We start from the raw sequence: 230686 nt of genomic DNA on the forward strand, positions 1-230686 counted from the left end.
TGACCGAGAACATCTTCCACCTCGTGCTCGCCCGCCCCGAGGGCGCCGGGCCGGGCACCAAGGGCCTGTCGCTGTTCTTCGTGCCCAAGTTCCACTTCGACTTCGAGACCGGCGAACTCGGCGAGCGCAACGGCGTCTACGTCACCAACGTCGAGCACAAGATGGGCATCAAGGCGTCGGCCACCTGTGAGGTCACCTTCGGTCAGCACGGCACCCCGGCCAAGGGCTGGCTCGTCGGCGACGTCCACAAGGGTATCGCGCAGATGTTCGAGGTCATCGAGCACGCGCGAATGATGGTGGGCACCAAGGCCATCTCGACTCTGTCGACCGGCTACCTGAACGCGCTCGAGTACGCCAAGGAGCGCATCCAGGGTGCGGACATGACGCAGATGACCGACAAGGCCGCACCGCGCGTGTCGATCACCCATCATCCCGACGTGCGTCGTTCGCTGATGACCCAGAAGGCCTACGCCGAGGGTCTGCGCGCGATCTACCTCTACACCGCGTCGCATCAGGACACCGCCGCCGCGAAGATCGTCTCCGGCGCCGACCCCGAGATGGCCCACCGCGTCAACGATCTGCTGCTCCCGATCGTCAAGGGCGTCGGCTCCGAGCGCGCCTACGGCACCCTCGGTCACGAGTCGCTGCAGACGCTGGGCGGTTCGGGCTTCCTCCAGGACTACCCGATCGAGCAGTACATCCGTGACTCGAAGATCGACTCGCTCTACGAGGGCACCACGGCCATCCAGGCCCAGGACTTCTTCTTCCGCAAGATCATCCGCGACAAGGGCCAGGCCCTCGCACACGTCGCCGGACAGATCCAGACCTTCATCGACTCCGAGGCGGGCAACGGCCGGCTGAAGACCGAGCGGGCACTGCTGAAGACCGCACTCGACGACGTGCAGGCGATGGCAGCCTCGCTGACCAACGATCTGATGGCGGCACAGGAGAACTCGGCCGAGCTGTACAAGGTCGGACTCGGTTCGGTCCGCTTCCTGATGGCGGTCGGCGACCTACTCATCGGCTGGCTGCTCCTCCGCCAGTCCGAGGTGGCTCTCGCGGCCCTCGACAACGGGGCCTCCGACGCCGACAAGTCCTTCTACGAGGGCAAGGTCGCCGTGGCGAGCTTCTTCGCGAAGAACATGCTGCCGCTCCTCACCGCGGTCCGCGTGACCGTCGAGAACATCGACAACGACATCATGGAGCTCGACGAAGCGGCCTTCTGAGGCAAAAGGAGTCAGACGGAAGGCCGCCCGCCGAGGGACATCATGGAGCTCGACGAAGCGGCCTTCTGAGCTACTTCACGAACAAAAGAGAACTTCCACCGGCGAATCCGCCGGTGGGAGTTCTCGTCCATGTGGACTCGGCGCAGATCACTCGATGACGCTGAAGCAGTAACCGACCGGCCGCGGCTTGTCCGCGAAATAGCTGCCATCTGCGTCGGGGCACTCGGGCTCACCCGAAGCCTTGGTGTCGACGCGGATGTTGGTTCCGCCGGAAACCGGTGCACCGCATTCGATCTCACGGATCTCGGCGAGGGCAGTGCCGGTGGTCGCGGCCGGCAGGTAGTAGCAACGCCCCTCCTGGTACACCGGCGCAAGGCACAGGGCACCATCCTGGCCCGCCACCCAGTAGCGCGAGTAGTTGGCGCCGCACAGTCCCTGCGTGATGGACTTCTCCGCGACGACATAGTGGAAGTCGGTGTCGCCGCACGACACTTCCTTGGCCTTGAGCGTGTCCGGTTCCGCGGTCACGACGATGCACTCGCCCGCCTCGACGTCACTGACGTCCGTGATCCCACCACCCTGCGACGCGGACAGCAACACCCTCGCCACGCCGCCGGCGATCACGATGAGCAGCAGTACGCCCACGACGCCCAGCGCGACCCACAACCCGGTGCGCTTCTTCTTCGGCGGCGGCGGGAACGGCGGGCCGGGCGGGTACATCCCACCCGGCATCGGGCCACCCTGATAGGGCGGCGGCGTGCCATAGGGCACCTGGTTCGGTGGCGGAGCACCGTAGTGCTGATTCGGTGGCGGGTACCCGCCCTGCGGTGGATACTGCCCGGGCTGTGGGTGTGGCCCGAATCGAGGGTCCCCCGGTTGATATGGCGAGTTCGTCACGCCGCGAAGACTACCGGTGAGCATTGAAACGTCCAGCGCACCGGCATTCGGCAACCGAACCGCACGTCCACCACTTTTCGGCACATCCACCCCTTCTGAAGGGGGTGGATACACCGAAAAGTGGTGGGTTTGCAAACCGGTCAGACCGCCTTCTTGCGCTTCCGATGTCCTGCGCGGGCCGAGACCGCGGCGCCGAGGAGGATCATCCGCATCGTGCGCTCGGCGGCGTCGGCGAGAAGTTGTTCGCCGTTGGCGACGGCCTCCGACAGCGCCATGGGTACCGCGATGATCGATGCGATCGCCCCGATCCCGACATCGTGGACCGACGGTGCGCCGTGACCGAGAGACCCGGCCAGCGCGACCACCGGAACGCCTCGAAGCTGCGCGCGGCGGGCCACCTCAGCGGGCACCTTCCCGTGCGGGGTCTGGAAGTCGATGGAACCCTCGGCCGTGATCACGAGGTCGGCCTTGCCGATCCGATGATCGAGGTCGATACCCGACAGGCCGGAATCGAGCAGGGCGTCGAACCGTGATCGCAGGATTCCGCCGATCGCGGCGAGTCCCGCACCGAGGCCGCCCGAGGCGCCGGAACCGGGCCCGTGGCGATAGTCGATGTCGGGCAACCCGTCCCGCTGCAGGACATCCGCCCAGACGTCGAGCGCAGCCGCCAGCTCGTCCACCTGTACGGGCGTCGCCCCCTTCTGCGGTCCGAAGACTCGCGCGACACCGTTCGGCCCCGTGAGGACGTTGTGCGGATTGCCCGCGATCACCATCTCGGTCTCACGGAGGCGGGGATGCAGACCGGTCAGATCCAGCGACGCCGCGCGTGCGAGTTCACCACCACCGCGGCCGATCTCGTGCCCGGCATCATCCAGAACGCGCGCGCCGAGGGCCTGGAGCGCCCCGGCACCGCCGTCGCACGTGCCCGAATCGCCGCAGCCGACGAGGATCGCCGACACACCCGCATCGAGCGCGGCGGCGATCAACTGTCCGACACCGAAGGTGGTGGTCGCACCCGGATCCCGCTGACCCGCCGGGACGAGCGCCAGTCCCGCGGCGGCGGCCATCTCGACGACACCGATGCGATTCCGGCCGACGCCCACCTCGGCCCAGTGCGACTTCACGGGATCGCCGGTGGGGCCGCAGACGGTCAGCTCGTGGAGCCGCCCGTTGCCCGCGGCGGCCAGGATGCGCGCCGTTCCCTCGCCGCCGTCGGCGATGGGCGCGATGTCGACCCGCACCCCGGGGAGCGTGCGCCGGACCCCCGCGGCGATGGCACCGGCCACCGACACGGCGTCGAGGCTCTCCTTGAAACCACTCGGGGCGACCAGGATTCGTTGCGGAACTCGGACGGACATCGGCACTCCTGTTGATCGATCGGACGAGGTCTTGACGATGGGGCGGGACAGGTGCCCCAGGCACTGTCGGGACAGTCGCGGCGCGACGGTCAGGACGAGAGCAGGGGCAGGCCGAGGTAGGGCCAGACCCAGCACGCGAAGATGAGGAGCACCACCAGCGACACCGGTGCGAGCAATGCCGACATCGTGAGCAGATGGCGCGGTTGATAACCCGGTACGTCGGCGCTCGCGGCGAACATGGCGACCGGTTTCGCCGAACTCGTGAGGGTGATGCAGAATCCGGCGGCCGCGGTGGAAAGGAAGGCTGCGGCAACCGGGTCCACCCCGACGACCGGCGCGGTCACCACGATGATCGGGACCAGCACCGCGGAACGGGCAGAACGGGATTGGATCACGAGGTGTGCGAGCAGCGAGACAACAGCCGATACGACGACGAACACCATCGCAGCAGCCGGGCCGGTCTCGGCGATGGAACCGAATGCCCGATCCGCCAGCCATTGCGCGGCGCCACTGGAGTTGAGTGCCATCCCGAGGGCGAGCGTGGCCGCCATGAACAGCAGGAGCGTCCACGGAATGGTCTTCAGCGCCGCACCGAGCGTAGTCGCGCCGACCGCCGGGGCGGACGCGGCCAGCGCGCCGAGAACCGCGACGATCGCCGGGTCGACGCCGTGCAGCGGTTCCGAACACCAGAGCACCACCACGAGCCCGAGGACGACCGACACGCGGCGTTGTGCGGACGTGAACGGACCGGAGGTCGCCATCCCGGTCGTCTCGAATGCGTTCGGCGGCACGGACAGCGGACGAGTCCGCTCGCCGTGGTCGGTCATCAGCCACAGCGCCGACTCCGCCGCGAGGTGCGACCACACGACGGCCAGCGGCACGCCCAGTACCGCCCACTGTAGGAATCCGATGCCCGTTCCTGTTGCCGCCGAGACGATCTCAGCAGTGATGAGGTGCGCGCCGGCACCCAGGAGTGATCCGACCGCCGAGAACAGGATGACGAACGGGAAGACCAGTGCAAGACACAGCACGAGTCGCGGCCGATCACGCAGGACCGCGGCCAGAGCGAGGAAGATCGGGAGTGCCAGAGCCGCACGCCCGGACGTCGCCGGGACTGCGAAGGTGGTCAGCAGGAGCGCAGCGGTGATGAGGTGCACCAGCTGACGTGGTGTCCGGGCCAGGCGAACGACCCGCGCAGACACCCGGGCCGACAGTCCCGACGCCGTGACCGCAGCCGCGATCACGAAGGCCCCGATCAGAAGCCAGATCACTCCCGAGCCAAGAGTTCCCGCAAAGGTGTCGGCGTCGATGATCCCGAAGACCACCAGTGCGATGCCACCGCCCAGGGCGACGTAGGTGTCATCGAGGGGCGAGAAGATCCACGCCCACACCGCGATCAGGAAGACGAGCAGCGTCACGACGGCGTCGAACGACAGCTCTCCCGACCAGCCGGCGTGGCCGACGAACGCGCCGGCGGCCACCACCACGGCGAGACCTGCTGCCGCCCAGGGCGTCAGCACCCCGCCGTCGACGTCCCGGACACCGCGTCGGGGTGGCGGGGACACGACAGGATGCGCAGGCGGTCGCGTCGCGTACATCGTCACCGCGTGTCCCGGGTGTCCCGGGTCTCGGTCGATCGCGTGCGGAACGTTCATGGCGACAACAATGGAGCGTGGGTGTGACGCCTCCATGAGACGCGCATGAAAGTTCTTTCACGTGAACAGGTCACGAACAACGAGAAACGCACCGCCGGATGATCGACGGTGCGTGTGCTCGACGAGGGTCGTCCTCGCGAATGTCGGTCAGCTGCCCTGCAAGAGCAGGTTGTCCTGGAGAAGCGTGTCGGGGTCACCCACGCAGAAGGCGCGGACCAGCAGGTAGCTGTTGGGATTGCTCTTGACCAGCTCCTTGCCATGGCGGTCCGCGAACTCGTTGACGGTGGCGATCTGCTCGGAATCGGTGAGCGACAGATAAGTACCGCAGGTCATCTCGTCCGGATCGGTTGCTGCGCCCGACTGCGGCGGAACCGCGACCCGAGACCGGGGCGACGCGCTCGCCGTGGAGGGAGCCGTCGTCCTTCCCGTGGTCGTAGTCGTAGTCGTCGTCGGGGTTTCGCTGGTCGTGACCGCGATCGGCGAGACCTCGGGAACGGCGGTCCCCGAGGTCTCGGTGGCACATGCGGACATGATCGACACGGCCGCAACGGCTCCGATCAGAGCCACGCCCGCGCTCCGGCGGGCGTCGATCATCTCGCGGTCTACTTCGGTGGCATCCGGATGCCGCCGTCGACGCGGATGACCTCGGCGTTCATGTAGCTGTTGGTGACGAGTTCGACGACCATCGAGGCGAGCTCGTCCGGTGCACCCAGGCGGTGCGGGAACAGGACCGACTCGCCGAGCTTGGCCTTGAACGCCTCGGCCGATTCGCCCTCACCGTAGATCGGGGTGTCGATCAGACCGGGGGCGATGGTGTTGACGCGGATGCCGACCGCCGCCAGGTCGCGCGCGACCGGGAGGGTCATGCCGACGACGCCGCCCTTGGACGACGAGTACGAGGCCTGGCCGATCTGGCCGTCGAAGGCAGCAACACTGGCCATGTTGACGATCGCACCGCGCTCACCGTGGGCGTCGAGCGGCTCGTTGCGGCTCATCGCGGTGGCGGCGAGACGGATGCAGTCGAAGGTGCCGATCAGGTTGATCGCGATGACCTTCTTGTACGCGTCCAGGTTGTGCGCCGAGCCGAACTCGCCGTCGCGGCCGATGGTGCGCTGGGCCCAGCCGATGCCGGCCGAGTTGACCAGCGCGCGCAGCGGGCCGAGTTCGGTGGCCGCGTTGACGGCGGCTTCGATCTGTTCGGTCGAGGTCACGTCGACGGCGACGAACTGCCCGCCGATCTCCTTGGCGAGTTCCTCGCCCTTGTCCGCGTTGAGGTCGGCGACGATGACCTTCGCACCCTTGGCCGCCAGCTGGCGAGCCGCAGCTGCGCCGATACCCGACGCGCCACCTGTGACGATTGCACTAGCTCCATTGATATCCACGACCCGGAGCCTATCGAGCGTTCTATCGCTCGGTAAAGCCCCTCCGCGAAACACCCCGCATCGAGATCACGCCGTCGGGTCAGACGCACTTCACGATCGGCTCGGGCGCATAGCGGACGGTGCGGGTCGATCGGTCGATCTCCCGGCCGGTCCGTGCGTCCTTGATGATGCGCGTGTCCGACGTCGTGAAACCCTTGCTCCCACTACTGGGGATGCAGTCGTCCCCGCGGGGGACGCGAACCCGCTGCGGATCGGTGGTCGCGAACCGTTCGCCGGTCACCGACTCCACCTCGAATGCCTTGGTGCCCCACAGCCGCACGGTCACCGACGACGGCGACCAGCTCGTCTCGATCAGGACACCGTGCCGCGTGTTGTTCCGGAACTTCAGATCGATGGCGCCCTCGAAGACCGTCGCCTCCCGCGCCTCGGGGTACCGCGAGATGTAGTACGCGTGCTCGGTGTGGTCGACATCTTCGAGCCCGGCGAAGTACGCCGCGTTGTACAGCGTCGTCGCGAACTGGGAGATGCCGCCGCCGACCGCGTTCGACGCCCGTCCGTGGTCGATGATCGTCGACTCGACGTAGCCCTGTTCCGAACCGCGCGGGCCGGTGTGTCCGTTGAGCGAGAACACCTTTCCGGGCAGCACGAGCGCTCCGTCGACCTCCGCGGCGACGAGCCGGATGTTCTCGCCGGACGCACTCGAGAACCCGCCCGTGGTGTACTCGCTGATCAGTTCCGTGACCCCGAGCTTGCGGGCGGCGTCGGTCGTGAGCTTCGGCTCCACCTCGTCGTAGACGACCTCGACCGTGCGGTTGCCACCGTCGGCCGCCGCACTCGTCGCGACGGCGGCGAGGGTCTTCGGCCAGTTGATCGAGGCGCCGTCGACCCCGGGCACCACCACCGGACGGCCGGACGCGAGGCTGAACCTCGCATTGACCGGGGCCCGTTGGGAGGCGTCGAGGTCGGGGGCGAGGATCGCGCGGCCCACCTTCTCGTCGGCCCGGGGACTGAGCCCGCCGCGCCCGTCGGGGCCGAAGGTCAGCATCGACGCCAGGTCGCCCGCGGGGACCTCGACCGTCCGTTTCCGCCGGTCGACAAGCCGCACGGGAGCCGACGTCACACGTTCGGCCGGCCCGGCGACGGTAGCGGCGACGACCTCGGCGGTGACGGTCGGCGAGAAAGGCTCCATGGGCAGGTCGACGGGCGCACCGTCGAGCCAGCGGTCGATGAGGGTGGCGGCCGCCGCGTCCCGGGCGATGCGTTCGCCCGCGGCGGGTTGATCCCCGACCGGTTCGGTGCCGTCGTAGTGCACGCCGCCTTCGACGGCGGCCTTCTCGAGAGATGTGCGCCGGGCGTCGAGCGCGGCGTTCATCGCGGTTCGATCCAGGGTGACGACCGGTTCGATGTCGGCGTCACGGCCGAACAGCGCAGCCAGACGCACGAGCGGGTTGCGCGGCTGCTCGAGCAGGCGGGCACGCGTGGCGTCGGCGTCGAAGGCGAGTCCGAGGTCGGCGGGTGCGACCTCGGCCGAACCCTCCGGCGTCCGAAGCACGACGGGCCGCTCTGACCGGGCCGTCAGCTCGTCGAGGACGGGGTCCAGTTCGGCGGAGTCGCGGCCGCCCGCGTCGATCCCGCCGACGACGGCGTTGCGCGCGGAGTCGGAGTGGGTCGCCACGAGGTCGACGGCGAGGACGAGGGTGATCACGGCGACGACGGCGAGCACAGCGCGTAGCGCGGATCGTGCTCGGCGAGAGCCTGGGGTCACAACTCCATCCATCGTGGCTGGCACCTGGGCCGGACTGACGACTGGGCCGATCAGGTGGTGGCCGCAGAACTACGGTCGGAAAAAGTAGGCGCTCCGGCCGAGCTGTCGGGTCGGGGGTCTGACAGCGCAGCCGGAGCTATAGACATATTTACGCTACTTTTCGGCCAGAGGCATCCCCGGACGGCCGATTCTGTCGAATATGTGACGAAGTACCCCCATTCGTCCCACGAAAGTGAGACGGATCGGCCGATCAGTCGCCGATCCGTCCCACCTGTCGGGATTCCGGGCTCATCGCGTTCGATGCGACCCCGTCCCGATCAGCCCTCGATGATCGCGGTGACGCCCTGCCCGCCGGCGGCACAGATGGAGATCAACGCACGACCGCCGCCGTTCTCCTTGATCTGCTTGGCCGCCTGCGCGACGATCCGGCCGCCGGTGGCGGCGAACGGGTGGCCCGCGGCCAGCGACGAACCATGGACGTTGAGCTTGCTGCGATCGATCGACCCCAGCGCGGAGTCCAGGCCGAGGCGCTCCTTGCAGTACTCCTCGGACTCCCAGGCCTGCAGGGTGGCGAGGACCACCGACGCGAAGGCCTCGTGGATCTCGTAGAAATCGAAGTCCTGCAGCGTGAGCCCGTTGCGGGCGAGCAGGCGCGGCACCGCGTAGGTCGGGGCCATCAGCAACCCGTCCGGACCGTTGACGTAATCGACCGCGGCGGTCTCGCTGTCCACGAAGTACGCCAGGACCGGCAGTCCGCGATCGGCGGCCCACTCGTCACTGGCCAGCAGCACGGTCGATGCGCCGTCGGTCAGCGGCGTCGAGTTGCCCGCGGTCATGGTCGCGTCGCCCAGGGAGACACCGAAGACCGGCTTCAGCTTGGCGAGCTTCTCCGCGGTGGAGTCGCCGCGCAGGTTCTGGTCGCGGGTCAGGCCCAGGAACGGGGTGATCAGGTCGTCGAAGAAGCCGGAGTCGTACGCGGCGGCCATGTTCTGGTGGCTGCGCGCGGCGAGCTCGTCCTGATCGGCGCGCTTGATGCCGAACTCCTTGGCCGTGACGGCGGCGTGCTCGCCCATCGACATGCCGGAGCGGGGCTCGCCGTTGCGCGGGATCTCGATACCGAGCTTGGTCAACAACTTCGCCGCGCCGAGGAGCTGATCTTTGGTGCTGCGGGCCCGGTTGACCTCGAGCAGCTGACGACGCAGGCCCTCACCGACCGCGATCGGCGCGTCCGAGGTGGTGTCGACGCCGCCCCCGATCGCGGCGTCGTAGCGACCGCGGGCAATGCCGTCGGCGACCGTCGTGATGGCCTGCAGTCCGGTGCCGCACGCCTGCTGGATGTCGAAGGCGGGTGTGTACGGCGACAGGGCCGAACCGAGCACCGACTCCCGGATGAGATTGAAATCACGCGCGTGTTTGAGGACCGCGCCACCGGCCACCATGCCGAGCTGCTCGCCCTGCAGGCTGAAGCGGCTCACGAGACCGTCGAGTGCGGCGGTGAACATCTCCTGGTTGCTGACCTTCGCGTACGCCTTGTCCTGACGGGCGAACGGGATGCGGTTACCGCCGAGGATCGCGACGGGACGGTCGGTGCGGGTCCCGCGCTTGTCGGTGGACTTGTTGTCGGTGGGGTTGGACTGTTCGGCCACGTCGATCTCCCAAGGGTCGGGTGCGGTGTCTATAGCGTATTCTTACTCATCAGTAAGTTCGTTGTCGAACGACAGTCAGAGGAGATCAACGTGGCCGCCAACGGAAACACTGGCCTGTACTCGAGCTTCGTCCATTCCGCGCCCGGTGCTTTCATCGCCAAACAGGCCGGACTGCCCGTCCCGCCGCCGCTGCGGCGCTACAAGGCGTCCGAGCCGCCGCTGCCCGGTCCGGTGCTGCTCGGCGGCTCCGGCCGCCTCGTCGAACCGCTTCGCGAGATGCTCTCGACCGAGGACTACGACCTCATCCAGAACGCCACGACCGGCCGCAGCGCCGACAAGTTCGGTGGTCTGGTCTTCGACGCGACGGGCATCACCTCCCCCGGTGAGCTGCGTCAGCTGTTCGAGTTCTTCCAGCCCGCGATGCGGTCGACCGCCCCGTGCGCACGTTTCCTGGTCATCGGCACCACGCCGGAACTGGTCACCGACCCGTCCGAGCGCGTCGCGCAGCGCGCTCTCGAGGGCTTCACCCGCTCGCTGGGCAAGGAGCTCCTGAAGGGCTCCACCGTTCAGCTCGTCTACGTCTCCCCCGACGCCAAGACCGGTCTGACGGGCCTCGAATCGACCGTGCGCTTCGTGCTGTCGGCGAAGTCGGCCTTCGTCGATGCCCAGGTCATCCGGGTCGGCGGCGCCGACGCGACCGCACCGAAGAACTGGGACCGCCCGCTCGAGGGCAAGGTCGCCGTCGTCACCGGCGCCGCACGCGGCATCGGCGCGACGATCGCCGAGGTCCTGTCCCGCGACGGCGCCCACGTGATCGCCGCCGACGTCCCGCAGGCCGGCGACGCGCTGTCGGAGACCGCGAACAAGGTCGGCGGCACCGCCTTCCCGCTCGACGTCACCGCGGCCGACGCCGGCGCCAAGCTCGCCGAGCACGCTCTCGAGCGCCACGGCGGCATCGACATCATCGTCAACAACGCCGGCATCACCCGCGACAAGTTGCTCGCCAACATGGACGACTCCCGCTGGGACGCGGTGATCGCGGTCAACCTCATCGCCCCGCAGACCCTCGTCGAGACGCTGCTGGAGAAGGGCGCGCTGCGCGAAGGCGGCGCCGTCGTCGACGTGTCGTCGATCGCCGGCATCGCGGGCAACCGCGGCCAGACCAACTACGGCGCCTCGAAGGCCGGCGTCATCGGGCTGGTCGACGCCTACGCGCCGATCCTGGCCGAGAAGGGCATCACCATCAACGCGGTCGCACCCGGCTTCATCGAGACCAAGATGACCGCGGCCATCCCGCTCGCGACCCGCGAGGCCGGACGCCTGATGAGCTCGCTGCAGCAGGGCGGCCAGACCGTCGACGTCGCCGAGACCGTGGCCTACTTCGCCAACCCGGCGAGCAATGCCATCACCGGCAACGTGGTCCGCGTCTGCGGCCAGGGATTCCTGGGGGCCTGATGCCGAAGACGATCACACTCCCGGCCGCTCCCGGCACCGGTGAGCTGTACGGCAAGGCGGTCACCGCGCTGCTACCCGGCATCGGCAAGCCGCCGCGTGTCCCCGCCGACGCGACCGCGCCCGAGACGCGCTACCGGCTCGAGGGCATACGGGTGGACTCGGCTGCGCTGCAGGCGTATTGCCACGCGACGGGGCAACGTTTCGGCGACACCCTGCCGCTGACGTACCCGTTCGTGCTGCAGTTTCCGGTGACCATGAAGCTGATGACGTCCGACGAATTCCCGTTCGGCGCCGTCGGTTCGGTGCACATGACGAACACGATCGAGCGCAAGCGGCCCATCGCGGCCGGCGAACCGCTCGACATCGTCACGCACGCGCAGAATCTCCGGGAGCACCGCAAGGGCATCCTGATCGACGTCGTCAGCGAGATCAGCGTCGGATCGGAACTCGTCACCACGCAGACGGCGACCTTCCTGAAGCAGCAGCGCACCAGCCTGTCCGACGAACCCCGTGGTCCCGAACCGAAGTCGAAGACCCCGCCGCCGCCGGACGCCATCCTCGCCGTCGACCTCAAGCGGATCCGTGAGTACGCGGCCGCCTCGGGCGACCGCAACCCGATCCACATGGGCAACCTGCCCGCCAAGGCCTTCGGGTTCCCCAGGGCGATCGCCCATGGGATGTGGAGTGCTGCAGCGGCCATCGCGAACGTCGAGGCGCAGCTGCCCGACGCCGTGACCTACGACGTGCGGTTCGGCAAGCCGATCCTGTTGCCGGCCAAGGTGAACCTCTACACCCGCCGCATCGACGGCAAGGGCAACTTCGACATCTCGATCCGCGACCGTCGCAAGGGATTCCCCCACCTCACCGCGACGACGCGGGAGGGCTGAGGGACTTTCGCATTCCGTTCCCGCGGTCTCGTTTCCGTCCCGCTATTGGATCCAATCAGCGGAGGGGAAGCGGGGCCGCGGGAGCGTTTGCGTTGCACTGATTTTCGGCTCACCACAGGGAGCGCCAGGGTGGCCACCACGCAGGAGCTATGGGTGGGCCGGCTCAGGAGTCGGTACCGACACCCTTCAGGCCGCGCCAGGTGATGCCGACGAGGAGGTTGGTGGCCTTCTCGAGGTCGACGTCTCCTTCGGTGATGCGGTCGGCGACCGCCTCGGCGGCGCCGACGATCGAGACGGCGGTGAGTTCGAAGTCGATGTCGCTGGCACCTTCGACCGTGGTGCCCGCCTTGATCAGCTGGGCGACCATCTCGGTGACCCGCTGGCGGCTCTCGGAGACGATGCCGGCGAAACCGGCCGTGCCGATGGCGACGCGGTACAGCACCCGCCAGGACTGCCGGTGTTCGTGGACGAACCGGAGGAACTCGCGGATCACCGTGACCGCCTGCTCGCGCTGCGAGAGCGAGGGATCGAAGCCGACGCTCATCGCGTCGATGAACAGGCCCGACTCACGGGCGATACACGCGCTGAACAGTTCGTCCTTGGAGCCGTAGTACAGGTACAGCATCGGCTTGGAGATCTGCGCCTCGGAGGCGATCGCGTCCATCGAGGTCTCACGAAAGCCATTCTCCGAGAACACCTTGACGGCGGCATCGAGCATCTGCTGCTCACGCACCGCGCGTGGCAGGCGCTTCGTTCCGCCCGACATGACCCCACCTCCGTTCACGACAAACTGCTCCGACCGACGATATAACAACTTACCAATCGGTAAGGTGAAACCCCATTCACGGGGCGCAGCGGTCTCGGCGGTTCAACAGTTCACCACACCCTTGGACCGCAGGATGCGCACGACCTTGTCATCCAGGCGGGCGGGCGCGAGGCGACCGGCCGAGACCGCGCGCTCGAGATTGTCGAGCACGGAGGCGACACGGTCGGTGGAGAGCCACAACGCGACGTCGCCGCCCGCGAGAATGAACTTCTCGACCGCCTGCTCGATGGGGTACTGCGCGCTGATCGCCGCCATTCCCGACAGGTCGTCGGAGTAGATCACGCCGTCGAACCGCGGCCCGTCGTAACCGACGCCGGTGCGCAGCATCTGGATCGCGGGCCGGCTGATGCTGGCGGGCAGCCCCTTCGTCAGGCCCGGGACGATCAGATGCCCGACCATCGCGCCTGCGGTCCCCGGGTCGCGCAGCAGGGTCCGGAACGGCACGAGGTCGCTGTCCTGGAGTTCCGCCAGCGACGGGACCGTCACGACACCCAGATGCGAGTCACCGGAGCCGTGGCCGTGCCCCGGAAAATGCTTGTACACCGGCGTGATTCCCGCGTCGGCCAACCCCGCGGCGTACGCACCCGCATACTCGGTCACGACCGCCGGGTCGTTGCTGAAGGACCGGTCGCCGATCACTTCGTCGTCCGATTCTTCGCTCACGTCGGCGACGGGGGCGAAGTCGACGGTGACCCCGAGACGCTTGAGCTTGCGGCCCACGTCGGCCGCGATCGCGCGCACCTGCTCGGGCGTCTTGGTCTGCGCCAGCTCACGCGGCGAGGCGTTGTCGATGCCGAGCGCGGACAGTCGCGACACCCGGCCGCCCTCGTGGTCGACGGTGACCATCAACGGAATCGACGAATTCTGCGAAATCCGTGCTGCCGCACCACTCGTCAGGATCGACTTGTCGGTCCAGCTCCCGACGAAGATGCCGCCGATCTCCTCGTTCTCGACGATCTGCTGCGCGTCGGCCGCCCCGGTCACGCCGACCACGATGAGCTGCGCCAGCTTCTGACGCACCGACAGCTTCGCGAGTTCGGTTGCGCCGCAGGAGTTCGCGACCGGTGTGGTGGTCGGCGCCGGGGACGACGACAGCGGCGCCTCGGCGGTCACCGAATACGAGGGCGTCGGCGGCGGCGAGTCCGTCGTCGAACCGGTGCAGGCCGCGAGCGCGACGCACAGAACCGTGACGGTTACCGCGGTCAGCGTGTTCCGGTTCCATCGGGGTCTGCGAGTTGGGCCCATTCCCCGAGTCTGGCATGTAGTCTGAGCCAATGGACGTGGGGTCCGTTTCGTCCGGGTCCGCCACCGCCGGGAGCGGTAGCGGCGGTACCCGTGCCGGGCAAACTCTGATGATCGCCTACGACGGCTCGCCGAATGCCGACCGCGCCATTCGTTACGCCGGACACTTCCTCCGTGCGCAATCCGCGGTGGTCGTCACCGCCTGGCAACCCGGTGGCATGACGCCGGCGCGAATGTCCACCCTTGCCGGCGGGATGCAGCCGTTCATCGACACCCAGCTCGACGCCGGCGTCGACCAAGCTCTCGAGGACGAGGCCGCCGCGATCAACGAGCGCGGCGTGACCCTCGCGGCCGAATGTGGGCTGACCGCTCGTGGGTCGCTCGTCGAAGTGGAGTCGACGGTGTGGGGCGCGCTCGTCGCCGCGGCCGAGGCGCTCGACGTCGACCTCCTCGTCACCGGCACGCGCGGGGCGTCGGGACTCAAGGCGCTGCTGCGCTCCAGCGTGGCGGAGCGGGTCCTCAAACACTGCCACCGTCCGGTGTTCATCGTTCCCGCGCAGTGCGAGAAGGAGCCTCAGGTCACGCTGTAGGGGCCCTCTGCCGGCCGAGCAGCGACCCCCACCCGCCGACTGAGCGTGCCCCACCCGCCGGCCGAGCGTCCCCCACCCGCCGACTGAGCGTCCCCCACCCGCCGGCCGAGCTTGTCGAGGTCACCAGGTGGCTTCGACACGGCGCCTCGCTGCGCTCGGAGCCGGCTCAACCAGCGGAGGGTCACCTCCCCTTCTGCGCTCGGAGCTGGCTCAACCAGCCGTGGAGGCCCAACGACAGGCGAGGCCGCCGCCCACCCCCCGCTGGCCGAGCAGCGACGACCGAGCGAAGCGAGGCCGCCGCGCCCGTCGAGGTCACCAAGTGGCTTCGACACGGCGCCTCGCTTCACTCGGAGCCGGCTCAACCAGCGGAGGGTCACCTCCCCTGCTGCGCTCGGAGCCGGCTCAACCAGCGGAGGGAGGGTCACCTCCCCTCCTGCGCTCGGAGCCGGCTCACCAGCGGAGGGGTGGCTTCGACACGGCTCAACCGGCCGTAACGTGTCCTGATCTGTGGGATGCATGGCCTGGACGCCACGCAGCGGGTCGGAAACGATGTGTTCATGAGTCGATCGGTGGTGATCCTCGGTTTTCCCGGGGTGCAGGCCCTGGACGTGACGGGTCCGGCGGACGTGTTCACCACCGCGTCGATCGCGCTCGTCGATCAGGGTTCGGCGGTGACCTACGACCTCCGCCTGGTGTCGAAGTCGGGCTTGTCGGTGGGCACCGGCGTCGGCCTGGAGTTCGTCGCGCACACGCTGCCCGATCCGGCCGATCCGCTCGACATCCTGATCCTGCCCGGCGGCACCGGCGTCCACGACGCCGCGCGCGATCCCGAACTCATCGACTGGATCCGGCGGGCGGCGCACCGCGCACGACGGGTCGTCAGCGTGTGCAACGGCGCATTCCTCGCGGCCGAGGCCGGGCTCCTCGACGGCAAGCGCGCGACCACCCACTGGGCCGTCGCCGGACTCCTTGCCGAGCGTTATCCGTCGGTCCAGGTCGATGCCGAGGCCCTGTTCGTACGCGGCAGCGATCGGGTGTGGAGTTCTGCGGGCGTCACCGCCGGGATCGACCTCTCCCTGGCCCTGATCGAAGAGGACCACGGCACCGAACTCGCGCAGCTCGTCGCGCGATGGCTCGTCCTCTACATGCGCCGGCCGGGCGGCCAGAGCCAGTTCGCCCCGCCGGTGTGGATGCCGCGGGCCCGTCGCACCGCGATCCGGGAGATCCAGGAACGCATCGAGGCCGAGCCGGCCCGGCCACACCGCGTCGACGACCTGGCCCGGGACGCGTCGATGAGTCCGCGCCACTTCTCTCGCGTCTTCACCGACGAGACCGGTGAGGCGCCGGGTACCTACGTCGAGCGGGTCCGGACCGACGCCGCCCGTCGCGCGCTCACGCAGAGCGACGACACGATGCCGGTGATCGCCGGCCGATGCGGGTTCGGATCGGCCGAGACGATGCGCCGCACCTTCGTCCGCCGCCTCGGTGTACCGCCCGAGGCGTACCGCCGCACCTTCCGTTGAACGAGACAGAACGAGACATCCCGACAATCGAAAGGCCCTCATGACCCAGATCGCGATCGTCCTCTACCCGCAGTTCACCGCCCTCGACTTCATCGGTCCCTACGAGGTGCTGCGCGCCCTGCCCGACGCGGAGGTCAGATTCGTCTGGCACGAACCGGGGCCGATTGTCGCCGATTCGGGCGTGCTCGTCGTCGGTGCCACGCATTCGTTCGACGAGACACCGTCGCCGGACGTCGTCCTGGTGCCGGGCGGGCCCGGATTCCTGGCCGCGTCGCAGGACGAGAAGGTCCTCGACTGGCTGCGCGCGGTCCGGCCGGGCACGCAGTGGACGACGTCGGTGTGCACCGGGTCGATCGTCCTGGCCGCGGCGGGTCTGCTCGACGGGAAGCCGGCCACCACGCACTGGTCGTCGATGGCCGGGTTGAGCCTGCACGGTGCGAAGGCTGTCGCCGACGAACGCGTCGTGCGTGCGCTGCCCGACGGCGACCTCGTCACCGCCGCCGGCGTGTCCGCCGGGATCGATCTCGCGCTGTGGCTGGCCGAGCAGATCGCCGGGCGCGCACGCGCCGAGGCGATCCAGTTGGTCATCGAATACGACCCGCAACCGCACCTGGACTCCGGGCACCGCTCCAAGGCGTCGGCCGGCACGATCGCCTCGTCGACGATGCTGCTCAGCCGCGACGTCGACAAGCCCGAACTGCTGAAGACGAGTGCGCGCCTGCTCTGGGATCGCACCCTGACGAAAGTGCGGTCGCGTCGATGACCGCGGCCGGGTCGATCCGCTGGTGTCAGCGGGTGTCACCCGGAATCGGACTTCGGCGATGGTAGTTTCATCGCCATGACCAACAACCGCCTTGTCGCCGGAGCCGTCGCCGGGGTCGCCGGCATCCTGGTGGGACTCGGCGCGGTGTTCCTCGGCGGATTCCTGGCCTCCGAGAACAGCCCGTCCACCGACCTGAACAACATCAGCCCGAACAACGGATTCGTCCAGGGCTCGGTGGACTACGGTTCGCGCGGCGGAGCCGGCGAGACCAACTGACCCGTCCACGACGCCGCCGGTCCCGGCGTCCCCTGATCGACAGCAGCAGCAACTGAGTACCCCGCCTTCGCCACCGGATCAGTCCGTCCCGACCCGGTCTGGGCTGGGTCGGCGCGGCGTCGCCGTCGTCGCCGCGATCTCGCTGCTCATCTGTCTCCTGCAGTCACCCGGCCGCATCGCGGCGGACACCAAACTCGACCTCACCGCGAATCCGCTCGGTTTCCTCGCCCGCGCCGCGCATCTGTGGACGCCGAACGCGCCGATGGGGCAGGTACAGAACCAGGCCTACGGCTACTTCTTCCCGCACGGCGCGTTCTATGCGCTCGGCGATCTCCTCGCCGTCCCGCCGTGGATCGTCCAGCGTCTCTGGTGGGCGGTGCTGCTGACCGTCGGCTTCGTCGGCATCGTCCGCCTCGCCGAGACCCTGCGGCTGGGTTCGCCGGCCTCGCGGATCATCGCCGCCGTCGTCTTCGTCCTGAGCCCCCGGGTCCTGACCACCCTCGGCTCGATCTCGTCGGAGACCTTGCCGATGATGCTCGCCCCGTGGGTGCTCGTGCCGGTGGTGCGCGCGCTGGACACGCGCGCCGACGACGACGCTCCGCCGCTCTGGCGCGAGGCCGCCCGTACTGCGGCCGCGGTGGCGCTGATGGGTGCGGTCAACGCCGTCGCGACGCTGGCGGCCCTCGGGGTCGCCGTCCTGTGGTGGCTGCTGCACAGTCCGCGCGACCGCCGATGGCGGCGGTTCGGAGCCTGGACCACGGTCGGCCTGGCCCTGGCCTGCGCGTGGTGGGTGGTCCCGTTGCTGATCCTCTCGCGGGTGAGTCCGCCGTTCCTCGACTACATCGAATCGTCCCGGGTCACCACGCAGTGGACGTCGCTCACCGAGGTGCTGCGTGGGGCGAGTTCGTGGACGCCGTTCGTCTCGCCGGAGCGCGTCGCCGGGGCGGTGCTGGTCACCCAGCCCGCCGCAGTCCTGGCGACCGGGACGATCGCGGCCGCGGGTCTGGCCGGACTGTGTATGCGGCACATGCCGTTCCGCGGCCGGCTCGTCGCCATCCTGGGCGTCGGTCTCGTCGTGATGTGCGTCGGCTACGCGGGCGAACTCGGTTCACCGGTCGCCGAGCAGATGCGCGTCTTCCTCGACGGGACCGGCGCACCGCTGCGCAACATCCACAAATTCGAGCCGCTGCTCCGCATCCCCCTGGCGCTCGGCGTCGCGCACCTGCTGGCGCGGGTTCCCCTTCCGGGAACCGCCGGTCGCCGGGAGACGCTCTCCGCCTTCGCCCAGCCCCAGCGGTCGCGTCCGGTCGCCGCGGCGATCGTCCTGCTCGTCGCGGTGATCGGTGCCGGGTCGCTGATGTGGACCGGCCAGCTCGCACCGAACGGCACGTACGAGTCGATTCCACGTCACTGGCAGCAGACCGCCGACTGGCTGGCCGAGCACAGCGAACGCGACGACGGCGGCCCACCTGCCCGCACGCTGGTCGTCCCCGGGGCGCCGTTCGCCGACCAGCTGTGGGGACTCACCCGCGACGAACCGCTGCAACCCCTCTCCGACACCCCGTGGGCGGTCCGCGACGCGATCCCGCTCACCCCGCCCGGCGCGATCAGGGCCCTCGACTCCGTGCAGCGCGAGATCGCCGCGGGCCGCGGCTCGCCGGGCCTGGCCGCCACCCTCGCCGGGCAGGGCATCGGATTCGTCGTCCTCCGAGCCGATCTCGATCCCGAGACCTCACGGTCGGCCCGCCCGCTGCTCGCCCAGCAGGCACTCGACGAGTCGCCCGGACTCCACCGCGTGGCCGAGTTCGGTCCGCAGATGGGGCCGCCGAGTGTTCGAGGGGTGGTGCGCGACAACGGTTTGCGGCCCGCAATGCCCGCGGTGCAGATCTTCGCCGTCGGCGCTCCCGGCTCGCCGGCCGCCGGCACCGGCCCCCGACTGGTCGACACCGCGGGACTCCCGCGGGTTGCCGGTGGCCCCGAGGCCGTCGCCGAACTGGCCGAGGTCCGAGCACGTCAGGGGCTACCGCCGCTCGGGCCGGTCGTCCTCGATGCCGACGCACGCCGCGCCGGGATCACCGACGGCCCGTTGATCGTGACCGACACGCCCAGCGACCGGGAGACCGACTTCGGCCGCGTCGACGATCACAGTTCGGCGATCCGGGCCCCGTCGGACCCGCGGCGCACGCAGAACGCCGTCGCCGACTACCCCGTCGACGGTCAGCCGCTGGTCCACGGGGAGTGGTTGCTGGACAACCGGAGTGGCGAGGTCGAGGTGTCGACGTCGGGATCGGCGGCCGACGCGGTGCAGCCCGGGCAGACCTCACCGGCCAACTCGGCGGCCGCGGCCTTCGACGGCAACCCGCAGAGCGCCTGGGTGAGCGGCGGGTTGGAGAGCGCGGTCGGACGATGGATGCGCATCGGTTTCACCACGCCGCGCACCGATCTCGCGCTGACCCTGACGACTGCGAAGGCACTCGGGCCCGATGTCACCAGCGCACTGATCACCACCGAGGCGGGCAGCACGGTGGTCTCGGGGCTCGAACCGGGTGAACCGATGACGGTGACCGCACCCAGTGGAGCCACCCGCTGGGTGCAGATCCGTGCGCTCCGCACCGACGACGGCACGGCCGGAAACCAATTCGCGCTCGGCGAGGTCACGGTGTCCGATCTGCGGACGGCGACGCCTCTGCGAATCCGCCATCGCGTGGTGCTGCCCGAGCTCGAGGCCGGCACCGAGGTCGCCCAGTGGCTGCTCTACCAGGAGTTGTCCGGCCGGGCGTCCTGCGTGTCCGACCCGGCGCGACAGATGACAAGGTGCGCACCGGGACTCGGCCTGTCCCCGGAGACGTCCGCGGTGTTCGGGCGCGCGCTCTCGGTGCCGTCGGATGCCACCGTCTCCCCCACCGCGATCCTGCGACCCCGACCCGGCGATGCTCTCGATCGTCTTCTCGCCGATGATGGGGTCACGGCGCGCGGCCCCCGCCCGGTGACCGATCCCCGCGGCGGGCCCGCGGCCGCCGTCGACGGCGATCCCGGAACATCGTGGACCGCACCGGAGATCCCCGATGAGCGGACGTCGCGAGCGGGTGCCGCCGATTCCCCGGACGACGAGGACGCCGCGGCGAACGAGAACAGTCCCACCCTGGTCCTCGATCTCCCACGGCCGCAACGGGTCGACGCGCTGACCATCGTCGCACCCCGGGGTTATCCCGCCGCACCCACCGAGGTCGCGGTGGACCTCGGCACCGGCGAGCAGATCCGCGAGGTCGACGAGAGCGGCATCGTCCGTCTCGATCCTGCGGTCACCGATCGCATCGAGATCACCATCCGCGCCCAGTCCGACCTCATCGACGTCAACAGCCTCGGATTCGCCAGTCCCGCACCACCGGGGATCGCCGAGGTCCGCGTGTCACCGTCGACGGCGACCGGTACGGACGCCGACCGGGTCGTCGAGATCGGCTGCGATGACGGAATCGGGCTGACCGCCGCGGGTCAGGTCGTCCGGATGTCCGTGCGTGCCCGCGCTTCTGACCTTCGAAGCGGGCAACCGGTGATCGGGCGCCCGTGCGGCGACGGCGGGCTCGCCCTGCCCGCCGGACAGCAGGAGGTGTCGGTCAATCCCGGCGACGCCTTCACCGTCGACGCCCTCTCGCTGGTGAACGGAGACCCGGTGTCGGCACCGGCCTCGACGTCCCCCGAGGTGAGCGAGTGGTCGGCGGTGCGGCGTGCGGTGACCGTCGAGAGCGGACCGCAACGACTGCTGGTCGTGCCCGAGAGCACCAACCCCGGATGGCAGGCGCGGCTCGACGGGGTGTCGCTGCGGCCGGTCGTCGTCGACGGCTGGCAACAGGGCTGGATCGTTCCCGCCGGCGCTGCCGGAACCATCGACCTGACGTACCGGTTCGATTCGCTGTACCGCTGGTCGCTGGTGATCGGCCTGGCACTGATGGTGCTGTTGCTCCTCGCGGCCTGGTGGCCGTCGGCGCGCCGTGCCCCGCCCGGGGAACCCATCGTGGTCCCGGCCGGACGCGGCACCATACTCCTCGCCGGGGGTGCGGTGCTCGCCGCCGCGTGGCTGATCTCGGGCTGGTGGGGGCTCGCGGCCGCCGTCGTGGTCGGCGCCGTCGCCGCCGCGCTACCGCAGAAGTCAGGCGTCACAACTGCATTCGTCGCGATGATGGTGGCGACGATCGGCCTGGCGGCCGGACCGTGGCACGCCTCCGGCGGCTACCACGGCTCGCAGTGGTGGGTTCAGCTGCCGGCGCTGGTGGCGGTGTCGATGACCGCGTGGCTGGTGTTCTGGTCCGCCATCGACGGTCGGTCCCCGACGGGTGGACTCGCGGCGTCGTGGCGCGAGCGGTTGCGACGACGACTCTCGCGGTTGCGCAGCCAGTTCCGCGTCGGCTCCTCGATGAAGGCGTAACTGGCCGCGGACACACCGATCGACAGAACGAGCGTGATCACCAGCACCAGGAGGGTGTCACCGCTGAACGGCACGATGCCGAACAGCGGGAAGACGACCGCCAGGACCGCGACGTGCCAGATGAAGATCCCGTACGACCATCTCCCGAGCGCCAACATCACGCGCGAGGTGAGGATGCGGAACGGCCCCTCATTGCACACCAGCGGTGCCAGCAGCGCATACCCGCAGAGGGCGCCGAGCACCATCTTGGTGGCGAACTCGGTCTCGGTGACGTCGCCGAGTCCGGTCGGTCCGGCGAGCCTGGTGCACGCCAGCGCGTAGGCGACGACGAGCACGCCCAGCATCAGCGGACGGTTGGCGCTGAGGCGGATCACACCCGCCATCCAGCGTCCCGAACGGGTGGGTCCGGACGCCCCGGAGGCCGAGTCGAGGACCCCGGCGATCTCGGCCAGGATCAGACCCGCGACGAACCACGGGAGGTGACCGAACACCCAGTTCTTGGTCTCCACACCGTCGGCCACGGGCAGCGAGGTGCCGACCCAGGCCCAGCCCAGGCTCACAGCGCCGAGAGCCACCAGCGCAGGGACACGCGCACGCAGGCGACGACCACGCAGCCGCAGGAGTGCAAAGCCGATGAGCGGCAGCAGGGCGTAGAACGCGATCTCGACCGAGAGGCTCCACATCTGCGTCAGACCCGCCGTGAGCGTGAGTGGCACGAAGACCTGGGTGAGCGTGAGATTCGCCAACCAGACCTGGGCGTCGGCGCCCTGCGCCTCGGGGAGCAGCAGGATCACCAGCACGACCACGACCACGTAAGCCGGCCAGATACGGACCACCCGGTGGCGGAAGTACCTCGACACCGACGGATGCCCGCCACCGCGATGCGCGGCGTCGACCCACGGCCGCCAGAGCAGGAAGCCGGAGAGCGCGAAGAACAGGGCGACCGCGAGGTCGAGGCGACCGAGTACCGGTCCGAGCACGGGGATCTCGACCGCCCGCGTCTGGAACGCCACATGGGTGACCAGGACCCCGATCGCGGCGATGGCCCGCATGCCCTCGAGCTGCGGATAGAACCGCCGGGCGGAGCCGGCGGCTGCCGGGGCGATGGGATCGGGGTCGGTGCTGGTCATGCTGCTGACAGGGTAGCCGGGACGCGTTGCGTACCCTCGCCTCCATGTCCTCGCCGTCCTCCTCGTCGCGATCAGGGCCGCCGTCCTCCGGGTTGTCGTCGGATACCGAGACCCGTCCGGAGCCGCATCGCTGGTCGGCCGCGGACCTCGCCGGCCCGACCCTGATCTTCGTCGGCGCGTTCTTGCTCGCGGTGACGATCGCCCTGCCGACGTTGCTTGTCGGCGGATTCCGCACCATCCCGCTGAGCACGGACTTCACCACGGTCGCCACCGCCGATGACGCGACGATCTTCGACCGGTGTTCGCTCGAGACCCGCTCGGCGCGCGCCGTCGACGCCGACCTCGTCCGCCAGCAACGCGTCGTCGCGGTGCAACCCTCCGACGAACACCGGGTGACCCTGCAGGCCGGGACGTCGATCCAGGCCCAGGCGCTGCGCATCGACGGCCGTGAGGTCGACCCGGGCGATCCGCGTCCCGGCGTCGACCCAGGGGGTTCTCAGGCAGATGATCCGGCGCAACCGTGCAACGACGCGACGGTCAACGCGATCAAGGACCGGGTGACGCTCGACCGGAAGAACGCGCTGCCCCGGCTCGCCGCGCGCGGGGCGTCGGAGATCCAGTACGACAGCGGTCAGGCCGCCGTCCTCGTCCCGGATCGGCGCGGCGTCACCTATCTCCTCCCGTTCGACACCGAACCGGCCGATCGGGAGTTCTTCGACGCCGTCACCCGCACCACCGTGCCGCTGGTCTACGACGGCGACACCGAGGTGCACGGCCGCGACGTCGACCGGTTCCGCGCCGAGGTGCCCGACACCGATCTCGCCCGCGCGGCACTCGGCAGGCCCGTCGGCACGAATGTCTCGATCACGCGGCCGGCGTCGTGGTTCGGGGTCGGCGACACGAGTCGCCCGCTGACCGCGAACCTGCACCACCGCAGTTCGTGGGACCTCGCCGTCGATCCCCGGACCGGCACCATCGTCGACGCGACGATCACCGTCGACGAGGTGTACCGGTTTCCCGACGGCACGCCGGGTGTACCGGCCGACTTCAAATTGCCGCACCTGCGTGCGACATTCGCCTACGACGAGGACACCCAGACCCGGATGACGGACCTCGCCTCCGATCTCGCGACCCCGATCCTGATCTGGGGCCGCCTCGTCCCGATCGGCACCGCTGTCCTGGGCGTGGTGGCGTTGCTGGCCGGGCTGGTGCTCACCAATCCGGCCTGGCTGCCCGCCCGGTTCCGCCGCCGACGTGGCGCGGAAACCGTTGACGGGCAGCCGGAGTGACCAGGATCGGTCAGGAAGCCGACTCGGCGGCGAGCCTGCCGAGGGTGTCGTCGAGCTGAGCCTCGGTGACGAGCGGGAACTTGACCTGCTCGAGCAGCTTCTTGTCGGTGACCTTCGACCAGTCGTAGGTGTGGCGCACCAGGGTCTCGTTGGGGCCCTGGGACTCCAGCTCCCACAGCCATTCCCATCCGGGCGGCTCGGTGCCGGCGGGTGCGGTCTTCCACGCCAGCAACTTGTCCTTGGCGTAACCCGTGACGTGGTTGTCCGTCTTGTACTCGCCACCCATGTGGTCGCCGGCCATGTTCATCGTGAACACGTCCCCCACCTGTTGGATGCGGTCGGCGTGGTCCACGCCGCGGATGAATCCCGAACCGTCGAGCGCCTGATGCCGTTCGGGATTGGAGAGAATGTCGAACACCGCGTCGACGGGCGCCTCGATGATGCGTTGGACAGTGACCTGTGTGCTCTCGTTGTCGCTCATCACACAACACTGCCGAAACTTCGGGAACTCGGCAACGTCCGAGATCGACACGTCGCTCAGCGCGCGACCGCCCACGTTCCCAGCGCGGCGATCGTGACGGCCACCGCGGCGGTCCCGGCGACCCCGATCACCGACCCCGCGAGGGTGACGATGACCAGCACCTCGGCGGCCACGACCACCCAGGTGCCGAGGGCGACGCGCGTCCGGTCTCGCGCGATCGCCGACAGCAGGACGACCTGCAGGACGGCGAGTGCGGCGCCGATGTAGGCGAACAGCCACAAGATCGGCACGAGGGCGTCGTAACCGTCCCCGAAGACGAACGGGACGATCGGACCGGCCGCACCGGCCAGCACGGTCAGCACCACTCCGATCCCGGCGACCACCGCGACCGCCTGTCGCAGCGACGCCGCCGAACGTGCGGGGTCGGCGAGGCGCGGATAGAAGACGACGCCGATGGCCTGCGGAAGCCAGAAGGCGACCTTGGTCGCGATCGCCCCGAGCGCGTACACCCCGACCTCCTCGGCGTCGAGGACCCGGGGTGAGAGCAACAGGTCGATCGACGAGGCGACGATGAGCACCAGCTGGACCTGCGACGCGCGGACCACGCTGAGCACCCCGGCGGTACCCGACGGCGCGCGTCCCGACCGGCCGTCGCGCGCCACCGACCACACCACGAGCCAGACGACGACTGCCGCGGCGGCGGCACCCAGCGTCCCGGCCAGCAGCCCTCCGGCGGGCCCGGCACCGGCGGCGAACGCCCCGATGATCGGCACCGATCGGGCGATACCGACCACGGCCAGCACCCAGGACAGCACCTGGAACTCGCCGCGTCCCTGCAGAATCCCCTGACCTGCGGCGATGAGCGCGAGCAGCGGCGCCGAGGCGAGTGCTGCCGCCGTCGTCGCGACATCGGTGCGCAACAACAACGCGACCAGTGGGGTGGCGACGGCGGTGAACACGACGACCCAGAAGGTCGTCACCAGGCCCAGCCTGCGGAGCCGTCCTTCGTCGCCGCCGAGGACGACCTCCCGGGCGATCACGTTCTGCAACGCCATCGCCGGCACGCCGAGCACGAGCATCGCCGACAGCAGCACCGCGAACTCGCCGTACTCGCTGACGTCGAGGAAGTGCGCACTCGCGGTGAGGTGCACCACGTACATGCAGACGTTGGCCACCATCGAACCGACCGCCACCGACCCGACGGCGCCGACCGTGCCCGTTCTCCGGCGCGTCTGCTGCATGGACCAAGTGTGCCGACCTCGACGTCGCGGCGTCGCACGGGGCGGGCACGAGGTAGCGCGGGGGACGCGGGCGATCTGCTTTGCACGTGCAGTCGTGCATAGGCAACGATGGGGCGGTTGCTGTTGCCGAGCGCGGGATCCACCGATCGCGCGTGTTCACTGGACCGAGAGACCCTGATGTACGACGACAACCCCTACGACGCCGAGTCGACCGACATCGGTTCGCGCATCGACCCGGTGCTGGCGCGGAGCTGGCTGCTGGTCAACGGCTCCCACTATGCGAAGTTCGAGCCGGCGTCCCGTTCGCGTGCCGACATCGTCGTGTTGGACATCGAAGACGCGGTGGCCCCCAAGGACAAGGTCGCCGCGCGCGACAACGTCGTCCGCTGGCTCGGGCCGAAGGACGGCACGCACGGCCCCGGCGCCGGAGACTGGGTCCGTGTCAACGGGTTCGGCACGCCGTGGTGGGCCGACGACCTCGACGCCCTGTCGCAGACCGCCGTCGGCGGCGTGATGCTGGCGATGGTCGAGTCCGTCGACCATGTCACCGAGACCGCCAAGCGCCTGCCCGGCCTGCCCATCGTGGCGCTCGTGGAGACCGCGCGCGGACTCGAGCGCATCAGTGAGATCGCGGCCACGAAGGGCACGTTCCGTCTCGCGTTCGGCATCGGGGACTTTCGCCGCGACACCGGATTCGGCGACGACCCGCAGACCCTCGCGTACGCCCGTTCACGTTTCACCATCGCGGCCAAGGCCGCCCACCTGCCGAGCGCCATCGACGGGCCGACGGTCGGTTCGAGTGCCCTGAAGCTCAGCGAGGCGACCGCGGTGAGCGCCGAGTTCGGCATGACCGGCAAGATCTGCCTCACCCCGAGTCAGTGCGCCCAGGTCAACGAGGGCCTGTCCCCCTCGCAGGACGAGATCACCTGGGCCCGGGAGTTCTTCGCCGAGTTCGAGCGCGACGGCGGTGAGATCCGCAACGGTTCCGACCTGCCGCGGATCGCACGGGCGACCAAGATCCTGGACCTGGCCCGGTCGTACGGCATCACCGAATCCGACTACGACGACGATCCGGTGCACGCTCCCGCGCCGTCGGACACCCACCACTTCTGAAGGGGATCGCCGCGGTGACTCCCCGACGACTGCTGCCGGCCCTATACGGCACCAGTATCGGTGCGACCGCGGTGATCCTGGCGCCGCTGCTGCCAGGGCTGATCGGCATCGGCGACCGGTATCTGCTGTATCGCGATGCGGTGTCCACGCCGCGCACCCACGTCACGGACACCACGCTCGGGATCGGCGACCTACCGCCGCGCGCCGTGCCGCAGGACTGGTTCCTCGCGATGGCCAGCACCGTCGTCGACGGCGGCATCGTCGTGCTGGCGGTTCTCGCCGCGGCCCTGGTGTTCGCCGGTGTCGGCTACGGACGGCTGGCGGCCCGGCTGGTCCCGGACGCCGGACGCACGGGTGCCGCGGCCGCCGCGCTCGTCGCGATATGGAATCCCTATGTCGCCGAACGGCTCCTGCAGGGTCACTGGAGTCTGCTGGCCGGGTTTGCGGCACTGGGGTGGATTGTCGTCACGGTCCTCGACCTGCGGGAACGCCCACCGCAGTGTGAGCCGGCACCAAGCGCAGCGAGGCGAGACACTCCGCTGGTTGAGCCGGCACCGAGCGAAGCCGCCGGGTCGAGTAAGCGACGAAGGAGCGCATCGAGATCGAGGAGCCGAGTCGAAGCCACCCGGCGACCGGACCCCCGAGCACACACCGTCCGGCTTCTTCAGCTGGGCGGGCTGTTCGCCGTCGCCGGGCTGACGCCCACCGGTTCCGTCCTCGCCGGAATCGTCTTCGCGACAGCGCTTCTGGCACGCCCGATCGGGCTGCGACCCACGGCCGTCGCCGTCGCGCTCTGGGTCCTCAGCGCCCTGCCCTGGTTGCTGACGTCCCTGATCACCGACGCCCCGACCACATCGGCGGCCGCCGGGGTCGAGGCGTTCGGCCTGCGGTCGGAGCCGTGGCTCGGGCCCGTGGGCACGGTCGGGTCACTGGGCGGGATCTGGAACGCCGACGCGGTGCCGGCGAGCCGGACCATCGGATGGGCCGCGGTGGCCACCATCTGCCTGCTCCTCGTCGTCGCGGTCGGCGCCGGCCACCTGTGGCGCCGTCGCCGGCAGCTCGATCCGCTCGTCCGCGCCATCGCCGTGCTGGCGTCGGTCACCGCGATCCTGTTGCTGCTGAGCACCTTCGGACCGGTCCGGGCGGGCCTGGGGTTCGTCGTCGAACACGTCGGTGGCGGTGGGCTCCTCCGCGACACCCAGAAGTTCTCGGCGCTCCTCGTCCCGGCGGTCGCGGTCTGCGTCGCGGCGGCCGTGGCGGCGGCGAGGCGGCGTGTCCCTTCGGGATTCGCGTTCGCCGCGGTCGCATTGCTCGTGGTGGCACCGCTCCCCGACCTCGCGTGGGGAGTCGGTGGTGCGGTGCGCGCGATCGACTATCCCGACGAGTGGCGGCAGGTCGCCGACATCGTCCCGCCGGCACGCGGTTCGGTCGCCCTGTGGCCGCCCGGCACGGTCCGCGAGTATCCCTTCGCACGCGATCCGTCCCTCGATCCCGCCGCTCGGACGTTCCGCGCGCCGGTCGTCGAATCCGGTGAGCTCCGGGTCGACGGGGAAGTGATCGATCCCGCCGGAGAACACGCCGCAGCCGTGACGCGGGTACTGGAGTCCGGCGGGTCACCGGCCGCGCTCGCCGCGCTCGGCGTCGGGTGGGTGGCGGTCGAGAACGACGATCCGCCTGCGCAACTCGCCGCGTCGGGGCACATGGTCTTCGACGGGCCGTCGCTGCGGTTGTATCAGGTGACCGGCCCGGCGGATCGATCCGCCGACGACGCCGACCGCGCGATCGCGACCGGCGCGCACCTCGCGTGGGCCGCGCTGCTCGTCGCGGGCCTGATCAGCGCCGGCGTCGGCGTGGCGCGGACGACACGGCGTCGAACGTCGCCATGAATCCGTCGCACGTCGCCGACCACGAGTAGCGACTCGCCTTGGCTTGCGCGTTCCGTCCGAGCCGGCCCGACTCATCCGGGTTGTCGATGAGTTTCCTCGTCGCACTGGCGAGTTCGTCGACACCGTCGACCAGCAGCCCGGTGTGTCCGTCGTCGATCGAGTCGGCGAGTCCGACCGCACTGCGATAACCGATCGTCGGGACACCGTGCTGAGCGGCTTCGACGACGGCGAGGCCCCATCCCTCCTTGCGCGACGGCATGAGGTGGACCCGGGCCCGGGCGAGGAGTTCGTGCTTGCGTCGTTCGTCCACGTGGCCGTGGAACGTGACCGCCCCGGTCACCGCGAGTTCGGCTGCGGCACGGTGCAGTTCGTCCGACCACCAACCGCCGCCGATGACATCGAGGTGGGCGTCGACCCCGTCGCGACGCAACCGTGCGAGCACGGTCAGCGCGTCCTCGACCTGCTTGTGCGGAACCAGCCGCGACAACACGCAGAGCCGAACCGGGTCGTCGAACATGGCGTCGCCGGCGCGATCGGGCGCCTCGATGCCCTCGGGCAGCGGATCGATCCCGTTGCGCACGACCGCGATCCGCTCGGCGTCCACCCCGAGTGCGACGAGCTCGGACTTCGACGGCGCGGAGACGGTGACGTACCGATTGCGACGATGGATCCGGGGCGACACCCGCGACTCGAGAAACCACCCGATGTGGCCGAGGAGGCGACCGGCCACCGGCCACTGCTCACGGTGACAGTGGTGGACGAGGACGACCGTCGGCGCCGGCGACACCAGCACCGAGAAGAACGGCACACCGTTCTGTGTGTCGACGACGACGTCCGGTCGGCACCCCGCCAGCGGTCCCAGACCGAACCGACCGCCGAGGATCGTCGCGAGCATGCGCGGATACACACTGATGCGTCCGCCGGCACGGATGAACCGCATGCCGTCCCGCTGCTCCTCGCGGACGGACCCGGGGTAGGCGGAGGTGAGGAAGGTGACGGTCGCGCCGCGTCGGGCCAGTTCGGCGCCCACGCGTTCCAGATAGGTCTCACTGCCGCCGCCCTGGGGGTGGCGGGTGTCCCGCCAGCACAGGAGCAGGACGTTCGACGGTGCGCGCATTGTCGGTCAGCCTACCGACCGGAGGGTGAACGCCGGTACCCGCCGCACTAGAGTGACCCGACGATGACCACTCCACTCTCCGGTGCGCGGATGGCCCGGCTCGCCACCCTGCGCCGCGCCGCGGGACTGCTGAACGACTTCCGCTTCGAGCAGTCCGATCCCGCGCGGTTCTACGGCGCGCTGGCCGCCGACACCGCGAGCATGGTCGAGGCGTTCGTGCCGGATCTCGCCGGCGCCGCTCCCGACGGGGCGGTGGTCCTCGATGTGGGCGGCGGCCCCGGGTACTTCGCCGACGCCTTCCGCGCCCGGGGCGCCCACTACGTCTCCGTCGAACCCGATCCCACCGAGATGCACGCCGGCGGGCTCGAGCATCGCGGGTCGGTCCGCGGATCGGGCCAGGCGCTCCCCTTCGCCGACGGTTGCGTCGACGTGTGCCTGTCGTCGAACGTCGTCGAACACACGCCGACCCCGTGGCAGATGGCCGACGAGATGCTGCGGGTGACGCGTCCCGGCGGCGTCGTGATCATCAGCTACACGCTGTGGTGGGGACCGTTCGGCGGTCACGAGATGGGCCTGACGCACTATCTCGGCGGCCATCGGGCGGCGCGGCTGTACACCCGACGCCACGGCCGCCCGCCCAAGAATCTCTACGGCACATCGCTGTTCGCGGTCTCGGCGGCCGACGGCCTGCGCTGGGCCCGTGCGGCAGCCGGCAGTGGTCGCGCCGAACTCGTCGCGGCGTTCCCGCGCTACATCCCGCGCTGGATGTGGTGGGTCATGCGCGTGCCGGTGCTCCGCGACGTCCTCGGTACCAATCTGGTGCTCGTCCTGCAGCGACGCTGATCCGAGAAGACCGTCGCCGGGAGCCTGTGTCCTGATTCCTGCTCCCTGAGGTGCGAGCGAAGCGAGCCACGAAGGGCCGGTGCGTCGAACTCGCCAGCCCCTTCGAGGCTCGTCGCTTGCGCTCCTCACACCTCAGGGAGCAAGAATTCGGTGCCCGGACTACTCCGCAGCGAGGTCCGCAGTGCAGTTGAGGGTGCCGCCCTGGCTGGTGGCGGCGGCGAGCTGTTCACCGTCGGCGAGGATGGCACACGACACCGGGCCGCGAACCACGATGGCGGACAGGCTCGCACGGGTCCCCTCGAGTTGCACCCGCTGCGACCAGGGTGACCCCGTCGCCGGGATCACGGTCGGCGACCCCGGGCCACGACGGAACGTGAGCGCGACGACGTCGCCGTTCCCGGTCAGCTGGTAGGTGATGGTTCCGGAGCGCTGCGTCGTCGTCGTGGTCGACGTCGTCTCCTCGGTGGTCGTGGTGCTCGACGGCGTCGTCGCGCTGGTCGTCGCCGGTTCGCTCGACTCGGTGATCGACGACGATGCCGCGCTGGTGGAATCACCATCGCCCGAGCGGGTCACCAACACGACGACCAACCCGAGCACCACCAGCGCGATCAGGGCGGCCAGCGCCAGCCCGATCGTCCGTCCCTTCGATCCGGACCCACGGGGCGGCTCACCACCGGCCGGCGCGTCGTACGGCGACGACGCATACGGCGCACCGCCGGTGTACTGGGGATCGGTGTATTGCGGCTCGGTGTACGGGCCCGGATACGGCTGGCCGCCCTGGTGCGGCTCGGTGTACGGACCCGGTTGGTGCGGCTCGGTGTAGGGGCCGGGATAGGGCTGCCCGGGGTGCTGCTCGGTGTAGGCCTGCGACGGCGGCGCCGACGGGTCGAAGTCCGGATCGAACTGCCGGGTCTCCGGCGGATCGTTCCGCGGATCGTTGGGATCGCCCTCAGGTGGTCGGGTCATGCGGACGATTCTGTCATCCGCGGATCGGTCCCGACCCGACCACCACGAACCTGCGTCAAATGTCGGCGATCGCTTCGAGCGGTCCGGTGCGCGCGGCACGAACGGCCGGCCACAGGGCGGCCAGCACGCCGACGATCGCCGACGCCACGAGAGTGATCACGATGAGCGACCACGGGATCACCGGTGCGCCCAGCCCCCATTCGGCGAGCGTGCGTACCAGCGCGACGCCGATGACGGTCCCCAGCAGCACACCCAGGACGGCACCGAAGATCGAGATGAGCACCGACTCGAGATAGATCGACCGCCGGACCTGGGCCCGGACCATGCCGATCGCCCGCAACATCCCGATCTCCCGTTTGCGCTCGACCACCGACAGCGCGAGCGTGTTGATGATGCCGAGCACCGCAATCAGCAGGGCCAACCCGAGCATCGCGTACAGCGTGCCGAGCATCTGGTCGATCTGCGACGAGATCTGACCCTTGAACTGGTCACGGTCCTGGATCTGGACCGTGAGGTACGCGGCCGTCGCCTCCTCGAGGTTGCTGCGCAGGGTGTCGAGGTCGGTGCCCGGGGCAGCGTTCACGAAGAGCGTGACGTTGACCCGCGCGAAGGGTGGGACCAGTTTCTCGTAGACATCGGGACCCACCACCCACGGTTGCAGCGCCTCGTTGTCGGCGTAGACGCCGGCGATCGGAACCCGGACCTGATCGCCCGTCGCGGAGGTGAACGTGACCACGTCGCCTCGCTTCCAGCCGTTCGACTTGCCGGTCCGCTCGCTGATGAGCATCCCGTCGGCGGGCAGATCCGACGACGCGCCGTCCTGCATGTCCATCACGGTCACGCTGTTCAGCGGTCCGCCGAGCGCGGAGAAGCCGGTCTCCGACTTGTCGTCGACCTTGGCCTGGACGATGCCGAACGACACCACCTCGGCGACACCCGGCACACCGTCGATCGCCCCGGTCACCGCCGACGGCAAGGGCGACTGGTTGGTGCCCGCGACGATGTAGTCGGCGGTGATACCCGCGTCGACGGCGTCGTCGACCGTGCCCTTGAACGACTGTCCGAGGGTGCCGATGATCGCGACCAGCATCAGTCCGAGCGTGAGCGCGAACGCCGTCGCGGCAGAGCGACGTGGGTTACGGACGGCGTTGGTCCGGGCCAGGCGACCGATCATGCCGAACGGTGCGCCGATGACGCGGCCGAGCACGCTGACGAACGGGCGGGCGATCGCCGGGCCGATGAGGACGGCCGACAGCACCGCGCCCGCGGCGCCGGCACCCACCGTGACCGCGGGGCCCGCTCCTTCGCCCATCGCACCGATGACGATCGCGGCGATCGACGCGACGCCGATGACGGTCCCGAGGATGGTGCGGTTGCGCAACGAGGCCGACCCCTCGGCGGCCGATGCGCGCATCGCCTCCACCGGCGGCACCCGGGCAGCTCTCGCCGCGGGCACCCACGCGCTGACCATCGTCACCACGACGCCGACCAGGATGCCGGCCAGGATCGCTTCCGGACCGACGGCCAGCTCACCGTCGGGCAGACCCGAAGTCGCGCTGGTGATTGCTTTCAGCCCAGCAGCCAGGCCGATGCCGATGGCGAGCCCGAGCGCGCCGCCGAGCACGCCGACCACGAATGCCTCGAAGAGCACAGACCGCGACACCTGACGCTGGCTCGCGCCGACCGCCCGGAGCAGTGCGAACTCCCGGTTCCGCTGCGCGACGATCATCGAGAACGTGTTGTAGATGATGAAGGTGCCGACCACGAGACCGATCGCGGCGAACGCCAGCAGGATGTACTGGAAGATCTGCAGGAACTCGTTGACCTGCGCCTTCTGGTCTTCACGGACCTGATCGCCGGTGCGGACGTCGTAGAGATCCGCGTCGGCGCCGAGCGCGGCGATGATGCGTTCCTGCAGCTGTTCCGGGGTGACCCCGGCGACGGCCGACATGTCGACGACCCCCACATGCTGACCGTCGGTGAACAACCGGGCCGATGTCGCGGCATCGAACTGCGCGTTGACGTAGCCGCCGGTCGAGCTGGGCGCGTCGACGAGACCGACCACGGTGACCTCGAGCGGTGTCGATTCGCCCTGGCCGACGACGACCTTCGTCTTCGACCCCACCGTCAGGCCGGCGGATTCGGCGGCCGACGTGTTCAACACGATCTCGCCGGCGTTCTCGGGGCCGCGCCCGCCCGGCAGGATCCGCGACTCGTCCGGGTCGAGGGCCTCCGCGGGCGGGATGTAGGTGCTGCCGACGCTCGGGGCGCCACCGGTCTGGATGGCCTTGCCGCCGGAGTCGGCGACCGTGATCAGGCCGTTGTTGTTGACGACGAGTTTGTCGATGCCGAACTGCGCGCGCTGATCCCGAAGTTGATCGACGATAGAGTTCGGCACTCCCGGTGACTGCCGGTCGGCGGGGGTCACCTCGACGGCCACGCCCTGGGCCGCGCTGTCGAAGATGTCGTTGAACGCCTTCGAGATGGACCCGGTGAACACCATCGACCCGGCCACGAAGGAAGTGCCGAGGACGATCGAGAAGAGCGTCAGGAAGAGTCGGAGCTTGTGCGCGCGGAGGTTTCGGAGCGAAACCCTGCGCATCACCGAGGAGGAGGCCACGGCTCAGTGCGCTCTGGCGGTGTCGGGCGCAGGCACGTTGTCCAGGTTCTTCATGACCTCGAAGACGTCGTCGGCGGAGGGCCGCGAGAGCTCCTGCACGATCTGGCCGTCGGCCAGGAACACCACGCGGTCGGCATACGACGCGGCGCGCGGATCGTGGGTCACGATGACGACGGTCTGCTTGAACTCGTCGGTCGCCGCCCGCAGGATCGACAGCACCTCGCCGGAGGACCGGGAATCCAGGTTGCCCGTCGGCTCGTCGCCGAAGATGATCGACGGCTTGCCGATCAGCGCGCGGGCACACGCCACACGCTGTTGCTGACCACCCGACAACTCACTCGGAAGATGTCCCAGCCGGTCGGTGATACCCAACCGGGCCACCACGGCGTCGAACCATTCGGTGTCGACGGTCCGGCCGGCGATGTCGACCGGCAGCGTGATGTTCTCCTTCGCCGTCAGTGTCGGCACGAGGTTGAACGCCTGGAAGACGAAGCCGATGCGGTCGCGACGCAGCATCGTCATCGCCTTGTCCGACAGCGCGGTGAGATCGGTGTCGCCGATGAACACCTTGCCGTCGCTCGCGACGTCGAGGCCGGCGAGGCAGTGCATCAGGGTGGATTTGCCCGACCCCGACGGCCCCATGATGGCGGTGAACTCGCCCTCTCGGAACGAAATCGAGACACTCTTCAGGGCTTCGACGGCGGTGTCGCCGACGCCGTACCGCTTGGAAAGGTTGTCGGCTCCGGCAGCCACCGCATGCTTGGGCGCCCCGAAATCATCGCCACCGTCGTCTCGAGCGGCCACATCAGTCGTCGTCATGCCATCAACCGTGCCAAATCCTGCGCCGGTTGGCCATCAGGTATCACCCTGACCCCACCCTGAGGGCCAGTGACCTTGGGCACTACTTCGGGATCTGGACCTCGAAGGAGTGCACCCGGTTGGGCGATCCGACGTTGTCCGACACCACGAGGAGGGTGCGGGTGCGGGTCTTGGCGAACGGGTTGTCGGGGTGCCAGTTGCCCCAGGCCAGACCGGACATGTTGCCGGTGAGCAGACGCGGGGTCGCGACCGTGGAGAAGATCCGACGCTTGGTCATCGCCTTCTCGCGCCCGCTCAGCTTCTTCTTGTTCGTCACCGAGGTGGCACCCCGGGTCGTCGTCCAGAAGATGTTCGCGAGGTTGCCCGGCCCGCGTTCGAGCACGAGGAAATCGGTCGAGTTGACGGCGAGCACGTCGGCGGCCACCTTGTTGGCGTCGGTGCGGTAGACGAACTCGCGATTGCTCTTGCCGAAGGTCAGCAGGCGGGCCGACCGCGCGGCGTCCTGCCGGAGTCCGCCGGCCGTGAGGACGCTGACCTGCCCCTGGGGCCCGACGGCCGCGCCGGTCAGCCCGCGCTGGCCGGCCAGACCCGACTTCGGCGACGGGCGCCATGCCGACGGGAGGGGGAGGTCGCGGATGACCTGCCCGATGGGGCCGATCTGCCGAACGAACTGGTTGTTGCCGCCGCTGACCACGGTGTAACCCCCGGCCGACTGCCGGATGCCCTCGAACTGGGCCTGGCCGGGCAGCAGCGGGAGGAACCACGGGCCGAGGACGGTGCCGCCGCCGTTGATCCGCGGTTGCCCGACGAACGACGCGTTGACCGATGTGTAGCCGATCGAGACGGTGAAGAAGCGCGCAGGCAGCACGTCTTCGGCGATCAGCACGTAGCTGCCGTTACCGGTCCGGTCGATTCCGGAGATCCGGTTCACGGTGGGGAGGCCGTCGCCGATCGTCGTCGAATCGGTGAAGAACGCCGACACACCCGCCCCGGAAGGCGGTGTCGCCGAAGCCGGTTGGACTGCGATCGGGGAGGCCAGACCCAACACGCAGGCACCGGCTATCGAGGCGCCCCACACACGTAACTTCATGAGGGGCACGATACCTCAACCGTCACTTCTGACCCATCTGTTCATTCGGCCTCGGACTGCAGGGCGGGTGTCAGGCCAGGCGCTGCTTCAGACCGTCCAGCTCGTCACGCAGTGAACTCGGCAGCTTCTCGCCGACGAAGTCGAAGAGCTCCTCGATCGACGGGATCTCCTCGCGCCACTCCTCGGGCTTGAAGGCGAGCGCCTCGGCGACGTCCTCGGCCGGCACGTCGAGGCCGCTGACGTCGATCGACTCGGGCTTCGCGACGATGCCGATGGGGGTCTCGATGCCCTCGGCCTCACCTTCGATGCGCTCGATGATCCACTTCAGCACGCGGCTGTTCTCGCCGAATCCGGGCCACAGGAAGCGCTTGTCGTCGCCGCGGCGGAACCAGTTGACGTAGAAGACCTTCGGCAGCTTGGACTCGTCGGCGTTCTTGCCGATGTTCACCCAGTGCTGCAGGTAGTCGCCGACGTGGTAGCCCATGAACGGCAGCATCGCCATCGGGTCGCGGCGTACCGTGCCGACCTTGCCCTCGGCGGCGGCCGTCTGCTCGGAGCCGACGGTGGCGCCCATGAAGACACCGGTCTGCCAATCGCGGGCCTCGGTCACCAGGGGCACGGTGGTCTTGCGACGGCCACCGAACAGGATCGCCGAGATCGGCACGCCCTTCGGGTCATCCCACTCGTCGGCCAGCGACGGGCACTGCGAGATCGGGGTGCAGTAGCGCGAATTGGGATGCGCGGCCTTGTGATCGGACTCCGGGGTCCAGTCGTTGCCGAGCCAGTCGGTGAGGTGCGCCGGCGCCTCGCCGTCGATGTCCTCCCACCAGATGTCGCCGTCGTCCGTGCGAGCAACGTTGGTGTACAACGTGTTTCCGGCTTCGATGGTCTTCATCGCGTTGGGGTTGGAGTCGTAGCTGGTGCCGGGGGCGACGCCGAAGAAACCGAACTCCGGGTTGATGGCGTAGAGGCGGCCGTCGTCGCCGAAGCGCATCCAGGCGATGTCGTCGCCGACGGTCTCGGCCTTCCAGCCGGGGATGGTCGGCTGCAGCATCGCGAGGTTGGTCTTGCCGCAGGCGCTCGGGAACGCCGCGGCGATGTAGTAGACCTTGTTCGCCGGGCTGGTCAGCTTGAGGATCAGCATGTGCTCGGCCATCCAGCCCTCGTCACGGGCGATGACCGAGGCGATGCGCAGTGCGTAGCACTTCTTGCCGAGCAGTGCGTTGCCGCCGTACCCCGAACCGAACGACCAGATCTCGCGGGTCTCCGGGAAGTGGGTGATGTACTTCTCGGTGTTGCAGGGCCACGGGACGTCGGCCTGGCCGGGCTCGAGCGGCGCGCCGACCGAGTGCAGCGCCTTCACGAAGAAGCCGTCCTCACCCAGGATCTCCAGGACGCGGGGCCCGACGCGGGTCATGATCTTCATCGACAGCACGACGTACTCGGAGTCGGTGAGCTCGACCCCGAGCTTGGGGTCGTCGGAGTCCAGGGGGCCCATGCAGAACGGGATGACGAACATCGTGCGACCGCGCATGCTGCCGCGGTAGAGCTCGGTCATCGTGGAGCGCATCTCGGCGGGGTCGACCCAGTTGTTGGTGGGGCCGGCGTCCTCTTCGGCCTCCGAGCAGATGTAGGTCCGCGACTCCACGCGAGCCACGTCGGCGGGATCGGAGCTGGCGAGGAACGAGTTCGGCTTCTTCTCCTCGTTCAGCTTGACCAGGGTGCCGGCCTTCACGAGGTCTGCCGTCAGGCGCTCCCACTCCTCGTCGCTGCCGTCCGACCACACCACCCGGTCGGGCTGGGTCAGCTCGGCGACCTCGGCCACCCAGGCCAGCAGTCCCGCGTGCTTCGTCGGAGCGCTACTCGGGTCCAGTCCGGGAATGGTGGCTGCGGTCATCGTTGGGGCCTCCTCCGAGGTGGTGGCCGTTTGGAATGGCCACCTGTCAGGTCGTCTCGTCGTCCAGGATACGTACACCGAACAGGCGCTAGGTCACGGGGTTCGCGAGGTGCGGTCTACGCCACACCTGGGCAACAGATGACCAAAGTCCCTGGTGATCGCACGCGCTCCGGTCTCGGCGCGACGCGGACCGGTTCGAGGCGCGAGTCACCGGTCAGCCGATCCGTCCCGAACCGCCGGAGATCCACTCGCCGGTGTCCGGGTCGAGCACCGCGGAACGGAACTCGCCGTCCGCACCGATCTCGGTGATCTTGTCGACCTGCCCATCCCGATCGCTGTCCGTGTACACGGTAAACCCGTCGGGACCGTTGCGGGCGAGGGAGTCGTTGATCCCATCATTGTCGGTGTCGACCTCGGCGGGCCCGAGATCCCAGATCCGGCCGTCGTCGTGCATCCACAGATGGTCGTCGAGGTCATCGGCCGCGGGTGACTCGTGCAGCGCGGCCACCGACTCGACAGATCGGGTGTCGTCAGCGGCCCCCACCTCACCGAACAGGGAGGACTCGTCCGGACGATCCGGTTCCGGGGCGTCGTCGGGGAACATCGGGTCCATCGGGATCACTGCTTTCCGTCGTCGTGGCCGGCTCGGGCGGCCGTGACCGGTCCGTCGTCCGGCCGTCGGTGCTCTGGGCGCTCGGGAGTTGTGGGGTCCTCGGATTCTCGTCCCGGATCGGATTCTCGTCCCGGATCGTCGCCTCGGGCGGGGGACGCCCACAGCCGTTCGGAGCGCGCCGCGAGGTCGCGGCGAACGGACTCGGCTCGCTCGCGCCGGACCCGGGCCGCACGGACCTCGACCCCGCTGCGCAGCCTCCGGATCTCCTCGTCGAGCCGCGCGATCTCCGCCGACACCTCACGGCTGCGGCGTTCGTGGGCTCGGGCGATCTGCCCGGCGATCCGGGTCTCGGCCGCGGTGACGCGCAGGGCCAGCTGGTGATCGAGCGTCGCCCGCGCCTCGGCGAGGAACTCGGTGGCCCGCGCCGCCCGCTCGGAACGGTTCACCGCGGTCCGCCGGACGCGGATCACCCACGCCGCGACCGCCACGCCCAGGAGCAGGGCGAGCGGCATGCTGATCCACTGCAGTGTCTGGACCGACGCCATCGGTGCCACGACGAGGCGTCCGACACCGAGACCGGTCGACGCGCCGATGACGACGAGCAGCGCGTCTTCGGCGCCCGCGCGTCGCACCCGGGTACTCGGCCGCCCGGTGTCGAGGTCCACCGCGGGCCACGGCTCGTCCGGCGTCGGCTCGGCGTCCAGACCCACCAGCGCGGTCGCCCGCACGGCGTCGACGCGCTCGTCGGCACGCTGACGGATGCGGTCGGCAAGGGCTGCCCACCCGCTGCGGATCCAGGTGTCGTACTCGATGTCGGCGCTCGGAGCTCGGTCGGCGGCGGTGGCCGACAGATCCCGCACCGCGGCCATGAGCTCCGCCGACGACTGGGACCGGACACGGGACAGGCCCGCGCGGACGGCCGCCAATCGATCCGTACGCCCCCGATCGCGGGTGGCGACCAGCCGCCGGCGGGTGGCCAGGAGGCCATCGGCGTCGGCCTGCGCGGACGCCAGGTCGTCGACGTCGGTCCCACCGGACCGGAGAAGATGCTCGACCGCGCCCAAGCCCGCCGCCGTGCGTGCGCGCTCGCCGCGGAGCGCATCCGGCGCAAGGGTCACCTCGCGTACCCACTCCACGAGGGCCTCGACGCCCGACTCGTCCACTGCACCCCCGAGGGCCGCGACCGCGGACACCCCGAACAGCGGCAGCGTCGCGAACGGGTCGAGCGCGGCTCGGTGAGCACGCACGGTCCGCGGCCACTCCCAGAACGCGTCGATCTTGGTGCACACGATCGCGACCGTGCCCACCTGCGCACGCACCTGCTCCACGAGAAGTCGCTCCTCGTCCCCGACCGCCGACGACGGGTCCACGACCACGAGGGCGGCACCGGCCGGGGCCGCACCCCTGGTGGCGCGGGCGACGATGTCGAGATCCGGGGCCAACGCGCGACAGGCCTCGACCAGCGTGCGGACACCGACCCCGTCGGTGCCGACGACCAGCACGCCGGAGCCGGTTCCGACGCGGTCGGCGTCGAACCCGGTCAGCTCGCGTGCGGCGTCCAGTGCGGTGTCGGTCATGGTGCGGCACCTGCCCCCGCGAGGAGTCGTTCGGCCCCGGCGCGGTCGAAGCCGGACGCGGCCGCCTCCTCCAGTCGGTTGCGCAGCTCGACTTCGCGCCAGTGCCGGATGCGTGCGACACGCTCCCTGATCGGTCCCGCCAGATCGGGCACCCCGGAGGCACTCTGCAACGCCCGGCTCAGGTCGGTCGCGGTGGCGGCGACGGGCGCGCCGGACTGGATGAGGGCGAGCGCGGTGTCGATGCCGTAGGCGTCGATCCGGCGCAGCAGTCCCTGCCGCAGGAGCCGTTCGTCCGAGCCCGGGCGCCCGACCAGGAACCGGCCCGCCATGGACGGCATCCCGACACCCGCGGCCGCCATCGTCGTCAGCGCTGCGAACTCACCGTCGTCGAGGTCGGCGCAGGCCAGCAGCTGCGAGACGGGGTGCACCGGCGTGCCGAGGGACGTGGCGCACGTCGACGCGACCGCGACCGCGGAGTCCCAGTCGCCGTGGGTGTCGGCCTTGCCGAGCACCACCAGGACGCGATCGGACGGAAGTGAGGAGAACAGTTCGTGGTCGGCCTGCCGGGGCAACCCGGCCAGGACCAGGAGCCACAGATCGGCGTCGGCGGCTTCCTGCGCGTCCTCGCCGGGTCCGATCACACTGAGCGACAGTCGTTCTCGAAGCGCACGGACCATGGTGTCGCGCCCGGTCCCGGGCCGGCCGACCACCCGGGCGTGCAGCGGACGGAGGAACCGGCGGCCCGCGACGGTCAGGATCGGTGCCAGCGGCGAGCTCGGCTCGACGAGGTCGGTGAGACGCCCCTGCTCGGCCGCGAGCGACAATTCGTCCCCGCCGCGCACATCGCGCCACCCTCGGTTCACCGGTGCCCCCACCGCAGCCTCCTCGTCATCGGCCCCCTGCGCGTCACGCCACCGTCCACGCGCACCGACGACCTCCGGGCCATCAGTGCACGTGAACCGCGGCACGGCCGAGACTAATCGGGATCCGCGCCGACGGCGGAGCCACCTCCACACCCCCGCCAGAGGCGGATCCGGCCCACGCCCGAGCCGGCTCGGATGGCCGTGACCGCGGCCGCAATCCGCCCGCGACTTCGTCGAGACGGCGCCATGCGCAACCATGGACGCGTGAACAACAGCCCCGACAGGTCCCGGTTGTACCCCCGCGTGACGAGCTTTCGCTTCCGCCGCGGCACCTTGACGACCGGTCAGCAGCGCAACTGGGAGACGCTGTGGCCGGTTCTGGGCCGCGACCTCGAGATCGGGCCGGAGCGGGTGCCCGAGCCGCAACTCGACCTGACCGACCTGTTCGGGCGCGACGCCCCGAAGGTCCTCGAGATCGGCAGCGGGACCGGCATCTCGACCGCGGCGATGGCCGAGGCGGAGCCCGACGTCGACGTCCTGGCCGTCGAGGTCTACAAGCCGGGCCTGGCCCAGCTGCTCGGTCTCGTCGACCGCAACGGGCTCACCAACGTGCGCCTGATCCGCGGCGACGCCGCCATCGTCCTCACCGAACTCATCCCGCCGTCGAGCCTCACCGGTGTCCGGCTCTTCTTTCCCGATCCCTGGCCCAAATCGCGTCACCACAAGCGGCGCTTCGTCCAGACCGGCACACTGGAGCTGATCGCCGACCGTCTCATCCCGGGCGGAGTGCTCCACATCGCGACCGATCACGCGGGTTACGCCGAGTGGATCGCGGAGGCGCTCGCCACCCAGGACGCCGATCGTCCGCACGTCGTCCAGCTGACCCGCGAGTCGCCGATCCTGCTGGAACGGCCGACGACGAAGTTCGAAGGACGCGCCGAGCGCGACGGCCGCTACGTCAGCGAGTTCGTGTACACGCGGCCCACCCCGCCGGCCACCTCGACCGGCGACACCCCGACGGGAGCCCGCCATGAGTGACCACAGCCCGACCGGTTTCGCCGACACCATCGCCGGCCAGACCGGGACGCGCCGCATGCTGCTGGTGTGGGACGCGCCCAACATGGACATGGGTCTCGGTGCACTGCTCGGCGGGCGTCCGACCGCCGCACACCGCCCCCGATTCGACGCTCTCGGCCGGTGGTTGCTGCAACGGACCGCAGATGTGTCCGCTCTCACCGACGGCGGCGGCGCGGTCGAGCCGGAGGCCACCGTCTTCACCAACATCGCCCCTGGTAGCGCCGACGTTGTCCGGCCGTGGGTCGACGCGCTCCGAAATGTCGGTTTCGCCGTCTTCGCCAAGCCGAAGCTGTCCGACGACAGCGACGTCGACTCCGACATGCTCGACCACATCGAACTTCGCAGGCACACTGTGGGACTAGCCGGCGTGATCGTGGCGTCCGCCGACGGCCAGGCATTCCGCGAACCACTGCTCGACGTGGTCGGCGACGGCGTGCCCGTCACCGTCATCGGATTCCGTGAGCACGCCAGCTGGGCACTGAGCACCGAAGAGCTGGAGTTCATCGATCTCGAGGACATCCCCGGTGTGTTCCGCGAGCCGCTGCCACGCATCGGCCTGGACTCCCTGCCCGACGAGGGTGCGTGGCTCACGCCCTTCCGTCCGCTCAGCGCGCTGCTGCGCTGACCTGCGGCGTCGTCGTTCGCGGGTGTCACCGGACGGCTGTCGGCGACCCGTGGTCGGGCGCCGGCGTGGGGACGCCCGCGGGTGATCCGAGGCCGACGCCTCAGGGATCACTCAGGCAACACTGTCAGGATCTTTCGGGAAACTGACAGAATCGCCACCGGCGCTCCGCAACGGCGGACGACCAGAGTGCCCGACTCGTCGTCGTACACGAAAGGACATCAGCGTGTTCCGGTTCATCGGCACATTCGTCTATCGAATGCGCTTCCTCGTCATCGCGGTGATGATCGCGATGATGGCCGGACTCGGACTGTACGGTCTCGATCTCGGCAAGCACCTCAGCCAGAGCGGATGGTTCGACCCGACGTCGGAGTCCGACACCGGTGCGCGGTACGCCGACCAGGCGCTGGGACGCGACCACACCTCCGACGTCATCCTGATGATCACGCCGCCCGAGGGCACCCGCGTCGACGACAAGGCCTTCGGGACCAAGGTGGAGACGTTCGTCGAGGACCTGATCGCGACCCATCCCGACATCGTCGGTCGCGCCGATCCGGGCCTGTACGACCCGTTCCTCGTCCAGCCCGCCCAGAACACGCTGCAGGACCGGCTGTTCACCGAGGACGGCCGACACGCCTTCATCAGCATCGGCGTCGCCGGCAACGACGACACGACGGTCCTGAACAACTACAAGACCATCGAACCGTTCTTCGACGACATTCCCGAACGTTTCGATCTACCCGGTACGACCTTCGAGCTCGCCGGCCTGCAACCGGTCGCCGGTTCGATGGCCGAGGGCATGGACAAGGACATCCATCGGGCCGAGGTGCTCGCGCTACCGCTGGTGGCGATCATGCTGTTCTTCGTGTTCGGCGGCGTCGTCGCCGCCTGCCTCCCCGTCCTCATCGGCGGTCTGACGATCGCCGGTTCGCTGGGCATCATGAAGATCCTGGCGCTCACCACCGAGCTGAACATCTTCGCGCAGTCGGTGGTCACGCTGATCGGCCTCGGCATCGCGATCGACTACGGCCTGTTCATCGTGTCGCGTTTCCGCGAGGAACTCGGTGAGGGGTATTCGACGAAGGCCGCGGTCCGAAGAACCGTGATGACCGCCGGCCAGACGGTGGTCTTCTCCGCGACGATCATCGTCGCCGCCCTGGCGTGTCTGCTGATCATGCCGCAGGGCTTCCTCAAGTCCGTCGCCTACGGCGCGATCGCCTCGGTGTCCCTCGCCGCGATCCTGTCGATCACGGTCCTCCCGGCGATCCTGGGCATCCTCGGGCCCCGCGTGAACATGCTGTCGATCAGCACGATCATGAAGTACACCGCGGTGCCGCTGGCCCGCCGCTTCTCCGGCGACGAACGTGCCGCGGCGATCGAGAGCCGGTTCAGCGGCCGCATGAAGACCAGCCAGGAGGTCGAGAACGGCTTCTGGGGACGCCTCGCGACCTGGGTGATGAAGCACCCGGTCCGGACCGCCGTCCCGACCGTGCTCCTGTTGCTCGCGCTGATCATCCCGTTCGGCAGCATCCAGTTCGGCGGTATCAGCGAGAAGTTCCTGCCGCCGGACAACCCCAACCGTGTCGCGCAGGAGAAGTTCGACGAGTACTTCCCGCAGGAGCGGACCGAGGCCATCAAGCTCGTCATCGTCTACGACGAGTCGAGCCAGGCCGACCAGAACAAGCTCGACGCGATCGCCAAACGCGCCGACGAGGTCCCCGGCTTCACCAACAAGTTCAGCGACGCCGACAAGTCCGACTTCGGCTCCTTCGACGCCGAGCGGTATCCGAACGTGGGCGTGTACCAGGTGTCTGCGGGTCTTCAGGACCGGAACACCGCAGCCCAGGCGATCGAGCAGTTGCGCGCGATCGACACCGAGGGTCTCACCATGTACGTGTCGGGCACCCCGGCACTCACGCAGGACTCCATCGACGCCCTCATGCAGCGACTTCCGTTGATGGCGGTCATGCTCGTCCTGATCACCGGCTTGCTGATGTTCCTGCAGTTCGGCTCGATCGTGCTGCCCATCAAGGCCGCACTCATGACGGCCCTTGGCCTCGGTGCCACGCTCGGCATCCTCACCTGGATCTTCGTCGACGGCCACGGCGCCGAACTGGCCAACTTCACCCCGGGCCCGCTGTTCGCCGCCGTGCTGGTGCTGATCATCGCCATCGTGTTCGGCCTCTCGACCGACTACGAGGTGTTCCTGCTCTCCCGAATGGTCGAGGCCAGACAGAAGGGCGCGAGCACGACCGAGGCGATCCGCAGCGGCACCGCGCACACCGGCGGCATCATCACCGCGGCCGCCGCGATCCTCGTCGTCGTCACCGGCGCGTTCAGCCTGTCCGAGATCGTGATGATGAAGTACATCGCGTTCGGCATGATCGCCGCGCTGATCCTCGACGCCACGGTCATCCGCATGCTGCTCGTGCCGTCCGTGATGAAGTTGCTCGGCGACGACTGCTGGTGGGCACCGCGATGGATGCGAGTGGTCCAGCGCAAGATCGGTCTCGGCGAGACCGTTCTCGACGACGAACCCGACGAGCAGCGCGACGCCGGTGCGGGCGCCCGTCCGATGAGCGCGGGCACCGTGGTGGCCGAGGCCCCGACCTCGGTGATGGCTGCGGCGCGCAGGCAACCGGTCCCGGCGGGCGCCGTCCCCGGCCGGGGTCGGGCACCGGCCGGCACCAGTCGGTCCGCCGCACCGGCCCGGCCGGCTCCGGACCGACCGCTCGGCACCGCCCGCCCCGGACCGGTACCGGGCCCCCAGGGCGCCCCGGTGGGTCCGCCGACGACCACGGGACGCCCGAACCCCGGGCCGACCCCGCCGCGCACCCCACCGCCCCGAGTCGGGCCGGCCCCCACGCCCACGGCCCCGAATCCCGAACCGGCCGAACGCCGTCCCGCGACGCCGTATCGCCGCTCCGCGCTGTCGAAGAGCGATCGTCCCGACACCGGCGGCTGGAGTTTGGGCGAGGGCGGAATCCGACTCGGTGACGCCGCACCCAGGTCGACGAACGGCGGCCGTCCGACGGTCACTCCCCCGTCGGGCCCGTCACGGGTGCCGGAGACCGGTGGGCGGCCGAACCCGACCCCGCCCCCGGGCCCGGTCCGCCCGAACCCGGAGCCGACCGGACAGCGGTCGCCCCTCGGCCGCCGACCGGCCCTCGACGAGACCGGTCGCCGCCCGCTCGCGGCGTCGGTGAGTCCGGAGACCGCGACCCCCTCGTCGCGTGGGCGTCGCAGCAACGGTCCGTCGCCGATGGAGCGCGGCCTCAGTGCCGACGCCACCCCGGCGGCCGCCCCGCGACCTGACACCGGTCCCGCCTCGGGTGAACAGGATCGCCCGGCGAACGAGTCGACGCGGCGTCGTCGCCCCCGCACGGACCGGCACGCACGGTCCGACGAGACCGGTGACGACGGTCAGATCAGCGTCCAGGAGCTGCTGAAGCGGAGTCGCTCGCAGAAGTGACCGTTCGGTCGAATAGCGTTGGTACGGAACCGAACAGAGTGATCACGGCCTCGAGGGAGTTCACTCCTCCTCGAGGCCGTGTTCGATGACGTAGCGGGTCAGTTCCACCCGGTTGCCGAGCTGGAGTTTGCGGAGGGTTGCCTGGACGTGGTTCTCGACCGTTCGGTGACTGAGGTCGAGGCGCCGCGCGATCTGCTTGGCGCTCAATCCTTTTGCGACCAGACGCAACACCTCGGTCTCGCGCTCGGTGAGCACGGGCGCCGCGGGCGCGGCGTCGGGCTGCTGCGACATGCGCCGGTACTCGCCAAGCACCAGCCCCGCGAGCCCCGGCGTGAAGACCGCCTGGCCGTCGGCGGTGGCGCGCACCGCCGCCACCAGCTCTTCCCGGGACGACGACTTCACCAGATAGCCACTGGCCCCGGCCTTCACGGCTTCGAGCACGTCGTCGCGCTCGCCGGAGGCCGACAAGACGAGGATGCGAGTGTGGGGCGAGACCGCGAGGACCGCGGCCGTCGCCTCGGTGCCGGTGCCATCGGGTAGTTGCATGTCCATCAGCACGACGTCGGGCGTGACGGCGGCCGCACGCCGGCCCGCGCTGCCCACACCGTCGGCGGTGGCGACGACGTCGAATCCCTCGTCGGCGAGATCACGGGCCACCGCCTCCCGCCAGATCGGATGGTCGTCGACGACCATGATCCGCAGCGGCGCCTGCTCTCCGTCACTCCGGCCTGCACTCATCCCGTTGCTCCCCTCGACCTTCCGCTCTCGTCCCGCGGGACCGTGAACTCCCACTCCGTGCCCGCACCCGTTTCGGTGTCGAGTCGCGCTGTGCCGCCGAGGGATTCGATCCGCCCGACGATCGACTTCGACACCCCGACGCGTCCCTGCGCGACCGCCTCGGCGAGCCTGCCGTCCGGGATGCCGATCCCGTCGTCGCGCACACTCACCACCACATCCGATCCCAGATCCTCCACCAGGATGTACGCGCGCGCACCGGGACCGGCGTGATTGACCACGTTGTCGAGTGCGTTGACGACCGCCGCACGGATCTCGGCACCCCGATGCGCCGGGATCATCACCGGGTCGGCGGGAGCGCTGACCGACACCCGGCCGTCGCCGAAGACGCGGAGGGCGGCGGCCAGATCGACGCTGCGTTGCGCGTCGGGGTCGCTTGCGACAGGGTCGTCGGTGTCCGAGATCAGTCGACGCAGCGCACGCTCCTGCTCCGCCGCGAGCGTGGCCAGTTCGTCTGTCGGACCGCCGATCTCGCGACCGCGTCGAGCGATCAGCGCCAGGACCTGGAGGACACCGTCGTGAACCTCGCGCGAGAGCCGCTCGCGTTCCTCGGCGGCTGCCGCGATACGCGCGGCCCGCGACAGCTGCTCCTGGACCCGGCGGGCGTTCGCGGCCGCGAGTCCGACCGCCATGCCGGTCGCGACGATGACGATGATCGTGGCGTTGCGCCCGAAGTCGAGGTTGAGTTCGCCCTTGACGAAGGTACTGGTGCCGCCGACGATCAGACCAGCCACGATCCCGCCGACCGGGCCGGTGAGGATCGCGACCGAGATGACGGCGTTGGTGGCCCACAGGGTGGTGGGCCAGGTCTGGTTGTGCCACGCCCAGTCCGCGCCGGCGACATACGACGTCGACAGCATCAGCGCGCAGACGACGACCACCTCGGCGCCGACCCACACCCGGTTGCGCGCGAACCCGACGAAGTAGCCGATCCCGCTGACCAGCGTCCACGCGGACAGCAGACCGAAGAGCACCCAGGCGACGCCGCTGCGGTCGAGGTCGGGGTTGACGGCGATCTGGAAGCCGAGCGCATACAGGTACGACAGCAACCGGAAGATCTGCGCACCCCGCCACAGTGGGCCGACCGGATCGTGGTCGACGACCCGTGCCGGTCGGGCCGGTTCGCGCGTCCGGTCCGGCTCGGTGGCCGCACCCGGCAGCGGCCGGCGGGTCACGTCGCGCCGCCCCCGTCGCGGTCGGGTCCCTCCCGGTCCGGCCCGGTCTTCTCGCTCCGGGTGAGACCCGGCTCGGAATCCGCCTGGTCGCCTGGTTCGGCGTCCCGGCGCGAGTCGGTGCTCGACACCTCCTGCGCGAGCGTCTCGGCCGCTGCGTCGGGATCGTCGGTGTCCCAGACCGGCGGATCCGGCTCGGCGACGACCCCCGGGCGTCGGTCGTCGTGGGCGCCGTCGGCCTCGCTCCCCTTCAGACGCCGGATCGCGGTGTTGAAGAACGCGATCAGGGGCACGGCGAGCAGGCCACCGATGATGCCGGCCGACACGAGTCCGGCCGCGATGCCGAGCACGACCGCGACCGGGTGCAACCGCACCGACCGGCCGAGCAGGAACGGCTGCAGCACATGACTTTCGAGTTGCATGACGCCGACGACGATGGCGAGGGCGACGACTGCCGCGATCCAGCCCTGGGTCACCAGGGCCACCAGCACCGCCAGGGTGCCGGTGACCAGGGCGCCGACGATCGGGATGAACGCGCCCAGGAAGACCAGTGACGCCAACGGGAGCGCCAGGGGTACTTGCAGGATCGCGAGTCCGATGCCGATGCCGCAGGCGTCGACGAAGGCCACCGCGACCGTCGCCCGGACATAGCCGACGAGGGTGCCGAACCCGGCGATACCCGCCTCCCACACCCGATTCCGGTTGGTCTGCGGGATCAGCTTGACGGAGAACTGCCAGATCTGGCCCCCGCCGTAGAGGAAGAAGATCAGCAGGAACAACGTCAGAAGTGCACCGGTGATGATCTCGCTCGCCGTGGTGGCCGTGGCCAGCGCGCCGCTGGTGACGCGGTCCTGGTTGTGCTGGATGAAGTCGAGGGTGTCGGTGCCGAAGTTGCGCACCTGGTCCCGGTCGAGCCCCAGGGGCCCGTTGATGAGCCATTCCCTGGTCTTCTCGACGGTCACCCGAACCTGCTCGGCGAGTTCGGGGACGCCGTCGATGAACTCGCGGACCACGAACGTCATGACCGCCGCGAGCAACCCGATCGCCAGGACGAGGTTGACGATCACCGCAAGCGACCGCGGCAACCCACGCCGGTCGAGTGCATCGACTCCGGGGACCAGCATGGCCGCGATCAGGATGGCGAGGGCGACCGGGACGAGGACCTCTTCGAACTCCCGGAAGACCCTGGTGGCGACGTATCCCGCCGCGACCAGGAGCAGCAACCGCCACGCCCATTCCGCCGCCGCCCGTACCTGAGGGTGCACCTTGGCCCGGTCGATGGACGCAAGGTCGCGGACATCGCGCGGCCGCTCGGCTCGTTCGGCTTCGGTCACGACAGTCACACTAGACAGTGCAGGTGGCCGACGGGGGTCGTCATCGACACCGGGCCCCCTACCCTAGGGTGGCACGTATGTCGTCGGAGGATGTTGGCTCGCCGGGGGGCGCGGCAGCCCCGGCCACCCGTCCTCGGTTCTGGTGGGTGCGTTGGGTCCTGCTCGCCGTCGTCCTCGTCATCCTCGCCGTCGAAGTCGTCCTCATCTGGCCCGAGCTCAAGGGCGCCTGGTTCCGCATCGGCGAGATCCAGTGGCACTGGGTGGCGGCCTGTCTGGTCGCCGCGATGCTGTCGATGGACAGCTTCGCGCAGGTCCAGCGCGCGCTCTTGCGGTCCGCGGGCCTGCGCGTCACGCAGTGGAAGTCACTGTCGGTCATCCTGGCGGCCAACTCGCTGAGCCAGACGATGCCGGGCGGCCAGGTGCTCGCCCCGGCGTTCACCTACCGCGAGACCCGTAAGTGGGGTGCGACGCCGGTCATCGCGTCGTGGCAGGTCGTGATGTCGGGTCTGCTCGCCGGTATCGGTCTCGCCGTCCTCGGATTCGGCGGCGCCCTGCTGGCCGGCGCGAAGACCAGCCCGTTCTCGGTCGTCTTCTCCGTCGCCGGGTTCCTCGCGGTCGCGGTGGTGCTGCAATATCTGGCCAGCCACCCGGAGTCGTTGAAGAGCACCGGGATTCGTGTCCTCGGCTGGGTGAATCAGCTCCGCAACAAGCCGGAGGACCACGGGACCGAGCGCCTCTTCGAGACCCTCGAACAGCTCCGGGCGGTGCAACTCACCAAGCGCGACACCTCGGTGGCCTTCGGCTGGAGCCTGTTCAACTGGGTCGCCGACGTGGCCTGCCTGATGTTCGCCTGCTGGGCGGTCGACGCACACCCGAGCATCTCGGGCCTGATGGTCGCCTACGCGGCGGGCAAGGCCGTCGGTTCGGCGATCCCCCTGCTGCCGGGCGGTATCGGTGTCGTCGACGCGGTGCTGGTGCCCGCACTCACCAGCGCCGGGATGCCCGCGGCCGACGCGATCACCGCGGTCCTCATCTACCGTCTGATCAGCTACGTCATCGTCTCGGCGATCGGCTGGGTGGTCATCGGCCTGATGTTCCGCAACCGCATCAAGCGCGACGACACGTTCATCGACGAGGTGGAGCGCGACGCCGAGGTTCTCGAACGCGCGGCCGACGAGCCGTCGCCGACGATGCCCGACAGCCCCGCCCGTCCCGACCTCCCGCCTTCCGACGGCATCGGCCCCGACACCACGGGCAGGTCGCCCGCCGACGAGCCCGACGGCCGGTTTCCCGGGGACTCCGGCCGAACGTCCGACACCGATCCGCCGTCGGACCCGGTACGGTAGTCCACCATGCTGAGCTCGAAGACGGATCGGGGCTCCGACACGGCGGAGACGGGGACCTCGCCTGCGCGCGGAACGGCGACCGCTCCCGTCGCAGCCCTGTTCGACGCCGTGGCGATCGCGGTCTTCGTCCTGATCGGCCGGGCCAGCCACGAAGAGGGGTATGTGCTGACCTCGGTGCTGCACACGCTGTGGCCGTTCCTGGCCGGCTGCGCGGCCGGTTGGTCGATCACCTACGTCTATGCGCACGTGCGGTCGAGCGATTTCTTCGGGCACGACTACCGTCCGGACCGGGTCGTCCCGGTCGGCCTCGTCGTCTGGTTCTGCACGGTGACCGTCGCGATGATCCTGCGGTTCATCCTCAGCCAGGGGGTGGCGGTCAGTTTCGTGATCGTCGCGGCCGTGGTGCTCGCCGCCTTCCTGCTCGGCTGGCGAGCCGTCTTCGCCGTGCTGGGTCGGCGCGCCGCCGCCTGACCGACCCCTGACCTGGCGGGGAGCTACTTGATCGTGAAGTACTTCTGCGCGACCTGGAGCGCGGCGGTTCCCGACTTCGGTCCCTCGGTGTAGATCACGACGACCTGGCCGCCCTGCAGACCCACGAACCATCCCGGCCCCTCCGGACCGTTGGTGCCCACCAGGGCGCGCAGTCCCGGGGCCCGGGTCAGGTCACTGGCATCACCGGTGGCGGCCGTCGAGGTCATCGCCTGGAGAACCGGCCGGACGACGGCCGGGTCGAGGCCGCCGAGGTCGCCTCCGGAGACCTTCGTGGGCACGTTCTTCAGTACGAACGGCGGTACCGAGGACGTCTGGCCGGCGGCGCTGCGCGCCATGGCGACACCGAAGGCGGCCATGTTCGTCATCGACATCATGCTCTGACCGGGCCGGAAGTCGATGGTCGCGATACCGGGACGATCCGGGGTGGGAACGCTTGCGCCCGGCACCGTGAACTGGACGCCGAGCCCGAGCCGATCGAGGAGTTCGTCGCCGCGCTCGTGCTGCGGCCCCGCAGCTCGCCCGATCGCGTCGAAGACCGGGTTGAGCGTCGTACCGACCGGATACGGGCGGTCGATGTCGACACCGCTGTCGATCGCGTACGAGTTCTGCGCCATCCCGAGGATCGCGCCGGTCTGCGCGTCGAGGGTCAGGATGGTCGCCGGCTGGCCCACCTCGACGGCCGCATCGCCCAGGGTCAGCTGGATGCCCTGATCGACGGTCGTCGGCACGTCCGGCCCGGGCGGACCCTGCTCGCCCGCCAGTTTGCGGGGTGCCGCCCCCGGACCCAGCATCTCGACCTGCCACCCGGCGGTGGCATCGCGGATGGCCTGCCAGTAGTTGGTCAGTCCGTCCTCGAGGGGCGAGGAGAGCCGCCGGTCGGCCATCACGAGCTGGTCGGACCGATTGACCGTGACGCCGGGTACGCGCCGCGGGTCACCCGCGAGGACCTCCATGTCGGAGTCACGCAGTCCGACCGCGGTGATCGCCTTGCCGGGGGTCGCGTCGAGCTTCTCGCGGATCACCTGCCCGGTGATCATCGGGGCGATGGGTGCGATCACCCCGGCCAGCGCCCGCACCGAGGCGTTCAGATCGGCGGTGCGGGTGGGGTCGAGGACGATCTCGTTGACCGGCTGGGCGTACATGAAGACCTTGCCGGAACGGCTGCGCACGGTCGGCGCCGGCTTCGCATCGGTGCGGATCTCGCGGAGGGTGCCACCGGCGGTGAGACCGGCATGCAGGATCGCGGGGTCCCAGGTGACCTTCCAGCCCGATGAGAGTTTGCGCGCGGTGCCGCCGCTGGTCGACTCGTACTCGCGGCCCTTGTCCCAGTTCCAGGTGGTGGTGACCGAGAACGTGGCCGTCCCGTCGCTGTATTCGACGGGGTTCTCGACGTCGACGTCGACCCGCTGAGCGGACATCTGTTTCAAAGTGGTGGTGAGACTGTCACCGGCCTGTCCCGGCGCGGTGGTGAACGTCGCGGCCCCGCCGGCGTCCTGTCGGCTCAGTGCGGCGGCGAATGCATCGATGGCGGCAGCGGCACCCGTGTCCGACGAACCGGCGAATCCACAGGAACTCACCATGACCGCGCACGTGACCGCGGCGCAAGCGGCTGACGTCGCGCGCTTGACCCAGATCTTCATGACACCAATTTTCACTCGTGTAACACTCGAAATCGACGCCGCGAGCTTCCATTCGGGGATCAAGCCGGTCACGAACTCATCTCGTCGCCGGGACCTTTGACACTTCGCGAACGTGCGAGATCGTCGTCCGGCTTCGGCATCGACACCGCCGGACCCGGTCGTCCCCGACCGTCCTCAGCTTGCCGGACTGCGACAATGAATACATGGTTTTCACCGTGTTCCGCAGTGACGATCGTGCCGTCACCGCCACCGACTGGCTGACCTCGCGGCACTGCTTCTCGTTCGGCGACAACTACGACCCGTCGAACACCCATTTCGGCGCATTGCTGGCGGTCAACGACGAGGTCGTCGCGCCGGGCGCGGGCTTCGACCTGCACTCCCATCAGGAGAGCGAGATCGTGACCTGGGTGGTCTCGGGGACGCTGGTCCACCGCGACTCGGCGGGGCACTCCGGGGTCCTCTACCCCGGCCTGGTCCAACGGATGAGCGCAGGTACCGGGGTTGAGCACTCCGAGCGCAACGACGCCTGGCCCGATCTCGCCGGTTCCGGCAGCGATCCCGTCCGGTACGTCCAGATGTGGTTGATGCCCGACCGCCACGGCCTCGCTCCCTCGTATGAGCAGGCCGACGTCCGCGAGCGTCTCGCCGCCGGTGGTCTCGTACCGATCGCGTCCGGCGACCCGGGCCGCAACCCGGCGATCTCCGTCGCCAACTCGGGCGCCACCCTGTACGCGGCACGACTTCGATCCGGCGAGACCGTCGAGGCACCCGGTTGCCGGTTCACCCATCTGTTCGTCGTGGACGGACAGGTCGGCATCGACGAGATCGGTGTACTCGATCCGGGCGACGCCGTGCGGGGCGCCGACACAGAGCCGTTCTCGATCACCGCCCACACCGACGCCGAGGTGCTGGTGTGGTCGATGGCTGCCGGGTTGGGCGGTGGCTAGCGCCGGCTGATCAGCTCGACCCGACGCCGAGCCGGCGCGCCATCTGCGCGTACCCCTCCCACACCGAGTGATATCGCGGCTGCCATCCACCGGCTGACCGAAACCGCTTGTTGGACACCCGGAGCGATCGGGTCAGCGACGTGGTGCGCTCGCCGAGCAGCAGTGCAGCACGACCGGGTCCGGTCACCACAGGATGCCTGCCGACCGCGCCGGCCAGGGCAGCCGTGTGGTTCCGCTTGGTGACCGGTAGATCGTCGACGATGTTGTAGGTGCCGGAATCGACGTGGAGCGCAGACACCACGGCTGCGGCGGCATCGGCGAGATGGATCGAGGAGACGTAGGCATCGGGACGGCCCGCCCGGAAGCCGACCCGACGCCGCGCGAGCGACATCAGTTGTTCGCTGTGAGCGGCGCCGGCACCGTAGAACAGTCCGAACCGGAGCACGACGCCGGCGCCACCGGAATCGGTGAAGCGATGGGCCGACGCCTCGGCGGCATGATTGCCGGTCGCGATCGGATAGTGATCGACGGGCGATTCCTCGTCGATCCAACGGTCCCCGGAATCGGTGTACACCATGACAACCGACTCCTGCAGCACTCGCGGCACGCCGGCGGCGATGGCCGCATCGACCACCGCTGCCGAGCCCTCCCGTCGGATGCGGTGGCAGTCCGTCCAGGCCGACAGTCGGACGAACGAGGCCGTGCCCGGGAGCGCCGAGGCGAGATTGACCACCGCGGCGCAGTGGTCGAAGCTCTCGGCGAGGCCGTCACGATCGAACAACGACACCCGAACCGGGGTGGCGCCGTGAGCACGCAATGCGGACGCGGCGGCATCCGTTCGCGCGAGGGCACGCACGTCGTGTCCGGCGGCGATCATTGCGGGCACCGCGTATCCCCCGATGGCCCCCGTACCGCCGGTCACGAATACCCGCATGCGCGAAAGTCTCCCGGATCAGGTTGCGTTTTGTCCCGGTTACCGGGACAAAACGCAACGTGATGGACTTCTCCGGTCAGTCCGCTGTCCGCGAGAGCGCGTGCAGATCCTTTGCCGTGGGCGACTTCTCGACCGTCTCCGGGTCGGGGTAGGTGTGCAACAACCGGTCGGCGGTCCCGGCCGTCGTGACCGCGAACCAGTAGTGCTCGTTGCGATAGTGGTGAAAGCGGTGATTCCGCCACAACCGGCGATAGTATGCGTGGCGCGGCCGGTAGTCGGAGTGGATCAGATAGTGCGTCCATTCGTAGACCAGTCCGATCGCCGCGAGCGTCACCATGAACGTGAGACCCCGTTCTGCACTGGCGAATACGACGAGCCCCACCGCGACAGCCGCGAGGACGACCGTGACCAGCACCTGCCACGGAATGAACACCAGCGGGATGTTCCGAGGGTTCGCGTGATGTTCCCGATGCTTCCGCGCGACCAGGGGATCGATGGTGATGGGACCCCACCGCTTCGGCCGCCAGTGCAACACGAAGACGTGGATCAGCCATTCCGCCAGCGGGAAGCTCGCGATCATCACGACCGGGACCACCAGGTCGGCAAAACCCCAGCCGCCCAACCGTATCCGCGCCGCGAACGAGATCACGAGGAAAGCGGTGATCATCCAGGGCGACGGGTGTCGCAGGAACTCGGTGAATGCGTCCCGCAGGGTCGTCGACCTGCGTGACCGCATGCGCCGTTCTTCGGCCGCCACCTGGCGGCGGGCTCTGGCATCGATGTCGTCGGCAGACATCAGCTCTCCTCTCCGGGAACGGATTCGGCGTCTTCGAGCGCCCGGCAGAGGTCGAGTAGGGACGCTGTCGCGGGAGCGAGTAGTTCACGAGCGGCGGTCGCCGCGCGTTCGGGATCGTGTGTACCGATCGCATCGACGACCGCTCGATAGCCCTCGATGTTCCCCACCTCCGGCTCCAGCATCGATGCGAGCGCGGGAACCGCAGGCTCGTACGCGGCGCGGAGCGAGTTGTACATGAGACGGAAGGCGATGGAGTCGGCCGCGTCGACGACCGTGCTCCAGAATTCGAGTGCGACGACCTGGTGGGCGACCGGGTCCGGTTCGACGGCGACGTCGGCGAGCACCAACGACAGCCTCTCGATGTGGTCGCTTGTCGCCCGCTTCGCGGCGAGACCCGCGACGTCCGGCCCCACCGCCGCGCGCGCCTCGACGATCGAGCGCGCAACGCTCGGCACAAGCGCACCGCCCCGGATGAGCAAGCGCGGCAACAGATCGAGACCGCCCGTGCGTGCGATGTCCTGGACCCGTGCGCCATCGCCCTGGCGGATGGAGACCAGGCCTGCGGCTGCCACCCGCTTCAACGCTTCCCGCACGGTGGGCCGCGACACACCGAGGATGCGCGCCAACTCGCGTTCGCTGGGCAGAGCCTCACCCGCCGGCAGATCACCGGACAGGACACCTTCGACGATCTGGTCGAAGACGATCTCGGGCGCGCTCTGCTGGGACACGGGCTCGAACGGCATGCGCCGACCGTAGACCGCCGCAGGCCTGGTGGTCAAGTGGTCAGACCAATTCCCCGGCGGTCATGGAATGATCGGCCGCCGCGCGGGTTGTACCGACCATGAGCGACACCACTGCGATCTCCTCGGACACCCTCGGCACCGACGACCTCGAGTTCCTGGCCCGCCCCCTCCTCGGCTTCTTCTCGACGGCCACCGGCCCGACTCCCCCGCAGCCCCGCCCCGTCTGGTTCGAGGCGACGCCAGAGGGTGAGGTCCAGCTCTTCACCGGCCCCGATTCGCTCAAGGTCCGCCGACTCGCCTCCGACCCGCGGGCCTCGATCGTGGTCGCCACACCGGCCGACGAGCGCGAACGCTGGATCGCCATAGCCGGTCCGGCGCGGGTCGAGACCGACGGCGACGCCGCACGCGACCTCGCGACCCGACTCGCCGAGCGCTACTGGGACCTCGACGACCCCACCCGCGCCCAGGATCTCGCCGAGATCCTCGCCGATGACTGGGTGCGGATCGTCATCCGGCCGGACAGGATCCGGCGACTGAGCTTCTGACCCGCGGATCGGGCCCCGGCCTCAGCCCACCGGGCCGCGGTTCATCGCAGCTGATCGAGCAGCCGCAGCCACACCTCACTGATCGTCGGATACGACGGGACCGCGTGCCACAGCCGCGACAGCGGGACCTCACCGACGATCGCCACGGTCGCCGAATGCACGAGTTCCGCTGTCTGCGGCCCCACGAACGTCGCCCCCACGAGGATGTCGCGGCTCGCGTCGACGACGAGACGGGCGTGGCCCGAGTACTCCGGATCGGTCAGATACGACCCCGCGACCGAGATGTCCCCGTCGGCGATCCGCACGTCGACCCCGGCGTCCTTCGCCTGTCTCTCGGTCAGGCCGACCGCTGCGATCTCCGGCCGGGTGAACACCACCTGCGGAACCGCGCCATGGTCCGAGGCCGCGGCGAACCGTGGGCCGTCCAGGCCGCGGCCCTCCGCGCGCGCGGCGATCACGTCGCCGGCCACCCGCGCCTGGTACTTGCCCATGTGCGTCAACGCATTACGGCCGTTCACATCTCCCACCGCGTAGAGCCACGGATGGTCCGCCACCGTCAGGTGGTCGTCGACGCGGAGCGGGCCGCCCGCCTCGAGACCCACCGACTCGAGACCCAGATCCCGCGTCGCGGGCGAGCGTCCCGCGGCCACCAGGATCTCGTCGACGACGATCCTGCCGGCCCCGTCCCCGGCAAGGTGGACGGTCGCGGGCCCGCCGTGGATGCGTCCGTAGCCCGTGGCGGCGACGTCGGGCCGATCGACGGACTCGATCGTCGTGCCGAACCGGATGTCGACGCCGCGACGGGTGAACGACTCCGCGATCAGCTGCGGGACGAACGACTCCATCTTGGGTAGTAGCCGGTCGCCCCGGATGGCCATCACGACCTCACGCACCCCGAGATCGAGCAACCAGGTCACCGCCTCGCAGGCCACCACGCCGCCGCCGAGGACCAGGACGCGATCCGGTACGTCGACGAGATTCGTCGCGTCGCGGGACGTCCAGGGGAGCGCGTCCGCCAGACCCGGCGTCGGCGGGATCGACGCCGTGCTGCCGGTTGCGACGACCACTGCCTCGCGCGCCGTCAACACCGTGTCACCGACGGTCACCTGGCGCTCCCCCGAGATCCGCCCGTGTCCGCGGATCACGTCGATACCCGCACCTTCCGCCCACCGCACCTGACCGGCGTCGTCGTGCGTGGCACCGGGTCCCTCGCGACGCCCGGTCACGGTGTCGCGCCACCCGAGGACGCCGGCGGCGTCGGGCAGTTCCCCGCTCACACGTTCACGCGCGCCCGCCAGGGCACGAGCCTCCTCGAGCGCCGACCCCGGACCCAGCAGCGCCTTGCTCGGCATACACGCCCAGTACGAGCACTCACCGCCCATGAGTTCGTGCTCGATGACGGCAGCGGTTCGATCACTGCCCCGGATCGCGTAGTCGGCGACGTTCTCGCCCACCGGACCGCCACCGATCACGACGACGTCGAAGGTTGCATCCATGGGTTCAGCGTAGGTGGGTTTCGCCTCCGCGGTCGGCGAGTGCGCACGTTCCGAGGAGAGCGGTGCGCGACTCCTGGGAGTCGCTCTGAGACGCTGCGCGGGAGGCACCGAGTGGACAGAAGCGCCGTTGCCGTTCTCGAGCCGGCGCTCGATCCCCCGCTGGTTGAGCCGGCACCGAGCGAAGCCGCCGGGCCGAGCAAGCGACGAAGGAGCGCGTCGAGGTCGAGGCGCCGAGTCGAAGCCACTCGGTGACCCGACGCCGCTGAATGACCCCGACGAGCGTTGCGCCCCAGCCACGGCGGGTTGCGGATGCGGCCCGGGAGAGTTCTCAGACCTCCGCTCCACTGAGGACACAACACATTTCCCCCGAACGGACATGGATGTGACTGGAGTGCACCCCGGTCGACGGGGGTTGCACAGTCAAAGCCAATGAACGCACAGTCGACGAAAACCACTGCACAGTCGATGAATTCGTATTTCGGGCCTGTGGAAACTCCTCGTAATCGAACGCATGTTCCGGTACCTTGGAGTCATGCCAGAGCTAGCCACTCTCCTCGATCGACTCATCGAGACCACCCCACCCGCCGACGACCGAACAGGCAGAGAAACTCTCGACGCCCTCGACACGTGGCGCCTGATCCGAAACCTTGCCGATCATCAGATCGTCGCGCACGCAGCACAACTCGACGACCTCGGCGTAGCACAGAAAGCCGGTAGCACCACCAAGAAGTTACTGATCGAGAGCGGCCACGCACCCGCCGCCGCCCACCGCACCATGCGAAGTGTCGATGCTCTGCCCATTTTGCCGGCGCTGTCCCGTCATGCCGCCGACGGGCGACTGTCCAGCGAAATCGTCGACGCCATTGTTCGCGGCATGAACCAGATCGAGAAGTGCTGCGCCGAATGTATTTCCGACGACGATCGCTCACGGTGCGAGATCGAACTCATCGCGCAAGCGCTCTCGGGCGCGACTCCGACAAAAGTACTCAAGCACGCCCGGGCCATCGCCAACACACTCGCCGGCGCCGCTGACAGCGGGATCATCCCAGCGGCCGACGATGCGAGCCTGAACGCGGTCAACGCACGCACCACCGATGACGGCCGCGTCGAGGTGCGCGCCGACCTCACCCAGGTGGTCGGTGAGAAGTTCATGGCGATGATCGACGAACGGTCCTGTCCGCGGCCCGAACCCGACGGCGCCGAGGACCGGCGCACCGCCGAGCAACGCCGCGCCGACGCTTTCGAGTTGATCCTCGACCAAGCCGCGATCGGCGCTACCCTCGACACCGTTGGTTCCCCGCGCACCCAACTGATGTTGACCATTCCCGCGACCGGAGACCTGGCGACGCTGCCGTGGACCGGATCGGTCAGCCAAGCGACCGCCAAAGAGGTGTCGTGCGACGGCTCGCTGACCGAGATCATTCTCGACAGTCAGGGCGTACCGCTGCAGATGGGTCACACCCACCGGTTGTATCCGGCACACTTACGCAAGGCGGTCATCGTCCGCGACGCGTGTTGCGTCAAATGTGGTGCGCCGCCGTCCCATACGCAGGTGCATCACATCAGGCCGTGGGCCGACGGCGGTCCCACCGACCTCGACAACGGGTGTCTGCTGTGCCAGCGCTGCCACACCCAGGTCCACCACCACGGCTGGGACATCGTCATGGGTTTCGACCGACACCCCTGGCTCGTGCCACCCGCGACCATGGACCCACGCCGCCGACCGTTGCCCGCCTACAACCGACGCACTATGCGACTCGACGACGCCGCCTGAACAGCCACCTGACCGACACCCCGATCGCACCCTTTCGCGCAGCACCTTCCGCACCCGACTCATGCCCGGGACTGCATGTGTTCCTTGACAACTCCACAGTGATTTCACTCGACACTGCCGTCCCGGGGTGACCGGGCGACGCATGTTCGGGAGAACCGCAGACCCACTGGCCCCGCCCTGCCCCCGAGGAAGGGAGTATCAGATTAACGGTGTAAGTGGCGTTTTCGGTTAGTTGTCCTCGCTGGCCGGCATGCGGTCGGCGAAGGTGATGGCGAATGCGTTGAGTGCTGGTTTCCACCGCATTGTCCATCGTTTCTGTCCGGTGCCGGTCGGGTCGAGCGACCGGGTCACCAGGTACAGGCACTTTAGCGCCGATTGCTCGTTCGGGAAATGCCCACGAGCCCGCACTGCGCGCCGGTAGCGGACGTTGAGTGACTCGATCGCATTTGTCGAGCAGATCACCTTACGGACCTCGATGTCGTAGTCGAGAAACGGTATGAATTCTTGCCATGCGTTGCGCCACAACCGGATAGCTGCCGGGTACCGGTGCCCCCACTCGGCGTCGAACGCATCCAGCGCCTCGGCCGCGGCTGCAGCGGTGGGGGCGGTGTAGATCGGTTTGATCGCCTTGGCGATAGCATCGCGGTGCTGGCGGCCGGCATAGCGGAATGTGCCCCGGATCAGATGGATGACACACGTCTGCACCACCGTGTCGGGAAAGACCGCCCCGACCGATTGCGGCAGGCCTTTTAGCCCGTCGCAGACGAGGAAGAAGATGTCGGCTACACCCCGGTTCTTCAGCTCGGTAAGCACCGCCAGCCAGTACTTTGCCGACTCACCATCGCCTTCACCTGCCCACATCCCGAGCACGTCACGATGCCCGGCCAGATCCACCCCGATCGCGGCGTAGATCGGCCGGGGCCCTACCTGCCCATCGCGGATTTTGACATGGATGGCGTCGATGAACACCGCGGCGTAGACGCGTTCGAGCGGACGGGCATGCCAGGTGGCCATCTCTTCGAGCACCCGGTCGGTGATCCGGCTGATCGTGTCTTTGGAGACCGCAGCACCGTAGATGTCGGCGAAATGGGCGCTGATTTCACCGGTGGTGAGCCCACGGGCATACAGCGACAGCACCACCTCATCCACATCAGTCAAGCGGCGTTGGCGCTTCTTCACGATCTGCGGCTCGAAGGTGCCCGCCCGGTCCCGGGGGACATCGATCTCGACCTGCCCACACGCATCAGTCAGCACGGTCTTCGACCGAGACCCGTTGCGCGAGTTGCCACTCCCACGACCACGCTGGTCGTGCTTGTCGTAACCGAGATGCTCAGACATCTCTTCATCGAGCGCCGTCTCGAGCACCGTTTTGGTCATCGCTTTGAGCAACCCATCCGGACCGGTCAGGCGGACCCCGGCCTCCCGGGCCTGGCGGACCAGCTCGCGGGCTACCTCAAGTTCATCGACGCTGCGGTCCGCAGGCACCTCGACGATCCCGTCATCGTGTTCATCAGATGGCTCCACAGCCACCAGAGTGTCGGTCATGATGCGACCTTCCTGCCCCCGACACACCGAGGGCGGTAAGGCCACTTACACCGTTCTCACGACAGTCCCCCGAGGAACGCCCGGGGCTTGCGGAGGGCGCGTCAGCCCCCGCTCCCTAACCCGAAAGAGCCAGAGGGCGTTGGGCCGGCGACCGGCAGACTTCAACTCGACCGGCAGACTTCGATCGACGTCTAGGAGTCGAGTTGAAGTCTGTCAGTCACAATTGGGGCGCCCCGAGCTTGCAGAGAGCACGACCAACCCCCCTCCCTGAGCTGAGGAGCGCCCGGAGCTTGCGGAGGGCGCGTCACGAAGGGTCTGCCACGCATCTCAGCAGGACCCTTCGTGACGCTCGCAAGCTCGCTCCTCAGGGAGCGGGGGTCGGGCTCGAGGCCGTCACGAAGGTCTCGCCCGGCAACGACCAGGGACTCTCCGATTTCGCCCACGGCGGAGGCGGCTGACGAATGGACGATCCGGTGACAGGATGGAGCGCGTGACTGCATCGAATACCGACCTCAGCTCCGGACTCGACCTCGAGTGGGTCGACGATTCCGTCCGCGTCCAGGACGACTTGTTCGCTCACGTCAACGGCAAGTGGCTCGAGTCGCACGTCATCCCCGACGACCGTTCCGTCGACGGCGCCTTCCACGTGCTGCGCGACAACTCCGAGGAGAACGTGCGCGACATCATCACCGACTGCGCCTCGTCGAACCCGGAGAGCGGTTCCGACGAGCAGAAGATCGGCGACCTGTACGCGTCGTTCATGGACACCGACCACATCGAGGCCCTCGGGATCGGCCCGATCACGGGCGAACTGGAGAAGATCGCGGCCATCGACTCGCTCGAGGCGCTCGCCCGGCGGATCGGACGGTTACAGCGCCACGGCACCGGTGGCCTCATCGGTTACTACGTCGACACGGATGCGAAGCAGTCCGACCGATACCTCGTGCACCTGACGCAATCCGGTCTCGGACTTCCCGACGAGTCCTACTACCGGGAGGACAAGCACGCCGAGACCAGGACGGCGTACGTCGCGCACGTCGAGCGCATGTTCAAGCTCGCCGGATTCGACGCCGCCGCCGCCCGGGCCGCGACGGTCCTCGACCTCGAGACGGCCATCGCCGCTCAGCACTGGGATGTGGTCCGGCGCCGCGATGCCGAGCTCACGTACAACCTCATGTCGCTCGACGAGTTGAGCACCACCGCAGACGGTTTCCCGTTTTCGGAGTGGTTCGGCGGCCTGGGCACCAGCGGTGACGCGACCTTCGCCGAGGTCGTCGTCGCGCAGCCGTCGTTCCTGTCGGGCGTCGCCGGCCTCCTCACGGATCGCCCCCTCGACGAGTGGAAGACCTGGCTGACCTGGCGGCTCGTGCATTCGGCCGCGTCGTACCTGTCCGCACCGTTCGTCGACGAGAACTTCGACTTCTACGGTCGGATCCTGACCGGCGCGGAGGCCAACCGCGACCGGTGGAAGCGGGGCGTCGGGTTCGTCGAGGCCGCGATGGGATTCGCGGTCGGCAAACTCTATGTGGCCAAGCATTTCCCGCCCGAGGCCAAGGCACGGATGGACGAGCTGATCGCCAACCTGGTCGAGGCCTACCGCCGCAACATCTCCGACCTGCCGTGGATGACCCCGGCGACCCGGGAGAAGGCGCTGGTCAAGCTCGGCAAGTTCACCCCCAAGATCGGCTACCCGGCCAAGTGGCGCGACTACAGCTCGTTGAGCGTCGACCGCGGCGACCTCATCGGGAACGTCGCCCGGTCCGCGTCGTTCGAGCAGGACCGCGAGTTCGCCAAGATCGGCTCACCGGTCGACCACGACGAATGGTTCATGACCCCGCAGACGGTCAACGCCTACTACAACCCCGGCATGAACGAGATCGTGTTCCCGGCCGCGATCCTGCAGCCGCCTTTCTTCGACCCCGACGCCGACAACGCGGTCAACTATGGCGGCATCGGCGCGGTCATCGGTCACGAGATCGGGCACGGATTCGACGATCAGGGCGCGAAGTACGACGGTGACGGCAACCTCGTCGACTGGTGGACCGACACCGACCGCACCGAGTTCTCCTCCCGGACACGCAAACTCATCGACCAATACGGTGAGTTCACCCCGACCGGACTCGATCCCGAGCACAAGGTCAACGGCGACTTCACCATCGGTGAGAACATCGGTGACCTCGGCGGATTGTCGATCGGACTCGTCGCGTACCAGATCGCGAACGAGGCAAGCGGGGCCGAACCGCCGATCATCGACGGCCTGACCGGAACACAGCGCGTGTTCTACAGCTGGGCGCAGATCTGGCGGACCAAGACCCGAGATGCCGAAGCCATCCGGCGCCTCTCGATCGACCCGCACTCGCCGCCGGAGTTCCGATGCAACGGCGTCGTCCGCAACATGGACGCGTTCTACGACGCCTTCGACGTCGAGCCCGGGGACTCGCTGTACCTGGACCCCGCCGAACGCGTGCGGATCTGGTGAACGACGTGCCCGGCGGACCCGGTCCGCGCGACGAGGGTCCGCCGGGTACGGCCGCATCACTGGGTCTGGTCCGGGGACGCGAACTCACGGTCGCCCTGCTGCGACCTATCGGAGCCGCTGTCGTCCTGCTCGCCGGGTATTTCCTGCTGCCCATCGACAAAGAGAGCGACCTGAACTATCTCGGGCTGGTCGTCGGGGCCGCGTTGCTGATCGCGTTCTGTGTCTGGGAGGTCCGCAAGTTCGCCGGTTCCGACCGACCCGTCGCGACCGCGATGGAGATGCTGGTGGCGCTGGCCGGGTTCTACATCGTCGCATTCGCGACGACGTATTTCCTGTTCTCCGAGTACGATCCCGGCAGTTTCAACGAGTCGCTCACCCGGGTCGACGCGCTGTACTTCTGCCTCACCGTGTTCACCACGACGGGTTTCGGCGACATCGCGCCGGATTCGCAAGGTGCGCGCGTCGCGGTGTCGATCCAGATGGCGAGCACCCTGCTGCTCCTCGGCCTGGGAGTGCGCTTCCTCAATCTGCTGGTGAACCAGCGACGCCAGGCCACCGGACGGTGACCTGGCGTCGTTGAACAGTCAGGCTCAGTAGTCGTCGTCGCCGTAGACGATCATGCCGCGGATGTTGTTGCCCGCCAGCATGTCGTCGTACGCCTCGTTGATCTGATCGAGACGGTAGGTCTGGGTCACCAGATCGTCGAGATTGAGCTTGCCGGCGCGGTATTCGTTGAGCAGCGCCGGAACCTGGGTACGGGGGCTCGCGCCACCGAAGATCGCGCCCTGCACGCGCTTCTGCATGAGGGTGAGGTCGAAGAGGTTCATCTGGGCGTCCATCGACTGGAAATTGCCCATACCGACCACGACGACCTGTCCCGCCTTGCCCGTCAGTGCGAGGGCCGGGGCGATCATCGAGCCGTCGATCTCACCGACCGTCAGGATGGTGGTGTTGGCCATCTTGCCCCAGGTGATGTCGCCGATCGCCTCGAGCGCCTCCTCCATCGACGAGAAGGTGTGTGTGGCACCGAGCTTCTCGGCCATCTGCAGCTTGAACGGCACAGGGTCGACGGCGATGACGTTACGCGCGCCGGCCGCCGCCGCTCCCTGCACCGAGTTGATGCCCACGCCACCGATGCCCACGATGACGACGGTGTCGCCGGCGTGGGTTCCGCCGATCTCGACAGCCGACCCCCATCCGGTGGCGACACCACAGCCGAGCAGCGCGGCTGCCTGGAGGGGGATGTCGTCTTCGATCTTGACCAGGGACGCCTGGTTGACGGTGATGTAGGGCGCGAACGTACCGAGCATGCACATCTGCACCAGGGGCACCCCGTCGTGCGTGTACGCGCGGTTGGTGTCGTCGGCGATGGACAAACCGGTCAGCAGGCGCGCACCCTCGTCGCAGATGTTCTGCTGGCCGCGCGAGCACGGCTCACACGTGCCGCAGGCGGGGATGAACGCGGTGACGACGTGATCGCCTTCTTTGAGGCGGGTGACGCCTGGACCCACCTTGGTCACGACACCGGCACCCTCGTGACCGCCGAGTACCGGCATCGGCGCCGGGCTGTCGCCGGTTCGCAGGTGGTGATCCGAGTGGCACAGACCCGAGCTGACGAGTTTGACCTGGACTTCACCCGCGACCGGATCGCCGAGCTCGAACTCCTCGATCTTCCACTCTTCGCCCGGATTGCGCAGAACTGCACCTTTGGTCTTCATTCGTGCTCCTCGCTCGTGCTACCCCGACTCGGGGCGTCAGATATCGCCGCCTGCTTATGCGACGTAGATCACATGGTGGTCCACTGCCGACACTCTCGCAGGCGTTTCACTCGATCCATGGCACAGGATTGGGGGTGACGTTCCAGCCTCCCGATCCGGCGGGGCGACAGACGTCACCGGCGACCTCGGGTACGGCTGCCCAGTCGACGACGAAAGCCGCACGGTCGACGATCTGACCCGCACAGTCGACGACGCCGGGTTCGACGGCGGCGGCACGGACGGTCGACCCGCTCACACCGGAAAACCCTTCCGGGGCAGCAGAGTTGACCGATTTCGCGTCTCCGGATCGAGGAAGGGGTTAGCGTCGGAGTATTCCGATTCCGAAGTGTCTGGCTGGTGATCTCATGACTCTCATCGAACACAAGGCGGAGGGCCGGCAGGACTTCTCCTCGTTGCGGCAGGGCGGTCTCAACTGGGACTCGTTTCCGTTGCGGCTCTTCGTGAAAGGCAACGCCCGGTTCTGGGACCCGGCAGCCATCGACTTCTCCCAGGACGCACAGGACTGGGTCGAGCTCACCGACGAGCAGCGCCGGAGCGCCACCTACCTGGTGAGTCAGTTCATCGCGGGCGAGGAAGCGGTGACCCAGGACATCCAGCCGTTCATGAAGGCGATGGCGACCGAGGGCCGCTTCGGCGACGAGATGTATCTGTCGCAGTTCTGCTTCGAGGAGGCCAAACACACCCAGGTGTTCCGGCGATGGATGGACGCCGTCGGCCTCACCGGCGACCTCCAGGGCTTCGTCAGTGCGAATCCCTACTATCACCAGTTGTTCTACGAGGAGTTGCCGGCGTCGCTGCGCGTCCTCGACCACGACCCCTCGCCGCGGAACCAGATCCGCGCCAGCGTCACCTACAACCACGTGATCGAGGGCAGCCTGGCGCTCACCGGCTACCACGCCTGGCAGAAGGTGTGCACGAGGTACGGGATCTTCCCCGGGATGCAGAAGCTCATCCGGTTCATCGGCGACGACGAGCGCCGGCACATGGCGTGGGGAACGTTCACTTGTCGGCGGCACGTCGCGGCCGACGACACACTGTGGGATGCCGTCGGCGAACGCATGAACGAACTGCTGCCACTCGCACTCGGCATGATCGAGTGGGTCAACCAGCAGTTCGAGGTCCAGCCCTTCGGGCTCGACAACGACGAGTTCCTGGCCTACGCCGCCGACCGCGCCCAGCGCCGGCTCTCGGCGATCGAGTCCGCCCGGGGACGTCCGGTCGCCGAGATCGACCTCGACTACTCCCCCGAGGTGCTCGAAGACGAGTTCGGCGAGGACGATGCCGTCCGCCTGCAGAGGTGACGGTCCCTCACCGCTGGTCGAGGTCGATGACGTCCCGGCTGCGCGAACCCACTAGCCGCCGGTCGTGGCTCACCAGGAGCAGTCCTGCGCCGTCGGCGACGAGGTCGTCGAGCAGCGAGGCCACGGCGCGCGCGGCGACCGGGTCCAGCATCGCGGTCGGTTCGTCGCACAGCACGACCCGCGGCTGTTGCACCACGAGCCTGCCGAGACACGCTCGCTGGAGTTGACCGTCGCTCACCTGTGACGGGTAGCGGTCGAGCAGCGCCGGGTCGAGCCCGACGCGGGTCGCGGCACGTTCGACGTCACAGTCGCGTCTCGCGATCGCCGCGGGTTCGGCAACGATCCGGCGCAACGTCCATCGCGGGTTGGTGACGAGGCGCGGATGCTGGGCGAGGAGGGCGATGTCGCCGGGGCGACGCCCGCCCGGCCACGCGACTCTTCCGGCAGCCGGCGCGGCGAACCCCGCGAGGACGCGCAGCAGCGTCGTCTTGCCGCTCCCCGACCGCCCGACCACTCCGGTGACCGTTCCGGCGCCGACACCGACGTCGAGGCCCTCGAACACGACCGTATCGCCGAAGTGAGCGCTCAACCCCGTACCGACGAGCAGGTCACCGACGGTCACGGCACTCTTTCGAAGAACCCGGCGACATAGGCGTCGTCGGAGGCAACGATCTCATCGAGCCGACGATGATCGACGATCCGTCCCGCGCGCATGACCGCCACCGAATCGCACCCGCGCCGCATCGTCTCGACGTCGTGGGTGATCACGAGCACCGCCGCGCCGGCACTCGCGGCTTCGGCGAGGAGCTCCCAGATGTCGGCTGCGAGTTCGGCGTCGAGCGCCGAGGTCGGCTCGTCGGCGACGATCGTGTCCGGATCACCGGCCAGGGCTGCGGCGATCGCGGCGCGCTGCGCCATCCCGCCGGACAGCTCGTGCGGATACAACCGGAGTGCGGCGGGGTCGAGGTGCACGCGTCGGCACAGCTCGACGGCATCCCGGGACCCGTCGAGAATGCCGATCACCTCGTCCAGCTGCGCGCCGACACTGCGCACAGGCGTGAACGAGGTCGACGCCGACTGGGGAATGGAGCCGATGCGGCGCCCGCGAAGTCCTCGCCACCGGCGGTCCGCGCCGGCGAGTTCACGATCGGTGAACACCTCGCCGCCGATCCGCAGTCGACCCGTCGGCACGGACCCCGGCGGGAGCAGACCGGACAGGACCGACGCGACCATCGACTTGCCGCAGCCGGACTCACCCACCAGTGCGGTCATCGACCCGGCCGGCAAGGGCAGCGTCACGTCGTCGAGCACTCGGACTGCTGCCCGGTTCCACCGATTCCGGGCCACGATCTCCACCGTCACCCCGTCGAGTCCGGCGCTCACCGCCACACCTCGCCGGCGGGCGGCGTCGTGGCACGACGCAGCGACGACGCCGCGGCCGCACATGCGAGCGCGGTGACCATCAGGGCGACGCCGGGCACGACCAGCGTCCACCACGCGCCGGTGAGGATGTCACCGCGCGCCTGCCCGAGCAGCGTGCCGAGACTCGCGGCATCCGGGGAGAGCCCGACACCCAGGAACGACAGCGTCGTCTCGTGCCAGACCGCGTGCGGCAGCAACACGGTCATCGCCACCAGCACCTGCCCGCTCACCGCGGGCAGCAGATGACGGACGGCGACGAAGGTGCGGGACGCACCGGCCAAGCGGGCGGATTCGACCCACCCCGACGACGTCGCCTCGAGCAGTTCGGCGCGCACCACCCGCGCGACGGACGGCCAGTGGGTCAGCGCGATCGACGCGATGATCGCGACCGGCTCACCGCGCCACATCGCGGCGATGACCACTCCGACGACGAGGTGCGGCAAGGCGTTGACCCCGTCGACGACGCGCATCACCACCGCGTCGAACCACCCGCCCATCGTCACCGCACCGATTCCGACGAGGACGCCGAGGGCCGTCGCCAGGACCGCGCACGCCGCGGCGATGAGCAGCGAGATCCGCAGTCCGGCAGCAGTTCTGACACCGAGGTCGTACCCCGAGTGGTCGGTCCCGAGTGCCGCCCCGGAACCCGGAGGCAGCAGTGAACGCGCGAAGTCGGCGGTCTGTTCGCCTGCGAGAACGGGCCACCCGACCGCCATGACGACCATGACCGTCAGCACGACCCACGGTGTGACGAGGGCGGCGCGGTGACCGATCGCGGCCCGACGGCTCACGACCCCGACGCCCGTCGTGTCACCGATGGTCGTCATGCGGTCAGTCCGATCCGCGGATCGATCCACACGGCCGCCGCATCGGACAGGGCCGACCCGAGCAGCACGAGGACGGCCGATCCGACCGCGAGCGCGGCCAGCAACGAGAAATCCAGTGCCACGGCCGAATCCACGAGCGCCGCGGCGAGGCCGGGCCAGCCGAAGACGGTCTCGACGATGGCGGCGCCGGCGATGATCTCGGGCAGGCGGGTGCCGAGGAGCGCGAGGGTGGGCAGTACCGACACCGGCACCACGTGCCCGCGCAGGAGCGCCCACCCGTCGACACCGCGGGCCCGGGCGGCCCGGACCGCATCGGAGGCGGTTGCGTCGACGACGGCCGCGCGCATGGTCAGCAGCAACCACGGGACCATCGACACGGTCAGGGCCAGGTACGGCAACACGGCGTGGGTGAGCAGACCGTCGAGGGAGTAGTCGTCGCCGGGGCGTCGAGCACCGGAGGTCGGAAACCACCCCAGCGTCACCGCGAAGATGCTGACCAGCACCAGTGACACCACGAAGGGCGGGGTCGCGGCCAGCATGGCCGCCAACGCCGTACACGCCCGGTCGACCAGCCTGCCCCGCCGCATACCGATGACGGCCCCTCCGACGACGGCGAGCAACGCAGCGGAGATCAATGCAGCCGTCGACATGCCGAGGGTGAACGGAAGTCGTTGCGAGATCACTTCGTCGACCGCGCGGCCCTGGGTCGAGGACCAACCCAGATCACCGTGGAGCAGCGCACCCCACCAGTTCCACCAGGCGCTCAGCCAGTACTGGTCCACGTCATAGGCGGCCGCGGTCGCCGCCCGCTGGGCGGGGGTGGCCGACTGGTAATTGTCGCCGAGATGAGCGGTGAGCGGGTCGAACGGCGACGCGGCGGCGACGGCGAAGATCCCGAGCGACACCAGGATCGTCGTCGGAATCATCAGGAGGACGCGCCGGAGCAGGAGTCGTCCGGCTCGCCGAGTGCGCGGGTCCGGCCGCCTCGTGCGCCGGCGCCGCGGTTGCCGCCTGTCGGTCCGATCGTCGGCGTCGGTGCCGGCCGGCCGGATCGACCGCACCGACGAGGCGAGGGAGGTCATGAGATCGGTTGCCACGACGGCACGTTCCACCACGGGCCCCAGGTGACGCCGTGCGAATGCGGTTCGAGGATCGGGTCGTCGTGCCGCCAACCCTCGCCCCGAGAGGCGTAGGTGTGGTGCAGGAACGCCAGGAAGACGTACGACGGCGCAGCCGCGTAGATCTGCTGGATGCGCTGATACCGCTGGTCATTCGCCGGCCCGGGCGCGCTCGCACGTGCCTCGTCGAGAAGGGCGTCGAGCCCGGGGGCGGTGAGATCGCCCGGGTTGGAGTACGGCGACGAGTTCGCGACGCGCGTGTGCAGGGTGTCGTACACCTGCGAGTCGATGCTGTACGGCGTCGCGCCGCCACCCAGAAGCACCGCTGCCGAGGTCAATTCGGAATCGATCTCGTCCCAGCTGGTGCCGCGGGTGAGGACCTCGACACCGATCCGTTTCATCGACGCGGCGAACGCCACCGCCAGATCACGGCGAAGAGTGTCCTCGGCGTTGTAGAGGAGGGCGAACGACGCCCGGTCGGCCCCGCGGGCCCGGATACCGTCGGCAGCCGTCCGCCATCCGGCGGCGTCGAGTGTCGCCCGTGCACGATCGGCGTCGAAGCCGAACTGCGCCTGCTCGTCGTAGACGTCAGCCCCGTATACCGAGGCGATCGGCGTGCTGGCGGGTTCACCGTCGCCGGTCAGCACGTCGTCGACGACGGCCTGCCGGTCGACGCCGAGGTTCATCGCGAGGCGAGCGGCCGGATCGGCGGTGAACGGGTTCGTGCTCGGCAGTGAGATGCCGCGCCAGTCAGCGGATTTCACCGACACCACGTCGATGCCGTCACGCCCGTCCAGGCTCTCGGCGAGCCTCGGTGGCAGGTTCGCACCGTCGATCTCACCGGCCGCGATCCGTTGCGCGCGGGTGTTGTCGTCGGGAACGTGGGTGTAGACGATGCGTTGTACCGCCGGCTGATTTCCCCAATAGTTCTCGCGCGCAACGAGAACGGCCTGGTCCGGCTCGAGCGAATCGAGCCGGTAGGCCCCGGTGCCCACGGGCTCGGTGTTCAGGGACCACTCCGCCGCCGGCGCATCCTCCACCCGCTCGGCGGGCACGACACCCACGAGCAGGTACGGCGACGGGTCCGCATCGGTGTTCATCCGAACGGTCACCGCCCCGGGCCCGTCGGCCTCGACCGAGACGATCGGCGCGAAGTCGGTCGAGATCTGCGACGCAACCCGTGGATCGACGACGGCCCGGTAGGTCGCGACGACGTCGGCGGCGTCGAAGGCGGTGCCGTCGGAGAACGTGACGCCACTCTTGAGCGGAACCCGCCACGTCCGCGGCGCAACACGCTCGGGGCGGGACGCAGCGAGCGCCGGGACGAGGTCCGGAACGCGGTCGTCGCCGTCGGCGGCCGGGATGAGGAGGCCGTCGTAGATGGGCGAGACGCCGAGCTGTGCATAACCGAGCATCGGGTTGAAGTCACCGAGGTCCTGTCCCTCGCCGAGGACGATCTGGTCGGTCGCCGTTGCCTGATCCGACACCGAGCAACCCGCGAGGGCGACCATCGCGAGAAGAACGGCGGCTCCGACCGTGGCGACTCCGCGAACAGCCGACGATCCCTCAACACGTGTGTGCACAGACATATGTTCTCTCAGACACACATTTGCCGCCACCGGGGCCGTGAGGAACGATCAGCTGGTGTCCATCGACGAAGTGACGAGGAGGGGCCGGTGACCGACTTCGACCCACACTCATTTCACGCGGACTCGTTCGACGCGGACTCCTGGGCCGCACGTTTCATGCTCCTGAGCGACCCCAACCGCCTCCGACTCGTCGCGGAGATGCACGCGCGGCCGGGTTCCACGGTCGCCGAACTGGCCACCCGTATCGGCATCACCGAGAACGCCGCCTCCCAGTCGATCCGCAAGCTGCGCGACCAGGGGTGGGTCCGTTCGGAGAAGGTCGGCCGGATGGTCCACTACGAGGTCGTCGGCGACGCGATAGTGCATCGCATCCTGCACGACATCATCGGGGTCGGGCACCTCACCTCCGCAGATCGGTCGGATCACGCCCACCCGGTGACAACGGATTAGAACACGTTCTAGTCTGGTCGACGTGGATGTCACCTTCGATGCGACCAAACGGGAACTGACGACCGATCAGGGCACACTGCGCTATCACGAGGCCGGCGACGCCGACGCACCGCCGCTGATCCTCTTGCACGGATCCGGGCCCGGCGTGACCGGCTGGCGCAACTACCGCGGGAACCTCGGGCGCTTCGCGCAGACACACCACTGCTTCGTCATCGAGTTCCCTGGCTTCGGGGTGAGCGACGCCGTCGAGGGCCACCCGGTTCTCACGGCCGGCGGCTCGGTTCTCCGGTTCATGGATGCACTCGGCATCGACAAGGCCGCGATGATCGGCAACTCGATGGGTGGGGTCGTCGGCGTCAACCTGGCGATCAAGAAGCCCGAGCGCGTCGAGAAGCTAGTCACCATCGGCGGTGTCGGCCCGAATGTGTTCAGCCCCAGCCCCAGTGAGGGCCTGCGCCTCCTCCAGGAGTTCACCGACGCCCCGGACAAGGACAAGCTGGTCCGCTGGCTCACGTCGATGGTCTTCGACCGCTCGTTGGTGACCGAGGAACTCATCGAGGAACGGTGGCAGGCCGCCATCAACCCAGACGCGCAGAAGACGGCGCAGATGATGTACAGCTCAGCGGCTTTCGAGATGCAGCAGCAATTCATGGCCGCGTCGGACAACCCGCCGTACTGGGCGTCGATGCACAAGGTCGCCTGCCCGACGCTGCTGACCTGGGGCCGCGACGATCGAGTCAGCCCACCCGACATGGCGATGGTCCCGATGCGCCTCATCCCCGACGCGGAGCTGCACATCTTCCCGAAGTGCGGGCACTGGGTGATGATCGAGGCCAAAGCCGCCTTCGAGGCGACGGTGGGGGCCTTCCTCGCGCGATGATCCACTAACCTCGCCACCATGGATGGTGTCGACGTCATCGTGTCCCACTGGGCCGTCGCCCGGCCCGAGCTCGACGTCTCGGCGCTCAAGGTGTTCGGCCGGCTCCACCGCAGCTTCCTCGTCTACAAGGCGCGTATCGCCTCGACCTTCGACGAGCACAACATCACCGACTCCGGCTTCGACGTCCTCGCGTGTCTGCGCCGAGCCGTCCCCGACCATCGCCTGACGGCAGGCGAACTCGCCGAGCAGACACTTGTCACCACCGGCGGTCTGTCCCTGCGCGTCAGACGCCTCGAGGACGCCGGATTCGTCACGCGCACCCGAGATCGGGCCGACGCACGAGTGGTCTACGTCGAGCTGACCCCCGAGGGCGCCGCACTCGTCGACCGCATCGCCGACGAGCACTTCGCGAAGCTCCGCGTGATGCTCGCCGAACTCTCCGAGGACGAGGCAGCCGACCTCGCCCGGCTCCTGGGCGCGCTCGAGCACTCCGCTCGTTTCGCGGTTCTCGGCGATGGCCTCGATCCCGGCGAAGCGGACCCCATCGCCGCGGTCTGACGCTGCGATCGAAACTTTTTCCGCGGCGTCGGTGATGGCCGACACACCGTGTGTGACCTGCATCTCTTCCATTTCGGACGCGTAAATCCCACGTAACGAGGTCCTGTAGTGGGGTTCTTCGCGGTTGACCTCTTAGCGCTAAGGCTTTACAACTGTCTTAGCGCAAAGATATTTGGTTCGCCCTCGGCCATCACCTCCGAACGGATTCACATGACCCTCGTGACGAGCACCTCCACCCATCCCGGGATCGACGCCCGCGATCTCGACGACCGCATCTACGTCGGCGGGCACTGGGAGGTCGGCGCCGGAAACCTGATCGAGTCCGTGAACCCGGCGACGGGTCAGGTCTTCGCGACCCTGCACGGGGCCACTCCCGCCGACGTCGACACCGCGGTCCGCACCGGGCTCCGCGCCGCCCACGAGAGCGGCTGGGCGAGTGCGCTTCCCCACGAGCGCGCGGCAGTCCTGCACCGGATCGGCGACGGTATCGACGCTGCGCGAGATCGCATCGCGCGGCTGCAGACCCTCGACACCGGCAAGACCCTCGGCGAGACATCGGCTTTGGCGGCGAGTGCGGCGAACACCTTCCGGTACATGGCGGCTGCGGCGGAGACCTCCGACGGCACGCTCACGACCCCGCGCGGCCCGTGGCTCACGATGTCCACGCACCGCCCGATGGGTGTCGTCGGTGCCATCACCCCGTGGAACTCGCCGATCGCCTCCGACGCGCAGAAGTTGGCCCCCGCGCTGGCCGCGGGCAACGCGGTGGTCAGCAAGCCGCCGGTGTGGGCGCCCTGGGTGACCTTGCTCCTGGCCCGCATCTGCGAAGAGGCCGGCCTGCCCCGCGGTGTCCTGTCCGTCCTCCCGGGCCCGGGACGGACCGTCGGCGAGGCCCTGGTCCGCCACCCCGACGTCGCGAAGGTGACCTTCACCGGCGGGACGAGCACCGGGCGTCACCTCGGCCGGATCGCCGCCGACAAGCTCATGCCGATCACCCTGGAGCTGGGCGGCAAGTCACCGACCATCGTCTTCGCCGACGCCGACCTCGAACGCGCCGTACAGGGCGTGCTGTACGGGATCTTCTCCTCCAGCGGCCAGAGCTGCATCGCCGGTTCACGAGTGTTCGTGCAGCGCAGCGTGTTCGATGCTTTCACGGACGATCTGGTGGGACGCGCCGGCCGGTTGCGGATGGGTCCCGGTACCAATCCGGACACCGACGTCGCCCCGATGATCTCGGCCGCGCACCGCGACTCGGTGGCCGACACGGTAGCCCGAGCGGTGGCCGACGGTGCCCGAGTGCGTTGCGGTGGCGCGGTTCCCGTCGACGGTGCGTTGGCCGACGGCTGGTACTACCCGCCGACCGTACTGACCGGCGTCGCCAACACCGACCGGATCAGCCAGGAGGAGATCTTCGGGCCGGTCGCGGTGGTCATCCCGTTCGACGACGAGGCCGACGTCATCGCGCAGGCCAACGACACCGTCTACGGCCTGGCCTGCGGCGTGTGGACCGAGGACTACCGGCGTGCGCTGCGGATCGGTGACGCCGTGGACGCCGGAACCGTCTGGGTCAACACCTACAAGCAGTTCTCCATCTCGACCCCGTTCACCGGACTCCGCGACAGCGGACTGGGCACCGAGAAGGGCCGTGAGGCGATCCGCCAGTACTCCGACCAGAAGAGCATCTACCTCGACCGCAGCGACGAGCCGATCGCGTGGGGTCGCCAGCCGTGACCGGCCGGACCGTGCACGCGCCCACTTCGACGAAAGGAACCACATCCATGACCACAACTGCCGCAACCGACTTCGCCGCAGAAGACCAGAACACCGCGCACCCGTACAGTCCCGCATTCGCCGTCGCCGGTTTCGGCTTCGTCTCCGGCGCACTGTCGGTGGATGAGAACGGGGTTGCCGTACCGGGTGTCGACGCCGCCCTCGACGCGGCGATGGCCCGGCTCGGCGAGCGCCTGGCCACGATCGACATGACCCTCGCCGATGTCGTCAAGACCACCTACTTCGTCACCGACGTCTCGCTGCGCGATGCCGCGAACCGGCACTACGAGAGCGTCTTCGCCACGCCTCGCCCGGCCCGGTCGTTCGTCGAGGTCGCCGCGCTGCCCTACGGCGCGACCGTCGAGATCGAAGCCATCGCCCACACGTCCTGACCGAGCGTCCGGCACCGACCGAATCCACCAGAACACCGAGAGGACCAACCATCATGACCGCACCAGAGAAGACCATTGCCGATCTCGAGCAGCAGATCGACTCCTGCATCGCCAGCCGCGAGACCCGGCACGAGGACTGGGACACACTGGGTTTCCAGGCCGCCGCCGGCGGCGACCGCTTCAAGCGTGCCCAGATCCGCTACATCGGCTCGGGCGCCACCGGCAACCACGAGAACGACAGCCGGACTCTTCCGTCGGATCACTTCACGTTCTCCAACATGCGCCTGCCCGCCGGTGCCGTCGGTCCCGAGCACACCCACCACGACGTCGAAGAGGTGTTCTTCGTCCTCGAGGGCGAGCTCGAGGTCGCCGTCCACGACGTGGAGGACGGCACCAAGAAGGCCGTTCGTCGCCTCGGCTACCGCGACCTGATCCGCGTGCCCGCAGGCGTCCCCCGCAGCCTCGCCAACGTCGGCGACACCGACGCGCTGTTCTGCGTGATCATCGGCGCCGAGAAGCCGCAGCTGCCCACCTATCCGCCGAGCTCGGAGATGTTCGGCGTCACCCGCTGAACCTCGCTCCACCCGAACCGAACCCGAGAGGTGTCCACCATGTCCGCAGACACGACGAGAGTCCTTCGCGTGCACCAGAAGACCTGGGAGGCCGACGGCGTCACGAGCATCACCCTCGTGGATCCGTCCGGCGCCGAACTCCCGCGCTGGGAACCGGGATCGCATGTCGCGCTTCGTCTGCCGGACGGACTCGTTCGGGAGTACTCGCTGTGCTCGGCGCCGGAGGACACGTCACGATGGACCGTGGCCGTCCTCCGGGCCGAGAAGTCACGCGGCGGTAGCAGCTACGTGCACGATCGGCTGTCCATCGGCGCCGAGATCGAGGTCGACGGCCCGCGCAATGCCTTCTCGATCGACCCCGACGCCGCGCACCACATCCTCATCGCCGGCGGCGTCGGTATCACCCCCATCGTCGCGATGATGCGCCGGCTGGAGTCCGAGGGCCGATCGTGGCAGATGCTCTACGCGGGCCGGTCCCGACGGTCGATGGCCTTCGTCGACGAGGTGTCCGCGCACTCGACGTCCGTCATCCACGCCGACGACGAGCGAGGCGGGTTGCCCGATCTGCCTGCGCTGTTCGCGGGAGCGCCATCCGGGTCGGTGGCGTACTGCTGCGGCCCGGCCGCCCTCCTCGACGCCGTTGCCGGCATCATCCCGCCGGAGATCTCGCTGCGCAGCGAACGTTTCGCCGCACCCGTCGTGGAGGTGGACCCCGGCGGGGACACCGCGTTCGACGTCGTTCTCGACCGCACCGGACAGCGGATCGCGGTACCGGCCGAGAAGTCCGTGCTCGACGCCCTGGCCGACGCCGGCGTCGACGTGCCCAGCTCCTGCACGGAGGGCATCTGCGGCACCTGCGAGATCGGGGTCGTCAAGGGCGATCTCGACCACCGCGACTTCGTGCTCACCGACACCGAACATGCGAGCGGTCAGACGATGCTTCCCTGCGTCTCGCGTTGCCGCTCAGCCGAACTCGTACTCGACCTCTAGGGGAATCCCGTGCTCTACTCCCAGCTTCCCGTCCTCACCGAGCAACCGGTGTGCCGTCTGCGCAGCCTGCGCTCGGTCACCCTGAGCGTGCCCGATCCCCTGGCCTCCCGGGACTTCTATCACGAGGTGTGGGGTCTGACCACCGTCGAGGAGGACGGTGACCGGTTCTGGCTGCGCGCCACCGGCACCGAACACCATGTCCTCGATCTCCGCCCCGGTGACGCGAATGCCCTGGGTGGCTTCAGCTTCGCACTGGGGACGCCGCGGGAGGTCGACGATGCCGCCCGCGCACTCGAGCGGATCGGCGTGCCGCTGCTCCGTGAACCCGGACCGCTCGACGACGCCGGGGGCGGATACGGCCTGGCCCTCGTCGACCCGGAGGGGCGCACCGTCGAATTGTCGGCGGACGTGCACGCGGTGTCGTCGCAGGAGCCCGCGGGGCGTCGTGCCATCCCGCGCAAGATCGCGCACGTCGTCCTGAACACCACCGACATCGAGCGGATCACGGCGTTCTACACCCAGGTCCTCGGGATGCGGGTGTCGGACTGGTCCGAGCGCCAGATGTCGTTCCTGCGCTGCAACTCCGAACATCACGTCATCGCGCTGAATCAGGCGCCCTGGCCGGCCCTGAACCACGTCGCCTACGAGATGACCTCCATCGACCACTTCATGCGCGGCATCGGCAACCTGCGCTCCCACGGGATCAGCCCGCAGTGGGGACCGGGCCGCCACGGTCCCGGCGACAACACCTTCTCGTACTTCACCGATCCGGCGGGTCTGGTCTGCGAGTACACCTCCGAGGTCGCCCAGATCGACGAAGACGCCTGGCTGTGCCGGACCTGGCGCCGCACACCCGAACTGTCCGATCAGTGGGGTACCGCGGGCCCGCCGACGACCACCGTCCGCTCGGCCATGGCCGGCATCCCCGACCACGGCGCGAGCTCCCTGGTGACCCCGAGCGACCCGGACTACTTCATCCATCTGCCCCAGACGGTGGGCGTGGCATGACCACCACCGTCACCGTGCTCGACCGCGTGCACGTCGTCGCGCACCCGTCGAGCCGCGAGATCCGGAGCCGGCACAGCGTGGTGCTGCTCCACGGGATCGGCGGCGGCGCCACGTCGTGTAGCCCACTGGCCGCACGGCTGGCCGCCGCCGGTCTCGACTGCTGGTGCCCCGACGCCCCCGGTTACGGGCGCTCGGCCGATCCCCGGCCGGGCATCGGCCCCGTCGAGGAGATGGCCGAACTGATCGAAGCGCTCGTTCCGGGCGAGCCGGTCGTACTCCTCGGCACGTCCTGGGGCGGTGTGATCGCCATGGATCTGGCGCTGCACCGGCCCGATCTCGTCGCCGCGCTCGTCATCGCCGACAGCACCCGCGGTTCCGGGGTCACCGCCGAGCGGGCCGCGGGCATGCTCGCCCGCATCCCCGACCTCGTCGACCGGGGTGCCGCCGCAGTCGCTGCCGACCGCGCCGACGCGCTCACGGCACCCGACTGCGACCCGGCGGTCACCGCCGAGGTCCGCGCCACCATGGCGGAGGTCCGCGAGCCCGGCTTCGCCGCCGCAGCCCGGTATATGGCCACGACCGATCTCGGACCCGACCTCGCCCGACTCGCCCGCCCGGCCCTCGTTCTCGTCGGTGAGCGCGACACCATCACCGGCGTCGACGAATCACGACTCCTCGCCGACCAGATCCCCGGCGCGCAGCTGCGGATCGTCCCCGATGCCGGCCACGCCGCGATCCAGGAACAACCCGACGTCGTCGCCGGCCACGTCCTGGACTTCGTCGGGATGCTGTCATGAGCGCCGGGACGATGGTGGTGACCGGCGGCGGCCGCGGACTCGGTCGTGCCATCGCCGAACGTCTCGGCGCCGACGGGCACCGACTGGCGATCGCCGAACGGGATCCGGAGACCGCGTTCGCGGCCGAGGCCGCATTGCGCGACGCCGGTCACGACGCCCGCGCGATCGTCACCGACATCGCCGACGTCGACGCCGTCCGCGCACTCGCCGACCGTCTCGACGCTGACGGCGATCACGTGATCGGCCTCGTCAACAACGCGGCGATCGCCGACGGCGTGGGCGGCGCGACGTTCTTCGAGCTCGCCGACGACGAGTTCGGGCGGCTGACCGACGTCAACGTCCGCGGCACCTGGTCGGTCACGAAGTACCTGTGGCCGTTGCTGTCCCGCTCGCGGGGCGCCGTGGTCAACATCGCCTCCGATGTCGCGATGTACGGGTCGCCGCGACTCGTGCACTACGTGTCGTCCAAGGCGGCGGTCATCGGGATGACGCGCTCGATGGCCCGCGATGCCGGGCCGCACGGAGTTCGCGTGAATGCCGTTGCGCCGGGCCTGATCCGGGTCGAGGCCACCGAAGGCGTTCCCGAAGACCGGTACCGCACCTACGCCGCAGGGCGTGCACTCGACCGCGAACAGACCCCGCAGGACGTCGCCGGAGTGGTCCGCTTCCTACTGTCCGAGGACGCCGCCTTCGTCACCGGTCAGACCATCGTCGTCGACGGCGGATTCATCTTCCGCTGAGCGACGCATCCACTTCGACTCCAGCCCCCAGCCCCCAACCCCCAGCCCCACCGAACACCAGCCCCGAGGAGTACCCATGGACCTGCAGCTCGCCGGTCGCCGAGTGTTGATCACCGGCGCGAGCTCCGGGATCGGCCTCGCCACCGCCCGGTTGCTCGCCGAGGAAGGCGCCCGCCTGGCGCTCTGTGCCCGTGACGAGGACCGTCTTCGTTCCGCGACAGCCGATCTCGCCGCGATCACCGACGTGGTCACCGCGTCATGCGATGTCACCAGCCGCGCGTCCGTCGATGCCTTCGTCGCCACCGCCGTCGACCGGCTCGGTGGTCTCGACGGCGTGGTCTGCAACGCGGGGCGGTCGCTCATGCGCACCCTCGACGAGACCACCGACGAGGAGATCCGCGACGAGTTCGACCTGAAGATCTTCGGTGCGCTGCACGTCATACGCGCCACCCGCGCCGCGCTCGCGGCGTCGGACCGCGGTGCCGTGGTGATCGTCAACGCCATCCTGTCCCGGCAACCCGAAACCCGCCTGGCCGTCACGTCGGCGGCCCGGGCGGGCCTGCTGAACCTGTCGAGCTCGCTCGCCGAGGAGCTCGCGACCGACGGGACACGGGTCAACTCGGTGCTGCTCGGCCTCATCGACACCGGACAGTGGCAGCGCCGGTTCGTCGAGAGCGGCGCCGACGACTTCGCGGCCTGGAGTGCCGAGATCGCCGACGACCGGGGAATCGCACTGGGCCGCTTCGGTTCCGCCGACGAACTCGCATTTCCCATCACCACCCTGCTCTCGCCGCGGAACAGCTACACGACCGGCGCCACGCTCGAGGTCGGCGGCGGGGTGCACCGCTATGTCTGACCCCGGCAGAGCCCGACCAACCCAGCCCAGCAACAGGAGAACCAGCCGATGACCGAACACACCGGAAGCCGCCGCCGACCGACCGGCGGTGACGTCCTCGTCGATGTGCTCCGCCGGCACGGCGTCACCACCGTCTTCGGGGTCATCAGCATCCACAACCTCCCGCTTGTCGAAGCCGTCGACCGCGAACTCGACTTCGTCGAGATGCGGCACGAGGCGGCCGCGGTCAACGCCGCCGACGGATTCGCCCGCGCGTCCGGCGGTCTCGGCGTTGCGCTGACCAGTACCGGTACCGGAGCAGGTAACGCTGCCGGTTCGATGGTGGAGGCCCTGACCGCGGGCAGTCGCGTCCTGCACATCACCGGCCAGATCGAGAGCGAGTTCCTCGCCCCCGGGCGTCCGGCCGCGAGTCGCGGTGTCATCCATGAGTTCCCGGGTCAGCCGCAGATGCTCGACGCGATCTCGGCGTACTCCACGACCATCACCGAGGCCAAGGACGTCGAGGCCGAACTCGAGTCCGCGATCGCGCATGTCCTCGCCGCACCCACGGGACCGGCCAGCGTCGAATGGCCCACGGACCTCCAGTATCTCGCCTCCCCGGACGCCCAGCGACCGGCGCCGTCGGTCACGGTGACGACGCCCGTCGCCGACGCGGAGTCCGTCGCCCGCGCCGCCGATCTGCTCCGCACCGCCGAGCGGCCCCTGCTGTGGCTGGGCGGCGGTGCGGCCGGCGCCGGTGAGCAGATCGCCGAGTTCGCTCGATTCCTCGGCGCGGGCATCGTCACCAGCAACTCCGGGCGCGGAATCGTCGCCGAGGACGTCCCCCTCGTCATCGGCAACTTCGCGACCACCCCCGCGGTGCGGGCACTGCTCGACGACGCCGACGTGCTCCTCGCCGTCGGTACCCATTTCCGATCGAACGAGACCGCGTCCTACTCGCTCTCACTGCCGGAGAACATCATCCAGATCGACGTCGAACCCACGACGATCGGCCGCGTCTACCCGGCCACGGTCGGGCTCGTCGGAGACGCCGCACCGACGATCACTGCTCTGCTGGCCGAGCTGGACGCGGTCGCGACCGCCGACGAGTGGCCGCGCCGCGTGTCCGCCGTGCGCGAGGAGGTCCGCGCCGATCTCACGACCTACATCGGTGGCTACGCCGAGATTTGCACGGCGATCCGCGATGCGCTACCGCGTCGATCGGTGATCGCCCGCGACGTGACGATCCCGTCGAGCCAGTGGGGCAACCGCCTGCTGCCGATCTACGAGCGCGGCACCAACGTCTTCCCCCTCGGCGGCGGGATCGGGCAGGGACTCGCGATGGGGATCGGTGCGGCGCACGCCCGGCCCGACGCCCCGACCCTCGTCGTCGCCGGCGACGGCGGACTCGCCGTCCACCTCGGCGAGCTCGCCTCCCTGGCCGGGTCAGGTGCGCACGTCATCGTGCTGGTGTTCAACGACGGCGGGTACGGGGTACTGCGGAACATGCAGCAGAAGAACGGTTTCCGACGCTCCAGCGTCGACCTGCACACGCCGCGCTTCGACCTGCTCGCGGCAGCGATGGACATCCCCTACCGGCTCGTGCGCGGCCCGGGCGTCATCGCCGACGCCCTCGAGGCCGCGGTCAACCGCGGCGGCCCGTCGTTCATCGAGGTGGATGTCGAGGCGGTCGACCCCGCCCCCGGGCCGTTCGTCCCGCCGGTGCACGTCCCGTCTGAACTCGATTCCTCTGGGCTCAATTCCTCTGGGCTCGATTTCTCTGGGGCCCACTGATGACCGCCCCGGCCCTCTGGTGGGACGACGACATCGCGACGCGAGTGCGCTCGGGTGACCAGGCCCACGTCTTCGCCTCCGGCACCGACGTCGCCGACGCGATCGCCCTGGCCGTCGAGAACCCCGTCCTCGTGCTGAGCCTGATCCTGGCCGAGCCCGCGCCGCTCACCGCAGAGACAACGAATCTGCTCCCGTCCGTTCGGGTTCCGACCCTGGTTCTCGCGTCGGCGCCGGACGCCGACACCGATCTCGATGCGGCGCAGACGCTCGCCGGCGACATCGACAACGGCGTCTTCGTCGTCCTCGACGGCGCGCCCGTCCCCGCGCACACCGAATGCCGGGAGTCCTTCGAGGAGTGGACCGTCTCGTTCGTCGCGATCGCCGAGGGCCTCGCCGCCCGTGACGGCCGCCTCCTCGCCCAGCCCACACCACTCATCGACGAAGGAGTACTCCGATGATGACTCGCCCAGCCCGCGAGCCCTACCTCGAGACACACCAGACCCATCCGGAGCCGCTGACACCGTATGAGCTCAAGCTCGCCGGGTCCGTCACCGAGATCTTCACCGCCGGGGCAACGACTCTCGATGAGGTCACCGACGGCCTGAACGCCCTCGGCCTCCACGGACCCGACGGTGGTCCGTGGACCGCCGAGACCTTCCGCGCCGAGATGCGCAGATTGGGGAAATGACATGACCACCACACAGCCCACCCCCGGCACCCGGTCCGCAACCCGCGAACGTCCCGCGCGACGCACACCGACCTACGCCGTCGGTACCCGTCGTCACCTCGACGCCGACGAGATCGCGGCGACGGGCCTCCGGGACCGCTGGTACCCGATCCTCCCGTCGCGCATGCTCGAGCCCGGCGCGATGGTCCCGGTCCGCCGACTCGAGGTCGACTGGGTGCTGTTCCGCGACGCCCAGGGTCGGGTCCGCATGCTGGAGGACCGGTGCCCGCACCGCAGCGCTCCGTTGTCGGTCGGCCAACACCTCGGCGACCGCATCGCCTGCGCGTACCACGGTGTCCAGGTCGACGGAGAGGGCACCGTCGTGTCGGTGCCGGGCATGCCGGGATGTGCCCTGGAGGGCCGGCGGGCGACGGTGTCGCTCGAGGTGGTCGAGGCGGCCGACACGATCTTCGCCTTCCTGCCGCTGACCGCGGATTCGGTGCCGACCCCGTTCGTGTTGCCCGACCGGCTGTCCGATCCCGAGGTGTCCTGGTTCGGCAACTTCGCCGAGTGGGCGGGCCCGTGGCGGTTCTACATGGACAACGTCCTCGATCCCATGCACGGCGCGTTTCTGCACCGCAACTCCCATTCGATGTTCGGTGGCGACACCTCGGCTCGGTTCCGCATCCGGGAGACCGACCGCGGCTTCTTCTTCGAGAAGACCGACCAGCGCGGCGTGAACTTCGACTGGGTGGAGTTCGTGCGCGGATCGATGGACTACGTCGACCTCGAGATCCCGTACGGCCCCGGCGCCGGCCCCGGCGGTGTGTTCGGGATCGTCGGGATGAGCACGCCCATCGACCGGTCGACGTCGGCGATCTTCCATTGGCGCACCCGGCGGGTGAGCGGATGGGAACGTGAGACCTGGCGGTTCCTGTACCGGACCACGCTGGAGGCCAAGCACTGGGAGGTCCTCGAACAGGACCGGCTCGTCTTGGAGGCGCTCGCCGGTGACGCCGACCGTGAGGAGCACCTGTACCAGCACGATCTCGGGGTCTCCCGGATTCGACGGATCTATCGCGCCGACGCCGTCGCCCAGGCCGAGCAACTCGTCGCAGCGAACGCATGAGCACCGACGGGTCGATGCTGCTCACCGTGGTGCTGCGCCACGATCAGAGCCAGAACCTCGACCAGTTGCAGGGTCGGCTCGACGAGAACGACTGGTGGCACGGCTTTCCGCCCGAGGGATGCGAGGTCGTCTCCTGGGTCGTGGCCATGGGTATCGGTCAGATCGTCACCCTCCGCCTACCGGCGGACCGGCTGCCCGCGGTGAACGTCGAACTGGAACGCCGGGCGTGGGGCACCTTCGCCACCGACTTCTACCCGACGTACGACTTCCTGCCGGTCCGCGAACGACTGACGCGTGAGTCCGATGCGCGACGTTCGGCGGTGACCTCATGACCCGGGTCGGACACCCCGACGTCGCGGAGCCGCCCCGTCGGGACATGTTCAGCAACGCCCGCGTCGTCGGCGACCAGTTCTTCCTCTCGGGGATGCACGCCGGCGGGCCGGACGGTCCGGTGGGTGGCGACGACTCCCACGCGCAGGCGGTCGAGACCTTCCGCCGCGTGCGCGCACTGACGGAGGCGTGCGGCGCTTCCGTCGACGACATCGTCGTGTTGCGCATCTACGTCACCGACATCGCCGACAAGGCAGCTGTCGGACGCGCCCGGAGCGCGGTTTTCTCCGGGGACTTCCCGTGTTCGACCCTCGTCGAGGTGTCGGCACTGGTCGAGCCGGGCCTCAGCGTCGAGGTCGAGGCACAGGGATTTCTCCCGAAGGCCGCGCCCGCGGCCGACTAGAATCACTCGAACCGGCGTCAGCCACGCCGACTACACCCCGAGGACGCCATCGTGAGCGGACCAACTCTCAACTCCAGCCCGAACAACTCAGCACCGGCCGTCGACAGACCCAACTGGCCGGTCCTGATCCTCGCCTTCATCGCCGTCGTGCTCGACGGCTACGACACCATCGCCCTCGGCCTTTCAGTGCCGGCGCTCAAGGAGGACTGGGGTGTCCCCGCCTCCCACTTCACCCCCGCCCTGTCGCTGACCAGCCTCGGTGTCGCTCTGGGTTACATCGCGGTCGGCCGACTCACCGCACGGTTCGGCTGCCGCAAGGTCATCCTCGCCGCGGTCGTCGTGTTCACGATCGGCAGTCTGCTGACGGCATGGGCCGGCAACATCGTCGAGCTGAGCGCGCTGCGCCTGATCACCGGCTTCGGTCTCGGCGCGGTCATGCCGGCGGCCGTGGCGCAGGCAACTGCACTCAACCCCGCCCGGCACCGGCAGTCGATCGCGGTGTTCGTCACGATGGGCATCTCGATGGGTGCGCTCATCGCCGGACTGCTGGGTACTCGGCTGGTGTCGGCATACGGCTGGCCGTCGGTGTTCGTCGCGGGCGCCATCGCCTCTGCGGCCCTGTTCCCCTTCCTCTGGATGTGGCTGCCCGACGAGCGCACGCTGACCGGTGTGACCCCGGGCTCGGAGGCCCGCCACCACGCGGCCGTGGCCCGGTTGTTCGACCCCGAGGTGCGCGGTCGGACCCTGCTGCTCTGGGGCTTCGCCTTCATGGTGTTCTCGGTCTTCTACATCTTCTCGTCCTGGCTGCCCACCCTCCTGACGAGTTACGGCTTCAGCACGGGTCTGGCACCACTCGGGTCGGCGGCACTGGGTGTCGGCAGCATCGTCGGTGCGGGTGTGCTGATCCTCGGCGCGACCCGATACCGGATGAGCTCGATCCTCGCCGGCACCACGGTGGCGGCCATCGTGTTCCTAATCCTGTCCGCGTTCCTCGGCGCCGACAAGGCGTTGCTGCTCTTGGTGTTCGGCGGCGTCGGGCTCGGACTGCAGGCCGGCATGATCGGGCAGGCCGCCGTGGCGGTGTCGATCTACCCGCAGGCCACCGCCGCGACGGGAGTCGGTTGGGCCTCCTCGATGGGTCGCCTCGGCTCGGTGGTCGGCCCGATCGTCGGCGGCGCCCTGATCGGACTCGGTCTGTCGACGAGCGCCATCGTGCTGATCGCGTGCGCCCCGGTCGCGGTGGCGCTTGCACTCGTCCTGCTGCTCCGCCGCACGGAATCGAAGGTGCCCGAAGATGCCGCCGCGACGGGACGGCTCGACGGTCCGGAAGCCGGGGACCGCACGACGGTCGGCGGACCGGCGATGACCAGCCAGACGATGAACGGCCACGCGATCGGCGGGCAGGCCTGACGCGGCGAACCCATTCGACGAGCGGTGCACCGGGTATCACCCCGGTGCACCGCTCGTCGTCCCACCCACGTCGTGACGGACCGGTCGCCGAACGCGATCAGCACGCGCGCGACCACAGCAGATAACCGACCGCGAGCGCGAACACGCCGGGACCGAGACACACCAGGTGATCGCGGGTCACCGCCTCGTCGAGGTCGGCATCGGAGAGTCCGGCACGCACCGCGTTCTCACGCAGGATCAGACCGGAACGATCAGTGGGTATCGGGATCACGAACACTTGGACGCGCCCGGCGCCCGAACGGTTCCATCCCCCGCTCCCGTATCCGAAAGAACCACATAACTATTGCTCCCTGAGGTGCGAGGAGCGCAAGCCGCCGGGCCGAGCAAGCGACGAAGGAGCGCGTCGAGGTCGACGAGCCACGAAGGGCTCGGTGAGACGAGTTGCGACGACCCTTCGTGGCTCGCTTCGCTCGCACCTCAGGGAGCAGGGGTTGCGCTCGCTCCTCAGGGACCAGGAATCAACGCTCGTTATTCCGTTGCGCCCCACAGCACGACGCTGGCATAGTTCCCGTTCGGCACGAGGACCAGCAGACCGGAGCGGGATACCGCGAAGTGTTTCTGCGCGTCGGAATCCTCGTCCGCCTTCAGATGGCAAGGGATACCTCCCGAGCAGGTTCGAGTCCTGACACGGCACCGCTCCCGGGAGCACGGGCCCGGTCGGTTCTGCGGTCGTCGTCCGGGTCGTGCGCGACCCCGCGTCGCACCCCACCGGCCGGCCCGCCCGCGAGCGGTGTCGCCATCCGAATCGCCACACCCGACAAGCATTGCGACGCAACGGAAAGGAGGATCGCCATGCTGTTCCACAATCGAATCACCGTCCCACCGGGCCACACCGTGCTGGCCTACCGGGGTAGCGAGGTCCAGACGCTCCCCACCGGTCGCCACCGCGTGCGGAAGCCGGACGCCACGCTCAGCGTCGACCTGCGAGAGCGCCTGATCCAGGTCTCGCCGCAGGAGATCCTCACCGCCGACTCGATGGCCGTCCGTATCTCGATGACGTTGCGCGCCCGCGTGATCGACGCAGTCGCCTTCGTCGAACGAGCCTCCGATCCGATCGGCGCGGTCTACCTGGCCGCCCAGATCGCGCTGCGTGAGGTCTGCGCCGGCGTCGAGTCGGACGACCTCGTGCGTCGCGGCGACTCCGTCGACGTCGAGCCGATCCGCGTCGCAGCGGCCCGGGCCGCGGGCACCGTGGGCATGGACGTTCTCGAAGTGGTCGTCCGCGACGTCATCGTCCCGGCCGAGGTCCGCAGTGCCGCACTCGAGGTCATCACCGCCAAGACACGCGGTCTGGCCAAGCTCGAGGCGGCTCGCGCCGAGACCGCCGCGCTGCGCGCGCTGGCCAACGCGGGCCGGTTGCTCGACGCCCACCCGGCGCTGGCGCAGCTGCGCCTCGTCGAGTCGGTGCCATACGGCGCCCGCGTCGTGCTCAGCGTCGGGGGCGCCGAGGCGCCGCCGGACGACTGAGCTCCCGCGGCCTCGTTTCCGTCCCGCTTATCCGATCCAGTCAGCGGGACGGAAACGGCGACGCGGGAGCGACATTGGTGGTCCGGAGAACACAAGAGCCCCGGCCGGAACGAATCCGGCCGGGGCCCTTGTTGTCTGCTGGTCACCCAGCGAAAGCCCTACTTCGCAGCGAGGTTCTCGTTGGTCAGCTTGGTGACACCCTGCTCGGCCTTCTCGACCAGTGAGGCCGGCGGCTCGAAGTGCTTGCCGTACTTGCCGGCGAGGTCCTTGGCGCGCGCGACGAAGCCGGGCACGCCACCCTCGTAACCGTTGATGTACTGGATGACACCACCGGTCCACGCGGGGAAGCCGATGCCGAAGATCGAACCGATGTTGGCGTCCTCGACCGAGGTGAGCACACCTTCGTCGAAGCACTTGACGGTCTCGAGCGACTCGGCGAAGAGCATACGCTCCTTCATGTCCTCGAGCGGGATCTCCGTGGTGCCCGACTTGAAGTGCTCACGCAGGCCCGGCCAGAGCTGGGTGCGCTTGCCGTTCTCGTCGTAGTCGTAGAAGCCCTTGCCGTCCTTCTTGGCAGTGCGACCGTTGTCGACCATCCAGTCGACGACGGCGTTCGAGCCGTGCTGCGGGAAGTCCTTGCCCTCGGCCTTGGCCGCTGCCTCGGTCTCCTTGCGGATCTTCTGCGGCAGGGTCAGGGTCAGCTCGTCCATGAGCTGCAGCGGCGCGGCCGGGTAGCCGGCCTGGGTGCCCGCGTGCTCGATGAACGCCGGCTCGACGCCCTCGCCGACGGCCGCGATGGCCTCGTTGACGAAGGTGCCGATGACGCGGCTGGTGAAGAAGCCACGGCTGTCGTTGACGACGATCGGGGTCTTGCGGATCGCCAGCGTGTAGTCGATGACCTTGGCCAGCACGGCATCCGAGGTCTTCTCACCCTTGATGATCTCGACCAGCGGCATCTTGTCGACCGGCGAGAAGAAGTGGATTCCGATGAAGTCCTCGGACCGCTTCACACCCTCGGCGAGGATGGTGATCGGCAGGGTCGAGGTGTTGGAACCCAGGACGGCATCGGGCTCGACGATGTCCTCGATCTCCTGGAACACCTTGTGCTTGACCTCGACCGACTCGAAGGCGGCCTCGATGACGAGGTCGACACCCTTGAAGTCGGCGGCGTCGACGGTCGGGTGGATGCGGGCGAGGAGTGCGTCGCTCTTCTCCTGGGTGGTCTTGCCCTTGGCGAGAGCCTTCTCCTCGAGCTTCTCCGAGTACCCCTTGCCGCGCTTGGCAGCGTCGAGGTCGATGTCCTTGAGGACGACCTCGATGCCGGCCTTCGCCGACACGTAAGCGATTGCCGCGCCCATCATTCCGGCGCCGATGACGCCGACCTTCTTGGCGGTGAACTTGTCGTAACCCTCGGGGCGCGAGCCGCCGCCGTTGATGTGCTGCAGGTCGAAGAAGAACGCCTTGATCATGTTCTGCGCGACCTGACCGGTGACCAGCGAGACGAAGTAGCGGGTCTCGATGATGTCCGCGGTGTCGACGTCGACGTAGGCACCCTCGACCGCGGCGGCCAGGATGGCACGCGGCGCAGGCATATTGGCGCCCTTGATCTGCTTGCGCAGCAGGGCCGGCAGCGCCGGGAGGTTGGCCGCGAACGCCGGGTTGGTGGGAGCACCGCCCGGGATCTTGTAACCCTTGACGTCGAACGGCTGCTGGGCCTCGGGGTTCTCCTTGATCCAGGCCTTGGCGGCGGGGATCAGTTCCTCGATCGAGCCGACGACCTCGTTGACCAGGCCGGTCTCCTTGGCCTTGGTCGGGTTGAAGCGCTGACCCTGGAGCAGAACACCCATGAGGGCGTTCTGGATACCGAGCAGACGGACGGTACGCACGACGCCACCGCCGCCGGGCAGCAGGCCGAGGGTGGCCTCGGGCAGACCGATCTGAACACCCTTGACGTCCGCGGCGATGCGGTAGTGGGTGTGCAGCGCGATCTCCAGGCCGCCACCGAGTGCGGCGCCGTTGATCGCGGCGACGACCGGCTTGCCCAGGGTCTCGAGCCGACGCAGCACCTTCTTCATGCCGTTGGTCGTCTCGGTGATCTGCGTGGCGATCTCCTCCTTGGAGACACCCGTGCGATCGCTGGTCATGTCCTTCAGATCGCCACCGGCGAAGAAGGTCTTCTTCGCAGAGGTGAGCACGACACCGGAGATGTCGTCCTTCTCGGCCTCCAGGCGGTCGACGGTCGCGGCCATCGATTCCTGGTAGAGCGCGTTCATCGTGTTGGCGCCCTGGTTGGGGTCGTCCATGGTCAGGATGACGACGCCGTCGGCGTCCTTCTCCCAATTGATCATGTTGTCACTCATGGTGATTCGCAGAGTTCTTTCTCGTGAAGTGGCAGGGCCGGGAGAGTCAGAGACGCTCGATGATGGTCGCGACGCCCATGCCGCCACCGATGCAGAGGGTGATCAGGCCGTAGCGGCCGCCGGTGCGCTCGAGCTCGTCGAGGCAGGTGCCGTAGATCATCGCGCCGGTTGCACCGAGCGGGTGACCCATGGCGATCGCGCCACCGTTCACGTTGACCTTCTCGTGCGGGATCTTCAGGTCCTTCATCCACTTCATGACGACGGAGGCGAAGGCCTCGTTCAGCTCGAACACGTCGATGTCGTCGACGGTCAGGCCGGCCTTCTTCAGCGCCAGCTCGGTGGCCGGGGTGGGGCCGGTGAGCATGATGGTGGGCTCGGAGCCGATCTCGGCGAAGGAGACGACGCGGGCACGCGGGGTGAGGCCGTTGCGCTTGCCTGCCTCTTCGCTGCCGATGAGCACGAGGCCCGATCCGTCGACGATGCCGGAGCTGTTACCACCGGTGTGGACGTGGTTGATCTTCTCGACGCTCGGGTACTTCTGCAGCGCGACGTCGTCGAAGCCGGCCATGTCGGCGAGGGCGGCGAAGGCGGCCTTCAGCTTGCCGAGGCTCTCGACGGTCGAGCCCGGGCGACGGTGCTCGTCGTGATCGAGGATCGTGACGCCGTTGATGTCCTTGACGGGCACCACGGACTTGGTGAAGTAGCCGCTGTTCCAGGCCTTTTCAGCGCGAGCCTGCGACTCGGCGGCGTAGGCGTCGACGTCCTCGCGCGAGAAACCCTCGATGGTGGCGATCAGGTCGGCGCCGATGCCCTGCGGGACGATGTAGTGGTCGTATGCGGTGGCCGGATCGGTGAAGAGTGCGCCACCGTCGCTGCCCATGGGGACGCGCGACATCGACTCGACGCCACCGGCGAGAACCAGGTCGTCGAAGCCCGAGGCGACCTTGGCCGCGGCGAGGTTGGTGGCTTCCAGGCCCGAGGCGCAGAAGCGGTTGATCTGGGTGCCGGGGACGGTCTCGGGGAGACCGCTGTTGAGGGCGGCGGTGCGCGAGATGACCGCGCCCTGCTCGCCGACCGGGGAGACGACACCGAGGATGACGTCGTTGACGTCGGCCGGATCGAGGCCGCCGTGACGCGACAGGACCTCGTTGATGAGACCGGAGACCAGGTCGACCGGCTTCACGCTGTGCAGCGAACCGCCGCGCTGCTTGCCACGAGGCGTACGGATCGCCTCGTAGATGAATGCTTGATCAGGCACGAAAGTGTTCCTTTCACACGAACCACTGGTTGGTTACCCACCGAGGCTAACGCGGAATAACTTATTTGGCTATACCCGGTGGTCAAGAGGTCTGGCGTTCTGTCGAATGTGCGCTATGGTCTGTTCACCATGCCTGACCGGAAACCCACCTCTCGCACCCGGGGCGCCGACCGCAAACGACAGCTTGTCGACTCCGCGGCCGCGCTCTTCCTGCAGCGTGGGTATGCGCAGGTCTCGCTTGCCGACATCGCGCGCTCGGCCGGCGTCACCGCGCCGTCGGTGTACCGGCACTTCGACGACAAGCAGTCCCTGCTGGCGGCCGCGGTCCTGGCCGGTGTCGACGACCTCGAGTCCTGCACCGATCGGGCGCTCGCCGACGGCATCGACGCGAACTCGCTGATCTCGACGGTCTGCGACCTGGCCGTGCAGCGACCCCAGGCGGCGTCGTTGTGGCGATGGACCAGCAACTACCTCACCACCGAGCAGAACAAACTGGTCGCGGTTCGTACTCGCGAGGTGATCGGCCACTGGGCGTCGGCGCTCGCGGCCCGTCGGACGGATCTCTCCGAGCGCGAGGCCGTGCAGTTGGCATGGGCCGTGTTGAGCGTGAGCGGCAGCCTCACCGTGCATCACACCCGCATGTCCGGCGCGCGTGCCCGCGACGAGATCGAGAAGCTCATCCGACGGATTCTCGCCCTGAGCCCCGCTGCGGCACCGCCCTTCGCGACCTCGCCGACGGTCAGCTCCGTGCCGGGTTCGCGTCGCGACGAGATCCTCGACGCGGCAGCCGAACTGTTCGCCGACCGCGGGTACACCGACGTCGGCGTCGACGAGATCGGTGGAGCCGTCGGTATCGCGGGTCCCAGTGTCTACAAGCACTTCCCGTCGAAGCTCGCCATCCTCGTCGCGATCGGCCAGCGCAGCGGCGCCCGCCTGGAGGCCGGGGTGATGGCCGTGTACGGGGCGACGTCCGATCCTGCGAAACTCCTTGCCGGTCTGGTCGATTCCTACGTGGAGACCATCACCAGCACCCCCGACCTCTCCGTCAGCTTCAACAACTCCCCCGCACTCGCCGGTCAGGCCAGCGCCACCGACCTCGTCGACGTCCAGCGACGCTATGTGGCGCGCTGGGTGGATCTGCTGATGCAGGTCGACCCGGAGATCAAGCGCGATCAGGGCGCGATCGCCGTGCACGCGGCACTCTCGATCGTCAACGACGCCGTGCGCATGCGACGCGGCTCGGAGAGTCCGCAGTTCGCCGCGCGGATGGCCTACCTCATGAAGGGCGTGCTCGCGCTCTGATCCGTACCGCCCCGTCTCACCACTCACCGCCGTACGCTTCAACCGAGTCATCTCACAAGACGAGCACTCGGCCCAACCGAAAGGCGATCTCTCCGATGTCAGCGACGGCGGACGCGCGCGAGGACAGCCCCCGGTCCAGGCGCTCGCAGATCCTCACCGTTGCGATCGAACAGTTCGGCCGTGCCGGCTACGAGCACACGAAATGGTCGTCCGTAGCCGAGCAGGTCGGCATCGGCCAGACCGCGCTCTACCACTATTTCGAGTCGAAGGCGCACTGCCTCATGACCATCATCCGACTCGAGCTCACGGACTCGATCGAGCGATTCCACTCCGGCACAGCGGGTATCCCGGACCCGGCGGGGGCCCTCGGTTCCGCGCTGGACTCAGCCCTGCGCGGTTCGTCCAGCGACATGCTGCGGCGCCGGATCCTGCAGAACCATGCCGACATCCTGAGCACTCCTCGCCGGTCGCGACGAGAGGAAGCCGATCGTGTGAGATCGCAAGAGTTGGTCGCCGAGCTCGAACAACACTGGGCGGATCTCCTCGAGCGCGGGATGGACGATGGACACTTCGTCCGTGGCGACCCGGTGATCGTCTCACGTCTCGTCCTCGGCATGCTGGGGAGCGCCTGGCGTTGGTACCTACCCGGTGGGCCGTTGTCACCGAACGACTTTGCCCGCGCGGTGTCGAACAGCGCGATCCGAATGGTGACCGCGTGACGACGCGAGTCGCCGCCCCTGGCGAAGAGCCCTCGGGACCCTGACACGTGCGCCGATCCAACACACTCGGCGGCCCCACGACACCGGGCTTGTCGTCGCGGCCGCGGCAGCACCGTCTGCGTGACAACGTCTCGACCTGACCCGTCTGCCGCTATGCTGAGCCGACGCCGGAGATGGGACTCGGATCGGATGAACGACGCCTCGGAAGCGCGGGACCGCCCCCGCTACACTCGCGACGAACTGGTCGCCGAACTCGGACTGTCCGCTGACTTCGCCGAAAAGGCATGGAACGCCTTCGGTTTCGTTCGTCAACCGTCGTCGGACAAGGTCTTCTCCGATCGCGACCTCGCAGCGCTGCGGATGTTCGCATCGTCCTCGGCGGCAATGCCGGAGACCAGCCAGATCGCGATGGCCCGAGCCATCGGACAGACGATGTCCCGGCTGGCAGAGTGGGAAGCCGACCTGCTGCGTGACATCGTCGACGACCCCGCGGTGCCGTGGGACTTCGACCAGATGAGTCTCGCGCTCGGCCAGATCCAGCAACTCATCTGGCGTCGGCACATGGCGCAGGCGATCGAGCGTCACACCGATCACTCCGACGACGAGGAGATCGACCTGATCGTCGGCTTCGCCGACATCGTCGGTTATACAAGCCTTTCCCGGCGCATCGATCTGAATGACCTGGAGTCCTTGCTCGGCTCATTCGAGGACGACACCTTCGACGTGGTCGTTGATCATGGTGGGCGGGTCATCAAGACCCTCGGCGACGCGGTGATGTTCACCTTCGACGACGCCCCCGCCGCCGCGAGTGCAGCACTGGAGATCCATCAGCTCTCCACGGACGACAGTCTTCCGCCGTTGCGGGTCGGCATGGCGCGCGGTTCCGTCCTCGCCCGACTCGGAGACGTCTTCGGCGAGCCGGTGAACATCGCCTCGCGCCTCGCCGGATCCGCCCGTCCCGGAACCACCCTCATCGACGACGCGATAGCCGACCAGCTCGGCGGTGACGACCGCTTCTACCTCAAATCGATACCGACACTACGCGTCCGGGGGTACAAGCACCTCAAGGCCCGCGTGCTCGCAGCCCACCGCGACGGGCCCATGAGCGACTGACCCACTGGCGAACCTCATTTCGACCCCTGGACTCCGATCGAAGTCCATCGGTCGAGTTGAGGTTCGCCGGTCGGAGCGACTCATTGCTGTGGACGGTGGCGAGCTGTTTGCGCCCTGCCCGGCTATCGCCATCGTCGAACATTTATGGTGGTTCACGAAGTCAAAGGGGGAATTTTGTCGGGCTTGATCGTCGATCCAGCGGCTGTCGGGGCGTCAGCGACGGAGATCTCGAGATGCGCATCCCGTCTGATGGCGTTGGAGCTCACCTCCCATGCCGGACTGAACGGTACGACAGCGACCTTCAGCCAGCTCGCCGGCCAGTTCCGCGGGGCTTCGAGCGACATGTCCGCGGTGGCGGCGGGTGCCGACGAAAGGATCGCATCCGCGCTGGCCAATGTGTCCGGCACGGTGTCCTCGTTCTCCGAACTGGTGCTCGGCGCCAAAGACACCACCGTCGAGACCGATCAGGCGAGTGCAAGCACCATCAAGGACGCCACGGCGTATCCCGCACGGCAAGGGCAGCAGACAGATCATGTGGTCCCGCTGAGTATCCTGCTGTCGGTGCAATAGGCCATGCCGCCGAGCTACAACGACGTCCTGTCCTGGAATCCCGACGTGATGACGTCGATCGCGAACGGGATCGTCCGCCTACAAGCACATCTGGAAGTCGAGGCCCCGAAGGCCGGAGATCCCGTCATCAACCTGACCCGAGCCCAGTGGACGGGGGTCGCACGTGGGCCCGCCGACGATCGCGCGGAGGGGATCACACGATGGATTCGCGGTGTTGCCGATGAGTTCGGCGATCTCGCCTCGGTACTCACAAACGGACAGAGCAGCATCCGCGACGCGATGAAGGCTCTCGAGACCCGAACCACCCTTGCCGACTCCGACGGTTACATCCTCGACCGTGGAAGCCGCGAATACACGGTCAACTTCGATGAGTCTCGAGCCCCCGACGATGCGAAGTTCGACGCAGGGAAGGCTTTCGAACACCACTCGGCTCTGCTCGGTCTCGGCACCGCCGCCGACAACGCCGTGACCGCAGCCCGCGACGGAATCAACTCCGCACTCGGTGAACTCGGCGGCATAACACCCGCTGCGAATGCGGTCAACCGCGGGATCGTCGATGCGAACCTCGCTGCAAGTGATGCGACTGCGGTACGCAATGGCACGGCCACTCCGGAGCAGCGTGGGAGATTCCTTCGCGCGATGAACCTGACTCCGGAGCAATTGGAGAAGCTGAAGTCCGGGCAACCCATTGACGTCGATCCTTCAAGACTGGAGTACTTCAAGAACGCGTTGGGGCTCGCTCCAGGAAGCTCACTTGCCGGCCCGGCGGCAACAGCCGCAATCTCTGCGATTCAACGACGCGGCGAAGACATTGCAGCCGCCTACAGTCGGCCGCGACGGGCATTCGGCCAGGCGGGAATGACCCCTGCCGATGTCACGCGGATGAACTCGGTTGGTAAGGCGATGGCCAAGGGATCGTTTCTCTTGGGGTTGGGAGTCACCGGTTACGACGAGTACAGCAAGTACGCTCGCGGCGAACAGGATGGCGGAGATGCTACTGCCGCGGTCGCGGGCTCGGTCGGCGGCGGGATCATCGCAGGTGCTGCGGCCGGGGCGGTGGTCGGCACTTTCGCGGGTCCTGTCGGCACTGCGATCGGCGCCGGAATCGGGGCTGCGATCGGCAGCAAGGCCGGGGCAGATGCAGCGAAGGTTGTGAAAGGGTGGTTTGACTGATGACTGAGCCGTTGCGCCCCTCGGGCAAGAGGCAGCGCCCGAGGCAGCGCACACCGAATACGGAGGCGGCGTGGTGCCCCGACACCTCTATTCCGAATAAGAGACTATCCACGTGGCTGTCTGATAGCACAGTGAGCTATATGATCTGGACTCCGCTCATATGCCTGCCATCCGGGGTTGCATTTGCTCTGGGATTGGTGGCCGGAGGTGCGTTGTCCAGTTGATTCATTCAGCTCGAGGTGACTCGTGATTTCCGCGATCGAATACGCAATCGTCAATCTAGGCAGCACGGCGATGCTTCGCGCTTCGACGCCGACGCTGGATTTTCTGCCGGCACCCGCCTGGTACGCCATGGATGCCGACGCCGCACACGAGGCCGACGCGAGTCGAGTACTCCTCCGTTCGGAAAGTCCGGTTCCAGAGTTCGTCTCGAACGTGGTTGTCCAGTACTTCGACCTGGGCCCCGTCGACGTACTTCGATTGAGCACACTCGACACCACCCTGGACATCACAGCACTGCAAGACGCTACGGTACTGAACCACAGTGCGCACCGAGACGGCTATCTATGTGTGGACGACGGAAGCTACAGAGCCGAAGGCCGCGAATTGCGCCTTCGCCGATCACAGTTGGCCTACCGCGGATCGGACGGGCACTCGATGCTGTCCCTGTTCACGGGTACCGTCCCGATCGCCGATTGGGATCGGGTGAATAGCGAAATCACCGAGATGGAGGACCGTTGGCTGCGGACGACGACAACAACAAGTGGCGGAAATTGAGAACCTACTTCAGTGGGAGGTTCTCGATGTTCGTCACCTACCCGATCCTGTGTTTCGTGCTCGGGCTAGTGCTGGCCTACTTCACCAGCACGTCCTGACCACGGCGCCGAGAGCTACCGGTGAACCTCATGCCGACTCGTGGGCTTCGATCGACGTCCCGCGGTCGAGCCCGTTGTCGCAGTTCGTGTTCGGCGCGCCAATGCCGTGGCGCGCATCGTCAAGTCGCAAGGATCAGTACGGAATCGAACAACTACGTCAGAAGGCGAGGCCCCTCGAACAGGTCACCCGCACATGCCGGGAAGACCCGCACGGCCCCGGCACCTCGCAAAGTCGTTTCCGCGTGGGCTCGACTACTGGGTCCGCGGCATCGAGACCTACCCCCGCAACTTCTTGGCGGTCCTGCCATCTGCTTCGGCGTTCGGGGCCGGACTGTTCGCAGGCATCAACATCTTCACGTGACGAGGCGGCCGAATAGGCGTGTCAACCACGGCAGAACCGCCCGCGTGACATGACGAGCGGTAGCAGCTCTGAGCCACGCGCACACAAAGTGATGAATGGACAGTCCGATCGATGAGTCGTCGCCACGTCGGACGGCATAGGCACGCCGAAGGTCACGAGCCGGCGGAAGCGTTCTCAGCACGCTTCTCACGGTCGGTGTCGGACACGACTAGCTACCTCATCAACACTGCGATCTGCCTTCCGTCTGGCATCGCATTCTTCGCCGGCCTGTTCTGCGGCCACACGATAGCCGGTTGAAAGGACGAGCCCTGACCCAAGCCCAACCCCCAGAACTCAACTCGACCGAAAGACTTCGATCGAAGTCCATCGGTCGAGTTGAGGTCTGGCGGTCAGAGCGAGCCCGGGCCCACGGCGCTGATCCGCACTTCACTCGCCTTGACCACCAGGTAGACCGCGAGTCCGGTGACGAGCCCGAGGTCGGCGACCGCCGCCCAGGTGACCTCGGCCGCGACGAGTTGCTTCCCCACCTCGGCGGTCACCACGGCGTGGTCACCCCGGGGCGCGATGTCACGGACGCCGGCGGCCAGCGTGGTACGCGGACTACCGTGGGGCGCTTCGAGGTAGACGGCGACGGCCCGTGGCGAAAACGTGGCAGCGGCGCCCGCACCCGGTTGTGGCCCGTCGTCACCGGCGCTGCCGACGACCCGATTGCCTGACGGGTCGACGACGGCGTCGTCCGCGTCCAGGATGCCCACGAACAGGTTGAGCCCGGACAACGACGCCGCGAAACGACTTGTGGGACGTGTCAGAACATCCCGCGCGGAGCCCGATTCGACGACGCGGCCGTCCTCGAGGACCATGATGTCGTCGCACAGCCCGAGGGCGTCCACCGGGTCGTGGGTGACCATGATCGTCGTGCGGTCCCGGTCGGCGAGAAGAGTACGCAGCAGTGCTCGCAACCGGCTCGCGACGTCGACGTCCAGTGCACGGAAAGGCTCGTCCAACAGCAGTATTCGCGGTTGCGCGGCGAGGGCCCGAGCGATCGCGACGCGTTGTGCCTGCCCACCGGAGAGCTGGTGCGGCTTGCGGTCGGCGAGGTCGGCGACCTCCGTTGCCGACAGCCAGCGTTCCACTCGTTCCCGGATCTCCGACCTCGCCAGACGCTGCGCCGCAGGCGCGAACCCCACGTTGTCGGCGACCGTCAGATGCGGGAAAAGGCGAGCATCCTGCGACAGCAGTGCGATTCCGCGCCGGCTCGGCGGCACGAACGTCGTGGTGTCGCTGAACACCCTGTCGCCAAGAGCTAACCGGCACCGGTCATCCCGACGCAGCAGGCCGGCGACAACGCGCAACATCGTCGATTTACCCGCGCCGTTCGGCCCGACGACCGCGGTGGTCGTGCCGGCGGCGAAACGGTGCTCGACGCGCAACGCGGGCACTGTGAGGTCGATGGACACCTCCAGATCCACTCCGGTCACAAGCCACCCCCGAGACGCGACCGGCGGCTGTGCACTCCCACGACGACGACCAACGACACGGCGACGAGGATGAGCGACAACGGGATCGCGGCCTGTGGGTCGTCGATGGCCGACACATAGATGGCCAGCGGCGCGGTCTGGGTCACCCCGGGCGCATTTCCGGCGAACGTGATGGTCGCACCGAACTCCCCCAGCGCCCGCGCGAAAGCGAGTACCAGGCCCGCGACGAGAGACGGCAGGACCAACGGGAGGGTGACCCGCCACAGGGTCCGGGTCGGACCGGCACCCAGGGTCGCGGCGACCTCCTCGTATCGCGTCCCGACGACGCGCACCGCGCCCTCGACGCTGATCACGAGGAACGGCAGCGCCACGAAGGTCTGTGCGAGCACGACAGCCGCTGTCGTGAACGCGATGTCGAGGCCGGCCGCGTGCAGGCGCTCGCCGACGATCCCGAGCCGGCCGAAGGTGTACAGCAATGCGAGACCGCCGACCACGGGCGGTAACACCAAGGGCAGCAACACCAGTGCGCGGAGCACTCGGATGACCGGACCGTCGTGTCGCGCGAAGATCAGCGCCATCGGCACCCCGACGATCAGGCAGATGACGGTGCTGGCACCGGCGGTGATCAGCGACAATCGCAGTGCGTCGAGCGACGAGGGTGACGAGATCTGCTCGACGAAGGTGGCCCACGGCGAACGGAGTAGGAGCGCCAGCGGCGGGAGGACGATCAGTCCGACACCGATCAGTGCCAGGCCGTACGTCCACCCGGGCAACCCCGCGGGGTCGCGTCGTGAGCGGATGAACGAACTGATGGTCAAGGCGCTCCGAAGCCGGCCTCGCGCAGGATGCGTTGACCACCCGCGCCGCGGACGAGGTCGACGAATTGGTTGGCGAGGTCGGCATTCCGGGCCCCGGTGAGGGTCGCGATCGGATAGGAGTTCACGACGGCCGCGAAGGCCGGGTCGGTCACGGTGGCCACATTGTCACCGACCCCTCGGGCGTCGGTCACATAGACCACACCCGCGTCCGCCTGGCCGGTCGTCACCTTGGTCAACACCGCGCTCACCGACTGTTCCTCGGAGGCGGCGTCGACGGTGACACCGGTGTTGCGCTCAACGGTCTCGGTCGCGGCACCGCACGGCTGAGCCGACTGGCAGATGACCGCCGTCACGTCGGGCTTGTTCAGGTCGGCGAACGACGCGATGCCACGGGGATTGCCCGGCGCCGTGACGATCACGAGTGTGTTCGTGGCGAAGACCGCCGGGCCGACGGCGAGATCGCCGAGTTTGTCCATGTTCTTCTCGTCGGCACTCGCGAACACGTCGGCCGGCGCGCCCTGCTCGATCTGGTTGGCCAGCGTGGACGAACCGTCGAACGAGATGCGCACCGTGACCCCGTCGTGCTGTTGCTCGAACTCGTCGGCGATCGCGGTGAACGTCTTCTTCAGCGAGGCCGCCGCCGACACGTCGAGGGTCGTCGTGGCGGTGGATTCGGTGGAGTCGGTGTCCGTTCCGCCGGACGACGAGCACCCCGCCACGAGCAGCAGTCCGGTCGTCACGACCGCGACGGCAAGCCTTCTCATCTGTTCTCCCGGTTGGTCTCGACGATCACGGTCGTCGCCTTGACGACGGCCGTGGCCACGACGCCGGGCCGCAGATCGAGTTCGCGAACGGCGTCCGCACTCATCAGCGACGTCACTTCGAACGGTCCGCACTGCAGGGTCACCTGGGCCATCACCACATCCGTGCGGACGTCGGTGACGAGCCCGGTGAACCGATTGCGAGCCGAGCGTCCGACCGATGCCCCGTCGTCCGGTGCCACCGCGCGCTCGCGGGCGAGGGCGGCGAGCCGCGCCCCGTCGACGGTGGCGACGGGTCCGTCGTCGGAGGCCTCCAGGACGCCGGTCGCGACCCAGCGCCGGACGGTGTCGTCACTGACGCCCAGCAGCGCGGCGGCGTCCCTGATTCGAATTGCGGTCACTGCGACACCGTACCCGCATCAGCGGAGATACGGGCGCTCTATCTCCGCGTACGAGCAAACCACTGCAATTGACCTCAACCGAGCTTGAGGTTCTACGCTCGAATCCGATCCGGCCGTCGGATTCCTGGTGCCGATACCGATGAGTTCGGTGCGGGAGGACGGTCTGACCTCTCGACGATGACCACCACACCCCGAAGGTGCCCTGAATTGTTCCCCGACGTCACCCGGACGCCACGAAATTCGGTCGCGGCTGTCACACCCCATAGATACCGTGGAGAATCATGAGCTCAGTCACAGTTCCCGCCACCGCACCGGGAGAAGTCGCGACGTCCGACGTCGCCATCGAAGCCATCGACCTGGTGAAACGCTTCGGCGATTTCACGGCGGTCGACGGTGTGAGTTTCACCGTGCCGCGAGGCTCCGTGCTCGGCCTGCTCGGCCCCAACGGCGCGGGCAAGACCACCACCGTCCGCATGATGACCACCCTCTCACCACCCACGAGCGGCACGGCGCGCATCGCCGGCTACGACGTCCGCGAGCAACCCGGGATGGTCCGGCAGAACATGGGCCTGACCGGACAGGCCGCCACGGTCGACGAGATCCTGACGGGTCGCGAGAACCTGCGCATGATCGGCGGCCTCTACGGCATCGGACGCAAGACCCTCGCGCGACGATCCGACGAGCTCCTCGAGCAGTTCTCGCTCGCCGACGCCGGTGACAAACAGGTCAAGTCGTACTCCGGCGGCATGCGTCGTCGACTCGACCTCGCGGTCAGTCTGCTGGCCACGCCGCCGGTGCTCTTCCTCGACGAGCCGACAACCGGCCTCGACCCGCGCAGCCGCTCCGAACTCTGGGAGGTCCTGCGCGAACTCGTCGCAGACGGCACCACGTTGCTGCTCACGACGCAGTATCTCGAGGAAGCAGATCAGCTCGCCGACGACATCGTCGTCATCGACAAGGGCACGATCATCGCGCACGGCACGTCACTGCAACTCAAGGAGCAGGCGGGCTCGGCCAGCCTGGTGCTGACCGTTTCGCACGCCGACGATCTACCCGCCGCGGAGGCCCTGCTGCGCAAGAACGGTGCGGAGGTGTTCGTCGACGTGGCGGCCCGCCGGCTCACGACCGCCGCCGCCGGCCTGGGCGACCTGCCGCGCGTTGCGGCCTGGTTCGACGAGAGCGGCATCGCCGTCGACGACTTCGGGCTCTCCCGTCCGAGCCTCGACGACGTCTTCCTCTCCCTCACCGGCCACCGTGCCGAGGAGTCCAGCAACGCCGAGGACACCGACAACACCACCGACGAGGAGCGTTCCTGATGACGACCACGGCACACACCCACGCGGTGGTCGCGGACAAGCCGCGGATCCACCCGACCACGATCTGGCAACAGGCCTGGATCATGGTCAAGCGCAACATGATCCACACCAAGCGGATGCCGGAGATGCTCTCCGATGTCACCATCCAGCCGATCATGTTCGTGCTGCTGTTCGCCTACGTGTTCGGCGCGTCGATCCAGACCGACTCGGCGTCGTACAAAGAGTTCCTGCTCCCGGGCATCATGGGCCAGACGATCGTGTTCACCGCGTTCATCGTGTCCACCGGTATCACCGCCGACCTGGAGAAGGGCATCATCGACCGGTTCCGATCGCTGCCCATCCAACGGTCGTCGGTGCTGATCGGACGCAGTATCGCGAGCCTGCTGCACAGCTCGATCGGCATCGTCGTCATGGCTGTGACCGGCTTGGCCATCGGCTGGCGGATCCGCGGCTCGTTCGGTGAGGCGGTCCTCGCGTTCGCGCTGCTCCTGCTGTTCGGCTTCGCGATGATCTGGTTCGGCATCCTCATCGGATCGTGGCTGCGCACCGTCGAGGCCGTCAACGGCTTCATGTTCTCGGTCCTGTTCCCGATCACGTTCCTGTCGAACGCGTTCGTCCCGACCGAACCGATGCCCACCTGGCTGCGGACGATCGCCGAATGGAATCCGATGTCGTCACTGGTCCAGTCGTTGCGTGTGCTGTGGGGCAACGGCCCGGCCTTCGGTTCGGACGCGGCGCTCCCCATGCAGTATCCGGTTGTGGCCACCCTGATCTGGACGGTTGCGCTGACGCTGATCTTCGGTCCGTTCGCGCTGCGCGCCTACAACAAACGAACCTCGGACTGACCCACCACCCGACCGGGGTTCGTCGACGCGACCCGCTCAGGCAGTCAACGTGATTGCCTGCAGCGGGTCGCTGTATATCGCGTCGAGCGATACCGCGCCGGCGGCCTGCTGCTGCACGGTCGCCCCCGAATGGGAGACGCGCACATCGCGTTTGGACACTATCGAGGTCTCCCGCACGGCACGAGCCACCGTGGGCAGTCCGGCCGCGTAGTCGGTGAAGGCCTGACCGCCCAGGATGATGTGGTCCGGGTTGAAGATGTCGGCGATGAGCCCGACCGTCCGTCCGAGCACTTCCGCGCGCTCTTCGAGCAGACGACGCGCCGTCACGTCACCATTGCGCGCCAGAGCATGCACGTCTTCGACGTCGACCACCGAGAGGCCAAGCGCCCGAGCTGCTTCCACGACACCGGTGTCGCTGACCGCGGGTTCCAGACGACCGGTCCGGTTCGGATCGAGCAGAGTGGTCGAGCCTGTCGGGAAGTGCCCGATCACCGGCGGGCCGGCGGTCGGGGTGTGCACGGTCCCGCCGACGCTGAAGGCGATGCCGAGCATCTCGCGCGCGTAGAAGTAGAGGAAGCTCGACTGCTGATCGTCGGGATTGAGTACGAGTTCGGCGGCGGCCATCGCCTCCACGTGGGACGCCACCGACACGGGCAGTCCGACGGCCTCGGCGATCGTCCGGCCCACCTGGGCGCCCTCCCAGCCGAGCCGGGGGTGGTCGACGACACCGCCGTCGGCCACGCGTCCACCGAGCGCGACGCCCACCCACAGCACCCGCCGGCCCGTCCAGCGCTCGGCGAAACGTCGAGCGCTGACGCCGATGGCGGTGAGCGCTTCTTCCGGCGAGTCGGCGTGCGGGGTCGGGATCTGGATGGCACCGACGACGCGGTGCAGCAGGTCGTGGGTCGTGATCGCGGTGACCTTGTAGCCGATGTGGATGCCCAGCGTGAGGAACTCGGAGATGTTGACCTCGAAGGGCAACCGCGGCCGTCCGATGGCGCCCGACGGCGCGAGGTCGGCCCGTTCACGGATCAGGCCCGCCTTCAGCAGCGCGCTCACCTGACGATTGACCGTGGAGATGCTGAGCCCGGTGCGCTCGGCCGCGTCGTCGCGGAACAGCGGGCCGGACAGTCGGGCGGCCCGGAGGACGAGTGCCGCGGGTTTGGTCGACAACTCCAGGCGCGGCGTTGCGACGTGCACCCGCTGGTCCCCCTTCACTGGTCCGCGTCGGTCGGCGACCGGACCCGGGGTCCGAGTCGGCGGTACGGAAGTCAACGGTACGGGCTGGCGGGTGCCCAGAGGAGCGCGACGCACCGCGCGGGTGACCGGCTGACGCCGGACAGGAGAGGCGGGGGCGGTGCGCAGGGTGCGGGTGGAGAGTTCGGGCAGTGTGGCGGTCATGATCGTCCTCGTCGAAAGACCCCGCGGGTCGCGGGGCGGAAGCCGGAAGCTGGTGCTCTGAGAAGAGACTCGAGAAACGACGCCCCGGGGAGGAGATTGACTCGGCGGGGGTCGGTCAGCGCATTCGACGGCAACAACAGAGAACGCGTGCAAGCGGCAGACGACAACCCAGCGCGGTGGTCACATAGGTGACCTCCGTGAGGCTGTGGTCGGCACTTGTCATGCGGATCAAGCTAGCAACGCGACCCCGCACCGGCAAGCCCGTCCGGCCCTCGCTCATGGGCGTCGACGACCGGTCGCACACGCGTCCACCGGCGAGAATAGGCCCGTGGCGCGGCACGGACAGGGGTTGCACTCACCCTGATTCGAACCCGTTCGGCGTCCGGTGGTCCGACCTGCGGACCGAGGAGAAGCGGACCGTGGTCGGCTTGGCCACTCGGGTCGAGCCTGTCGGTGCACCCCGGTAGATTGTGAGCATGACCACAACCACTCCCGCGGCTGAGTCCGGCGCCGTGACCGACGCCGAGTTCCTCGAGGTCAGCGAGCCGTTCCGGCGCGAGATCATTGCGCACTGCTACCGGATGACCGGCTCCCATCACGACGCCGAGGACCTCGCCCAGGAGACCTTCCTCCGAGCATGGCGCGGCTACGCGAAGTTCGACCATCGGGCATCCGTGCGCACCTGGCTGCACAAGATCGCGACCAACACGTGCTTGACGGCTCTACAGAGTTCGCAGCGGCGGCCACTTCCCTCCGGCCTCGGCGGCGACGCCTTCGACCCCACGGACGACCTGTTGCAGAACCACGAGGTGCCCTGGCTCGAGCCGTACGCCGGCACCACCGACGAGATCGCGCCCGGCGACGACGCGGACCCCGCATACGTGGTCGGCGCCCGCGAATCGGTCCGACTCGCGTTCATCGCCGCACTGCAGCATCTGCCCGAGCGGCAACGGGCAGTCCTCATCCTGCGCGACGTGCTGCAGTGGCGCGCCGCCGAGGTCGCCGACACCATCGGTGTCACGACCGCCACCGTGAACAGCCTGCTGCAGCGGGCTCGAGAACAGGTCAAGACCGCACGGCCGCAACAGGGTTCGGCCGGAGACGGCGCCGCGGCGACACTCGACGACGATGCGAAGCGCGAACTCCTGGCCCGCTATGTGTCGGCCTTCGAGCGCTACGACGTCGACGCCATGGTCGAACTGTTCACCGACAAGGCGATCTGGGAGATGCCGCCCTTCACCGGCTGGTACCAGGGCGCGGAGAACATCGGAACCCTCATCCGCCGCAATTGCCCGGCCGAGAAGGCCGGCGATCAGATCCTGCTGCCCACCACCGCCAACGGACAGCCCGCGTACGGGTTGTACATGCGCGAACCCGACGGCGTCCACCGTCCGTTCCAGCTCCAGGTGCTCGAGGTCGACGCCGCCACGCAGAAGGTCAGCCATGTCGTCGCCTTCTTCAGTGCCGACATGGAAGCCGACTTCGCGCGCTTCGGGCTCCCGGCGACTCCGTACGACGCACCGGCACGTTCCACGGCGAGCCCCTGGCACTGACCCCGGCCTGAGGTCGTGCGGTCAGTCGATGGCGGTCAGTCGACTGCGGTCTGCGGGATCTGCGACGGGTCCATCCAGACGACCTCCCAGGCATGACCGTCCGGGTCACAGAAGCTGCGGCAGTACATGAAGCCCAGATCTTCCGCCGCCCGGAGTGCACTGCCGCCGCACCCGAGCGCCGCATCGACGAGCCGGTCGGCGTGTGCTCGACTGTCCGCGGAGATCGCCAACAACGACTCGCGACCGGCCGCCGGATCGGCGACGGTCCCCGCCGCGTACCCCGCGAATCGTCGTCGCTGCATGAACACGACCATCGCCGAGTCGTTGATCATCATGCAGGCACTCCCCGCGTCGCAGAAGATCTCGTCGAAGTGAAACCCGAGCGTGCCGAAGAACCGGCGCGACCGCGCAACGTCCACGACGGGCAGGTTGACGAACAGCATCGGCGTCACAGGCGCACTCCAGACATGTCGGGGGGTCAGGGATACTGACCGGCCCGGCGCCTCGAACTCATCGAAGCCGACATAGGGTGCAGGAATGGGTGTGATCTATCTGGTTCGTCATGGCCAGGCGAACGCATTGGCCTACGGCATCGCCGACGCCACCGATGACCTCAGCAACGGACCCGGTGGTCTCACCACGGCAGGGGCGACGCAGGCCGCCCTGTCCGGTGGATTCCTCGCCGGACAGATCGACGCCTTCACCGCAGCCGCCAGCGGCGACCTCCCGAGACAGCAACAGACGCTGAGCGGCGTGCTCGGAGCGTTCGACACCGACCGACCCCAGCCACACGTCGACCCCGGCTGGAACGAATACTCGCTGCCCGCGCTGGTCGGTGAGGCCACGCCGGAGATGTACCGCGACGGCCGCAGCTACCAGGAACAGCTCGACAAGGGGCTCGCGGCGTGGATCGCCGCCGGCGAGCACGACGCAGCGCCCGCCCTCGACGGCGGTCCCGCCGAGAGCTACCCCCAGTTCAAGGCCCGGGTCTCCGATGCCGCCGCGCGTGCCACCGAACTCGCCGGATCGGGTCAGACGGTGCTGGTGGTGTCCTCGGCAGGCACCATCACGCAGTGGATCGCCCAACTATGGGGTATCCCAGACGACACCTGGCCGGCGATGGCCCGCACGATGGTCAACGCCTCGATCAGCAAACTGATCGTCGGCCGCAGCGGCACCTCGGTGGTGTCGTTCAACGAGCACGGTCACCTGTCGGACCGCGACGGCGGGATCGCGACGTTCCGCTGAGCTACGCCCGGTGCAGGTTCTCTCCGGGTCGGGTGATGACGACATTCGGGAGCACCGCGAACCGCGACAGTTGCGTGATCGAGTGGGCGATCACCGCGATGTCACCGGCCGTGATCATCTCCTCGGCGGGAATGCGATCCTTGAGCCAGTCGGTCATGTCGGTGTTGACGTAGCCCGGTGCGATCGTCGTGGCGCTGACACCTCCGCGCGACTCTTCCAGGTTGAACGTCTCGCACAACGAGATGAGCGCCGCCTTGGTCGCGCCGTAGGCGGACAGTTCCGGCTCCGGGTAGACGCCCGTGATCGACGCCACGGCAATGACTTTCGCACTCCCATGAGCCTGTGCGGTCGCACGCAGCGCAGGCAGCGCCGACTGCAGCAGCACGTAGGGCGCGCGGACGTTGACCTCGTAGAGGCGGTCGAACCGCTTGACCGGGAGGTCCGCGATCGTGCCCTTCGACCCCATGCCGGCATTGATGATCAACGCGTCGAACCGCCCGAACGCCGTCGCGTGGGCTGCACCCAGTGCGCTGATCGACTCCGCGTCGGTCATGTCCGCGGGCACGACCTCGACCCGCCCGGCGCCGCGCTCGAGAAGCTCGGCAGCCTTCTTCTCCAACGCCTCTCGGCCACGGGCACTGATGGTGAGGTCCCAGCCGTCGGCGGCGAACCGGTCGGCGATGGCCGCACCGATCCCCCTCGACGCCCCGGTCACCAGCGCGGACCGGTTCTTGCTCGACTCACTCATGCGGTTACCCCCTCGACTGCGCGGACCCGCGCGATGTGTTCTGACGACGTCATGGCTCGATCAGCTGATGTGGCGCAGGCCGTCGGCGATGAACGCCGCCGTCGCCTCGGCAGCCTTCTCGGCGCCATCGCCCGAGGACGCCCCCGAGAGCGCGCGGTAGGTGATCCCCTCGGCGATCACGCCGAGCTTCAGGTTCGCCAGGCCGAGGTAGAAGTCCCAGTCGCCCAGGTCGGCACCCGTTGCGGTGGAATACTTCTGAGCGATCTCGTCGACCGACGCGTAACGGTCACTGGTCCAGGCCGCGGAGAAGCCGAGAACCTGGTCGAAGGCGCCGGTGCGGTAGACGCACATCAGCGCGACATCGGTGAGCGGATCTCCGAGGGTCGACATCTCCCAGTCGACGACCGCCGCGATCCGGGCCGGATCGTCGGCGTCGATGATCGTGTTGTCGACCCGGAAGTCACCGTGCACGACCGACTCTCGTGCCTGCTCCGGAACTCGCGCGGCGAGCGCGTCGACGAGACGCTCGACGTCGGGGAGTTCACGCGTCTTCACGTGCCCCCACTGCCGCGCCCACAGTTTCACCTGGCGGGCGGCGAAACCCGCGGGCCGACCGAACTCGCCGAGCCCGACCTGGTGATGGTCCACCGCGTGCAGGTCGGCCAACGTCTGCACCAAAGCATCGAGATTGCGGGCGACCTCGTCGTCTGAGTAGGCGTCGAGGTCTTCCGCGGTCCGGACGACGCGGCCGTCCACGAACTCCACCACGGTGCACGGCGCACCGATGATCGAGCCGTCGGCGTCGAAGGCGACGGTCCGCGCAACCGGGACCGACGTCGACTGCAGCGCACTGGTGACCGCCCATTCACGGCCCATGTCGTGAGCCGACGGCGTCAGTCCGCCGGTCGGCGGTCGGCGCGCCACCCACGTGGTCACGCCGTCGGTGACCGTGTAGGTGAGATTGGACTTGCCGCCGCTGATGAGGTCGATGGTCAGCTCACCTGCGGGCTCGACCCCGTTGTCGATCAGCAACCGGCGCAGGCGATCCTGGTCGAGCGCTGCGTCCGTGGCGGTCATCGGGCACCCGCCGATGCCTTCGCCTCGAGCGCCTGCTGGGCCTTCTTCGCACGGCCGACGGCGCGACGGGCGATCGCCCACCGGTGGACCTCGGACGGGCCGTCGTAGATGCGGAACGGCCGGAGTTCCTGCGACAGGCGGGCCAGCGGGAGGTCGGCGGACACACCGAGCCCGCCACACATCTGGATGCTGCGATCGGCGATCCGCGAATACGCTTCGGCAGCAAAGGTCTTCGCGATCGATGTCTCGTCCGACGCGTGGTTGCCCAGATCGAGCTCGTGGCAGGCCTTCAGCAGCAACGCGCGAGTCGCGGCGAGGTCGATCTCGTTGTCGGCGACGAGTTGTTGGATCATGCCCAGATCTCCGAGGCGGCCACCGAATCCCTCACGGCGCGAGACGTAGTCGACGGCGACGTCCTGGCAGCGCTTCGCCGAGCCGAGCCAGCGCATCACGTGGGTCATCCGAGCCGGCCCGAGCCGGACCTGCGCGTAGCGATAACCCTCGTTCACCTCGCCGAGGATGTCCTCGTCGGGAACGAAGAGGTCGGTGAAGGTCACCTCGCAGTGACCGCCGATCATCGCCTTGTCGATCGTGTTGATGTGGCGCCCGACGGTCAACCCGGGCGCATCGGCGGGCGCGAGGAACATGGTGGCCCCGCCGCGGTCACCGGGCGCACCCGAGGTCCGCGCCATGATGATGAAGAAGCCCGCGCCTTCGGCACCGGTGATGAAGTGCTTCTCGCCGTTGATCTTCCAGCCGCCGTCCACCCGCACGGCCTCGGTGCGGAGGGCATTCGGATCAGAGCCGGCACCGGGTGCGGGTTCGGTCATCGCGAAGGCCGAACGCACATCGCCCGCGGCGAGCGGGGCGAGATACTTCTGCCGCTGCTCCTCGCTCGCGATGTGCGCGAGCATGTGCACATTGCCTTCGTCAGGCGCTCCGATGTGCAGGGCGATCGGACCGAAGGTCGAGTAGCCTGCCGCCTCGAACACCGGGGCGCGGTCGCACATGTTCAGACCCAGGCCGCCGAACTCGACCGGCGCGTGCGGACCGAAGATCCCGGCTTCCTTGGCCTTCGCGTTCATCTCGCGACGGATGTCGTCGCCACCGGCCGCCGTGATGTCACCGGCCGCCTCGTCCTCGATGGGCAGGACGTAGTCGCGGACGAAGGTCTCGGTTTTCGCGACCACATCGAGCACGTCATCGTCGTGACGCAGGTCTATGGGCATGGTGACTCCTTAACGCGTGGGCAGGTGGGGCTCCCCGAACGCCGACCGATCGCTCGCTCGGCGTCCCATACCTTGCCAGGCCATACGCGCCGGGTCAAGCTCGATCGACGACGGTGTCGGCCCAGCGCGCTCAGTCCGGTCGGTAGCCGACCAGCGCCCGGGCCAACTGGAGATTGCGCGCGATCAGTTCGTCCGGACCCAACAGCCCGTCGAGCTTGAACCAGGTGGACACCCCGACGCACATGGTGGCCACGGCACGAGCCGCGTCTTTCGGGTACTCGGTGGTGAATTCGCCCGCCTCGACGCCCGCGAAGACGATCTCGTCGACCATCCGCTGTTGCCGGTCCCGGTGTCCGATGTAGGTCGGCCGGTAGGTGTCGTCGAGACTGCGGATCTCGGTGGAACCGACGAAAGCCTGTTCCCGGCGGTACATGTGGAATCGCAGCAGCGACTCGACGACGGCGTCGAACTGCCGGATCGGCTCGGGACCGGCCTCGAGGATCGCCGCCTCCGACCGCGCGAGCAGGTCGGTCATGGTCCGTTCGAGCAGCCCCTGCAGCAGCGACTGCTTCGACGGGTAGTGGTGATAGAGACCCGGCACCGACAGGTTGGCGCGCGCCGCGATCTCCCGGACCGAGGTGCCGTGGTAACCCTGCTCGGCGAAAGCGGACAGCGCTGCCGCCAACGGGACCGGGAGTTCGGGCTCACCGTAGTCGCGCCAGCCGCCCAGTGGTTGCGTTGCCGGACGGAGGTCTGCTTCGCCGGTTCCGCCACTCATGGCATCAAACATATCCCCACACGCAGAACTACTCCGCATCGCCGGTGCGGCGCGACAAACTCTTCTCCAGCATCTCGGCGGGCGAGACCAGCAACGCGATGCTCAGATCGACCACGTCGGCCTTGCTCAGTTCGACGTCGCCCTCGAGCCAGGCGGCCAGCAATCGACTGAGGCCACCGACCTGATAGTGCGCGACACCGACGGCAGCGGACGGGCCGACGTGCACGTCGAGGATCGCCGACGTGCTCTGCAGGGTGAGGCCCGCGAAGAGCGTGGTCGACTCCATCCGCTTGGCGGCGATGACCGGACTCAGCAGCGCCTGCGAGAACAGGAGCCGACCCTTCCGACGGTCCGCGTCGATGACATCGACGATCGCCGCCACCGCTCCGGCGACCTTCGCACGCATGCTCGAGCCCTCGGAGAACGCGGCGAGGCTGGCCTGCGCGATCTCCTCGATGACCTCGTCGTACATGACCCCGACGAGCTGATCGACCGATTCGAAGCTCTCGTAGAAATACCGGGCGGTGAGTCCGGCGCGCCGACACACCCCGCGTACCGTCACCGCACCCACGTCACCGGCGCCGAGCAGGTCCAGACCGGCATCGATCAGCGCTGTGCGGCGACGCGCGACGCGGGTGTCGCCACCCTCGCCACCGTAGGCACGCAGCGTGCCGGCCGAGTCCGACGCCGCGGCGGATCGACCGTCCGGAGTCGATGGTGCTCGTCCCATGGTTCCTATCTTGACACCCCGGTAAGTTAGGTGTGTCATAAAACGGGAAACAGTCGTTTCCAGATTTCGAGCAGGAGGGGTGTTCGATGGCAACGGAGCCTATCACCAGTGGAAGTTCGGCCCTGTCACCACAGGCGTCGACGGACGTGACGGCCGAGGTGCAGGAGTTCCTCACCGCCGAGCGGCCGGACACCGAGTTCCTCCCCTCCACCGCCCGGATGAGCCGGGCCGAGCTCGACGCCCTGCCCACCAGCGACCTCGATCCGCTCGGCATCGGCGTGATCGCGGGCGCGGCGAACGTGATCATGCAGCTCAGCCTCCCCGCGGTCGGTTATGGCGTGTACGAGAGCCGCGTCGACTCGGGCAACCTGTTCAAGCATCCGATGAAGCGCGGTCGCACGACGCTGAGCTACCTCGCCGTCGCCGGACTCGGTAGCGCCAAGGACCGAAAGGCCTACCGCAAGGCCATCGGCAAGGCCCATGCGCAGGTTCGTTCGACCCCCGACAGCCCGGTGAAGTACAACGCCTTCGATCCGAAGCTGCAGCTCTGGGTCGCCGCCTGTCTCTACCGCGGCACCGAGGACGTCCACCGGATCTTCGGCGGGGTCACCGAGGTGACCGACGAGCGATACCAGGCCGGCGCGGTTCTCGGCACGACCCTCCAGGTCCCCCGCGAGATGTGGCCCGCCACGCGCGCGGACTTCGAGACCTACTGGAACGACACGGTCGAGACCCTCGAGATCGACGACACCATCCGCGAATACCTGATGTCGATCGCCCGCGGAGAATTCCTCGGCCCGGTCGTCTCCCGGTTGCTCGGCTGGCACCTCGAGATCATGGCCATCGGCTTCCTGCCGGAGAACTTCCGCCGCAAGATGCGCGTGCAGCTCTCGCCGTGGCAGGAGCTGTACTTCGACAAGCACAACGCGGTCCTGCGAGCCATCATCACGCGGGCCCCGAAGTGGGTCCGTGCGTTCCCGTTCAACGTGCTGCTCGCCGACGTCCGGTGGCGCATGCGCACCGGCCGCCCGCTGGTCTGACCCTTCGAGGCTCGCTTCGCTCGCACCTCAGTATCTGCGGCCTGGCGCCCGTCGTGGGGGTCGAAGAGTTGTGCTGGTCACCACGGTGTCGGGGGTCGATAGTGGAGGGGTGGGATGCGGTGACCTTGAATTCCTCCCTTGTGCCGAAGAGCCAGTACCTCAGTGTGAGGCGCGGGGCCTGCCACGGGAATCGTGGATTGTTGCTACGAGCACGCGGATTAGACTCCTGCATTTGTTCGCCCCGTCCGCAGCCCACTTCCGAGGACTCGAAAGGAGACCGAGATGGAAGTGCTGCATTCCCGATGCGCCGGGATGGATGTCTCCAAATCGGATGTGAAAGTCTGTGTCCGCCTGGCTAGTCCGGGACGAAAGACCGTGCAGGACACAACGACCTGGTCGTCGATGTGCGGCGAGATTCTGCGGCTGCGGGACTATCTGATCGCCGAGCAGGTGACGTGTGTGGTCATGGAAGCCACCGGCGACTATTGGAAACCGTTCTACTACCTCCTCGAAGATGCCCCGTTCGAGGTGATGTTGGTCAACGCCCACGACGCCAAGAACCTCCCGGGCCGCAAAACTGATGTGTCGGATGCGGCGTGGCTGGCGCAGTTGGCCGCGCACGGGTTATTGCGTGCCTCGTTCGTGCCACCCGAACCGATCCGACGGTTGCGTGATCTGACCCGGACCCGCACCGCGATCACCCGCGAACGCAGCCGCGAAATCCAGCGTCTGGAGAAAGTCCTCGAAGACGCCGGGATCAAACTGTCGGTGGTCGCCTCCGACATCAACGGGGTCTCGGCACGTCGGATGCTGCGCGCTCTGGTCCGAGGCGAACGCGATCCCGCCGAGTTGGCGGAGATGTCGGTGGCCTTGCTACGACGCAAGATCCCGCTGTTGACCCAGGCGTTGCAGGGCCGCTTCACCGACCATCACGCGTTCTTGGTCGAGTTGCATTTGGACTTCATCGACGAACACACCACCCGAATCGAGGCGTTGACCGAACGCATCGAGACGGTGATGGCGCCCTTTCAGGCCAAGCGCGACCTGATCTGCACCATCCCGGGCATCTCCACCACCACCGCCGATGTGATCATCGCCGAGACCGGCGCGGACATGTCCCAGTTCCCCACACCAGGACATCTGGCCTCCTGGGCAGGGGTGTGCCCAGGCCAGCACCAGTCCGCGGGACGGGTCAAAAACGTGAAAACCCGTCCGGGGAACCGTTACCTCAAAGGTGCTCTCGGGGCTGCAGCGTTGTCGATCGCCAGTCACAAAGGCACTTTCCTCAACACCAAATACCGGCGTCTGGTGCGCTCGCGCGGCAAACCCAAAGCGATCGTCGCGCTCGAACACAGCCTGCTCACCGTGGTCTGGATCATGCTCACCGACAACGTCGTCTACGACGAACCCGGCGCCGACTACCACCAGCAACGCCACCCCGAACGCACCAAAAACCGCGCCCTCAACGAGCTCCACCAACTCGGATACGACGTCACCATCACACCCCGCGGAGCGGCCTGAGCAGCCACCTCACCTAACTCTTCGGATTAGGGAGCAGGAGGTGGCTCGCTTCGCTCACACCTCAGGGAGCATTACGAGGTCAGCCGTCGTAGTGCCTCGCGGTCGAGGTCGGCGACGTCGGTGTGGCCGGACAACCCGAGGGTGAGGTCCAGTTCGGCGATGATGTCGGCGACCGCGTCCCGGGCACCGTCGGCGCCGGCAAGCGCGAGTCCGTACATGTGCGGTCGGCCGATGCAGGCGGCGTCGGCGCCGAGGGCGAGCGACTTGAACACATCGGAACCGGTGTAGATCCCGGAGTCGATGAGGACCTTGATCCGGCTGTCGACCACCGGCGCGATCGTGTCGAGGGCGTCGATCGTGCTGATCGCGCCGTCGACCTGCCGGCCGCCGTGGTTCGAGACGATGATGCCGTCCACCCCGGCGTCGACCGCGCGACGCGCGTCGTCGGGATGCAGCACACCTTTCAGCACGATCGGCAGCGCGGTGCGGTCGCGCAGGCCGGCGAGGTCGTCCCAGTTCAGCGACGGTCGCGAGTAGATGTCGAGGAACGTCTGCACCGCGGCCCGCGGCTGCGGCGAGCGCAGGTTCTGCAGGAACCGGCCCGGTGCGTTGCGGGTGATCGAGACGAGGGTCGCGATCGCGCCCAGGGAGATCTCCGGACGTTCGTCGGTCGCGGCGCGTAACCGGTCGGCGACGATGTCGACGAACCTGCGGTCGGCGGTGTACTGGGCGATGCCCTCACCACGCGCGAACGGAAGCGAGCCCAGGTTCAGGTCCTGCGGTCGCCATCCCAGCATCGTCGTGTCCAGGGTGACGACGACTGCCTCGGCGCGGATCGCCGCGGCACGTTCCAGCAGACTGTCGACGAGGTCGTCGTCGGTGGACCAGTACAGCTGGAACCAGCGTGGCGCGCCGCTGCTCACCTCGTCCATCGCCGCGGCGACGTCCTCCATCGAGACGCTCGCCTGGTTCGAAAAGATATACGGGACACCCAGTTCCGCGGCGGCCCGTCCGATGAGGGCGTCGGCCGCGGGCGCGGCCAGCGAACCGGCGCCGACCGGCGCGAACAACACCGGCGCAGGTAGCCGCCGGCCGAACAGGTCGATGCTCAGATTCCGCTGCGAGACGTCCCGCAGGATGCGCGGCACGATCGCCCATCGGTCCAGCGCGGCGCGGTTGGCCGCCATGGTGCGACCCTCGCCGGCGCCACCGGCGATGTAGGCCCAGGCGCGAGCCGACATCGTGCGCTTGGCGCGTCGTTCGAGTTCGGCGAAATCCGTTGGCACACGCGGCTTTCGCCGATGCACACCGGCCGTGTAGATGTCGTTCTGCCGTGCACGCCCGTATCCCGCGGTCATGGGTGGTGATGGTAACGCCGAGGTCGGGTGTCCGGCCGATATTGCCGGGGCGCGCCGCTCAGCGGGTGGCGACGGCGGTGGCGCCCGCCGCGGCGACGGTCACGGCCGCCACCGACGGCCACGCGCCGATCTTCTTCGCCAGGGGGTGCGATCCGCCGAACGCTGCCAGGTAACCGGCCAGCAGACCGCCCGCGACCGCGGGCCCCTTGTGCAGCGCCCACCGGCGGGTGCACCAGGCACCGGCCGTGCCGAGAACCACGCCACCGAGTTCGCGCCGGCCGCTGTATCGGGCGACCGCGAAACCACCGACAAGACCGACCGCCACCACGGGCACCGTTGCATCCACAGCCATGCGTCTCAGGCTACCGCGGCGAGCGGCGCCATCCCAACTGGATCATCTCTGCCGCATCGCATTACGCGTCATGGTCGGCTGAACGAGAGATCGGCAGTCGCCGCTTTCCGTCGTGACTAGCTACACCCCCTCGGGGATCACCGTCGCTCACATCAACTTGCCAGCCGGTTTCCAGGTTGACGGTGGCAGAGGCGTCGACTCTGGGACAGGAACGATCTGAGGAGGATCCATGACCGCAGTACTGGACACACCGTCGGCGCCATCGCCGTCCGATCGCGCCGCCCCGGCGCACCGACGACGCGTCGTCGCTCGGCCACGGTGGGGACGGCTCGGCCTCGTCGGACTCCTGGCCGCCACCGCCGTGCTCTACCTGTGGAACCTGTCCGCGAGCGGGTATGCCAACACCTTCTACGCCGCTGCGGCGCAAGCCGGATCACAGGGTTGGACGGCATGGTTCTTCGGTGCACTCGACGCATCGAACTTCATCACCGTCGACAAGCCGCCGGCCTCACTGTGGGTGACCGGACTCAGCGTCCGCATCTTCGGGATGAACTCATGGGCCGTTCTCGCGCCCCAGGCGCTGATGGGCGTGGCCGCGGTCGGGCTCCTGTACGCGACGATGCGTCGGACGATCCGCGACCCCCGATCGGGTACCGCGGCCGGCCTGATCGCCGGCGCCGTGCTGGCGTTCACCCCCGCGGCCGCGCTGATGTTCCGTTTCAACAACCCGGACGCATTGCTGGTGTTGCTGATGGTCGCCGCGGCCTACGCGCTGACCCGGGCTGTCGCCGCCAACTCGGGTCGGTGGCTCGCCGTGGTCGGGATCGCCCTGGGATTCGCCTTCCTCACCAAGATGCTGCAGGGCCTGCTGATCCTGCCGTTCTTCGGGCTCGCCTACCTGCTGTTCGCGAAGACCGGATGGCTCAAGCGAATCGCGCACCTCGTCGGTGCGACCGCCGCATTGATCGTCTCTGCGTTGTGGTTCCCGGTGGTCACCATGATCGTGCCTGAATCGGCACGGCCCTACATCGGTGGTTCGACGGACAACACGTTCATGGACCTCGTCTTCGGCTACAACGGCGTGGGCCGCATCAGCGGTGACTCCGGGGGCGGCGGAGGCGGCGGCGGTCAAGCCGGCGGGTCCTTCGGTGGGTCCACCGGGCTGGACCGACTCTTCGGTTCCGAGATGGGCAACGAGATCTCCTGGTTGCTTCCGACCGCACTCGTCGCGCTGTTCTTCGCCGGCTACCTGGTGGTGTGCAGCTTCCCGGTCTTCCGCGTCGAACAGCCCGTGACACGCACCGAATCCGCGGCCGTGCTCTCGTGGGGCGGCTGGCTGCTGGTCACCGGGATGATCTTCTCCTTCATGAGCGGGACGATCCACCCCTACTACACGGTGGCACTGGCGCCGGCAATCGGCGCGGTCATCGGACTCGGCGGCGTGCTCGCGTGGCGTCGACGCACTCGCTGGTCGGCCAGGATCGCCCTGGCGGCGATGGTCGGTGGGGCGGCGGCGTGGTCGATCGTGCTGTTGAACCGCAACGACTTCGGCCCGACCTGGTGTCGATGGCTGATCGGCGTGGTCGCCTCGATCTCGGTGCTGACCCTCCTCATCGGTGCAGCACGCGGTTGGCGACGTGCGGTCGCCGTGGCACTCATCGCGGGTTCGCTCGCCGGATTCGGTGGAACGGCAGCGTTCTCGATCGCAACCGCGGCGACCCCTCACAGCGGCTCGATCCCGACCGCGGTGTCGACCTCGATGGACGGCGGCGGCATGGGTGGCCCCGGCGGTGGCATGGGCAGTGCCCCCGGGGGTCGCGCAGACGGCGGACAGCCTGGCGCCCAGCAGGCCGGCGCCCGTCCGGACCAGCAGGGAAACCCGCCCACCGCCACGCAAGGCGGCGGCGGGATGACAGGCGGCCCGGGTGGCGACACCGCGTCGAACGCCGAACTCGTTGCCGCGCTGAAAGCAACCACCACAACATGGGCGGCCGCGACCAACGGGTCGCAATCCGCCGCCGGAATCGAGATCGCCACTGGCACCTCGATCATGGCGATCGGTGGATGGAGCGGGGATCCGGCCCCCACGCTCGAGCAGTTCATCGCCTACGTCGAGGACGGCGAGATCGGCTACTACCTCGGTGACAGCGGCGGTGGTCCGGGCGGAAACTCGGAGATCTCCGAGTGGGTCGCCGCCAACTACACGGCCACGACCATCGGAGGGACGACGGTCTACCGGCTCTCCTGACGTCTCGACACAGTCCTGCCCGTTCCGGAGCATCCGGAACGGGCAGGACCCATGATCGACCGATCGACGGTGGCTCGAGCCTTTCCCGTGCGGCGGACCCACCGCGCGGACCCGCGGCGCGGCCGACGCCCACACGTCGCCGCCACCCATCCATCCACTGTTGCCGCTCCGAAGACGGGGTAACCGAGCCTCACCCCCCGGACTCTCGAAGGGCCCCGTCATGACACCGACCGCCGAGATGACCGACTCGTCGGCGCCGCCTGCACAGTCGATCTCCCCGGCCTGCGACCTGCACTCCATCGACTCCTCGACGACCGATCTCGAACTCGTCGAAGAAGTGCTGGCCGCTCACTTCCGTCGCCACGCCTCGACACTGCAGGAGGTGGGTGCGGAACTGACGCCCGCCATCGACGTCGTGTCGGCGAGGATCAGCGGCGGCAAACGACTGCGTGCGTCGTTCTGCCTGTGGGGAGCGCGCGGCGCAGCCGACGGCCGGACCGTTCCCGGCATCGTCGAGATGGCGGCGGCGATCGAGCTGTTCCATCTCGCCGCGCTGGTGCACGACGACGTGATGGACGACAGCGACGTCCGCCGTGGCCTGCCCACGGTGCACCGCCACTTCGCTGATGACCACCTGCGTGCGCAGCGACGCGGAGACGCCGAGCGCCACGGCACCGCCGTCGCGATTCTCGTCGGTGACATGTGCCTGTCCTGGTCCGATGACCTCGCCGCCGCGGCCGCCGACGACGCGGCCGCCGACATTCGACGAGCCGTACGGGACACCTGGTCGCAGATGCGCGACGAGGCGTACGCGGGTCAGTTCCTGGACATGCTGAGTCAGACCGAGGACACCACGGACGCCGACCGCACGGCGCGCATCCTGCGCTACAAGAGCGCGCGGTACACGATCGGTCAGCCGTTACGACTCGGCGGCACGCTCGCCGGCGCCTCGCCGGTGCTCCTCGAGGCCTACGATCGAATCGGCCTCACCGCCGGCGAGGCCTTTCAACTCCGCGATGACATCCTGGGCGTCTTCGGCGACGAGAAGGTCACCGGCAAGCCCGCCATCGACGACCTGCGGGAGGGCAAGCGCACGATGCTCATCGCGGTGGCAGAGGAGTCGGCGGGGCGGATGGAGCGCCGTGTGATGGCCGATTGTCTCGGCAACCCCGATCTCGACGCGGAGGGCGCAGCGCGGATGCGCGAGGTCCTGACCTCCACCGGCGCCGTCGAGCGCGTCGAGCAGCGCATCGTCGACCTGGCCGAGGAGGCCCTCGGCGTCGTCGCCGATGCCCCGATGGATTCACCGAGCCGGAGTGCGCTGACGTCGCTGATCGAACGCTGCGTGTGGCGGCGCGCATGACAGCACCTGCCGGACCGACGGTCGAACTCCGCGTATGGGGTGTCGATCGGGTCCTGCCCGCGCTCGGACGGATGTCGTCCGGCCGTCGGACCCTTCGTCGCACACCGGGCCTGCGGTTCGCCAAACTCCTCGGGACCGGCACTGCGCGCACGTTCACGATGGAGAGCGCCGACCTGAAGCACTGGGCCGCCCTCACGGTGTGGCACGACGACGAGTCGGCGTCGGCAGCACGGGATTCGGTGGTCTTTCGACGCTGGCAGGACTCAAGCACCGAGGAGTTGCGAGTCACGATGCGGCCGATCCGATCCAAGGGGCGATGGTCGCGCGTCGAACCGTTCGGGACAGTGAAGCCGGCCGAGCAGCGCGGCTCCGACACCGCATGGGCTGGACCGGTCGCGGCGCTGACCCGAGCTCGACTCCGGCCCACGACCATGGCGTCGTTCTGGCGCGCCGTTCCGCCGGTGGCGACCGAACTCGCCGGGGCACAGGGAAACCGGCTGGCGCTCGGCGTCGGCGAACTCCCGATCGGGGTCCAGGGCACGTTCTCGATCTGGGACTCGGCACAACATCTGACCGACTTCGCCTACCGCTCCCCCGCACACCTGTCGGCGGTCCGGCGCACCGCACCGTCACGCTGGTACGCCGAAGAGTTGTTCGCCCGGCTCGCCGTCACCGATGTCGTCGGCACGTACGAGGGGAGGTCGGCGTGAGTCTCCTCGACGGCACCGCTTCTCACCATTCCGAACCGTCGTCGCGCCCGGCGCGAGGCGCAGGCACCGTGTCCTGGAACCGAGGGCTGGTGACCCTGGCGTGGATGTTGCTCGCCGCCACGATCGGTGTCCAGATCGCGTTCCCGCTGACCGGTGGCGGCAACCTGCCGCTGACCGTCGCGAGTGTGCTCCTGCTGGCCTCGGCATCACTCGTCCACGTCGCCGCGACCCGCGGTGTCGCAGCCGCGCTCGCCCTCGTAGTCGTGGCCGGCGGTGGCGGCCTCATCGCCGAATCCGTCGGCGTGAGTACCGGATTCCCCTTCGGGACCTACGAGTACACCGATGGTCTGGGACTCAAGGTCCTCGGCGTCCCGGTGCTCGTCCCGCTGGCCTGGATCATGATGTCCTGGCCCGCGCTGGTCGTGACCCGACGCCTGATCCGGGCGGCGGGCGTGGCCGGGCGCTGGGTGCGGCCCACGACCGCCGTGGTGGGAGCGTACGCCCTCACGGCGTGGGACGTGTTCCTCGACCCGCAGATGGTCGATCAGGGCAACTGGGCGTGGCGGTACCCGACACCGGCCCTGCCCGGGGTCGCCGAGATCCCGCTGACGAATTTCGCCGGGTGGCTGCTGGTCTCGTTCCTCATCGTCGCGACGCTGGATCTGCTGATCCGCCGTGACGAGAACCCCGACACCGATCGCGCCGGAATGGACGCCGTGCCCGTGACGGCGTACCTGTGGACGTACTTCTCCTCGGTGATGGCTCACGCGGTCTTCTTCGGCCGCCCGTCGGTCGCTCTCACCGGCGGACTCCTGATGGGTGTCATTGCGATCCCGCTTCTGGTAGTCGAGATCCGGAGTCGCCGTGCGGTTTCCTGACCTGCTGCGTCCGTTGGTCGCCGCGGGGACCGCGCTGTCACTCGCGTCGCTGTGCCTGACCCTCGACAACGCGCGCCGCGTTCGTCGACCCGAGCTGACCGACATCCCCGCGCCGGAACCGCTGTCGGTGCTCATCCCGATGCGAAACGAGGCCGAGACCGCCGAACGCTGCCTGCGCGCGGTCTTCGAGGCGGCCGACCGCTGGCCCGGACCGATCCGGATTCTCGTGCTCGACGACGGCTCGGTGGACGGGACGGAGGCCGTGCTGGCCCGGCTCGCTTCGCTGGACGACCGGTTGGCTGTTCATCGCGGCACGGCACCACCGCGCGGCTGGCTCGGAAAGAACTGGGCCTGCGCCCAACTCGCGGACAAGGCGTTCCCCGACGGGGTCCAGATCTTCCTCGACGCCGACGTGGTGGTCGAGCCACATGCGTTCACCTCGTCGTTCGCCCTCCTCCGCAACACCGGACTCGATCTGGTGAGCCCCTACCCACGGCAGGTCGCGGTCGGCGCCGGCGAGCGACTCGTGCAACCGCTCCTGCAGTGGTCGTGGCTGAGCACATTGCCGCTCGGCCTGGCCGAGCGCTCGTCACGCGAATCCCTCACGGCCGCAAACGGTCAGTTCCTGGTCGTCGACGCCGCGGCCTATCGCCGCGCCGGTGGTCACACGGCGGTGCGCGACGTCGTGCTCGAGGACATCGCGCTGTTGCGCGCGATCAAGGCGGCCGGCGGTCGCGGCGTGGTGGCCGAGGGAAGCGCCGTCGCCACCTGCCGGATGTACCACGGTTGGCGAGAGGTCCGGGCGGGTTATCGCAAGTCGCTGTGGTCCGCCTTCGGGTCGCCGGGCGGCACGTTGGGCGTCACCGGGCTGCTCTGCCTGATGTATGTACTCCCCGCGGCCGCAGCGCTGTTCGGCTCGCGGGTGGGGTTCGTCGGATATCTGGCCGGGGTGGCCTCGCGGGCGGTCGCGGCCCGTACCACCGACGGCCGCGTGTGGCCCGATGCGTTCGGCCACCCGCTGTCGGTCCTCGTGTTCGCCGGCCTCGCAGTCGATTCGACGCTGGCCCGGCACCGCGGAGAGCTGGAGTGGAAGGGTCGACCCATCGAGGTCCGCCGATGACCCGGGTGATCGTGATCGGCGCGGGCATCGGCGGTCTGGCCGTCGCCATGCGTCTGGCCGCCACCGGTCACGACGTCACCGTCCTCGAACAGTTCGACGACGTGGGCGGCAAGCTCGGGGTCATCGAACACGACGGTTTCGTGTTCGACACCGGCCCTTCGCTCGTCACCATGCCGCACGTGTTCGACGAACTCTTCGCGGCGACGGGATCGTCGATTCACGACTCCCTGACCCTGGAACGACTCCCCGTCGCCGCGCGCTACCGGTTTCCCGACGGCACCATCCTGGACATGCCGGGAACCCTCGACGACATCCCCGCCGCCCTCGACGCTGCACTCGGACCCGGTCGAGGCGACCAGTGGTCGTCGTTTCTCCAACGCGCGCAACGTGTCTGGGACGTCACTCACGAACCCTTCCTGGAATCACCGATGAGGATTCGCACGATGATCGGTGGGATCGCCACCCCGTCGGACGTGCGCACGGTCGCGCCGTGGCGAACGCTGCGCGGCCTCGGCGAGAGCTACCTCGATGATCCGCGCCTGCGGATGCTGCTGGACCGCTACGCCACCTACACCGGGTCCGACCCGCGTCGCGCACCGGCGGCGCTCGCCTCCGTGCCGTGGTCCGAGCAGGCGTTCGGATCATGGTACGTGCGAGGCGGATTGGGCCGAATCGCCGGCGCGATGCGCGACCGTCTCACCGAACTCGGCGGACGGGTCGAACTCGGCGTCGAGGTCGACCGGGTCTCGGTGGACCTCGACTCCGGCCGAGCCGACGGCGTGGTGCTGACCGACGGCAGCCGACGCCAGGCCGATCTGGTCGTCGCGAATGCCGACGCCCGGCAGGTCTACGACCGCCTCGTGCCGCGTCGCGCCGCCCGCAGGCCCGCGGCGCTCCTGCGACGGACCACGCCGTCACTGTCCGGGTTCGTACTCCTCCTCGCCGTCGACGACCCACCCACCCAGCCGCATCACCAGGTTCTCTTCGCCGAGGACTACGACGAGGAGTTCGACGCGGTCTTCGGGTTCCGCGGGCCTCCTCGTCCCGTCGCGCGACCGACCGTGTACATCTCGGCCCCAGCCGATCCCGAGATCACCCCCGGCCCGGGAACGGGTGCATGGTTCGTGCTGGTGAACGCACCGCGCCACGGCCCCGAGCACGGCGTCGACTGGGACGCAGAGTGTTTGGCCGATTCCTACGCCGATCAGATCCTCGAGGTGATGGCCGATCGTGGTCTGGACCTGACCGGCCATGTGCGTCACCGGCTCATCGTCACGCCCGCCGACCTGGAGCGCCGGACCAGGACACCCGGCGGCTCGATCTACGGTTCGTCGTCGAACGGACCCCGCTCGGCGTTCCTCCGGCCGTCGAACACCTCACCGGTACCGGGCCTCTACCTCGTCGGCGGATCATCCCATCCCGGCGGCGGCCTCCCCCTCGTCGTCATGTCGGCGAAGATCGTCGCGGACCTGATCGGGCCGGCGTCGGAGCGTCGCTGACCGAGGGCTCCTTGTCGTCGGAGCCGTCAGCGCGGATCGATGCGAAACACGGCGCATCGTCCCGCCACGGCGGCAAAGGCATCCGGGGTCACGTCGTCGACCACTCCCGCGTTCTTCATCATCTTCGGTCCGTCGGTACCCGCCAGCTCCGGCCAGGCGCGAAGCACCGGAACGGCCTGCTCGGCGGAGAGTTCGACAAGGCGGACATCGCGCACCTCGCCCCCGTCGGACAGCTGCGCGACCCCGTCGGCCGCACGAACATTGCTTGCCCAGTCCGCACCGGGAAACCCTTCGAGCAGGTAGCGCTCGCCATTCAGGTCGATCACGGTCAACGGTGTCCGTCTCGGCTTGCCGGTGCGTCGTCCGGCGACGACGAGGACCGGCAACTCCTTCATCCCGCCGAATCTTTGCAGCAGCAAGAAGATCTTGTTCATCGGCTTGAGCCACCGTGGCGCGGGGGTGTGGTGGGGGTTCGGCATCGTCAGCTCGCTTCGGCGGTCACATCGTGCACAGCAGTCTACTTCGTACACTGTACGGCGATGTAGCGAGCGTCGTCACCCCGATCCGGACGTCTGCTCAGGTCACCTATCGCGATAGGTGTACGCATGTCCGCCCAGGGAGGCGGTCACAACAGCCACCGGCACACGACAGGCCTGCAGATTCCGTCGTTCTTCAGGGGTGAGGTCCCGGCGCGACCACGTCCACCGCGGGGCGCGCCACCAGGAACCCGTACGTGTCTTCTCCATGTCACCCGAACCTCTCGCGCTGTGAGCACTGTCACGCGCCAGTACCCGGGTGACCGGGATATCAAACCCCCAGAAACGCTACCTGTTCTCGCAGGTCAGCGCTTCACGACAGGCATCGGCCCGACCGACCGGTCGCCGCGGAGCTTCTTGCGGATGAGTTCGGCGCTGATCAGACACATCGGCAGACCGATGCCGGGACGCGTGCTCGACCCCGCGTAGAGAAGCCCGTCGACCTTGCGTGACCGGTTCGTCGAACGCAGGAACGCGCTCTGGCGCAGCGTGTGTGCCGGACCGAGAGCGCCGCCGCACCACGAGTTGACCGAATCCACGAAGTCGGCGGGGCCGATGGTGCGTCGGACGACGACACGCTCGGCGAGGTCGGGGACGCCCGCCCACTGTCCGATCATCGCGATGGCGCGGTCGGTCACCTTCTCGATGTCGGGGTCGCCGCCGCCGTCCACACCGCCGTGACCGAGTCCCGGATCGGGCGGGACCGGCACCAGGATGAAGAGATTCTCCGAATCCGACGGCGCGACCGAGGAATCGGTGGCCGACGGCTTGCACACGTACAGCGATGCCGGATCCGGGACGCGCGTGGGGCTCTCGAAGATGGCGTCGAAGTTGGTCTTCCAGTCGTCGGTGAAGAACAGCGAATGATGCGCCAACTCGGGCACCTCACCGCGGACGCCGAGCAGTGCGAGCACCGCTCCCGGACCGGAAGTGGCTCGATCCCAGTAGCGTTCGGGGAAGGTCTGCAACTCGCGAGGCAGCAGCCGCGTCTCGAGGTGATGGAGATCGGTGGCACCGATCACGATGTCAGCGACCAGATCTCGCGAAGCACCGGCAGCGTCCTCGACGTGAACCCCGGCCACCTCGGCGCGACGGCGCCATCGGGCGAATCGCGTTCCCTGGCGCTGACGCGTCAGGACAGCAGTCGCAGCCGTTCCCGTCGAGATCCGAACGCCGCGTTCACGGGCGACTCGCTCCAGCGCGTCGACCAGGGTGGTGAAACCGCCGTTGGGGTATCGCACGCCGTCGGCCAGATCGAGCCAGCTCATCAGGTGGTACATCGCGGGGGTGCGCTCGGGCGAGGAGCCGAGGAACACCGCCGGATACCCGAGAACCTGCTGCAATCTGCGATCGGTGAACCGCGCGGCGATGTAGGACTGCAACGACGTCGTCAGCAAGGTGACGAGGGTCTTCGCGTGTCGCAACACCGGCAGGCCGAGAAAGGCGCGGGGAGAATCGAAGCTGGTGTACAGAAAACGTTCCACGGCAAGGTCATACGCCTGCCGGCCGGTCTGCAGGTAACTGTCGAGCGCGGCTCCCGCACCCGGTTCGATCTCCTCGAACAGTGCGCGGTTGCGTTCGCGGTCGCCGAAGACGTCGATCGGCTTCTCGTCGGAATCCGCACTGTCCCCGAAGAACACCCGGTATCCGGGGTCGAGGCGGACGAGATCGAGTTGCTCGGCCGTCGACGTCCCGAGCATCTCGAAGAAGTGATCGAAGACCTCGGGCATCAACCACCACGACGGCCCGGTGTCGAAGCGGAACCCGTCGCGATCCCAGGAGCCCGCGCGACCACCGAGTTCGTCGTTCTTCTCGACGAGTTCGACGTCATGCCCGTCATGGGCGAGAAGGGCGGCGGTGGCCAATCCGGCGACTCCGCCACCGATGACGACGACGCGTCGGGACTCGCTCATACGTTGGTCTTTCTCCTGTACAGGCCGACGGCGTCGGCACGTGGGGTTCGCGGCATGCCGCGTCGGGCGACGGCGGCCGCCGCGATCTTCGCCTTGCCCGCGTTCGGGACCCGGACGCGGGTGCGGCGGGCCTCGGTGGCCGACGACTCGCGAAGACGAGCGGTCAGTTCGGCGAACAGGTCGTGCGCGGTACACACCGCGACGCGGCTACCCGCGGGCAGGTGTGGAATGGCGGCCGCGGCGGCGGTGAGGTCGAGGTCGATGTCGTCCAGCCAGAGCGCCCAGGCGGCGTCCGCCGGATCGTCGGGATCGAGGCCCACCAGATAGCGCCTGCCCAGTCCGTCGCTGTCCTCGCCGAAGTCGCGCAGGAAGTTGATCTTCTGGAAGGCCGCACCCAGTCGCTGGGCGCCGGGAGCCAGATGGTCGTACTGCGCAGCGGACTTGGGCTCATCGGCGAGGAACGCCCGCAGGCACATCAGACCGACCACCTCGGCGGAGCCGTAGATGTAGGTGGCCAGTGAGTCGAAATCATGCTGGACCTGGGTCAGGTCGCTGCGCATCGAATCGAAGAACGGGCCCACCAGGTCGAGGTCGATGCCGACGCGGCGGGCCGTCTGGGCGAAGGCGTGCACGACGAGATTGCTGCTCGACCCGGTGACCAGCGCGACGCTGGTCTGCTCCTCGAGCTGGTCGAGCTCGTTGCTGCGGTCGACGAGACCCTGCTCGGGGCGCGGGGCGTCCACGATCTCGTCGGCGACGCGGACCAGCGCGTAGATGTTCTGGATGTCACGGCGTATCCGCGGCGGGAGCAATCGCGACGCCAGACCGAACGAACTGGAGTACGACCTGATCACCATCGCCGCGCAGGCCTCCGCGACCTCGTCGTATCGCCGGTGTGGTGGGACCACCTGCGTGTGACCGGGAAGGTGCATCATCCGACCGCTCCTCGACCTGGTGACTGGACTGGTTTGCCTGACGTCATGAATTCGACGCCCGGGACATCACCGGATGGGTCTCGTAGACCGAACCGTGGTCGCGCGCCGGCAACTGTCGCACCTGTTCGACGAACCACGGGCTGACCGCCCACGGCGTGCGCTCGACGAGCGCCCACACATCGGCGATCTCGGCCCAGACGTGTTCGGCGACCTCGTCCGGCTCCGGTCGCAACTCCCCCAGCGGTCGCGCGACGAACACCGGGCAGATCTCGTTCTCGACGATGCCGCTCGCGTCGACCGCCCGGTACCGGAAGTCGGGCAGGATGCAACGGACATCGGCGACGTCGATACCGAGTTCGCGCCGGGCGTAGCGATGCACCGCGTCGGCGACGTCCTCATCGGGACGTGGATGACCGCAGAACGAGTTGGTCCAGACCCCGGGCCAGCTGCGCTTGGACAGCGCCCGCCGCGTCATGAGGATCCGACCGTCGACGACCAGGTGGCAGGAGAAGGCGAAGTGCAACGGGGTGTCGAACCCGTGCACCCCCTCGCGGTCGGCGGTGCCGCACGGGCGGCCGTCGGCGTCGGCGAGAACCACCGAGTCGTTGGTCATCGAAGATTTCCTCATCGCATCGAGATCGGGCGGGGGGAGTTACTCGTCCCATTGTTCGTCACCGTGGCCCGATCCGGATGGGGAGCCGCGCGTCACCGGCGACTCACCCGAGACGTCGGGTCTGCCTCCGGACCGCGATTCCCAATTGGATCGTCCCCACCACCGCCAGCACTGCGCCGACGGCGGCGATGACGGCGGCCAGCGTCGCCGTGGTGTCGGATGCCAGAGCGGCCGCCCACCACCAGGTCGAACACAGCGCGGCGATGACCGCCAGTATCACCCGGGACGGCCGCTCCCACACGGTGACGGCACCCGGCCCGGTCATCCCGACCGCCTGTGCCGTGGCACGTGTCGTCTCGAGGATGAGGGTCAGCACGACGATCGAGATGCCGAGCCACGACGGCGCTCCCACCACGACGAGGATGCCGATCAGCATGACGTCGGAGCATCGGTCGGCGACGGCGTCGTTGATCCGGCCCCACCTCGACGCGGTGCGGGTCTGCGCCGCGATCGCGCCGTCGATCCCGTCGAGCAGGGCGGCGACGAGAATGACCAACGCGGCCACGGCGGGCCACCATCCGCCGAGCATCGTCACGCACAGTGCGACCGCGGTGGCGACCACGCCGAGGACAGTGACCGTGTTGGCGGTGACGCCGAGGCGCACGAGCGGTCGTGCGCACCCGTGACTGATCAGCACCCAGCCGCGCACCCACGGGATCTGACGCGGATCCATACCGCCGTGGAGTCTCGACCAGGAGTCGAGCGCCTCGTCCCGGGCACTCGCCCGGTCCGTTTGCTCCGCTGCCCGCGCCGACGACGACGACGCGAGGTGCTCAGGCTCCGCGGACACGGTCCCTCCTCTGCTTCGAGATCGCCTGTCCGACCGCCCATCCGACGATGACGATGACATGCGCGACGTAGAGCCACAGCCCGACCGCCACCACCCCGCCGATCACGCGGAGCCCCCCGTACGGGATCCCGACATCGATCGGCAGCGACAGGAACAGCAGAAAGCCCTGGAAGAAGCCGGCGATGAACGACGCGGTCCCGAGCGCGGTCGCCGCCGCGACCCCCAACGTCGGCTCACCGGGCGTCACCCGCCAGTACACCCAGGTCAGTGCGACCGTGACCGTCAGCCAGACGACGATGAACTCCACCACGATCCGGACCACCAGATCGCCGAAGCCGCCCGTTCCGCCACCGTCGGGCGCCAGCGTGGTGAGCGTGCCCGCGACACCGATGACGATGTAGGTCAGCGGCGGCACCACGACCACGAGTCCCAGCACCCAGATCCGCGAGCGCCATCCCGTGAACCGGTCATCGCGCGGATACAGCATCATGCACGCGCGACGGAGACCCTCGCCGTAGAACGACGCCGGGAACAGGAGGACGACGGCGCTCATCAGCGACAGCCCGGAGCCGATCACGACGGCCTCGTCGAAGACACCGCGCCCGCCCATCGCCGGCGGGATGAGCACGCGCAGCTCCGACAGCGACTCGGCGGTGGGGCTGCCCAGCCAGGTCGTCGACCAGATCCCGAGCAGCGCCCAGGGGACGACCGCGATCGCGGCGAAGTAGGTCAGCGTCGCGGCGGCCGCGGCGAGATCCCCGCGACCCAGCGTCTGCCGCACATCCGACAGCAATGCACGCACGTCGAACGTCTTCGTGGGCTCGCGGAGCGTGGTCTCACGAGTCACAGTCGGGGCCGATCGGCGCGCTGTCACCCTTCCGGGATACCCGAAAACACCCCGCGTGCGCTGCAGCGGGGTGCCGTCGGAGTCCTCGGGACGGGTCCGGACGACCCCGATCCGTCTCAGATCGACGCGAAAAGGGCAACCGCCATCCCCAGCATGATGACCGCGACGACCGCGTCGAGCACCTTCCACGCCCGCGGGCTTGCGAAGAACCCCGACAGCCTGCGCGCCCCGCCGCCCAGCGCGGTGAACCACAGGACGCTCGCGATGCACGCTCCGAAAGCGAATGCCCACTTGCCGTTTCCGTGTCCGTTGGCGATGGCGCCCATGGTGATGACGGTGTCGAGGTACACGTGCGGGTTCAGCCAGGTCAGGGCCAGGGCCGTGCCCACCGCGACCCAACGCCCGGTGGATTCGCCACTCCCGTCGGCCCGGGTGCCGTCCGCCGCGATGACCTCGTTGCTGCGCAGACAACGCCTGGCGGCCAGCACACCCAGCGCCCCGACATAGAGTCCGCCGGCGACCTTCGCGAACGTGACCACGTCCGGATGCGAGGCGACCACCGCGCCGAGCCCGGCGACGCCCGCGACGATGAGGACGATGTCGGAGACCGCGCAGACCGCCACGATCGGCGCGGTGTGCCGGCGCGCGACGCCCTGGCGGAGCACGAAGACGTTCTGAGGTCCGATGGCGATGATCAGGCCGGCGCCGGTGAGCAATCCGGCCAGTGCGGGGACGAGATAGGCGGTCACCGGGACGACGTTAAGAGCGACTCGGGAATCAGTCCAACGAAAGAATTTGACGAATCATCAATCGAACTTCAGATTATGATCCGAGTCGGCCAGTCCGAGGCCACGGAGCACCGAACAGAACGCCTCGATGTAGTCCTCGACGTCGAGGTCACCGACAAGACCCTGCTGCACCACCACCCCCTGCATGACCGAGACCATGACCTGCGCGAGCACCACCGGTTCGGCGGGGAGTTCGTGCCCCGCGCCCTGCCACTCGGTCAGGACACGTTCGAAGGCCCCGCGCAGACCACGGACGATGTCGCCCACCGTCTCGCGCAGGGCCGGATTGTTCGCCGCCTCGCCCCAGACCGTGAGGACCATCCGGAAACCGTCGGTCAGCGGGGCGATCTCGAGCAGGATGCGTTCGGCCAGCGTCCGGACCGCCGCCTCGGGCGACGCGGGATGGACCCCCGGTTCGTCGAAGCTGCTGATCCCCGCCTCGTAGGCCACGAACATCGACCGCGCCACTGCGGCGATCAGTTCTTCTTTCGAGGAGTAGTACGAGTACACGGCCCCCGCGCTGAGCCCGGACTCCCGGATGACATCGGACATCGACGCGCGATGGAACCCCTTCTCCGCGAAGCAGCGGCGCGCGGCGTCGAGAATCTGCCGACTTCGTTCGAGCTTGCGGTCGTCGCTGATCTTCGGCATGCGGACAGTCTAAAACGAATACTCGTTCTTGATTCTGCGGTCCCCGCGGCGCATACTTTCTTAAAACGAAGGCTCGTTCTTTTTGGGAGGACCGATGAGTACCGATCTCACCACGACAGACACACGACCCGCCGCGAAGCCCGCCGGGCCGTCCGGTGCCGGCCACGCACCGGGCTGGCGGCTCGTGGCCGCGATGATCGTCGGAATCCCGACCCTCGTGGTCGCGATCGCCGCGATGTTCGTGTCGCTGGCCGTCGATCCCGAACCGCACCAGGCTCCGCTGGGTCTCGTCGCACCACCGCCCGCCGCGACGGCGATCGAGTCGGCACTCGCCGAACGGGCCGGCGCCGACGCCTTCGTCGTCGAACGGTTCACCGACGCCGACGCCGCCCGAGCGGCGATCGAACGACGCGACCTCGTGGGCGCGATCGCGGTGGGACCCGACGGGGTCACGGTCCTGACCGCCGAGGCGGGGTCGCCCGTGCTTGCCCAGGTCGTCGCCGGGGTCGGGAACGGCATCGCCACCGCCCAGGGCCTGCCGGTCACCGTCGATTCGGTGGTCCCCACTCCCGAGACCGACTCGCGCGGAACGGGTTTCGCCGCCGGCCTGCTGCCATTGCTGATCGCCGGCATGGCGCTCGGCGGAGCGGCTGCGGTCGGGTTGCGGGGACGGGTCGCGATGCAGGTGACGTTGGCCGTCCTGGGCCCGCTCGTGGCCGGGCTCGGTTTCGCGGCGACGTGGTCGTGGCTGGGTGTCATCGACGGCGGAATCAGTACCGTCGGTCTCGCCGCGGCCCTGATGATCGGGGCGATCACGTGGTTCACCGTCGGCGCGGGGAGTCTGCTGGGCACCGCGGGGGTCGGGGTGTCCGCGCTGGTGATGGTGCTGATCTCGAACCCGTTGTCCGGGCTGGCGTCGTCTCCGTACCTGCTGCCCGCCCCGTGGGGGACGATCGGCCAGTGGTTGCCGCCCGGCGCCGGTGGCACGCTGCTCCGTTCGGTCGCGTACTTCCCGGCGGCCGGCATCGCCGGGACGGTCGCCGTCCTCGCCGGGTGGGTTGCCGTCGGCGCCGGACTGCTCGCACTCGGTACGGTTCGGGCCCGGCGCGCCGACGCCCCGGGTGGCGCGGTAGCCGCCTGATCCGGTGGCCGGTGGTGTGTCTCGCCTGTTCGGCGAGACACACCACTACCCTCGGCTCGTGGACATCAGCCAGGAGGGCCTGCGCACGCTGGCCGCGGTGCTCCGCGAGGGCACGTTCGACGCGGCCGCCACCGCCCTGCACATCACCCCGTCGGCGGTGAGCCAGCGGATCAAGGCGCTCGAGTCCGCCGTCGGCCGGGTCCTGCTCCGGCGGACCAAGCCGGCAACGGCCACACCGGACGGCGAGGTCCTGGTCCGACTCGCCAAGCAGTGGGAACTGCTGCTCGCCGAGACGCGGGCCGAGTTCGTCGGCGCCCCTGACGACGACCTGCCGCTGGTCGACCGCCCACGCATCCACCTGCCCATCGCCACCAACGCCGACTCGCTCGCCACCTGGCTGCTGCCGGTCCTGGCGCGTTTCCACCGCGAGCACGCGGTGGCGCTCGAGGTCTTCCGCGACGACGAGACCCGCAGCAGCACCCTGCTCCGCACCGGCGATGTACTCGCTGCCGTGACCTCGGAACCCCTTGCGATCCGTGGGTGCGCACTGCAGTCTCTCGGCACGATGCGCTACCTGCCGGTGGCCACTCCGGAGTTCATCGACCTCTGGCTGCCCGACGGACCCGACGCCGACGCGCTGGCCCGCGCCCCGATGGTCCAGTTCGACCGCAATGACCACATCCAGCGGAACATCTCGGCGGCCCTCGCCGGCCGGCCCGTCGACCCGCCCGCGGTCTACATCCCGGCGTCGACCGAGTACCACCGGGCCGTCACCCTCGGGATCGGATGGGGCGCGGTCCCGGTCGTCCAGATCGCCGACGCCCTCGACAGCGGCCGTGTCCGCCTCATCGCCGACCACCACATCGACGTCCCGCTGTACTGGCAGTACTGGAAGCTGAGCTCCCCGCTGCTGCAAGCACTGACGGCGAGTGTCGTCGAGGGCGCGGCGAGCGTCCTCTAGGTCGGTCCGGTGCCGATGCTCGTTTGACACCTCGGCCGTCTGACCCTTGACTGTAAACGGACCGCGGTACGATTTCGCCGCATCCGACGACGAGAGGACCCCCGATGACACGACGACGGACTTCCGGCAAGGCGCTCGATGCCGGGTTGCTGACCCTACGCGTGGCGGTCGGTGCCACGCTGTTCGCCCATGGCGCCCAGAAACTGACTGGATGGTTCGGCGGACCGGGCCTCGAGCAGACCGCAGCCGGGATGCAGCAGATGGGCTTCACGCCCGCGAAGCTGTCCGCCGTCACCGCCGGCGTCAGCGAGGCTGCCGGTGGGCTGATCGCCGTCGGCGCCGGCACGCGCGTCGCGTCGGCCGCCGGTGCGGCGGCCATGCTGGCCGCGTCCGACGTCCACCGTCCCAATGGCTTTTTCGCGCAGAACGGCGGACTCGAACTCCCCGCGGTGCTCGGAGTCGCATCAGCCGCGCTGACGCTGACCGGCCCCGGCCGCTATTCGATCGACGAAGCGATCGGACACCGCTACGACCACGAGCGATACGGTGTCGCGGCACTCGCTGCGGCGCTGGTGACCGCCGCCGTCGTACTCCGGCGCAGGCGCCCGGCGACGCAGGCAGCGGGCGACACGGCGCAGGCGTAGTCAGAGACCTATAGGTCACACCGGCACACTCCACTACGAGTGTGCCGGTGTGACCAGCTTCGGATGCGCATCGTCGACGAGCGGGTTCTCGATCTCGTCGCGCCACATGCGGGCCGCAACGTAGAACGCCCACGCGATCGGGACCGGGAGCAACCCGGCCAGCACGAATGTCGCGGTCAGGCCGATCGCCGACGACACCGGCGCGGCGATCGCCATCGACACCGGCATCAGCGCGACCGACACGAAGAAGTCGAGACTGGCGATGCGGCCCAACAGCGCCGGCGGCACCCGACGCTGTAACAGCGTCCCCCACAGCACCATCGGGCCGTCGAACAGGATGCCCATGGTCACACCGGCGGCGATGAACATCCACGTCGAATCGGCGAGACCCATCAGAACGAGCGGGAGGCTGGAGAACGCCCAGAGCGAGAACATGACGGTCAGGTACCGCCGCGGCATCGGGATCGAGGCGAAGACGAGTGACGCCGCGGCCGCGCCGAGCCCGAATCCGGCGAGTACCCAGGCGTGCTGGGTGGCGCCGCCGTCGACGCGTTCACGCAAGGCGAACGGGACGAGCACCTCGATCGGACCGAGCGTCGCCAGCACCAGAACACATGCGAAGAGCAGCGTGCCCCACAGCCACGGTGTCCGGGCCATGTAGACGAACCCCTCGGCCAGATCGCCGACGATCCGTCGGGCACCCGCACCTTCGATCACCTCCGGTTCGTCCTCGGCCGTCTCGCCGAAGCGGCGCGCGGCGACCGGAGCCATCGCCAGATAGCAGACACTCGACAGGATCGCGGCGACCGCCGCCATCAGCACCGCGGGTCCCGGCGCCCACGCGCCGATGACCGCGCCGGCGACCATGGGCCCGACCGCCTGGAAGACGACCGGGCGGAAGAAGCCCTCGATTCCGTTGGCGGCCTGCAGCTCCGCCGGCGCCACGATCCCGGGGAGCAGCGCCGAATAGGCGGGGTAATACATCCCGGTGGTGATGCCGCCCAGCAGCGAGGCCAGCACCACGTGCCAGAGCTGCAGCACGCCCGCAATCGACGCCAGCCCGATCGCGCCGAACGCGACCATCTTCGCGACCTCGAGTCCGATCATGATGTGGCGCTGCGAGATCCGATCGGCGAGCACCCCACCGGCCAGTGTGGAGAACAGCATTCCCACCGCGGCCACGCCGGTGGCCAGAGACACCTGACCCGGCCCACCCCCGAGCGCGATCACCTGCCAGATCACCGCGATCGTCCACACGCCGTCGGCGAACATGGCGAGGATCAGTCCGGACGCGAGCAACCGATACTGCCGGCGCGCGAACGGCAGCAGCGCGCGGGGCAGACGGGAGTCAGCGGCGGATTTCACCCTTCGAGCTTGCCCGAACCCGGCGTCGAGACGCCACCGATTTCTCCGGCGCCGGAGCTCAGCTCGCCTTGCGCGACGACTTCTTGGCGGGCGCCTTCTTGGCAGTCGACTTGGTTGCCGTTTTCTTGGCCGCCGCCTTCTTCACCGGCGCCTTCTTGGCAGCGGCTTTCTTGGCCGGTGCCTTCTTCGCCGTTGTCTTCTCGGCCGGCTTGTCCTCGGAGTCCGGCTCCCCGCGGTCCTTCACCGACGCCCGCAGCGCGGCGAGGAGATCGGCGACGTCGGAGTCCTCGGTGTCGTTGTCTTCGTCGTCGGTCTCGGGGAACGCCTCGCCGCCCTCGGACTTCGCCTCGATGAGCTTGGTCAGCTCGTTCTGATAGGTGTCCTCGAATTCCGACGGGTCGTAGTCCGAGGCCATCGACTCGATCAGAGACGCTGCCATCTGCAGTTCCTGGTCGCGGATCTCGGTGTCGTCGTCCAGAAACCCGAAGTCGGGTTTGCGGACCTCGTCGGGCCACAGCAGCGTCTGCAACGTCATCACACCGTCGACCACCCGCAGCGCGGCCACGCGTGTCCGGTTGCGCAGGGTGAACGAGGCGATGGCGAGCCGATCCGTCTCCTCCAGCGCCTTGGCCAGCAGGACGTACGCCTTCGGCGACTTCGACGACGGCTCGAGGTAGTAGGGCTTGTCGAAGTAGATCGGGTCGACCTGCTCGGCGGGTACGAACTCCAGGATCGAGATCTCCGGGCTCTTCTGCACCGGCAGCGTGGCGAGGTCGTCCTTGGTCAGGATCACCGTCTCGCCGGATTCGGATTCGTAGGCGTTGGCGATGTCGCCGTAGTCGACCTCGGTGTCGGTGCCCTCGCGCACACGGCGGTACCGGATGCGGGTGCCGTCCGACGAATCGACCTGGTAGGACTTGCGGTCGTGACTCTCGGTCGCGGAATAGACCTTGACCGGCACGTTGACCAGGCCAAAGCTGAGGTCGCCCTTCCAGATCGAGCGCATGGGGCCATTCTGCCAGGGATTGGGGTCAGATGGCTGCAGCACACTGCGATCGACGCCTTCGATGCCGGATGAGCAGCGAACTCAGGGGTGTAAGCTCGAATGTGCATCGGACCTCATATCTGGTGGGCTTCTGCCAGCGCCCCGGTGCCGAATGGCCTCCCTGATATCGGCGGCCAGGCAGGGCGGTCGCCCGATGATCAACAGCTCGCGAATTCTGGACACTGCGCCCCGGAGCCGTCTGTTCGGCCACACCCGGGACTATCACCGGGCGCGCCCGGGACATTCTTCTCAACCGGACATAGTCGTCGCCGGTATCCAGGAGGAGGATTCACGGCAGGTGGTCGGTGACACACTGGCCGAATGGGATGTGTGGTTCGCCCGCGCCACCGCTCCGACCCTCGGACGCCCCGTCGGGGATGTGTTCGCCCGACGCGCCGTGAGGCGGGCTCGCCACTCGCGGACGACAACTGTCGATGACGACTCCCACCCGGTCATCCTTCTGGCGACTGACGTCCCCAAGTCGTTCGCCGAACAGATCTGGCAGCACGTGATCCTGGCGGCCGAACGCGGCGGGACTCTCTCGGACGTACTGATGGAAGCAGACACCGCACGTCGATGACGACACGGGCCGGACACCAATCCCAGGAAAGACTTCATGACTCCAGACGCCTCCCCCTCGTTGCGAATACAGTTCAAACCCGCCGACTCAGCCCGCGGCTCGGTCGACGGCGCGTGGTGGCCGCACACTCGAGACCTCGCCCGCGAGACACGCGCGATCGCTCCGAACATCGATGAACACCTGAACCGGTTCGAGCGCGTCGGCTACGCCGTGCGCGACTGGGACACCTCCGACACCACCCGAATCGAGATCGACGGACAACGGATCAGCCTGGAAGGGTTCACGGTCTGGACGCCGGCAACCGTCAGATTCACCGGTGCGTCGAGCACGCTCACGCTCGCCGTGATCCCGCCCGACACCGATCCGAGGACCGCCCGCGAGATCATGACGCGAGCCACACACAGGCACAGCACCGGAAGTGCCTCGGCGCTCCTCGGTCAGCCGAGATAGTCGGCGCCGGCCGGCCCGACGAGCGGCGCGACTGCTGATTCCGGCGGCGTGCGACCCCTCCGATCGACTTGTGGACAATGGACGGCATGGCAGGCGGCGAGTCTCTGGAGGTCGACGGCCGCCGGATCTCGATCACCAATCTCTCGAAGGTGCTCTATCCGGCGTCGGGAACCCGCAAGTTCGAGGTCATCGACTACTACTCGCGTATCGCCGACGTCCTGCTCCCCCACATCCGCAATCGCCTCATCACCCGCAAACGGTGGCCCAGCGGCGTCGAATCGACGCCGTTCTTCGAGAAGAATGTCCCCGACAGCGCACCGGACTGGATTCGACGCCACGGCATCCAGCACAGCGAGCGGGTCATCTCCTATGCGATGGCCGACGATCGCGCCACGCTGGTCTGGCTCGCCCAGATGGCGGTGCTCGAGATCCACACACCGCAGTGGCGGCTACCCATGGGGCCCGACGGCGCGCCCATGGCCAACCGCATCGTCTTCGACCTCGATCCCGGTCCACGGGTGCCGCTGCACCGGACCGCAGAGGTGGCGTGCGAGATCCGCAACTGGCTCGGCGGGACGACGACGTACCCGGTGACCAGCGGCGGCAAGGGCATCCACCTCTATGCGCGGCTCCCGAAGCCCGTGACGTCGGATGCGGCGCGCAAGGTGGCTCAGGAGGTCGCCAACGAGTTCGCCCGTCAGCACAGCGATTTCATCACCGCCAAGATGTCCAAATCGCTGCGCGACGACAAGGTCTTCATCGACTGGAGCCAGAACACCGCCGCCAAGACCACTCTCGCGCCATACTCGATGCGCGGACGCGAGCAGCCGTGGGTGGCCGCGCCGCGCACCTGGGAGGAGATCGAGGACCCCGGACTCTCCCAACTGCTCTACACCGAGGTGCTGGACCGCGTCGAGGAGTTCGGCGATCTTCTCGACGGTCTCGACGACCCCTACGACGACGAGCCGGCGGCCACCGTCGAGCAGGCGCAGTCGGCCGGCCAGGTCATCAATCTGAAGGAATACCGTCGCAAACGCGACCAGTCGAAGACGCCCGAGCCCTTCGGTGACGAGGTGCACCGGCAGCGCATCGAAGCCGAAAGCCTCCCGGAAGTAACCGACTCCGCTGAATCGACGACGGACCGGGCGCCGATCTTCGTGATCCAGGAACATCACGCCCGGCGATTGCACTACGACTTCCGGCTCGAACACGACGGGGTCCTGGTGTCGTGGGCCGTACCCAAGAACCTGCCCACCGACCCCGATCAGAACCGGCTCGCGGTACAGACCGAGGACCATCCGATGGACTACGCCGACTTCGAAGGCGACATCCCGGCGGGCGAGTACGGCGGCGGTCACGTGTCGATCTGGGACAAGGGCACATTCGAGCTCGAGAAGTGGCGCGACAAGGAGGTCATCGTCCGCCTCCACGGCGAGCGGGCGCAGGGCCGGTATGCGTTGATCCGGACCGGCGAGAAGAACTGGCTGGCCCACCTCATGAGCGACGAGCCGCGTCCGATCGTCCCCGACAGCCTCACCGACCCGCGCCCCATGCTGGCGACCGATGAGTCGATCGACGGGCTCAACGGTCGCGACTGGGCGTTCGAGGGCAAGTGGGACGGATACCGGTTGCTCATCCGCTCGGTCGGCGGCGAGTTCCGGCTCACCTCGCGATCCGGTATCGACATGACCGCCGACTTCCCCGAACTCGCCGGTCTCGCAGACGATCTCGGGCTCATGGACGTGGTACTCGACGGTGAGGTCGTCGCGATCGACTCCTCCGGCCGCACCAACTTCACGCTCCTGACCTCGCGCCGGCACACCGACGAGCCGTACTCGCTCCGGTTGCACCTGTTCGACATCCTGTTCCTCAACGGCTCGTCGTTACTGCGCAAACCGTGGTCGGTCCGCCGTGAACTGCTCGAGGAACTGGCACCCGCGTTCCGCAACTCAGCCTTCGTCGAGGTTCCGCCGCTGCTTCCCGGTCCGGGTTCGGCCGCCGTCGAGTACAGCCGCGAACACAATCTGGAAGGCGTTGTCGCCAAACGTCGCAACTCCGTGTACCAGCAGGGGCGACGGTCGACGACGTGGCTGAAACACAAGAACTGGAGCGACATCGAGGTCGTCGTCGGCGGGTTCCGACCGGGGCGCGGCAACCGCTCCCACACCATCGGCTCGTTGCTGATCGGTCTGCCCGAGGAGACCGGATTGCGCTACGTCGGCCGCGTCGGCACCGGTTTCACCGACGCGCAGCTGCGTTCGCTCGCCGAGGAACTCGGCCCGCTGGAGATCTCGCGGTCGCCGTTTCTCGACAAACTCGACCGACCCGTCGCGTCGAGCGCGGTGTGGGTCCTGCCCAAGATCGTCGGCGAGGTCCGTTTCATGGACTGGACGACGGCCGGGCATCTGCGGCATCCCAGCTGGCGGGGGATCCGGCGGGACAAACTTCCCGGCGACCTCTGAGCCGAGACGACGACAGGAGCGACACCCATGACCGGTGAGACGATCACCATCGCCGCCGCCGAGGGCGACACCGAAGCCTATGTGACACGGCCGGATTCGCGGCCATCCGATTCTCCACTGCCGGGTGTCCTGTTCTTCACCGACATGATCGGGCTGCGGCCACGGATCGAGGCCATGGCCGACCGCATCGCGTCGTGGGGATACGTCGTCCTGGTTCCGCACCTGTTCCATCGGTACGGTTCCGCCACGGAATGGGCACCGACCGAAGATCTCCTGCTGCCCGAAGCGCGGGCCGCGTTCTTTCGATCCGCGATGCCGCGGGCCAGGACACTCACGCCTGACGCGGTACGCCCCGATCTCGTCGCCTATCTCGATGCGCTACAGGCCCTGCCGAATGTCGCGCCCGGCCCGGTGGGTGTCACCGGGTACTGCATGGGCGGTCGGTTCGCGCTCACCATCGCCGCCGCCCGACCCGACGACGTGGCCGCGGTCGGCATGTTCCACACCGGCGGGCTCGTCACCGACGACCACGACAGCCCGCATCTGCATCTCCTCGGCATCGATGCCTTCGTCCTCGCGATCCACGCCGACAAGGACCGATCGCTACCCGCCACGGCGGTGGCCCAGTTCGAGCACGCGCTGACCGCCGGGGGTATTGCCCACTCGGCGACCGTCTATCCCGATGCACCACACGGTTATACGATGTCCGACCTGGCGGCGTATCACCACGAGGCCGCCGAACATCACTTCGCCGAACTCGAAGGCCTGTTCCGGCGGACGCTGTCGGGGTGAGTCGGTCCCGCTCCGGGTGGTGGCGGTCCGACCGTGTCCTCGTGGGGATCGGCGCGATGCCCGCAAGGCGACTACAAGTCGGGTGTAAGTCGGGCGGCGCACAGTGGCCGTAGTCAGCCACCGCGAGCCTTCAGGAGCCACCCATGACCAGCCGCCCCACCTCCCGCACCGACATCACCGCGTCCAGCACACCCGATCTCACCGGCATGAAGATCGCCCACCGGGGCATGCTCCACGACACACGCCGCTTCGCCGAGATCCTCGGCCGGATCGGCGGTGGTGAGCCGTGTGATGGTCGTCGTCGCGACGCCATCGCGGGCTATCTCGATCAGCTGTGCGCGTCCATCCATCATCACCACACCATCGAGGACGAGGTGGTGTGGCCCATCCTCACCGCATCCGCCGGTGCCGCCGTCGACGTCCATGACCTGGAAGACGATCACACCCAACTCGAGGCGTTTCTCGCGACACTGCAGGCGCGCACCGCCGCGTTCTCAGCCGCGAAACCCGACCGCCTCGGCGTGGCGGCGACCGACCTGGCGGCGACACTCGACGACGTTCACCAGCTGCTCGGCGAGCACATCGCCGACGAGGAGCGAGTCGTGTTCCCGATCGTCGATCGCTATGTGAGCGTGGCCGATTGGGATCGGGTGGAGAAAGCGGCCCGGGCCGGCGCGAGCATGAGATTCGAGGTCCCGAGGATGATGCGGCATGCAGATGAGCGGGAGCTGGCGAAGATGAAGAGCGAGGCGGGTCCGGTCATCCGGGCCATGCTCGCCCTGCTCGTTCGCAGCTTCGACAAGCGGGAGGCCCTCATCGCCGGCCCAGCTCGATGAGGCCGGCTCGTACGGTGGCCTGCACCTCCTCGGCCGTACGACGGTGGGCAGCCGCCGCGTCCGTGTCGCCGAGGAGATCGGCGAGTTCGGCGAGCACCACGTCCATGGGGCCGAATGCGACAGATCCCGAGTTCAGGCCGGCAACGGTCCCCGACCACGGCCGCAGTTCGGTGTACAACACGCGAGCGGCCTCGGTCATCTCGAGCCGGACGAGGGCGCGCGCGTGGAAGACCGACATCGCGGTCCAGTAGAAATCGCGGCTGATCGGCGGCGCGGCGCGAGCGACGCGACGCGCCTGATCGGGCTGACCGGCGTCCAGCAGTGCGACGACGTACACCCAGGAGATCATCTTCGGAGCCACCTCGTCGATCGCGGCGAGAGGTCCGGTGAGATGAGCGAGCGAGCCGCGGAACCAGCCGATCACCATCTCGCCGACCAGACCGATCTCTGCCGAGTTCACCGCGCCGGCGGCCTGTAGCCGGGCGGTGAGGTCGCGGTACTCACGCTCCGCCTGGTCGATGTCGCCGCCCAGCACCTCCAGTACCGCCGAGAACGCCGACAAGACGACGACGAGTTCACCGGCACGCCCACTCGAGGCCGACCGCAGGCCCTGTTGTACCTGCGCGACGGCGCCGGGGAGATCCACCCGCGCCGCACGCGCGAGAAATGAGAAGAAGTGCGCGGCAGCCTGATAGGCGAGCACTCCGGATTCACCTGCCACACGGTCGAACTCGTCGGCGAATTCCGGGAGCTGCGCGCTGAGGTCAGGACCCAGCGCGGTGTACACACGCGCATTCCAGGCAGCGCAACGGACCTCGGGGTCCTCGTGGTCGGCTGCGGCTGCCACGGCCTGCGCGGCGAGTTCGATGGCGCGACGGTCATCGATGCCTTCGATTTCGAAGACCAGTGACACCAACAGGTACACGCGGTCCGCACCCGTGGCGCGACCCAGCGCGACCGTCATCGCCGCGATCAAGTCCGTGTCGGCGATCCGTTGGCGGCGCGTCGTCCAGATGACCGGCGCCCGCCAGCACGTGAGCGCGGACATCACCAGGTCGTCGTCATTCAGCTCTCGCGCGACCGCGAGGGCCTGACCGCGGCGTGCACGGGCCTCAGCGGTGTCGTCGCCGCGGAACGCCAGTGCCGTCACCAGGTGCGTCAACGCGAGGACGAACGCAGACCGGCCGGCCTCGTCGGCGGCCGACGCGGCGTGTCCGGCCATCTCGTGCAGACGTACTGCGGAGCGCCACAGGTCTGCCGAGTCCGCCGTGAATTCGGTGGCGAACCTCGCCGAGGCCGCGACGGTCACCAACTCGAGCGCGCGCTCGATCGTGTCCGGGACGGCGCCGAGCGCCGCGTGGTGCGCCAGCTCGTCCGGGTCGACGCCACGGGTCTGTTCGAGATACTTCACGATCTGCCAGTGCGATCGACGCTTTCGCAGCGTGGGGATGCTGTCGTACACGGCGTCTCGCACGAGAACGTGGTTGAAGTGGACCGTGTCGACGTCAGCGGTCAACAGTCCGGCGGCGACGGCCGTGTCGATCGCGTCGAGGACGAGTTCCTCGGCGGATTCGTCGGTGTTCCTGTTCCACAACGTGAGTACGCCGTCGATGGGTGCGCTGCGCCCGAAGAGCGCGGCGAGACGCAAGACGGTCGCCACCTCGGCGGGAAGCCGTTCGATCCGCTGCATCAGGACGCTGGTGACGCCACGGGGGATCGCGGCGGCAGCAGCCGAGAACCCGCGAGATGCGACCAGCTTGGCGAGTTCGCGCACGAACAGCGGGTTGCCGTCGGTCCTCGTGCGCAACAGCTCGAGCAGTGGGGTGTCCACGGATTCCAGTCCCACCGACGCCGCGAGCTCGCGGATACCGTTGTCCGACAGACCCTTCAACTCGATGTGGTCGGCAGTCACCGCGGCGAGGGATGCCGTGGTCGCCAGCAGGTCGACACCGGCTTCCGACGCCCGGTACGTGACCAGCACGAGTACCGGGGACCGGGCCATCCAGGTCACCAGTTGTCGAAGTACCTGGAGCGTGGCGCCGTCGGCGCGGTGTGCGTCGTCGAGGACCAGGACGATGCCTCGCGCCCCGGCTTGTGAACCGCAGGCTTCCATCACCCGCCGGGCGATGTCGAACGAACTGTCCAGCGTCTCGACCGGTGTCGGTTCCCCGCGAGTTCCGATCTGCTGCAGAATTTCTCGCCATGCCCAGGCTGTCGGGGCACCGTCGACCTCGGGGCAGTGTCCGATCGCCCCGCCCCACCCGGTGGCGCCGAGACGGGCGACGAGAGAGTCCGCACACGTGCTCTTGCCGCCGCCGGCCTCCGCGCTGAGCCACACCACTCGCAGACCGGATGCGCTCACCGCGTTCTCGGCATGACCGAGGAGGGTCGCGAGTTCGTGCTCCCGTCCGGCGGGTTCGCGACGACCCACCGCCGCGGAGACGGGCAGCACGCTCGGCGGTTTCGGCGGTTCCGGCACGGCCGGCGCCACCGGTGCCGTCAGAGTGGGCGCCTGCTGGAGGATGTCGCGTTCGAGTTGCTGGATCGGCGGTCCGGGATCCACTCCGAGTTCGTCGGCGAGATATGACCGCAGCCGACGCAGCGTTGCCAGGGCGTCCGCCTGCCGTCCCAGTCGGTACTGAGCCAGCGAGAGCAGTCGGAAGTACTCTTCGCGGGCCGGTTGGTCGTCGCACTCCGCTGCCAGCACCTGCGCGACCTCCGCCGCACGTCCGTGGTCGACCGCCAGTGATGCCCATTGCTCGACCGCCGACCGGCGCACGTCCTGCAGGCGGGCGACTTCGGGCTGTGCCCAACTCTCGGCCGAACATGCGCCATAGGGATCCCCGCGCCACATCCGCAACGCGCCGTCCAGTTCGTCGAGTCTCGACGCGGGATCCTCGGCGTCGCCGACGGTGACGAGGGCCTCGAACTCCCAGACGTCGACACCCGATCGTGGGAGCCGTAGTGCGTATCCCGGCTGTTCGCTGACCAGCACGGTGGCCGGAGCGCGGGGTGGGCGGGACGGTTCGATGACGCGTCGCAGGTTGGACACCTGCACCTGGAGGCCCGCCAGGGCCTTGGGCGGTGGTTCGCCGTTCCAGAGGTCGTCGATCAACCGATCCGTGGACACCACCCGTCCGCGACCGGCCACGAGCCGGGCCAGGACGGCACGTTGTCGACGCGGGCCGAGATCGACCACTTCGGAATCGAGTTCGCAGGAGATGGGGCCCAGCACCGAGATGCGCAGCGCCGAAGCGGCATCACCGGCCGGATGCCCGTCCCGAACCGCCATACACCACCCGATTCTCTCGCCGTCGACGACAGACTATCGCCGCGACCGATATCGCGTGTCGCTCACCGGCCGCCACTTCCATCCGCTGGAACGGCTCGGTGGGCAATCGGCGTGTGGCGATCCGTCGATCGTCCCCCGTCGCGCGAGCTGAGCACCGCCCACCCCCAGAGCATCAACCACACGCTCATACCGCCGACCTGGATGCGCTGGGCGAGTCCGAGCCGGAAGTCGCCGGACAGGTTGTCGGCGACCAGCATCCACACCGTGGCGAGCGCGACGACGACGAGCACCGTGTTCCCGATCCGCCGGAGGACCGGCCAGACGGTGCCCCCGGAAGAGGTGCTGAGCAGCGCCGAGACGCCGGCGGCGACCATCACCGTGAAGATGGCGAACACCGCGACCGTACTGGTCAGCGCATGGATGTGGTGCAGTTGCGGGAGCAGCCCGCTCGGCTCGCGCGGGCACCCGGCGTCGACTCCCGGAATGCACTCGATCGGGAGCAGGGCGTCGGCGATGGTCGCCGCGCCGAAAACCGCCAGGGCGAGAACGGCGGTGGTCGCCGTCCGACCCCGAAAGGTCCGGTGCGGGACGAGCAACAGCAGTGCCGCGACCAATGCGCAGATCCCGGTGGTGACGTCCCCGACCACGTAGATGTCCCGGTGGGGACGGTTCGCGGCGTCGAGCTCGCTGAGGAAGCTGCGCATCGGGTCCAGCGAATCCGCCCACCCGAACTCCATCACCCACGACGAATAGCAGAGGCCCGAAACGACGATCAGGATGCCGGCGACCGATCTCCTCACGAGGCAGGCGTCGACTCCGGTGCACCGATCGGCCGTCCCTGGCGCAGCGGGAGCTCCTTCCAGGTGACCGTGCCGATGATGGCCAGCAACGAGATGATCGACACCGCCAGAAACACCCGGTCCATGGAATCGGCGAAGCCCTCCTTGATGGGCTGTGCGAGCTCGGTCGGCAGCTTCTCGATGATCGAGGTGTCGCTCATGACGCTGTCCGACGATCCCGATGCGGCGCCGGGGTTCTGAGCGGCCGCGATGAGCGACTGTCCGAATGCGCTGACCTGCGGGTCGGAACTCTGCGCGGCCTCCACGACCGCCGCCCGATACTCGGGCTGCGCGGCCGCCGACACCATCTCGTCCTTGATGTTCGGCCCCATGAACGAGAACAGCAGCGAGAAGAAGACAGCGACACCGAGCGTTCCGCCGATCTGGCGGAAGAAGGTGGCGGTGCCGGTCGAGAGCCCCATGTCCTTGGGCGGCAGGATGTTCTGCATCGCAAGAGTGATCGGCTGCATCAGATTGCCGAGGCCGAAGCCGAGCAACGCCGCCATCAGCATGACCAGGTAGACCGGGGTCTCGGTACCGACCAGGTGCAGCAGGAAGGTGCCGGTGGTGATCAGCACCGCGCCGATGATCGTGAAGATCTTGTACCGACCGGTGCGGGAGATCAGCTGGCCCGACAGGATCGAACCGGTCATGAGTCCGAGCACCATCGGCAGCATCTGGAGACCGGCGATCATCGGGCTCGATCCGCGGAGGACCTGGAAGTACTGCGGCAGCATGGAGATCCCGCCGAACATGACGGCGCCGATGATGACCGAGACGACGATGCCCTGACTGAAGACCACGTTCTTGAACACCCGCAACGGGATCAGCGCGTCGTCGCCCATCGTGTGCTCGATCCAGATGAACGCCGCGATACCGACGACGCCGATGCCGTAGCACAGAATCGCCAGCCCGGAGCTCCAGCCCCACTCGCGGCCCTGTTCGGCGACGATGAGCAGCGGCGCCACCGCGACGGCCAGCGCTGTCGCGCCCCAGTAGTCGGTGCGCCCACCGACGCCCTTCTGCTGGTCGTAGTTGAGCACCTTGTAGACGACGAACAGTGCGACGAGCCCGATCGGCACGTTCACGAGGAACACCCAGCGCCAGCCCGACACCCAGAGGATGGTCTCCTGACCGGCGAACAGACCGCCGAGGACCGGGCCGAGGACACTCGAGGTGCCGAACACGGCAAGAAAGTAACCCTGGTACTTGGCGCGTTCGCGGGGCGGCACGATGTCGCCGATCGTGGTCAGCGCGAGGGTCATCAGACCGCCCGCACCGAGTCCCTGGAATGCGCGGAACGCGGCCAGCTCGTACATCGACGTGGCGATCGTGCACAGCAACGAACCGACGATGAAGATCGAGATCGCCAGCAGGAAGAACGGTTTGCGACCGTAGAGGTCGGACAGCTTGCCGTACAGGGGCGTCACGATCGTCGCGGTGACGAGGTAGGCCGTGGTCACCCACGCCTGCATGTCGTAACCCTGCAGGTCGTCGGCGATGGTCCGGATCGCGGTCGACACGATGGTCTGGTCGAGAGCAGCCAGGAACATGCCCATCATGAGTCCGGCCAGGATGGTCAGGATCTGGCGATGGGTCAGTCCGGCCCCGGCGACCTCTTCGTGGGCCACCGTTTCGGGGACGACCGTTTCGGGGGTCGCCGAGGAGTCTGTCATTGTCGTCCTTTCACGGGTTTCACGCGTCCGCGTCCGGCTTGCGGGCTGAGCACGCCGGGTTGAGGGCCGAGTCGGCAGCGTCGACGAACCGACCGAGAAGCCCTACCAGGGTGTGGAGTTCATCGTCGGTCCAGTCCGCCATGACGCCGGCCATCGCGGATCGCCGCATCTCGCGCATCGCCAGGACGCGGTCCCGGCCCGCATCGGTGATGACGAGGAGGGTGGCACGTCCGTCGTCGGGGTCCGCCTCTCGACGGATCAGTTCGTGGTCCACCAGTAGAGCCACATGGCGACTCACCGTCGACGGATCGGCGTTCATCGCCTCGGCGAGTTCGCGGGATCGCATCGACCGTCGGGCCAGAGGGAACAGCGCCTTGAACGCCGCCGCCTCGAACTCGCCGTCTCGTGTTCGGAAGGTGGTGTGGACCGCCCGTTCACGGATGCGTACAAACCGCAGCAAGGTCTCGAACAGGTCGTCGATCGCCTGCTGATCGAGAACCGGCATCGTCGCCACCTCCGGATTCCCTCTTTACTTTCCCTTTGCAATTAGTTGCGCTGTGCAACTAGTTGTCGTGCGCAAGTGTGCGCGCGACGAAGGAAGAATGCAACCGGCTCGGGATACCACCTGGTAGAGGCGCGGGAATCAACGGACGCGGCGCCCACCGCACCGGACTTCGTCACCTGCCGGAGAGAGTGAATCGCCGACCTGCCGGGTCGGGGGTTGGCAGGTCGGCGACTCACTTTCGATGTCGTTCCCGGATCGCCGTACGTTACCCGCGTCGACGAGTGGGAGCGGGCTGAACCACAGCGACGGCACGGAAGTGCGTTGCGCCTCCCGGCCCCGAGGCGATGCGTCGTCGGACTGTGCGTGCGGTTAGCCTCGTGGGAGTCAGAACCGTGACAGGAGCTCTTCGTGTTCGTTGTCGCCCACATCAGCGACCTGCATTTCAACGGGACGCGGTTCAATCGGGCCCGCATCCAGGCGGCACTGGGCTACATCAATGCTCGTGCCGCCGGCATCGACGTCCTGCTGGTCACCGGCGACATCGCCGACGAGGGTGCGGCCAGCGAGTACCGCGAGGCCCACGGGGTACTCGAGAGTCCGCTGCCGATGCTCATCACCGCCGGCAACCACGACGTCCGCGAGCCGTTCAGCGCGGCTCTCATCGGCACCGAGACCTCCGGCCCGATCAATCACGCGCGGACGGTGCGCGGACGCGACGGCTCCGACGTGCTCTTCCTGATGTGCGACAGTTCGATACCGGGACGCAACGACGGCCGTCTCGACGACGCGACGATCGCCTGGCTGTCGGAGCGACTCGACGCCACGACCGCGGACACCCCGGTGTTCATCGCTTTTCACCATCCGCCGGTCGACCTGCTCATGCCCTTCATGGACTCCATCCGGCAGCGTGACGAGGGCCGCCTCGCCGACCTGGTCGGAGAACACCCGAACATCGTCGCGTTCCTGTGCGGACACGCGCACACCCCGGCGGTGACCACATTCGCCGACCGTCCGCTCTGCGTCGCACCGGGCGTGTCGTCGACACTGAACCTCCCGTTCGAAGGACGCGAAGTGGTGAATCGCGGTCAGCCGCCGGGTATCGCGTTCCACCTCTATGACGAGGAGCGGTTCGTCACCCACTTCCGGTCGGTGATGTTCTGACCCCCGGCGGCCGCGACGTGCCGGCGCGTCATCACCCCGCGAACCCGCGCACCAGATCGGCCATCGTCTCCGGCTGATCCTCGGGGATCAGCGTCCACGAGTCGTCGACGACGACCTTCGACGCATCGGGAAACAGGTCGACGAGCCGATCGGCATGCTCCAGCGGCATCATCCGGTCTTCCCTGGCCCAGACCACGAGTACCGGCCGGTCGAATCGTGCGAGCGTGTCCGACAATTCGAGCAGGCGGCGGCGAGAGGGGGCGCCGACCGCGAACTTCACCAGATCGCGCCGGATCGCCGCGTTCTCCACGGCCGGCCGGAACCACTCGTCGAAGAGCGAATCCGGTATGCCCGACTTTGTCAGAGCCCCGTATGCGCGCGTGCTGTGCCGGAAGAACCACGTGCCCAGCATCCTGGTGAGAATCCATCCGCCGCCCGGTACCCGGCACAACAGCGCCGCCGGACGCGCGGGCGCAGGCGGATAGTTGTCGAAGGCGGTGCACGAGACCAGCATCAGTTTGCCGATGCGCTTGTCCCGACCTTGGGCGATCGCGAACTGTCCGCCGCCCCAATCGTTCAGCACGAGCGTCACGTCGTCGAGGCCCAGCGCGTCGAGGAAGTCGGCGAGGATGCCCGCCATTCCCGTCTCGGTGAGGTCGGCGTCATCGTTCATCGGCTGCGTGTGCGCACCCATCGGAAGCGTCGGAGTGATGCACCGGAAACCGGCCAGGAGCGGAATCACCTTGCGCCACTGCCTGCCGTCCATCAGCAGACCATGGCCGAACACTACGACCGGTCCGTCACCCCCGGTGTCCTCGTAGGCGATGGACCCGGACGGAACGTCGACGATCGGCACGTTCCACCTCCTAGATAGATCGTTCTACTTAGAAGGAAGATAAGCTGTCACGGCACGATGCGCAAGGAGGAGACGTCATGGCAGCAGACCCCACGACTCGCGACCGGATCCTGGAGGCCACCGCGGAGTTGTATCGCCGTCAGGGAATGCCGGCCACCGGACTCAAACAGATCTCGGCGGCGGCGCAGGCGCCTTTCGGATCGATCTACCATCACTTCCCCGGCGGCAAAGAGGCGATCAGCGTCGAGGTCATCCGGCGCGAGGGGCTCCGGTACGGCGAGTTCGTCGGCGAGCAACTGGCCGCCACCGACCCTCTCTCCGGTATCCCGTCACTGTTCGAGAACGCGGGAAAGTTGCTCGACGCCCAGGATTACGGCGAGGCGTGTTCCATCGAGACCATCGCGCTGGAAGTCGCGAGCACCAACGAGCGCCTCCGCCTCGAGGCCGCCGACGTCTTCGAGAGCTGGCTGGCCGGTCTCGCCGCCTGGTTCGGTCAGCTCGACATCACGGAGTCGGAGGCTCGTCGGCTGGCGCTGATCACTCTCACCGCCCTCGAAGGCGCCTTCGTGCTGTGCCGCACGCTGCGGTCGGTCGAGCCGATCACGAGCGCCGGGCACGGCGTGCAGGCCGCCGTTCACGCCGCGGTCCGTTCCGGGTGACACCCGGCGCGATCAGGCGTCAGGCCGACGAACCGGCCTTCAGGAGCTCCTGGAGGATCTTGCCGCCGATCTCCGGGATGAGGCCGGGGCCGGTCTCCGGGAGGTTCTGCGGCAGCAGCCCCGGCTCGTGAGTGGCCGGGATACGGGCGGTCCGGGTCGCCTCCAGCCTGATGCCGGTCTGCTGCGCCTTCGCCAGCGGGGTCTGGTACTTCTCGAGTTCCGTTGCGGTGGTGAGCGACCCGACGACACGCAGCCCCATGGCCCCGAAGTCAGCCGCCCCGCGCCGGATGTGGTTGGGCGACGTGATCAGCACGATGTCGCGGATGCCCTGCGCCCGCAGGATCTCGGCGGTGTTCTGTGCATTGGCCACGGTCGACCCCGACTTGTCCTCGGTGAGAATGCGGCTCGCGCTGACACCGTTGTCCACGAGCCACGTTCGCATCGCGGCCGCTTCGGTGACACCCTTCTTCGGCACCCCGCCGGTCACCACTATGGGCGCGCCGGTCGTCACCTCCGACTGGGCCTTGCCGGCGGACACCCGGTTGACAAGTTCCGGCGCCATCTTGCCGTTCGCGTTCAGTCCGTACCCGAGGACGACGATGGCCACGCGGCCGGACACCGGTCGGGGCGTGGTACTCGGCACGATCTGCGCCGCGGTCGCGACACCGGAGATGATGTTGCGTGCGGTCGTGGCCAGGGCCGGATTGATCATCGACAGCCGGTTGAGTGCCGACTGGACTTGGTCCGCTCGCTGCGCTCCCGGCGCCGAGCGTCCGACGACGACGTCGTCGAGCTGATCCGACCAGATCGCCTGTAGAGCAAGCGCATGGGCGTCGGCCGGCGCCACCGTGAGGACTTGCTGGAGCAGCTCGAGACCACCCGCGACGTCACCTCCGGCGAACTTCGACTGAGCATCGTTGTACAGACCGGCCGGGTCGATCGCGGACGCGGTCGTCACCACCGACGCATCCTGCGCCGGCAACGTCCCGACCGCCACGCCACCGAGCGCGGCGACCGCGATCGTCGCCGCAGCCGCCAGCTTCCTGCGCTTCACTCTGGTCACACCAGTCACTCGCGTAACAGTACGAGGGATGTACAACGACCCCGCACCCGTCCGATCCCAGATCGGTAACGGGGTGCGGAGTCTCTTGCGGCCGGGCAAGCTCAGCGCTTCAGGCCGGCCACCTTGAGCAGCTCCGGGCGTCGCAGGACCAACCCGATCCACATGAATACGCCGAGGTAGACCGCGAACAGGATCGTGTCGAACAGCGGTGCCTCGATCCGCATGTTCGCCGTGACCGCGCCACCGAGGTAGGCCGTGATCCCCACCGCGCCGAGCACGGCGGTGCGCGGGATCGCGTAGACGACCAGGCACACGAGCAACACGACCCCCATCACGATGGCCTGGTTGGCGGGAAAGCCGAGCTCCCGCGTGCCGTCGATCACCGCCTGCGGACGGGCCAGCTTGCCTGCGACGTCGAACGCGAGGAATGCGCCGACCAGAACACTGATCACGATTCCCGTTGTGCGGCGCCAGTTCCGGCGGGCCGGCTGCGCCTCGTCGGACGCGGGGTTCGTGGTCGTCGGGGCGGCGGTGTCCTCGGTGCTGCTGTTGCGGCTCATGATGTTCTCCTGGCGGCTCGGGCGAGTGTGTTGTGCAGGGATAGACACGCCTGCTCGCCAGAACTCATCGCGGGGCCGCGCATTCTGGGTTTCGAAGTAGCGCGACGACGATCGACGACTACGCCGCCGACCTGGCCAGGTCGACGTGAGAAGACCTATTTTCCTTCCACTCCCAGACGGCGTAGAGCACTTCGGTGGTGTAGCCCAGATCCATCCGGCCACCACCGACCGGCACCGTCGCGTCAGTGCTGATACGAGGGTTTGGCAACCACTCCGGCGGCTTCGAAGTCGGTGGCGCCACCTCGATCTCGGCACCGTCCGGGCGATGGAACGTGAACCGCTGCAACCCGTGCGCGGTGATCGAGAACTCACCCCGATGCAACGCCCGATGACACGACCCACACAACAAGATCAGATTGTCCGGATCGGTCCGCCCACCCGCCGACCAGAACACCGCATGATGGGCATGCAGATGACGCGTCCGCCCGCACCCCGGCATCTGACAGCACCGATCCCGCACGAACAACGCCCGCACCAACGCCTTGTTGGGTGCCCGCTTCCGACGGCCCACCCCCAACAGCGCCAGCTTCCCCGGCTGCCCGGGAACCGGGCGGCTGACCACCTCACGGGTCGACGCCCCGCACCGGGCTTCAGCCATCTCGGCCTCCGACAACCCGGGACCATCATCGAGATGAGCCGACTCCACCCCCTCACCGGCATGAATGAGAATTTCCGCACCCGGCGCAAGATCGGGCATCGCGATCCCTTCATGCACCATGTCGGCCATCGCCACCACCGCCGGTGCCACATTCGACGGCACCTGCCGCCACAAATCCCGACGCCGCGCCGGAACCATCTCCGAATCAGGTTCAGTGTTCCGCGGAACACTCTCGACCGACGGTAGATCCGGGTCATCGCAGGTCCGGGTGCGTTCATACTCCGCCCGCACCGTCCCAGCAAGGAACCGCGCACCATCCAACGGACTCAACCGCAGCGACACCGACAGCGACCCGTCATCGTTCCACTTCCACCGGCCGGTCGACTCCACCGGCGGCCGGCTCCCCTCCTCGACGCCACGGTTGCGGTCGATCTGGCCCATCGCCCGTACCGCCCGATCCAACTGACTCGCCGTCGCCGACAACGCCAGATTCACCAACTCGGGCTCACGTTCAGGCGTGGCGACCCGTGTCAGGGCGCGGACCTTCGAATATGTCAGCCGACCCTCGCGAAACGCCTTGCGGATCACCGGCAATTCTCGTATCGCCTTGGCGACCCTCACCTGCTCATGCGCCGTTCGCGCTGCAATGCCGGCCTTCCACGACAACCAGTGCGCCAGGGAATGTATCCCCGGCCCCCGCCACGACTCCCGCTCATCCAGTTCCGCCACCAGTTCAAAGAAATCCGCTGTCAACGCCGTTATCTGAGCCGCATACCCCAACACCCGCGCCTCGAGCACCTCATCCGACAACGACACCGGATCCGCACCGTCGAACATCGACGCAACATCCCCACCGCCACGAAATGTGCTGACCCCCACCGCAACCCCCCGGTCCGAACAACAGGAACAAGACCAAGGTATCGGGCGGCACCGACAATCCCGCGAGCCTCAATCCAAGGTTCAGAGTGTTCCGCGGAACACTCGCGAGCTACCCCGTCCACCGCGCCGCGCGCGGTCACGACGCGACCCGCGCTTCACCAAATGGCGGGTCATCGTTGTTTGGCCTCGTCATCATCGTCGAGGCTCCGGGCGGCCTCGATCCCGGCCCGGAGATCACTACGCAGAGGCAACCAGCTTGACGAGCGGATACTCCCGCGATGACTTCTTCTGATACTTGGCGTATCGCGGCTGCGCCTCGACCACCCGATCCCACGCCGACGCGCGCTCATCCGCGTCGAGCACGACCGGTCGCACCGCCACCGGCTCCTCCCCATGCCGCTCGACCGACACGCCATCGGGACGGGCCGTCAGGTTGGCGAACCAGTCCGGGTTCCGGTCGCCGCCACCCGATGCGACGACCAGCCAGCCGTCACCGTCGGCGAACCAGCTCAGGGGTGTCTCACGCACGAGACCAGAGCGCCTGCCGGTCGTGCGCAGGATGAGCATCTCCATCCCCCACATCGATCCGGACTTCTTCCGGATGCGGGCGACGGTGCGCTCGTTGGTCTTTCGCTGGTACCAGAGCGAGAGTGACCGCAGGGACAAGGACATGACTTCCTCCGATGAGATCAGGTGATGCGCCGACAGTACGGCGCCGGCCGGCCCCACGGCTTCTCGATTCCTGCTCGATCGGTCGATCCCGGAACGGTCGGACGCCGCGACGACGAGGCCCCGGCAACCAGAACGGTTGCCGGGGCCTCGGGAGTAACGTGAAAACGTTAGAGCGCCTTGAGTTCCTCGATGACGCTGTCGACGCTCTTCTTGGCGTCGCCGAAGAGCATGCTGGTGCCGTCGGCGAAGAACAGCGGGTTCTCGATGCCGGCGTAACCCGAACTCATCGACCGCTTCAGCACGATGGTCGATCGCGCCTCGTCGACGTTGAGGATCGGCATGCCGTGGATCGGCGAGCTCGGATCATTGCGGGCCGCGGGGTTGGTGACGTCGTTGGCCCCGATGACGATGGCGACGTCGGTCCGGCTGAATTCGCCGTTGATGTCGTCCATCTCCTTCATCGAGTCGTATTCGACGTCGGCCTCCGCGAGCAGCACGTTCATGTGACCGGGCATGCGACCGGCGACCGGGTGGATCGCGTACTTGACCTCGACTCCCTTGGCCTCCAACAGCTTTGCCATCTCCTTGACCGCATGCTGGGCCTGCGCCACGGCCAGACCGTACCCGGGGACGACGATGACCTGGTTGGCATACGCCATCTGGATCGCGGCGTCGGCGGCCGAGGTCGCCTTGACCGTGCCGCCTTCGGCACCGGGGCCGCCCACGGCAGCGGCATCGCCGCCGCCGAACGAGCCGAACACGATGGCCGGGATCGACCGGTTCATGGCCTTGGCCATCAGGTTGGTCAGGATCGAACCCGAGGCGCCGACGATCATGCCGGCGACGATCAGCGCGGTGTTGTCCAGCGCGATACCCGCGGCGGCAGCCGACAGACCCGTCATCGCGTTGAGCAGCGAGATGACCACCGGCATGTCCGCGCCACCGATGGGGAACACCACGAACAGACCCATCACACCGGCGGCCACCAGCACGGCGACCATCCACCAGACACTCGCGCCGCCGCCGTTGGAAGCATCGACGCCGAGGTAGATCGCCAATCCCAGTGCGACGATGAGCAACACGATGTTGGCGGCCTGGAACAGCTTGGCGTTGGAGACGAAGGTCTTCTCCAACCCCTTCGGCATGATCTCCTGCAGCTTCGCGAACGCCACCAGCGATCCCCAGAACGAGACCGAACCGATGATCGCGGCGATCAGCGAGCCGATCACCAGCGGCGAGGCCGGTTCGACGTTGTGGAAGGTCGAGAACCCGGAGGTCTCGATGAACTCGGCCCAGGCGATGAGCGCCACGGTGCCACCACCGACGCCGTTGAACAGCGCGACCAGCTGCGGCATGGCCGTCATCTTGGTCTTCAGGGCAGGCGGGATACCCAGAGCCACACCGAGAACCAGACCGACGACGATGAGCACCCAATTGATCGTGGGCACGCCCTCGGTCGAGTGCCCATCGGAACCGACAGCCCCTTCGTTCCAGACGTAGAGCAGCGTCGCGGCGACGGCCAGACCCATACCCACCGCGGCGATCCAGTTGCCGCGCACCGCGGTCTTGGGTCCGGTCAGACCCATCAGGCCGTAGATGAACAGGGAGAACGAGACGATGTAGAGCGCGGTCACCAGGTAGGCGACGCCCTCGCTCGGGGTGTGCGCACCCGCCGCGAGTACCAGCTGTGACATAGATGTTTCTGGGGAGCCGTTCATTTGGCCGCCTCCTTCTTACCCTTGAACATGCCCAGCATGCGGTCGGTGACCGCGAAGCCACCGATCACGTTGAGCGTGCCGAACACCAGCGCGACGAAGGCGATGATGCGCACACCCCACCCGGCGTCGGCGGGCAACTTGCCCAGGACCACCAGCGCGCCGAGCACGACGATGCCGTGAATGGCGTTGGTGCCCGACATCAACGGGGTGTGCAGGGTGTTGGGGACCTTGGAGATGACGGCGAAGCCGACGAACCCGGCGAGCACCAGGATCGCGAGGTTCGCGAGAAGACCGGCATACATCAGGCAGACACCTCCTGCTCGGTACGGGTGACGCACGCGGCCGCAATGACCTCGTCGTCGAAATCCGGTGTGATGGAGCCGTTGTCGTCGAGCATCAGCTCGATGAGCGCCAGCAGGTTCTTCGAGTACAGCTCGCTGGCGTGCTCGGGCATGGTCGCCGGCAGATTCAGCGGGGCGGCGATCGTCACGTCGTGCTTGACGACGGTCTGACCCGGCTCGGTCAACTCGCAGTTGCCGCCGGTCTCCCCGGCGAGGTCGACGACCACGCTGCCCGGCTTCATGCCCTCGACCGCAGCCGCGGTCACGAGCCGCGGCGCCGGACGACCCGGCACGAGCGCGGTGGTGATCACCACGTCGAAACCCTTGATCGCGTCTTCGAGCGCCTGTTGCTGCTGCGCGCGCTCGGACTCGGTGAGCTCACGGGCGTACCCGCCCTCACCGGCCGCGTCGATACCCAGGTCGAGCCATTGGGCGCCGACCGATCGGACCTGCTCGGCGACCTCGGGACGCACGTCGTAGCCGGTGGTCCGCGCACCGAGCCGCTTGGCCGTGGCCAACGCCTGCAGGCCCGCGACACCGACACCCAGAACCAGCACCGTGGCCGGCTTCACCGTGCCGGCGGCGGTCGTCAGCATCGGGAAGAAGCGCGTCGAGACATCCGCCGCCACCACGACCGACTTGTAGCCCGCGACGTTGGCCTGCGAGCTCAGCGCGTCCATCACCTGGGCGCGGGAGATACGCGGGATGGCCTCCACCGCGTAAGCCTCCACGCCGGCATCGCGCAGGGTGCCGATCTGATTGTCGGCGTTCCGCGGCGCGAGGAAGCCGATCAGCTTCTGTCCGCTCCGCAGCTTGCCGATCTCCGAATCCGACGGCGGCGACACCCGCAGAACCACATCGGACCCGTACGGATCGCCGATCGTCGCACCGGCTTCGGTGTACGCCTCGTCGGGGATCAGGGCGCCGAGACCGGCCCCCGACTCCACCACGACGGGCACACCCTTGCCCACCAGCGCGGCGACGACCTTCGGGACCAGCGCCACCCGGCGCTCCCCCTCGGCCGTCTCGCGCACGACACCCACTGTCATCTATCTCACCCTGTCTGGTCGGCGCCGCTCGTCGCAGCGCCGTTGGTTGGCGCCTGTGCTCGGCGCGTCTTGTCAACGAGGTGACCTGCCCCCAGATCGTGCAGCTCCGCCATGTGTGTCGGCGGAACGGACGACCTGACGCAGGTCACGAGGTGCACGGGTTCGACAAGGGATGACTGTCTCCCGGCTCACATAAAGGTGCGTTGAACATAACATGCGTTCTCAGCGGCAGCTCAGGTGAGTCGGATACCTCACTCAACCCTTGACGCTGCGGTTTTGGTCGTTTCTGGACAGTTGTCTGTACAGGTGTCGTCCTCGCGGGGGTGCGGCACGAACACTGTCTCGGGGCGTCACCAGACACTGTCGCCCGTTCCGGCGAGAAGCGCGTTCGTCAACCTCGGAGTTCGGCAGTCTTCCGTCCGCTCACGGCGCATCATGACTTACAGAGCCGAGACTTCGTAGGAGAACCGATCATGGCCACATTTCCTGCCATCGCCCACGTCGCGATCACCGTCAGCAACCTCGAGAACAGTTCTGCGTGGTATCAGACCCTGTTCGGAAGCGCACCCGTCCTGGATGAAGACGAGGAGGGCGGCACCTTCCATCACACCGTCTTCGAACTCGCCGGCGGGATGTTGTTCGGTCTTCACGCCCACACCGGAAACGCCGCCGATCAGCGGTTCGACGAGCGGGCCGTCGGACTCGATCACGTGGGGTTCGCCTGTACCCAGGACGAACTCCGGACCTGGCAGGATCGGCTCGACGCCGCGGGTATCCCGCACAGCGGAATCCGGCACGCGCACTACGGTTCCGGGTTGTCGTTCCGCGACCCCGACAACATCGCGCTCGAGTTCTTCGCACCGCCCGCGTGACGCGGTCGCGCGGCCTCGGCGCGTTGCCTCAGACGATGGTGTAGGTGCGGTCGTCCAATCCGCTGGCGCCATCCGGTGCCGGCGCCTGATAACGCTCGATCTGGGGCATCCCCTTCTGATCGATCGCCCGGCATTCGAGGGTGTGATTGCCCTTCGTCGCCTGCCAGACGAACTTCCACTGTCGCCAGGTGTCGATGCTGTACTCCGTGGTCAGCTCGGCGGGTTGCCACGGCCCCTGATCGACACGGACCTCCACGCGTTCGATGCCCGTGTGCTGGGCCCATGCGGTGCCGGCGACCACGACCTCGCCGGCCGGATGCTCGGTGCCGTCGGCCGGACGGTCGAACCGCGACGCCATCTTGATCGGGCCGAGGGCCGACCATCCGCGCGTCGTCCAGTACGCCTTGGCCTCCGAGAAGCGCGTGATCTCCCAGTCGACAACCCATTTCGTCGCCGAGACGTACCCGTACAACCCCGGCACCACCTGGCGGACCGGGTAGCCGTGTTCGAGGGGAAGCGGCGAACCGTTCATCCCGACGGCGAGGAGCGCGTCACGCCCGTCGGTGAGCGCCGAGATCGGAGTGCCACAGGTCCATCCGTCGACGCTGGTGGACAGCAGCATGTCCGAGCCCGGCCGGACGCCGGCGAGGTCGAGGACCTCACGCATCGGCACCCCCAGCCATGTCGCATTGCCGACGAGGTCGCCACCGACCTCGTTCGACACGCACGCGAGCGTCACGATCCGTTCGGTCATCGGCATGGCGAGCAGGTCGTCCCAGGACAGCGTCACCTCGCGATCCACGTCGCCGTGGATCCGCAGTCGCCATTCACCGGTGGTGAGGGTCGGGACCTGCAGCGCCGTGTCGATTCGATAGAAGTCGGCGTTGCTGGTCATGAAAGGTGTTGCGCCCGAGACCTCGAGCTCGGCACCGGCCGGGATCGGCGGCGCCTGGCTTGCGGCACGCGGCAGCAGCACCCGGGCGCGGTCGGCGACGACGCCCGCGGTGTCGGCGAGCACGCGCCGGGCCACGACCCCGACAACGACCGCGGCAGCCGCGATGCCGCCGGCGGTGAGCACGAAGCGGCGCGTGAAGTCGGACCGCGCAGCCGGTTTCGGCTCGTCGTCGGCCGACTCTCCGTCCGCCTCGTCGGAGTTCACCGAGGCGGGACCCAACTGGGCGATCAGCACGCGGAGCACGACGACGCCGACGACCCCCGCGACGATCGACGGCAGCGCGTTCGTCCAGGTCGCATCCGGACGGTTCAACGCCGCCAGCACGCCGACCAACCCGAAGGCCGCGATGACCACCGAGCCGAGCGGGGGTCGTCGTCGTTCGAGGTGTCCGCACGCTGCGGCGAGCATCGCGATGAGGATGCCCATGCCGATGAACAGGGCGAGCTTGTCGGCGACACCGAACGTCTCGATGGCCCACTTGCGGACCGCCTCGGGTGAATGGTCGACGACCGACGAGCCCACGGCGAAATACGGCGACGCGTCCGGCGAGGCCGGAACGGCGGCCAACTCTCCCGCGGCGAGCGCCGCGCCGACCGCGACCACGCCAGCCAGCGCGGGAGCCGGTGAGAAGGCGCGGCGCAACGGGCTACGGCGCACGGTGGTGGAGGTCATATTTCTTGATAGCGGAGGAACCTGTGAAAACGCCGTGGGCCACCCGTTCCGAGACCCGCCGGTGACCCGGCGATCTGTCCGCACCATCAATCGTTACCAAGACTAGAACAGGTTCTAGTTTGTCGGCTAATCTGAGCGGCATGGCTACCAGCACCGAGATCCCGGAGACCGTCGCGCTCGATACGGTGAGCGAGTTCTCCGACGAGGTCGACGTCGTCGTGATCGGGTTCGGCATCGCCGGCGGATGCGCCGCGGCGGAGGCCGCCGCGAACGGGGCGCGGGTGCTCCTGCTCGAGCGCGCCGCGGCTCCGGGCGGCACCACATCGCTGTCCGGTGGGTTCTTCTACCTCGGCGGCGGGACCGCGGTCCAGCAGGCGACCGGCCAGGACGACTCCGTCGAGGAGATGGAGAAGTACCTCACCGCCGTGTCGATCGAACCCGAGGCCGACAAGATCCACGCCTACTGCACCGACAGCGTCGACCACTTCAACTGGCTCGAAGGCCTCGGCTTCACCTTCGAGCGCAGCTTCTATCCCGAGAAGGCCGTCATCCAGCCCGGCACCGAGGGACTGATGTTCACCGGCAACGAGAAGGTCTGGCCGTTCAAGGACCAGGCCGTCCCCGCACCGCGCGGGCACAAGGTACCGGTACCCGGGGAGACCGGGGGCGCGAAGCTGGTCATCGATCTGCTCGTCACCCGCCTCGACGAGTTGGGTGCCGAGGTCCGGTATGAGACCGGTGCCCGCCAGCTGGTCGTCGACGAGCAGGGTGCGGTCGTCGGCGTGACGTGGAAGACGCCCGACGCCGAAGGTGTCGTCCGCGCGGACTCGGTGATCATCGCCGCCGGCGGCTTCGTGATGAATCCCGACATGGTGGCCGAACACACCCCGCATCTCGCCGAGAAGCCGTTTGTGCTCGGCAACACCTACGACGACGGTCTCGGCCTACGCATGGGCCGATCCGTGGGCGCCGCATTGAAGTACATGGACAAGGCGTTCATCACCGCGCCCATCTACCCACCCGCGAGCATGGTCATGGGCGTCATCGTCAACAAGTACGGCGAGCGGTTCGTGACCGAGGACTCCTACCACGCACGGACTTCGGGATTCGTTCTCGAGCAGCCGGATTCGGTCGCCTACCTCATCGTGAACGAGTCGCACATGAACGAGAAGCAGAACTATCTCGTACCGCTCATCGACGGCTGGGAGACCATCGAGGAGATGGAGCGAGACCTCGGCATCCCCGAGGGCAAGCTGCAGGCGACCATGGCCCGCTACAACGAGAACGCCGCAAAGAAGGAAGACCCCGACTTCCACAAGGCCGCCGAATTCCTCGAGCCACAGGACACCGGGCCGTGGGCCGCCTACGATCTGTCCCTCGGCAAGGCGATGTACGCCGGCTTCACCATGGGCGGCATGGCGACGTCGTTGGACGGCGAGGTACTCGACGAATCGGGCACCGTCATCACCGGCCTCTACGCGGCCGGCGCGAGTGCGACCAACATCGCCCAGGACTGCAAGGGTTATTGCAGTGGAACGCAATTGGGCGAGGGGTCGTATTTCGGCCGACGCGCCGGGCGCCATGCCGCGGCACGGGTGACCACGAGCGCGTGACGTAACCGGCTAACAACCGCCCTCCGGCAACCCGCGGGCGACGGAGAGTTGTCGGTGGCGCCGAGGAGGGCGGATACCGCTCAGCGTTTCGGTGTGAACCCGCGCAGACGCAGGCTGTTGCCGACGACGAAGACCGACGAGAGCGCCATCGCCGCGCCGGCGATCATCGGGTTCAGCAGCCCGGCGGCGGCCAGCGGAATTGCCGCGACGTTGTACCCGAACGCCCAGAACAGGTTTCCCTTGATGGTGCCGAGGGTTCGACGCGCCAGGGCGATGGCGTCGGCCACCGCGCGCAGGTCGCCGCTCACGACCGTCAGGTCACTGGCGGCCATCGCGACATCGGTGCCGGTGCCCATCGCGAGGCCCAGATCGGCCTGCGCGAGTGCCGCGGCGTCGTTGATCCCGTCGCCGACCATCGCCACCACGTGTCCCTGCTCCTGCAGTTCGGCGATCACCTCCAGCTTGCGGCGCGGGCTGACGCCGGCGGTGACGTCGTCGATCCCGACGATCGACGCCACGGCGCGGGCGGCGCCCTCGTTGTCGCCGGTGAGCAGCTTCGGCGTCAGCCCCAGCCGCCGGAACTCGGCGATCGCCGCGGCCGACGACGGTTTGACCCGATCGGCCACCACGAGAACTCCCACGGGAACCGGTTGTCCGGCAGCATCTTCGGCGTTGGAATCGGCGACCAGCACGACGACCGCGGTTGCGCCGCCGGATTCGGCGGCAGCGACCGCGTCGTCGAGTGCAGTTGGCAACGCCACGCCCACCTTGCTCGGTGACACGACGGTCACCAGTCGGTCACCGACGATCCCCGCGACGCCCGCGCCCTGCGTGGAGACGAAATCGCGGACCCGCGAGTCGATGTGGTCACGCCCGGCATCGACGATGGCCGCCGCGATCGGGTGTTCCGATCCCGACTCCACCGATGCCGCCCAGCCCAGGACCTGCTCGGTCTCGTAACCGTCGACGACGGTGATTGCGGCGAAAGTCATCTCGCCGGTGGTGACGGTGCCCGTCTTGTCCAGCACGATGGTGTCGACACGTCGCGTCGACTCCAGCACTTCGGGTCCCTTCAGCAGAATCCCGAGTTGCGCACCGCGCCCGGTGCCGACCATCAGAGCAGTCGGTGTGGCGAGCCCCAGCGCACACGGGCACGCGATGATGAGGACGGCAACGGCGGCGGTGAACGCGAAGGTCACATCGCCACCGGCGAAGTCGGTCGTCGACGCCACGCCGAGCCAGAAGCCGAGGGTGGCAAGCGATATCGCGATCACGATCGGTACGAACACCGACGAGATCCGGTCGGCCAGTCGCTGGACGTCGGCCTTGCCCTCCTGCGCCGCCGTGACCATACGCGCCATCTGGGCGAGTGCGGTGTCGGAACCGACGGCGGTCGCCTGGACGACGAGGAGTCCGCTCGTGTTGACCGTCGCGCCGACCACCGCGTCGCCGGTGGTGACCTCGACAGGCACCGACTCGCCCGACACCATCGACGCGTCGACCGCCGACGCGCCCTCGACGACCACGCCGTCGGTGGCGATCTTCTCGCCGGGCCGGACGACGAACTCGTCCCCGACCGTCAACTGTCCGATGGGTATCCGGGACTCGGCTCCATCGGGACGTCGAACCACGACGTCCTTGGCACCGAGATCCATCAGGGCGGCGAGCGCGTCCCCCGCACGGCGCTTGGCGCGCTTCTCGAAGTAGCGGCCCGCGAGCAAGAAGGTCGTGACGCCGGCCGCGGCCTCGAGGTAGATGTGCGATGAGCCGTCGGCCCGCTGCGGCAGCAGGTCGAAGCCGTGGGTGAGGCCGGGAGTGCCCGCAGTCCCGAGGAACAGCGCGTAGAGCGACCATCCGAACGCCGCCAGGGTCCCGACGGAGACCAGGGTGTCCATCGTCGTCGCACCGTGACGCAGGTTGATCCAGGCCGCCCGGTGGAACGGGTACGCACCCCACACGACGACCGGAGCGGCGAGCGTCAGGGACAGCCACTGCCAGTAGGTGAACTGGAGTGCCGGGACCATCGCGAGAGCGATCACCGGCACCGAGAGAATCGCGGACACGATCAACCGCCGGCGCAAGGCGTCCAGTTCGGGGTCGCGGGAGTCGGCGTCCGCCATGTCCGTGTCGGCGGTGGACGCAGGCGCGTCCGCCACGATCGGCGACGCGTCGTAACCGGCGGCGCGGACCACCTCGACCAGGTCGCCTGCCGCCAGACCCGCAGGCACCTCGACGTGGGCGCGTTCGGTCGCGTAGTTCACCGACGCGGTCACACCGTCGAGCTTGTTGAGCTTGCGCTCGATCCGGTTGGCGCAGGATGCGCACGTCATTCCGGAGATGTCCAGGTCGACCAGTTGCCCGGTGCTCGCGGTCATGGGTGATCACCTCCGTGCGGGCTCGATGACGGTTCGTCGGTGACCACGACGCCATGCGAGGGGGCATCGTGCGTCACCGGCTCGACGTCGGGACCCCATGCGCGGCCGACGCCGAACGCGAGAGCGAAGACCGCGATCAGCGCGACGACGTAGGCCAGGGGCCCGGTGGCGGCGGATCTCATGGTCAGACCAGCACGTAGCCGGCTTCGGTGACGGCCGTCGCGACCTCGTCTCGGCCGAGTTCACGATCGGCCGACACGCGCACCGAGCCGTCGTCGACGGTCACCTCGACGCTCGTCACGCCGGGCAGGGCCTCGATCTCCTCACGGACCGACGCTGCGCAGTGGCCGCAGGTCATGCCGGTGACGGTGTAAGTGCTGGTGGTGCTCATGCGCGTGCTCCTCGGATCGTCGAAGTGTGTGAGTGGTGGGTCAGGACTTGACCAGGCGCGTGATCGCGGCCATGGCCTCGTCGACCTTGGCCTTGCCGGCCTCGTCGCTCTCCTGCGCGGCATGCACCACGCAGTGGGCCATGTGCTCCTCCAGCAGACCGAGGCTCACCGCCTGCAGCGCCTTGGTCATCGCCGACACCTGGGTGAGGATGTCGATGCAGTAGGTGTCTTCCTCGACCATGCGCTGCAGTCCGCGTGCCTGACCTTCGATGCGCTTGAGTCGGCGGAGGTAGTCGTCCTTCCGGCCGATGTAACCGTGCTGGTGCTCGTCCATGATTCTCCCGTCCGGATACCCCTCAAGGGTATGCTCGACCAGGTATACCACCGTGGCGCCGATAACGGTACCCCCCTACCGTATCGGCGAGCGCAGCGAGCCTTGTGCTCCCTGAGGTGCGAGCGCAGCGAGCCACGAAGGGCTCAGCGAACCCGAGGGAGCAACCTACGACCGCAGCGCGGCAGCCAACTTGGCCAGCGCGCCGGCCACCTCGTCGAGTGCGGCTCCGATGGCCGCCACTCGTGCGGCGTCGAAACCCGGTGCACCGTGGTCGGGCCCGGATACGGCCGGGAGGTTCCCCGGCGTGACGGCGGCCGGCCGGGATCCCGGACCGCCGACAGCCGGGCTGCCGCGGTCGTGGCCGTCGACAGGGTCCACCGGGTCCGGTGAGTAGGCGACATCATACCCGTCGGCCCGGTGACGTCGACCCTGATAGTCATCGACGACCTGCGGCTCGACGTTGGTCGAGCGCCGTCCACCCCGATACGACGTGTTCGGTTCCGGGTCGTCCGACGCCGAGGACTGCGCGGCGAGCGACGCGGCCGGGTGCGAGTCGGGCAGGCGGTGCGACCCCATCCGTGACGAACCCGCTTGCGGCGGGGACTGACGCAGCGGGTCGACGCCGCGATCAGGCGCAACGGTCCGGGGATCGGGTGCCCCCGCGCCGCTCATCACCGACGGAGCGTGCCCGTTGCTGCGCGCATAGAAGTGCGGGCCGCCGTGCCCGGCGAAGAACACGCAGCCCGCGCCCTCCGGGGACGGCACCGGGCAGGGGTTGCGTTCGATGAGGGACTGCGCGCGGTCGTCGAAGTCGTTCCATTCGAGCCACAGCCGCCGGTCGTGCCGCGGATGCGTGCTCGCATCGGTGGCGTGATTTCCTCGGTGACCGATCGCCAGCCTGCACTGCAGCAACCAATCGGAGTCACCCGACAGTCCCAGCGCCGCGCGTTCGGCCGGCCGGCACACCACCGTCGACCAACAGCCCTCGCCGTTCATACGGACTCCCCTTCATGCCTTGCATCGCCGCGAGATCTTCGCACGACCACACCACTGTGGCGCGCACGGTCGTCTTCTCGTGCCCGTCGGCTTCGTGCCGCCCGGTAGCAAGCCCCCCGGCATGCATTTCCGCGGTGGCCGGCCCCCCCGTGGCCACTCTGTGGTGAAGATCCCGCGGGTCAGTCTACGAAGCGGGCCGGTCCGGTGCCACCCTCTTGGCCCCGCGCGTCTGAACTGACGAACGCCAGGATCCTCCCGTGCACCTCATCCGGCCGGTCGAGGTGCAGAAAATGGCCCGCTCCGGCGACGACCGCGGCCGCGCTGCCGGCCGGCAGCACCTCTCGGACGTGGTCGGTGAGGCGCGACTGCATACAACCATCGTCGGCTCCGTGCAGATACAGCGTGGGACAACGCGGTTCGCCCAGCCAGTCGTCCCGCATCGCAGCGTAGCGAGGATGAGTCCGCGGCCTGCGGAGCGCGCGGTAGTACCCGAGCGCCGCCGTCCGGTGAGCACGAGTGGGCAGCGCCGCCAGAGCGAGGTCGACGTCGAGTCGGTGGTCGGGCCGCGCGCCGGCGCCCGAGTTCAGTCGCCAGCGGCGCCACAGCAGCGGGATCAGCCGGTGGAGCACCCGTTCGGGTAACCACGGCACCTGGTTGAAGGCGATGTACCAGCTCATCAACGCCTGACGGGCGAGGGTCTTGGCTCCGTCGATCCCTCCGGCGAGCGAGCGTCGCACCGCCGGGACCGGCGGCACCGACATCGAGACCACCGCCGCGAACGGATTGTCGGCGCGATGTGCCACGGCGTTCGCCGTCATCGCGCCCCAGTCGTGCCCGATCAACACCGCGTCGGCACCCGCACCCGCGGCGCGATGAACCGCGACCGCGTCGTAGGCGAGCGCGGCCACGTGAAAGTCGTTGTCCGACGGTATTTCCGACGGAGCGTAGCCACGGGTGAAGGGAGCGATCACCCGATGTCCGGCGGCGGCGAGTTCGGGACCGAGATGCCGCCACGTCCATGCCGAGTCGGGGAACCCGTGCAGACAGACGACGACCGGCCCGGCCGCGGGGCCCCAGGCCAGCGCATGCAGCATGACGTGTCCGAGGTCCAGGGTGATCCGTTCGGGCGTCGCGATGGCCGGGTCGTCGTGATCGGGGCTGCCATCGCACCCCGAACCGTCTGCTGAGATCTGGGTCATCGTCGCCAATCTAACGCCGGCGGCGCCCGCCCGCATCGACTTCACCGGTCGCGACGAACCGGTCACGACGAACCGGTCGCGTCAACCGGTCGCAACCGCGGGGCGCGCCTCGCGCAGTTCGCCGTCGACGACGCGGAACGCCCGCGACTCCGCCACGTCGGCGGTCAGCGGGTGATCCGTGCGGACGTGCGCGCCTCGCGACTCGGTGCGCGCGGCCGCCGCGGCGACGACTGCCGCCGCGGTGAGCGTGAGCGCCGCGTCCTCGACATCGCGTACCGACTGCGCCGGCCGACGGGGCGCGGCGGCGATCGCGTCGGCGGCCGCGTCGAGCCCCGAGGCGGACCGTCGCAGTGCCACCTCCCGCGTCATCACGTCCTGCAGCACGTCCCGATCCAGGATGGGGACAGGCTGCTCGGCCCGCCGGCGACCGGCCTGCGGAAGCGGGAGCCCACGCCGGGTGACCGCCACCGCGGCTGCGCGTCGGCCCATCACCAGGCCCTCGAGGAGGCTGTTCGACGCCAGGCGGTTGGCGCCGTGCAACCCGGTGCGCGCGACCTCGCCGGCCGCGAGCAGTCCGTCCACCGCGGTGCGGGCCGACTCGTCGGTGACGACGCCCCCGCACAGATAGTGGGCTCCCGGCACGACCGGGATACGGCCGGATGCGGGATCCAGCCCGGCCGCACGCACTCCGGCGGTCACCGTCGGGAAGCGGTCCTCGAAGTCGACGACGCCGCTCGTGTCGAGATAGACGCACGGGTGCCCGGTGAGTTCGATCGCGGTCTGCACGGCGTCGGCCACCACGTCGCGGGGCGCGAGATCGCCCATCGGGTGGGCACCCTCGGTGACCGACCGGCCCTCGATGTCGACGAGTCGGCCGCCCTCCCCGCGCACTGCCTCGCTGATGAGCGTCCGGCGACCCCGCGCGCCGTCGGTGTAGAGCATCGTCGGGTGGAACTGGATGAACTCGAGGTCGGCCACCTCTGCCCCGGCGCGCAACGCCAGGGCGATGCCGTCACCCGTCGAACCTGCCGAATTGGTGGTGGCGGCGTAGAGGTGCCCGGTTCCCCCGGTCGCGAGCAACACGGTCGGGGCCAGCACGGACGCGGCACGCCCCGACCGCAGGCACGCGACGCCGACGGCACGGCCGTCGTCGATGTGGACTGCGGTGGCGATCGTGTCGTCGAGGAAGCGGATCGGCGGGACGTCCCCGCCGGTGCGGCCGGAGTGCCGGACGGCCTCGTGCAGGGCCCGCTGGATCGCGGCACCGGTTGCATCGCCCCCGGCGTGGATGATGCGCCGTCGGGTGTGACCGCCTTCGCGGGTCCGCAGCAGTGAACCGTCGACGTCCCGGTCGAATTCGGCACCCCAGCCGATCAGCGCCGACACCGACTCCCACCCGTCGGCGAGGATGAGTCCCGACGCCGTCGGGTCGGTGAGTCCGCCGCCGGCGGCGACCGTGTCGGCGAGATGGCGGTCCACCGAGTCGGCGGCCTCCGGGCCCGCCGCCCCGGGGATCACCACTGCGACACCGCCCTGGGCGTAGAACGTGGAGGTCGGCTGCTCCCGGCTCGCGGCGTCCCATCGCGGCCCCTTGTTGAGCACGACGACCCGGAGGCCGTCCTGCGCAGCCCACAGCGCGGCGGTGAGGCCTGCGATACCGGCACCCACCACCACCAGGTCGGCGTGGACCGTCTGTTCGGTCCCGACCGGCTCCAGTGTGAACCCGCTCATGTCAACCGCCTCTCGCCGCGGCGTCCGACACCGCGCGTCTCCGGGGCAACACCGCGCAGACGTTTTCGATTCCCAGTCGAAAACCTTACCCCGGCCGCGATGTTTCATCACCTCCTGTCGAGGCAAACCCGGACACCATGAAAACCCTCTGGTTCGACCCCGCCGGCGAGGCAGCCCCCGACTACCTGCCCGATGTCCGTCCGGAGACGATGCCGATCGACGTCGTCGACACCTTCGACCAGATCGTCGTCGGCGGCGGGATCACGGGCCTGACCACCGGTCTCCTCCTGGCCCGCGCCGGTCAGTCGGTCGCGGTCCTCGAGGCACGGCACATGGGTGCCGCGGCGACCGGCCACACCACCGGCAAACTGTCCCTGCTGCAGGGCACCCGGTTGTCGTCGATCGCGAGCCGCCACGGTCATGCGGCCGTTCAGGACTACGTCGAGGCCAATCGCGAAGCCCAGGCGTGGTTGCGGCACTACCTGGAGCACCGCGGGCTACCCGTCGACGAGCGGGCGGCGCTGACGTTCGCGGCCACCGCGTCCGGCGCGAAGTCGGTCGAGAAGGAGTACGAGGCGTGCCGCGCCCACGATCTGCCGGTCGAGCATGTGGACTGCCCCGAGCTGCCCTTCGACGTTCGGAGCGCGATCCGCCTCGACGGCCAGGCGCAGATCGACCCGATGGTCGTCCTGCGCGCCCTCGCCGACGACCTCCGCGCGCACGGCGGCCACTTCTACGAGGGCGTTCGCGCGCAAGGACTCCGCCACGGCTCACCGAACGTGCTGACGACCGACGCAGGTGACGTGCGTGCCCACTCGGTGATCATCGCGACCGGGCAACCCTTCCTCGACCGCGGCGGCTTCTTCGCGCGGGTCCACCCGCAACGCTCCTACGCCGCCGCGTTCACCGTCGACGGGGAGATCCCCCGGGAGATGTACCTGGGCTCGGACAACCCGTCGGTCTCCCTGCGGACGGTCACGCGCCCCGGCTACGACGGAGAGCTGTTGATGGTCGGCGGATTCGGCCACGAGGTCGGACGCACGAAGTCCGAGCGACAGCACGTCCTGGACATGCTGAGCTGGACCCAGAAGCACTTCCCCAGCGCCCAGATGGTCGCGCGGTGGTCGGCCCAGGATTACACGACGATCGACGAGATGCCCTATGTCGGACCGATTCTCCCCGGCGTCGACTCGGTGCAGGTGGCGACCGGTTTCGCGAAGTGGGGTCTCACCAACGGGGTCGCCGCGGCACTCGCCATGACCGGACGGATCCTCGGAACGGAGCCCCCGTGGTCGGCGACCCTGCGTCCGTGGCGATCGACCGAGATCAGCCGGCCGGGGTCATTGATCTCGGCGGCGTCGGCGAACGCACAGGTTGCGGGCTATCTGGCAGGCGGCTATCTCTCGCTGCTGAAGCCGACCGGCGCGGCGCCGAAGGAAGGTGACGGGACCGTCGGACGCTCCGGCATCACACCCGAGGGCCGGTGCACGGTGGAGGGTCAGACGCGGTCTGTCGCGCCGCTGTGCACGCATCTGTACGGGGTGCTGCGGTGGAACGACGCGGAGCAGTCCTGGGACTGCCCGCTGCATGGTTCGCGGTTCAGTCACACCGGCGAGGTCCTCGAAGGTCCGGCGACGCGAAACCTGGCTTCACACAACGACTGACGTCGCCACGCCGAGTTCATCGCGAACGCGACGCCCCGTCGACGGCGCCGGGCCGGGTCTCTCGGAGAGCGGCGTCCCCCAGGATCCGCCGAAACACCGGCCGGGTGAGCGTCGCCACCGGCCGCTGTACCGCGCCGGCCAGCAGACGCACTCCCAGATCGATTGCGCGCGCGTCGAATCCGACGGGGATGCGGTCGTGGCCCGCCAGCGCAGCGGGTACGTCGACGTCGACCAGGTACAGCTCGACGCCCGCGCGGGCCAGGCGTCGCGCCAGCGCCCGGCCCATGCCCGCCCCGGCGCCGGTGACGACCACCGGCCGGCCGGCGCATCGTCGGCGACGGGCCGCACGGGTTCACCGTCCTCGTGTGCCGTTCGCGTTTACCCTCTGGGGCGGCGGGTATCCCGCGCACCGGACGGAAGAGCACGGCGAACGGACCCGGACCAGGGTGACACCGACGAGAGGAGCCGACCGGTGAGCGTGTCGGACGCAGTTGTCATCGGAGCCGGCCACAACGGCCTCATCGCCGCGATACGTCTCGCCGATGCGGGCTGGGATGTCACCCTCCTCGAATCGCAGCGCGAGGTCGGCGGCGCGGTCCGCAGTGCGGAACTCACCCCCGGTTACGTGACCGATCTGTTCAGCGCCTTCTACCCGCTGGCGGTGGCGTCCCCGGTCTTCGCCGACCTCGACCTCGCAGGCCACGGTCTGCAGTGGAGCCGCGCGCCGCTGGCCTTCGGCCATCCGGCCGGACCCGACGACGTCGACGCGCCGGTGGTGTTCCCCGACGCGACCGACACCGCTGATCACCTCGCCACCTTCGACGAGCGCGACCGGCGGGCCTGGCTCGACCTGGTGGAGCAGTGGCAGCAGCTGCGGCCGGCGATCCTCGACACCCTGTTCGGCCCCTTCCCACCGGTCCGCGCGGTGCTGTCGGTGTTGCGGTCCCTCGGTACTGCGGACGCCCTGCGACTGGCCCGTTTCCTGATCCTGCCCGCCGACCAGATGGTGCGGGAGCTGTTCCACAGCGAGAAGGCCGGACTGCTGATCCTCGGCAACGCCCTGCACGCCGACATCCCGCTGCACGCCCCCGGCAGCGGCCTGATGGGGTATCTGCTCACCATGCTCGGCCAGGACACCGGGTATCCGGTGCCGGTCGGCGGGGCGGGAGAGCTGTCGGCGGCGTTGCGGCGCCGTGCCGAGAGCGCCGGGGTGACCGTCGTGTGCGACACACGGGCCACCGGCATCGACGTCCAGGGCGGCCGCGCCACCGGGGTCGTGGACAGCACCGGCCGCCGATGGCCCGCGAGACGAGCGGTTCTCGCCGACGTCTCCGCGCCCGCGCTGTACACCGAACTGCTCTCGGCCGACGACGTGCCCGCGCGCGTCCTCGACGACTTGCGGACCTTCACCTGGGACACCCCGGTGGTCAAGGTGAACTATGCGCTGAGTGAGAAGATTCCGTGGCGCAGTACCAATCTCAGCGGAGCCGGCACGATCCACCTCGGCGCCGACGCGCGCAACATCGCCTACGGGACCGCCGACATCGAAACCGGTCGCGTCCCGGAGCATCCGTTCCTGCTCTTCGGACAGATGACCACCGCCGACCCGGGTCGGTCCCCCGCCGGCACGGAAAGCGCATGGTCGTACAGCCATCTACCACGCGGGGTGACCGACGACGAGGCGGCCCAGCTGTTGGCCCGCAGGATGGACGCCGTGCTCGAAGCCCACGCGCCCGGTGTCTCCGACCTCATCGTGGGACGGCATGTCCAGACCCCGCACGACCTGCAGGCCGCCGACGCCAGTCTCGTCCACGGGACGGTCAACGGCGGCACGGCACAGCTGTTCCAGCAGTTGATCTTTCGTCCGACACCGAACCTCGGCGGCGCGTCGACACCGGTGGACCGGCTCTACCTGGCCGGCTCGGGGGCCCATCCGGGCGGTGGAGTGCATGGTGCTTGCGGCAACAACGCCGCACGCGCCGCCCTCGGCTCGGACGGTCTGCGCGGATTGCCGCGACGAGTGTTCGACCGCAACGTCATCCGTCGACTGACGAAGACCGACAACAACCACTGAACGGAGACCGGAGCATGAACCGAGTCGAACGCCACACGAGCGCAACACCGGCGCAGGTCTGGTCGGTGCTCTCCAACGGTTGGCTCTACGCATCGTGGGTGGTGGGTGCCTCCCGGATCCGCGATGTCGATCAGTCGTGGCCGCAGGCGGGATCGAAGATCCACCACTCGGTGGGGGTGTGGCCGGCTCTGCTGAACGACGAGACGACATCCGTCGAGTCGAAGGCCGGGCTCCTCGAATTGTCGGCGGCGGGCTGGCCTTTCGGACGCGCACGCATTCGCATGACCGTGGAGAAGGACGGAAACGGTTCCCTGATCGGCATGGAGGAGTTCGTGGAGACCGTGCCGCTCAGGTGGATTCCGCCGACGATCCAGGAGACCGTCATGTCCCCGCGTCTGAACGAGTGCCTGCAACGCTTGGCGATACTCGCGGAGAACCACGCGAGCTGACGAGGGTTGTGTCCACGTCGGTTCGGGTACTCGCCGGCATGACCACTGCACTCGCGATCACCTGCACCCTCAAACCGTCACCTGCCGAATCCAGCAGCGACCTCATCGCCCGGCACATCCTCGACGCCCTCGCCGAGCAGGGCGTGACCGGAGACATCATCCGCGCCGTGGATCACGGCATCCGGCCCGGAGTCGAACGGGACATGGGCGACGGGGACGCCTGGCCGGCGATCTTCGAGCGCATCGCCGCCGCGGGCATCCCCTGGTGATCACCACCCCCGACGTGGCTGGGTCACATGTCGAGCGTGGCACAGCGTGTGCTCGAACGTCTCGACGCGGAGATCTCCGAGACCGACGACGCCGGCCGCCCGAGCATGCTCGGGAAGGTCGCGATGTGCGGGGTCGTCGGCAAGGAGGACGGCGCGCACAAGATCATCGCCGACGTCTTCGGCGCACTCAACGACATCGGGTTCACGATTCCCGGGCAGGGCAACACCTACTGGAACGACGAGGCGATGGGCGGCCGCGACTACAAGGACCTCGACGCGGTCCCGGACCCGGTCGACTCGGCGACCCATGCCGCCGCCCGTAACGCGGCACACCTCGCGCAGCTGCTGTCACAGAACGCTTTTCCGGCGTACGAGTGATCACCGGACGACTCTGATCGTCTCCAGCTCGCCGTCGGCGGCGTCGGGCAGATCCATGCCCGCGTTCTTTTCGGAATTGCTCGTCGTCCGCGTGCACGAGCAACTCGCCGTGTCCGCCACCCGCGACGGCCATCGTCGCCGCCTTCACCGACGGCAGCTGCCGCAGGTCGAGAAGAACGCCATCCCGGCACCGGTCGCCTCGGCCATGAGGCCCTCCGCGTCGGAGAGGTGGATGCCGTAATCCGCTGGTCGTCGAACCCGCTGTCGGTCAGCGCATCTCGGTGTCGGATCGGTGACCCGAGGCCTCGGATGCCTGGCGTCGCAACCGCTCTCGATAACCGTAGGTGGCGCGCAGGACATCGTCGTAGCTGTCGGCACTCGAACCCAGGGCGCCGGCGAAGATCCCCATCGACGTCGCCAGCCACGCCAGGTACAGGTAATTTCGTAGGCCCACCGGATAACCCAGCTGTGCGGCGAGGAAGTTCTCCTCGATGACGATGAGCGCCGCGGCGAGAGTCGCGACGAACAGTCCGGCGTAGAGCACCACCGTACTGAACTCGACGGTGCACGCCGTGGCCATGTTGTAGAGACGGGCGCGCGGCTTGGCGGTGACCGCCGCGCGTTCCCACAACCGGTTGTTGACGATGAGCCAGACCGAGGCGAGCACCAACGACAGCAGGGTGATCGCGGCCAGACGCCACGCGCTCAACGCATTGGCCATCGACCAGATGGTCGAGAAGAAGATGCCGAACGACGCGGCGGCGGCGGCCGCCGCCGTCATGCCCGTGAGAGTCGGGATCAGCCGCCACGGCCGGTTTCCCCGGACCATTCCGGCCATCAGCTTGAGTCGGCGCGAATAGCCCTGGGCGCAGACGTATTCGGTGTTGTCCTCACGGACGACGACGATGCCGCGCTGCCGCTCGAACCCGCGCACCGAGTCATCACCGGTCATCGCCCCGGTGATGGTCGCGATCACGGTCCGGAGCGCTCGCCGCGGTGCGGGGCCAAGCGCGGGGAGCGAGACGACGGCGGCGTTGCGCTCGCGGTCCAGTTCGGCCAGAACCACGAGATTTCGGGGACTCCGGTCGTCGCCGTCCCGCGGCCGGTAGAGCCGCGGCATCTCGGTGACGAACACGATCACCTCGTCGGCCGTGTCCTCCGTGCCCCAGACCGTCTCCAGATCACCACGCGGCGTCATCTGCAGCGTGGTGTCCTTCGTGACCGTGTGGCCCCGGTACTCCAGCGACAGTTCGTCGGCGATCTGCTCGAACCGTTCCTCGCCGCGCTCGATCAGGGTGGCGGGCAGCCCGTGTTCGGCGACGATGCGCAGCGCACCGGCCCGCCCGTGGTCACGCTTCTGGCTGGTCATGTGCCCTGCCGTCATGATCGAAGTGGTGCTCTCAGTCCGGCGGTTCGGACTCCCCCGCCGCCGGCGAGTTCGGGTCGTCCTCGTCGTCGCGTGCGGTGGCGGCGGAGGGGTCCACCTGCTCGTCCGTGTCGGGTTCGTCGACAGTCCGCTCCTCGAGTTCGTCGACCTTGCGTCGAGCGTCGTCGGGCGTCGCGTCCGGCGTACCGGTCTCGGCCGGCTCCATGGGCAGTTCTTCGGTCATCGTGTTCGTCGACCCTCCGGTTGATGTCGCTCGGTGGTGCCTCTGTCAGAGGGACGGGTTCCCGTTCGTCACAGCGGGCAAACCCGGCGGGACACCGACCGAGCGCGGAGACGGTCGACCGTCACCGAGCCGTACTAGAGCGTCGAGGTGTCGATCACGAAGCGGTAGCGCACATCCGAGGCCACGACGCGGTCGTAGGCCTCGTTGATCCGGTCCGCGGAGATCACCTCGATCTCGGCACCGATGCCGTGTTCGGCGCAGAAGTCGAGCATCTCCTGGGTCTGCGCGATGCCGCCGATCATCGAGCCGGCGAAGCTGCGCCGCTTCCCGATCAGCGCACCCGCGGGCACGTCGATCGGGTGTTCGGGCAGCCCGAGTTCCACCAGCGTGCCGTCGAGAGCGAGCATGCCGAGGAATTTTCCGATCGGCAGGTTGGCCGACACGGTGTTCAAGATGAGGTCGAACGAACTGCGCAGTTCACGGAAGGTCTGCGGATCGCCTGTCGCGTGGTAGTGGTCGGCTCCGAGGCGCAGACCGTCCTCCATCTTCTTCAACGACTGCGACAGCACCGTCACCTCGGCGCCGAGCGCGTGGGCGATCTTCACCCCGACGTGACCGAGCCCGCCGAGGCCGACGATCGCCACCTTCTTTCCCGGGCCGGCACCCCAGTGCCGCAGCGGTGAGTAGAGCGTGATCCCGGCACACAGCAGCGGGGCTGCCTCGTCGAGTGCGATGCCGTCGGGAATCCGCAGGACGTAGTTCTCGTCGACGACGATCGACGTGCTGTATCCGCCGTGCGTGGGTGTCCCATCGCGGCCGACGGCGTTGTAGGTGCCCACGTTCCCCCGCTCGCAGTACTGCTCCTCGCCGAGTCGGCACGGTTCGCACTCGCGGCACGAGTCGACGAAACAGCCCACGCCGACCCGGTCACCGACCGCGTACCGGGTGACGTCGTCGCCGACGGCCGCGACCGTCCCGGCGATCTCGTGGCCGGGCACCACCGGGAACTTCGTCCCGCCCCACTCGTCGCGGGCGGTGTGGATGTCGGAATGACAGATCCCGGCGAACGCGATGTCGATCGACACGTCGTTCGGGCCCAGGTCGCGTCGTTCGATGGTGGTGGGTTCGAGCGGACGATCGGCGGCCGGGGCGATGTAGGCGTTGACCGTGGTGGGCATGCGGACTCCTCGGTACACATTCGATGGGTGGCAGATGGGCGATGCGCAACGCACCGACGACACACGAACAGATGCGGGCTGATGCATGTGTCCGACGCCCGCCAGTCTGCCCCCCGCGCGTTCTCCTTGCCATAACGGCACGTCGCGGCGTCGCGGGCGCTGTCCATCGGGGCGCGAGGGCACTGGATCCGTCGGCGATGATCGTTACAATGACCGACGGTGACGATCAACAGCTCAGTCGACGACGGTCAGCGCACGCAGTTGCACCCGGTGTCCCCCATCGCCGAGCTCACGCGATTCGGGACGACCACCGCTCATGCGGCCGCGGGCGTCGGACGCCTCGTCCTCCACACCGCAGGCGACGCCGTGCGCGGTCGCGCACCCGGCGCCGCCCGCGTCGCACACGAGATCCGGACCACCTTCGAACACCTGGGGCCGACGTATGTGAAGCTCGGGCAGCTCATCGCCTCGAGTCCCGGCGTGTTCTCCGAGTCCCTGTCCGCCGAGTTCGAATCGCTGCTGGACCGGGTGAAGCCGGCCGACCCGGCACTCATGCGCGAACAGTTCATCGCCGAACTCGGCCGCGGCCCCGAAGAGGTCTTCGCCTCGTTCGACCCGGTGCCGATCGCCTCCGCGTCGATCGCCCAGGTGCACACCGCGACCCTGCCCGGCGGCGAGGAGGTGGTGGTCAAGATCCAGCGCCCGGGCATCGCCGACCGCCTGGCCCCGGACGTCGCGATCCTCGAGCGCCTGGCCGGCCTCGCCGAGATCTCCGAGTACGGACGCATGCTCAGCGCGCGGCACGTGGTCGAGGACTTCGCGGCCGGGCTCGACGCCGAGCTGGACTTCCGTATCGAGGCCGACACCATGCGCGAGTGGTTCGCCTGCCTCCAGCCGGGACCGTACGGCGACCGTGTGCGCGTCCCCCGCGTCTACGACGACTTCACGACACAGCGCGTGCTGACCATGGAACGAATCCACGCGACCCGCATCGACGACGCCGCGGCAGTGCGCGCCGCCGGGCACGACGGTGTCGCGCTGTGCCGCAATCTCCTTCTGTCCCTGCTGGACTCGGCGTTCCACGGCGGCCTGTTCCACGGCGACCTGCACGCCGGAAACGTCCTCGTCGACGATGCCGGCAAGCTGGTCCTTCTCGACTTCGGCATCGTCGGGCGGTTCACTCCCCGCACTCGACGCATCCTCCGCCAGCTCGTCGTCGACCTCGTGGTGCGCGGCGACCACGAGTCCGCGGGCCGGGCCATCTTCCTCCTCGGCGCCGTGCACAAACCGGGCTCGACGTCCCAGGGCGCCGAGGACATCAAGAAGGTGACGACGCCGTTGTCGACCGCCGAGCTCGGTTCGATGTCCTACACCGACCTCGGACGGCAACTCGCCGCCGTCGCCAAGGCCCATGACGCCCGCCTACCCCGCGAGCTCGTCCTCGTCGGAAAGCAGCTGCTGTACGTGGAGAAGTACACGAAGCTGCTGGCCCCCCGGTGGAAGGCGATGTCCGACAAGGAGATCTACGGCTACATGGCCGGCATCCTGAAGGAGGCCGAGCGCGATCGGCGAGCCGACCGGGGCTGACCGCACGCTGCACATTCCGGCATGTCGGACCCACTGTGCCCATCTGTGGCAAACGCGACAGTTAGGGTGGGAGCGATCAGCTGATTCCAGGAGTCACACATGAGACGTTTTGTGCCGGCAGTGCTGGCCTTCTTCGGCGCTGCGTGCATCGCGGCGGCCATCGCCATACCGCTTTATCTCGTGCCGCAGTTGAAGGTGGTTCCGCTCGATCTGGACATCACTTCCGACGCCACCACGGTTGCCGCGGACGGTTCGACCGGGGAGCGCTTCCCAGCGGTGATCTTCGATCGCTGTTCGGTGTCCGAGCCCCGGGCCCGCACACTCGATGCATCGCTCACCCAGCAGCGACGCTCGATCATCACCGAGCCGTCGGACAGCCGCCAGGCGAGCCTGCAGTCGGCGCAGACCGTCCTCATCGAACGTCTGCGTGACGCCGAGGGAACCGAGACCGAACCGACGGTCGCCGCCGCGGGTGAAACGCGCACGTGCGAGGACGGCCTGCTGACCGCGACCATCGACCGCGTGTCGGTGAATCGCAAGACCTCGGCACCCAACGGCGCCGTCAGCTCGCTGCAGCTCGAGGCGGTTCCCGAGGGCGGCAACGTCAACGACGTGTCGGTCGCCATCGACAACCGCACCGGCTACCAGTACAAGTTCGGCTTCGACGTGCAGCAGCGTGACTACCCCTACTACGACCTCAACACCCGCCAGGACTGCGCGGCGAAGTTCGAGGGCGAAGAGACCATCGACGGGGTGAACACCTACCACTTCGTGTGCGACGTCCCGGAGACCGACCTCTCCAACCTCCCGAACGCGCAGGGCGAGGCGGCACTGGGCACGATGCTGACGATGCCCGCCCGCTGGTGGGGCATCACCGGACGCGGCGTGCGGGCGAACGACCCGATCACGATGCACCGGTACGCCGCCGCGACCCGCCATGTGTGGGTGGAGCCGGAGACCGGAACCATCGTCGACGGTCGCGAGGACCAGCACCAGTACTTCAAGTCCCCCGATCAGAGCGACGCCACCCCGGAAGCGGTGCGCGAGTTCCGTATGGACGCCTTGAAGGGCACCTTCAAGTGGACCGACGAGACCGTCTCCAATCAGACGAAGAAGGCCAGCGGCTACGTCGACCAGCTGAAGGTCGGCGGGGTGTGGGTCCCGATCATCCTGGGCATCGTCGGCGTGATCCTGCTGATCGCCGCCGCGCTGCTGTTCTTCCGCGGACGCCGTGACGACACCCGGGTGGACGACACCCCGCCGCCGACGACCCCGCCCGCCGACGAGCGCGACACCACGCTGATCAAGCGCGACGCACCGCCGGCCGGGGCAGCGCCCGCAGGCGGGAATCCGTGGGAGCGACCGACCGAGCAGATCCCCAAGGTCGGTGACACCCCGCCGGCCGACGACTCGGCCACGCGCACCTTCCGCAAACAGCCGCCACCCGAGTAGGCAAAGGCACGAGCGACCACCGCGGGCGCATCCGGTATCCACCGGGTGCGCCCGCGGTGTTTTCGGCGAGCAGTCGGCACCGCACGCCCCACTGCGGGTTGAGCCGGCACCGAGCGGAGCGAGGCGCCGAGTCGAAGCCCTCTCCGCAACCAGTCCCACCCAAGTGACCTCGACAGACGCGCGGGCACGCTACGCGTGCACGAGCTGCTCGGCCAGCAGGGGTTGCGCCACACCCCCCGCGGGTTGAGCCGGGCCACACCCCCTGCGGGTTGAGCCGGCCCCGAGCGAAGCGAGGCGCCGAGTCGAAGCCCCCTCCGCAACCGAACCCACCAAGGTGACCTCGACGGACGCGCGGGCACGCTACGCGTGCACAAGCCGCTCGGCCAGCAGGGGGCGCGCGCGGGCACGCTAGGGGTGCACGAGCTGCCCGACCAGCAGATACAACAAGGGCCGGTGACCCGAAGGTCACCGGCCCTTGTCAGAGGGTCTGACTCAGAAGAAGGCGGGGCGGAAGGTCTTGGCCCACGACTCCTTGAAGGTGCTCTGCCAGTAGTCCCACCAGTGCGCACCGTCCGGGGTGATCCGGGTGGTGAGCTTGACGCCCGGGACGAGCGCGAGGCGGCCGATGTAGATCTGGCTGCTGGTCGACGCGGCGACCTCGAGCGGGATCATCTGCGCGAACTTGACCGGGTCGAAGTTGGCGCTGGCCGGGTTGACCGACGAGTCGTACTTGCTGCCGACACCGCTACCGGACGAGACGTAGACGTTCTTGCCCGCCAGGTTGCCCGCGCTCAGGAACGGATCGTTCTGGAACCAGGTGCCCGCAGGGTAGAAGCCCCACATGTTGAACGGGTTGCCGCCGACCTCCGCGACCGAGGCCATGATGCCCTGGGTGAAGCCCGGCAGGGTGACCGTCGGGTAGCCGCTGTAGGAGGCGACCGCCTTGTAGAAGTTGGGATGACGCGACGCGAGGTTCAGCGCCGAGGTGCCCGACATCGAGAGTCCGGCGATGCCGTTGCGGCGGTTGTCACTGTTGTGACGCGCCTTCATGTAGCCCGGCAACTCGCGGGTCAGGAAGGTCTCCCACTTGTTGACACCCAGCCGGGGATCGGCGGTCTGCCAGTCGGTGTAGAAGCTGCCTGCGCCGCCGAACGGGATGGCGACGTTGGTGCCCTTGCCTGCCATGTAGCGGGCGACATCGGTGTTGATCAGCCAGCCGCTGTTGTTGGCGGGGGCGCGGAGTCCGTCGAGCAGGTACAGCGTCGGCTTGGGTCCGCCACCGCCGGCCGAGACGATGCACACGGGCACGGTCCGGTTCATGGCGTTCGAGCGGACGTACTCGACATTGCAACCGTTGGCCGCAGAGGCCTCCGGCGGAGCTGCGACCAGCGTCGCACCCGACACGGCCACGAGAGCCACGAGTCCGGCGACGAGGCGCTTACGGGCGCGTGTCAGCATTCGTCAGTTTTCCTTTGGATCACCACGGCCGGAGCCGGCCGCTTGCGGGTCTTGCCTACCGGGTACTGCTGCGGGCTTGTGTACGAAGACGTACGAGGAGGGATTGTATTGGTCCCCCCGGGCAGCGGTACCCGTCCTGGTGAAGTGTAACGGCACGATAACGCCACGGCAAAGGCGAGAGCGGGTCCCGTGACCCCATTACGGAGTGGTACACGTCACACTTCTCGACGCTGAACAGCCCATTCGAGACATAGGCGACGCGGCCGCCACGTGCTGCCCCTTTTCGTTCACACTCTCGCGATCCGGCCGTTACCGGTTTGCGTGGGCAACGGTGACCGTGGGTCCCGGGTCGCCGAGAGGCCCGCCCGACCCGCCGGCGGATCGCCGACAAGTCCGCTCGACCGGCTCCCGGAACCACTAGGGTCAGGACGTGCACATGGGTGAGTATCTGTCCGCCGACGCGACCACCCTGGCAGGTCTCGTCGCCTCCGGCGAGGTGACGGGCGCCGAACTCCTCGACCTCGCGCGGGCCCGCGCGGACGCGGTGAATCCGTCACTCAACGCCATCGTGATCCGGATGGACGCCGAAGCCGATGCCCGCGTCCGGGGCGATCTCACCGGGCCGTTCGCCGGTGTCCCGTTCCTCATCAAGGATCTCGCGCAGGACTACCGCGGCTACCCGACGACCCGTGGCTCTCGCGCGCTGGCGACACACATCGCCCGCGAACACTCCGTCGGCGTGCAGCGGTTTCTCGACGCCGGCCTGGTGATCTTCGGTAAGACGAACACCCCGGAGTTCGGCGCGAAGGGCATCACCGAACCCACGTTCTGGGGGCCGACGCGTAATCCCTGGGACCTCGCGGTGACCCCGGGCGGGTCGTCGGGTGGCAGCGCCGCGGCGGTGGCCGCCGGAATCGTCCCGGCGGCCGGGGCCAGCGACGGCGGCGGTTCCATCCGTATCCCCGCTGCGTGCACCGGGCTGTTCGGACTCAAGAGTTCGCGTGGCCTGATGCCGTTCGGTCCGCAGACCGGCGAACCGCTCTTCGGGATGGGCGTCGAAGGCGTGGTGACCCGAACCGTCCGCGACGCCGCGGCACTCTACGACGCACTCATCGGGCCGACGCCGTCGTCGACGTACCCGACGCCGCTGCACACCGAGAGCTACACCGCCCGGATCGCGACCCCACCGCGGTTGCTGCGGATCGGCTACACCACGACGTCGGCGATCAACGCGAATCCGCACCCGGAGGCGGTCGCCGCCGTCGAACACGCCGCGTCGGTGCTGACCGACCTCGGCCATCAGGTCGAGGAGGTCGCCCCACCGCACGACGACGCCGCACTCGCGCGCGATTTCCTCGACATCTGGTTCGCGAAATGCGCCGCGCAGGTCGACGAGGTGCGACGCCTCACCGGTGCTCCCGACTCCCACTTCGAGGCCGACACCCTGACCCTCGCGGAGCTGGGCCGGGCGGCCGGCGTCGTTCCCCTGTTCACCGCACTCGACCGGATCAACGACCACGTCCTGGCTCTCGACCGCTTTCATCAGACCCACGACCTGCTGCTGACGCCCACGCTCGCCGTGCCGCCGCCCCGGGTCGGTTCGATGACCACGCCGCCGGTCCTGCAGCGGGCGGCGCGACTCGCCTCGAGAGCACGGTCCGGCCGGGCCATCTCGCGCCTGGGGATCATCGACAAGCTGATCTACGAGAGCCTCGGCTGGGTGCCGTACACGCAGCTCGCGAATCTCACCGGCCGCCCGGCCATGAGCGTGCCGCTGCACTGGACCGACGCGGGCCTCCCGCTCGGCGTGCAGTTCGTCGGCCGGCTCGGCGCCGACGGTGATCTCCTCGCGCTCGCGGCCGGACTCGAGGCGGCCGCGCCGTGGTTCCACCGGTACGCCGACATCTCGCTGTAGTACCGGGCTAACCTCGTCTGCGAATGCACATGCCCGGAGCAGCCCGGGGATGGCGGCGGGCGTGAGGAGTTGCGGTGGCGGAGCACGGGGCCGACGCGGTGGTCGTCGGCGCGGGACTGGCGGGGCTCGTCGCGACATACGAGCTCACCAAGGCCGGGCGCCGCGTCGTGGTGGTCGATCAGGAGAATCGCAAGAACCTTGGCGCCCAGGCGTTCTGGTCGCTGGGCGGATTGTTCATGGTGGACACCCCGGAGCAGCGTCGACTCGGCATCAAGGACTCGGTGGACCTCGCCCTGCAGGACTGGATGGGGTCGGCCGGCTTCGACCGTGACGACGAGGACTACTGGCCACGCCAGTGGGCCCGCGCCTACGTGGACTTCGCCGCCACCGAGAAGCGGCAATACCTGCACGACCTCGGCCTGCGTATCACCCCGATCGTCGGATGGGCCGAACGCGGCGGCGGGTTCGCCGACGGCCACGGCAACTCGGTACCCCGCTTCCACCTCACCTGGGGAACCGGACCCGAGGTGGTCCGGGTCTTCGCCGAGCCGGTCCTGGAGGCGGAGAAGCGCGGGCTCGTCGAGTTCCGGTTCCGGCATCGGGTCGACGAGCTGATCGTCGACGACGGTACCGCCGTCGGCGTTCGAGGCGTCACGCTCGCACCGACCGACGTCGACCGCGGCCGCGAATCGAACCGGGATACCGTGGGCGACTTCGAGATCCGTGCCGGGGCGGTCATCGTCACGTCGGGCGGCATCGGCCACAACCACGACCTGATCCGCAAGAACTGGCCGGTCGAGCGACTCGGCCCCGCGCCGGAGACGATGATCTCCGGCGTCCCGGCCCACGTCGACGGCCGGATGCTGGAGATCAGCGAGACCGCGGGCGCCAACATCGTCAACCGCGACCGGATGTGGCACTACACCGAGGGCATCCACAACTGGGACCCGATCTGGCCCGATCACGCGATCCGCATCATCCCCGGCCCGTCGTCGCTCTGGCTCGACGCCAACGGCAATCGTCTCGCGCCACCGAACTTCCCCGGCTTCGACACCAATTCGACGATGAAGGCGATCCTGTCGGCCGGCCACGACTACTCCTGGTTCATCCTCACCCAGACGATCGTGGAGAAAGAGTTCATGCTGTCGGGTTCGGAGCAGAACCCCGACATCACCGAGAAGGACCTGAAGCTCACCGCGAAGAGCCGGCTGGCGAAGGGCGCATCGGGTCCGGTGGACGCCTTCGTGCGCAACGGCGTCGACTTCGTGGTCGCCGACAACCTGCCCGAGCTGGTGGCCGGGATGAACAAGATCGCCCGCGGCCCCGAGCTCGATCTCGCACACATCGAACGCATCATCTCCGCGCGTGACGCGGAGATCGGCAACAAGTTCTCCAAGGACGCGCAGCTGATGGCGATCACCAACGCGCGACAATTCCTCGGCGACAAGATCGTTCGCGTCGCCAAACCGCACCGGCTGCTCGATCCGGAGCACGGCCCGCTGATCGCCGTCCGGCTCAACGTCCTCACCCGCAAGACCCTGGGCGGGCTCGAGACCAACCTCGACTCCCAGGTGCTGCGACCCGACGGCAGCGCGTTCGACGGTCTGTTCGCCGCCGGTGAGGTCGCGGGCTTCGGCGGTGGGGGCGTACACGGGTACAACGCCCTGGAGGGGACGTTCCTCGGCGGATGCATCTTCTCCGGCCGCGCCGCCGGTCGGGCAGTGGCCCGGGCCACACCGCGCGGCTGATCCACGGTACGACCGCACGTCGTCGGCGAAAAGGGTTGCCTGCCCTATACATTCGCGGCACGATCTGCTGCCCCATGCCGGTACGCGATCGACTAGGGTGTTCAGCGTGCCGGTCCCCCAGACGATCCTGACCCGGAAGACGAAATCGGCGATCTTCCTCGTCTTCACCATCGACGACGGCGGTGAGGACGCGGTTCGCGATGCGCTGGAAGAGATCCCCGGACTGAACAACGCGGTGTCCTCGCGAGCGCCCGAGGCGGCGCTGGCCGGCATCGTGTCGATCGGGTCCGAAGCGTGGGACCGCCTGTTCGACGGCCCGCGGCCTCGCTCGTTGCGGCCGTTCGTCCCGTATGAGGGCGAGGTCCACACCGCCCCGGCGACGCCCGCCGACCTCCTTGTGCACATCAAGTCCGACGACATGGGCCTGTGCTACGAACTCGGCGCCAAGATCACCGAGACACTCGGAGACGCGGTCACCGTCGTCGACGAGGTGCACGGGTTCCGCTACTTCGACCTCCGCGACCTCATCGGGTTCGTCGACGGCACCGAGAACCCGACCGGGCAGGCCGCGATCGACGCGATCACGGTCGGCGACGAGGACCCCGACTTCGAGGGCGGCAGCTACGTCGCCGTCCAGCGCTACGTCCACGACCTGTCGTCGTGGAACGACCTGAGCACCGAGGATCAGGAAGCCGCGATCGGACGCACCAAGCTCGACAACGTCGAGATGTCCGACGAGGTGAAGCCCCCGAACTCGCACATCGCCCTGAACGTCGTCGAGGACGAGAACGGGGAGGAGATCGACGTGGTCCGTGACAACATGCCGTACGGCGACGTCTCCGGCAGCACGGTGAACGGCAAAGGCGTCAACGGCACCTTCTACATCGCCTACTCGGCGGCCCCGGATGTCACCGAGGAGATGCTGCGCAAGATGTTCATCGGCGACCCGCCCGGCACCTACGACCGCCTCCTCGACTTCACCACGGCGGTCACCGGAGCACAGTTCTTCACCCCGACACTCGACTTCCTCGAAGACCTGCCGCCCGCACCCGACGCGGCACCCGCCACACCCCCGGCACCGACGACCCGTTCCGACGGTTCGCTGGGCATCGGGTCTCTGCACTGACGTCACCTTCCGACCACCGCACCAGGAGGACACCATGAACAACCTGCATCGCGAACTCGCGCCGATCTCCGACGCGGCGTGGGCGGAGATCGAGGAGGAGGCGACCCGCTCGTTCAAGCGCAACGTCGCGGGCCGGCGCCTCGTCGACGTGACCGGGCCGCTCGGTTCCGACACCGCGTCGGTGACCCTGGGACATCGCACCAAGATCGACTCACCCGCCCAGGGCATCACCGCCTTCCAGCGCCGCACCCAGTCGCTGGTCGAACTCAAGGTCCCGTTCACGGTGTCCCGGGAGGCCATCGACGACGTCGATCGCGGCGCCAAGGACTCCGACTGGGACCCGGTCGTGGAGGCCGCACGCGAACTGGCACTCGCCGAGGACCGGGCCATCTTCGAGGGATACGCCGCGGCGTCGATCAGCGGCATCCGTGCCGAGGCCGCCGCCACCCCCATCCCGCTGCCCGCCGACGTCCGCGACTACCCGGAGGCGGTCAGCCAGGCGTTGAGCACACTTCGGTTGGCGTCCGTCGACGGCCCGTACGCGGTGGCCCTGTCGGCGGAGGTCTACACCCAGGTCAACGAGACGTCGAACCACGGCTACCCGATCCTCGAGCACATCCAGCGCCTGTTCACCGGCGACATCGTGTGGGCGCCGGCGATCAGCGGCGCGTTCGTCATGAGCACCCGCGGCGGCGACTTCGAGCTGACCATCGGCCAGGACGTGTCGATCGGGTACGACTCGCACGACGCCGACGTGGTGAACCTGTACTTCCAGGAGTCGTTCACCTTCCTCACCCACACCGCGGAGGCGGCTGTCGCACTCACCGAACCGCCGACCGTCTGAGCGGCGGTCCGCCGTCCCCGCCGCCCCGGGTCCTGCCTGGCCGACACACTGCGGCGTCCGTTGCGAGCGGCAACTAGTCTGGCGCAGGTGATCGCGAAGAAATCCGGCCCGCCTGTGCTCCCGGCGGTCAGATGCTGACCCGGCTCATCCGCACGTACCTCGTGCGGTACCGCGTCAACGTCGTGCTCGTCATCGTCCTGCAGCTGCTCGCCACCACCGCGATGCTGTACCTGCCGAGCCTGAACGCCGACATCATCGACAACGGCGTCACCCGCGGGGACACCGGCTACATCCTGCGGATCGGCGGATGGATGCTGCTGGTGAGCGTCGCGCAGATCATCGTCACGGTCACCGCCCAGTTCTTCGGCTCCCGCGCCGCGCTGGGGGTCGGACGCGACATCCGCGGCGATCTGCTGCACCGGGTGAACTCCTTCTCCGCGCGCGAGGTCGGCACCTTCGGCGCGCCGTCGCTGATCACCCGCACCACCAACGATGTCCAGCAGGTGCAGATGCTCATCGTCATGAGCAGCGCCATCCTCGTGATGGCCCCGATCATGTGCATCGGCGGCATCATCATGGGTGTCCGCGAGGCACCCGCACTGTCGTGGGTCATCGCCATCGCAGTGCCTGTCCTCGGAGTCTCGATGGGGGCCATCATCGCGAAGATGATCCCCGGTTTCCGGGCCATGCAGGAACGCATCGACAACGTCAACCGCGTTCTGCGCGAGCAGATCACCGGCATCCGGGTCGTGCGGGCGTTCGTGCGGGAGGACTACGAACGCAAGCGGTTCGCGGTTGCCAACGACGATCTCGCCGACGCGACCCTGCACGTCGGCCGGCTGATGGCCCTGATGTTCCCGGTTGTCATGGTGATCACCAACGTCACCATCGTCGCCGTCATCTGGTTCGGCGGTCACGCGGTCTCCGACGGCTCGCTCGAGATCGGCGCGCTCACCGCGGTGATGAGCTACGTCATGCAGATCCTGATGTCGGTGATGATGGCGTCGTTCCTGGCGATGATGGCGCCGCGCGCCGCGGTCTGCGCCGAGCGCATCTCCGAGGTCCTGGCCACCGACACCTCGGTCCATCCGCCGAGTGAGCCGATCGGCTTCGCCACCCATCCCGGCACCGTGGAGTTCGACGCCGCCGAGTTCCGGTACCCGGGCGCCGACGACCCGGTGTTGAGCGACATCGATTTTCGCGTCGAGCCGGGCACGACGACCGCGATCGTCGGGTCGACCGGCTCGGGCAAGACGACGCTCATCGGGCTGGTCCCGCGACTCATCGACACCACGGCCGGCGCGGTCCGGGTCGGCGGCACCGACGTGAAGCGGCTCGACCCCGACGAACTGCGATCGGTCGTCGGGCTGGTCCCCCAGCGGCCGTACCTGTTCTCCGGAACCGTCCGCTCGAACCTGCTGCACGGCAAGGCCGACGCCACCGACGACGAGATCTGGGAGGCGCTGCGCATCGCGCAGGCCGAGGATTTCGTGTCGGCGATGCCCGACGGTCTCGACACCAAGGTGTCCCAGGGCGGCACGACCGTCTCCGGCGGGCAGCGCCAGCGCCTGGCCATCGCGCGGGCCCTCATCCGGCGGCCGGCCATCTATCTCTTCGACGACTCGTTCTCCGCCCTCGACCTCACCACGGATGCGCGCCTGCGCGCCGCCTTGCGTCCCGCCACCCGCGACGCGGCGGTGATCGTGGTGGCCCAACGCATCTCGACCATCGTCGACGCCGAACAGATCGTCGTCCTCGACCGCGGCCGGATCGTCGGTCTCGGCACACACGACGAACTGCGTCAGTCGTGCCCGACCTATGCCGAGATCGTCGAATCGCAGATGGCGATGGAGGAGCGCGCATGACCCGGCCCGGTGGTCCGCCGATGGCGGCCGGACCCGAATCCAAACCCCGGTCGTTCTGGCCCTCGATCAAACGCGTTGTCGCACAACTGGCCTCCTATCGCCTGTTGATGACGATCACGCTCGTGTCGCTGGTGGGTTCGGTCGTGCTCATCGCGATCGCGCCCCGCGTGCTGGGGTATGCCACCGACCTCGTCTTCGACGGCGTCATCGGCCGCACCCTGCCCGACGGTCTCACCAAGGAACAAGCCGTCGCCGGTCTCCGGGAGAGCGGCGACGACACCTTCGCCGACATGGTGTCGTCCATGAACGTGACACCCGGCGTCGGAGTGGATTTCGGCGCTGTCGGGCGCGTGCTGCTCATCACCCTGGCGCTCTACGTCGTCTCGTCACTGCTCGCGTGGCTGGCCGCCTATCTGCTGAACATCGTCGTCGTCGGCACCATCCGCCGACTCCGCGACGACGTCGAGGCCAAGGTGCATCGCCTACCGCTGCGCTATTACGACACGATGCCGCGCGGCGAGCTGTTGAGCCGGGTCACCAACGATCTCGACAACCTGTCGCAGAGCATGCAGCAGACCATCTCCCAGTTCGCGAACTCGGTCCTGACGGTGATCGCGCTGCTGGTCATGATGATCTGGATCTCGCCGCTGCTGGCGCTCATCGCGGTGGCCACGGTGCCGTTGGCGATCATCGCGACCGGGATCATCGCCAAACGGTCGAAACCGCATTTCTCGGCGCAGTGGTCCTCGACCGGTGCTCTCAACGCTCAGGTCGAGGAGGCCTTCACCGGTCACGAGCTGGTCACCGCCTTCGGCCGGCAGCGCGAGATCGAGGCGACCTTCGACGAACGCAACCAGAAGCTGTACGAGTCGAGTTGGCGTGCGCAGTTCATCTCCGGCGTCATCATGCCGACGATCATGTTCCTGGGAAACCTGAACTACGTCGCGGTCGCGGTCGTCGGTGGACTACGCGTGGCGTCGGGTTCCCTGAGTCTCGGTGAGGTGCAGGCGTTCATCCAGTACTCGCGCCAGTTCACCCAACCGCTGACGCAGATCGGTTCGATGATCAACCTCATGCAGAGCGGTGTCGCCTCTGCCGAGCGGATCTTCGACATCCTCGATGCCGACGAGCAATCGCCCGACGCCGCGAAGCCGAAGACGCCCGCCGACGACAAGGGGCTCATCGAGTTCGACGACGTCTCCTTCCGGTACGTCGAGGACAAGCCACTCATCGAGAACCTCAGCCTGGTGGCCCGGCCGGGCCACATGGTCGCGATCGTCGGTCCGACCGGTGCGGGCAAGACCACCCTGGTCAACCTGATCATGCGGTTCTACGACGTCGACTCCGGGGTCATCCGGGTCGATGGTGTCGACTCGACCGAGATGACACGGGACGACCTGCGCGAACGCACCGGCATGGTGCTGCAGGACTCGTGGCTTTTCGGCGGCACCATCTACGACAACATCGCCTACGGCGACCCCACCGCCTCTCGCGACGAAGTGATGGACGCGGCCCGGATGAGTCACGTGCACCACTTCGTGCGGACCCTCCCCGATGGTTACGACACGGTTCTCGACGACGAGGGTGGCGGGGTGAGCGCCGGTGAGCGGCAGCTCATCACGATCGCACGGGCGTTCCTCGCCCGCCCCACGATCCTGATCCTCGACGAGGCGACGAGCTCGGTCGACACCCGCACCGAGCTGCTCATCCAGAAGGCGATGGCGAACCTGCGGTCGGACCGCACGAGTTTCGTCATCGCCCACCGGTTGTCGACGGTGCGCGACGCCGACGTCATCGTCGTCATGGAGGACGGGCACATCGTCGAGCAGGGCAGCCACGACGAACTGCTCGCCGCCCGCGGCGCGTACTGCCGGCTCTACGAGAGCCAGTTCACCGGCGCGATCGAGGCCAGCTGAGCGACGACCCCATCTCACCAGGACCCTTCGTGACGCTCGCAAGCTCGCTCCTCAGGGAGCACAAGAAGCGCGTCCCACCACCGCTCCCGAAAGAACCCGCAAAACCCCTGCTCCCTGAGGTGCGAGGAGCGTAAGCGACGAGCCACGAAGGGCCTGGTGAGACACCTTGCCAGCCCCTTCGTGGCTCGCTTCGCTCGCACCTCAGGGAGCAGAAATAGCGGCCGGAGCTTGCGGAGGGCGCGATCAACCCCCGCTCCCTGAGGAGCGCCCGGAGCTTGCGGAGGGCGCGTCACGAAGGGCGTTCGTTACGTCCCGCCCGCTCGACGATGGTGGCGATGCGTTTCGTCTTGGTCTCGGGTCGTTTCGCGAGAGCCAGCTGCGACAGCCCGAACTTCCGCACGCTCGGCGGGAAGGCGTCCCAGTTGGCGCGCGCAACCGGGTTGGCGTCGAGTGCAGCCGCGAGCTCCGGGGACTCGATCAGCGCTTCGGCGTCGTCGAACATCGTCCAGAGGCCGCGGGCCTGGGCGTCCTCGATCACGGCTTGCCCCGCGGGCTGAATCCGACCGGCGGCCGCGAGGTCGGCGACACGTGCCTTGTTCGACGCCGACCATCCGCTGTTGCGTCCGCGCCGGGTGAACCACATGCCGCGGCGGCGGTCGTCGATGACGCGGGTGTGGCCGTCGATCCAGCCCCAGCACAGCGCCTCGCGAACGCACTCGTCGTAGTCGATCGGTTCCCGGCCCGATCCCTTGCGCCAGAACACCAGCCACACGCCGCCGGATGAGTCGTGGTTGTCCTGCAACCACTCTCGCCATGCCTCGATCGTGTCCACGGCGAGCTTCGGCGCATCGGGGTCGGCCATGCGTTCACCCTAATCAGCCGGGCCTCGTCTCGGTACAGTTGAGCCGTGAACGAGATCGTCAGCTTCGCGACGGACAACTGGTGGCTGATCTTCCCCATCGGCGCTGTCGTCGGCGGGTGGGCGGGGTCGATCGGCAAGTACAACGAGAAGCGGCGCAAGGACAAGATCGAGCTCGCCCGGATCAAGGCGAACGCGCAGACCGAACAGCTCAAACTCACGACGACGTCAGCCGACCAGCTGCGCCGGACCCTCCGCCAGCACGACTCGCTGAACGAGAAGTGGTTCGGTTACGAGCTCGATCTCGCGACGCTCATCGAGTACCCGATGATGACCGACATGCGTGAACCGCTGACCCTCGCGTTCCACCGCGCCCGGGTCCGCGCCGACGATCTGCGACCCGAGCCGGGCGCCCAGGCGCCGCTGCCCGATTCGATGTCCCCGGCAGACTTCGCCGAGTACCGCGACGCCGTGGGCGAATACGCCGCGGCATTCGACGCAGCCGAACGAGAGTCCCGGCGGCGCAGGCAAACCGACTTCTCACCGGTCGAACGCGAAGCCCTGGACCGGGCGCGCAAGCTGATCGGCGTGGCCGCCGACTCCGCGGCCACACCCGCAGAGCGGCAGGCGGCCTACAAGAAGGCCCGGGCCGAGCTCGAGGGCATCATCGACGTTCCGCAGGTGGCCGCGGCGCAGCTCGAACGGCAGATCGCCGGCGCCCTCGAGCGGGGCTCGGAGTGATCAGAGGTCCGGGATCGGCAGGTCCAGGTTCGGCGAGATGATCCCGCCGTCGACCTCGAGGATCTTGCCGGTGACGTACGCGCCGGCCGGGGACGCCAGGTAGAGGGCGGCCGCGGCGATGTCCTCCGGATCGCCGAGTCGGTGCAGCGGAGTCGATGTCTCGACTGCGGTACGCATTCCGTCGTCGCCCGCGACGATCTCCAGCGCCGATGTCAGGATGGCGCCCGGTGCGATGCCGTTGACCCGGATCTTCGGATTCAGATCCATCGCCGCGATGCGCGTGTAATGCGCGAGAGCAGCTTTCGCGGTGCCGTAGGCGGCGTAGGCACGTCCGGGCAGGCGGCCCACCGCCGACGTGATGTTGATGATCGAACCCCGGCCGCTGGTCGCGAGGATCTGCTTGGAACCGGCGACGACCAATGCGTGCGCGTTACCGACATTGAAGTCGAAGGCATCTCGCAGGTGCTTGGGGCTGGTGTCGAACAGAGGCCGGGGCATCGCCCCGCCGACGTTGTTCACCACGGTGTCGAGCCGCCCGAACTCGTCGACCGCGGTCTGCGCGAGCGCCGCCGCCGCATCGGGGTCGCCGAGGTCCACGGCGACGGTGCGCGCGCGTCGGCCCGCCGCGCGGACCCGTTCGGCGACCTGCTCGAGGTCGGACTCACTGCGGGCCGCGATCACCACGTCGCCGCCGGCCTCGGCGAAGGCGACCGCGATCGCCGCCCCGAGCCCCCGGCTCGCGCCGGTCACGATGGCCACCTGGTCGTCTATCCGGAATCTGTCGAGAATCACCCGTCGACCATGCCACGCCGGAACCGAAAACGAGAACGTGTTCTAGAAATCGGCCGGAAACAGCAGGTAGTTATCTCAGTAGTCGCGGCCGGCGGACACCACGGAGAGCAGTTCCTCGCCCGCGGCGAACCTGCGGAGGTTCTCGGCGACCCACGGTGCGAGCTCGCGCGTCAGTCCCGACGCCGGGTTGGCGACATGCGGGGTGATGATCACGTTCGGCAGGGACCAGAGCGGATGGTCGTCGGCGGGCGGTTCCGGATCGGTCACGTCGAGGGCCGCGCCCGCGATCTGGCCGTCGGCCAGCGCCCGGTACAGAGCTTCCTCGTCGACGAGCGGGCCGCGCGCGATGTTGACCACCCACGCATGGTCGGGCAGCGCCGCGAGGCTCTCGGCGTTGATCATGTGCCGGGTCTCGGGCGTCGCCGGCGCCGCCAGCACCACGTGGTCGATGGTTCCCCACAGCTCGTCCAACTCGTCGGACCGTCGGATCTCGTGCGCACCGGGCACATCGCGGCCCGATCGGTTCACCGCGACGACGCGGGCACCGCACGCCCGGAGACGTGGGGCGAGGGAGGCACCGATCCCGCCGGCACCGACGATGGCGACGGTGGCGCCGTGCAGCGACCGGACCGCGGTGTCGATCCGTTCCTTGTCCCAGTGCCGGAGGACGGCGGTGTTGATCTGCCGGAGTCCTGCGAGGAGCAGCGCCAGCGCGTGCTCGGCGACGTTCTCGGCATAGAAGCCCGACGCGTTGGTCCAGAGCCGGCGGTCGTCGAGGATGTCGGCGGCCACGAAATCCTCGATGCCCGCGGTCTTGAGGGCCACCCATTCGACGGTGTCGGGCAGTTGCGGGAAGTCCGCGGGCGGCCCGATCCACACCAGCACCCGGGCGTCGTCGAGGCCGACGATCTGTCCGCCCGCGCCCTCGATCGCCGCGACCAGGTGCTCGTCGCGGACGGGTTCGAGGGCGACGGCCACCGGGGTCATCGGGAGACCGATCGGGCCGCGGTGGTCGCCAGTTCGTCGGCGATCTCGTTGAAGTGGTCGCCGGCGTGCCCCTTCACCCAGCGCCACTCCACCTGATGCCGTTTCTCCTCCTCGACCAGACGACGCCACAGATCCGCGTTCTTGACCGGCTTGCGATCCTTCGTCTTCCATCCGTTGGCCTGCCAGCCGTTGACCCACTTCATGATCCCGTTGCGGACGTAGGTCGAGTCGGTGTAAATGATGACGGTCGACGGCCTGGTCAGCGCCGCGAGACCCTCGATGGCGGCGGTGAGTTCCATCTTGTTGTTCGTCGTGTCGGGTTCCGACCCGGAGATCCGCTTCTCGGTGCCCTTGTATCGGAGCACCGCGCCCCATCCGCCCGGGCCCGGGTTCCCCAGGCAGGCACCGTCGGTCGAGATCTCGACGACGGCCGAGCCCGCTTCCGGGTCTGCGGAGGAGTCGTCGGTTGTCGGGTTCGCGGAATCTGTCACGCACGGAAGCCTACGGCAGCTGCGATGCCCGGCAGCAGACTCACCGCTAGGGTGGACTCATGGCTGTGTGGGACCCGACACGCTATCTGCAATTCGCCGACGATCGCGCGCGGCCGTTTCTCGACCTCATCGCGCAGATCCCGACCAACCCGCTGTCGGTGGTCGACCTGGGGTGCGGACCGGGCCACCTGACCAAGCACCTGCGTGCGCTCTGGCCCGCGGCCGAGATCCTGGGCATCGACGACTCGGCGGAGATGGTCGACCGGGCCATCCGGGACAACACCGACCCGCACGCCAACTACGACGCCGTCGACGTCTCGCAGTGGACGCCCCACCGGCCGGTCGACCTGATGCTCTCCAACGCGATGTTCCAGTGGGTGCCCGACCACCTCGACGTCATCGACGGTCTGCTCGGTCACCTGACCGATGGCGGCGCCTTCGCCCTGCAGGTGCCGAACAACACCGACTCGCCGACCCACGCGGCGCTCGCCGAGCTCGCCTCGACCGAGCCCTACGTCGGGGCCTTCGGCGACCTCCGGGCGCTCCCCCGGCTCGACGCCGAGATGTATCTCGACTTCTTCGCCGAGCGCGATTACCTCGTCAACGCGTGGGAGACGACCTACTTTCACGTGCTCGACGGCCAGGACCCGGTGTTCGACTGGATGTCGGGAACCGGTGCGCGTCCGTACCTCCAGGCACTTACCGGCGACCTCCGGAAGCAGTTCGTCACCGACCTCAAGAAACGTTTCGCCGAGGCCTACCCGCGCCGCGAGTGGGGCACGGTCCTGCCGTTCCGCCGAACGTTCGCCGTGGCCACTCGCCGCTGATCCGCCCCCGTCGACCCGATCCGGGACAAGCACTCCCCACTGCTCCCTGAGGAGCGCCCGGAGCTTGCGGAGGGTGCGTCACGAAGGGTCCGGCGACAGAGGTTGCGAGACCCTTCGTGACGCTCGCAAGCTCGCTCCTCAGGGAGCAGAAGGAGGGCTCGCAGGCTCGCTCCTCCCGGGTCACGCACCGGCGTCGGTTCGGCATCGACGCCGCTCCGGGCCGCCACTTCTGCAACACTGACAGCACTTGTCGTTTCTTCTGGGGGTACGTCCATGCGTCCGGCCCGCCGCATCATCGCGACCGTTGCCGCTGTCGCCCTCGCGGGCGGCCTGTTGACCACCGTGTCTGTTCCGGCGAGAGCCGCGGTCTGCAACGCCACCGGCATCACCGGGGGCGATGTCGGCAGCACCGGCAGTTCCGGGTCCAGTGAGCTCGGGTGGGGCAGTCTCGACTTCGGCAGCTACCGGGCGGACGGCAAGAAGCCTCAGGGTCCGCTCCCGACATTGACCGGCGCCACCAAGGCCGTCTCCTGGGTGACCGGCCCGCGAAGTCCCGCACGCACCGACACCCGTTTCGGCATCACCGCCACCGACGTCGGTGTGCCGTGGGACAACGGATCCGGTCAGATCCTGATGGCCTTCGGTGACACGTGGGGCAGGTGCGCGGGACAGATGGCCTGGAAACACAACACGATGCTGCGCAGTGACGCGAACTCGGACCTGGCCAAGGGCATCCGATTCCCGAACGCCGTGCCCGGGTCGGTCCGTTCGGGCGCGTCGGTGACGCCGGCGCATCCGACGTGGGCGCAACCCATGTTCAACGCCGTCGGGGTGCGCAACATCGAAGTCGGTCGGATCCCCACCGGCGGTATCTCGATCAACGGCACGCAGTTCGTCGGCTTCATGTCGATCCACCGGTGGCTGGGTCCCGGCCGGTGGAGCACGAACTACTCGGGAATCGCTGTGTCGCACAACAACGGTCAGACCTGGACGGTCGACAACAACACGCTGCGTTGGAACACCGACCTGACGATCCCGGGCGTTCCCCAGGTGACGAGGGGCCATGATCGGTTCCAGATGGGCGCCTTCCTGCGGAGCGGGGAGTACATCTACCAATACGGAACGCCCAACGGACGTTCCGGTTCAGCCCACGTGGCCCGCTTCCGTCCGGCCGACATACTGAACCTCAATCGGTACCAGTACTTCCGCGGCGGCACCGCGTGGTCGCCGAATCCGGCCGACGCCGCGCCGGTCGTCGCCGGCCCGGTCAGCGAGATCTCCGTGGCCTACAACGCCTTCCTCGGCCGGTTCGTGATGCTGACCGAGCGTGCAGGGACGATCATGCTGCGCACGTCGCCGTCGCCGGTGGGCCCGTGGAGCGGAGAGCGAGTGCTCATCACCCCCAAGCAGTCCAGCGGTCTGTACACCCCCTACATCCACCCTCGATCGTCGGGCAAGAACCTGTATTTCGTCGTCTCGCGGTGGGACGACTACAACGTGATGCTGGTTCGGACCGACCTGTCGAAGGTCCGTCTGTGAGCCGCCGCATCGTGTTGATCCGCGCGGTCAATGTCGGCGGGGCGAAACTCCCGATGGCCGAATTGCGGCAGATCGCAACCGACCTCGGTGCCGAAGACGTCTCGACGTACATCGCGTCGGGCAACCTGCTCTGCACACCACCGGCCGCACCCGAGCAGTTCGACCGCGCTCTCGAAACCGCGATGCAGGGTCGCTACGGATGGTTCCGAGAGGTCATCAGCCGCACGCCCGGGCAGGTCCGCGCCGCGCTCGACGCGCATCCGTTCGAGATCGCCGACGACAAGTATTCCTATGTCTACTTCCTGACCGGCCGACCGGCGCCCGACAAGGTGGCCGCGTTCGAGCGCAAGGACTTCGGCCAGGACGTCGTCCGGGTCATCGGATCCGATCTGCACATCCGCTATGCCGACGGGGCGGGGCGTTCGACGCTGACCGCACCGGTGATCGCGCGCGGTCTGGGTGTGCAGGGCACGGGACGCAATCTGCGGACCGTCCGGAAGCTGCTGGAATTGGCCGACTCCTGAGCGCGGCTCGGTGGCCGGTGTCTCGCCACGGGCGTAGCGTCGGTGGAGGCATCACGAGACAAAGCCGACGAACCAGACGTTCGCGTCGAGAGGAGTCCGGACATGAGTCAACCGGTCCCGCCGCCCCCGCCACCGCCGGAGCCCGTTCCCGCACCCGAGCCCATCCCCGAGCCGCCGCCGGAACCGCCGATCCCCGTGCCGACCCCGCCGCCGGCTCCCGACCCACAGCCCGCACCACCGCAGCCGGACCCACCGCCCCGCCCGACGGTGATCTGAACTGCTCCGAGCGGTCAGCCCCGCGCCAACACGCGCGCGACACGGTCGATGTCGGCGAGTTGTTCCTCGCGAGGCGCCTCCCACAGTTTCTTGGGTAGCTTCTCGAGGTCCTTGATGGCCGACTCGGCGTGATCGAGCGCCTCGGTCGATTCGTCTTCGCCGAGGTCCGCCGACGCGATCAGCCGATCGTCGAGTTCGAAGACCGCGTCGTCGAGGCGATTGCGTGCCGCGACGAGTTCGTCGTCGTGCGGGATCGCCGGGTTCGCATGGACGTCGGCGATGGCGTATCGAATTCGACGGTGCAACAGCGCTTCTCGCGTGTTGTCGGTGGCCCAGCTCTCGGGTGCCCGTCCCGGTCGGCCGGGAATCAGGTCGGTGGACCGCGCGAAGGTGCGTACGCGTTTGTCCGAGTCGTAGGCGAACCAGGCGGCGCCGCCGAGGATGAACAGTGCGACCACCACGGTGGCCACGATGATGATGACCGCGATCATGTGGTCAGCCTACTCAGGACGACTGCACTCCCTTGGGTGCCTTTCCCGACATGAAACCGAACAGGTATCCGGCGACGCGTCGCATCTGGATCTCATCGGCGCCCTCGGTGATCCGGTAGCGACGATGATGCCGGTAGATGTGCTCGAACGGCTCGTGCCGCGAGTAGCCGCGTCCGCCGAACACCTGCATCGCCTGATCGGCGGCATCGCAGCACAGCCGGTTCGCCTGGTAGTTGCACATCGAGACCTCCGCAGACGCGGCGAACGGTCCGTAGGTGTCCATCTTCCAGGCGGTTTCGCGGATCAGGGCCCGGATCATCGCGCACCGGGTGTGCAGGTCGACGAGCGGGAACTGGATCGCCTGATTCGTCGACAGTTTCTTGCCGAAGGGCGCGCGTTCGTTGGCGTACGCCACGGCGCGATCGACGCAGTATTGGGCCGCCCCGAGACTCGACGCCGCCTGACGGATGCGGTTCTCGTTGAAGAAGTGCTGCACGACCTGCAGACCGGCTCCCTCCGCCCCGAACACCGCGGAATTCGGCACCCGGACATCCCGCAGCGAGATGTGCGCATGGTCGGTCGGCATGTTGAACGTCCACAGGTACTCCTCGACGGCGAACCCGGGGTCCTGCGGGTCGACGAGGAAGGCGGTGATCCCGCGAGCGTCTCCCGGTTGACCGCTGGTGCGGGCGAACACGATGTCGCGGTGTGCGGCATGGATGCCGGTGTTCCACGTCTTCTCGCCGTTGATGATCCAGTCATCGCCGTCGCGGACGGCGGTCGTCTCCATGTAGGTGGCATCGGACCCGTGGTCGGGTTCGGTGATGCCGAAGGCGAAGAACTTCGTGCCCGCGGCCAGTCCCTCGACCCATTCCGCCTGCTGCTCCGGGGTGCCGTACTCGAGCATGAGGAGCAGACCGATGTTGTTGCCGACGATGGCGTGCTCGTTCTGCAGATCGCAATGCAGGCCCAGCCCTTTCGACGCCAGGTGCTCACGGATGATCGCCATCGCCAGGTTCGATCCGTCCCGGCCACCGAATTCGGACGGGAACGGGTAGCGGAAATGGCCTGCCGCATCCGCGCGACGCCGCGCCTCGCCGAGGAGCGCTTCCCACTCCTTGTTCGGCAGGCCGCCTCGCTCCCAGTCGGTTCGGGAGTCCTCACGCCGGTGGTCGAAGAATCGGATGTTGTCGTCGGTCTGCTCGAGGGGGACGATCTCGGCCTCGATGAAGGCGTCGAGTTCGGCAAGGTAGTCGCTCAGCGACTCGGGCAGGGCGAAGTCCACGATGAACCCCTCTCGGTTGGGATCGGATGTCCTGCGGTCACGGATGAGGGACCGCGAAGTACTTGGGGTTCGCCACGAGGAGCCGCGCGCGCACGTCGGCGACGACGGCGTCGCGGACCTTCTCGTCGGTCCCGTCGAGCTCTCCGGAACGAAGTGCTGCACAGAGCGCCTGCTGATCGGCGATGCCGAGAGCACTCAGGCGTTGCGCACTCGCGGCTGCATCTGCGGCACCCAGCAGGACCTGCCGACGGACGACGTCGACGACATTGCCGGCCACCCTCGTGTGAAAACGCACCTGTGGTGACAGATCGGCCTGTACCGAGTCGGATCGAAGGAACTCGGCGAGCGCTTCGAGTAGTTCGACGGAGCTCGGCGATCCGTAGAGATCCTCGCTCGCGCGTGCACCCGTCGCCTCGGTCAGCGGATCGGGCACCGCCTCCGGTGCCACGAGCCCGAGGTCGAGCAGGGCGTCGAATTCCTGCTCGGCACTTCGGCGTCCGATGGCGGCCAGTTCCACCGACCGTTCGACCCCGTCGAGGTGGCGGGCGGCCTGGACCGCACAGATCAGTCCCCACTTCACGGTGGCGTAGAGCTCCCACCAGCGCAGCGCCCGGTCGGTGGGACGCCAACCCGCCTCCCGGGCGTACGCGTCGAGCAGCTCGTCTCGGCTGCCCATCCCGGCCACCGGTGTCGACCCCCCGAACCGCCACGCCTTCGCGCACAGCCAACCGAGGTCCTCGACGGGATCGCCGAGGTGGACCAGCTCCCAATCGAGCACCGCCGCAATACCTTCGGGTTCGACCAGAAGGTTGCCCAACCGGAAGTCACCGTGTACGAGGCACTGCCGCGGTGAGGGTTCGGGAGGGTTGTCGGTGAGCCACTGGGTCGCCAGTACCAGTCCGGCCGGCATGGCGTCGAACTCGCGTGGGAACAGCTCCCGGAGCCCGGCGATGGGATCGCCGAGTTCGCTGAGACCGGGCGTCTGCCGCACGTCGATCCGATGGATGCGCGCGAGGATCTCACCGCATTGAGCGACGAACCGGGCACGCGCGCCGGCATGGGAGTCGTTGCGCAGTATTCGACGTGGGATGGACTCACCATCGATGAACGTCATTGCCAGATAAGGAAATCCCAGGACATTGCCGTCCTCGTCGAAGCCGGCGTCGAGGATCTCCGGCACCGGCACCCCGGCGTCGGCGGCTGCACGCAGGACCTGCGCCTCGGCTCGCAACCCGCCGTCGTCGGTGGCGGCGGGAACCGCGCGGATGATGATCGGCTCCACCTGTCCGGAACCCTCGACGAGACCGGCGGCGTAGGTCGCCCGGCTCGCACCCGCCGGCAGCAGTCGTGCGGATTCGACCGAGAGTGAGGTACCGCGTCGGTCGGCGAGTCGGGACGCGATCGTCGCGGCGACATCGTCCGCTTCCGGTACTCCCACGCCGATCCGTCCCTTCGCGCCGTCGCCCTGGGCGGCGGTAACCGCCACCACAGCGAAGCTAGCACGGGAGCTGAATCCGGACTCAGAAATCTGGCGTCACGGCGACTCAGTGGCCCGGCGTCTGGAACTCAGGCTGGTCGATGATGCGTACCCACGATCCATCGGATCGTCGCGCGACCACCTGAGCGCGGGCACCCGCACCGTCGCGGGGCGGTGTCGATGTGAGTGCGAGACCGTTCCCGAACATCAACGTCGGCAACGGCGGCTCCGGCACGAAGGTCGGCCGGTGCGCGAGAACCGATGCCCACAGGTCGCGGATCGCGGTCCGGCCGCGGGTGACCTCGCCGGGCGGGAAGGCCATCACTGCGTCCTCGTCGTAGAGCGAGGCGACGGCGTCGGCATCCCCGGCATTGGAGAACTCGACGAACAGTCGAGTCAGGTCCTCGGGCGTGCGTGCGGTTTCGTGTGTGGTCATGACGACTCCTCTCGATGTGTTCGGAGTCCAGAGTCGACCCGGCCACCCGATAAGTCCAAGTGATGGTTTGTATGGCCGATATCATTTTCACTTATGGACCTTCGCCAGCTCGAATACTTCGCAGCCGTCGCCGCGGAAGGCAGCTTCACCGCGGCCGCAGCGCGCGTCCACACGACGCAGCCGAACATCAGCGCGCAGATCCGCACCCTGGAACGGGAACTCGGTGCGGCCCTCTTCGATCGCTCCGGCCGCGCTGTGCGCTTGACCGACGCCGGCCGGGAAGCGCTCCCCGCGGCCCGCCGTGCCCTTGCCGCTGCCGACGACGTCGCCCGTACCGTCGCCGAGGTCTCCGGACTCGTTCGTGGCAGCCTCTCGGTCGGGATGGTCGAAGGGTGCACCATCGCGCCCCTGTTCGCAGCGCTCGGCACCTTCCGGTCGACGCACCCGCAGATCGAACTGAGCCTGCGCGAGTCTCCATCGACCGAACTGATCGCGTCGGTGGAGGACGGACGCCTCGACGTCGCCCTGGCCGGGTACGGCGGTGGCCTGCCGCCGGGGGTCGAGTCCATGACGATCATCGCCGAACGCGTCGTCGCCGCGGTGCCCGCGAACGATCGTGCCCCCGGCCGATCGGTCGACCTCGCCCTGCTCCGCGAACGGTCGCTCATCTGTCTCCCGAGCGGCGCGGGAATCCGCAGCGTGTTCGACGCGGCAGCGTCGGAGGGTAGCCCTATCCGGCCCGCGATCGAGGCGTCCTCTCCGGAGGCGATCATCGAATTAGTGTGCAGTGGACTGGGAGTCGGCATCCTGAGCGAGTCGATCGCAGCGGCCGACGACCGCGTGGTCGGGGTGCCGATCCGGGACGTCGACGGCACAGCCCATCTCGGCTTGCTGTGGGGTTCGCGACCGTCTGCCGCGGCCGCGCGTTTCGTCGAGGTGGCCACGGACGCGTTCGGAGCAACCCACTGAACAACTGACGATGAATGAAACAAACTAAACGACAACATATTTCGATCACACTCATTGTGGATAAACCTCGTAATCGAACAAATGTTCCCGTACAGTGGAGTCATGCCAGAGCTCACCACTCTCCTCGACCAGTTCATCGAGCTCACCCCGCCCTCCGATGACCCCACGGGCAGGGCGACGTTCGACGCACTCGACACCTTGCGCCTGATCCGCAACACTGTTGATCATCAGATCGTTACGCACGCAACACAACTCGATGAACTGGGAGTCGCCGAGAAAGCCGGTGGCACCACTAAGACAATGCTGATCGAGATGGGTTACGCGCCCGCTGCAGCGCAGCGGACCACGCGAAGCGTCGACGCTCTCCCCACGTTGCCCGCCCTGGCCCGCCACGCAGCCGATGGACGCCTGTCGAGCGAGGTCGCCGACGCCATCATCCGCGGCATCGCATACATCGACAAACGTTCGCTGACTGTGCTTTCCGAAGACGATCGCATGCGGTACGAGCTCGACCTCCTCGCGCAAGCCATGTCGGGCGCGACACCAGCAGAAGTAGAAAAGTTCGCCCGCGCCATCGGCAACACCATTGCCGACGCCACCGAAGACGGTGTCCCGACCGCCGACGATTCATCGTTGAACGCGGTCAACGCCCACACCACCGACGACGGCCGGGTCGACATCCGGGTCGACGTCACCCAGGTGGTCGGTGAGAAGTTCCTGTCCATGATCGACGAACGGTCCTGCCCACGACCCGAACCCGACGGCGCCGACGACCGACGCACTGCCGAGCAGCGCCGCGCCGATGCGTTCGAGTTGATCCTCGACCAAGCCACCCTCGGCGCCACCATCGACAGTGTCGGGTCTCCTCGTACCCAACTCCTGCTGACGATCCCCGCCACCGGCGCGGATCCCGCCACTCTGCCGTGGACAGGTTCCGTCAGCCAGGCCGTCGCCAAACAGGTGTCGTGCGACGGGTCGCTGACCGAGATCATCCTCGACGGTGAAGGCGTACCACTGCAGATGGGGCACACCCACCGACTGTTCCCGGCACATCTACGCAAAGCCGTGATCGTCCGCGACCAATGCTGCGTCAAATGCGGTGCACCACCCTCACATACCCAGGTGCACCACATCGCGCACTGGGCTGACGGCGGTCCCACCGACCTCGACAACGGTTGCCTCCTGTGCCAGCGCTGCCACACCCAGGTCCATCACCACGGGTGGGACGTCGTGATGGGTTTCGACCGACATCCCTGGCTGGTTCCACCAGCCGGCATCGACCCACACCGACGACCGCTACCCGCCTACAACCGACGCACCATGCGACTTGACAACGCAGCCTGACCGACCGCCCGACAACAGCTTTCGCGTAGCACCTTCCACACCCGAGCCCAGCTCGGGACCGTGTTCGTCCCTTGACAACTCCACAGAGAAGGCCGATTCTCAGGTCCGCTGCCCACTACAACGGCTGAGCCCGACGGACCTGGTCGGCGGCGCGAGCGGCGTCGAGTTCGACATAGCTGACCAGCACCGCACGACCGAGACTCAGGGTTCCCGACGTCAACGGTTGCGCTCGCAGGCCACCCCGCCCAATCAGCGCCTTGCGCACGCCGTCGCCGGCGACGGTGTCCATCCACGAACACGGGTGGGCAGGGCGTCCGCCGCGAAACCGGATCGGCCCCGCCCCTGAGTCCAGCTCGAACTCCCGGCCCCGCAGGGGATCCAGTTCCACGCCGCGCACCACGATGTTGCGTCGGGCGAGGACCGGATCGGCGTCACCGGCCGCGGCCGTCCACGCCTCGAGCGCGAGAAACGTCACCGCTGCCTCGGTGTGGGCGCGGACGCCGAAGAAGCGATCCCCGCGAATTCCCTTGTCGGCGACGATCTCCACCGACTCCGGTGTGCGGGTCTCCACCTCGTCGGCCGGGCCGTCTTTGGGCCTACCGAAGTAGGCGTGTTTCGGTGAGACGACGAACATCAGCAACTCGCACGAGTATTCGTAGGTCATCAACCGGGCACCCGGATCAGGAAGCCGGGGGCGTCGGCCGCGCGTCGGCGGTCGTCGTGCCGTCCGCCGGCTTGGCCACCACGCTCACCGGATCGGTGGGCTTGCCCGCGATGAGGTCGCCGATGCTCAGACCCCAACGCCCCCAGCGTTCGTCGAAACTCTTCGCCCGGGCCCGCGCCCTCTCGGTCTTGGCCGGGGTGTATCGACGGGCCCAGGCCGAGTGCGGTCGGGCCAGCCGGATCGCACCCGACCAGGCGAACACCGGGATGAAGACGCCGACGATGGCCGTCGAGAACTTGCCTTTGAGCACGCACAGGATCGCGCAGGCGACGTTGATCGGAACAGTGGCCACCAGAGCGACGGGGCCGATCTCCACGTTCGCGTCGTCGAGCGGGTTGAAACCCAGCACCGCCATCCCCAGGGCGGCAACCGTCAGGGCGACCACCTGAACCGAGAGTTGGCCTTCCGGTGACCAATACACATCCTGCAGGCGGAGGATCAGCGCGAACTCGTCGAGCACCAGTGAGGCGCCGACGCCGATCAGCACCGCACTGATCTCCGCACCGGGCGACGCCCCGTTGACACCCACCGAGAGGAAGGCGCCGACGATCGTCAGGATCAGACCCGGCACCATGTGGTGCACGTGCACGCCGTCCGACACGTTGTTACGGAAGGGGCCCTTACCGGCCCGGATGAGTCGGGTGATCACCCGGGTGACGATGAACGTGACGACGAACGACGCGAACAGCAGGAACAGCGGAAGTCGTTGGTGCGTGAGCTCGTCCAGGAAGTTCACCGGGGCCGCCCTGCCGTCAGCCGGGAACGATGCCGGTGCGGCGCTGCTCGATGATCAGGCAGCGATCCTCGACATACAGCAGGCCGGCGTCCTCGGCGATCGCCCGCGCCTCCGCCGATCGGATTCCGAGCTGCAGCCACAGTGCGGTCGCACCGGCCGCGACGGCAGCCCGGGCGACGTCGGCACATTCGGGCCCGGGGCGGAAGACGTCGACGAGGCCGACCTGTTCGGGGACATCGGCGAGGGCCCGATACACCTTCTCGCCGACGATCTCGTCGGCGGTGGGGTTCACCGGGATGATCCGCCAACCGCGGTTCTTCATGTACGCCGGGACCTCGTTGGCGGCCTTCGACGGATTGGCGCTGGCACCGACCACGGTGATCGCGTCGTAGGTGGACAGGATCTGTTCGACGACGTCGTCGGTGTTGCTCGGTGCGGTCATCCCACGAGTGTAGGTGGGAGGCGAACCTCAAGTGTTTGGACCGGCCAGGTCCAAGAAGGCGGCTCTCTGGACTGCGATTACGGTGGTCCGCCTTCTTGGACGACGGTCATACAAAAACTACAGCTCCGTGGCGCCGCTCAACGGCCGAAGTCGGAGAACACTGTCATGTACCAGAATCCTGAACGTGCCTGCCCGCAACTGAACCCTCGGTAATACTTTCGGTATTGCGCAGCAACGCGGCCACTGTCGTCGTTGCAGAACTCCTCGGACGCGTATGGGCCGACTCGAGTGAGCGGCCGAAGTGCGTTACACCCCGGACCACCCAGATGCGAAGACCCGAAGTCCTGCGCAATAGAGCAATTCAGCGGCTTACGATGACCGGGCTCCCCGACCTTGGGGGCGGCGTCCGCGACACCAATACCTAACGTTGCGGATATCGCCAAGATCCCGAGCCCTGCACCGATTCGACTGATCACTTTCATCGCTACAGTGTCTCCTTTTCGACTGTCGCGCAGTATCATCCGAACAGACGGATGACGGGGTCCGATCGAGACAGTTCAGCGGCCCTCATAGTTCGCGACTCGACACCCCGCCGGCTGTGCGCTCGCGACCGAGCTAGCGCAGAACTCCGTGCACGACCAGCGCGCTGAGTTGATCGGCCCACGCGGTGTCGAACTCACGGTCGTCGAGCAGCAGTGCGTGCAACATCGCGGCTCCACCGACGACCTCGATGAGCCGATCCGGATCCACATCGGGATGCACCTCGCCGCGGTCGACGGCGGTCACCAACCGGTCACGCAATGCGCCGAACACCTCTGCGAAGCCGGCGTGCACACGCGCCGACAGTTCGGGTTCGGCAGCCATGTCCGAGATCAGGCCGGGCAGTGCGGCACGGGTCACCGGGCTGGCGAAGAGGTCGCGAGCCGCCGCGACCATGATGCGGAGGTCGGCCTCGACCTCACCGCTGGACGGAGGGAGCCGCGCCATCCGGGAGAACGCGAGATCGTGGATAAGCTCAGCTTTGCCCGACCAGCGGCGGTAGAGCGCGGTCTTCGTCGTCCCCGCGCGATCGGCGATCGCAGCCATCGTCAGTTTCCGATAGCCGACGTCGACGACCAGTTCCGCAGCGGCGTCGAGCACCGCCGAATCGATCCGGACGTCGCGGGGACGCCCCGGGACCGCTTCTCCCGTCCCGGTGCTCATCGGCCCACCCGCTCTCCGTCGGCCCCCTTGTAGTCGGGGATTTGCCGAAGTCGCTGCGAACCGCGCGACCGTTCTGCTGTCATAACGCTACTCACCGTAGCGAATGTGCCGGTAACGATCACAGGGGGTGCCCATGGCCACCGAACCCGCCGTCGAGCAGGTCGACCATCTGCAGCGTTCCAGCCGGGACAACGCCTCGGTCCCGGACACACTCGCGCGCTGGCTGGCCGGGCAGAGCGACACCCCCGACGCCCTGCCCGAGGTCACGGTCACCGCGAGTGGGGACAGCAACGGCATGTCGTCGGAGACGATCCCGGTGTCGGTGTCCTGGCCCGGCGAACCCACCCGGCACTGGGTGATGCGGATGGCGCCGTCGAGCGCCGACGTTCCCGTGTTCCGCTCCTACCGGATGGACCATCAGTACGCGACGATGCGGCTGATCGCCCGGCTCAGCGACGTCCCGGTCCCCGCGGTACACCACCTCGAACCGAGTGGCGCCCTCCTGGGTGCGCCGTTCTTCCTGATGGACCGGTGCGAGGGCGAGGTCCCGCCCGACGTGATGCCGTACACGTTCGGCGACAACTGGTTCGGGGACGCCTCCGAGGCCGATCGCCGTCGGGCCCAGGACTCTGCGGTCGGCGTGATCGCCGACCTCCACTCCATCCCCGACGCGGCGCAGCAGTTCGGCTTCCTCGCCGACGACCTCCCCGCGGGTGACACCCCCCTTGCTCGTCTGCTCGCCTGGCTGCAGGACTGGTACGACTTCTCGGTGGAGGGGATCGGCCGTTCGCCCCTGGTCGAACGCGCGCTCGCCTGGCTCGCCGACAACTTCCCCGACGACGTCGCGCACACCGAACCCGTCCTGTCCTGGGGTGATTCGCGCATCGGCAACATGATGTTCGCCGACTTCACGGCCACGGCGGTCCTCGACTGGGAGATGGCACGTATCGGCCCGCGCGAACTCGACGTCGCATGGGTGGTGTTCGCACACCGTGTCTTTCACGAGCTGGCGACGATGGCGGGCCTGCCGGGCCTGCCGGACCTACTGCGCGAGAGCGACGTCCGCGACACCTACCGGCAACGGACCGGTGTCGAACTCGGCGACCTGCGCTGGTTCTACGTCCACGCCGCCGTGCAGTGGTGTTGCGTCTTCATGCGCACCGGTGCGCGGCGCGTGCACTTCGGCGAACTCGAACGCCCCGACGACGTCGACGGCACCCTGTTCTACCACCGACCACTGCTCGAACGACTTCTCGAGGAGAACTGACCACATGAGCCGAACCGGCCTGGGACCGATGGACGAGTATCCCATTCACCAACTGCCGCAACCGATCGCATGGCCGGGTAACAGCGACCGCAACTTCTACGATCGCGCCTACCTCAACGCCCACGACCGCAGCGGCACCATCTTCCTCATCACCGGCATCGGGTACTACCCCAACCTCGGCGTGAAGGACGCGTTCGTCCTCATCCGACGACGCCGGGCCGACGGAACCGACACCCAGACCGCGGTCCACCTCGGTGACGCGATCGACGACAACCGGCTCGAGCAGCGCGTCGGCGACTACCGATTGTCCGTCGACGATCCGCTGCGCACGCTGCACCTGACCCTCGCCGAGACCGAGGGCATCGCCCTGGACCTGCACTGGGAGGGCCTGTTCGACGCCCTTCTCGAGCAACCCCACGTGATGCGACAGGGCGCGAAGGTCACCCTCGACGCGCAACGATTCGCACAGGTCGGTACCTGGCGCGGGTCGATCACCGTCGACGGCGAACAGATCGTCGTGGACCCGGCGACCTGGGTCGGCACCCGCGACCGCTCGTGGGGAATCCGGCCGGTCGGCGAGCCCGAACCGGCCGGCCGGCCGTCGGACCCGCCGTTTGAGGGCATGTGGTGGCTCTACATCCCGATGGCGTTCGACGACTTTCAGCTCGTCTTCATCATCCAGGAGGATCCCGACGGTTATCGAAGCCTCAACGACTGTTCGCGCGTCTGGAAGGACGGCCGCGTCGAGCAGCTGGGTTGGCCGAACGTCACCGTCCACTACGCGCCGGGCACCCGGATTCCGACCGGCGCAACCATCTCCACGACCGGGTCAGGCGGCTCGCCCGTGACGCTGGAGGTGGAATCGCTGCTCCCCGTACCCATCCACGTGGGCGGAGGCTACGGCGGCGACCCCGACTGGACCCACGGCGTCTGGCGCGGAGCGGACTTCACCGAACGTCTCACCTACGACATGACCAGCAGCGACATCATGGGACGCATGCCCTTCGGGGTCATCGATCACGTCGGACGCGCCGAATGCCGTGAGGCCGACGGCACCACCCGCACCGGCTGGGGACTCTTCGAGCACGGGGCCCTGGGCCGGCACGATCCGTCGGGATTCGCCGACTGGCTCAGCGTCGCACCGGGGTGAGTGCCGCGCTAGTCGACGACGCGAAGCCGATAACCCATGCCGCGCACGGTCTCGAGCCGATGCGAACCGATCTTGTTGCGGAGCGCCCGTACGTAGACGTCGACCACGTTCGACGCGGGATCGAAGTCGTAGCCCCACACGTGACCGAGGATCTGCTCGCGTGACAGCACCTGATCCGGGTGCCGCAGAAACACTTCCAGCAGGGCGAACTCACGCGCGGTGAGGTCGAAGGTCTCGGTGCCCACGCGCGCTCGTCGCGACTTCAGGTCCAGACGCAGGTCCCCGGCGGACAGCAGGTTCTCCGACGCGACCGCCGAATCGTCGACGAGCCGTAACCGGATGCGGGCGAGCAACTCGGCGAACTGAAAGGGTTTGGTCATGTAGTCGTTGGCCCCACCCTCGAGCCCGTTCACCGTGTCGCTCACGCTGTCCCTGGCCGTGAGGACGACGACCGGTGTCGAGATCCCCTCGCCGCGCATGGAATACAACACGTCGAAGCCGTCCATCGCCGGGAGTCCGATGTCGAGGACGACCATGTCGAAAGCGCCGCTGCGCACTGCCTCGAGCGCGGACAGTCCGTCGGACACATGCTCGGTGCTGTAACCCGCCGCACGCAGGCCGTTGCCGATGAACGACGCGATCCGCGCGTCGTCCTCCGCGATCAAGACACGGCTCATCGCCGTTCTCCTTCTCCTGGTGCCGACGACGCTGTGTCGACGTAGGTGGTCATGTCGGGGACGGGGACATCGATGCCGAACGTCGCACCGTGCCCGGGAACACTACGTACCCAGGCGATTCCGTGGTGTGCGTCGGCAATGGCCCGCACGATCGCGAGTCCCAGTCCGGCACCGGACGAGTGCTGGGGTGCCGACCCCGACCGTCCGCGCTGGAAGCGCTCGAAAATCCGCGCAGCGTCCTCCTGCTCGACACCCGGGCCGTCGTCGGTGATCCAGATGCACAGATGGCGCTGCGCTCCGATGCCGGCGAAGCGAGAACCCAACTGGATGACGGAGCCCTCGCGCGTATGCCGGACCGCATTCGAGGCGTACTGCAGCATCGCCTGGGTGATCCGCTCGTGATCGACGGTGCACGGGCCCTCGGCGACCTCCATGAGCAACCATTGCCGATCACCGAGCGGTTGCACCTTGGACTCGATGTCGAGCATCAGCTGCGCCGCGTCGGTCGGCCTGACCACCACGAAGTCGGGTTGCTCGGACTTCGCCAGCATGAGCAGATCCCCGACGATGCGCCCCATCCGCCCCAGCTCGCTGTCGACGAGGTCGAGCGTCTTCCGGCGCTCCTCCGGATCGTCGGGCAGGAGTTCGAGATGACCACGCACGACCGTGATGGGGGTCCGCAGCTCGTGGCCGGCATCGTCGACGAACTGACGCTGCGTCGTATAGGCGTCCTCGATCCGGTCGAGCATCGCATTGAAGGTCTGCGCCAGCGCGGCCACGTCATCACGCCCGATGACCGGCACGCGCGCGGTGAGGTCGTTCTCGCCGATCTCCGCGGCGACCATCCGCACACTCCGCACCGGCGCCAGAATCCGGCCGGCCACCAGGTACGCCACCCCGGTGGTGACGATCATGCCGGCGAGTCCCACGATCGCGAGGACCCGCATCGTACGGTCCACCAGTTCCCGACCGGGGTCGGTGTAGATGCCGACGATGAACGTCCCCGGTTGCGCCGACTCCGCGGCCGGATCCGCTGTCCCGGAGCCGACGGGCTCCAGATCGACCTTCCCCCAGCGGATCTCGCCGTGATCGGTCATCAACACGCCGGCCGGACCGGTCTGGGCCCGCAGCTCGTCGAGCACCCGGCGGCCCTCACCCGCGGCCGGCCAGGCGTTACCGGGGAGTTCCAGGATCTCGGTGTCCCCGACGACGCCGGCCATGACCTCGCCCTGCCCGGCCGACTGCCGAGAGAGAAACACCTCCAACAGCCGCGACACCGAGGTGAAGGGTTCGGTGGTCGTCGGGTCGACCCCCTCGGCCGCGAACGTCCGGAACTCGCTGGCCTCCTGTGCGACGTCGTGGTTCGCCCGGCTGTCGACGTCGCGGAGCAACAGATTGCGCGTCACCACGAACACCACCACCAGCAGCAAGAACGTCGTGAGCATGATCCAGGCCGTGATACGCCAACGCGCCGAGAGCGCGGGGCGCTGCCGCACACCCGCACTCTCGGCTGGATTCGGCCCGCTCGCTCCGCTCCCGGCGCCGGCTGGATTCGGCCCGCTCACTCCGCTCCCGGCGCCGGCTGGATTCGGCCCGCTCACTCCGCTCCCGGCGCCGGCTGGATTCGGCCCGCTCGCTCCGCTCCCGGCGCCGGCTGACTTCGATGTCTCGGCGTCAGTCGTCCTGGTCGTCATCGATGTCATCGTGCCAGTCGTCGCCCTGATCGTCGTCCTGGTCATCCCAGTCGTCGCTGTGATCGTCCCAGTCGTCGTCGCAGTCGTCGTCGCGCTGAGCCGATCGGGGGTCACACCAATCGTCGTCGTCGGAGTTCAGGTTCGGCGGGACGGCCCGCTGCACCGGTGCTCCGGCGGGGATCTGCGGAACCGGCGCCGGGGCCGGCGGGGTCTGGGTCGGTGGCGTCGGGCCCTGAGGCGTCTGCGACGCGACATCGACCGACACCGAGTCGGCGGCCAGGTCGGGCTCGGGCGAACGGATGAGGAAGAAGCTGGCGGTCACGACGGCGACCGCGAGCGCACCGAGGGCGAGGGTGGCGAGTACTCGTGAGATCTTCATGTCGACGACTCTGTCGGACTCCGGTGAGCCGACCATGAGTCGAAGATGAAGGTTTTTTCATCTACGAGTCGCGGGGGTCCAGGTCGCTCAGGAACTCCTCGATGCGGGGCCACGTCTGTTCGACCGCCGCGGACCCGGCGATCAGCCCCAGATGGCTGGTCTCCACGGTGGTGAAGTCCACGCGCGGCGCCCCGGCCAGGAGTTCCACCCCGTGATGAGCAGCCGCCCAGCTGACGATCGCGTCCCGGTGACTGCCGAACAGCGCGACCGGTACCGCGACGTCGGCGAGATCGACGACGCGACCGTCGAAGTCGAGCACGCCGCCGGCGAGTTCGCCGCGCATGATGAAGTTCTCCCACATCTGTTCGGACACCTTGCCCGGGTAACCGGGCATCGTCTCCTGGAACCGGTCGATGGCCTTCATCCGCACGAGGGCGTCGGTGTCGTCGGCGTTGCGCAGGATGTAACCGGGCTTCTTCAGTTCGCGCTGCCAGGCGGTGCCCCGGTAGGCCAGGCGGACGAGTGGCGCGGGAATCCCGCCGAGTGCGCGCAGCGCCAGCTTCACCGGCGTGGTGCCGACTGGTCGCATCAGGGTCTTCACCAGCGGATACGGTGGCACCTTGGCGTAGTCGAGCGGGGTGCCGACCGCCGTCACCGAGGCCAGGGGGAGGTGCGGGTTGGCCGCGGCGGTCAGCAGGCTGATGGTCCCGCCGATACTCCAGGCCAGAACGTCGACCCGCCCGGGCCCCGGCGTCACCCCGGACTCGCGGCGGTCCGCTGTGCCGTAGAAGTCCGCGACGGTCGCCGCAACGGCCTCGGGGACGATGTCGTCGAAGAAGTCGGCGAACCCCAGGTGGCGGTCGGCGCGGGTCATGTCGCCGAAGTCGAGCACGTACGGAACCCGGCCGGCACCCAGCAGGAACTGCACGACGGACAGCCCCTCGGCGAGGTCGTAACACGCGGTCGACACCGCGAGCGGCGGGATCAGCAGCACGGGCCGCCGTCCCGTACCGGCGGCTGCGATCACCTCGTCGTCGGTGCCGTACCGCCGCAGCGTGCGATGCGGTCGTCGGCGATCAGTGTGTACGGAGTCTCGTGGGACTCCCCGATCTCTCCGCCGCGTGCCAGATGAACCAGCGTCGCGACGCCGTCGAAACCGCCCACCACTACCTCCCCGTCGTCGTCCGGGGACATTCAACACACATCGTCGGAGCCCGGTCCGGGCGGGGTGCGACCGTTTGGTCCGCACCGCCGGCGGGTATCGAACGACGAGGCACCGCTGCCGTATGCGGTGCACAGAGGAGGTATACGCCATGGCCGAAGAACTCAACGGCACCACCATCGCATTCCTGGTCGCCCAGGAGGGCGCCGAGCAGGTCGAACTCACCGAACCATGGAAGTCGGTCGAGGCGTGCGGCGGAAAGCCCGTCCTGGTGTCCACCGACTCCGGGACCGTCCAGGCGTTCGACCACCTCGACAAGGCCGACACCTTTCCGGTCGACCTCACTCTCGAAGACGCGCGTGTGATGGACTTCGACGCGCTCGTCCTGCCCGGTGGTGTCGCCAACCCCGATTTCCTCCGTGCCTCGGAACCCGCCGTGCGGTTCGTGCGCAGCTTCTTCGAGGCAGGTAAACCGGTGGCAGCCATCTGCCATGCGCCGTGGACGCTGATCGAGGCCGATGTGGTCCGTGGGCGGACACTCACGTCCTTCCCGAGCGTGCGGACCGATGTGATCAATGCCGGCGGCACCTGGGTCGACGAAGAGGTCGTCACGTGCCGGGACGGGGACAACGTGCTGATCACCAGTCGCAAGCCCGACGACCTGGCAGCGTTCAACGCCGCGATCGTGGCCGAATTCGCCCACAGCAACGCCGCGACCTGACCCTCGCGCGTACAGCCCTCAGACGAGGGTCGGCGGCTCGGATTCGCGACCGGTCAGGGTGAGCAGCACTCGCTCACCCTGGCCGATCCGTGTTGCTATCGCCGTCGTGGTGGACAGTGCTGACGCGAGCACCGGCGCCGGGAGCGGTAGGTCGGCGTCGATCGCGCGGGAGATGTCGAGGCCGTGCACCGCGAGTTCGAAGGTCCGGGTCGGCAGATAATCGGACAGCATGATGCCGCCGAACGGTGTGGTCAGCGGCCGGTCACGTTCTCCCGCAAGTGCTCTGATGGCCTGGTCGCGGCGCTCGAGCACCCCCGCCCGTGGATCGTCCCCCAGTGCCAGGCCGGCGTCGACTCCGCGCTGCCGGACCGAGGCGGGGTCGCCGTATCCCTGGATGGACGCGAAATACGCTGCTGTCGAATCCAACTCGATGTCCGAGCCCGGCTCGGCCAGATAGCTGACCACGGTGGTCAGCGACCGACTCGCGTGTCCGACGAGCGATCTCAGCGACCACTCCCCCAGCCCCGGACCGTCCCATCGGTCGTCATCGATCAGGGCAACCAATTCCGTCAGATGCCGGGCGCCGGCCGTGAAGTCGTCGACCGCGCGCGACAGTGCCCCCTCGCTCATCTCCGTCAGTCCTTCGGTGTCCCGGCGGTGGTCGACGACGTGGTCCCGCTCGCGGTGGCGATCTTGCGGACACGGTCGTAGAGGAGTGCGATGGTCGCGGCGAAGACGATGACGCCGAGGATCTGGGCCCACCGCTCGAACCCGTCACCGACGATCGCCAGAGCCGAGTCGTCGCCGGTGGCCGCGACGATCCCGGCGAAGACCACACCGAAGAGCGCCTCGCCGACGATCAGACCGGTGGCCAGCAGAACACCCATCCGTTTCTTGTGTTCGACTGCGCCGCCGCTGCGTTCGGCCCACCGGTTGTAGTAGTGACCGATGAAGGCACCGATCGGGATCACCAGGACGACTGACATCGGCAGGTACATGCCCATGCCGACGGCCAGCGGTGGCAACCGGAATCGCCCTGCGCGACCGAGGAGTTCGTCGATCACGATCACCGCCGCGCCGATCAGCGCCCCGATACCGATGAGCCCCCAGTTCAGGTCCGCCCCCAGCACGCCCTGCGCAAGAGTCGTCAACAGGCCGGCCTGCGGTGCCGCGAGGGCATCCTCCGTCGCTCCCGGCGCTCCGACGAAACCGAAGGCGTCGTACATCAGCTGCAGGATCGGCGGGATCACGGCGGAGCCGAACAGCACGCCGATGATCAGGGCCACCTGCTGTTTCCACGGTGTCGCCCCGACCAGCTGACCGGTCTTCAGGTCCTGCAGGTTGTCGTTGGAGATCGTCGCGACGCCGAAGACCACCGCGGCGGTGAACAGCGTGTAGGCGATGAGCGCGTCGGTCTGCGACGCGTCCGCCGGCCCGAAGGTCAGCTTGACGAGCAGTGCAGCGATCAGTACCACCAGGATGCCGACACCGGAGATCGGACTGTTCGACGACCCGATGAGGCCCGCCATGTAACCACACACCGAGGCGACGGCCAGTCCGATGACGAAGACGAAGACGATGCTGACCGCGATGATCCCGGTGGCGTTGCCCTCCAGCACCGTGTCGTGGACGAAGTCCCACAGCAGCACCCCGATCGGGATGAGCAGCACGAGGATGCTGCCGCCGACGATGTTGATCGGCATGTCCCGCTCGGTGATGTCGACGGTCACCCCCTCACGGCGTGACCGCGACGAGACCATGGCCGCCCGGATTCCGCGCACGATCGGCCCGATGACCTTGATCAGGGTCCAGATGGCCGCGATGGCAATCGCACCGGCGCCGATGAGCCGCACGTCATTGGCGAAGATCGCGCTGACGGCGTCGGCGAGATCCTCCCCCGCCGTCTGCCCCTGGGTCTCGATGGGCAGCAGGACGACGTAGGAGATCACCACCCCGACGAGCATGGCGACACCGACGGTCACCCCGACGAGATGGCCGATGCCGATCAGCGACATCGACAGTCCGGCACTGAAGAGCGTTCCGCCCGTGCCGATCTTGATCGTCGCCGAGATCGAGTCGCTGAGCACCTTCAGTTTGGTGAGCAACGCGAAACCGGCGGACGCGACCGAGCCCAGGATGATCGTGCGCAGGCCCGCCTTGTTCTCGGTGGCGCCGCCGGCGGAATCGCCGACCTTCAGGACCTCGGCCGCCGCAACACCTTCGGGGTAGGGCAGATCGGATCCGGTGACCAGCGCGCGGCGCAGCGGAATGGAGTACATGACGCCGAGGATGCCGCCGATCGCGCAGACAGCCACCGTGATCCAGTAGGGGAATCCGGTCCACCACCCGATGATCACCAGACCGGGGATGACGAAGATGATCGCCGACAGCGTCCCGGCCGCGGACGCGATGGTCTGGACGATGTTGTTCTCCACCACCGAGTGGTTCGCGAAGTACCGCAGGATGCTCATCGAGATGACGGCCGCCGGGATCGCGGTGGCGAAGGTGAGACCCACCTTGAGCCCGAGGTAGACGTTGGCGGCGGTGAAGACCAGCGTGATGATCCCGCCGAGGACCGCGCCTCGAAAAGTCAGCTCACGTAGGTTCGCGGTGGCCGGAGGCGCAGTCGCCATCGTGTCCCTCCCAACAGTCGGGTCCTGCGACCGATGGTCGTTCGGACGGCGGATCATCCGGGCGTTCGTCGATTCACCTTAGGTCGGGGTGTCCACTCGCGCAGGGACTTCCCGAGTAGGCGGAGGTCGGTTCGCGCGTCGGGCCGAGCCGCCGCGGTACGGGTGCGTCCGCTATGCCCGTTTCTCATCGTCGTAGAGACGGCCGGTATCGCGCCGTTTCAGACGGCTCGCGTAGGGCATCATCTAGGTCATGAGCGAAGGGAAGTCGGAGCAGTCTGCCCGCACTCGCGCGCTCCTGATCGGCGCAGCCGAGAAGCTGATCGCCCTCAACGGCGTGGCCGCCGTCTCCAGCCGCCAGATCAGCAAGGCGGCGGGTCAAGGCAACAACTACGCCGTCGGACATCACTTCGGTTCCAAGGACGATCTGCTTCGCGCGACATTGACCTCGCACAACATCCCGATCGAACGGTTGCGTCGCAGATGCCTGGCCGAGGTCGGACCCGAACCGGGGGTTCGCGACTGGCTCCGCTGTCTCGTCGGGCCGGAGGTCGAGTATCTGGCGGAACTCGGCCCGCCCAGCTACTTCGCCCGGTTCTTCGCCCAGGTGTCCAGTGACCCGTCCGCGACCGTCCTGCTCTATGAGGAGACCGCACGATCGGAAGTCCTCATGACGATCCTCGACCGGTTCTACGCCACCTTGCCGACCCTCTCGGACGACGTGCTCGAGGTGCGTAACAACCTGACGCGCCACATGATCGTCAACGCGCTGGCCGACATCGAGCGCGCGGGCGAGGCCGAGGCGGGCGCTGCATCTCGGACCTGGCAGCACCAGCGCGATCTCGTCGTCGACGCTCTGACCGGGATGTGGCTCGCCCCGGTCACCCCGTGACGGTCAGATCACCGCGCCGACGTCATGGGCGACGATCCGGTCCAGTGCCCGCTCGGCCACCGCGGCGATGGTCATCGACGGATTGCATGCCGCGGTGTTGCCCGGCATGAGCGCGCCGTCGATCACGTAGAGTCCGCGCTGGCCCTCGACCCGCCCCTCGAGGTCGCAGACCGTGCCCATGTTGGCCCCACCGAGGGCATGCCAGGTCGACGGGAACACCGCGTTGGTGTCGGTGAGGATCGCGTCGGGCCCGGCGATCCGCCGAACCGTCCGATCGATGTGCTTGGTCTGGATCTCCGAATCGCCCTCGTGCGGCCATCGGATGAGCGCGTCCCCGATCGCCGAGTCGTAGGCGATGACACCACGGCCCGAGCTCACGCCGAAGCCGACCATCATCGTGGTGCCGGCGTACACCGGCAGCGGCGGGAGGGACGCCTGGATGATGGTGAACGCACTTTTCGGGTCACTCCAGTTGGGACTGCCGAAGACGACCGGGCCGCCCTGCACCTTCCCGAAGTCGATGCTCGGACTGGTCCAGGTGTAGATCCGGTCGGCGTTGGTGCCCCATCCGTGCCCCAGACCGTCCGGCAGGTCGGGCACAGTACCCGTCGCACGCGCCTTGACGAGCAACTTGGTGGTGTTCACGCTGCCCGCCGACAGGATGAGAGTGCGCGCGATCAGCTCCTTGTGCTCCAACACTTTTCCGGACTCGTCGGTGCGTTCGACGTCGAGGGACCACCGGCCGTCGGGGCGGCGTGCGACCTGGCGCACCGTGTGCAGGGTGCGGACCTGAACGCGCCCGGTTGCCTCGGCCTCACGGATGTAGGTGACGTCGACGCTGTGCTTGCCGCCGTTGTTCACACCGATGGCGCCGTCGCCGTTGGTGTAAGCGGGTTTCATCTCGCCGCGCAATTCGGCTGCGGCGTAACCCCAGTCGATCGGCATCGGGATCTTCTCCAGCCGCAGCCCTTCGGCCCGGACCCGTTTCGCGAATTGTCGCGGCGCCAGGTACTGCGGGGACCGCACCACCGAATCGGGGGCGACCGCGACCTTCAGCATCCGCGCGACCCTCGGATAGTGCACCCGGTTCATCAGTTGCCAGTCGAGCGCGTCGGGGAAATGCTCGTTGAACACCGCCTCGCTCGGTTGCAATGTCATGCCCTGGTAGACGAGGGAACCACCGCCGAGGCCGGCCGGACACAGTGCGGTCATGTTGGCACCGGAAACCGATTCGAACAGTCCCACATAGGGTTCGACGCTCAGCGGCTTGCCGAAGAGGTTCGGGGTCGACTCATGCCACAGCATTCGCTTGTCCGGACTCGACGCACGCGGAAAGGTCTCCGAGTTCGGTCCCGTCGGCCATCGCCGGCCTCGCTCGAGCAACAGGACCGGCACTCCCGCCTGGGCGAGGCGGAGCGCCGCGACGCCGCCGCCGAATCCCGAGCCGACGATCACCACGCGATGCTCTTCGCGCGTCCGCCTGATTCGTCGCGACGGGTCGGCCGACGCCCGGCCGCCACCGTTGGCCACCGCGGCCGCCGTTCCCGCGGCGGTCACCGCTGCGGCACGAAGAAAAGTCCGTCTCGTCGGAAGTGCCCCGGTCATCGTTCTCCTGTCATCAGTGCGCGAGAAGACGCTCGACGCTTCGTAATTCGGTGATCTCGAGAGACGGGGAGGAACCGGTCGCGGTCGCAGACACCGCGGGGGGACGTGCCGGGGCGTGGCCGTCGGCACACAGGATTTGCCATGGACCGGCCGCGTGTCAAGCACCACTCCGACAACCAGGAGTGATCGGCACCATGGCCGGCGAAACCCTTGACAACCCGCTCAGTCATGTGACTGAATCGTCGGCGGGCGTGGAATGGAGCCGCAGCCGGTCGACGGCCGGTGCGCGGGCGTGGTTGCGGCGGAGCCGTTCTCACGTGGACTGGGATCATTGTGGTGGTGCGACGTCGCGCCACCGGCGAGAAAGAGGGGCGGAGTTCACCGGACGGCGATGCAGCGGCGCGTTGCTACGATGACGCGACCATTTCGTCGCGGCCGGGGAGCTCAATGTCTGATCATCTGCAGGGCAAGACCATCATCATCACCGGTGCCGGAGGAGGTTTCGGCAAGGTCATCGCGCAGATGTGTGCGGCGCAGGGCGCCCATGTCGTCGGTGTCGACATCGACGCCGACGGACTCGCCGGGGTCGTCGAGGGCATCGCCGACGCAGGCGGGTCGGCCGTCGCACACGTCGCGGATGTCACCGACATGGACCAGATGAGGAGCGCCGCGGCGTCGGCGGTGGAACGCTTCGGTGCGATCGACGTGATCGTGAACAATGCCGGGGTCATGCCGCTGGCGTTCTTCGCCGACCACGAACGTGCCTGGGAGAAATGGCACAAGGCCATCGACATCAACATCAAGGGTGTCGTGAACGGCATCTCCGCGGTCTACGACCAGATGATCGCGCAGGGCCGGGGTCAGGTGGTGAACATCGCGTCGATCTACGGCAACGGCGGATTCGAGGGCTCGGGTGTCTACAGCGCCACCAAGGCTGCGGTGACGATGCTGTCGGACTCGTTGCGCATCGAGGCCAAGGGCAAGATCAAGGTCACGACGGTCAAACCCACCGGCGTCGCGGGCACCAACCTGGCGAGCTGGATCGTCAACGACCGCGCGATCCGCGGGATCGTCGGACAGCGCGCCGCGTCGTATCGCGAGCACGTCACCGAGTTGGTGCAGGGCACCCTGCCCGCCGAACTCACCGATGTCGACTCGGTGAAGTACTGGCTCATCACCCCGGAGGACCTCGCCCGGGCGGTGGTCCACGTCATCGACCAGCCGTGGGGGATCAGCCTGTCCGATGTGACGGTGCGGGCCAGCGGCGAGGACTACCTGTACTGAGCCATGCGCCCCGGCGGCCTGACTAACGTCCCGCGCCGGGGCGGCGGCGCTCGCCCCGGTACTTGCGGTGGTACTCGTCGTAGAGGTCGGAGTTCTTCTCGCGCTCGAGCTTGTTGACCAGCTCGGGATCGAGGCCGTGCTGGACCAGGCGGTGGCGCCGGTACACCCGGTTCAGCGCGATCGAGAAGAACAGGTAGGCCAGCAGGATCGGCATGGTCATCGTGATCCGGACACCCCAGTCGGCGGGGACGAAGAGCATCGGGATCAGCACGATGATGCAGGGCACCGCCCAGCGGACCACCATCCGGACGGACGCTCCGGGGCCCGCCAGATCGTCGGCCACCCAGTCGAGCATCGACTTCGGCAGACGCGCCCAGTAGGCGTACTTCACGTACTCCCAGGGATTCGGCTTGGTGCGCTGTGAGGTGGCCACCTCTCGATCGTGCACCACGTCGGGTGGTCGTCCGACGTCGCCTCCCCCACATCGGCTGGGTAATCTGACCCGCATGGGTTCGGAGATGACCGCGTCGGCCGACGACTCCCCCGGGCCGGATCCCGTCGGCACCGATCCCATCAGCACCGATCCGATCAGCGGCCTCGAAGCCGAACTCACCGACTTCTGGCGGCGGGGCCGGGTCCGCACGCGTCTGCGCGCCCGCGCCATCGACCCACGTCTCGACCCGTCGTGTTACCCGCTCATCACCGTGCTCGCCAAGCACAACTCCATGCCGATGTCGGACCTGGTCACCGCCGTCGGCATGGAGAAGTCGACGGTGACGCGTCAGATCGACGCGATCGTCCGGCTCGGGCTCGCCGAGCGGCATCCGGACCCGCGCGACGCCCGCGCCCGCGTTGTCACCCTCACCCAGCACGGTCGCGAACGCGTCGACGCGGTACTCGCCTCGGCGATCACCGAATGGCGTGCGCGGCTGGCACAGTGGGATCCCGACGACATCCGGTCGCTGACCCACCTGCTGCACCGTCTCACCGAGGCCACCAACGACCCCGAGGCCCGCGAGGGTCCTCGTTGACGGGCGTCGCACCGTCGGCGATCCTTGGCCGGTGACTCCGGACGAAGGACTGCTGCCCCTCGCGGGCATCACCGTGGTGGCGCTCGAGCAGGCTGTCGCCGCACCGCTGGCAACTCGACATCTCGCCGACCTGGGCGCCCGGGTCATCAAGGTGGAACGGGTCGGCGACGGAGACTTCGCGAGAAAGTACGACGCGGCGGTGCGCGGCGCGGTCGCCTCGCACTTCGTGTGGCTCAATCGCGGCAAGGAATCGGTCGCCCTCGACCTCAAGACCGAGTCCGGGCGCGACGCGATCCGCACGCTCATCGCCGGCGCGGACGTCTTCGTCCAGAATCTCGCGCCGGGCGCGGCCGCCCGGCTCGGTCTCGGCGCCGACGCCCTGCGTGCGGACCATCCCGGACTCGTCGTCGTCGACATGTCCGGGTACGGCGACGCCGGGCCCTATCGCGACCGCAAGGCCTACGACATGCTGGTCCAGGCCGAGGCCGGCCTCATCTCGGTGACCGGGACACCCGAGGAGATGTCCAAGACCGGCATCCCCTCCTCGGACATCGCGGCCGGCATGTACGCACTCACCTCCGTGTTGTCGGCGCTGTTACGACGCGCCACCACCGGAGTCGGCGCACGGGTCTCGGTGGCGATGTTCGACGCGACGGTCGAATGGATGGGCCATCCGATGTACATGCGGCTCTACGGCGAGCGGCAGATCGCCCGTGCCGGGCTCGGGCACGCGGCGATCGTGCCCTACGACAAGTACCCGACCCAGGACGGCGACATCCTCATCGGCGTCCAGAACGACCGCGGGTGGGACGCCCTGACCCGCGTCGCACTCGACCGCCCGGATCTCGCCGACGACGCCCGCTACCGGACCAACATCGATCGCGTCTCGCGCCGAGCCGAGGTCGACGCCGTGATCAGCGCGGAGACCAAACGCTTCACCACCGACGAACTCGACCGGCGTCTCGCCGACGCGGGCATACCCGCCGCCGAGATCCGCGACCTCGCCGGTGTCGTCGACCATCCCCAGCTCGGCGAGCGCGACCGCTGGCGCGAGGTGGACACCGAGGTCGGCCCGGTCCGCGCGCTCCTGCCGCCCCTGACCTTCGACGACGTGGAACTGGCGATGGGTCCCGTCCCGGCACTCGGCCAGCACACCGAGTCGGTGCTGCGGGAATTCGGCATCGACGTGCCACCGACCCCGTCGGCGTAGGATCGGCGGAACGGACCTGCAGCCCTCGGGTCCCGTTGTTCATGCACGGATACGACGACCTCTCGGAGGCGATATGTCCGACGATTCTCTGTTCACCACCCGGGATTCGGGAGCACCGGCGGGAAGTGACGAGCACTCCCTGACGGTCGGCGCCGGCGGCCCCATCGTCCTGCACGATCACTATCTGATCGAGCAGATGGCGCAGTTCAATCGCGAGCGGATTCCCGAGCGTCAGCCACATGCCAAGGGCAGCGGCGCGTTCGGCACATTCGAGACCACGCAAGACATTTCGGCGTACACATGTGCGGCCCTGTTCCAGCCAGGCGTGAAAACCGAGATGGTGGCTCGATTCTCGACGGTCGCGGGCGAGCGCGGCAGCCCGGACACCTGGCGTGACCCGCGCGGTTTCGCGCTGAAGTTCTATACCTCCGAAGGCATCTACGACATGGTCGGCAACAACACGCCGGTCTTCTTCGTCAAGGATCCGATGAAGTTCCAGCACTTCATCCGCTCGCAGAAACGTCGCCAGGACAACAACCTTCGCGACCATGACATGCAGTGGGACTTCTGGACGCTCTCGCCGGAGTCCGCGCATCAGGTCACCTGGCTGATGGGCGACCGGGGCATTCCCAAGACCTGGCGCCACATGAACGGCTACACCTCCCACACCTATCTGTGGGTCAACGCCGAAGGCGTGAAGCACTGGGTGAAGTACCATTTCAAGTCCGATCAGGGCGTCGAGCACCTCACCCAGCACGAGGCCGACCAGATGGCCGCCGCCGACACGGACTTCCACACCCGGGACCTGTTCGAGAACATCGCCGCGGGCAATCATCCGAGCTGGACACTCAAGGTGCAGCTCATGCCGTTCGACGACGCGGTGAGCTACCGGTTCAACCCGTTCGACCTGACCAAGGTGTGGCCGCACGGCGACTACCCGCTCATCGAGGTCGGCAGGATGACCCTGCACACCAATCCGGTGGACCACCACACGCAGATCGAACAGGCGGCATTCGAGCCCAACAACGTCGTGCCCGGTATCGGTTTCAGCCCCGACCGGATGCTGCTCGCGCGCGTGTTCTCGTATGCTGACGCCCACCGCCACCGGATCGGCGGCAACTACAAGCAGATCCCGGTGAACGCGCCGACCAACGAGGTGCACTCGTACTCCAAGGACGGCGCCATGCGGATCCACAACGTCCCGGACCCGGTCTACGCCCCGAATTCGAAGGGCGGGCCGTCCGCGCTCTATCCCGGACAGGGTGAGCCGCAATGGGCCGCGAACGGGGAGATCCTGCGCAGCGCCTACGTCGACCATCCCGAGGACGACGACTGGGGTCAGGCAGGCACCCTGGTTCGCGAGGTCTTCGACGACGAGCAGCGTGAACGCTTCGTGGACAACGTCGTCGGCCACCTCCTGAACGGCGTCTCCGAACCGATCCTCCAGCGGGCATTCGAGTACTGGCACCGCGTCGACCCCGACATCGGCGCGCGGATCAAGTCCGGGGTGACCGAGAAGCAGGACGAGTCCGACCCCAAGAAGGACGATCAGGCCAACCCCGCCCGCTCGTCCATGCAGGAGAAGGCCAAGGCCGAGAAGGCCTGATCCGCACGTCAGCCGACACCGTGGAACGCGTCCTCTCCCCGAGGGCGCGTTCTGCGTCGGTGGCGGACACACCACTAGGCTCGATGCCGTGAGTGTGCGCGCAGGCATCGTGGTCACCGGAACCGAGGTCCTGACCGGTCGGATCACCGACCAGAACGGCCCCTGGCTGTCCGAGGAACTCCTCGAACTCGGGGTGGACGTCGCCCACATCACGATCTGCGGCGACCGACCAGGCGACCTCACCGCCCAGCTTCGCTTCCTCGCCGAGCAGCAGGTGGATCTCATCGTCACCAGCGGCGGGCTCGGTCCCACCGCCGACGACCTGACGGTCGCAACCGTCGCGGAGTTCTGCGGCCGCGAGTTGCTCCTCGATCCCGCACTCGAGGAGCACATCGCCGCGATCATCCAGCGCTGGCGCGGGGTCGGGTTCGATGTCGACTCCGGCCCGACGCGGACAGGGATCCGCAAGCAGGCGCTCGTGCCGGTCGGTGCGGCCCCGGTGCCACCCACCGGCACCGCGCCGGGTGTCGTGATCCCCGCTGCCGCCGGTGTGCCGACGATCGTCGTCCTGCCCGGCCCACCCGGCGAACTCCAGGCGATGTGGCCGACCGCGATCTCCACCGCAGCCGTGGCCGACGTCCTGTCCCGGGCCGACGACCTCCGGCAGGCCACCATCCGCGCCTACGGCCTCCTCGAAGCCGAACTCGCCGAGACGCTCCGGTCTGCCGAGACCGCTGTCCCCGACTTCGATCGACTCGAGATCACCACCTGCCTGCGGCGCGGCGAGCTCGACATGGTCACCCGGTTCGCCGCCGCGGACGCGCCGGTCTATGACGCCCTACTCGAACTCCTCGTCGAACATCATGGGCGACAGATCTTCTCGACCGACGGTTCCACGATCGACGATCAGTTGGTCACCGCGCTGGGCGGAAGGTTGATCTCGACCGCCGAGTCGTGCACCGGCGGACTCGTCGCGGCCCGGTTGACCGACCGGCCCGGATCGTCGGCCTACGTGATGGGCGGTGTCGTCTCGTACTCCAACGACGCCAAGTCGGATCTGCTCGATGTCCCGGCCGAGCTCATCGCCACGCACGGGGCCGTCAGCGTCGAGGTCGCCGCCGCGATGGCCGAGGGCGCGCTCACCCGGTTCGGCACCGACGTCGCGGTGTCGACCACCGGCGTGGCCGGTCCCGGCGGGGGGACCGAGACGAAGCCGGTCGGGACCGTGTGCTTCGGCGTGGCCCTCCGCGACAGGCCCACGGTCACCGTCACCCGCAGGTTCCCCGGCGACCGCGAGCGTGTCCGCTCGCTGACCACCACCGCCGCACTGCATCTCGTCGTGCGTTCACTCGCCGCAACCACCTCTGCTTTAGAGGAGCGATAGCGACGACACCCTCCGCTCCCTGAGGTGCGAGGAGCGATAGCGACGACACCCCTCCGCTCCCTGAGGTGCGAGGAGCGATAGCGACGAGCCTCGAAGGGTTCCGAGGCGACAAACCTGTTTCCCGGTGACCACCGCTCAGTCAGACTGTGCTGATGCTGTTGACCATCTCCGCCGAACGTTCCCCGACTCTCGACACACCGAGCGATCTCGGCTTTCTGCTGCACAAGCACCCGGAGAAGGTGCAGGCGTTCGATGTATACGGCGGCACAGCTCACGTTTTCTACCCCGAGGTCGACGCCGATCGGTGCACGGCCGCGATGGTCATCGAGGTCGATCCGATTTCCCTGGTGCGGGGGCGTTCTGGAGCTCGGGACGGGTTCGCGCTGGGGCAATACGTGAACGACCGCCCCTACGTTGCGTCGTCGTTGCTGGCGGTGGCGATGGGAAAGGTGTTCCGGTCGGCCCTGCACGGACGCTGCGCGCATCGGGAAGAACTCGCGGATTCGGAATTGGATCTGACGATCGCCCTCCCCGTGGTCCCGGGCGACCCTGCCCTGGTCCGCCGCCTGTTCGAACCCATGGGGTGGGCCGTCACCGCCGACGCGATCGACCTGGATGCCACTCGGCCCGAATGGGGAGCTGCGCCACTGGTGTCACTGACCCTGGTCGGCTCACTTCGTCTGGCCGACGCCCTCAATCACCTGTATGTCCTGCTGCCCGTACTCGATGACGCCAAGCACTACTGGGTGGGCGACGACGAAGTGGACAAGCTCATCCGAGCCGGATCGGGATGGCTTGCCGGCCACCCGGAGCGCGAATTGATCACCCATCGCTACCTGGCCCACCAGCGTGGGCTGAAAGACGCTGCCACGCAACGGCTGGTCGAACTCGACGACCGGCCGGTCGACGACGCGGCGGAAGAAGCCGAACCCGACGTCTCGCGACCGTTGGTGCGGTTGAGGCACGACGCGGTCCTGGATGTGGTGCAGGAGTTCCGGCCGACGACGATCGTCGACCTCGGGTGTGGTCCGGGAGCACTGCTCGGTGCGTTGCTCGAGTTGCGCGGCGTGACAAAGGTGATCGGCACAGACGTGTCCGACTCGTCCCTGTCGAAGGCGGCCAGGCGCCTGCATGTCGACCGGATGACCGAGCGTCAGTCCGAGCGCCTCACCTTGCTGCTGTCGTCGCTGCAGTATGAGGACGACCGACTCGCAGGTCTTGATCTGGCGATTGTCATGGAGGTCATCGAACACATCGACCCGCCCCGGCTCCCGGCGGTCGTCGACAACGTCTTCGGGACCATGCGATCTCGTCGGGTGGTCGTCACGACACCCAACAGCGAGTACAACGTGCGGTATCCGGCGCTGGTCGCCGGCGGCTTCCGACACCCCGACCACCGTTTCGAGTGGACCCGAGAAGAGTTCGGGACCTGGGCCCGCTCGGTGGGTGAATCCTACGGGTACGCCGTCGATCTCCGGTCCGTCGGCGAGTGCGATGAGGAGCTCGGGTCGCCGACGCAGATGGCCGTGTTCACCGAACTGACGACGACGGGGGGAACAGCATGGCCGAACTGAGCATTCCGGAACTGTCCCTGGTCGTCCTGGTCGGAACGAGTGGTTCCGGCAAGTCCGTCTTCGCGGCCACCCACTTCCGTCCGACCGAAGTCGTGTCGAGTGACGAGTGCCGGGCGATGATCTCGGATGACCCGAATGATCAGGCAGCGACGCCAGATGCGTTCGGCTTGCTCGAGTACATCGCGGGCAAGCGCCTCGATCGCGGCCGGCTGACCGTCGTCGACGCCACCAACGTGCAGGCATCGGCACGCCGGTCGCTGCTGGCATTGGCCAAGGATCACGATGTGCTCCCGGTGGCGATCGTCCTCGACCTTCCTGTCGCGCTCACGCTGGAGCGCAACGCTTCTCGACCGGATCGGGACTTCGGCGCCCACGTCGTCAAGCGTCAGCACGACCAACTACGGCGGTCGCTGCGCAATCTGAAGCGTGAGGGTTTCCGCACGATCCACGTCCTGGACTCCCCAGAGGCCGTCGCGTCAGCGTCGATCGTACGGACGCGTCTGTTCAACGACCGGCGGCACGAACACGGTCCATTCGACGTGATCGGCGACGTGCACGGGTGTCGCGACGAGCTGGAAGTCCTGCTCGAACGACTGGGATACGCGGTCCGTCGCGACGACGGCCGCGCAGTGGACGCCGTGCATCCGGATGGCCGCCGAGCAGTGTTCGTCGGCGATCTGGTCGATCGCGGCCCGGACTCGGTGGGCACTCTTCGACTGGTGATGGGTATGGTCGCCGGCGGAAACGCCCTGTGCGTATCGGGAAACCATGAGGCGAAACTCGTTCGAGCACTGGGTCGTGGTAACGTCAAGGCCACCCACGGCCTCCAGGAGACCTTGGACCAGCTCGCGGGCGAGGACGATGCATTCGTCGCCGAGGTGCGCCGGTTCTGCGACGGCCTCGTCGCCCATTACGTGCTCGACGACGGCAGACTCGTCGTCGCACATGCAGGACTCGCGGAGAAGTACCACGGCCGGGCGTCCGGCCGGGTGCGGGCGTTCGCCTTGTACGGCGACACCAGCGGCGAGACCGACGAGTTCGGCCTGCCCATCCGTTACCCGTGGGCCGACGAATATCGCGGTGCGGCAACGGTCTTGTACGGGCACACGCCGGTGCCGGATACCCAGTGGATCAACAACACGATGTGCTTGGACACGGGGTGCGTTTTCGGGGGAAAGCTCACGGCCCTGCGATACCCCGAGCGAGAGGTGGTGTCGGTACCCGCACGGTCGACGTACTACCAGCCCGTTCGCCCCCTGGCCCCGCCGTCGCGCCGCCCGGAGGTGCTGGCACTGAGCGACGTCCTCGGGCATCGCGTCATAGACACCCACCACCTGGGCCGCGTCTCCGTGCGCGACGAGACCGCCGCGGGCGCACTGGAAGTGATGAGCAGGTTCGCGATCCCACCGGCGGAGCTGCTGTACCTGCCGCCGACGATGTCGCCGGTGGACAGTTCGTCGCGCGACGGATTCCTGGAGCACCCGGATCAGGCGTTCGACCACTACGCAAAGCACTCGGTCGCTCGGGTCATCTGCGAGGAGAAGCACATGGGGTCCCGCGCTGTCATCCGGGTGGCGCGCGACGGGTCCGGCTCCGTTCATTCGCGAACCGGACGCGCCTTCTTCGCCGATCAACGGCAGACGGCAGTGCTGTCGCGGATCGCCGAGGCCGTCGCCGCCGCCGGTTTGTGGGCGGAGCTCGACACCGCCCACCTCCTCGTCGACGCCGAGGTACTGCCGTGGACTGCGAAGGCAGAGGCGATGATTCGTGGTCAGTACGCCAGGGTCGGCGCCGCGGCGACGTCCGCGTTGCCGGCCACGATCGACGTACTGACGGCTGCGGAGGCGCGAGGCGCGGACGTCGGCGATCTACTCGCGAGGACCCGGATGCGCGCCGTGAACGCCGGCCTCTTCGTCGACTCCTATCGCCACCACGTTCAACCGATCGCCTCACCGTTGGGTGTGCAGGTGGCGCCCTTCCAGGTCCTCGCCGGGGATGCCGCGACGTATGAGACCCGAGACCATCAGTGGCACCTCGACATCGCCGACCGCCTGGTCGCGGCGGACCCGGAACTCTTCCGGACCACCCGTCGCCTCGTCGTGGAGACCACTGCGGAGTCGTCTCGCGCGGCCGGCGTGACCTGGTGGGAGGACCTCACCGAGAGCGGCGGCGAGGGCATGGTCGTCAAGCCGCTCGGCAATCTCGTGCGCGGACCCAAGGGCCTCGTACAGCCGGGGCTGAAGGTCCGCGGGCGCGAGTACCTGCGGATCATCTACGGTCCCGACTACACCGATCCGTCGACACTGTCCCGTCTCAAGAACCGCAACCTCCGCCTGAAACGGTCGATGGCGCTGCGCGAGTACGCGCTGGGGCTCGAAGCACTCCGCCGAGCAGCGGCCGGAGAGCCCGTGTGGCGCGTCCACCAGTGCGTGTTCGGCGTCCTCGCAATGGAGTCGGAGGCCGTCGACCCGCGGCTCTGACCCCGTGCTCCCCTAGCCGAAGGCCCCCGCCCACTGAGGTGCGAGGAGCGCAAGCGGTCACACCTCTGCTCTCTGAGGTGCGAGGAGCGCAAGCGACCGCCCCTCTGCTCCCTGAGGTGCGAGGAGCGCAAGCGACGAGCCACGAAGGGTCAGAGCGGCCCGGTGGGTAGGTGACGGCGGACCAGCTTGCCGGTGGGGTTGCGCGGCAGCTCGTCGGTGAAGACGATGTCGCGCGGCACCTTGTACCGGGCCAGGTGACCCTTGACGTGGGCTTTGATGTCCTCGGGCGTCGGGTTGGCGTGTTCGGCGACGACGATGAAGGCGCGCAGGCGTTTTCCGTACTCGTCGTCGTCGACACCGATGACCGCGACATCGTCGATGTCGGGATGGCGGCCGAGGAGGTTCTCGACCTCGAGCGGGTAGACGTTCTCGCCGCCGGACACGATCATGTCATCGTCGCGGCCGTCGATGTGGAGGAGTCCGTGCTCGTCGAACCGGGCCATGTCGCCGGTGGACATGTAACCGTCGATGATCTCCTTGTTGCGTCCGTCGGTGTACCCCTCGAACGGGGCACCGTTGCGCACGAACAACCTTCCGCGCACGTTGGTTCCGGAGATCCGCTTGCCGTCGT

At 68.3% G+C, this 230686-nt stretch carries 210 protein-coding genes and 3 pseudogenes (2 of these 213 cut by a window edge); 104 read left to right on the forward strand and 109 right to left on the reverse strand.

Annotation, left to right across the window (positions count from 1 at the left end; genetic code table 11):
* Positions 1-1226: the 3' portion of an acyl-CoA dehydrogenase gene (locus BCM27_RS22915; RefSeq protein WP_004023727.1), read on the forward strand. 610 nt of this gene lie to the left of the window's left edge; only the last 1226 of its 1836 coding nucleotides appear in the window; the start codon falls outside the window, past its left edge; the stop codon is at positions 1224-1226.
* A gap of 147 nt (positions 1227-1373) precedes the next feature.
* Here the strand turns inward: BCM27_RS22915 and BCM27_RS22920 are convergent, their stop codons facing one another.
* The 7 genes from BCM27_RS22920 to BCM27_RS22950 form a co-directional block, all read right to left on the reverse strand.
* Complete coding sequence (locus tag BCM27_RS22920) at positions 1374-2123, reverse strand: LppU/SCO3897 family protein (RefSeq protein ID WP_239450630.1); 750 nt, start codon at positions 2121-2123, stop codon at positions 1374-1376.
* A gap of 140 nt (positions 2124-2263) precedes the next feature.
* The gene (locus BCM27_RS22925; protein WP_004023730.1) at positions 2264-3481 is read right to left on the reverse strand and encodes a glycerate kinase family protein; all 1218 of its coding nucleotides are present in this window, start codon (positions 3479-3481) and stop codon (positions 2264-2266) included.
* A gap of 89 nt (positions 3482-3570) precedes the next feature.
* Positions 3571-5136 (reverse strand): SLC13 family permease, encoded by a 1566-nt coding sequence (locus tag BCM27_RS22930; RefSeq protein ID WP_051987182.1) that lies wholly within the window; start codon positions 5134-5136, stop codon positions 3571-3573.
* A gap of 147 nt (positions 5137-5283) precedes the next feature.
* Positions 5284-5730 (reverse strand): hypothetical protein, encoded by a 447-nt coding sequence (locus tag BCM27_RS22935; protein ID WP_004023732.1) that lies wholly within the window; start codon positions 5728-5730, stop codon positions 5284-5286.
* An 8-nt stretch (positions 5731-5738) separates the two neighbouring features.
* On the reverse strand, positions 5739-6518 hold the full coding sequence (locus BCM27_RS22940) for an SDR family NAD(P)-dependent oxidoreductase (protein ID WP_004023734.1): 780 nt from the start codon (positions 6516-6518) through the stop codon (positions 5739-5741).
* A gap of 79 nt (positions 6519-6597) precedes the next feature.
* Positions 6598-8295, reverse strand: coding sequence for a VanW family protein (locus BCM27_RS22945; protein WP_239450631.1), 1698 nt, complete (start codon positions 8293-8295; stop codon positions 6598-6600).
* Between the two features lie 305 nt (positions 8296-8600).
* Complete coding sequence (locus tag BCM27_RS22950; protein ID WP_004023736.1) at positions 8601-9929, reverse strand: acetyl-CoA C-acetyltransferase; 1329 nt, start codon at positions 9927-9929, stop codon at positions 8601-8603.
* A gap of 90 nt (positions 9930-10019) precedes the next feature.
* On the opposite strand from BCM27_RS22950, the gene BCM27_RS22955 reads away from it, so the two are divergent.
* Complete coding sequence (locus BCM27_RS22955) at positions 10020-11384, forward strand: 3-oxoacyl-ACP reductase (protein ID WP_004023737.1); 1365 nt, start codon at positions 10020-10022, stop codon at positions 11382-11384.
* Complete coding sequence (locus BCM27_RS22960) at positions 11384-12271, forward strand: MaoC/PaaZ C-terminal domain-containing protein (protein ID WP_004023738.1); 888 nt, start codon at positions 11384-11386, stop codon at positions 12269-12271. Before BCM27_RS22955 ends, BCM27_RS22960 begins: the two co-directional genes overlap by 1 nt.
* Before the next feature lie 163 nt (positions 12272-12434).
* On the opposite strand, the gene BCM27_RS22965 is transcribed toward BCM27_RS22960, so the two are convergent.
* Both BCM27_RS22965 and BCM27_RS22970 read right to left on the reverse strand, forming a co-directional pair.
* Positions 12435-13037: a TetR/AcrR family transcriptional regulator gene (locus BCM27_RS22965; RefSeq protein ID WP_004023740.1), complete on the reverse strand. Its 603-nt coding sequence runs from the start codon at positions 13035-13037 to the stop codon at positions 12435-12437.
* Between the two features lie 102 nt (positions 13038-13139).
* Complete coding sequence (locus tag BCM27_RS22970) at positions 13140-14342, reverse strand: glycoside hydrolase family 3 N-terminal domain-containing protein (protein WP_051987183.1); 1203 nt, start codon at positions 14340-14342, stop codon at positions 13140-13142.
* Positions 14343-14371: 29 nt separating this feature from the next.
* Between BCM27_RS22970 and BCM27_RS22975 the strand changes: the two genes are divergently transcribed.
* The 5 genes and pseudogenes from BCM27_RS22975 to BCM27_RS26355 all read left to right on the forward strand — a co-directional run.
* Positions 14372-14929 carry a universal stress protein gene (locus BCM27_RS22975; RefSeq protein WP_004023742.1) on the forward strand — a complete coding sequence of 186 codons (558 nt, stop codon included), beginning with the start codon at positions 14372-14374 and terminating at the stop codon, positions 14927-14929.
* Between the two features lie 557 nt (positions 14930-15486).
* Positions 15487-16452 carry a GlxA family transcriptional regulator gene (locus tag BCM27_RS22980; RefSeq protein ID WP_033206024.1) on the forward strand — a complete coding sequence of 322 codons (966 nt, stop codon included), beginning with the start codon at positions 15487-15489 and terminating at the stop codon, positions 16450-16452.
* Between the two features lie 40 nt (positions 16453-16492).
* Complete coding sequence (locus BCM27_RS22985) at positions 16493-17215, forward strand: DJ-1/PfpI family protein (RefSeq protein ID WP_004023744.1); 723 nt, start codon at positions 16493-16495, stop codon at positions 17213-17215.
* Positions 17216-17290: 75 nt separating this feature from the next.
* Positions 17291-17491, forward strand: a complete 201-nt coding sequence (locus tag BCM27_RS22990; RefSeq protein ID WP_004023745.1) for a DUF2613 domain-containing protein — start codon at positions 17291-17293, stop codon at positions 17489-17491.
* A gap of 148 nt (positions 17492-17639) precedes the next feature.
* A pseudogene (locus BCM27_RS26355) lies at positions 17640-20903 on the forward strand (alpha-(1->3)-arabinofuranosyltransferase); the annotation flags it as partial.
* A gap of 839 nt (positions 20904-21742) precedes the next feature.
* Here the strand turns inward: BCM27_RS26355 and BCM27_RS23000 are convergent.
* Positions 21743-23044 (reverse strand): acyltransferase family protein, encoded by a 1302-nt coding sequence (locus BCM27_RS23000; protein WP_004023747.1) that lies wholly within the window; start codon positions 23042-23044, stop codon positions 21743-21745.
* Between the two features lie 44 nt (positions 23045-23088).
* Between BCM27_RS23000 and pgfA (BCM27_RS23005) the strand changes: the two genes are divergently transcribed.
* Entirely contained in the window at positions 23089-24333 is a 1245-nt protein-coding gene (gene pgfA, locus BCM27_RS23005) for a cell envelope lipid trafficking protein PgfA (protein ID WP_033206001.1), read from the forward strand.
* A gap of 10 nt (positions 24334-24343) precedes the next feature.
* On the opposite strand, the gene BCM27_RS23010 is transcribed toward pgfA (BCM27_RS23005), so the two are convergent.
* The gene (locus tag BCM27_RS23010; RefSeq protein WP_004023749.1) at positions 24344-24814 is read right to left on the reverse strand and encodes an SRPBCC family protein; all 471 of its coding nucleotides are present in this window, start codon (positions 24812-24814) and stop codon (positions 24344-24346) included.
* A 56-nt stretch (positions 24815-24870) separates the two neighbouring features.
* Positions 24871-26055: an MATE family efflux transporter gene (locus BCM27_RS23015; protein WP_033205998.1), complete on the reverse strand. Its 1185-nt coding sequence runs from the start codon at positions 26053-26055 to the stop codon at positions 24871-24873.
* 177 nt (positions 26056-26232) lie between these two features.
* Between BCM27_RS23015 and BCM27_RS23020 the strand changes: the two genes are divergently transcribed.
* On the forward strand, positions 26233-27168 hold the full coding sequence (locus BCM27_RS23020; protein WP_033206021.1) for an HpcH/HpaI aldolase/citrate lyase family protein: 936 nt from the start codon (positions 26233-26235) through the stop codon (positions 27166-27168).
* 14 nt (positions 27169-27182) lie between these two features.
* A complete protein-coding gene (locus BCM27_RS23025; protein ID WP_004023752.1) occupies positions 27183-29054 on the forward strand; it encodes an MmpA family trehalose lipid delivery protein in 1872 nt (623 codons plus the stop codon).
* On the opposite strand, the gene BCM27_RS23030 is transcribed toward BCM27_RS23025, so the two are convergent.
* Entirely contained in the window at positions 29002-30171 is a 1170-nt protein-coding gene (locus BCM27_RS23030; protein ID WP_004023753.1) for a glycosyltransferase family 4 protein, read from the reverse strand. The genes BCM27_RS23025 and BCM27_RS23030 overlap by 53 nt on opposite strands.
* Positions 30172-30234: 63 nt before the next feature.
* On the opposite strand from BCM27_RS23030, the gene BCM27_RS23035 reads away from it, so the two are divergent.
* Positions 30235-31014 (forward strand): class I SAM-dependent methyltransferase, encoded by a 780-nt coding sequence (locus BCM27_RS23035; protein ID WP_004023754.1) that lies wholly within the window; start codon positions 30235-30237, stop codon positions 31012-31014.
* Positions 31015-31173: 159 nt separating this feature from the next.
* Here BCM27_RS23035 and BCM27_RS23040 read toward each other — a convergent pair whose 3' ends face one another.
* From BCM27_RS23040 to BCM27_RS23075, 8 genes are all read right to left on the reverse strand, one after another.
* Positions 31174-31980: a hypothetical protein gene (locus BCM27_RS23040; RefSeq protein ID WP_004023755.1), complete on the reverse strand. Its 807-nt coding sequence runs from the start codon at positions 31978-31980 to the stop codon at positions 31174-31176.
* Positions 31981-32035: 55 nt separating this feature from the next.
* The gene (locus BCM27_RS23045) at positions 32036-34582 is read right to left on the reverse strand and encodes an ABC transporter permease (protein ID WP_033206018.1); all 2547 of its coding nucleotides are present in this window, start codon (positions 34580-34582) and stop codon (positions 32036-32038) included.
* Between the two features lie 21 nt (positions 34583-34603).
* Positions 34604-35419: an ABC transporter ATP-binding protein gene (locus BCM27_RS23050; protein WP_004023757.1), complete on the reverse strand. Its 816-nt coding sequence runs from the start codon at positions 35417-35419 to the stop codon at positions 34604-34606.
* 82 nt (positions 35420-35501) lie between these two features.
* Positions 35502-36509: an esterase-like activity of phytase family protein gene (locus tag BCM27_RS23055; protein ID WP_033205993.1), complete on the reverse strand. Its 1008-nt coding sequence runs from the start codon at positions 36507-36509 to the stop codon at positions 35502-35504.
* Positions 36510-36579: 70 nt separating this feature from the next.
* Positions 36580-38406, reverse strand: coding sequence for a phosphoenolpyruvate carboxykinase (GTP) (locus tag BCM27_RS23060; protein ID WP_004023759.1), 1827 nt, complete (start codon positions 38404-38406; stop codon positions 36580-36582).
* A 214-nt stretch (positions 38407-38620) separates the two neighbouring features.
* Positions 38621-39019 (reverse strand): DUF6802 family protein, encoded by a 399-nt coding sequence (locus BCM27_RS23065; protein WP_004023760.1) that lies wholly within the window; start codon positions 39017-39019, stop codon positions 38621-38623.
* Positions 39020-39024: 5 nt separating this feature from the next.
* Positions 39025-40596, reverse strand: coding sequence for a GTPase Era family protein (locus tag BCM27_RS23070; protein ID WP_004023761.1), 1572 nt, complete (start codon positions 40594-40596; stop codon positions 39025-39027).
* Positions 40593-41471 carry a hypothetical protein gene (locus BCM27_RS23075; RefSeq protein WP_004023762.1) on the reverse strand — a complete coding sequence of 293 codons (879 nt, stop codon included), beginning with the start codon at positions 41469-41471 and terminating at the stop codon, positions 40593-40595. Before BCM27_RS23075 ends, BCM27_RS23070 begins: the two co-directional genes overlap by 4 nt.
* Positions 41472-41705: 234 nt before the next feature.
* On the opposite strand from BCM27_RS23075, the gene trmB reads away from it, so the two are divergent.
* From trmB to BCM27_RS23090, 3 genes are all read left to right on the forward strand, one after another.
* Positions 41706-42497, forward strand: coding sequence for a tRNA (guanosine(46)-N7)-methyltransferase TrmB (gene trmB / locus BCM27_RS23080; protein WP_004023763.1), 792 nt, complete (start codon positions 41706-41708; stop codon positions 42495-42497).
* A complete protein-coding gene (locus BCM27_RS23085) occupies positions 42490-43161 on the forward strand; it encodes an NYN domain-containing protein (protein WP_004023764.1) in 672 nt (223 codons plus the stop codon). The genes trmB and BCM27_RS23085 overlap by 8 nt, the downstream gene beginning before the upstream one ends.
* Positions 43162-43384: 223 nt before the next feature.
* Positions 43385-46630 (forward strand): MMPL family transporter, encoded by a 3246-nt coding sequence (locus BCM27_RS23090; RefSeq protein ID WP_004023765.1) that lies wholly within the window; start codon positions 43385-43387, stop codon positions 46628-46630.
* Between the two features lie 60 nt (positions 46631-46690).
* Here the strand turns inward: BCM27_RS23090 and BCM27_RS23095 are convergent, their stop codons facing one another.
* From BCM27_RS23095 to BCM27_RS23105, 3 genes are read right to left on the reverse strand one after another with little or no spacing between them, the layout of a single operon-like run.
* Complete coding sequence (locus BCM27_RS23095; protein WP_004023766.1) at positions 46691-47368, reverse strand: response regulator; 678 nt, start codon at positions 47366-47368, stop codon at positions 46691-46693.
* The gene (macS, locus tag BCM27_RS23100) at positions 47365-48600 is read right to left on the reverse strand and encodes a MacS family sensor histidine kinase (protein WP_004023767.1); all 1236 of its coding nucleotides are present in this window, start codon (positions 48598-48600) and stop codon (positions 47365-47367) included. Before macS ends, BCM27_RS23095 begins: the two co-directional genes overlap by 4 nt.
* Positions 48597-49931: an AI-2E family transporter gene (locus tag BCM27_RS23105; RefSeq protein WP_033206015.1), complete on the reverse strand. Its 1335-nt coding sequence runs from the start codon at positions 49929-49931 to the stop codon at positions 48597-48599. Before BCM27_RS23105 ends, macS begins: the two co-directional genes overlap by 4 nt.
* 77 nt (positions 49932-50008) lie before the next feature.
* Between BCM27_RS23105 and BCM27_RS23110 the strand changes: the two genes are divergently transcribed.
* Both BCM27_RS23110 and BCM27_RS23115 read left to right on the forward strand, forming a co-directional pair.
* A complete protein-coding gene (locus BCM27_RS23110; RefSeq protein ID WP_239450632.1) occupies positions 50009-51277 on the forward strand; it encodes a lysylphosphatidylglycerol synthase transmembrane domain-containing protein in 1269 nt (422 codons plus the stop codon).
* 6 nt (positions 51278-51283) lie between these two features.
* Entirely contained in the window at positions 51284-51748 is a 465-nt protein-coding gene (locus BCM27_RS23115; RefSeq protein WP_004023770.1) for a DUF3054 domain-containing protein, read from the forward strand.
* 23 nt (positions 51749-51771) lie between these two features.
* On the opposite strand, the gene BCM27_RS23120 is transcribed toward BCM27_RS23115, so the two are convergent.
* Entirely contained in the window at positions 51772-53409 is a 1638-nt protein-coding gene (locus tag BCM27_RS23120; RefSeq protein ID WP_033205988.1) for an NTF2-like N-terminal transpeptidase domain-containing protein, read from the reverse strand.
* 203 nt (positions 53410-53612) lie between these two features.
* Between BCM27_RS23120 and BCM27_RS23125 the strand changes: the two genes are divergently transcribed.
* Entirely contained in the window at positions 53613-54356 is a 744-nt protein-coding gene (locus BCM27_RS23125; RefSeq protein WP_004023772.1) for a pirin family protein, read from the forward strand.
* Positions 54357-54366: 10 nt separating this feature from the next.
* On the opposite strand, the gene BCM27_RS23130 is transcribed toward BCM27_RS23125, so the two are convergent.
* The 3 genes from BCM27_RS23130 to BCM27_RS23140 all read right to left on the reverse strand — a co-directional run bounded on the left by BCM27_RS23130 (position 54367) and on the right by BCM27_RS23140 (position 56829).
* Positions 54367-55290, reverse strand: a complete 924-nt coding sequence (locus BCM27_RS23130) for an NAD-dependent epimerase/dehydratase family protein (protein WP_004023773.1) — start codon at positions 55288-55290, stop codon at positions 54367-54369.
* A 76-nt stretch (positions 55291-55366) separates the two neighbouring features.
* Entirely contained in the window at positions 55367-56086 is a 720-nt protein-coding gene (locus BCM27_RS23135; protein WP_004023774.1) for a sterol desaturase family protein, read from the reverse strand.
* On the reverse strand, positions 56086-56829 hold the full coding sequence (locus BCM27_RS23140) for a FadR/GntR family transcriptional regulator (RefSeq protein WP_033205985.1): 744 nt from the start codon (positions 56827-56829) through the stop codon (positions 56086-56088). The genes BCM27_RS23135 and BCM27_RS23140 overlap by 1 nt, the downstream gene beginning before the upstream one ends.
* A gap of 98 nt (positions 56830-56927) precedes the next feature.
* Between BCM27_RS23140 and BCM27_RS23145 the strand changes: the two genes are divergently transcribed.
* Positions 56928-57374 (forward strand): pyridoxamine 5'-phosphate oxidase family protein, encoded by a 447-nt coding sequence (locus BCM27_RS23145; RefSeq protein WP_004023776.1) that lies wholly within the window; start codon positions 56928-56930, stop codon positions 57372-57374.
* A 41-nt stretch (positions 57375-57415) separates the two neighbouring features.
* Here the strand turns inward: BCM27_RS23145 and BCM27_RS23150 are convergent, their stop codons facing one another.
* A complete protein-coding gene (locus tag BCM27_RS23150; protein ID WP_004023777.1) occupies positions 57416-58870 on the reverse strand; it encodes a dihydrolipoyl dehydrogenase family protein in 1455 nt (484 codons plus the stop codon).
* 511 nt (positions 58871-59381) lie between these two features.
* On the opposite strand from BCM27_RS23150, the gene BCM27_RS23155 reads away from it, so the two are divergent.
* Positions 59382-60644, forward strand: coding sequence for an HNH endonuclease signature motif containing protein (locus BCM27_RS23155; protein ID WP_004023778.1), 1263 nt, complete (start codon positions 59382-59384; stop codon positions 60642-60644).
* Between the two features lie 228 nt (positions 60645-60872).
* On the opposite strand, the gene BCM27_RS23160 is transcribed toward BCM27_RS23155, so the two are convergent.
* Positions 60873-62189, reverse strand: coding sequence for an IS256 family transposase (locus BCM27_RS23160; protein ID WP_239450633.1), 1317 nt, complete (start codon positions 62187-62189; stop codon positions 60873-60875).
* Between the two features lie 481 nt (positions 62190-62670).
* Between BCM27_RS23160 and BCM27_RS23165 the strand changes: the two genes are divergently transcribed.
* The gene (locus BCM27_RS23165; protein ID WP_004018920.1) at positions 62671-64668 is read left to right on the forward strand and encodes a M13 family metallopeptidase; all 1998 of its coding nucleotides are present in this window, start codon (positions 62671-62673) and stop codon (positions 64666-64668) included.
* Positions 64665-65234 carry a potassium channel family protein gene (locus tag BCM27_RS23170; protein WP_004018921.1) on the forward strand — a complete coding sequence of 190 codons (570 nt, stop codon included), beginning with the start codon at positions 64665-64667 and terminating at the stop codon, positions 65232-65234. The genes BCM27_RS23165 and BCM27_RS23170 overlap by 4 nt, the downstream gene beginning before the upstream one ends.
* A gap of 24 nt (positions 65235-65258) precedes the next feature.
* Here the strand turns inward: BCM27_RS23170 and BCM27_RS23175 are convergent, their stop codons facing one another.
* Together BCM27_RS23175 and BCM27_RS23180 are read right to left on the reverse strand one after the other, a co-directional pair.
* Positions 65259-66386 carry an NDMA-dependent alcohol dehydrogenase gene (locus BCM27_RS23175; RefSeq protein WP_004018922.1) on the reverse strand — a complete coding sequence of 376 codons (1128 nt, stop codon included), beginning with the start codon at positions 66384-66386 and terminating at the stop codon, positions 65259-65261.
* A 106-nt stretch (positions 66387-66492) separates the two neighbouring features.
* Complete coding sequence (locus BCM27_RS23180; protein WP_004018924.1) at positions 66493-66681, reverse strand: hypothetical protein; 189 nt, start codon at positions 66679-66681, stop codon at positions 66493-66495.
* A 109-nt stretch (positions 66682-66790) separates the two neighbouring features.
* Here BCM27_RS23180 and BCM27_RS23185 point away from each other — a divergent pair, with 109 nt between their 5' ends.
* Positions 66791-67747: a R2-like ligand-binding oxidase gene (locus BCM27_RS23185; protein WP_004018925.1), complete on the forward strand. Its 957-nt coding sequence runs from the start codon at positions 66791-66793 to the stop codon at positions 67745-67747.
* 7 nt (positions 67748-67754) lie between these two features.
* Here BCM27_RS23185 and BCM27_RS23190 read toward each other — a convergent pair whose 3' ends face one another.
* From BCM27_RS23190 to BCM27_RS23210, 5 genes are read right to left on the reverse strand one after another with little or no spacing between them, the layout of a single operon-like run.
* Complete coding sequence (locus BCM27_RS23190; RefSeq protein WP_004018927.1) at positions 67755-68369, reverse strand: ABC transporter ATP-binding protein; 615 nt, start codon at positions 68367-68369, stop codon at positions 67755-67757.
* Complete coding sequence (locus BCM27_RS23195; protein WP_004018928.1) at positions 68366-69130, reverse strand: ATP-binding cassette domain-containing protein; 765 nt, start codon at positions 69128-69130, stop codon at positions 68366-68368. Before BCM27_RS23195 ends, BCM27_RS23190 begins: the two co-directional genes overlap by 4 nt.
* A complete protein-coding gene (locus tag BCM27_RS23200) occupies positions 69127-69996 on the reverse strand; it encodes an ABC transporter permease (protein WP_004018930.1) in 870 nt (289 codons plus the stop codon). The genes BCM27_RS23195 and BCM27_RS23200 overlap by 4 nt, the downstream gene beginning before the upstream one ends.
* Positions 69993-71093, reverse strand: coding sequence for an ABC transporter permease (locus tag BCM27_RS23205; protein WP_033206240.1), 1101 nt, complete (start codon positions 71091-71093; stop codon positions 69993-69995). The genes BCM27_RS23200 and BCM27_RS23205 overlap by 4 nt, the downstream gene beginning before the upstream one ends.
* Positions 71075-72703 carry an ABC transporter substrate-binding protein gene (locus BCM27_RS23210; protein WP_052369255.1) on the reverse strand — a complete coding sequence of 543 codons (1629 nt, stop codon included), beginning with the start codon at positions 72701-72703 and terminating at the stop codon, positions 71075-71077. Before BCM27_RS23210 ends, BCM27_RS23205 begins: the two co-directional genes overlap by 19 nt.
* 156 nt (positions 72704-72859) lie before the next feature.
* Here BCM27_RS23210 and BCM27_RS23215 point away from each other — a divergent pair, with 156 nt between their 5' ends.
* The 18 genes from BCM27_RS23215 to BCM27_RS23300 all read left to right on the forward strand — a co-directional run bounded on the left by BCM27_RS23215 (position 72860) and on the right by BCM27_RS23300 (position 87428).
* Entirely contained in the window at positions 72860-73153 is a 294-nt protein-coding gene (locus BCM27_RS23215) for a helix-turn-helix domain-containing protein (protein WP_051987019.1), read from the forward strand.
* Between the two features lie 22 nt (positions 73154-73175).
* Positions 73176-74033, forward strand: coding sequence for an alpha/beta fold hydrolase (locus tag BCM27_RS23220; protein WP_004018938.1), 858 nt, complete (start codon positions 73176-73178; stop codon positions 74031-74033).
* Between the two features lie 18 nt (positions 74034-74051).
* Positions 74052-74591, forward strand: coding sequence for a MarR family winged helix-turn-helix transcriptional regulator (locus BCM27_RS23225; RefSeq protein ID WP_004018939.1), 540 nt, complete (start codon positions 74052-74054; stop codon positions 74589-74591).
* A gap of 210 nt (positions 74592-74801) precedes the next feature.
* On the forward strand, positions 74802-76322 hold the full coding sequence (locus BCM27_RS23230; protein ID WP_033206226.1) for an aldehyde dehydrogenase: 1521 nt from the start codon (positions 74802-74804) through the stop codon (positions 76320-76322).
* A gap of 47 nt (positions 76323-76369) precedes the next feature.
* Positions 76370-76753, forward strand: a complete 384-nt coding sequence (locus tag BCM27_RS23235; protein ID WP_004018941.1) for a RidA family protein — start codon at positions 76370-76372, stop codon at positions 76751-76753.
* 53 nt (positions 76754-76806) lie between these two features.
* The gene (locus tag BCM27_RS23240; protein ID WP_004018942.1) at positions 76807-77325 is read left to right on the forward strand and encodes a cupin domain-containing protein; all 519 of its coding nucleotides are present in this window, start codon (positions 76807-76809) and stop codon (positions 77323-77325) included.
* 39 nt (positions 77326-77364) lie between these two features.
* On the forward strand, positions 77365-78315 hold the full coding sequence (locus BCM27_RS23245) for a PDR/VanB family oxidoreductase (RefSeq protein WP_172622073.1): 951 nt from the start codon (positions 77365-77367) through the stop codon (positions 78313-78315).
* A gap of 9 nt (positions 78316-78324) precedes the next feature.
* A complete protein-coding gene (locus tag BCM27_RS23250; protein ID WP_004018944.1) occupies positions 78325-79323 on the forward strand; it encodes a VOC family protein in 999 nt (332 codons plus the stop codon).
* Entirely contained in the window at positions 79320-80120 is an 801-nt protein-coding gene (locus tag BCM27_RS23255; RefSeq protein ID WP_004018945.1) for an alpha/beta fold hydrolase, read from the forward strand. Before BCM27_RS23250 ends, BCM27_RS23255 begins: the two co-directional genes overlap by 4 nt.
* Entirely contained in the window at positions 80117-80860 is a 744-nt protein-coding gene (locus tag BCM27_RS23260; RefSeq protein WP_004018946.1) for an SDR family oxidoreductase, read from the forward strand. Before BCM27_RS23255 ends, BCM27_RS23260 begins: the two co-directional genes overlap by 4 nt.
* A 76-nt stretch (positions 80861-80936) precedes the next feature.
* On the forward strand, positions 80937-81716 hold the full coding sequence (locus tag BCM27_RS23265; protein ID WP_004018947.1) for an SDR family oxidoreductase: 780 nt from the start codon (positions 80937-80939) through the stop codon (positions 81714-81716).
* Between the two features lie 48 nt (positions 81717-81764).
* Positions 81765-83489 carry a thiamine pyrophosphate-binding protein gene (locus BCM27_RS23270; protein ID WP_004018948.1) on the forward strand — a complete coding sequence of 575 codons (1725 nt, stop codon included), beginning with the start codon at positions 81765-81767 and terminating at the stop codon, positions 83487-83489.
* On the forward strand, positions 83489-83947 hold the full coding sequence (locus tag BCM27_RS23275; protein ID WP_004018950.1) for a hypothetical protein: 459 nt from the start codon (positions 83489-83491) through the stop codon (positions 83945-83947). The genes BCM27_RS23270 and BCM27_RS23275 overlap by 1 nt, the downstream gene beginning before the upstream one ends.
* Entirely contained in the window at positions 83944-84177 is a 234-nt protein-coding gene (locus BCM27_RS23280) for a recombinase-like helix-turn-helix domain-containing protein (protein ID WP_004018951.1), read from the forward strand. The genes BCM27_RS23275 and BCM27_RS23280 overlap by 4 nt, the downstream gene beginning before the upstream one ends.
* Before the next feature lies 1 nt (position 84178).
* The gene (locus BCM27_RS23285; RefSeq protein ID WP_004018952.1) at positions 84179-85285 is read left to right on the forward strand and encodes a Rieske 2Fe-2S domain-containing protein; all 1107 of its coding nucleotides are present in this window, start codon (positions 84179-84181) and stop codon (positions 85283-85285) included.
* Positions 85282-85617: a hypothetical protein gene (locus tag BCM27_RS23290; protein WP_004018953.1), complete on the forward strand. Its 336-nt coding sequence runs from the start codon at positions 85282-85284 to the stop codon at positions 85615-85617. The genes BCM27_RS23285 and BCM27_RS23290 overlap by 4 nt, the downstream gene beginning before the upstream one ends.
* Entirely contained in the window at positions 85614-86018 is a 405-nt protein-coding gene (locus tag BCM27_RS23295; protein ID WP_004018954.1) for a RidA family protein, read from the forward strand. Before BCM27_RS23290 ends, BCM27_RS23295 begins: the two co-directional genes overlap by 4 nt.
* 51 nt (positions 86019-86069) lie before the next feature.
* Complete coding sequence (locus BCM27_RS23300; protein ID WP_004018956.1) at positions 86070-87428, forward strand: MFS transporter; 1359 nt, start codon at positions 86070-86072, stop codon at positions 87426-87428.
* A gap of 97 nt (positions 87429-87525) precedes the next feature.
* Here BCM27_RS23300 and BCM27_RS25915 read toward each other — a convergent pair whose 3' ends face one another.
* A complete protein-coding gene (locus tag BCM27_RS25915; RefSeq protein ID WP_167550902.1) occupies positions 87526-87699 on the reverse strand; it encodes a hypothetical protein in 174 nt (57 codons plus the stop codon).
* 581 nt (positions 87700-88280) lie between these two features.
* Here BCM27_RS25915 and BCM27_RS23310 point away from each other — a divergent pair.
* Complete coding sequence (locus tag BCM27_RS23310) at positions 88281-88955, forward strand: slipin family protein (protein WP_004018960.1); 675 nt, start codon at positions 88281-88283, stop codon at positions 88953-88955.
* 158 nt (positions 88956-89113) lie between these two features.
* Here the strand turns inward: BCM27_RS23310 and BCM27_RS23315 are convergent, their stop codons facing one another.
* Both BCM27_RS23315 and BCM27_RS23320 read right to left on the reverse strand, forming a co-directional pair.
* Complete coding sequence (locus tag BCM27_RS23315; RefSeq protein ID WP_033206232.1) at positions 89114-91315, reverse strand: 3-hydroxyacyl-CoA dehydrogenase NAD-binding domain-containing protein; 2202 nt, start codon at positions 91313-91315, stop codon at positions 89114-89116.
* A gap of 46 nt (positions 91316-91361) precedes the next feature.
* Positions 91362-92573 (reverse strand): acetyl-CoA C-acetyltransferase, encoded by a 1212-nt coding sequence (locus BCM27_RS23320; protein ID WP_004018964.1) that lies wholly within the window; start codon positions 92571-92573, stop codon positions 91362-91364.
* A gap of 129 nt (positions 92574-92702) precedes the next feature.
* On the opposite strand from BCM27_RS23320, the gene BCM27_RS23325 reads away from it, so the two are divergent.
* The 7 genes from BCM27_RS23325 to BCM27_RS25825 all read left to right on the forward strand — a co-directional run bounded on the left by BCM27_RS23325 (position 92703) and on the right by BCM27_RS25825 (position 98686).
* On the forward strand, positions 92703-93875 hold the full coding sequence (locus BCM27_RS23325; RefSeq protein WP_033206246.1) for a TetR/AcrR family transcriptional regulator: 1173 nt from the start codon (positions 92703-92705) through the stop codon (positions 93873-93875).
* Between the two features lie 95 nt (positions 93876-93970).
* The gene (locus BCM27_RS23330; RefSeq protein WP_004018966.1) at positions 93971-94594 is read left to right on the forward strand and encodes a TetR/AcrR family transcriptional regulator; all 624 of its coding nucleotides are present in this window, start codon (positions 93971-93973) and stop codon (positions 94592-94594) included.
* Positions 94595-94783: 189 nt separating this feature from the next.
* Positions 94784-95707, forward strand: a complete 924-nt coding sequence (locus BCM27_RS23335; protein ID WP_004018967.1) for an adenylate/guanylate cyclase domain-containing protein — start codon at positions 94784-94786, stop codon at positions 95705-95707.
* Between the two features lie 144 nt (positions 95708-95851).
* Positions 95852-96277, forward strand: coding sequence for a hypothetical protein (locus BCM27_RS23340; RefSeq protein ID WP_004018968.1), 426 nt, complete (start codon positions 95852-95854; stop codon positions 96275-96277).
* A 279-nt stretch (positions 96278-96556) separates the two neighbouring features.
* Positions 96557-97450 (forward strand): hypothetical protein, encoded by an 894-nt coding sequence (locus BCM27_RS23345; RefSeq protein WP_239450634.1) that lies wholly within the window; start codon positions 96557-96559, stop codon positions 97448-97450.
* 246 nt (positions 97451-97696) lie between these two features.
* Positions 97697-98227 carry a hypothetical protein gene (locus tag BCM27_RS23350; RefSeq protein ID WP_004018970.1) on the forward strand — a complete coding sequence of 177 codons (531 nt, stop codon included), beginning with the start codon at positions 97697-97699 and terminating at the stop codon, positions 98225-98227.
* 291 nt (positions 98228-98518) lie between these two features.
* Positions 98519-98686 (forward strand): hypothetical protein, encoded by a 168-nt coding sequence (locus tag BCM27_RS25825; protein WP_004018971.1) that lies wholly within the window; start codon positions 98519-98521, stop codon positions 98684-98686.
* A gap of 389 nt (positions 98687-99075) precedes the next feature.
* Here the strand turns inward: BCM27_RS25825 and BCM27_RS23355 are convergent, their stop codons facing one another.
* Genes BCM27_RS23355 through BCM27_RS23370 form a run of 4 tightly spaced genes read right to left on the reverse strand, consistent with a single transcriptional unit; the run spans position 99076 to position 102144 of the window.
* Positions 99076-100164 (reverse strand): sulfate/molybdate ABC transporter ATP-binding protein, encoded by a 1089-nt coding sequence (locus BCM27_RS23355; RefSeq protein ID WP_004018972.1) that lies wholly within the window; start codon positions 100162-100164, stop codon positions 99076-99078.
* Positions 100161-100982, reverse strand: a complete 822-nt coding sequence (locus BCM27_RS23360; RefSeq protein WP_004018973.1) for an ABC transporter permease — start codon at positions 100980-100982, stop codon at positions 100161-100163. The genes BCM27_RS23355 and BCM27_RS23360 overlap by 4 nt, the downstream gene beginning before the upstream one ends.
* Positions 100979-101746, reverse strand: coding sequence for a molybdate ABC transporter substrate-binding protein (gene modA, locus BCM27_RS23365; protein WP_004018974.1), 768 nt, complete (start codon positions 101744-101746; stop codon positions 100979-100981). Before modA ends, BCM27_RS23360 begins: the two co-directional genes overlap by 4 nt.
* Positions 101743-102144, reverse strand: coding sequence for a TOBE domain-containing protein (locus tag BCM27_RS23370; RefSeq protein ID WP_004018975.1), 402 nt, complete (start codon positions 102142-102144; stop codon positions 101743-101745). The genes modA and BCM27_RS23370 overlap by 4 nt, the downstream gene beginning before the upstream one ends.
* Before the next feature lie 281 nt (positions 102145-102425).
* Here BCM27_RS23370 and BCM27_RS23375 point away from each other — a divergent pair, with 281 nt between their 5' ends.
* Entirely contained in the window at positions 102426-103460 is a 1035-nt protein-coding gene (locus tag BCM27_RS23375; RefSeq protein WP_004018976.1) for an ATP-binding cassette domain-containing protein, read from the forward strand.
* Positions 103460-104305, forward strand: coding sequence for an ABC transporter permease (locus tag BCM27_RS23380; RefSeq protein WP_004018977.1), 846 nt, complete (start codon positions 103460-103462; stop codon positions 104303-104305). Before BCM27_RS23375 ends, BCM27_RS23380 begins: the two co-directional genes overlap by 1 nt.
* 36 nt (positions 104306-104341) lie before the next feature.
* Here BCM27_RS23380 and BCM27_RS23385 read toward each other — a convergent pair whose 3' ends face one another.
* A complete protein-coding gene (locus tag BCM27_RS23385) occupies positions 104342-105505 on the reverse strand; it encodes an ROK family transcriptional regulator (RefSeq protein ID WP_033206251.1) in 1164 nt (387 codons plus the stop codon).
* Positions 105506-106182: 677 nt separating this feature from the next.
* Here BCM27_RS23385 and BCM27_RS23390 point away from each other — a divergent pair.
* Positions 106183-107259: a sigma-70 family RNA polymerase sigma factor gene (locus BCM27_RS23390; RefSeq protein WP_004018980.1), complete on the forward strand. Its 1077-nt coding sequence runs from the start codon at positions 106183-106185 to the stop codon at positions 107257-107259.
* 35 nt (positions 107260-107294) lie between these two features.
* Here the strand turns inward: BCM27_RS23390 and BCM27_RS23395 are convergent, their stop codons facing one another.
* Positions 107295-107711, reverse strand: coding sequence for a VOC family protein (locus BCM27_RS23395; RefSeq protein WP_004018981.1), 417 nt, complete (start codon positions 107709-107711; stop codon positions 107295-107297).
* An 85-nt stretch (positions 107712-107796) separates the two neighbouring features.
* On the opposite strand from BCM27_RS23395, the gene BCM27_RS23400 reads away from it, so the two are divergent.
* Positions 107797-108507 carry a histidine phosphatase family protein gene (locus tag BCM27_RS23400; RefSeq protein ID WP_004018982.1) on the forward strand — a complete coding sequence of 237 codons (711 nt, stop codon included), beginning with the start codon at positions 107797-107799 and terminating at the stop codon, positions 108505-108507.
* Between the two features lies 1 nt (position 108508).
* Here BCM27_RS23400 and BCM27_RS23405 read toward each other — a convergent pair whose 3' ends face one another.
* The 5 genes from BCM27_RS23405 to BCM27_RS23425 form a co-directional block, all read right to left on the reverse strand.
* Positions 108509-109255, reverse strand: coding sequence for an SDR family NAD(P)-dependent oxidoreductase (locus BCM27_RS23405; protein ID WP_004018983.1), 747 nt, complete (start codon positions 109253-109255; stop codon positions 108509-108511).
* Positions 109256-109315: 60 nt separating this feature from the next.
* Positions 109316-110332: a phosphotransferase family protein gene (locus BCM27_RS23410; RefSeq protein WP_004018984.1), complete on the reverse strand. Its 1017-nt coding sequence runs from the start codon at positions 110330-110332 to the stop codon at positions 109316-109318.
* Positions 110329-111561 (reverse strand): acyl-CoA dehydrogenase family protein, encoded by a 1233-nt coding sequence (locus BCM27_RS23415; protein WP_004018985.1) that lies wholly within the window; start codon positions 111559-111561, stop codon positions 110329-110331. Before BCM27_RS23415 ends, BCM27_RS23410 begins: the two co-directional genes overlap by 4 nt.
* A 130-nt stretch (positions 111562-111691) precedes the next feature.
* Positions 111692-112339, reverse strand: coding sequence for a TetR/AcrR family transcriptional regulator (locus tag BCM27_RS23420; protein WP_004018986.1), 648 nt, complete (start codon positions 112337-112339; stop codon positions 111692-111694).
* A 28-nt stretch (positions 112340-112367) separates the two neighbouring features.
* Positions 112368-113069: a TetR/AcrR family transcriptional regulator gene (locus BCM27_RS23425; protein ID WP_004018987.1), complete on the reverse strand. Its 702-nt coding sequence runs from the start codon at positions 113067-113069 to the stop codon at positions 112368-112370.
* Positions 113070-113155: 86 nt separating this feature from the next.
* Here BCM27_RS23425 and BCM27_RS23430 point away from each other — a divergent pair, with 86 nt between their 5' ends.
* Both BCM27_RS23430 and BCM27_RS23435 read left to right on the forward strand, forming a co-directional pair.
* Positions 113156-114109, forward strand: coding sequence for an oxygenase MpaB family protein (locus BCM27_RS23430; protein WP_004018988.1), 954 nt, complete (start codon positions 113156-113158; stop codon positions 114107-114109).
* Between the two features lie 282 nt (positions 114110-114391).
* The gene (locus BCM27_RS23435; protein ID WP_004022872.1) at positions 114392-115630 is read left to right on the forward strand and encodes an IS110 family RNA-guided transposase; all 1239 of its coding nucleotides are present in this window, start codon (positions 114392-114394) and stop codon (positions 115628-115630) included.
* 71 nt (positions 115631-115701) lie between these two features.
* On the opposite strand, the gene BCM27_RS23440 is transcribed toward BCM27_RS23435, so the two are convergent.
* Complete coding sequence (locus BCM27_RS23440) at positions 115702-116988, reverse strand: alpha-hydroxy-acid oxidizing protein (RefSeq protein WP_004020341.1); 1287 nt, start codon at positions 116986-116988, stop codon at positions 115702-115704.
* A 58-nt stretch (positions 116989-117046) separates the two neighbouring features.
* Entirely contained in the window at positions 117047-117340 is a 294-nt protein-coding gene (locus BCM27_RS23445; protein ID WP_172622074.1) for a hypothetical protein, read from the reverse strand.
* 229 nt (positions 117341-117569) lie between these two features.
* Here BCM27_RS23445 and BCM27_RS23450 point away from each other — a divergent pair, with 229 nt between their 5' ends.
* The 6 genes from BCM27_RS23450 (at position 117570) to BCM27_RS23475 (ending at position 125158) form a co-directional block, all read left to right on the forward strand.
* Positions 117570-119588, forward strand: coding sequence for an ArnT family glycosyltransferase (locus tag BCM27_RS23450; RefSeq protein WP_004020343.1), 2019 nt, complete (start codon positions 117570-117572; stop codon positions 119586-119588).
* Positions 119589-119808: 220 nt separating this feature from the next.
* Positions 119809-120951 carry a polyprenyl synthetase family protein gene (locus BCM27_RS23455; protein WP_004020344.1) on the forward strand — a complete coding sequence of 381 codons (1143 nt, stop codon included), beginning with the start codon at positions 119809-119811 and terminating at the stop codon, positions 120949-120951.
* Positions 120948-121661, forward strand: coding sequence for a hypothetical protein (locus BCM27_RS23460; protein ID WP_004020345.1), 714 nt, complete (start codon positions 120948-120950; stop codon positions 121659-121661). The genes BCM27_RS23455 and BCM27_RS23460 overlap by 4 nt, the downstream gene beginning before the upstream one ends.
* Positions 121658-122539 (forward strand): carotenoid biosynthesis protein, encoded by an 882-nt coding sequence (locus tag BCM27_RS23465; protein ID WP_004020346.1) that lies wholly within the window; start codon positions 121658-121660, stop codon positions 122537-122539. The genes BCM27_RS23460 and BCM27_RS23465 overlap by 4 nt, the downstream gene beginning before the upstream one ends.
* Positions 122526-123659, forward strand: coding sequence for a glycosyltransferase family 2 protein (locus BCM27_RS23470; RefSeq protein ID WP_004020347.1), 1134 nt, complete (start codon positions 122526-122528; stop codon positions 123657-123659). The genes BCM27_RS23465 and BCM27_RS23470 overlap by 14 nt, the downstream gene beginning before the upstream one ends.
* Complete coding sequence (locus tag BCM27_RS23475; RefSeq protein ID WP_004020348.1) at positions 123656-125158, forward strand: phytoene desaturase family protein; 1503 nt, start codon at positions 123656-123658, stop codon at positions 125156-125158. Before BCM27_RS23470 ends, BCM27_RS23475 begins: the two co-directional genes overlap by 4 nt.
* Before the next feature lie 26 nt (positions 125159-125184).
* Here the strand turns inward: BCM27_RS23475 and BCM27_RS23480 are convergent, their stop codons facing one another.
* From BCM27_RS23480 to BCM27_RS23515, 8 genes are all read right to left on the reverse strand, one after another.
* Positions 125185-125637, reverse strand: a complete 453-nt coding sequence (locus tag BCM27_RS23480) for a nitroreductase/quinone reductase family protein (RefSeq protein ID WP_004020349.1) — start codon at positions 125635-125637, stop codon at positions 125185-125187.
* Positions 125638-125999: 362 nt separating this feature from the next.
* Positions 126000-127607, reverse strand: coding sequence for a phytoene desaturase family protein (crtI, locus tag BCM27_RS23485; RefSeq protein WP_004020350.1), 1608 nt, complete (start codon positions 127605-127607; stop codon positions 126000-126002).
* Positions 127604-128542: a phytoene/squalene synthase family protein gene (locus tag BCM27_RS23490; protein ID WP_004020351.1), complete on the reverse strand. Its 939-nt coding sequence runs from the start codon at positions 128540-128542 to the stop codon at positions 127604-127606. Before BCM27_RS23490 ends, crtI begins: the two co-directional genes overlap by 4 nt.
* 43 nt (positions 128543-128585) lie before the next feature.
* Positions 128586-129155, reverse strand: a complete 570-nt coding sequence (gene idi / locus BCM27_RS23495) for an isopentenyl-diphosphate Delta-isomerase (protein WP_004020352.1) — start codon at positions 129153-129155, stop codon at positions 128586-128588.
* Positions 129156-129258: 103 nt separating this feature from the next.
* Positions 129259-130005, reverse strand: coding sequence for a CDP-alcohol phosphatidyltransferase family protein (locus BCM27_RS23500; RefSeq protein WP_004020353.1), 747 nt, complete (start codon positions 130003-130005; stop codon positions 129259-129261).
* Entirely contained in the window at positions 129989-130852 is an 864-nt protein-coding gene (locus BCM27_RS23505; protein WP_004020354.1) for a YhjD/YihY/BrkB family envelope integrity protein, read from the reverse strand. The genes BCM27_RS23500 and BCM27_RS23505 overlap by 17 nt, the downstream gene beginning before the upstream one ends.
* Before the next feature lie 116 nt (positions 130853-130968).
* Complete coding sequence (locus BCM27_RS23510; RefSeq protein ID WP_004020355.1) at positions 130969-131601, reverse strand: LysE/ArgO family amino acid transporter; 633 nt, start codon at positions 131599-131601, stop codon at positions 130969-130971.
* A gap of 57 nt (positions 131602-131658) precedes the next feature.
* Positions 131659-132291 (reverse strand): TetR/AcrR family transcriptional regulator, encoded by a 633-nt coding sequence (locus BCM27_RS23515; RefSeq protein ID WP_004020356.1) that lies wholly within the window; start codon positions 132289-132291, stop codon positions 131659-131661.
* 94 nt (positions 132292-132385) lie between these two features.
* Between BCM27_RS23515 and BCM27_RS23520 the strand changes: the two genes are divergently transcribed.
* From BCM27_RS23520 to BCM27_RS23530, 3 genes are all read left to right on the forward strand, one after another.
* Positions 132386-133432: a hypothetical protein gene (locus BCM27_RS23520; protein ID WP_004020357.1), complete on the forward strand. Its 1047-nt coding sequence runs from the start codon at positions 132386-132388 to the stop codon at positions 133430-133432.
* A gap of 58 nt (positions 133433-133490) precedes the next feature.
* A complete protein-coding gene (locus BCM27_RS23525) occupies positions 133491-134393 on the forward strand; it encodes a LysR family transcriptional regulator ArgP (protein WP_033204252.1) in 903 nt (300 codons plus the stop codon).
* Positions 134394-134497: 104 nt separating this feature from the next.
* Positions 134498-135037 carry a DoxX family protein gene (locus BCM27_RS23530; RefSeq protein WP_004020359.1) on the forward strand — a complete coding sequence of 180 codons (540 nt, stop codon included), beginning with the start codon at positions 134498-134500 and terminating at the stop codon, positions 135035-135037.
* 33 nt (positions 135038-135070) lie between these two features.
* On the opposite strand, the gene BCM27_RS23535 is transcribed toward BCM27_RS23530, so the two are convergent.
* Positions 135071-136402: an MFS transporter gene (locus tag BCM27_RS23535; protein ID WP_004020360.1), complete on the reverse strand. Its 1332-nt coding sequence runs from the start codon at positions 136400-136402 to the stop codon at positions 135071-135073.
* A gap of 58 nt (positions 136403-136460) precedes the next feature.
* Positions 136461-137408, reverse strand: coding sequence for a non-homologous end joining protein Ku (gene ku / locus BCM27_RS23540; RefSeq protein WP_004020361.1), 948 nt, complete (start codon positions 137406-137408; stop codon positions 136461-136463).
* Between the two features lie 337 nt (positions 137409-137745).
* Between ku and BCM27_RS23545 the strand changes: the two genes are divergently transcribed.
* The 5 genes from BCM27_RS23545 to BCM27_RS23565 all read left to right on the forward strand — a co-directional run bounded on the left by BCM27_RS23545 (position 137746) and on the right by BCM27_RS23565 (position 142567).
* Entirely contained in the window at positions 137746-138027 is a 282-nt protein-coding gene (locus BCM27_RS23545; RefSeq protein WP_231895911.1) for a hypothetical protein, read from the forward strand.
* A gap of 36 nt (positions 138028-138063) precedes the next feature.
* Positions 138064-138477: a DUF5994 family protein gene (locus BCM27_RS23550; protein WP_004020363.1), complete on the forward strand. Its 414-nt coding sequence runs from the start codon at positions 138064-138066 to the stop codon at positions 138475-138477.
* Between the two features lie 86 nt (positions 138478-138563).
* Positions 138564-140939 carry an ATP-dependent DNA ligase gene (locus BCM27_RS23555; RefSeq protein ID WP_004020364.1) on the forward strand — a complete coding sequence of 792 codons (2376 nt, stop codon included), beginning with the start codon at positions 138564-138566 and terminating at the stop codon, positions 140937-140939.
* Between the two features lie 27 nt (positions 140940-140966).
* On the forward strand, positions 140967-141731 hold the full coding sequence (locus BCM27_RS23560; RefSeq protein ID WP_004020365.1) for a dienelactone hydrolase family protein: 765 nt from the start codon (positions 140967-140969) through the stop codon (positions 141729-141731).
* A 143-nt stretch (positions 141732-141874) separates the two neighbouring features.
* The gene (locus BCM27_RS23565) at positions 141875-142567 is read left to right on the forward strand and encodes a hemerythrin domain-containing protein (protein WP_004020366.1); all 693 of its coding nucleotides are present in this window, start codon (positions 141875-141877) and stop codon (positions 142565-142567) included.
* Here the strand turns inward: BCM27_RS23565 and BCM27_RS23570 are convergent.
* The 4 genes from BCM27_RS23570 to BCM27_RS23585 all read right to left on the reverse strand — a co-directional run bounded on the left by BCM27_RS23570 (position 142545) and on the right by BCM27_RS23585 (position 148879).
* On the reverse strand, positions 142545-145859 hold the full coding sequence (locus BCM27_RS23570; protein WP_004020367.1) for an ATP-binding protein: 3315 nt from the start codon (positions 145857-145859) through the stop codon (positions 142545-142547). The genes BCM27_RS23565 and BCM27_RS23570 overlap by 23 nt on opposite strands.
* A gap of 62 nt (positions 145860-145921) precedes the next feature.
* Positions 145922-146659 carry a DUF998 domain-containing protein gene (locus BCM27_RS23575; RefSeq protein ID WP_004020368.1) on the reverse strand — a complete coding sequence of 246 codons (738 nt, stop codon included), beginning with the start codon at positions 146657-146659 and terminating at the stop codon, positions 145922-145924.
* Positions 146656-148374 carry an MDR family MFS transporter gene (locus BCM27_RS23580; protein WP_004020369.1) on the reverse strand — a complete coding sequence of 573 codons (1719 nt, stop codon included), beginning with the start codon at positions 148372-148374 and terminating at the stop codon, positions 146656-146658. The genes BCM27_RS23575 and BCM27_RS23580 overlap by 4 nt, the downstream gene beginning before the upstream one ends.
* Positions 148375-148393: 19 nt before the next feature.
* On the reverse strand, positions 148394-148879 hold the full coding sequence (locus tag BCM27_RS23585; protein ID WP_004020370.1) for a MarR family winged helix-turn-helix transcriptional regulator: 486 nt from the start codon (positions 148877-148879) through the stop codon (positions 148394-148396).
* Between the two features lie 408 nt (positions 148880-149287).
* Between BCM27_RS23585 and BCM27_RS23590 the strand changes: the two genes are divergently transcribed.
* Complete coding sequence (locus BCM27_RS23590) at positions 149288-150040, forward strand: metallophosphoesterase (protein WP_004020371.1); 753 nt, start codon at positions 149288-149290, stop codon at positions 150038-150040.
* Positions 150041-150071: 31 nt separating this feature from the next.
* Here the strand turns inward: BCM27_RS23590 and BCM27_RS23595 are convergent, their stop codons facing one another.
* Positions 150072-150896 (reverse strand): alpha/beta fold hydrolase, encoded by an 825-nt coding sequence (locus BCM27_RS23595; protein ID WP_004020372.1) that lies wholly within the window; start codon positions 150894-150896, stop codon positions 150072-150074.
* A 77-nt stretch (positions 150897-150973) separates the two neighbouring features.
* Here BCM27_RS23595 and BCM27_RS23600 point away from each other — a divergent pair, with 77 nt between their 5' ends.
* The gene (locus BCM27_RS23600; protein WP_004020373.1) at positions 150974-151555 is read left to right on the forward strand and encodes a TetR/AcrR family transcriptional regulator; all 582 of its coding nucleotides are present in this window, start codon (positions 150974-150976) and stop codon (positions 151553-151555) included.
* 19 nt (positions 151556-151574) lie between these two features.
* On the opposite strand, the gene BCM27_RS23605 is transcribed toward BCM27_RS23600, so the two are convergent.
* The 7 genes from BCM27_RS23605 to BCM27_RS23635 all read right to left on the reverse strand — a co-directional run bounded on the left by BCM27_RS23605 (position 151575) and on the right by BCM27_RS23635 (position 158495).
* Positions 151575-152618 carry a YdcF family protein gene (locus BCM27_RS23605; protein WP_051987060.1) on the reverse strand — a complete coding sequence of 348 codons (1044 nt, stop codon included), beginning with the start codon at positions 152616-152618 and terminating at the stop codon, positions 151575-151577.
* 101 nt (positions 152619-152719) lie between these two features.
* A complete protein-coding gene (locus tag BCM27_RS23610) occupies positions 152720-153178 on the reverse strand; it encodes a DoxX family protein (RefSeq protein WP_004020375.1) in 459 nt (152 codons plus the stop codon).
* A gap of 118 nt (positions 153179-153296) precedes the next feature.
* The gene (locus BCM27_RS23615; RefSeq protein ID WP_004020377.1) at positions 153297-154673 is read right to left on the reverse strand and encodes an HNH endonuclease; all 1377 of its coding nucleotides are present in this window, start codon (positions 154671-154673) and stop codon (positions 153297-153299) included.
* Between the two features lie 279 nt (positions 154674-154952).
* Positions 154953-155387 carry a nitroreductase family deazaflavin-dependent oxidoreductase gene (locus tag BCM27_RS23620; RefSeq protein WP_004020379.1) on the reverse strand — a complete coding sequence of 145 codons (435 nt, stop codon included), beginning with the start codon at positions 155385-155387 and terminating at the stop codon, positions 154953-154955.
* Positions 155388-155554: 167 nt separating this feature from the next.
* Positions 155555-157081: an NAD(P)(+) transhydrogenase (Re/Si-specific) subunit beta gene (locus BCM27_RS23625; protein ID WP_051987061.1), complete on the reverse strand. Its 1527-nt coding sequence runs from the start codon at positions 157079-157081 to the stop codon at positions 155555-155557.
* A 20-nt stretch (positions 157082-157101) separates the two neighbouring features.
* Positions 157102-157407, reverse strand: a complete 306-nt coding sequence (locus BCM27_RS23630; protein ID WP_004020381.1) for an NAD(P) transhydrogenase subunit alpha part 2 — start codon at positions 157405-157407, stop codon at positions 157102-157104.
* Positions 157407-158495, reverse strand: a complete 1089-nt coding sequence (locus BCM27_RS23635) for a Re/Si-specific NAD(P)(+) transhydrogenase subunit alpha (RefSeq protein ID WP_004020382.1) — start codon at positions 158493-158495, stop codon at positions 157407-157409. Before BCM27_RS23635 ends, BCM27_RS23630 begins: the two co-directional genes overlap by 1 nt.
* A 473-nt stretch (positions 158496-158968) precedes the next feature.
* On the opposite strand from BCM27_RS23635, the gene BCM27_RS23640 reads away from it, so the two are divergent.
* On the forward strand, positions 158969-159367 hold the full coding sequence (locus BCM27_RS23640; RefSeq protein WP_004020383.1) for a VOC family protein: 399 nt from the start codon (positions 158969-158971) through the stop codon (positions 159365-159367).
* A 28-nt stretch (positions 159368-159395) separates the two neighbouring features.
* On the opposite strand, the gene BCM27_RS23645 is transcribed toward BCM27_RS23640, so the two are convergent.
* Positions 159396-160994 carry a molybdopterin-dependent oxidoreductase gene (locus BCM27_RS23645; protein WP_004020384.1) on the reverse strand — a complete coding sequence of 533 codons (1599 nt, stop codon included), beginning with the start codon at positions 160992-160994 and terminating at the stop codon, positions 159396-159398.
* A 140-nt stretch (positions 160995-161134) separates the two neighbouring features.
* Here BCM27_RS23645 and BCM27_RS23650 point away from each other — a divergent pair, with 140 nt between their 5' ends.
* Positions 161135-162607, forward strand: a complete 1473-nt coding sequence (locus tag BCM27_RS23650; protein WP_033204138.1) for an FAD-binding protein — start codon at positions 161135-161137, stop codon at positions 162605-162607.
* Between the two features lie 80 nt (positions 162608-162687).
* Here BCM27_RS23650 and BCM27_RS23655 read toward each other — a convergent pair whose 3' ends face one another.
* The 7 genes from BCM27_RS23655 to nadB form a co-directional block, all read right to left on the reverse strand.
* Positions 162688-164982 carry a heavy metal translocating P-type ATPase gene (locus BCM27_RS23655; protein ID WP_004020386.1) on the reverse strand — a complete coding sequence of 765 codons (2295 nt, stop codon included), beginning with the start codon at positions 164980-164982 and terminating at the stop codon, positions 162688-162690.
* A complete protein-coding gene (locus BCM27_RS23660) occupies positions 164979-165164 on the reverse strand; it encodes a hypothetical protein (protein WP_004020387.1) in 186 nt (61 codons plus the stop codon). The genes BCM27_RS23655 and BCM27_RS23660 overlap by 4 nt, the downstream gene beginning before the upstream one ends.
* A gap of 2 nt (positions 165165-165166) precedes the next feature.
* Positions 165167-165373, reverse strand: coding sequence for a heavy-metal-associated domain-containing protein (locus tag BCM27_RS23665; protein ID WP_004020388.1), 207 nt, complete (start codon positions 165371-165373; stop codon positions 165167-165169).
* Positions 165374-165413: 40 nt separating this feature from the next.
* Positions 165414-165707: a metal-sensitive transcriptional regulator gene (locus BCM27_RS23670; RefSeq protein WP_004020389.1), complete on the reverse strand. Its 294-nt coding sequence runs from the start codon at positions 165705-165707 to the stop codon at positions 165414-165416.
* 165 nt (positions 165708-165872) lie between these two features.
* Positions 165873-166703: a hypothetical protein gene (locus BCM27_RS23675; protein ID WP_004020390.1), complete on the reverse strand. Its 831-nt coding sequence runs from the start codon at positions 166701-166703 to the stop codon at positions 165873-165875.
* 179 nt (positions 166704-166882) lie between these two features.
* Positions 166883-167902 (reverse strand): alpha/beta hydrolase, encoded by a 1020-nt coding sequence (locus BCM27_RS23680; RefSeq protein ID WP_033204140.1) that lies wholly within the window; start codon positions 167900-167902, stop codon positions 166883-166885.
* Between the two features lie 81 nt (positions 167903-167983).
* Positions 167984-169633, reverse strand: coding sequence for an L-aspartate oxidase (gene nadB / locus BCM27_RS23685; RefSeq protein ID WP_004020392.1), 1650 nt, complete (start codon positions 169631-169633; stop codon positions 167984-167986).
* A 137-nt stretch (positions 169634-169770) separates the two neighbouring features.
* Between nadB and BCM27_RS23690 the strand changes: the two genes are divergently transcribed.
* Positions 169771-171297 (forward strand): FAD-dependent oxidoreductase, encoded by a 1527-nt coding sequence (locus BCM27_RS23690; RefSeq protein WP_004020393.1) that lies wholly within the window; start codon positions 169771-169773, stop codon positions 171295-171297.
* A gap of 16 nt (positions 171298-171313) precedes the next feature.
* Here BCM27_RS23690 and BCM27_RS26280 read toward each other — a convergent pair whose 3' ends face one another.
* The gene (locus tag BCM27_RS26280) at positions 171314-171610 is read right to left on the reverse strand and encodes a hypothetical protein (RefSeq protein ID WP_004020394.1); all 297 of its coding nucleotides are present in this window, start codon (positions 171608-171610) and stop codon (positions 171314-171316) included.
* A gap of 159 nt (positions 171611-171769) precedes the next feature.
* Here BCM27_RS26280 and BCM27_RS23700 point away from each other — a divergent pair, with 159 nt between their 5' ends.
* The 4 genes and pseudogenes from BCM27_RS23700 to BCM27_RS23715 all read left to right on the forward strand — a co-directional run bounded on the left by BCM27_RS23700 (position 171770) and on the right by BCM27_RS23715 (position 174708).
* Positions 171770-173371, forward strand: a complete 1602-nt coding sequence (locus tag BCM27_RS23700; protein WP_004020395.1) for a phytoene desaturase family protein — start codon at positions 171770-171772, stop codon at positions 173369-173371.
* A gap of 14 nt (positions 173372-173385) precedes the next feature.
* On the forward strand, positions 173386-173820 hold the full coding sequence (locus BCM27_RS23705; protein WP_004020396.1) for an SRPBCC family protein: 435 nt from the start codon (positions 173386-173388) through the stop codon (positions 173818-173820).
* 38 nt (positions 173821-173858) lie between these two features.
* Positions 173859-174467 (forward strand): annotated as a pseudogene (locus tag BCM27_RS23710) (flavodoxin family protein).
* Between the two features lie 55 nt (positions 174468-174522).
* Complete coding sequence (locus BCM27_RS23715; protein WP_033204142.1) at positions 174523-174708, forward strand: hypothetical protein; 186 nt, start codon at positions 174523-174525, stop codon at positions 174706-174708.
* Between the two features lie 27 nt (positions 174709-174735).
* On the opposite strand, the gene BCM27_RS23720 is transcribed toward BCM27_RS23715, so the two are convergent.
* From BCM27_RS23720 to BCM27_RS23730, 3 genes are all read right to left on the reverse strand, one after another.
* On the reverse strand, positions 174736-175836 hold the full coding sequence (locus tag BCM27_RS23720; protein WP_110117452.1) for a hypothetical protein: 1101 nt from the start codon (positions 175834-175836) through the stop codon (positions 174736-174738).
* Between the two features lie 31 nt (positions 175837-175867).
* The gene (locus BCM27_RS23725) at positions 175868-176077 is read right to left on the reverse strand and encodes a hypothetical protein (protein WP_004020400.1); all 210 of its coding nucleotides are present in this window, start codon (positions 176075-176077) and stop codon (positions 175868-175870) included.
* A 134-nt stretch (positions 176078-176211) separates the two neighbouring features.
* The gene (locus BCM27_RS23730; RefSeq protein ID WP_004020401.1) at positions 176212-177255 is read right to left on the reverse strand and encodes an NAD(P)-dependent alcohol dehydrogenase; all 1044 of its coding nucleotides are present in this window, start codon (positions 177253-177255) and stop codon (positions 176212-176214) included.
* A 219-nt stretch (positions 177256-177474) separates the two neighbouring features.
* Between BCM27_RS23730 and BCM27_RS23735 the strand changes: the two genes are divergently transcribed.
* Together BCM27_RS23735 and pgfA (BCM27_RS23740) are read left to right on the forward strand one after the other, a co-directional pair.
* Positions 177475-178842 (forward strand): ABC1 kinase family protein, encoded by a 1368-nt coding sequence (locus BCM27_RS23735; protein WP_004020402.1) that lies wholly within the window; start codon positions 177475-177477, stop codon positions 178840-178842.
* 99 nt (positions 178843-178941) lie between these two features.
* Positions 178942-180294: a cell envelope lipid trafficking protein PgfA gene (pgfA, locus tag BCM27_RS23740; RefSeq protein WP_004020403.1), complete on the forward strand. Its 1353-nt coding sequence runs from the start codon at positions 178942-178944 to the stop codon at positions 180292-180294.
* Positions 180295-180786: 492 nt separating this feature from the next.
* Here pgfA (BCM27_RS23740) and BCM27_RS23745 read toward each other — a convergent pair whose 3' ends face one another.
* Positions 180787-181752, reverse strand: coding sequence for an alpha/beta hydrolase (locus BCM27_RS23745; RefSeq protein WP_004020404.1), 966 nt, complete (start codon positions 181750-181752; stop codon positions 180787-180789).
* Between the two features lie 436 nt (positions 181753-182188).
* On the opposite strand from BCM27_RS23745, the gene BCM27_RS23750 reads away from it, so the two are divergent.
* From BCM27_RS23750 to BCM27_RS23775, 6 genes are all read left to right on the forward strand, one after another.
* The gene (locus BCM27_RS23750; protein WP_004020405.1) at positions 182189-183667 is read left to right on the forward strand and encodes an amidase; all 1479 of its coding nucleotides are present in this window, start codon (positions 182189-182191) and stop codon (positions 183665-183667) included.
* Between the two features lie 74 nt (positions 183668-183741).
* Entirely contained in the window at positions 183742-185415 is a 1674-nt protein-coding gene (locus BCM27_RS23755) for an FAD-binding dehydrogenase (RefSeq protein WP_004020406.1), read from the forward strand.
* Positions 185416-185521: 106 nt separating this feature from the next.
* Positions 185522-186541 (forward strand): Dyp-type peroxidase, encoded by a 1020-nt coding sequence (locus BCM27_RS23760; protein ID WP_039865921.1) that lies wholly within the window; start codon positions 185522-185524, stop codon positions 186539-186541.
* A 34-nt stretch (positions 186542-186575) separates the two neighbouring features.
* Positions 186576-187385 (forward strand): family 1 encapsulin nanocompartment shell protein, encoded by an 810-nt coding sequence (locus BCM27_RS23765; RefSeq protein ID WP_004020408.1) that lies wholly within the window; start codon positions 186576-186578, stop codon positions 187383-187385.
* 131 nt (positions 187386-187516) lie between these two features.
* The gene (locus tag BCM27_RS23770; protein WP_004020409.1) at positions 187517-189250 is read left to right on the forward strand and encodes an ABC transporter ATP-binding protein; all 1734 of its coding nucleotides are present in this window, start codon (positions 187517-187519) and stop codon (positions 189248-189250) included.
* Positions 189247-191166: an ABC transporter ATP-binding protein gene (locus BCM27_RS23775; protein WP_004020410.1), complete on the forward strand. Its 1920-nt coding sequence runs from the start codon at positions 189247-189249 to the stop codon at positions 191164-191166. Before BCM27_RS23770 ends, BCM27_RS23775 begins: the two co-directional genes overlap by 4 nt.
* Positions 191167-191455: 289 nt before the next feature.
* Here the strand turns inward: BCM27_RS23775 and BCM27_RS23780 are convergent, their stop codons facing one another.
* Entirely contained in the window at positions 191456-192028 is a 573-nt protein-coding gene (locus BCM27_RS23780; protein WP_004020411.1) for a YdeI/OmpD-associated family protein, read from the reverse strand.
* A gap of 45 nt (positions 192029-192073) precedes the next feature.
* Between BCM27_RS23780 and BCM27_RS23785 the strand changes: the two genes are divergently transcribed.
* Complete coding sequence (locus BCM27_RS23785; protein WP_004020412.1) at positions 192074-192766, forward strand: hypothetical protein; 693 nt, start codon at positions 192074-192076, stop codon at positions 192764-192766.
* Here the strand turns inward: BCM27_RS23785 and BCM27_RS23790 are convergent, their stop codons facing one another.
* The 3 genes from BCM27_RS23790 to rnhA all read right to left on the reverse strand — a co-directional run bounded on the left by BCM27_RS23790 (position 192767) and on the right by rnhA (position 195036).
* Entirely contained in the window at positions 192767-193558 is a 792-nt protein-coding gene (locus tag BCM27_RS23790; protein WP_004020413.1) for an SDR family oxidoreductase, read from the reverse strand.
* Between the two features lie 75 nt (positions 193559-193633).
* The gene (locus BCM27_RS23795) at positions 193634-194545 is read right to left on the reverse strand and encodes a D-isomer specific 2-hydroxyacid dehydrogenase family protein (RefSeq protein WP_004020414.1); all 912 of its coding nucleotides are present in this window, start codon (positions 194543-194545) and stop codon (positions 193634-193636) included.
* Positions 194542-195036 carry a ribonuclease HI gene (rnhA, locus tag BCM27_RS23800; RefSeq protein WP_004020415.1) on the reverse strand — a complete coding sequence of 165 codons (495 nt, stop codon included), beginning with the start codon at positions 195034-195036 and terminating at the stop codon, positions 194542-194544. Before rnhA ends, BCM27_RS23795 begins: the two co-directional genes overlap by 4 nt.
* Before the next feature lie 59 nt (positions 195037-195095).
* Here rnhA and BCM27_RS23805 point away from each other — a divergent pair, with 59 nt between their 5' ends.
* The 4 genes from BCM27_RS23805 to BCM27_RS25830 all read left to right on the forward strand — a co-directional run bounded on the left by BCM27_RS23805 (position 195096) and on the right by BCM27_RS25830 (position 198202).
* Complete coding sequence (locus BCM27_RS23805; protein WP_004020416.1) at positions 195096-195863, forward strand: methyltransferase domain-containing protein; 768 nt, start codon at positions 195096-195098, stop codon at positions 195861-195863.
* Between the two features lie 273 nt (positions 195864-196136).
* Positions 196137-197402, forward strand: a complete 1266-nt coding sequence (locus BCM27_RS23810; protein WP_004020417.1) for a DUF4185 domain-containing protein — start codon at positions 196137-196139, stop codon at positions 197400-197402.
* Complete coding sequence (locus BCM27_RS23815; protein WP_004020418.1) at positions 197399-197926, forward strand: DUF1697 domain-containing protein; 528 nt, start codon at positions 197399-197401, stop codon at positions 197924-197926. Before BCM27_RS23810 ends, BCM27_RS23815 begins: the two co-directional genes overlap by 4 nt.
* Positions 197927-198028: 102 nt before the next feature.
* Positions 198029-198202: a hypothetical protein gene (locus tag BCM27_RS25830; RefSeq protein WP_156036616.1), complete on the forward strand. Its 174-nt coding sequence runs from the start codon at positions 198029-198031 to the stop codon at positions 198200-198202.
* 14 nt (positions 198203-198216) lie between these two features.
* On the opposite strand, the gene BCM27_RS23820 is transcribed toward BCM27_RS25830, so the two are convergent.
* The 4 genes from BCM27_RS23820 to BCM27_RS23835 form a co-directional block, all read right to left on the reverse strand.
* Positions 198217-198693: a hypothetical protein gene (locus BCM27_RS23820; protein WP_004020419.1), complete on the reverse strand. Its 477-nt coding sequence runs from the start codon at positions 198691-198693 to the stop codon at positions 198217-198219.
* A 13-nt stretch (positions 198694-198706) separates the two neighbouring features.
* Positions 198707-199978, reverse strand: coding sequence for an acyl-CoA dehydrogenase family protein (locus tag BCM27_RS23825; RefSeq protein WP_004020420.1), 1272 nt, complete (start codon positions 199976-199978; stop codon positions 198707-198709).
* Between the two features lie 37 nt (positions 199979-200015).
* A complete protein-coding gene (locus tag BCM27_RS23830) occupies positions 200016-201416 on the reverse strand; it encodes a phosphotransferase family protein (RefSeq protein WP_033204256.1) in 1401 nt (466 codons plus the stop codon).
* Positions 201417-201522: 106 nt separating this feature from the next.
* Entirely contained in the window at positions 201523-201891 is a 369-nt protein-coding gene (locus tag BCM27_RS23835) for a YybH family protein (protein ID WP_004020422.1), read from the reverse strand.
* Between the two features lie 93 nt (positions 201892-201984).
* Here BCM27_RS23835 and BCM27_RS23840 point away from each other — a divergent pair, with 93 nt between their 5' ends.
* Both BCM27_RS23840 and BCM27_RS23845 read left to right on the forward strand, forming a co-directional pair.
* Positions 201985-202860 (forward strand): LysR family transcriptional regulator, encoded by an 876-nt coding sequence (locus BCM27_RS23840; RefSeq protein WP_004020423.1) that lies wholly within the window; start codon positions 201985-201987, stop codon positions 202858-202860.
* Between the two features lie 81 nt (positions 202861-202941).
* Positions 202942-204204: an HNH endonuclease gene (locus BCM27_RS23845; RefSeq protein WP_039865915.1), complete on the forward strand. Its 1263-nt coding sequence runs from the start codon at positions 202942-202944 to the stop codon at positions 204202-204204.
* A 115-nt stretch (positions 204205-204319) separates the two neighbouring features.
* Here the strand turns inward: BCM27_RS23845 and BCM27_RS23850 are convergent, their stop codons facing one another.
* The 4 genes from BCM27_RS23850 to BCM27_RS23865 form a co-directional block, all read right to left on the reverse strand.
* Positions 204320-204868: a hypothetical protein gene (locus BCM27_RS23850; protein WP_004020425.1), complete on the reverse strand. Its 549-nt coding sequence runs from the start codon at positions 204866-204868 to the stop codon at positions 204320-204322.
* A 16-nt stretch (positions 204869-204884) separates the two neighbouring features.
* Entirely contained in the window at positions 204885-205664 is a 780-nt protein-coding gene (locus BCM27_RS23855; protein WP_004020426.1) for a hypothetical protein, read from the reverse strand.
* A gap of 16 nt (positions 205665-205680) precedes the next feature.
* Positions 205681-206106: a CoA-binding protein gene (locus tag BCM27_RS23860; RefSeq protein WP_004020427.1), complete on the reverse strand. Its 426-nt coding sequence runs from the start codon at positions 206104-206106 to the stop codon at positions 205681-205683.
* Positions 206107-206721: 615 nt separating this feature from the next.
* On the reverse strand, positions 206722-207309 hold the full coding sequence (locus BCM27_RS23865; protein ID WP_004020429.1) for a TetR/AcrR family transcriptional regulator: 588 nt from the start codon (positions 207307-207309) through the stop codon (positions 206722-206724).
* 133 nt (positions 207310-207442) lie between these two features.
* Here BCM27_RS23865 and BCM27_RS23870 point away from each other — a divergent pair, with 133 nt between their 5' ends.
* Complete coding sequence (locus BCM27_RS23870) at positions 207443-208576, forward strand: phosphotransferase family protein (protein ID WP_004020430.1); 1134 nt, start codon at positions 207443-207445, stop codon at positions 208574-208576.
* 4 nt (positions 208577-208580) lie between these two features.
* The gene (locus tag BCM27_RS23875) at positions 208581-209726 is read left to right on the forward strand and encodes an Rv3169 family protein (RefSeq protein WP_004020431.1); all 1146 of its coding nucleotides are present in this window, start codon (positions 208581-208583) and stop codon (positions 209724-209726) included.
* Between the two features lie 8 nt (positions 209727-209734).
* On the opposite strand, the gene BCM27_RS23880 is transcribed toward BCM27_RS23875, so the two are convergent.
* From BCM27_RS23880 to BCM27_RS23895, 4 genes and pseudogenes are all read right to left on the reverse strand, one after another.
* A complete protein-coding gene (locus BCM27_RS23880) occupies positions 209735-210403 on the reverse strand; it encodes a response regulator transcription factor (protein ID WP_004020432.1) in 669 nt (222 codons plus the stop codon).
* On the reverse strand, positions 210400-211848 hold the full coding sequence (locus BCM27_RS23885) for a sensor histidine kinase (protein WP_051987062.1): 1449 nt from the start codon (positions 211846-211848) through the stop codon (positions 210400-210402). Before BCM27_RS23885 ends, BCM27_RS23880 begins: the two co-directional genes overlap by 4 nt.
* 229 nt (positions 211849-212077) lie before the next feature.
* The gene (locus tag BCM27_RS23890) at positions 212078-212476 is read right to left on the reverse strand and encodes a hypothetical protein (protein WP_110117520.1); all 399 of its coding nucleotides are present in this window, start codon (positions 212474-212476) and stop codon (positions 212078-212080) included.
* Between the two features lie 61 nt (positions 212477-212537).
* Positions 212538-213640, reverse strand: a pseudogene (locus BCM27_RS23895) (alpha/beta hydrolase).
* Positions 213641-213789: 149 nt separating this feature from the next.
* Here BCM27_RS23895 and BCM27_RS23900 point away from each other — a divergent pair.
* Positions 213790-214359, forward strand: coding sequence for a type 1 glutamine amidotransferase domain-containing protein (locus BCM27_RS23900; RefSeq protein ID WP_004020437.1), 570 nt, complete (start codon positions 213790-213792; stop codon positions 214357-214359).
* A gap of 18 nt (positions 214360-214377) precedes the next feature.
* Here the strand turns inward: BCM27_RS23900 and BCM27_RS23905 are convergent, their stop codons facing one another.
* Positions 214378-214989, reverse strand: coding sequence for a maleylpyruvate isomerase family mycothiol-dependent enzyme (locus BCM27_RS23905; RefSeq protein WP_004020438.1), 612 nt, complete (start codon positions 214987-214989; stop codon positions 214378-214380).
* A gap of 5 nt (positions 214990-214994) precedes the next feature.
* The gene (locus BCM27_RS23910) at positions 214995-216992 is read right to left on the reverse strand and encodes an OPT family oligopeptide transporter (RefSeq protein WP_004020439.1); all 1998 of its coding nucleotides are present in this window, start codon (positions 216990-216992) and stop codon (positions 214995-214997) included.
* Between the two features lie 250 nt (positions 216993-217242).
* On the opposite strand from BCM27_RS23910, the gene BCM27_RS23915 reads away from it, so the two are divergent.
* Positions 217243-217881, forward strand: coding sequence for a TetR/AcrR family transcriptional regulator (locus BCM27_RS23915; protein WP_004020440.1), 639 nt, complete (start codon positions 217243-217245; stop codon positions 217879-217881).
* 3 nt (positions 217882-217884) lie between these two features.
* Here the strand turns inward: BCM27_RS23915 and BCM27_RS23920 are convergent, their stop codons facing one another.
* Positions 217885-219486 carry a GMC oxidoreductase gene (locus tag BCM27_RS23920; RefSeq protein ID WP_004020441.1) on the reverse strand — a complete coding sequence of 534 codons (1602 nt, stop codon included), beginning with the start codon at positions 219484-219486 and terminating at the stop codon, positions 217885-217887.
* Positions 219487-219933: 447 nt separating this feature from the next.
* On the opposite strand from BCM27_RS23920, the gene BCM27_RS23925 reads away from it, so the two are divergent.
* The gene (locus BCM27_RS23925) at positions 219934-220770 is read left to right on the forward strand and encodes an SDR family oxidoreductase (RefSeq protein WP_004020442.1); all 837 of its coding nucleotides are present in this window, start codon (positions 219934-219936) and stop codon (positions 220768-220770) included.
* 22 nt (positions 220771-220792) lie between these two features.
* Here BCM27_RS23925 and BCM27_RS23930 read toward each other — a convergent pair whose 3' ends face one another.
* Positions 220793-221221, reverse strand: coding sequence for a DUF5313 domain-containing protein (locus BCM27_RS23930; protein ID WP_033204146.1), 429 nt, complete (start codon positions 221219-221221; stop codon positions 220793-220795).
* A gap of 55 nt (positions 221222-221276) precedes the next feature.
* Between BCM27_RS23930 and BCM27_RS23935 the strand changes: the two genes are divergently transcribed.
* The 6 genes from BCM27_RS23935 to BCM27_RS23960 all read left to right on the forward strand — a co-directional run bounded on the left by BCM27_RS23935 (position 221277) and on the right by BCM27_RS23960 (position 230055).
* Positions 221277-221801, forward strand: coding sequence for a MarR family winged helix-turn-helix transcriptional regulator (locus BCM27_RS23935; RefSeq protein WP_004020446.1), 525 nt, complete (start codon positions 221277-221279; stop codon positions 221799-221801).
* A gap of 31 nt (positions 221802-221832) precedes the next feature.
* Positions 221833-223011 carry a CaiB/BaiF CoA transferase family protein gene (locus BCM27_RS23940; protein WP_004020451.1) on the forward strand — a complete coding sequence of 393 codons (1179 nt, stop codon included), beginning with the start codon at positions 221833-221835 and terminating at the stop codon, positions 223009-223011.
* Positions 223012-223084: 73 nt separating this feature from the next.
* On the forward strand, positions 223085-224617 hold the full coding sequence (locus BCM27_RS23945) for a catalase (RefSeq protein WP_004020452.1): 1533 nt from the start codon (positions 223085-223087) through the stop codon (positions 224615-224617).
* Positions 224618-224705: 88 nt separating this feature from the next.
* On the forward strand, positions 224706-226001 hold the full coding sequence (locus BCM27_RS23950; RefSeq protein ID WP_004020453.1) for a competence/damage-inducible protein A: 1296 nt from the start codon (positions 224706-224708) through the stop codon (positions 225999-226001).
* A gap of 152 nt (positions 226002-226153) precedes the next feature.
* The gene (locus BCM27_RS23955) at positions 226154-227575 is read left to right on the forward strand and encodes a 3' terminal RNA ribose 2'-O-methyltransferase Hen1 (protein WP_033204260.1); all 1422 of its coding nucleotides are present in this window, start codon (positions 226154-226156) and stop codon (positions 227573-227575) included.
* The gene (locus BCM27_RS23960; protein WP_004020455.1) at positions 227563-230055 is read left to right on the forward strand and encodes a polynucleotide kinase-phosphatase; all 2493 of its coding nucleotides are present in this window, start codon (positions 227563-227565) and stop codon (positions 230053-230055) included. The genes BCM27_RS23955 and BCM27_RS23960 overlap by 13 nt, the downstream gene beginning before the upstream one ends.
* 149 nt (positions 230056-230204) lie before the next feature.
* Here BCM27_RS23960 and BCM27_RS23965 read toward each other — a convergent pair whose 3' ends face one another.
* Positions 230205-230686: the final stretch of an acyl-CoA synthetase gene (locus BCM27_RS23965; protein WP_004020456.1), read on the reverse strand. The gene runs 1165 nt beyond the window's last position; 482 of the gene's 1647 nt are visible here — the last part of the coding sequence; its start codon lies beyond the right edge, outside the window — the gene reads right to left on this strand; it ends in the stop codon at positions 230205-230207.

The organism is Gordonia terrae (assembly GCF_001698225.1).
Lineage (GTDB): Bacteria > Actinomycetota > Actinomycetes > Mycobacteriales > Mycobacteriaceae > Gordonia > Gordonia terrae.

Bases quoted from the DNA above. Each gene is read 5' to 3' on its own strand.
- BCM27_RS23835 (WP_004020422.1), bottom strand. From the start codon at position 201,891: ATGACCACACACGAAACCGCACGCACGCCCGAGGACCTGACTCGACTG.
- BCM27_RS23585 (WP_004020370.1), bottom strand. From the start codon at position 148,879: ATGCCGGTTCTCGATCAGCAGGCGATCGACGACCTGTTCGAGACCTTG.
- BCM27_RS23635 (WP_004020382.1), bottom strand. From the start codon at position 158,495: ATGACAGTGGGTGTCGTGCGCGAGACGGCCGAGGGGGAGCGCCGGGTG.
- BCM27_RS23440 (WP_004020341.1), bottom strand. From the start codon at position 116,988: ATGACCGCGGGATACGGGCGTGCACGGCAGAACGACATCTACACGGCC.
- BCM27_RS23915 (WP_004020440.1), top strand. From the start codon at position 217,243: ATGAGCGAAGGGAAGTCGGAGCAGTCTGCCCGCACTCGCGCGCTCCTG.
- BCM27_RS23520 (WP_004020357.1), top strand. From the start codon at position 132,386: ATGAGTACCGATCTCACCACGACAGACACACGACCCGCCGCGAAGCCC.
- BCM27_RS23770 (WP_004020409.1), top strand. From the start codon at position 187,517: ATGCTGACCCGGCTCATCCGCACGTACCTCGTGCGGTACCGCGTCAAC.
- BCM27_RS23955 (WP_033204260.1), top strand. From the start codon at position 226,154: ATGCTGTTGACCATCTCCGCCGAACGTTCCCCGACTCTCGACACACCG.
- BCM27_RS23960 (WP_004020455.1), top strand. From the start codon at position 227,563: ATGGCCGAACTGAGCATTCCGGAACTGTCCCTGGTCGTCCTGGTCGGA.
- BCM27_RS23630 (WP_004020381.1), bottom strand. From the start codon at position 157,407: ATGTATGCCGGTCTTCTCGCGAACCTCGCGATCCTGGTGCTCGCCGGG.
- BCM27_RS23110 (WP_239450632.1), top strand. From the start codon at position 50,009: ATGTCGTCGGAGGATGTTGGCTCGCCGGGGGGCGCGGCAGCCCCGGCC.
- BCM27_RS23640 (WP_004020383.1), top strand. From the start codon at position 158,969: ATGGCCACATTTCCTGCCATCGCCCACGTCGCGATCACCGTCAGCAAC.
- BCM27_RS23225 (WP_004018939.1), top strand. From the start codon at position 74,052: ATGGATGGTGTCGACGTCATCGTGTCCCACTGGGCCGTCGCCCGGCCC.
- BCM27_RS23795 (WP_004020414.1), bottom strand. From the start codon at position 194,545: ATGACCCCGGTGGCCGTCGCCCTCGAACCCGTCCGCGACGAGCACCTG.
- BCM27_RS23885 (WP_051987062.1), bottom strand. From the start codon at position 211,848: ATGCTCACGACGTTCTTGCTGCTGGTGGTGGTGTTCGTGGTGACGCGC.
- BCM27_RS23060 (WP_004023759.1), bottom strand. From the start codon at position 38,406: ATGACCGCAGCCACCATTCCCGGACTGGACCCGAGTAGCGCTCCGACG.
- ku (WP_004020361.1), bottom strand. From the start codon at position 137,408: ATGCGCTCGATCTGGAAGGGCGACCTCAGCTTTGGCCTGGTCAACGTG.
- BCM27_RS23245 (WP_172622073.1), top strand. From the start codon at position 77,365: ATGTCCGCAGACACGACGAGAGTCCTTCGCGTGCACCAGAAGACCTGG.
- BCM27_RS23730 (WP_004020401.1), bottom strand. From the start codon at position 177,255: ATGCCCACCACGGTCAACGCCTACATCGCCCCGGCCGCCGATCGTCCG.
- BCM27_RS23920 (WP_004020441.1), bottom strand. From the start codon at position 219,486: ATGACCGGGGCACTTCCGACGAGACGGACTTTTCTTCGTGCCGCAGCG.
- BCM27_RS23820 (WP_004020419.1), bottom strand. From the start codon at position 198,693: ATGATCGCGGTCATCATCATCGTGGCCACCGTGGTGGTCGCACTGTTC.
- BCM27_RS23880 (WP_004020432.1), bottom strand. From the start codon at position 210,403: ATGAGCCGTGTCTTGATCGCGGAGGACGACGCGCGGATCGCGTCGTTC.
- BCM27_RS25825 (WP_004018971.1), top strand. From the start codon at position 98,519: ATGCCGGGAAGACCCGCACGGCCCCGGCACCTCGCAAAGTCGTTTCCG.
- BCM27_RS23155 (WP_004023778.1), top strand. From the start codon at position 59,382: ATGTTCCGGTACCTTGGAGTCATGCCAGAGCTAGCCACTCTCCTCGAT.
- BCM27_RS23455 (WP_004020344.1), top strand. From the start codon at position 119,809: ATGACACCGACCGCCGAGATGACCGACTCGTCGGCGCCGCCTGCACAG.
- BCM27_RS23530 (WP_004020359.1), top strand. From the start codon at position 134,498: ATGACACGACGACGGACTTCCGGCAAGGCGCTCGATGCCGGGTTGCTG.
- BCM27_RS23425 (WP_004018987.1), bottom strand. From the start codon at position 113,069: ATGGGACGAGCACCATCGACTCCGGACGGTCGATCCGCCGCGGCGTCG.
- BCM27_RS23775 (WP_004020410.1), top strand. From the start codon at position 189,247: ATGACCCGGCCCGGTGGTCCGCCGATGGCGGCCGGACCCGAATCCAAA.
- BCM27_RS23000 (WP_004023747.1), bottom strand. From the start codon at position 23,044: ATGACCAGCACCGACCCCGATCCCATCGCCCCGGCAGCCGCCGGCTCC.
- BCM27_RS23650 (WP_033204138.1), top strand. From the start codon at position 161,135: ATGGCTACCAGCACCGAGATCCCGGAGACCGTCGCGCTCGATACGGTG.
- BCM27_RS23275 (WP_004018950.1), top strand. From the start codon at position 83,489: ATGACCGCCCCGGCCCTCTGGTGGGACGACGACATCGCGACGCGAGTG.
- BCM27_RS23380 (WP_004018977.1), top strand. From the start codon at position 103,460: ATGACGACCACGGCACACACCCACGCGGTGGTCGCGGACAAGCCGCGG.
- BCM27_RS23165 (WP_004018920.1), top strand. From the start codon at position 62,671: ATGGAGCGCGTGACTGCATCGAATACCGACCTCAGCTCCGGACTCGAC.
- BCM27_RS23400 (WP_004018982.1), top strand. From the start codon at position 107,797: ATGGGTGTGATCTATCTGGTTCGTCATGGCCAGGCGAACGCATTGGCC.
- BCM27_RS23655 (WP_004020386.1), bottom strand. From the start codon at position 164,982: ATGACCGCGAGCACCGGGCAACTGGTCGACCTGGACATCTCCGGAATG.
- BCM27_RS23140 (WP_033205985.1), bottom strand. From the start codon at position 56,829: ATGCCGTTCGAGCCCGTGTCCCAGCAGAGCGCGCCCGAGATCGTCTTC.
- BCM27_RS23675 (WP_004020390.1), bottom strand. From the start codon at position 166,703: ATGAACGGCGAGGGCTGTTGGTCGACGGTGGTGTGCCGGCCGGCCGAA.
- BCM27_RS23840 (WP_004020423.1), top strand. From the start codon at position 201,985: ATGGACCTTCGCCAGCTCGAATACTTCGCAGCCGTCGCCGCGGAAGGC.
- BCM27_RS23135 (WP_004023774.1), bottom strand. From the start codon at position 56,086: ATGTCTGCCGACGACATCGATGCCAGAGCCCGCCGCCAGGTGGCGGCC.
- BCM27_RS23335 (WP_004018967.1), top strand. From the start codon at position 94,784: ATGAACGACGCCTCGGAAGCGCGGGACCGCCCCCGCTACACTCGCGAC.
- BCM27_RS23255 (WP_004018945.1), top strand. From the start codon at position 79,320: ATGACCACCACCGTCACCGTGCTCGACCGCGTGCACGTCGTCGCGCAC.
- BCM27_RS23145 (WP_004023776.1), top strand. From the start codon at position 56,928: ATGAGCGACACCACTGCGATCTCCTCGGACACCCTCGGCACCGACGAC.
- BCM27_RS22985 (WP_004023744.1), top strand. From the start codon at position 16,493: ATGACCCAGATCGCGATCGTCCTCTACCCGCAGTTCACCGCCCTCGAC.
- BCM27_RS22965 (WP_004023740.1), bottom strand. From the start codon at position 13,037: ATGTCGGGCGGAACGAAGCGCCTGCCACGCGCGGTGCGTGAGCAGCAG.
- BCM27_RS23330 (WP_004018966.1), top strand. From the start codon at position 93,971: ATGTCAGCGACGGCGGACGCGCGCGAGGACAGCCCCCGGTCCAGGCGC.
- BCM27_RS23745 (WP_004020404.1), bottom strand. From the start codon at position 181,752: ATGCTGACACGCGCCCGTAAGCGCCTCGTCGCCGGACTCGTGGCTCTC.
- BCM27_RS23435 (WP_004022872.1), top strand. From the start codon at position 114,392: ATGGAAGTGCTGCATTCCCGATGCGCCGGGATGGATGTCTCCAAATCG.
- BCM27_RS22975 (WP_004023742.1), top strand. From the start codon at position 14,372: ATGGACGTGGGGTCCGTTTCGTCCGGGTCCGCCACCGCCGGGAGCGGT.
- BCM27_RS23900 (WP_004020437.1), top strand. From the start codon at position 213,790: ATGGCCGAAGAACTCAACGGCACCACCATCGCATTCCTGGTCGCCCAG.
- BCM27_RS23480 (WP_004020349.1), bottom strand. From the start codon at position 125,637: ATGCCGAACCCCCACCACACCCCCGCGCCACGGTGGCTCAAGCCGATG.
- BCM27_RS23345 (WP_239450634.1), top strand. From the start codon at position 96,557: ATGAAGGCTCTCGAGACCCGAACCACCCTTGCCGACTCCGACGGTTAC.
- BCM27_RS23230 (WP_033206226.1), top strand. From the start codon at position 74,802: ATGACCCTCGTGACGAGCACCTCCACCCATCCCGGGATCGACGCCCGC.
- BCM27_RS23620 (WP_004020379.1), bottom strand. From the start codon at position 155,387: ATGTCCTTGTCCCTGCGGTCACTCTCGCTCTGGTACCAGCGAAAGACC.
- BCM27_RS23375 (WP_004018976.1), top strand. From the start codon at position 102,426: ATGAGCTCAGTCACAGTTCCCGCCACCGCACCGGGAGAAGTCGCGACG.
- BCM27_RS23010 (WP_004023749.1), bottom strand. From the start codon at position 24,814: ATGAGCGACAACGAGAGCACACAGGTCACTGTCCAACGCATCATCGAG.
- BCM27_RS23125 (WP_004023772.1), top strand. From the start codon at position 53,613: ATGGTTTTCACCGTGTTCCGCAGTGACGATCGTGCCGTCACCGCCACC.
- BCM27_RS23565 (WP_004020366.1), top strand. From the start codon at position 141,875: ATGACCAGCCGCCCCACCTCCCGCACCGACATCACCGCGTCCAGCACA.
- BCM27_RS23020 (WP_033206021.1), top strand. From the start codon at position 26,233: ATGTACGACGACAACCCCTACGACGCCGAGTCGACCGACATCGGTTCG.
- BCM27_RS23260 (WP_004018946.1), top strand. From the start codon at position 80,117: ATGAGCGCCGGGACGATGGTGGTGACCGGCGGCGGCCGCGGACTCGGT.
- BCM27_RS23420 (WP_004018986.1), bottom strand. From the start codon at position 112,339: ATGAGTGGCGGAACCGGCGAAGCAGACCTCCGTCCGGCAACGCAACCA.
- BCM27_RS23095 (WP_004023766.1), bottom strand. From the start codon at position 47,368: ATGAGTGCAGGCCGGAGTGACGGAGAGCAGGCGCCGCTGCGGATCATG.
- BCM27_RS23055 (WP_033205993.1), bottom strand. From the start codon at position 36,509: ATGAAGTTACGTGTGTGGGGCGCCTCGATAGCCGGTGCCTGCGTGTTG.
- BCM27_RS23115 (WP_004023770.1), top strand. From the start codon at position 51,284: ATGCTGAGCTCGAAGACGGATCGGGGCTCCGACACGGCGGAGACGGGG.
- BCM27_RS23120 (WP_033205988.1), bottom strand. From the start codon at position 53,409: ATGAAGATCTGGGTCAAGCGCGCGACGTCAGCCGCTTGCGCCGCGGTC.
- BCM27_RS23615 (WP_004020377.1), bottom strand. From the start codon at position 154,673: ATGTTCGACGGTGCGGATCCGGTGTCGTTGTCGGATGAGGTGCTCGAG.
- BCM27_RS23550 (WP_004020363.1), top strand. From the start codon at position 138,064: ATGACTCCAGACGCCTCCCCCTCGTTGCGAATACAGTTCAAACCCGCC.
- BCM27_RS23235 (WP_004018941.1), top strand. From the start codon at position 76,370: ATGACCACAACTGCCGCAACCGACTTCGCCGCAGAAGACCAGAACACC.
- BCM27_RS23560 (WP_004020365.1), top strand. From the start codon at position 140,967: ATGACCGGTGAGACGATCACCATCGCCGCCGCCGAGGGCGACACCGAA.
- BCM27_RS22935 (WP_004023732.1), bottom strand. From the start codon at position 5,730: ATGATCGACGCCCGCCGGAGCGCGGGCGTGGCTCTGATCGGAGCCGTT.
- BCM27_RS23860 (WP_004020427.1), bottom strand. From the start codon at position 206,106: ATGACCGCACCGAGCAACACCGACGACGTCGTCGAACAGATCCTGTCC.
- BCM27_RS23050 (WP_004023757.1), bottom strand. From the start codon at position 35,419: ATGACGACGACTGATGTGGCCGCTCGAGACGACGGTGGCGATGATTTC.
- BCM27_RS22980 (WP_033206024.1), top strand. From the start codon at position 15,487: ATGAGTCGATCGGTGGTGATCCTCGGTTTTCCCGGGGTGCAGGCCCTG.
- BCM27_RS23445 (WP_172622074.1), bottom strand. From the start codon at position 117,340: ATGGCTGTGGATGCAACGGTGCCCGTGGTGGCGGTCGGTCTTGTCGGT.
- BCM27_RS23925 (WP_004020442.1), top strand. From the start codon at position 219,934: ATGTCTGATCATCTGCAGGGCAAGACCATCATCATCACCGGTGCCGGA.
- BCM27_RS23450 (WP_004020343.1), top strand. From the start codon at position 117,570: ATGACCGCAGTACTGGACACACCGTCGGCGCCATCGCCGTCCGATCGC.
- BCM27_RS23295 (WP_004018954.1), top strand. From the start codon at position 85,614: ATGACCCGGGTCGGACACCCCGACGTCGCGGAGCCGCCCCGTCGGGAC.
- BCM27_RS23555 (WP_004020364.1), top strand. From the start codon at position 138,564: ATGGCAGGCGGCGAGTCTCTGGAGGTCGACGGCCGCCGGATCTCGATC.
- BCM27_RS23600 (WP_004020373.1), top strand. From the start codon at position 150,974: ATGGCAGCAGACCCCACGACTCGCGACCGGATCCTGGAGGCCACCGCG.
- BCM27_RS23430 (WP_004018988.1), top strand. From the start codon at position 113,156: ATGGCAACGGAGCCTATCACCAGTGGAAGTTCGGCCCTGTCACCACAG.
- BCM27_RS23030 (WP_004023753.1), bottom strand. From the start codon at position 30,171: ATGCGCGCACCGTCGAACGTCCTGCTCCTGTGCTGGCGGGACACCCGC.
- pgfA (WP_033206001.1), top strand. From the start codon at position 23,089: ATGTCCTCGCCGTCCTCCTCGTCGCGATCAGGGCCGCCGTCCTCCGGG.
- BCM27_RS23390 (WP_004018980.1), top strand. From the start codon at position 106,183: ATGACCACAACCACTCCCGCGGCTGAGTCCGGCGCCGTGACCGACGCC.
- crtI (WP_004020350.1), bottom strand. From the start codon at position 127,607: ATGAGCGAGTCCCGACGCGTCGTCGTCATCGGTGGCGGAGTCGCCGGA.
- BCM27_RS23490 (WP_004020351.1), bottom strand. From the start codon at position 128,542: ATGATGCACCTTCCCGGTCACACGCAGGTGGTCCCACCACACCGGCGA.
- idi (WP_004020352.1), bottom strand. From the start codon at position 129,155: ATGACCAACGACTCGGTGGTTCTCGCCGACGCCGACGGCCGCCCGTGC.
- modA (WP_004018974.1), bottom strand. From the start codon at position 101,746: ATGAGAAGGCTTGCCGTCGCGGTCGTGACGACCGGACTGCTGCTCGTG.
- BCM27_RS22990 (WP_004023745.1), top strand. From the start codon at position 17,291: ATGACCAACAACCGCCTTGTCGCCGGAGCCGTCGCCGGGGTCGCCGGC.
- BCM27_RS23845 (WP_039865915.1), top strand. From the start codon at position 202,942: ATGTTCCCGTACAGTGGAGTCATGCCAGAGCTCACCACTCTCCTCGAC.
- BCM27_RS23660 (WP_004020387.1), bottom strand. From the start codon at position 165,164: ATGAGATCCGCCGCCACCGGGCCCCTGGCCTACGTCGTCGCGCTGATC.
- BCM27_RS23680 (WP_033204140.1), bottom strand. From the start codon at position 167,902: ATGACCCAGATCTCAGCAGACGGTTCGGGGTGCGATGGCAGCCCCGAT.
- BCM27_RS23910 (WP_004020439.1), bottom strand. From the start codon at position 216,992: ATGGCGACTGCGCCTCCGGCCACCGCGAACCTACGTGAGCTGACTTTT.
- BCM27_RS23850 (WP_004020425.1), bottom strand. From the start codon at position 204,868: ATGACCTACGAATACTCGTGCGAGTTGCTGATGTTCGTCGTCTCACCG.
- BCM27_RS23945 (WP_004020452.1), top strand. From the start codon at position 223,085: ATGTCCGACGATTCTCTGTTCACCACCCGGGATTCGGGAGCACCGGCG.
- BCM27_RS23340 (WP_004018968.1), top strand. From the start codon at position 95,852: ATGGTGGTTCACGAAGTCAAAGGGGGAATTTTGTCGGGCTTGATCGTC.
- BCM27_RS23040 (WP_004023755.1), bottom strand. From the start codon at position 31,980: ATGACCCGACCACCTGAGGGCGATCCCAACGATCCGCGGAACGATCCG.
- BCM27_RS23610 (WP_004020375.1), bottom strand. From the start codon at position 153,178: ATGAGCCGCAACAGCAGCACCGAGGACACCGCCGCCCCGACGACCACG.
- nadB (WP_004020392.1), bottom strand. From the start codon at position 169,633: ATGAGCGGGTTCACACTGGAGCCGGTCGGGACCGAACAGACGGTCCAC.
- BCM27_RS23570 (WP_004020367.1), bottom strand. From the start codon at position 145,859: ATGGCGGTTCGGGACGGGCATCCGGCCGGTGATGCCGCTTCGGCGCTG.
- BCM27_RS22960 (WP_004023738.1), top strand. From the start codon at position 11,384: ATGCCGAAGACGATCACACTCCCGGCCGCTCCCGGCACCGGTGAGCTG.
- BCM27_RS23410 (WP_004018984.1), bottom strand. From the start codon at position 110,332: ATGACCGCCACGGACGCAGCGCTCGACCAGGATCGCCTGCGCCGGTTG.
- BCM27_RS23780 (WP_004020411.1), bottom strand. From the start codon at position 192,028: ATGGCCGACCCCGATGCGCCGAAGCTCGCCGTGGACACGATCGAGGCA.
- BCM27_RS23750 (WP_004020405.1), top strand. From the start codon at position 182,189: ATGGGTGAGTATCTGTCCGCCGACGCGACCACCCTGGCAGGTCTCGTC.
- BCM27_RS23210 (WP_052369255.1), bottom strand. From the start codon at position 72,703: ATGTCTGTGCACACACGTGTTGAGGGATCGTCGGCTGTTCGCGGAGTC.
- BCM27_RS23160 (WP_239450633.1), bottom strand. From the start codon at position 62,189: ATGACCGACACTCTGGTGGCTGTGGAGCCATCTGATGAACACGATGAC.
- BCM27_RS23645 (WP_004020384.1), bottom strand. From the start codon at position 160,994: ATGACCTCCACCACCGTGCGCCGTAGCCCGTTGCGCCGCGCCTTCTCA.
- BCM27_RS23405 (WP_004018983.1), bottom strand. From the start codon at position 109,255: ATGAGTGAGTCGAGCAAGAACCGGTCCGCGCTGGTGACCGGGGCGTCG.
- BCM27_RS23580 (WP_004020369.1), bottom strand. From the start codon at position 148,374: ATGACAGACTCCTCGGCGACCCCCGAAACGGTCGTCCCCGAAACGGTG.
- BCM27_RS23665 (WP_004020388.1), bottom strand. From the start codon at position 165,373: ATGAGCACCACCAGCACTTACACCGTCACCGGCATGACCTGCGGCCAC.
- BCM27_RS23015 (WP_033205998.1), bottom strand. From the start codon at position 26,055: ATGCAGCAGACGCGCCGGAGAACGGGCACGGTCGGCGCCGTCGGGTCG.
- BCM27_RS23865 (WP_004020429.1), bottom strand. From the start codon at position 207,309: ATGAGCACCGGGACGGGAGAAGCGGTCCCGGGGCGTCCCCGCGACGTC.
- BCM27_RS23935 (WP_004020446.1), top strand. From the start codon at position 221,277: ATGGGTTCGGAGATGACCGCGTCGGCCGACGACTCCCCCGGGCCGGAT.
- BCM27_RS23130 (WP_004023773.1), bottom strand. From the start codon at position 55,290: ATGCGGGTATTCGTGACCGGCGGTACGGGGGCCATCGGGGGATACGCG.
- BCM27_RS25830 (WP_156036616.1), top strand. From the start codon at position 198,029: ATGAGTCAACCGGTCCCGCCGCCCCCGCCACCGCCGGAGCCCGTTCCC.
- BCM27_RS23765 (WP_004020408.1), top strand. From the start codon at position 186,576: ATGAACAACCTGCATCGCGAACTCGCGCCGATCTCCGACGCGGCGTGG.
- BCM27_RS23875 (WP_004020431.1), top strand. From the start codon at position 208,581: ATGAGCCGAACCGGCCTGGGACCGATGGACGAGTATCCCATTCACCAA.
- BCM27_RS23725 (WP_004020400.1), bottom strand. From the start codon at position 176,077: ATGACCGAAGAACTGCCCATGGAGCCGGCCGAGACCGGTACGCCGGAC.
- BCM27_RS23870 (WP_004020430.1), top strand. From the start codon at position 207,443: ATGGCCACCGAACCCGCCGTCGAGCAGGTCGACCATCTGCAGCGTTCC.
- BCM27_RS23200 (WP_004018930.1), bottom strand. From the start codon at position 69,996: ATGACGACCATCGGTGACACGACGGGCGTCGGGGTCGTGAGCCGTCGG.
- BCM27_RS22945 (WP_239450631.1), bottom strand. From the start codon at position 8,295: ATGGATGGAGTTGTGACCCCAGGCTCTCGCCGAGCACGATCCGCGCTA.
- BCM27_RS23690 (WP_004020393.1), top strand. From the start codon at position 169,771: ATGAAAACCCTCTGGTTCGACCCCGCCGGCGAGGCAGCCCCCGACTAC.
- BCM27_RS23290 (WP_004018953.1), top strand. From the start codon at position 85,282: ATGAGCACCGACGGGTCGATGCTGCTCACCGTGGTGCTGCGCCACGAT.
- pgfA (WP_004020403.1), top strand. From the start codon at position 178,942: ATGAGACGTTTTGTGCCGGCAGTGCTGGCCTTCTTCGGCGCTGCGTGC.
- BCM27_RS23215 (WP_051987019.1), top strand. From the start codon at position 72,860: ATGCTCCTGAGCGACCCCAACCGCCTCCGACTCGTCGCGGAGATGCAC.
- BCM27_RS23070 (WP_004023761.1), bottom strand. From the start codon at position 40,596: ATGACCGACACCGCACTGGACGCCGCACGCGAGCTGACCGGGTTCGAC.
- BCM27_RS23720 (WP_110117452.1), bottom strand. From the start codon at position 175,836: ATGACCAGCCAGAAGCGTGACCACGGGCGGGCCGGTGCGCTGCGCATC.
- BCM27_RS23315 (WP_033206232.1), bottom strand. From the start codon at position 91,315: ATGAGTGACAACATGATCAATTGGGAGAAGGACGCCGACGGCGTCGTC.
- BCM27_RS23325 (WP_033206246.1), top strand. From the start codon at position 92,703: ATGCCTGACCGGAAACCCACCTCTCGCACCCGGGGCGCCGACCGCAAA.
- BCM27_RS23810 (WP_004020417.1), top strand. From the start codon at position 196,137: ATGCGTCCGGCCCGCCGCATCATCGCGACCGTTGCCGCTGTCGCCCTC.
- BCM27_RS23905 (WP_004020438.1), bottom strand. From the start codon at position 214,989: ATGAGCGAGGGGGCACTGTCGCGCGCGGTCGACGACTTCACGGCCGGC.
- BCM27_RS23805 (WP_004020416.1), top strand. From the start codon at position 195,096: ATGGCTGTGTGGGACCCGACACGCTATCTGCAATTCGCCGACGATCGC.
- BCM27_RS23715 (WP_033204142.1), top strand. From the start codon at position 174,523: ATGCCCGCGTTCTTTTCGGAATTGCTCGTCGTCCGCGTGCACGAGCAA.
- BCM27_RS23475 (WP_004020348.1), top strand. From the start codon at position 123,656: ATGACCCGGGTGATCGTGATCGGCGCGGGCATCGGCGGTCTGGCCGTC.
- BCM27_RS23670 (WP_004020389.1), bottom strand. From the start codon at position 165,707: ATGGACGAGCACCAGCACGGTTACATCGGCCGGAAGGACGACTACCTC.
- BCM27_RS23285 (WP_004018952.1), top strand. From the start codon at position 84,179: ATGACCACCACACAGCCCACCCCCGGCACCCGGTCCGCAACCCGCGAA.
- BCM27_RS23240 (WP_004018942.1), top strand. From the start codon at position 76,807: ATGACCGCACCAGAGAAGACCATTGCCGATCTCGAGCAGCAGATCGAC.
- BCM27_RS23065 (WP_004023760.1), bottom strand. From the start codon at position 39,019: ATGGACCCGATGTTCCCCGACGACGCCCCGGAACCGGATCGTCCGGAC.
- BCM27_RS22930 (WP_051987182.1), bottom strand. From the start codon at position 5,136: ATGAACGTTCCGCACGCGATCGACCGAGACCCGGGACACCCGGGACAC.
- BCM27_RS23175 (WP_004018922.1), bottom strand. From the start codon at position 66,386: ATGAAGACCAAAGGTGCAGTTCTGCGCAATCCGGGCGAAGAGTGGAAG.
- trmB (WP_004023763.1), top strand. From the start codon at position 41,706: ATGCGCAACCATGGACGCGTGAACAACAGCCCCGACAGGTCCCGGTTG.
- BCM27_RS22925 (WP_004023730.1), bottom strand. From the start codon at position 3,481: ATGTCCGTCCGAGTTCCGCAACGAATCCTGGTCGCCCCGAGTGGTTTC.
- BCM27_RS23150 (WP_004023777.1), bottom strand. From the start codon at position 58,870: ATGGATGCAACCTTCGACGTCGTCGTGATCGGTGGCGGTCCGGTGGGC.
- BCM27_RS23890 (WP_110117520.1), bottom strand. From the start codon at position 212,476: ATGAAGATCTCACGAGTACTCGCCACCCTCGCCCTCGGTGCGCTCGCG.
- BCM27_RS23085 (WP_004023764.1), top strand. From the start codon at position 42,490: ATGAGTGACCACAGCCCGACCGGTTTCGCCGACACCATCGCCGGCCAG.
- BCM27_RS23280 (WP_004018951.1), top strand. From the start codon at position 83,944: ATGATGACTCGCCCAGCCCGCGAGCCCTACCTCGAGACACACCAGACC.
- BCM27_RS23265 (WP_004018947.1), top strand. From the start codon at position 80,937: ATGGACCTGCAGCTCGCCGGTCGCCGAGTGTTGATCACCGGCGCGAGC.
- BCM27_RS23185 (WP_004018925.1), top strand. From the start codon at position 66,791: ATGACTCTCATCGAACACAAGGCGGAGGGCCGGCAGGACTTCTCCTCG.
- BCM27_RS23415 (WP_004018985.1), bottom strand. From the start codon at position 111,561: ATGCCCATAGACCTGCGTCACGACGATGACGTGCTCGATGTGGTCGCG.
- BCM27_RS23045 (WP_033206018.1), bottom strand. From the start codon at position 34,582: ATGCGCAGGGTTTCGCTCCGAAACCTCCGCGCGCACAAGCTCCGACTC.
- BCM27_RS23460 (WP_004020345.1), top strand. From the start codon at position 120,948: ATGACAGCACCTGCCGGACCGACGGTCGAACTCCGCGTATGGGGTGTC.
- BCM27_RS23705 (WP_004020396.1), top strand. From the start codon at position 173,386: ATGAACCGAGTCGAACGCCACACGAGCGCAACACCGGCGCAGGTCTGG.
- BCM27_RS23310 (WP_004018960.1), top strand. From the start codon at position 88,281: ATGCTGTTCCACAATCGAATCACCGTCCCACCGGGCCACACCGTGCTG.
- BCM27_RS22970 (WP_051987183.1), bottom strand. From the start codon at position 14,342: ATGGGCCCAACTCGCAGACCCCGATGGAACCGGAACACGCTGACCGCG.
- BCM27_RS23270 (WP_004018948.1), top strand. From the start codon at position 81,765: ATGACCGAACACACCGGAAGCCGCCGCCGACCGACCGGCGGTGACGTC.
- BCM27_RS23035 (WP_004023754.1), top strand. From the start codon at position 30,235: ATGACCACTCCACTCTCCGGTGCGCGGATGGCCCGGCTCGCCACCCTG.
- BCM27_RS23515 (WP_004020356.1), bottom strand. From the start codon at position 132,291: ATGCCGAAGATCAGCGACGACCGCAAGCTCGAACGAAGTCGGCAGATT.
- BCM27_RS23625 (WP_051987061.1), bottom strand. From the start codon at position 157,081: ATGTCACAGCTGGTACTCGCGGCGGGTGCGCACACCCCGAGCGAGGGC.